This window comes from Parasaccharibacter sp. TMW2.1890 (assembly GCF_023337645.1).
Taxonomy (GTDB): domain Bacteria; phylum Pseudomonadota; class Alphaproteobacteria; order Acetobacterales; family Acetobacteraceae; genus Bombella; species Bombella apis.
The window spans coordinates 576,714-807,399 of the sequence record NZ_NWUV01000001.1 but is presented as its reverse complement, the minus strand read 5'-3'; the positions used below and the strand labels follow the sequence as shown (position 1 = coordinate 807,399).

Annotated in this window: 198 protein-coding genes, 5 tRNA genes and 2 pseudogenes (2 of these 205 only partly in view); 100 read left to right on the top strand and 105 right to left on the bottom strand. The window is 56.4% G+C overall.

The genetic code is table 11. From position 1 onward, the window contains the following. The 6 genes in view from CPA54_RS03550 to CPA54_RS03525 are tightly spaced (at most 51 nt apart) and all read left to right on the top strand, a layout consistent with a single transcriptional unit that may run on beyond the window. On the top strand, window positions 1-632 hold the 3' portion of the coding sequence (locus CPA54_RS03550) for a D-alanyl-D-alanine carboxypeptidase family protein (protein ID WP_043561153.1). The gene continues 655 nt to the left of window position 1, outside the view; only the last 632 of its 1,287 coding nucleotides appear in the window; its start codon lies beyond the left edge, outside the window; its stop codon occupies window positions 630-632. After that, window positions 619-1,275, top strand: coding sequence for a dTMP kinase (tmk, locus tag CPA54_RS03545; protein WP_086431437.1), 657 nt, complete (start codon window positions 619-621; stop codon window positions 1,273-1,275). The genes CPA54_RS03550 and tmk overlap by 14 nt, the downstream gene beginning before the upstream one ends. Next, a complete protein-coding gene (locus CPA54_RS03540) occupies window positions 1,272-2,207 on the top strand; it encodes a DNA polymerase III subunit delta' (RefSeq protein WP_181005210.1) in 936 nt (311 codons plus the stop codon). Before tmk ends, CPA54_RS03540 begins: the two co-directional genes overlap by 4 nt. A gap of 51 nt (window positions 2,208-2,258) precedes the next feature. Beyond that, a complete protein-coding gene (metG, locus tag CPA54_RS03535; RefSeq protein WP_043559982.1) occupies window positions 2,259-3,800 on the top strand; it encodes a methionine--tRNA ligase in 1,542 nt (513 codons plus the stop codon). After that, on the top strand, window positions 3,797-4,582 hold the full coding sequence (locus CPA54_RS03530) for a TatD family hydrolase (RefSeq protein WP_103765573.1): 786 nt from the start codon (window positions 3,797-3,799) through the stop codon (window positions 4,580-4,582). Before metG ends, CPA54_RS03530 begins: the two co-directional genes overlap by 4 nt. Further along, the gene (locus CPA54_RS03525) at window positions 4,579-5,367 is read left to right on the top strand and encodes an MBL fold metallo-hydrolase (protein WP_081563203.1); all 789 of its coding nucleotides are present in this window, start codon (window positions 4,579-4,581) and stop codon (window positions 5,365-5,367) included. The genes CPA54_RS03530 and CPA54_RS03525 overlap by 4 nt, the downstream gene beginning before the upstream one ends. 18 nt (window positions 5,368-5,385) lie before the next feature. Here the strand turns inward: CPA54_RS03525 and CPA54_RS03520 are convergent, their stop codons facing one another. Together CPA54_RS03520 and argH are read right to left on the bottom strand one after the other, a co-directional pair. After that, window positions 5,386-5,829, bottom strand: a complete 444-nt coding sequence (locus CPA54_RS03520) for a hypothetical protein (protein WP_043559988.1) — start codon at window positions 5,827-5,829, stop codon at window positions 5,386-5,388. 399 nt (window positions 5,830-6,228) lie between these two features. Beyond that, window positions 6,229-7,671, bottom strand: a complete 1,443-nt coding sequence (gene argH / locus CPA54_RS03515; RefSeq protein WP_081563486.1) for an argininosuccinate lyase — start codon at window positions 7,669-7,671, stop codon at window positions 6,229-6,231. 10 nt (window positions 7,672-7,681) lie between these two features. On the opposite strand from argH, the gene CPA54_RS03510 reads away from it, so the two are divergent. Genes CPA54_RS03510 through CPA54_RS03480 form a run of 7 tightly spaced genes read left to right on the top strand, consistent with a single transcriptional unit; the run spans window position 7,682 to window position 13,511 of the window. Continuing rightward, the gene (locus tag CPA54_RS03510) at window positions 7,682-8,254 is read left to right on the top strand and encodes a TlpA disulfide reductase family protein (protein ID WP_249085535.1); all 573 of its coding nucleotides are present in this window, start codon (window positions 7,682-7,684) and stop codon (window positions 8,252-8,254) included. 11 nt (window positions 8,255-8,265) lie between these two features. Further along, window positions 8,266-9,054: an N-formylglutamate amidohydrolase gene (locus CPA54_RS03505; RefSeq protein ID WP_043559992.1), complete on the top strand. Its 789-nt coding sequence runs from the start codon at window positions 8,266-8,268 to the stop codon at window positions 9,052-9,054. Then, window positions 9,051-9,899: a shikimate dehydrogenase gene (locus CPA54_RS03500; protein ID WP_249085534.1), complete on the top strand. Its 849-nt coding sequence runs from the start codon at window positions 9,051-9,053 to the stop codon at window positions 9,897-9,899. Before CPA54_RS03505 ends, CPA54_RS03500 begins: the two co-directional genes overlap by 4 nt. Before the next feature lie 24 nt (window positions 9,900-9,923). Continuing rightward, the gene (coaE, locus tag CPA54_RS03495; RefSeq protein WP_249085533.1) at window positions 9,924-10,538 is read left to right on the top strand and encodes a dephospho-CoA kinase; all 615 of its coding nucleotides are present in this window, start codon (window positions 9,924-9,926) and stop codon (window positions 10,536-10,538) included. 1 nt (window position 10,539) lies between these two features. Then, the gene (gene dnaQ / locus CPA54_RS03490; protein ID WP_081563201.1) at window positions 10,540-11,235 is read left to right on the top strand and encodes a DNA polymerase III subunit epsilon; all 696 of its coding nucleotides are present in this window, start codon (window positions 10,540-10,542) and stop codon (window positions 11,233-11,235) included. After that, window positions 11,232-12,137 carry a glycosyltransferase family 9 protein gene (locus CPA54_RS03485; RefSeq protein WP_249085532.1) on the top strand — a complete coding sequence of 302 codons (906 nt, stop codon included), beginning with the start codon at window positions 11,232-11,234 and terminating at the stop codon, window positions 12,135-12,137. The genes dnaQ and CPA54_RS03485 overlap by 4 nt, the downstream gene beginning before the upstream one ends. 51 nt (window positions 12,138-12,188) lie before the next feature. Then, complete coding sequence (locus CPA54_RS03480; protein ID WP_081563482.1) at window positions 12,189-13,511, top strand: dihydroorotase; 1,323 nt, start codon at window positions 12,189-12,191, stop codon at window positions 13,509-13,511. A 45-nt stretch (window positions 13,512-13,556) separates the two neighbouring features. Here the strand turns inward: CPA54_RS03480 and CPA54_RS03475 are convergent, their stop codons facing one another. Continuing rightward, window positions 13,557-14,480 (bottom strand): glycosyltransferase family 2 protein, encoded by a 924-nt coding sequence (locus CPA54_RS03475; protein ID WP_248460714.1) that lies wholly within the window; start codon window positions 14,478-14,480, stop codon window positions 13,557-13,559. Between the two features lie 120 nt (window positions 14,481-14,600). Between CPA54_RS03475 and CPA54_RS03470 the strand changes: the two genes are divergently transcribed. The 5 genes from CPA54_RS03470 to CPA54_RS03450 all read left to right on the top strand — a co-directional run bounded on the left by CPA54_RS03470 (window position 14,601) and on the right by CPA54_RS03450 (window position 20,970). After that, window positions 14,601-15,293: a tetratricopeptide repeat protein gene (locus tag CPA54_RS03470; RefSeq protein WP_143539930.1), complete on the top strand. Its 693-nt coding sequence runs from the start codon at window positions 14,601-14,603 to the stop codon at window positions 15,291-15,293. Further along, window positions 15,290-16,699 (top strand): PQQ-binding-like beta-propeller repeat protein, encoded by a 1,410-nt coding sequence (locus CPA54_RS03465; RefSeq protein WP_227449706.1) that lies wholly within the window; start codon window positions 15,290-15,292, stop codon window positions 16,697-16,699. Before CPA54_RS03470 ends, CPA54_RS03465 begins: the two co-directional genes overlap by 4 nt. Beyond that, window positions 16,692-18,059: a ribosome biogenesis GTPase Der gene (gene der / locus CPA54_RS03460; protein WP_043560004.1), complete on the top strand. Its 1,368-nt coding sequence runs from the start codon at window positions 16,692-16,694 to the stop codon at window positions 18,057-18,059. The genes CPA54_RS03465 and der overlap by 8 nt, the downstream gene beginning before the upstream one ends. Before the next feature lie 87 nt (window positions 18,060-18,146). After that, a complete protein-coding gene (locus CPA54_RS03455) occupies window positions 18,147-19,580 on the top strand; it encodes a sugar porter family MFS transporter (RefSeq protein WP_043560006.1) in 1,434 nt (477 codons plus the stop codon). A gap of 1 nt (window position 19,581) precedes the next feature. Beyond that, window positions 19,582-20,970, top strand: coding sequence for an MFS transporter (locus tag CPA54_RS03450; RefSeq protein ID WP_043561164.1), 1,389 nt, complete (start codon window positions 19,582-19,584; stop codon window positions 20,968-20,970). Window positions 20,971-21,080: 110 nt separating this feature from the next. On the opposite strand, the gene ubiA is transcribed toward CPA54_RS03450, so the two are convergent. Then, window positions 21,081-22,010 carry a 4-hydroxybenzoate octaprenyltransferase gene (gene ubiA, locus CPA54_RS03445; protein ID WP_249085531.1) on the bottom strand — a complete coding sequence of 310 codons (930 nt, stop codon included), beginning with the start codon at window positions 22,008-22,010 and terminating at the stop codon, window positions 21,081-21,083. An 88-nt stretch (window positions 22,011-22,098) separates the two neighbouring features. Here ubiA and CPA54_RS03440 point away from each other — a divergent pair, with 88 nt between their 5' ends. The 3 genes from CPA54_RS03440 to CPA54_RS03430 all read left to right on the top strand — a co-directional run bounded on the left by CPA54_RS03440 (window position 22,099) and on the right by CPA54_RS03430 (window position 24,990). Beyond that, window positions 22,099-22,815, top strand: coding sequence for a 16S rRNA (uracil(1498)-N(3))-methyltransferase (locus CPA54_RS03440; RefSeq protein ID WP_249085530.1), 717 nt, complete (start codon window positions 22,099-22,101; stop codon window positions 22,813-22,815). 142 nt (window positions 22,816-22,957) lie between these two features. After that, window positions 22,958-24,343 (top strand): glutamate--cysteine ligase, encoded by a 1,386-nt coding sequence (locus CPA54_RS03435; RefSeq protein WP_043560012.1) that lies wholly within the window; start codon window positions 22,958-22,960, stop codon window positions 24,341-24,343. Between the two features lie 17 nt (window positions 24,344-24,360). Next, complete coding sequence (locus tag CPA54_RS03430) at window positions 24,361-24,990, top strand: outer membrane lipoprotein carrier protein LolA (RefSeq protein ID WP_249085529.1); 630 nt, start codon at window positions 24,361-24,363, stop codon at window positions 24,988-24,990. On the opposite strand, the gene rsmI is transcribed toward CPA54_RS03430, so the two are convergent. Then, the gene (gene rsmI / locus CPA54_RS03425; RefSeq protein ID WP_408610212.1) at window positions 24,987-25,820 is read right to left on the bottom strand and encodes a 16S rRNA (cytidine(1402)-2'-O)-methyltransferase; all 834 of its coding nucleotides are present in this window, start codon (window positions 25,818-25,820) and stop codon (window positions 24,987-24,989) included. The genes CPA54_RS03430 and rsmI overlap by 4 nt on opposite strands. Window positions 25,821-26,038: 218 nt before the next feature. Here rsmI and CPA54_RS03420 point away from each other — a divergent pair, with 218 nt between their 5' ends. Next, complete coding sequence (locus tag CPA54_RS03420) at window positions 26,039-27,427, top strand: penicillin-binding protein activator (RefSeq protein ID WP_227449704.1); 1,389 nt, start codon at window positions 26,039-26,041, stop codon at window positions 27,425-27,427. 100 nt (window positions 27,428-27,527) lie between these two features. Here CPA54_RS03420 and CPA54_RS03415 read toward each other — a convergent pair whose 3' ends face one another. The 4 genes from CPA54_RS03415 to CPA54_RS03400 all read right to left on the bottom strand — a co-directional run bounded on the left by CPA54_RS03415 (window position 27,528) and on the right by CPA54_RS03400 (window position 31,290). Continuing rightward, window positions 27,528-27,914, bottom strand: coding sequence for a hypothetical protein (locus CPA54_RS03415; protein WP_227449703.1), 387 nt, complete (start codon window positions 27,912-27,914; stop codon window positions 27,528-27,530). Window positions 27,915-28,081: 167 nt separating this feature from the next. Next, window positions 28,082-28,993, bottom strand: a complete 912-nt coding sequence (locus CPA54_RS03410) for a lysophospholipid acyltransferase family protein (RefSeq protein WP_249085528.1) — start codon at window positions 28,991-28,993, stop codon at window positions 28,082-28,084. A 30-nt stretch (window positions 28,994-29,023) separates the two neighbouring features. Then, window positions 29,024-29,959: a tetraacyldisaccharide 4'-kinase gene (gene lpxK, locus CPA54_RS03405; protein WP_232086360.1), complete on the bottom strand. Its 936-nt coding sequence runs from the start codon at window positions 29,957-29,959 to the stop codon at window positions 29,024-29,026. A 44-nt stretch (window positions 29,960-30,003) separates the two neighbouring features. Continuing rightward, window positions 30,004-31,290 carry a 3-deoxy-D-manno-octulosonic acid transferase gene (locus CPA54_RS03400; RefSeq protein WP_249085527.1) on the bottom strand — a complete coding sequence of 429 codons (1,287 nt, stop codon included), beginning with the start codon at window positions 31,288-31,290 and terminating at the stop codon, window positions 30,004-30,006. Window positions 31,291-31,452: 162 nt separating this feature from the next. Between CPA54_RS03400 and fabI the strand changes: the two genes are divergently transcribed. From fabI to CPA54_RS03375, 5 genes are all read left to right on the top strand, one after another. Further along, entirely contained in the window at window positions 31,453-32,304 is an 852-nt protein-coding gene (gene fabI, locus CPA54_RS03395) for an enoyl-ACP reductase FabI (protein WP_043560018.1), read from the top strand. Window positions 32,305-32,309: 5 nt separating this feature from the next. Continuing rightward, window positions 32,310-33,404 (top strand): chorismate synthase, encoded by a 1,095-nt coding sequence (gene aroC / locus CPA54_RS03390; RefSeq protein ID WP_103765565.1) that lies wholly within the window; start codon window positions 32,310-32,312, stop codon window positions 33,402-33,404. Between the two features lie 198 nt (window positions 33,405-33,602). Next, window positions 33,603-35,510, top strand: coding sequence for a ribonucleoside-diphosphate reductase subunit alpha (locus tag CPA54_RS03385; RefSeq protein WP_373364576.1), 1,908 nt, complete (start codon window positions 33,603-33,605; stop codon window positions 35,508-35,510). 104 nt (window positions 35,511-35,614) lie between these two features. Next, window positions 35,615-36,637, top strand: a complete 1,023-nt coding sequence (locus tag CPA54_RS03380) for a ribonucleotide-diphosphate reductase subunit beta (RefSeq protein ID WP_043560023.1) — start codon at window positions 35,615-35,617, stop codon at window positions 36,635-36,637. A gap of 213 nt (window positions 36,638-36,850) precedes the next feature. After that, window positions 36,851-37,918 carry a polyprenyl synthetase family protein gene (locus CPA54_RS03375; RefSeq protein WP_373364575.1) on the top strand — a complete coding sequence of 356 codons (1,068 nt, stop codon included), beginning with the start codon at window positions 36,851-36,853 and terminating at the stop codon, window positions 37,916-37,918. Here the strand turns inward: CPA54_RS03375 and murI are convergent. Further along, window positions 37,915-38,739, bottom strand: a complete 825-nt coding sequence (gene murI, locus CPA54_RS03370) for a glutamate racemase (RefSeq protein WP_249085526.1) — start codon at window positions 38,737-38,739, stop codon at window positions 37,915-37,917. The genes CPA54_RS03375 and murI overlap by 4 nt on opposite strands. A gap of 92 nt (window positions 38,740-38,831) precedes the next feature. After that, window positions 38,832-39,575 (bottom strand): orotate phosphoribosyltransferase, encoded by a 744-nt coding sequence (locus tag CPA54_RS03365; RefSeq protein WP_052349051.1) that lies wholly within the window; start codon window positions 39,573-39,575, stop codon window positions 38,832-38,834. Between the two features lie 205 nt (window positions 39,576-39,780). Here CPA54_RS03365 and CPA54_RS03360 point away from each other — a divergent pair, with 205 nt between their 5' ends. Next, window positions 39,781-40,035, top strand: a complete 255-nt coding sequence (locus CPA54_RS03360; RefSeq protein ID WP_081563192.1) for a hypothetical protein — start codon at window positions 39,781-39,783, stop codon at window positions 40,033-40,035. A gap of 160 nt (window positions 40,036-40,195) precedes the next feature. Here the strand turns inward: CPA54_RS03360 and CPA54_RS03355 are convergent, their stop codons facing one another. The 13 genes from CPA54_RS03355 to CPA54_RS03295 form a co-directional block, all read right to left on the bottom strand. After that, window positions 40,196-42,388, bottom strand: coding sequence for a pyrroloquinoline quinone-dependent dehydrogenase (locus CPA54_RS03355; protein ID WP_103765563.1), 2,193 nt, complete (start codon window positions 42,386-42,388; stop codon window positions 40,196-40,198). Continuing rightward, on the bottom strand, window positions 42,381-42,761 hold the full coding sequence (locus CPA54_RS03350) for a glycerol dehydrogenase (RefSeq protein WP_227431441.1): 381 nt from the start codon (window positions 42,759-42,761) through the stop codon (window positions 42,381-42,383). The genes CPA54_RS03355 and CPA54_RS03350 overlap by 8 nt, the downstream gene beginning before the upstream one ends. Before the next feature lie 167 nt (window positions 42,762-42,928). Further along, window positions 42,929-45,133, bottom strand: a complete 2,205-nt coding sequence (locus CPA54_RS03345) for a pyrroloquinoline quinone-dependent dehydrogenase (RefSeq protein WP_249085525.1) — start codon at window positions 45,131-45,133, stop codon at window positions 42,929-42,931. Further along, the gene (locus CPA54_RS03340) at window positions 45,126-45,470 is read right to left on the bottom strand and encodes a hypothetical protein (RefSeq protein ID WP_043560029.1); all 345 of its coding nucleotides are present in this window, start codon (window positions 45,468-45,470) and stop codon (window positions 45,126-45,128) included. The genes CPA54_RS03345 and CPA54_RS03340 overlap by 8 nt, the downstream gene beginning before the upstream one ends. Window positions 45,471-45,619: 149 nt before the next feature. Continuing rightward, complete coding sequence (locus tag CPA54_RS03335) at window positions 45,620-45,967, bottom strand: chorismate mutase (RefSeq protein ID WP_154981418.1); 348 nt, start codon at window positions 45,965-45,967, stop codon at window positions 45,620-45,622. Then, a complete protein-coding gene (locus tag CPA54_RS03330; RefSeq protein WP_081563190.1) occupies window positions 45,957-46,613 on the bottom strand; it encodes a metallophosphoesterase in 657 nt (218 codons plus the stop codon). The genes CPA54_RS03335 and CPA54_RS03330 overlap by 11 nt, the downstream gene beginning before the upstream one ends. A 147-nt stretch (window positions 46,614-46,760) precedes the next feature. Next, window positions 46,761-51,308, bottom strand: coding sequence for an AAA family ATPase (locus CPA54_RS03325; protein WP_249085524.1), 4,548 nt, complete (start codon window positions 51,306-51,308; stop codon window positions 46,761-46,763). A 46-nt stretch (window positions 51,309-51,354) separates the two neighbouring features. Then, window positions 51,355-52,011, bottom strand: coding sequence for a thioredoxin domain-containing protein (locus CPA54_RS03320; RefSeq protein WP_043560036.1), 657 nt, complete (start codon window positions 52,009-52,011; stop codon window positions 51,355-51,357). 87 nt (window positions 52,012-52,098) lie between these two features. Further along, complete coding sequence (locus CPA54_RS03315) at window positions 52,099-52,983, bottom strand: hemolysin family protein (RefSeq protein WP_081563187.1); 885 nt, start codon at window positions 52,981-52,983, stop codon at window positions 52,099-52,101. Between the two features lie 57 nt (window positions 52,984-53,040). Next, window positions 53,041-53,532 (bottom strand): rRNA maturation RNase YbeY, encoded by a 492-nt coding sequence (gene ybeY / locus CPA54_RS03310; RefSeq protein ID WP_249085523.1) that lies wholly within the window; start codon window positions 53,530-53,532, stop codon window positions 53,041-53,043. After that, window positions 53,501-54,604 (bottom strand): PhoH family protein, encoded by a 1,104-nt coding sequence (locus CPA54_RS03305; protein ID WP_154981420.1) that lies wholly within the window; start codon window positions 54,602-54,604, stop codon window positions 53,501-53,503. The genes ybeY and CPA54_RS03305 overlap by 32 nt, the downstream gene beginning before the upstream one ends. Continuing rightward, on the bottom strand, window positions 54,601-55,986 hold the full coding sequence (gene miaB / locus CPA54_RS03300; RefSeq protein ID WP_249085522.1) for a tRNA (N6-isopentenyl adenosine(37)-C2)-methylthiotransferase MiaB: 1,386 nt from the start codon (window positions 55,984-55,986) through the stop codon (window positions 54,601-54,603). The genes CPA54_RS03305 and miaB overlap by 4 nt, the downstream gene beginning before the upstream one ends. A 51-nt stretch (window positions 55,987-56,037) precedes the next feature. Continuing rightward, window positions 56,038-56,997, bottom strand: coding sequence for a 1-acyl-sn-glycerol-3-phosphate acyltransferase (locus CPA54_RS03295; protein WP_043560044.1), 960 nt, complete (start codon window positions 56,995-56,997; stop codon window positions 56,038-56,040). A gap of 195 nt (window positions 56,998-57,192) precedes the next feature. Here CPA54_RS03295 and CPA54_RS03290 point away from each other — a divergent pair, with 195 nt between their 5' ends. From CPA54_RS03290 to CPA54_RS03280, 3 genes are all read left to right on the top strand, one after another. Further along, window positions 57,193-59,298, top strand: coding sequence for an autotransporter assembly complex family protein (locus CPA54_RS03290; protein ID WP_249085521.1), 2,106 nt, complete (start codon window positions 57,193-57,195; stop codon window positions 59,296-59,298). Next, window positions 59,298-63,521 (top strand): translocation/assembly module TamB domain-containing protein, encoded by a 4,224-nt coding sequence (locus tag CPA54_RS03285; RefSeq protein WP_249085520.1) that lies wholly within the window; start codon window positions 59,298-59,300, stop codon window positions 63,519-63,521. The genes CPA54_RS03290 and CPA54_RS03285 overlap by 1 nt, the downstream gene beginning before the upstream one ends. 71 nt (window positions 63,522-63,592) lie before the next feature. Then, the gene (locus CPA54_RS03280; RefSeq protein WP_043560048.1) at window positions 63,593-64,237 is read left to right on the top strand and encodes a YceI family protein; all 645 of its coding nucleotides are present in this window, start codon (window positions 63,593-63,595) and stop codon (window positions 64,235-64,237) included. A gap of 48 nt (window positions 64,238-64,285) precedes the next feature. On the opposite strand, the gene CPA54_RS03275 is transcribed toward CPA54_RS03280, so the two are convergent. From CPA54_RS03275 to CPA54_RS03265, 3 genes are all read right to left on the bottom strand, one after another. Beyond that, a complete protein-coding gene (locus CPA54_RS03275; protein WP_081563181.1) occupies window positions 64,286-65,086 on the bottom strand; it encodes an SDR family NAD(P)-dependent oxidoreductase in 801 nt (266 codons plus the stop codon). 78 nt (window positions 65,087-65,164) lie between these two features. Continuing rightward, entirely contained in the window at window positions 65,165-65,737 is a 573-nt protein-coding gene (locus tag CPA54_RS03270) for a CarD family transcriptional regulator (protein WP_227431438.1), read from the bottom strand. A gap of 88 nt (window positions 65,738-65,825) precedes the next feature. Then, on the bottom strand, window positions 65,826-66,701 hold the full coding sequence (locus CPA54_RS03265; protein ID WP_086431419.1) for a bestrophin family protein: 876 nt from the start codon (window positions 66,699-66,701) through the stop codon (window positions 65,826-65,828). A 119-nt stretch (window positions 66,702-66,820) separates the two neighbouring features. On the opposite strand from CPA54_RS03265, the gene CPA54_RS03260 reads away from it, so the two are divergent. Next, entirely contained in the window at window positions 66,821-67,942 is a 1,122-nt protein-coding gene (locus CPA54_RS03260; RefSeq protein ID WP_081563478.1) for an S-(hydroxymethyl)glutathione dehydrogenase/class III alcohol dehydrogenase, read from the top strand. Further along, window positions 67,942-68,793: an S-formylglutathione hydrolase gene (gene fghA, locus CPA54_RS03255; protein WP_373364567.1), complete on the top strand. Its 852-nt coding sequence runs from the start codon at window positions 67,942-67,944 to the stop codon at window positions 68,791-68,793. Before CPA54_RS03260 ends, fghA begins: the two co-directional genes overlap by 1 nt. A gap of 64 nt (window positions 68,794-68,857) precedes the next feature. Here fghA and hisI read toward each other — a convergent pair whose 3' ends face one another. Both hisI and CPA54_RS03245 read right to left on the bottom strand, forming a co-directional pair. Beyond that, window positions 68,858-69,280, bottom strand: a complete 423-nt coding sequence (hisI, locus tag CPA54_RS03250; protein WP_081563179.1) for a phosphoribosyl-AMP cyclohydrolase — start codon at window positions 69,278-69,280, stop codon at window positions 68,858-68,860. Window position 69,281: 1 nt separating this feature from the next. Next, the gene (locus tag CPA54_RS03245; protein WP_249085519.1) at window positions 69,282-70,130 is read right to left on the bottom strand and encodes a folate-binding protein YgfZ; all 849 of its coding nucleotides are present in this window, start codon (window positions 70,128-70,130) and stop codon (window positions 69,282-69,284) included. Between the two features lie 87 nt (window positions 70,131-70,217). Here CPA54_RS03245 and CPA54_RS03240 point away from each other — a divergent pair, with 87 nt between their 5' ends. Genes CPA54_RS03240 through CPA54_RS03220 form a run of 5 tightly spaced genes read left to right on the top strand, consistent with a single transcriptional unit; the run spans window position 70,218 to window position 75,924 of the window. Continuing rightward, complete coding sequence (locus tag CPA54_RS03240) at window positions 70,218-72,608, top strand: cache domain-containing protein (RefSeq protein ID WP_227449700.1); 2,391 nt, start codon at window positions 70,218-70,220, stop codon at window positions 72,606-72,608. Beyond that, window positions 72,605-73,423 (top strand): ABC transporter permease, encoded by an 819-nt coding sequence (locus CPA54_RS03235; RefSeq protein WP_154981426.1) that lies wholly within the window; start codon window positions 72,605-72,607, stop codon window positions 73,421-73,423. Before CPA54_RS03240 ends, CPA54_RS03235 begins: the two co-directional genes overlap by 4 nt. A 2-nt stretch (window positions 73,424-73,425) precedes the next feature. Further along, window positions 73,426-74,157 carry an ABC transporter ATP-binding protein gene (locus CPA54_RS03230; protein ID WP_081563177.1) on the top strand — a complete coding sequence of 244 codons (732 nt, stop codon included), beginning with the start codon at window positions 73,426-73,428 and terminating at the stop codon, window positions 74,155-74,157. A 10-nt stretch (window positions 74,158-74,167) separates the two neighbouring features. Next, window positions 74,168-75,139, top strand: coding sequence for an MlaD family protein (locus CPA54_RS03225; RefSeq protein WP_043560066.1), 972 nt, complete (start codon window positions 74,168-74,170; stop codon window positions 75,137-75,139). Beyond that, a complete protein-coding gene (locus CPA54_RS03220; protein WP_249085518.1) occupies window positions 75,136-75,924 on the top strand; it encodes a hypothetical protein in 789 nt (262 codons plus the stop codon). Before CPA54_RS03225 ends, CPA54_RS03220 begins: the two co-directional genes overlap by 4 nt. A gap of 71 nt (window positions 75,925-75,995) precedes the next feature. Here the strand turns inward: CPA54_RS03220 and bioB are convergent, their stop codons facing one another. After that, window positions 75,996-76,991 carry a biotin synthase BioB gene (gene bioB / locus CPA54_RS03215; RefSeq protein WP_249085517.1) on the bottom strand — a complete coding sequence of 332 codons (996 nt, stop codon included), beginning with the start codon at window positions 76,989-76,991 and terminating at the stop codon, window positions 75,996-75,998. Between the two features lie 121 nt (window positions 76,992-77,112). Between bioB and CPA54_RS03210 the strand changes: the two genes are divergently transcribed. The 8 genes from CPA54_RS03210 to mltG all read left to right on the top strand — a co-directional run bounded on the left by CPA54_RS03210 (window position 77,113) and on the right by mltG (window position 85,597). After that, window positions 77,113-77,937, top strand: coding sequence for an acyl-ACP desaturase (locus CPA54_RS03210; RefSeq protein WP_043561201.1), 825 nt, complete (start codon window positions 77,113-77,115; stop codon window positions 77,935-77,937). 37 nt (window positions 77,938-77,974) lie between these two features. Next, window positions 77,975-80,068, top strand: coding sequence for a M13 family metallopeptidase (locus CPA54_RS03205; RefSeq protein ID WP_249085516.1), 2,094 nt, complete (start codon window positions 77,975-77,977; stop codon window positions 80,066-80,068). Between the two features lie 122 nt (window positions 80,069-80,190). After that, window positions 80,191-80,916 carry a glycine betaine ABC transporter substrate-binding protein gene (locus tag CPA54_RS03200; protein ID WP_043560070.1) on the top strand — a complete coding sequence of 242 codons (726 nt, stop codon included), beginning with the start codon at window positions 80,191-80,193 and terminating at the stop codon, window positions 80,914-80,916. Between the two features lie 48 nt (window positions 80,917-80,964). Continuing rightward, a complete protein-coding gene (fabD, locus tag CPA54_RS03195; protein ID WP_103765550.1) occupies window positions 80,965-81,909 on the top strand; it encodes an ACP S-malonyltransferase in 945 nt (314 codons plus the stop codon). Between the two features lie 13 nt (window positions 81,910-81,922). Further along, window positions 81,923-82,666 carry a 3-oxoacyl-[acyl-carrier-protein] reductase gene (fabG, locus tag CPA54_RS03190; RefSeq protein ID WP_043560072.1) on the top strand — a complete coding sequence of 248 codons (744 nt, stop codon included), beginning with the start codon at window positions 81,923-81,925 and terminating at the stop codon, window positions 82,664-82,666. Window positions 82,667-82,829: 163 nt separating this feature from the next. Then, a complete protein-coding gene (locus CPA54_RS03185; protein WP_043560073.1) occupies window positions 82,830-83,072 on the top strand; it encodes an acyl carrier protein in 243 nt (80 codons plus the stop codon). A 127-nt stretch (window positions 83,073-83,199) separates the two neighbouring features. Beyond that, the gene (gene fabF, locus CPA54_RS03180) at window positions 83,200-84,483 is read left to right on the top strand and encodes a beta-ketoacyl-ACP synthase II (protein WP_043560074.1); all 1,284 of its coding nucleotides are present in this window, start codon (window positions 83,200-83,202) and stop codon (window positions 84,481-84,483) included. A gap of 43 nt (window positions 84,484-84,526) precedes the next feature. Then, the gene (gene mltG / locus CPA54_RS03175; RefSeq protein WP_043560075.1) at window positions 84,527-85,597 is read left to right on the top strand and encodes an endolytic transglycosylase MltG; all 1,071 of its coding nucleotides are present in this window, start codon (window positions 84,527-84,529) and stop codon (window positions 85,595-85,597) included. Window positions 85,598-85,696: 99 nt separating this feature from the next. On the opposite strand, the gene CPA54_RS03170 is transcribed toward mltG, so the two are convergent. Both CPA54_RS03170 and CPA54_RS03165 read right to left on the bottom strand, forming a co-directional pair. Next, window positions 85,697-86,398 (bottom strand): lipid-binding SYLF domain-containing protein, encoded by a 702-nt coding sequence (locus tag CPA54_RS03170; RefSeq protein WP_052349055.1) that lies wholly within the window; start codon window positions 86,396-86,398, stop codon window positions 85,697-85,699. 49 nt (window positions 86,399-86,447) lie between these two features. Beyond that, the gene (locus CPA54_RS03165) at window positions 86,448-87,254 is read right to left on the bottom strand and encodes an inositol monophosphatase family protein (RefSeq protein ID WP_249085515.1); all 807 of its coding nucleotides are present in this window, start codon (window positions 87,252-87,254) and stop codon (window positions 86,448-86,450) included. Between the two features lie 167 nt (window positions 87,255-87,421). On the opposite strand from CPA54_RS03165, the gene CPA54_RS03160 reads away from it, so the two are divergent. Then, window positions 87,422-88,309 carry a hypothetical protein gene (locus CPA54_RS03160; RefSeq protein ID WP_043560078.1) on the top strand — a complete coding sequence of 296 codons (888 nt, stop codon included), beginning with the start codon at window positions 87,422-87,424 and terminating at the stop codon, window positions 88,307-88,309. A 53-nt stretch (window positions 88,310-88,362) separates the two neighbouring features. On the opposite strand, the gene CPA54_RS03155 is transcribed toward CPA54_RS03160, so the two are convergent. The 5 genes from CPA54_RS03155 to CPA54_RS03135 are packed head-to-tail and all read right to left on the bottom strand — an operon-like array spanning window position 88,363 to window position 93,032. Beyond that, complete coding sequence (locus tag CPA54_RS03155; protein WP_249079604.1) at window positions 88,363-89,118, bottom strand: nucleotidyltransferase family protein; 756 nt, start codon at window positions 89,116-89,118, stop codon at window positions 88,363-88,365. Further along, a complete protein-coding gene (locus CPA54_RS03150) occupies window positions 89,115-89,921 on the bottom strand; it encodes a sterol desaturase family protein (protein WP_043560082.1) in 807 nt (268 codons plus the stop codon). The genes CPA54_RS03155 and CPA54_RS03150 overlap by 4 nt, the downstream gene beginning before the upstream one ends. Next, window positions 89,918-91,018 carry an LptF/LptG family permease gene (locus CPA54_RS03145; RefSeq protein WP_052349056.1) on the bottom strand — a complete coding sequence of 367 codons (1,101 nt, stop codon included), beginning with the start codon at window positions 91,016-91,018 and terminating at the stop codon, window positions 89,918-89,920. The genes CPA54_RS03150 and CPA54_RS03145 overlap by 4 nt, the downstream gene beginning before the upstream one ends. Next, on the bottom strand, window positions 91,015-92,184 hold the full coding sequence (locus CPA54_RS03140) for an LptF/LptG family permease (RefSeq protein WP_081563172.1): 1,170 nt from the start codon (window positions 92,182-92,184) through the stop codon (window positions 91,015-91,017). The genes CPA54_RS03145 and CPA54_RS03140 overlap by 4 nt, the downstream gene beginning before the upstream one ends. Further along, window positions 92,178-93,032 carry a metallophosphoesterase gene (locus CPA54_RS03135; protein WP_181005602.1) on the bottom strand — a complete coding sequence of 285 codons (855 nt, stop codon included), beginning with the start codon at window positions 93,030-93,032 and terminating at the stop codon, window positions 92,178-92,180. The genes CPA54_RS03140 and CPA54_RS03135 overlap by 7 nt, the downstream gene beginning before the upstream one ends. A gap of 211 nt (window positions 93,033-93,243) precedes the next feature. Between CPA54_RS03135 and CPA54_RS03130 the strand changes: the two genes are divergently transcribed. Both CPA54_RS03130 and CPA54_RS03125 read left to right on the top strand, forming a co-directional pair. Beyond that, window positions 93,244-94,230 carry a diacylglycerol kinase family protein gene (locus CPA54_RS03130; protein ID WP_248460666.1) on the top strand — a complete coding sequence of 329 codons (987 nt, stop codon included), beginning with the start codon at window positions 93,244-93,246 and terminating at the stop codon, window positions 94,228-94,230. Continuing rightward, window positions 94,223-95,158, top strand: coding sequence for a hypothetical protein (locus CPA54_RS03125; protein ID WP_154981671.1), 936 nt, complete (start codon window positions 94,223-94,225; stop codon window positions 95,156-95,158). Before CPA54_RS03130 ends, CPA54_RS03125 begins: the two co-directional genes overlap by 8 nt. 89 nt (window positions 95,159-95,247) lie before the next feature. Here the strand turns inward: CPA54_RS03125 and spt are convergent, their stop codons facing one another. The 3 genes from spt to CPA54_RS03110 all read right to left on the bottom strand — a co-directional run bounded on the left by spt (window position 95,248) and on the right by CPA54_RS03110 (window position 98,528). Continuing rightward, on the bottom strand, window positions 95,248-96,447 hold the full coding sequence (gene spt / locus CPA54_RS03120) for a serine palmitoyltransferase (RefSeq protein ID WP_043560089.1): 1,200 nt from the start codon (window positions 96,445-96,447) through the stop codon (window positions 95,248-95,250). Next, window positions 96,444-96,698 carry an acyl carrier protein gene (locus CPA54_RS03115; RefSeq protein WP_043561221.1) on the bottom strand — a complete coding sequence of 85 codons (255 nt, stop codon included), beginning with the start codon at window positions 96,696-96,698 and terminating at the stop codon, window positions 96,444-96,446. Before CPA54_RS03115 ends, spt begins: the two co-directional genes overlap by 4 nt. An 81-nt stretch (window positions 96,699-96,779) precedes the next feature. Next, a complete protein-coding gene (locus CPA54_RS03110; protein WP_043560091.1) occupies window positions 96,780-98,528 on the bottom strand; it encodes a fatty acyl-AMP ligase in 1,749 nt (582 codons plus the stop codon). 362 nt (window positions 98,529-98,890) lie between these two features. Between CPA54_RS03110 and alr the strand changes: the two genes are divergently transcribed. Together alr and CPA54_RS03100 are read left to right on the top strand one after the other, a co-directional pair. Beyond that, entirely contained in the window at window positions 98,891-99,976 is a 1,086-nt protein-coding gene (gene alr / locus CPA54_RS03105) for an alanine racemase (RefSeq protein WP_249085514.1), read from the top strand. Window positions 99,977-100,191: 215 nt separating this feature from the next. After that, complete coding sequence (locus CPA54_RS03100) at window positions 100,192-101,670, top strand: MFS transporter (RefSeq protein ID WP_349292451.1); 1,479 nt, start codon at window positions 100,192-100,194, stop codon at window positions 101,668-101,670. A 5-nt stretch (window positions 101,671-101,675) separates the two neighbouring features. Here CPA54_RS03100 and CPA54_RS03095 read toward each other — a convergent pair whose 3' ends face one another. The 10 genes from CPA54_RS03095 to mutM form a co-directional block, all read right to left on the bottom strand. After that, on the bottom strand, window positions 101,676-104,261 hold the full coding sequence (locus CPA54_RS03095; protein ID WP_086431402.1) for a cation:proton antiporter: 2,586 nt from the start codon (window positions 104,259-104,261) through the stop codon (window positions 101,676-101,678). A gap of 129 nt (window positions 104,262-104,390) precedes the next feature. Beyond that, on the bottom strand, window positions 104,391-106,214 hold the full coding sequence (gene glmS, locus CPA54_RS03090; protein WP_154981436.1) for a glutamine--fructose-6-phosphate transaminase (isomerizing): 1,824 nt from the start codon (window positions 106,212-106,214) through the stop codon (window positions 104,391-104,393). Continuing rightward, window positions 106,214-107,545, bottom strand: coding sequence for a bifunctional UDP-N-acetylglucosamine diphosphorylase/glucosamine-1-phosphate N-acetyltransferase GlmU (gene glmU / locus CPA54_RS03085; RefSeq protein WP_249085513.1), 1,332 nt, complete (start codon window positions 107,543-107,545; stop codon window positions 106,214-106,216). Before glmU ends, glmS begins: the two co-directional genes overlap by 1 nt. Window positions 107,546-107,591: 46 nt before the next feature. Then, window positions 107,592-108,497, bottom strand: coding sequence for a hypothetical protein (locus CPA54_RS03080; protein ID WP_249085512.1), 906 nt, complete (start codon window positions 108,495-108,497; stop codon window positions 107,592-107,594). Next, window positions 108,487-110,934, bottom strand: coding sequence for a DNA topoisomerase (ATP-hydrolyzing) subunit B (gene gyrB / locus CPA54_RS03075; RefSeq protein WP_081563161.1), 2,448 nt, complete (start codon window positions 110,932-110,934; stop codon window positions 108,487-108,489). The genes CPA54_RS03080 and gyrB overlap by 11 nt, the downstream gene beginning before the upstream one ends. 128 nt (window positions 110,935-111,062) lie before the next feature. Then, window positions 111,063-112,163, bottom strand: coding sequence for a DNA replication/repair protein RecF (gene recF, locus CPA54_RS03070; protein ID WP_103765541.1), 1,101 nt, complete (start codon window positions 112,161-112,163; stop codon window positions 111,063-111,065). A 9-nt stretch (window positions 112,164-112,172) separates the two neighbouring features. Continuing rightward, on the bottom strand, window positions 112,173-113,297 hold the full coding sequence (gene dnaN / locus CPA54_RS03065) for a DNA polymerase III subunit beta (protein WP_043560108.1): 1,125 nt from the start codon (window positions 113,295-113,297) through the stop codon (window positions 112,173-112,175). Between the two features lie 74 nt (window positions 113,298-113,371). Further along, window positions 113,372-114,823 carry a chromosomal replication initiator protein DnaA gene (dnaA, locus tag CPA54_RS03060; protein WP_154981439.1) on the bottom strand — a complete coding sequence of 484 codons (1,452 nt, stop codon included), beginning with the start codon at window positions 114,821-114,823 and terminating at the stop codon, window positions 113,372-113,374. Window positions 114,824-115,107: 284 nt separating this feature from the next. Further along, complete coding sequence (rpsT, locus tag CPA54_RS03055; RefSeq protein ID WP_043560115.1) at window positions 115,108-115,380, bottom strand: 30S ribosomal protein S20; 273 nt, start codon at window positions 115,378-115,380, stop codon at window positions 115,108-115,110. A gap of 108 nt (window positions 115,381-115,488) precedes the next feature. Then, window positions 115,489-116,343, bottom strand: coding sequence for a bifunctional DNA-formamidopyrimidine glycosylase/DNA-(apurinic or apyrimidinic site) lyase (gene mutM / locus CPA54_RS03050; protein ID WP_249085511.1), 855 nt, complete (start codon window positions 116,341-116,343; stop codon window positions 115,489-115,491). Window positions 116,344-116,372: 29 nt separating this feature from the next. Here mutM and ubiE point away from each other — a divergent pair, with 29 nt between their 5' ends. The 5 genes from ubiE (at window position 116,373) to CPA54_RS03025 (ending at window position 121,694) form a co-directional block, all read left to right on the top strand. After that, window positions 116,373-117,161, top strand: a complete 789-nt coding sequence (gene ubiE / locus CPA54_RS03045; protein ID WP_081563158.1) for a bifunctional demethylmenaquinone methyltransferase/2-methoxy-6-polyprenyl-1,4-benzoquinol methylase UbiE — start codon at window positions 116,373-116,375, stop codon at window positions 117,159-117,161. A 2-nt stretch (window positions 117,162-117,163) separates the two neighbouring features. Then, complete coding sequence (coaBC, locus tag CPA54_RS03040) at window positions 117,164-118,351, top strand: bifunctional phosphopantothenoylcysteine decarboxylase/phosphopantothenate--cysteine ligase CoaBC (protein ID WP_249085510.1); 1,188 nt, start codon at window positions 117,164-117,166, stop codon at window positions 118,349-118,351. Window positions 118,352-118,386: 35 nt separating this feature from the next. Further along, window positions 118,387-118,839: a dUTP diphosphatase gene (gene dut / locus CPA54_RS03035; protein WP_043560125.1), complete on the top strand. Its 453-nt coding sequence runs from the start codon at window positions 118,387-118,389 to the stop codon at window positions 118,837-118,839. A 254-nt stretch (window positions 118,840-119,093) separates the two neighbouring features. Next, entirely contained in the window at window positions 119,094-120,371 is a 1,278-nt protein-coding gene (locus tag CPA54_RS03030; RefSeq protein WP_143539834.1) for a hypothetical protein, read from the top strand. A gap of 3 nt (window positions 120,372-120,374) precedes the next feature. Continuing rightward, entirely contained in the window at window positions 120,375-121,694 is a 1,320-nt protein-coding gene (locus CPA54_RS03025; RefSeq protein WP_081563154.1) for an AAA-associated domain-containing protein, read from the top strand. 46 nt (window positions 121,695-121,740) lie between these two features. Here CPA54_RS03025 and msrA read toward each other — a convergent pair whose 3' ends face one another. After that, complete coding sequence (gene msrA / locus CPA54_RS03020; RefSeq protein WP_086431394.1) at window positions 121,741-122,274, bottom strand: peptide-methionine (S)-S-oxide reductase MsrA; 534 nt, start codon at window positions 122,272-122,274, stop codon at window positions 121,741-121,743. 170 nt (window positions 122,275-122,444) lie between these two features. Here msrA and ilvD point away from each other — a divergent pair, with 170 nt between their 5' ends. Beyond that, complete coding sequence (gene ilvD, locus CPA54_RS03015; protein ID WP_081563153.1) at window positions 122,445-124,298, top strand: dihydroxy-acid dehydratase; 1,854 nt, start codon at window positions 122,445-122,447, stop codon at window positions 124,296-124,298. A gap of 104 nt (window positions 124,299-124,402) precedes the next feature. Here ilvD and CPA54_RS03010 read toward each other — a convergent pair whose 3' ends face one another. After that, window positions 124,403-127,108, bottom strand: coding sequence for a valine--tRNA ligase (locus CPA54_RS03010; protein WP_249085509.1), 2,706 nt, complete (start codon window positions 127,106-127,108; stop codon window positions 124,403-124,405). A gap of 97 nt (window positions 127,109-127,205) precedes the next feature. Next, window positions 127,206-128,657, bottom strand: a complete 1,452-nt coding sequence (locus CPA54_RS03005; RefSeq protein ID WP_081563152.1) for a TolC family outer membrane protein — start codon at window positions 128,655-128,657, stop codon at window positions 127,206-127,208. 197 nt (window positions 128,658-128,854) lie between these two features. Between CPA54_RS03005 and CPA54_RS03000 the strand changes: the two genes are divergently transcribed. Next, a tRNA-Cys gene (locus tag CPA54_RS03000) sits at window positions 128,855-128,928 on the top strand. Window positions 128,929-129,295: 367 nt separating this feature from the next. On the opposite strand, the gene glk is transcribed toward CPA54_RS03000, so the two are convergent. Further along, complete coding sequence (glk, locus tag CPA54_RS02995; RefSeq protein ID WP_043560138.1) at window positions 129,296-130,285, bottom strand: glucokinase; 990 nt, start codon at window positions 130,283-130,285, stop codon at window positions 129,296-129,298. Between the two features lie 95 nt (window positions 130,286-130,380). Continuing rightward, window positions 130,381-131,175, bottom strand: coding sequence for an SDR family oxidoreductase (locus CPA54_RS02990; protein WP_043560141.1), 795 nt, complete (start codon window positions 131,173-131,175; stop codon window positions 130,381-130,383). An 87-nt stretch (window positions 131,176-131,262) separates the two neighbouring features. On the opposite strand from CPA54_RS02990, the gene CPA54_RS02985 reads away from it, so the two are divergent. Beyond that, a complete protein-coding gene (locus CPA54_RS02985; RefSeq protein ID WP_043560144.1) occupies window positions 131,263-132,441 on the top strand; it encodes a hypothetical protein in 1,179 nt (392 codons plus the stop codon). A gap of 52 nt (window positions 132,442-132,493) precedes the next feature. Here the strand turns inward: CPA54_RS02985 and thiL are convergent, their stop codons facing one another. The 3 genes from thiL to nrdR are packed head-to-tail and all read right to left on the bottom strand — an operon-like array spanning window position 132,494 to window position 134,409. After that, window positions 132,494-133,438 (bottom strand): thiamine-phosphate kinase, encoded by a 945-nt coding sequence (gene thiL / locus CPA54_RS02980; protein ID WP_249085508.1) that lies wholly within the window; start codon window positions 133,436-133,438, stop codon window positions 132,494-132,496. A gap of 12 nt (window positions 133,439-133,450) precedes the next feature. Then, window positions 133,451-133,933, bottom strand: coding sequence for a transcription antitermination factor NusB (gene nusB, locus CPA54_RS02975; protein WP_043560149.1), 483 nt, complete (start codon window positions 133,931-133,933; stop codon window positions 133,451-133,453). Next, window positions 133,930-134,409: a transcriptional regulator NrdR gene (gene nrdR / locus CPA54_RS02970; protein ID WP_043560151.1), complete on the bottom strand. Its 480-nt coding sequence runs from the start codon at window positions 134,407-134,409 to the stop codon at window positions 133,930-133,932. The genes nusB and nrdR overlap by 4 nt, the downstream gene beginning before the upstream one ends. Window positions 134,410-134,560: 151 nt before the next feature. On the opposite strand from nrdR, the gene CPA54_RS02965 reads away from it, so the two are divergent. Beyond that, window positions 134,561-135,070, top strand: coding sequence for a copper chaperone PCu(A)C (locus CPA54_RS02965; protein ID WP_181005200.1), 510 nt, complete (start codon window positions 134,561-134,563; stop codon window positions 135,068-135,070). 11 nt (window positions 135,071-135,081) lie between these two features. Here CPA54_RS02965 and recQ read toward each other — a convergent pair whose 3' ends face one another. The 4 genes from recQ to cydD form a co-directional block, all read right to left on the bottom strand. Continuing rightward, entirely contained in the window at window positions 135,082-136,926 is a 1,845-nt protein-coding gene (gene recQ / locus CPA54_RS02960) for a DNA helicase RecQ (RefSeq protein WP_249085702.1), read from the bottom strand. Between the two features lie 41 nt (window positions 136,927-136,967). Next, window positions 136,968-137,384, bottom strand: a complete 417-nt coding sequence (locus tag CPA54_RS02955; RefSeq protein ID WP_043560156.1) for an OmpA family protein — start codon at window positions 137,382-137,384, stop codon at window positions 136,968-136,970. 111 nt (window positions 137,385-137,495) lie between these two features. Continuing rightward, window positions 137,496-139,133: a thiol reductant ABC exporter subunit CydC gene (cydC, locus tag CPA54_RS02950; protein WP_043560159.1), complete on the bottom strand. Its 1,638-nt coding sequence runs from the start codon at window positions 139,131-139,133 to the stop codon at window positions 137,496-137,498. Next, on the bottom strand, window positions 139,130-140,827 hold the full coding sequence (gene cydD / locus CPA54_RS02945; RefSeq protein ID WP_249085507.1) for a thiol reductant ABC exporter subunit CydD: 1,698 nt from the start codon (window positions 140,825-140,827) through the stop codon (window positions 139,130-139,132). Before cydD ends, cydC begins: the two co-directional genes overlap by 4 nt. 133 nt (window positions 140,828-140,960) lie before the next feature. Here cydD and CPA54_RS02940 point away from each other — a divergent pair, with 133 nt between their 5' ends. Then, window positions 140,961-142,775, top strand: a complete 1,815-nt coding sequence (locus tag CPA54_RS02940) for an ABC-F family ATP-binding cassette domain-containing protein (protein WP_086431390.1) — start codon at window positions 140,961-140,963, stop codon at window positions 142,773-142,775. Window positions 142,776-142,827: 52 nt separating this feature from the next. Here the strand turns inward: CPA54_RS02940 and CPA54_RS02935 are convergent, their stop codons facing one another. Together CPA54_RS02935 and CPA54_RS02930 are read right to left on the bottom strand one after the other, a co-directional pair. After that, complete coding sequence (locus CPA54_RS02935; protein ID WP_052349062.1) at window positions 142,828-143,250, bottom strand: superinfection immunity protein; 423 nt, start codon at window positions 143,248-143,250, stop codon at window positions 142,828-142,830. A gap of 47 nt (window positions 143,251-143,297) precedes the next feature. Beyond that, window positions 143,298-144,278 carry a Gfo/Idh/MocA family protein gene (locus tag CPA54_RS02930; RefSeq protein WP_043561244.1) on the bottom strand — a complete coding sequence of 327 codons (981 nt, stop codon included), beginning with the start codon at window positions 144,276-144,278 and terminating at the stop codon, window positions 143,298-143,300. A 155-nt stretch (window positions 144,279-144,433) separates the two neighbouring features. Here CPA54_RS02930 and secD point away from each other — a divergent pair, with 155 nt between their 5' ends. Continuing rightward, entirely contained in the window at window positions 144,434-145,972 is a 1,539-nt protein-coding gene (gene secD / locus CPA54_RS02925) for a protein translocase subunit SecD (protein ID WP_249085506.1), read from the top strand. Between the two features lie 5 nt (window positions 145,973-145,977). Further along, complete coding sequence (gene secF / locus CPA54_RS02920) at window positions 145,978-146,907, top strand: protein translocase subunit SecF (protein ID WP_043560166.1); 930 nt, start codon at window positions 145,978-145,980, stop codon at window positions 146,905-146,907. Between the two features lie 82 nt (window positions 146,908-146,989). On the opposite strand, the gene CPA54_RS02915 is transcribed toward secF, so the two are convergent. Together CPA54_RS02915 and mscL are read right to left on the bottom strand one after the other, a co-directional pair. Beyond that, a complete protein-coding gene (locus CPA54_RS02915; RefSeq protein WP_043560170.1) occupies window positions 146,990-147,328 on the bottom strand; it encodes a hypothetical protein in 339 nt (112 codons plus the stop codon). Further along, on the bottom strand, window positions 147,325-147,777 hold the full coding sequence (gene mscL, locus CPA54_RS02910) for a large conductance mechanosensitive channel protein MscL (protein ID WP_043560173.1): 453 nt from the start codon (window positions 147,775-147,777) through the stop codon (window positions 147,325-147,327). The genes CPA54_RS02915 and mscL overlap by 4 nt, the downstream gene beginning before the upstream one ends. A gap of 240 nt (window positions 147,778-148,017) precedes the next feature. Between mscL and rpmE the strand changes: the two genes are divergently transcribed. The 4 genes from rpmE to CPA54_RS02890 all read left to right on the top strand — a co-directional run bounded on the left by rpmE (window position 148,018) and on the right by CPA54_RS02890 (window position 150,748). Beyond that, entirely contained in the window at window positions 148,018-148,245 is a 228-nt protein-coding gene (gene rpmE, locus CPA54_RS02905; RefSeq protein ID WP_043560174.1) for a 50S ribosomal protein L31, read from the top strand. A 242-nt stretch (window positions 148,246-148,487) separates the two neighbouring features. Further along, window positions 148,488-149,099 (top strand): DUF1013 domain-containing protein, encoded by a 612-nt coding sequence (locus CPA54_RS02900; protein WP_052349063.1) that lies wholly within the window; start codon window positions 148,488-148,490, stop codon window positions 149,097-149,099. Between the two features lie 21 nt (window positions 149,100-149,120). Beyond that, window positions 149,121-149,615, top strand: a complete 495-nt coding sequence (purE, locus tag CPA54_RS02895; RefSeq protein WP_043560177.1) for a 5-(carboxyamino)imidazole ribonucleotide mutase — start codon at window positions 149,121-149,123, stop codon at window positions 149,613-149,615. Next, on the top strand, window positions 149,612-150,748 hold the full coding sequence (locus tag CPA54_RS02890) for a 5-(carboxyamino)imidazole ribonucleotide synthase (RefSeq protein WP_043560180.1): 1,137 nt from the start codon (window positions 149,612-149,614) through the stop codon (window positions 150,746-150,748). Before purE ends, CPA54_RS02890 begins: the two co-directional genes overlap by 4 nt. Here CPA54_RS02890 and CPA54_RS02885 read toward each other — a convergent pair whose 3' ends face one another. After that, complete coding sequence (locus CPA54_RS02885; protein WP_249085505.1) at window positions 150,749-151,387, bottom strand: RadC family protein; 639 nt, start codon at window positions 151,385-151,387, stop codon at window positions 150,749-150,751. It abuts the gene before it with no gap. Between the two features lie 5 nt (window positions 151,388-151,392). Beyond that, on the bottom strand, window positions 151,393-152,016 hold the full coding sequence (locus CPA54_RS02880) for a JAB domain-containing protein (protein WP_249085504.1): 624 nt from the start codon (window positions 152,014-152,016) through the stop codon (window positions 151,393-151,395). A 99-nt stretch (window positions 152,017-152,115) separates the two neighbouring features. Here CPA54_RS02880 and CPA54_RS02875 point away from each other — a divergent pair, with 99 nt between their 5' ends. Genes CPA54_RS02875 through CPA54_RS02865 form a run of 3 tightly spaced genes read left to right on the top strand, consistent with a single transcriptional unit; the run spans window position 152,116 to window position 157,054 of the window. Beyond that, window positions 152,116-154,329, top strand: coding sequence for an ATP-dependent helicase (locus tag CPA54_RS02875; RefSeq protein ID WP_081563141.1), 2,214 nt, complete (start codon window positions 152,116-152,118; stop codon window positions 154,327-154,329). Window positions 154,330-154,346: 17 nt separating this feature from the next. Beyond that, on the top strand, window positions 154,347-155,252 hold the full coding sequence (locus CPA54_RS02870) for a 50S ribosomal protein L11 methyltransferase (RefSeq protein ID WP_249085700.1): 906 nt from the start codon (window positions 154,347-154,349) through the stop codon (window positions 155,250-155,252). Window positions 155,253-155,284: 32 nt separating this feature from the next. Next, complete coding sequence (locus CPA54_RS02865; RefSeq protein WP_103765599.1) at window positions 155,285-157,054, top strand: aminopeptidase P family protein; 1,770 nt, start codon at window positions 155,285-155,287, stop codon at window positions 157,052-157,054. 79 nt (window positions 157,055-157,133) lie between these two features. Here the strand turns inward: CPA54_RS02865 and CPA54_RS02860 are convergent, their stop codons facing one another. Then, a complete protein-coding gene (locus tag CPA54_RS02860) occupies window positions 157,134-157,358 on the bottom strand; it encodes a DUF3126 family protein (protein ID WP_043560191.1) in 225 nt (74 codons plus the stop codon). 140 nt (window positions 157,359-157,498) lie between these two features. On the opposite strand from CPA54_RS02860, the gene CPA54_RS02855 reads away from it, so the two are divergent. Next, the gene (locus tag CPA54_RS02855; protein WP_227431435.1) at window positions 157,499-158,194 is read left to right on the top strand and encodes a hypothetical protein; all 696 of its coding nucleotides are present in this window, start codon (window positions 157,499-157,501) and stop codon (window positions 158,192-158,194) included. Between the two features lie 53 nt (window positions 158,195-158,247). On the opposite strand, the gene CPA54_RS02850 is transcribed toward CPA54_RS02855, so the two are convergent. The 4 genes from CPA54_RS02850 to CPA54_RS02835 are packed head-to-tail and all read right to left on the bottom strand — an operon-like array spanning window position 158,248 to window position 164,593. Next, window positions 158,248-158,943, bottom strand: a complete 696-nt coding sequence (locus tag CPA54_RS02850; RefSeq protein ID WP_081563471.1) for a pyridoxine 5'-phosphate synthase — start codon at window positions 158,941-158,943, stop codon at window positions 158,248-158,250. 19 nt (window positions 158,944-158,962) lie between these two features. Further along, complete coding sequence (gene pdxA / locus CPA54_RS02845; RefSeq protein ID WP_249085503.1) at window positions 158,963-159,967, bottom strand: 4-hydroxythreonine-4-phosphate dehydrogenase PdxA; 1,005 nt, start codon at window positions 159,965-159,967, stop codon at window positions 158,963-158,965. A gap of 17 nt (window positions 159,968-159,984) precedes the next feature. Next, the gene (locus CPA54_RS02840) at window positions 159,985-161,400 is read right to left on the bottom strand and encodes a M20/M25/M40 family metallo-hydrolase (RefSeq protein ID WP_249085502.1); all 1,416 of its coding nucleotides are present in this window, start codon (window positions 161,398-161,400) and stop codon (window positions 159,985-159,987) included. Continuing rightward, window positions 161,393-164,593, bottom strand: a complete 3,201-nt coding sequence (locus CPA54_RS02835) for a glycosyltransferase (protein ID WP_249085501.1) — start codon at window positions 164,591-164,593, stop codon at window positions 161,393-161,395. Before CPA54_RS02835 ends, CPA54_RS02840 begins: the two co-directional genes overlap by 8 nt. A 237-nt stretch (window positions 164,594-164,830) precedes the next feature. On the opposite strand from CPA54_RS02835, the gene CPA54_RS02830 reads away from it, so the two are divergent. The 4 genes from CPA54_RS02830 (at window position 164,831) to CPA54_RS02815 (ending at window position 166,660) form a co-directional block, all read left to right on the top strand. Further along, entirely contained in the window at window positions 164,831-165,163 is a 333-nt protein-coding gene (locus tag CPA54_RS02830) for a hypothetical protein (protein WP_043560207.1), read from the top strand. Between the two features lie 12 nt (window positions 165,164-165,175). Next, window positions 165,176-165,895, top strand: a complete 720-nt coding sequence (pyrF, locus tag CPA54_RS02825; RefSeq protein WP_248630466.1) for an orotidine-5'-phosphate decarboxylase — start codon at window positions 165,176-165,178, stop codon at window positions 165,893-165,895. Continuing rightward, a complete protein-coding gene (locus CPA54_RS02820; protein WP_249085500.1) occupies window positions 165,892-166,545 on the top strand; it encodes a phosphoribosylanthranilate isomerase in 654 nt (217 codons plus the stop codon). The genes pyrF and CPA54_RS02820 overlap by 4 nt, the downstream gene beginning before the upstream one ends. 24 nt (window positions 166,546-166,569) lie before the next feature. Next, window positions 166,570-166,660 (top strand) — tRNA-Ser (locus CPA54_RS02815). A 97-nt stretch (window positions 166,661-166,757) separates the two neighbouring features. On the opposite strand, the gene nfsB is transcribed toward CPA54_RS02815, so the two are convergent. Next, window positions 166,758-167,414 carry an oxygen-insensitive NAD(P)H nitroreductase gene (gene nfsB / locus CPA54_RS02810; RefSeq protein WP_081563470.1) on the bottom strand — a complete coding sequence of 219 codons (657 nt, stop codon included), beginning with the start codon at window positions 167,412-167,414 and terminating at the stop codon, window positions 166,758-166,760. A gap of 359 nt (window positions 167,415-167,773) precedes the next feature. Here nfsB and bfr point away from each other — a divergent pair, with 359 nt between their 5' ends. Continuing rightward, on the top strand, window positions 167,774-168,268 hold the full coding sequence (bfr, locus tag CPA54_RS02805; RefSeq protein WP_081563135.1) for a bacterioferritin: 495 nt from the start codon (window positions 167,774-167,776) through the stop codon (window positions 168,266-168,268). 37 nt (window positions 168,269-168,305) lie between these two features. Here bfr and CPA54_RS09245 read toward each other — a convergent pair whose 3' ends face one another. Then, on the bottom strand, window positions 168,306-168,569 hold the full coding sequence (locus CPA54_RS09245) for a (2Fe-2S)-binding protein (RefSeq protein ID WP_227431460.1): 264 nt from the start codon (window positions 168,567-168,569) through the stop codon (window positions 168,306-168,308). Between the two features lie 452 nt (window positions 168,570-169,021). Between CPA54_RS09245 and CPA54_RS02800 the strand changes: the two genes are divergently transcribed. Both CPA54_RS02800 and gpmA read left to right on the top strand, forming a co-directional pair. Beyond that, a complete protein-coding gene (locus CPA54_RS02800; protein WP_081563132.1) occupies window positions 169,022-170,317 on the top strand; it encodes an MFS transporter in 1,296 nt (431 codons plus the stop codon). Window positions 170,318-170,507: 190 nt separating this feature from the next. Then, window positions 170,508-171,260: a 2,3-diphosphoglycerate-dependent phosphoglycerate mutase gene (gene gpmA / locus CPA54_RS02795; protein ID WP_081563131.1), complete on the top strand. Its 753-nt coding sequence runs from the start codon at window positions 170,508-170,510 to the stop codon at window positions 171,258-171,260. A 69-nt stretch (window positions 171,261-171,329) separates the two neighbouring features. Here gpmA and CPA54_RS02790 read toward each other — a convergent pair whose 3' ends face one another. After that, window positions 171,330-172,634, bottom strand: a complete 1,305-nt coding sequence (locus tag CPA54_RS02790) for an LTA synthase family protein (protein ID WP_249085499.1) — start codon at window positions 172,632-172,634, stop codon at window positions 171,330-171,332. A gap of 384 nt (window positions 172,635-173,018) precedes the next feature. On the opposite strand from CPA54_RS02790, the gene CPA54_RS02785 reads away from it, so the two are divergent. The 4 genes from CPA54_RS02785 to CPA54_RS02770 all read left to right on the top strand — a co-directional run bounded on the left by CPA54_RS02785 (window position 173,019) and on the right by CPA54_RS02770 (window position 177,926). Next, window positions 173,019-174,143, top strand: coding sequence for a hypothetical protein (locus tag CPA54_RS02785; protein WP_249085498.1), 1,125 nt, complete (start codon window positions 173,019-173,021; stop codon window positions 174,141-174,143). Beyond that, on the top strand, window positions 174,136-175,494 hold the full coding sequence (locus CPA54_RS02780; RefSeq protein WP_408902136.1) for a capsule biosynthesis protein: 1,359 nt from the start codon (window positions 174,136-174,138) through the stop codon (window positions 175,492-175,494). The genes CPA54_RS02785 and CPA54_RS02780 overlap by 8 nt, the downstream gene beginning before the upstream one ends. Before the next feature lie 260 nt (window positions 175,495-175,754). Next, entirely contained in the window at window positions 175,755-176,732 is a 978-nt protein-coding gene (locus CPA54_RS02775) for a glycosyltransferase family 1 protein (protein ID WP_249085497.1), read from the top strand. A 3-nt stretch (window positions 176,733-176,735) separates the two neighbouring features. After that, complete coding sequence (locus CPA54_RS02770) at window positions 176,736-177,926, top strand: glycosyltransferase family 1 protein (protein WP_249085496.1); 1,191 nt, start codon at window positions 176,736-176,738, stop codon at window positions 177,924-177,926. Between the two features lie 35 nt (window positions 177,927-177,961). Here the strand turns inward: CPA54_RS02770 and CPA54_RS02765 are convergent, their stop codons facing one another. From CPA54_RS02765 to CPA54_RS02740, 6 genes are all read right to left on the bottom strand, one after another. Beyond that, window positions 177,962-179,377 (bottom strand): mannose-1-phosphate guanylyltransferase/mannose-6-phosphate isomerase, encoded by a 1,416-nt coding sequence (locus tag CPA54_RS02765; protein WP_081563127.1) that lies wholly within the window; start codon window positions 179,375-179,377, stop codon window positions 177,962-177,964. 119 nt (window positions 179,378-179,496) lie between these two features. After that, a complete protein-coding gene (locus CPA54_RS02760) occupies window positions 179,497-180,972 on the bottom strand; it encodes a phosphomannomutase (protein ID WP_081563126.1) in 1,476 nt (491 codons plus the stop codon). A 1,813-nt stretch (window positions 180,973-182,785) separates the two neighbouring features. Continuing rightward, window positions 182,786-184,072, bottom strand: a complete 1,287-nt coding sequence (locus CPA54_RS02755; RefSeq protein ID WP_249085495.1) for a glycosyltransferase family 1 protein — start codon at window positions 184,070-184,072, stop codon at window positions 182,786-182,788. Window positions 184,073-184,105: 33 nt separating this feature from the next. After that, window positions 184,106-184,759 (bottom strand): ABC transporter ATP-binding protein, encoded by a 654-nt coding sequence (locus CPA54_RS02750; RefSeq protein ID WP_249085494.1) that lies wholly within the window; start codon window positions 184,757-184,759, stop codon window positions 184,106-184,108. Window positions 184,760-184,766: 7 nt separating this feature from the next. Then, entirely contained in the window at window positions 184,767-185,612 is an 846-nt protein-coding gene (locus CPA54_RS02745; protein WP_249085493.1) for an ABC transporter permease, read from the bottom strand. After that, window positions 185,599-186,849, bottom strand: a complete 1,251-nt coding sequence (locus CPA54_RS02740; RefSeq protein ID WP_249085492.1) for a capsule biosynthesis protein — start codon at window positions 186,847-186,849, stop codon at window positions 185,599-185,601. Before CPA54_RS02740 ends, CPA54_RS02745 begins: the two co-directional genes overlap by 14 nt. A gap of 234 nt (window positions 186,850-187,083) precedes the next feature. Here CPA54_RS02740 and CPA54_RS02735 point away from each other — a divergent pair, with 234 nt between their 5' ends. Then, the gene (locus CPA54_RS02735; protein ID WP_249085491.1) at window positions 187,084-188,331 is read left to right on the top strand and encodes a polysaccharide biosynthesis/export family protein; all 1,248 of its coding nucleotides are present in this window, start codon (window positions 187,084-187,086) and stop codon (window positions 188,329-188,331) included. 97 nt (window positions 188,332-188,428) lie between these two features. After that, window positions 188,429-189,097, top strand: coding sequence for a sterol desaturase family protein (locus tag CPA54_RS09240; RefSeq protein WP_408902135.1), 669 nt, complete (start codon window positions 188,429-188,431; stop codon window positions 189,095-189,097). Window positions 189,098-190,060: 963 nt separating this feature from the next. On the opposite strand, the gene CPA54_RS02730 is transcribed toward CPA54_RS09240, so the two are convergent. The 4 genes from CPA54_RS02730 to gatC form a co-directional block, all read right to left on the bottom strand. Further along, window positions 190,061-190,153, bottom strand: a tRNA-Ser gene (locus tag CPA54_RS02730). A gap of 94 nt (window positions 190,154-190,247) precedes the next feature. Next, window positions 190,248-191,708, bottom strand: coding sequence for an Asp-tRNA(Asn)/Glu-tRNA(Gln) amidotransferase subunit GatB (gene gatB, locus CPA54_RS02725; protein ID WP_043560255.1), 1,461 nt, complete (start codon window positions 191,706-191,708; stop codon window positions 190,248-190,250). Beyond that, window positions 191,705-193,192 (bottom strand): Asp-tRNA(Asn)/Glu-tRNA(Gln) amidotransferase subunit GatA, encoded by a 1,488-nt coding sequence (gene gatA / locus CPA54_RS02720; protein WP_248461251.1) that lies wholly within the window; start codon window positions 193,190-193,192, stop codon window positions 191,705-191,707. The genes gatB and gatA overlap by 4 nt, the downstream gene beginning before the upstream one ends. After that, window positions 193,192-193,479: an Asp-tRNA(Asn)/Glu-tRNA(Gln) amidotransferase subunit GatC gene (gatC, locus tag CPA54_RS02715; protein ID WP_043560260.1), complete on the bottom strand. Its 288-nt coding sequence runs from the start codon at window positions 193,477-193,479 to the stop codon at window positions 193,192-193,194. Before gatC ends, gatA begins: the two co-directional genes overlap by 1 nt. A gap of 71 nt (window positions 193,480-193,550) precedes the next feature. Between gatC and ruvX the strand changes: the two genes are divergently transcribed. Further along, window positions 193,551-194,015: a Holliday junction resolvase RuvX gene (ruvX, locus tag CPA54_RS02710; protein ID WP_043560262.1), complete on the top strand. Its 465-nt coding sequence runs from the start codon at window positions 193,551-193,553 to the stop codon at window positions 194,013-194,015. Between the two features lie 71 nt (window positions 194,016-194,086). Here the strand turns inward: ruvX and CPA54_RS02705 are convergent, their stop codons facing one another. The 3 genes from CPA54_RS02705 to CPA54_RS02695 all read right to left on the bottom strand — a co-directional run bounded on the left by CPA54_RS02705 (window position 194,087) and on the right by CPA54_RS02695 (window position 196,299). Beyond that, on the bottom strand, window positions 194,087-195,328 hold the full coding sequence (locus tag CPA54_RS02705; protein WP_052349072.1) for a Gfo/Idh/MocA family protein: 1,242 nt from the start codon (window positions 195,326-195,328) through the stop codon (window positions 194,087-194,089). A 367-nt stretch (window positions 195,329-195,695) separates the two neighbouring features. Next, window positions 195,696-196,076: a VOC family protein gene (locus CPA54_RS02700; RefSeq protein WP_043560266.1), complete on the bottom strand. Its 381-nt coding sequence runs from the start codon at window positions 196,074-196,076 to the stop codon at window positions 195,696-195,698. 148 nt (window positions 196,077-196,224) lie between these two features. Next, window positions 196,225-196,299, bottom strand: a tRNA-Val gene (locus CPA54_RS02695). Window positions 196,300-196,313: 14 nt separating this feature from the next. On the opposite strand from CPA54_RS02695, the gene CPA54_RS02690 reads away from it, so the two are divergent. Next, window positions 196,314-197,228: an N-formylglutamate amidohydrolase gene (locus tag CPA54_RS02690; RefSeq protein WP_283163714.1), complete on the top strand. Its 915-nt coding sequence runs from the start codon at window positions 196,314-196,316 to the stop codon at window positions 197,226-197,228. Between the two features lie 29 nt (window positions 197,229-197,257). Here the strand turns inward: CPA54_RS02690 and CPA54_RS02685 are convergent, their stop codons facing one another. Together CPA54_RS02685 and CPA54_RS02680 are read right to left on the bottom strand one after the other, a co-directional pair. Continuing rightward, window positions 197,258-197,614, bottom strand: a complete 357-nt coding sequence (locus tag CPA54_RS02685; protein ID WP_043560268.1) for a hypothetical protein — start codon at window positions 197,612-197,614, stop codon at window positions 197,258-197,260. 141 nt (window positions 197,615-197,755) lie between these two features. After that, entirely contained in the window at window positions 197,756-198,130 is a 375-nt protein-coding gene (locus CPA54_RS02680) for a VOC family protein (RefSeq protein WP_081563466.1), read from the bottom strand. A 209-nt stretch (window positions 198,131-198,339) separates the two neighbouring features. Here CPA54_RS02680 and CPA54_RS02675 point away from each other — a divergent pair, with 209 nt between their 5' ends. From CPA54_RS02675 to CPA54_RS02650, 8 genes and pseudogenes are all read left to right on the top strand, one after another. Continuing rightward, window positions 198,340-198,678: a hypothetical protein gene (locus tag CPA54_RS02675; RefSeq protein ID WP_249085490.1), complete on the top strand. Its 339-nt coding sequence runs from the start codon at window positions 198,340-198,342 to the stop codon at window positions 198,676-198,678. A gap of 217 nt (window positions 198,679-198,895) precedes the next feature. Continuing rightward, window positions 198,896-199,459 (top strand): hypothetical protein, encoded by a 564-nt coding sequence (locus CPA54_RS02670; RefSeq protein ID WP_249085489.1) that lies wholly within the window; start codon window positions 198,896-198,898, stop codon window positions 199,457-199,459. Beyond that, window positions 199,447-199,692: a hypothetical protein gene (locus CPA54_RS02665; protein WP_249085488.1), complete on the top strand. Its 246-nt coding sequence runs from the start codon at window positions 199,447-199,449 to the stop codon at window positions 199,690-199,692. Before CPA54_RS02670 ends, CPA54_RS02665 begins: the two co-directional genes overlap by 13 nt. A gap of 718 nt (window positions 199,693-200,410) precedes the next feature. Further along, window positions 200,411-201,184: an SDR family oxidoreductase gene (locus CPA54_RS02660; protein ID WP_154981489.1), complete on the top strand. Its 774-nt coding sequence runs from the start codon at window positions 200,411-200,413 to the stop codon at window positions 201,182-201,184. Between the two features lie 677 nt (window positions 201,185-201,861). After that, window positions 201,862-202,628: pseudogene (locus tag CPA54_RS02655) on the top strand (transposase); the annotation flags it as partial. A 136-nt stretch (window positions 202,629-202,764) separates the two neighbouring features. Continuing rightward, window positions 202,765-202,950 carry a VOC family protein gene (locus tag CPA54_RS09235; protein WP_408902134.1) on the top strand — a complete coding sequence of 62 codons (186 nt, stop codon included), beginning with the start codon at window positions 202,765-202,767 and terminating at the stop codon, window positions 202,948-202,950. Window positions 202,951-203,122: 172 nt separating this feature from the next. Next, window positions 203,123-203,302 (top strand): annotated as a pseudogene (locus tag CPA54_RS09230) (DUF6538 domain-containing protein); the annotation flags it as partial. A 15-nt stretch (window positions 203,303-203,317) separates the two neighbouring features. Continuing rightward, window positions 203,318-204,754, top strand: a complete 1,437-nt coding sequence (locus CPA54_RS02650) for a site-specific integrase (RefSeq protein ID WP_249085487.1) — start codon at window positions 203,318-203,320, stop codon at window positions 204,752-204,754. Between the two features lie 438 nt (window positions 204,755-205,192). Here CPA54_RS02650 and CPA54_RS02645 read toward each other — a convergent pair whose 3' ends face one another. The 7 genes from CPA54_RS02645 to CPA54_RS02615 form a co-directional block, all read right to left on the bottom strand. Then, window positions 205,193-208,210 carry a type I restriction endonuclease subunit R gene (locus CPA54_RS02645; protein ID WP_249085486.1) on the bottom strand — a complete coding sequence of 1,006 codons (3,018 nt, stop codon included), beginning with the start codon at window positions 208,208-208,210 and terminating at the stop codon, window positions 205,193-205,195. 51 nt (window positions 208,211-208,261) lie between these two features. After that, entirely contained in the window at window positions 208,262-209,569 is a 1,308-nt protein-coding gene (locus CPA54_RS02640) for a restriction endonuclease subunit S (RefSeq protein ID WP_249085485.1), read from the bottom strand. After that, window positions 209,566-212,853, bottom strand: coding sequence for an N-6 DNA methylase (locus tag CPA54_RS02635; protein ID WP_249085484.1), 3,288 nt, complete (start codon window positions 212,851-212,853; stop codon window positions 209,566-209,568). Before CPA54_RS02635 ends, CPA54_RS02640 begins: the two co-directional genes overlap by 4 nt. Before the next feature lie 139 nt (window positions 212,854-212,992). After that, window positions 212,993-214,096 (bottom strand): site-specific integrase, encoded by a 1,104-nt coding sequence (locus CPA54_RS09205; RefSeq protein ID WP_249085483.1) that lies wholly within the window; start codon window positions 214,094-214,096, stop codon window positions 212,993-212,995. A 214-nt stretch (window positions 214,097-214,310) separates the two neighbouring features. Beyond that, window positions 214,311-214,385 (bottom strand) — tRNA-Val (locus tag CPA54_RS02625). A gap of 89 nt (window positions 214,386-214,474) precedes the next feature. After that, entirely contained in the window at window positions 214,475-216,364 is a 1,890-nt protein-coding gene (locus CPA54_RS02620; protein ID WP_249085482.1) for a hypothetical protein, read from the bottom strand. Window positions 216,365-216,368: 4 nt separating this feature from the next. Next, window positions 216,369-217,319 (bottom strand): mitochondrial fission ELM1 family protein, encoded by a 951-nt coding sequence (locus tag CPA54_RS02615; protein ID WP_103765501.1) that lies wholly within the window; start codon window positions 217,317-217,319, stop codon window positions 216,369-216,371. Window positions 217,320-217,387: 68 nt separating this feature from the next. Here CPA54_RS02615 and CPA54_RS02610 point away from each other — a divergent pair, with 68 nt between their 5' ends. Beyond that, window positions 217,388-218,545, top strand: coding sequence for a DEAD/DEAH box helicase (locus tag CPA54_RS02610; protein ID WP_249085481.1), 1,158 nt, complete (start codon window positions 217,388-217,390; stop codon window positions 218,543-218,545). A gap of 58 nt (window positions 218,546-218,603) precedes the next feature. Here CPA54_RS02610 and glyA read toward each other — a convergent pair whose 3' ends face one another. Further along, window positions 218,604-219,899 (bottom strand): serine hydroxymethyltransferase, encoded by a 1,296-nt coding sequence (gene glyA, locus CPA54_RS02605; protein WP_081563108.1) that lies wholly within the window; start codon window positions 219,897-219,899, stop codon window positions 218,604-218,606. A gap of 107 nt (window positions 219,900-220,006) precedes the next feature. Here glyA and CPA54_RS02600 point away from each other — a divergent pair, with 107 nt between their 5' ends. The 5 genes from CPA54_RS02600 (at window position 220,007) to CPA54_RS09170 (ending at window position 225,992) form a co-directional block, all read left to right on the top strand. Further along, on the top strand, window positions 220,007-221,470 hold the full coding sequence (locus tag CPA54_RS02600; RefSeq protein ID WP_086431021.1) for an APC family permease: 1,464 nt from the start codon (window positions 220,007-220,009) through the stop codon (window positions 221,468-221,470). 101 nt (window positions 221,471-221,571) lie between these two features. Beyond that, window positions 221,572-223,014 carry an APC family permease gene (locus CPA54_RS02595; protein WP_043560304.1) on the top strand — a complete coding sequence of 481 codons (1,443 nt, stop codon included), beginning with the start codon at window positions 221,572-221,574 and terminating at the stop codon, window positions 223,012-223,014. 51 nt (window positions 223,015-223,065) lie between these two features. Then, window positions 223,066-224,511 carry an amino acid permease gene (locus CPA54_RS02590; protein WP_081563106.1) on the top strand — a complete coding sequence of 482 codons (1,446 nt, stop codon included), beginning with the start codon at window positions 223,066-223,068 and terminating at the stop codon, window positions 224,509-224,511. 94 nt (window positions 224,512-224,605) lie between these two features. Further along, window positions 224,606-225,601 (top strand): porphobilinogen synthase, encoded by a 996-nt coding sequence (gene hemB / locus CPA54_RS02585; protein WP_043560310.1) that lies wholly within the window; start codon window positions 224,606-224,608, stop codon window positions 225,599-225,601. Then, on the top strand, window positions 225,495-225,992 hold the full coding sequence (locus CPA54_RS09170; protein WP_349292449.1) for a YraN family protein: 498 nt from the start codon (window positions 225,495-225,497) through the stop codon (window positions 225,990-225,992). The genes hemB and CPA54_RS09170 overlap by 107 nt, the downstream gene beginning before the upstream one ends. 85 nt (window positions 225,993-226,077) lie before the next feature. On the opposite strand, the gene CPA54_RS02575 is transcribed toward CPA54_RS09170, so the two are convergent. From CPA54_RS02575 to CPA54_RS02550, 6 genes are all read right to left on the bottom strand, one after another. Further along, window positions 226,078-226,395 carry a hypothetical protein gene (locus CPA54_RS02575; protein WP_043560313.1) on the bottom strand — a complete coding sequence of 106 codons (318 nt, stop codon included), beginning with the start codon at window positions 226,393-226,395 and terminating at the stop codon, window positions 226,078-226,080. Window positions 226,396-226,547: 152 nt separating this feature from the next. After that, window positions 226,548-226,883 (bottom strand): Grx4 family monothiol glutaredoxin, encoded by a 336-nt coding sequence (gene grxD / locus CPA54_RS02570; protein WP_043560315.1) that lies wholly within the window; start codon window positions 226,881-226,883, stop codon window positions 226,548-226,550. Window positions 226,884-226,901: 18 nt separating this feature from the next. Further along, complete coding sequence (locus CPA54_RS02565; protein WP_081563465.1) at window positions 226,902-227,129, bottom strand: BolA/IbaG family iron-sulfur metabolism protein; 228 nt, start codon at window positions 227,127-227,129, stop codon at window positions 226,902-226,904. A gap of 31 nt (window positions 227,130-227,160) precedes the next feature. Beyond that, window positions 227,161-229,404, bottom strand: coding sequence for a phosphoribosylformylglycinamidine synthase subunit PurL (gene purL / locus CPA54_RS02560; RefSeq protein ID WP_249085479.1), 2,244 nt, complete (start codon window positions 229,402-229,404; stop codon window positions 227,161-227,163). Next, the gene (gene purQ / locus CPA54_RS02555; protein WP_043560318.1) at window positions 229,404-230,102 is read right to left on the bottom strand and encodes a phosphoribosylformylglycinamidine synthase subunit PurQ; all 699 of its coding nucleotides are present in this window, start codon (window positions 230,100-230,102) and stop codon (window positions 229,404-229,406) included. The genes purL and purQ overlap by 1 nt, the downstream gene beginning before the upstream one ends. 17 nt (window positions 230,103-230,119) lie before the next feature. Next, window positions 230,120-230,686, bottom strand: the 3' portion of a protein-coding gene (locus CPA54_RS02550; RefSeq protein ID WP_052349075.1) for a Rap1a/Tai family immunity protein. The gene runs 186 nt beyond the window's last position; 567 of the gene's 753 nt are visible here — the last part of the coding sequence; its start codon lies beyond the right edge, outside the window — the gene reads right to left on this strand; the stop codon is at window positions 230,120-230,122.

Here is a 230,686-nt window from a genome sequence, read left to right as displayed (position 1 = left end):
ACATGTGCGCTCAGGATGTGGCCATGCTGGCGCAGCATCTCATTCGTGATTTCCCCCGTTATTACGGGTTCTTCGGGGAGAAGGAATTCACCTTCAACCATATCCGTCAGGGGAACCGCAATGTGCTGGTCGACAAGGGGCTGGCTGATGGTCTGAAGACTGGCCATACCGATGCAGGGGGGTTTGGCCTGTGTGCCAGTTCAGAACGGAACGGCAACCGTGTCATTGTCGTCATCAATGGGACTGCCTCTACCAATGAGCGTGCTCATGAGGGTGAGCGGCTGATGAGCTGGGCATTCTCCAGTTTTGAGACGGTTCAGCTGCTGCACAAGGGGCAGGTTGTGGAGCCGGCCGCTGCCGTGTGGAATGGGGAGCATCGCACGGTTGGTCTGGCTGTTGCGGAGGATGTCAGCCTGACCATCCCTGTCGGCTGGTCCTCGAAAGTGCAGATCAGCGTGGATTATCCGTCCCCCATTCCGGCACCGGTGGCAGCAGGGCAGAAGTCTGGCCATGTTTCCGTTGGCCTGCCAGGTCAGCCCAGGGTCTATTCACCACTTTATACGGTGTCCCCGGTCGGTGAGCTTGGCTTTGCAGGGCGGATCCTGTCACGGTTCGGTCATGCTCCGCAGTAAGACCGGGGGAGTGTTCATTACATTGGAAGGGGGGGAAGGTGCGGGCAAAAGCACGCAGCTGGCCCGCCTTTCCGAGCAGCTGGAAGGCGCAGGTTTCCCGGTTTTCCAGACGAGAGAGCCCGGTGGGACGCCAGCAGCCGAGGCGTTGCGGAACCTGCTCCTTTTTGGGGAGGAGAGTTTCTGCTGGCAGGCGGAGATCATGCTTCATATGGCGGCCCGGGCGGATCACCTCGCCAAGGCAATCCGACCGGCTCTGGCAGAAGGGAAAATCGTCCTCTGTGATCGGTTCCATGATTCCACATGGGCCTATCAAGGGTATGGAATCGGAGAGGGCCGGGCAGAAGTTCTGGAGTATATCCGCTCCTTGCGGCAGGTCGTGGGAGGAGAGCCTGATGTAACGTTATGGCTGGACCTGCCCTGCGAAGTGGCCCGTCAGCGTATTTACCGGCGGGGTGGAAAGCTGGACCGGTACGAGGGACAGCAGATGCAGTTTCATCAGCGTGTGCGGGCTGGTTTTCAGGATATTGCCGAGAAGGATCCTGCCCGCATCCGGCGGGTTGATGCCAGCCAGTCGCTGGAAGAGGTGCAGGCGCACCTATACGCTCTCGTGCGGCAGCATATGGCTGGAGAGGGCGCTGCGTGAGGGGGCCTCCGCCTGAACCACGTCTGGCAGCCCATGTGTATGGGCATCAGGCGGCCATACAGCAGTTTGAAGAGTCTTTTGCGTCTGGCAGGCTGCATCATGCGTGGCTGATTTCTGGCCCGTCCGGTGTAGGCAAGGTGACATTGGCGTTCCATCTGGCCCGCAGGCTGCTGGGGGGCAGCGATCTGGAAAGTCCTGCTGGACGGCGCATCTCTGCGGGGACGCATGGAGATCTGTTGACGATTGCCCGGAAGATGGACCCCCGCAAGGGACAGCTGAAGGGGGAGATCACGGTTGCTGATGTCCAGCCCATCCAGAATTTTCTGCATCACACGGCCACGGAGGGTGGCTGGCGGGTCGTGGTCGTGGACGGGCTGGAAAGTCTGAACCGTTTTGCCGCCAATGCGCTGTTGAAGATTCTTGAGGAACCTCCTCCGAAGACCGCTCTCTTCCTGACGACCTCTTCACCGGGCACATTGCTGCCGACATTGCGGAGCCGTTGCCGTGTGCTGGCCCTGGCCGGGCTGGATGAGGCTGACATGAAGGCCGTTCTGCCTGACGTGCCGGATGATGTCCTGCACCGTGCCCATGGGTCTCCCGGTCGTGCCCTGTTTCTGGCACAGGACCGGGACGGCATCTGTGCCGGGCTGGTGGAGCGGGCATTGGCCGGTGAAGAGCTGGATCATGAAAATTGGGTGATCGTCAGCCAGATCGCTCGTGAAGCAGAGGGTTTTGCGTTAGTGTGCGATCTGCTAGGCGAGGCACTGGCCGGTCAGGCACGGGATGCCGCCTTTGCGGGAGATCTGCCCCGGGCAGCTCTCATGGCGGATCGGGCCGGGCGGTTGGGGCAGATGCGGATGCAGAGTGAGCGCTTCAGCCTTGACAGGGCCGAGGCCATCCGGGAAGTCCTTGCTCTGGCCCGCCAGGGGTAGCAGGCCCGGTTGTGGGTTTTGGTAAAATTTGGACGACAGGACAGATAGATCATGAAGCGGCATTTCACCATCACGACTCCCATTTTCTATGTGAATGGTGCGCCGCATATCGGCCACGCTTATACCTCCATCGCCTGTGATGTGATCGCCCGTTTCCATCGGCTGGATGGCAACGATGTTCTGTTCGTCAGCGGGACGGACGAGCATGGACAGAAGGTGGAGCAGAGCGCAAAGGCGCAGAATGTTCCTCCGCAGGATTTTGCGGACCGCATCTCCCAGAGCTTCCGCCAGATGCAGAAGGACATGGCGGTCCAGACGGATGAGTTCATCCGCACGACAGAAGCCCGACACAAGAAGGCAGCCCAGACCCTTTGGGAGAAGGTTGCCGAAAATGGTCATATCTATCTCGATGCCTATGAAGGCTGGTACTCCACCCGGGATGAGATGTTTGTCGGTGAGGATGAGATCACCCGGCATCCCGACGGCAGCCGGACGGCACCTTCCGGTGCGCCGCTGGAGTGGGTGCGGGAACCATCCTACTTTTTCCGCCTTTCCGATTTTCAGGACAGGCTGCTGAAGCTGTATGAAGAAAATCCCGATTTCATCGGCCCGCATGGTCCGAAACGGGAGGTGGTCAGCTTCGTGAAGCAGGGGCTGCGGGACCTCTCCATCAGTCGGACCAGCTTCCGCTGGGGCGTGGAGGTGCCGGGTGACCCGGACCATGTCATGTATGTCTGGTTCGATGCGCTGGCGAATTATCTGACAGCCGTTGGTTACCCGGACATGAAGGATCCCCGGCATGTTCACTGGCCCGCCGACGTGCATGTGGTGGGCAAGGAGATCATACGCTTCCACTGCATCTACTGGCCGGCCTTCCTTATGGCTGCTGGTCTGCCGCTGCCGAAACGGGTTTTCGCTCATGGCTGGTGGACGGTCGAGGGTGAGAAGATGAGCAAGTCTCTCGGCAACGTGCTGGACCCCAAGGCTCTGGCCGATGAGTTCGGGCTGGACCAGCTGCGCTTCTTCCTGATGCGGGAAGTGCCCTTTGGTGGGGATTCCAATTTCAGCCGCCGTTCCCTCATCACACGGATGAATGTCGAACTGGCCAACGACCTTGGCAATCTTGCCCAGCGGACGCTCAGTCAGGTGGCCCGCAATCTTCAGGGTGTCCTGCCGGAACGTGGTGCCCTGACAGAGGATGATGAGAAGATTCTGGCCCAGGCCACCCTGCTGCCGTCTCTCACACGCACGCATATCGAGCGTCTGGCCATCAGTGATGCGCTGGAAGATATCTGGAAGCTCATCCGGGAGGCCAATGCCTATATCGACCGGCAGGCCCCCTGGGTGCTGAAGAAGGAAAATCCGGCCCGCATGGCGGATGTGCTGCGGGTTCTGGTGGATGTGATCCGTACCGTGGCGACGCTCCTCCAGCCCTATATGCCAGATACGATGGAGAAGATGCTGGACCAGCTGGGTGTGGAGAAGGGCGAGCGTCATATCGCTGCGCTGGAAACACCACTGCCCGGTGGGCGTACCCTGCCCAAGCCACAAGGTCTGTTCCCCCGTTTCGTGGAGGAAGAGAAGGACGCATGAAGGGGCTGATTGACACGCACTGCCATCTGGACCGTCTGGAAGACCTCCCTGCCAGTCTGGATTTTGCCCGGCAGGCTGGTCTGGCGGGAATGGTCACGATCGGGACACGCTGGTCAGAACGGGCCAGGCAGAAGGCCCTGACGGAGCATGACAGTCCGGACCTGCGTATCTGGTGTGCGTTGGGCACACATCCCGATCATGCCCATGAGGAGGTTCTTCCCAGTCTTGATGACATGCTGGCAGAGCTTGAGACTCCGCAGGTAGCGGCCATCGGAGAGTCTGGCCTTGATTATTTTCATGGCACGGAGGAGGTAAAACCAGTCCAGCATGCATCCTTCCGCCGTCATATCGAGGCAGCCCGTGTGACGGGTCTGCCGCTGGTCATCCATACGAGACAGGCGGATGATGACACCATCGCCATTCTGCGGGACGAGCATGAGAAGGGGGCTTTCCCTTTTCTGATCCATTGCTTTGCCTCCGGTCCGAAGCTGGCCGGAGCCGCTCTGGAGCTGGGGGGGTACCTGAGCTTTTCCGGGCTTCTGACCTTCAAGAAGTGTGAAGAAATCCGGGACGTGGCCCGTCATGCGCCGGAGGACCGTATCCTCGTGGAAACAGACAGTCCTTTTCTGGCCCCCGTTCCCAAGCGGGGCAAGCCGAACACGCCGGGCTATGTCGTGCATACGGCGGCTCGTCTGGCCGAAGAACGTGGTCTGACGGGTGAGCGGCTGGTGGAGATTACGCAAGCCAACACACGGCGTCTCTTCACACGGGTAGCCGTATGAAGATCACGATTCTCGGTTGTGGTGGCTCCGCTGGCGTCCCCATGATCGGGGGTGAGGAAGGGGCCGGAACGGGCCTCTGGGGTGCGTGCGATCCGACAGACAGGCGGAATCGCCGTCTGCGTTCATCCATCGTGATCGAGCATGAGGGGTTCCGTCTTCTGGTCGACAGTGGGCCAGACCTGCGGCAGCAGATGCTGGCAAACGGGCTGACCCATATTGATGCCGTGTTCTACACGCACGCTCACAGTGACCATATCGGTGGGCTGGATGAATTGAGGGCTGTCAATCGTGTGATCGGTCGGCCGATCCAGCTTCTGGCCACGGCAGAGGTTCTGGCCGAGCTGCGGCAGCGTTTCGACTATGCTTTCCGGCCGTGGGAGGGAGGCACCTTCTATCGTCCTGCTTTTGACGTGCAGGAAATTCCCACCCATGGCCCGCTGAAGGTCGGCCCGCTGGAAGGCTGCATCTTCCCGCAGAAGCATGGCTGGACGACAAGTCTCGGCCTGCGTCTCGGGTCGTTTGCCTATTGTACGGATGTTGAGAGTTTCCCCACAGAATCACAGGCCGTTCTGCATGACCTGTCCTGTTGGGTCGTCGGGTGCTTCCAGCGGGAGGCACATCCATCTCATGGCTGGTTGGGGCGTGTCATGGAATGGCGGCAGCAGTTCCGGCCCCGGCATACGGTCCTGACCCACATGGGGCCGGACATGGATTACGGCCAGCTCTGCGAAAGCCTGCCCGAAGACGTCCGCCCAGCCCGGGATGGCCTGGTCCTGACCCTCTGACTGGGGGAGACTGCCTGTTCAGGCAGCGTTTAATCTGTCCCGTTCAAGAACCACAGGTTCAAGATGCACGCAGAAGAGCCCCCGTACCCAGCGGGGCATGGGTGGGAGGCCGACCCAGGCAGTTCTGGCCTGGTTGCTCTGTCTGGGAGAACGGGTGAGAGCAGAGGGAACGGGTAGAGACCATTCCTGAGCCCCCATGAACAGGATCACGTCTCTGATGGTCTGATCCAGCAGGGTAGTGGCCGTCATGTCCAGGAAGACATGAGGTGTTTCAGCGGGGAGAAGGAAGTTGAACCATCCCCTGTGGTGGTGTTGGCAGGGTATGACGTTGCCTGTCGGGCCGAGCAGGCGAAGTTCTGTTTTCATGGCAGGAGAAACCCAGAAGGGAGTCGTGTTGCCAGCCCGCATGTACTCATAACGGGCTGGATCCTTCAGAATGATTTCTGTCAGCGTTACCATCATGACCACTCCATCCTGAACAAGGCAGATTGCAGGGTCACTCTAGGAAGGTCATCTTGATAAAGCGTGAAGAAAGGAAAATCTTTTATCTGTTATCAGTCATGCTTATTGGTAAATAGCCAGTTTTTGCGGTCAATGCCCTGTAATCATGAGAAAAGGTGAAAGCAGGAACTCCCACTTTCACCTTTCTTGATAATCTCTCGCATGATTTCTGAAGAATCACGTCATTTCATTCTGGCGGATATATCTGCGGATACGTCACTTTCTCAGACGGGCCGGGAGGCTTGGGAGCCCCCGGTCGGCCGCAGGCGCTCAGTCCCAGCAGGAAAATGCCACCCATGAGGGCCAGAACGGCCCGCGTCATGAAAGAGGAATGAAGCCGATGCATGATCATCTCTCCGTTCAGGCCTGTCCAAGCCGTTCCAGCCACCCCTTGGCCTGTGCCTGCACATTGGCTGGTGCCGTGCCGCCGTGGCTGGTGCGGGAGGCGAGGGAGGAGTCCACGGTCAGGACGTCATAGATGGACCTGTTGATGCCTGATTCCACGGCCTGCATGTCTTCGAGTGAAAGGTCGGCCAGATCGCAGCCTTTCTGCTCGGCCAGACTGACAAGACGCCCTGTGACATGATGGGCCGTGCGGAAGGGCAGACGCAGCTCCCGCACCAGCCAGTCGGCAAGGTCCGTGGCGGTGGAGAAGCCAGCACCTGCCAGCTCCCGCATCCGTTCCTTGTTTGGTTTGAGGTCCCGGATCATCCCTTCCATGGCGGCCAAGGACAGGGTGATGGCCGTCGTGGCGTCAAAGACGGGTTCCTTGTCTTCCTGCGTGTCCTTCGCATAGGCCAGTGGCAGACCTTTCATGACCGTCAGCAGCCCGATCAGATCGCCGGTGATGCGGCCCACCTTGGCACGGACCAGCTCGGCAGCATCCGGGTTGCGCTTCTGTGGCATGATGGAGGAGCCGGTGGTGAAGGCGTCGGACAGATGGACGAAATTGAAGGCCGCAGAGGCCCACTGCACGATCTCTTCCGAAAGGCGGGAAAGATGCATGGCCTCCATGGAGAGGACAGACAGATATTCCAGCGCAAAGTCGCGGTCGGACACGGCGTCCAGTGAGTTTGACGTCGGGCGGTCGAAACCGAGGGCCTGCGCCGTCATGTCCCGGTCGATGGGGAAGGACGTGCCTGCCAGGGCGGCAGACCCCAGCGGGCATTCATTCATCCGGCGGCGGGCATCACGCAGGCGGGAGGCATCACGGGCCAGCATTTCCACATAAGCCAGCAGATGATGACCGAAGGTGACGGGCTGGGCGACCTGAAGATGGGTGAAACCCGGCATGGGGGTGTCATGATATTCCAGTGCACGGCGGGCGAGGGTGCGCATCAGGGCTTCCGTCTGTTCCACGATGCCGTCGATGGAATCCCGGACCCAGAGGCGGAAGTCCGTGGCAATCTGGTCATTGCGGGAACGGGCGGTGTGCAGCCGCTTTCCGGCTTCCCCGATCCGCTCGGACAGGCGGGACTCGATATTCATGTGAATATCTTCCAGTGCCGGGGAGAAAGCGAAGCGGCCTTCTTCGATTTCCGTGGCAATATCGGCCAGACCCTGCTGGATTTCGGCTTCTTCCTGTTCTGTCAGCAGGCCAACCTTGCGGAGCATGGCAGCATGGGCGAGGGAGCCACGGATATCCTGCCGCCAGAGAATTCTGTCGAACCCGATGGAGGCGTTGATCTCCTCCATGATGGCTGCCGGACCGCTGGCGAAACGGCCACCCCACTGGGGATTGGCGGCGTCCGTGCTGGCGGGTCTGTTTGCAGGGGAGGCGTTGCTGGTATTATTGTGCGTCATGAGGACCGATATGATCAGAAACTGGAAAAAGATTCGTACAGGCGCCGTTCTGGCGGGCTGGCTGAGTGTAGCGGCTGCGGGCCTGTGGCACAATTGTGTGCGGGCTGAAGCGTTGCAGAGTTTGCAGGAGCTGGAGCCGGAACCGGCCCTGTCAGCCCCGGTCACGCTGGCCATTGCGGGGCTGGGCGGCACGAAGGCAAGCCTGCCCATGAAGGCGGGGAAGCCGTACATGCTGCATCTCTGGGCCACATGGTGCACACCCTGTCGGGAAGAGCTGCCCCAGCTGGCCGCTTTTCTGGACAGAAATCCCGATCTGCCCGTGATCCCCGTTGCTCTGGACAGTGGTTCACCGGAGCATGTTCAGGCAGCCCTGCCCCGTCTTCATGCCGAGGGCCTGCCCGTCTGGACGGCGGAGCGTCAGGCTGTGGATCCGTTCCTGAAGAGTCTTCGGGAACCCGGACTGCCCATGACGCTGCTGATTGATGCCCAGGGGCAGGTGCGGGCCATTTCTGATGGTGGCGTGGAGTGGAAGGACGCCGCTGCGGCCAGCACGGTCCGCTCCCTTCTTCATCAGGTTGAGTGAGGCTGGGCGTGATGAACAGGCAGACTGAGGCCATGCCCCTTCTGGGGGAGAGTGAGGCCCGCCCTTATCATGTCCATGCAGCGGTGACGGACAGTCCTTTTGTCATGATCAGCGACCATGCGGGCCGTGCCGTGCCAGAAAGGCTGGGTGATCTTGGCCTGCCCGTGGATGAATGGGACAGGCACATCGCCTATGATATTGGCATCCGGGAAGTGGGGAGGCACCTCCAGCAGGCTCTCGGCTGCCTGCTTGTGGAGCAGGTCTATTCCCGTCTCGTGATCGACTGCAACCGGGCCGCCGGGCATCCGACTTCTATTCCCCCCGTCAGTGACGGTGCGCCCGTGCCGGGGAATCAGGGCCTGTCAGCCGTGGAGAGACGGCAGCGGGAAGAGGCCATTCTCCATGCCTATCACGATGAGATAGAACGCCATCTGTCCCGGCGGAAGCCGGAAACGACGCTGTTCGTGTCCCTGCACAGTTTCACTCCTGCCATGCAGGATGGGCGGAGACGCCCGTGGGACATCGGGCTGCTGCACGATCATGACCCCCACTCAGCCCGCCTGATGCGGACATTGCTGGAGGAGGAAGGCGGCCTCCATGTGGGGGACAACCAGCCTTATGTGCTGAACAGCCAGAATGAATACAGCGTGCCCTATCACGCCGGACGGCGGAATCTGCCAGCCCTTGAGATTGAGATAAGGCAGGACCTCATCAGTGATGAAGTGGGGCAGAAGCTCTGGGCGGAGCGTCTGGCCCGTCTGCTGCCCCGCTTCTGGGAAAGACGGAAGGAGATGGCGTGACGATTGATGGCAGGACCAGACTGGCTGGCGTGATAGGCTGGCCGGTCGATCATTCCCGGTCTCCCATGTTGCATAACCACTGGTGTCGGGTGCATCAGGTCAACGGGGCCTATGTGCCGCTGCCGGTCAAGCCGGGGCAGCTGGAAACGGCCCTGAAGGGGCTGGCGGCAGCGGGGTTCCGTGGGGTGAATGTCACGATTCCACACAAGGAGGAGGCTTTCCGCCTCTGTGACGAACTGACAGAAACGGCCCGCCGGGCCGGGGCAGCCAATACGCTGCGTTTTGTGGAGGGGCGGGTCATTGGCGACTGCACCGATGGCACCGGCTTCTGCGACAATCTTCTGGCTCATGGCGTGAGGCTGGAAGGGCGTGCTCTCATCCTCGGGGCGGGGGGAGCCGCCCGGGCCGTAGCGGCAGCGTTGCAGGATCGTGGCTGTGAGGTCTTCATTTCCAACCGTACAGCTTCCCGGGCCGAGGCTCTGGTGCAGGCCCTGGGGGCTGGAACCGTGCTGGACTGGACAGACTGGCCCAGCAGGCTGGGAGAGATGAATCTGCTCGTCAATGCGACATCGCTGGGCATGGGAGGACGTGATGACACGGCATGGTCCAGCCTGCTGCAGAAGGGGCAGGAGGGGCTGAGTGTGACGGACATCGTCTATACGCCTCGGCAGACACCTCTGCTGAAGGCAGCGCAGGAGCGTGGCTTCCGCACCGTGGACGGGCTGGGCATGCTGATCTGTCAGGCACGGGCCGGGTTTCAGGAGTGGTTCGGTGTACTGCCGGAAGCCGATGAAGCCAGTTTTGACATTCTGGCGCAGGACCTCGCCGGGCATGGCCTTTCCTGACATGGTGATGGTCGGGGCCTGTTCGTGAAGGTTCTGGGGCTGACGGGAGGCATGGCCGCCGGGAAGAGTACGGTGGCATCTCTCTTTCGCAGGGCGGGTGTGCCTGTTTTTGATGCCGATGCCTGCGTCCGTCATCTTCAGGCCCCTCATGGGCGGGCGGTTCCTGCCTTGCAGAAGGCGTTTCCCGGCATCGTGCATGATGGCGTGCTGGACAGGGCAGTCCTGCGTCGCCTCATAGCGGCTGATCCAATCGTCCTGCCCCGGCTGGAAGCCATTATCCATCCGATGGTCCGGCAGGAGAGACAGGCTTTTCTGAGGCGTTGCCGGTCCCGTCAGGTGCCGTTCTGTGTTCTGGACATTCCCCTTCTGTGGGAAACGGGGGCGGATCGGGACTGTACGCTCGTCATGGTGGTGTCGGCCCCGCTGTCTGTCCGTCTGTCCCGCATCCGGCGGCGTTACAGGAGGGGTGGGCAGATGAGCGAGGCGGATGCGAAAGCCCTGCTGGCCCGGCAGATGCCGGACAGGGAGCGGCGACGCCGGGCCGATATCGTGATAAGGACGGGCCTCTCCCGTGCCTGTGCGGCCCGTCAGGTCCGTGCCATTCTGGCCTCCCTGTGGCAGATGCGTGAAAGACGATGACATGACCCGTTCCATTCTTTTTGATACCGAGACGACAGGGCTGGACCCGGATACCGGGGACAGGGTGATCGAAATTGCCGCCCTGGAGCTGGTGAATGACCTGCGGACGGGGAATTATTTCCATGTGCTGGTGAATCCCGAACGGGACATTCCCCCCGAGGCCACGAAGGTGCATGGTTTCACGCTGGCGGACCTGGAAGGGAAACCTCTTTTCGCTGACATTGCTGATGAGTTCCTGGAGTTCATCGGTGACGGAAAGATGATCGCCCATAATGCACCGTTCGACTTCAAGTTCATCAATGCGGAGCTGAAGCGGGCCGGACGTCCCGTGCTGGATTATGACAGTCGGGCCATTGATACCGTCATCATGGCCCGGAAGAAATTCCCCGGGATGCCTGCCAATCTGGACGCCCTCTGCCGCCGTTTCGGGATCGACCTCTCCGAGCGTGGCACCCACAATGCCCTGCTGGACTGCCGCCTGCTGGCCGACGTGTATGTGGAGCTGATCGGGGGGCGGCAGCGTGGCCTTGGTCTGGGCAGTGACCGGCAGCAGGCTGCCGGCCCGGGTGGGGCGGGAAAGCGCAGGGCCGTGACGGGTCGCAAGGCCCGCCCCATGCCACCACCGGATGAGGCCACTCTGGCCCGTCATGCCGAATTTCTCGCAACCCTGTCAGACCCGATCTGGTTGCAGGAGTGAAACGCATCCTCTTCATCACGGCGCATCGTCTTGGTGATGCCGTGATTGCCATGGGGGCGCTGGCCGGGATGATGGAGCGTCATCCTCAGGCCCGATTCACCATCGCCTGCGGTCCGGCCGTGCAGGACCTGTTCCGGTACATGCCCCGTTGCGAGCGGATCATCGTGGTGGAGAAGAAGCCTCATAACAGGCACTGGCTGGCCCTGTGGTGGCAGGTTGTGCGCCATCGCTGGGAAGTGGTGGTGGATCTCCGTTCATCGCCTCTGGCCTATGGAGTATGGAGCCGTTCCCGTCATGTCGTCAGGGGGGGCAGGCGGACAGGGCTGAAGCTGGAGCAGCAGACCCGGGCGCTGGGCTTCAGGCAGCCCTTCCGTCCGCATGTCTGGCTGGGACCGGAGGAGCAGGACATGGCCGCCCGCCTCCTGCCCGGTGATATCCGCTGGCTGGCTCTGGCTCCGACAGCAGGAACGGAGACGAAACTCTGGCCTGCCTCATCTTTTGCGGCTCTTGCAGACCGGCTGGGGGCAGAGGGGATGCGTCCTGTCCTGTTCTACGGTCCGGGAGAGCGGGAGGCGAGGCTGGCCGCTCCGGCCCGGGCTGCCATGCCGGAGGCTCTGGACCTTGGCGGGAGATATTCACTGGCGCAGGTTGCAGCCCTGCTGGTCCGCTGCTGCCTGTTTGTCGGGAGTGATTCAGGGCTGATGCACCTGTCAGCAGCTCTGGACGTGCCAACGCTGGGCCTGTTCGGTCCCAGCCGTGCCGCAGAATATGCGCCTTCTGGCCGCTGGACGGCTGTGGTTGAGGCTCCCGGCCCGCCCGGTGCCGGAAACATGGAGGGCCTGAAGGCTGAAGATGTCTGTCAGGCCGCCCTCTCCCTTTATGAATGGTCCGGAGAGGGGTAAGAACCGGTCATCACTGTGATGAAACGATGACAGATTTTTCAGGGAGACATCATGCATTTTGATCTCATAATCCGTAATGGACGGTGCGTATTTCCATGGGGTGAGGCACAGGCCGACATCGGCATCCGTGATCAGCGGATCGCTTCCCTGTCCGTTTCCGCCAGTGATGAGGCTGACCGTGTCATTGATGCCACGGGTCTGCATGTCCTGCCCGGGCTGATCGACTCTCACGTGCATCTGCGTGATCCCGGCAAGCCGGAGGCTGAAACGCTGGAGACAGGTACCCGGGCGGCGGCTCTGGGTGGCATCACGGCTGTGTTTGACATGCCGAACACCAACCCGACCATCACGGACAGGAAGATGCTGGACTGGAAGCGTCAGCATATCGTGGAGACGGCGAATATTGACGTCGCCATGTATATTGGTGCGACCCGGGAGAACACGCCCCTTCTGGCCGAGTTCGAGCAGGAAGAGGGTGTCTGTGGCGTCAAGGTTTTTGCGGGGTCTTCGACCGGCGATCTCATGATCGAGGATGATGAGGGGATCGAGGCGGTCCTGCGCTCCGGCCATCGCCGTGTGTCCTTCCACTCGGAGGATGAATACCGCCTGCGGGAGCGGCGGAAGCTCTTCGAGCCGGGGCAGCCCTACCACTGTCATGCCGAGTGGCGGGATGCGGAATGTGCCATTCGGGGTACGCAGCGTATCCTGGCCCTGTCCCGCAAGACGGGGCGGCCCATCCATATCCTGCATGTTTCAACGGAAGAAGAGTTCATTCTTCTGGGCGAAAACCGCCGTCATGCCACGGTGGAGGTTCTGGTCAATCATCTGACCAACGAAGGGCCGGGCTGTTATGAGCGTCTGGGTGGCAAGGCCGTGATGAACCCTCCGCTGCGGAATGAGCGGCGTCATTTTGAGGCAGGCTGGGCCGCCCTGCGGGATGGACGGGTGGATGTGGTGTCTTCCGACCATGCGCCGCACCCCAAAGAGGCCAAGGAACTGCCGTGGCTGGAATGTCCGTCCGGCCTGACGGGCGTGCAGACGATCGTTCCGCTGATGCTGGATCACGTCAATGCAGGGCGTCTGAGCCTGACCCGGCTCGTGGACGTTATGGCCGCTGGTCCGGCCCGGGTCTATGGGCTGCCGAACAAGGGCCGTCTGGCCGTCGGGTTCGATGGTGACATCACCCTTGTGGACATGAAGAAGCAGCGGACCATCACCAATGACTGGATCGCCTCTCCCGCAGGCTGGACACCTTATGACGGAAAGACCGTCACGGGCTGGCCCGTGGGGACCATCGTCCGGGGGCAGGTCGTGATGCAGGATGATGAGATCGTCACCAGCAATGTGGGGCGTCCCATCAGCTTCCAGCCCTGAGGGGAGAAAAGAGGGGCTCTTCCGGCAGGAGGGGCCCCTTTCCGGTTAGTGGAGGCTGCGTCCTTCGGGAAAGCCATACATCAGATAATGGGCCAGTGGTCCTGATTCATAGCCTGCCACATCAGGGTGACGGGCCAGATAGGCGTGGCTGTTCCAGACATGAAGCCTGCCAGACCGGGAACGGATCAGGGGCAGGCCCTCACGAAAATAGATGTGAACCTCATCCCGGTAGAGAGTCTCATACTCGTCATGGGAGCGGAGAAGCATGTGGCAGAGATGACTGCCCGGGCAGTGTGGTCTGGAGAGGTGAGCAAGAATCTTCTGCCGGTCAAATACATCGTCAGGGCTCTCCATTTCGGGCATCAGTTTCGCCCGGGAGAGGTCGATCATTTCCTGATAGGGCCGGTTGTGGCTGTGGAGATAGACAAAACGTGTCATTTTCACATCCGTGGTGTTGGCCAGAGCAGGGGCATGGTGTCCATTGTCGATGGTGGCGTCGTGGTAGGCGGGCACGAAGCCTTTGTGAAAGTGACGGTTGGGGGCGTACCAGCCTTCATGTCCGTCCCCAGGCAGGTTGAACAGGCTCAGCTCGATGCGGAAGGGGCAGCCCCAAGGCTTCAGGCGTGCAAACTCGGCCAGAATGTCTGCCTTTCCTAGAGAAAGCCCGGTCTCCGTAAAAACGCAGAGCAGTTCATCGCAATCTACCGGCAGGGCGAAATCATACTCTGCATCCTGATTCAGGGAGCGTATGACGTTCGTGAAATGCCCGCCCTTGTTCTGGAAATCAAACGCCGTATCCAGATCCCGCCGGACATGGGCGCCGCATCGTTCGGCTTCATCCAGCAGGGCCAGAGTGGTGACCTCTTCCGATCCGTTATCAAAGATGAGAAGATTTTCCATGCCGAAGAGGCAGGCATAATGGGTCAGCCAGCGGGCAAGGCGGGGCCCCTCATCCTTCTGCATCATCATGACCTTGACGATGGGGGGGCGGGCTGGAGCGGTAATTTTTGTCGGGGAGGATGTTTGCCGCTGGTCCGTCATGCTATAGGAGTGTCAGAATTATCATGATTGGTCCAGCAAGGATATGGCGTGTCAGACGATTTGATTAAGGAAGTGGAAGAAGAGCAGCGTCTCCTGCGGCTCAGATCCATGGCCCTCCGTGTGGGCGGCGTGCTGGTGGTTCTTCTGGTGCTGGCTGGTGTTGCCGGTGGTGTATGGGGATGGCAGCAGCACCGGCTCCATACGGCTCAGGCCGTGGCGTCGGACCGCTATTTCGAGGCCATGAAGCTTCTTGGTGATCTGAATGCTCTGCCGTCTGCTGAAAGTGATGCACGACAGAAGGCCGAAGGCATTTTCTCGGATCTGGCCCAGTCCGCCCCGCAGGGTGTACGCAGCTATGCCGCCATGTATCTGGCCGAGCTGAAAGAGCAGGATCATGACCGTTCCACAGCGTTGAAGCTGTGGCAGCAGGTGGTGGATGATCGAGCTTCCGAAAGGTCTCTGGCGTTGATGGCGCAGTATCGCCTCCTGAATGCCCGGATGGGTATCGCTCCCAGGGATGAGCTGAGGCGTGGTTATCAGGCGCTCGTTCAGACAGGGGGAAGCTGGGTCCCTCTGGCGAAGGAAGGGTTGGCCGTGCTGGACCTGAGGGACGATGCCAAACCGGAGGAACGGGCAGAGGCACGCCGCCTGCTGCTGGAGGTTCAGACATCAGCGGACAGCACGGATGATTTACGGCGTCGGGCCGGACTATTGTTGCAGACTTTGGGAGAGGCTGGATGAACCGCCATTTTTCTTCACTGCCGGGGATGGGGGGCGTAAAGGCTTCCCGTCGTTCTCTTCTCAAGGGCGCCTGTTCATTTGCTGCCATGACGGGGCTGGCGGGTTGTGGTGCCTTCTCGGACGATCCGAAGAAAACGGTTCTGCCGGGCAGACGGATTGACGTGCTGTCAACCGGGGCAGGTCTGGCCGTGGACACGCATGATACAGCCCCCATCACCCTGCCTGCCGTACAGCCCGTCACTGCATGGATGCAGGAAGGGCGGACAGCGTCGCATGAAGCGGTCAATGCAGTCTGGAATGGTACGCGACAGCTATGGAGTGAGTCGGTTGGCTCCGGTGTCAATCGGGTTGGCTGGCTTTCCATGGTGGCGTTTGTCCCCAATCGCAAAGGGGCCTTGCAGTCCCCGCCCGTGATTGGCGATGGTCGCATGTTCACGGTGGATGCCCAGGGCGTCATCCGGGCCTGGAGCTGGCCGGAGCGCAGGCAGCTCTGGCACCTCCAGCCAGCCCGCAAGACCCGTTCCACCAATATTGGCGGTGGCCTCGCCCTGGTGGGGAATACGCTTTATGTCGTTGATGGCGTGGCGCAGGCCCTGGCGCTGGATGCTGCCACGGGTCGACAGAAATGGGCCGTGGATATCGGGACGCCGGGGCGCTCCGCCCCGACTGTTGTCGGTGGTCTGATGGTTTTCACGACCATTGATGCCCGCCTGTACGCTCTGGATGCGGCAACGGGCCAGCAGCGCTGGACCTATCAGGCGACCGATGTCAGCACGACCCTCTTCGGGGCTGGGGCTCCGGCCATTGTCAATGACATTGTGGTGGCTGGTTTCGGCAGTGGTGATCTGGTGGCCCTGCGTGCAGCTTCTGGCGAGGTTGTCTGGAGTGACAGCCTTGGCGGAGGCAACGGGCTGGGCGCCATGTTGGATTTCGCCTGCGTGCGTGGGGGGCCTGTCGTTGTTGGCGGGACAGCCTATGCCATATCTTTGTCTCGTGTACTTGTGGCCATCGACATGCGCTCGGGGCGTCGTCTGTGGGAGCGGGAGGTCAGTGGTCAGTCGCCGCTCTGTGTTTGTGGCGAATGGCTGTATCTCATCTCCCTGGACCAGCAGCTGGCCTGCTTGGACCGTGTGACGGGACAGGTACGGTGGGTCAAACAGTTGCCCCGTTTCAAAAAACCGGAGCATGAGAAGGGTCCCATCCAGTGGATGGGACCGATCATGCTGAACAACAGGCTTGTCTGTCTTTCCAGCATGAACCGTGGTGGCATGGTGATCGTGAATGCCAGGACGGGCCAGGAAGAAGGAAAGATAGAAACACCGTCATCCTGCCAGGTACAGCCGATTGTCTGTGATGGACAGCTGCTCGTTCTGAGCGAAGATGGTGTTCTGCGCGCTTATGGTTGATCCCGCTGGGACAGGCAGGCTGCCTGTCGTCGTTATCGCAGGGCGCCCCAATGTGGGGAAGTCCACCATCTTCAACCGGCTTGTCGGGAGGCGTCAGGCGATCGTGTCGGACGAGCCCGGTGTGACACGGGATCGCAAGGACGGCGTGGCCATGCTGCGTGGTCGCCGTGTGCGGCTCGTGGATACGGCAGGGCTGGAGGAAGCAGCTCCCGAGACGTTGTTTGGCCGTATGCGGGCTTCGTCCGAGCAGGGGATCGCACAGGCTGATCTGGTTGTTTTCTGCGTGGATGCACGGTCTGGCATTACACCTGCTGATGCACATTTTGCCAACTGGTTGCGGCGGCAGAACCGGCCTGTCCTCCTCGTTGCCAACAAGGCCGAAGGCCGGGCCGGTGCAGAAGCAGCCATGGAGGCCTTCTCTCTTGGGCTGGGAACCCCGCTTGCCATGTCTGCTGAACATGGTGAGGGACTGGCCGACCTGATGAGCGAGATCGTCAGCCTTCTGCCGGATGAGGAGACACTCGCCGAGCAGGATGGAGAGAAACCGCTGCGCCTTGCCATCATTGGCCGTCCGAATGCTGGAAAATCAACGCTTCTGAACAGCCTTCTGGGCGAGGAGAGGATGATCACGGGGCCGGAAGCTGGCCTGACACGTGATGCTGTCAGTGTCATGCTCGAGGACGAGGCCGGGCCGATCGAAATCGTTGACACGGCTGGAATGCGGAAGCGTGCCCGTGTTCAGGAAGGGCTGGAGCGTGTCTCTGTTTCCGCCTCTATTGAGGCCATGAAAATGGCTGAAGTGGTTGTGCTGGTTCTGGATGCAGATCGTGGTGTTGATGAGCAGGACCTCCAGATTGCCCGTCTGATTGAGCGGGAGGGGAGAGCCTGTGTTCTTGCTCTCAACAAGTGGGATGCCGTCAAGGAGCGTCAGGCAACACGCAAGGCGATTTCTGATCGTATCGAAATTTCACTGGCGCAGATGCGTGGGATCGAGGTTGTGACATTCTCGGCTCTGACAGGCGAGGGGCTGCACCGCCTTCTGCCGGCCGTCCGAAGGGCCAGCGAGGTCTGGAACGCCCGTGTGGGCACGAGCGATCTTAACCGCTGGTTTGAGGAGGCGGTGGAACGTCATCAGCCGCCGCTGGTGGATGGGCGCCGACTGAAGTTACGCTACATGACACAGGCCAAAAGCCGCCCGCCAACCTTTGTGCTGTTTGGCACAAGGGCGGAGCAGCTGCCGGACAGTTACAAAAGATACCTCATAAATGGGTTGCGGGAGACCTTCCATCTTCCCGGCACACCGATCCGGCTTCTGCTGCGGGGGAGCCGTAATCCATTCGTGAAGCAGGATGAGCGATAATTTATTGAATTTGGAGCAATAACGTCCATAATCGCCGCACGCCCCGATGCCGGAGGGGCGTGTGACCTTTATGAATGAGGAGTTATCATGGTAGGAGTAACGCCGGCAGCCAGGAGTGGGGGCGGTGCCTCTTCGTCTCAGAAGACGACAGGGCGTGCTACGTTTCTTGGCATTCTTGCGGCCCTTTCCGGGTTGATGTTTGGGTTGGATACAGGCGTTGTCGCTGGTGCTTTGCCGTTCATTGCGACTGATTTCCATGCTGGTGCTGCCATGCAGGGGTGGATCGTGTCGTCCATGATGGCTGGTGCTGCTGTTGGTGCTACATTTGCTGGTCGCATTTCCGTTTCTTTTGGTCGCCCGGGTGCCATGCTGGGCGCTGGGATCCTTTTTCTGGTTGGTACGCTTTTCTGTGCGTTTGCTCCCGGGGTGGCCCTGCTCATCACAGGGCGTGTCCTGCTTGGTCTGGCTGTTGGCGTGGCAGCATTTGCAGCGCCGCTCTACATTTCTGAGATCACGGTCGAATCGGCCCGTGGTGCCATGATTTCCTTCTACCAGCTGATGGTTACGCTCGGGATTTTTCTGGCATTCGTGTCCGATAGCATCCTGTCCGAAGGTGGGCACTGGCGCTGGATGCTCGGGATCATGGGCGTTCCGGCGGCCCTGTTCCTCGGTGTAGTGCTGATTCTGCCGCACAGCCCCCGCTGGCTGATGATGCGTGGTGATACGGAGCGTGCCCGCAAGGTGCTGCGTATGCTGCGTTCTGACGAGGAAGTGGCGGAAGCAGAGCTGGCCGATATCAACGACCGCCTCTCCAAGAGCAGTGATGCCGGATATGGGCTGTTTCGCAGCAATCCGAACTTCCGTCGTTCCGTGTTTCTGGGTATCACCCTCCAGATCATGCAGCAGCTGAGCGGAATCAACGCCCTGCTTTACTACGCACCGCGCGTGTTCGAAGCTGCCCATTTCGGGACCAATGCTGCCGTGTGGGCCACGACATTGGTCGGGCTGACCAACATGGTTTTCACAGGTGTGGCCATCCGATACGCCGACAGGTGGGGCCGTCGTCCGCTGCTGTTGACGAGCTGTGTCATCGTTGGTGCCTCGCTGGTTGGTGTCGGTGCAGTGCTGGCTTTTGGTGGTGGCAGCCTGGCCGCTTCCATCCTGCTCTGTGCTCTGATCCTTGTCTTTGTGGCCGGTTTTGCCATTGGTGAGGGACCGCTTGTCTGGGCCCTGTGCTCCGAGGTTCAGCCGACACGTGGCCGTGACTTTGGTATCGGCTGTTCCACGGTGACAAACTGGGTGGCCAACTGGGTTGTTTCCAGCATTTTCCCGCTGATGATGCTGGCGATGGGTGCGTCTTGGACCTTCATCCTGTTTGCAGCGTTCAATGGCCTGTTCGTGCTGATTACTCTGGGTTTTGTCCCGGAGACGAAGGGTGCTTCGCTGGAGCGGATCGAAGCGAATCTTTTTGCAGGGGTGCCCCTGCGTAAATTGGGAGAACCAGAGGGTAATGGGCAGTAAGATGGCAGATCCTAGCCTTGAGGGAGAATACGACCCGGAGAGGCACGCAGGCCTTTACGGGATGCAACGCTTCAAGGCGATGTCATCTGTCATTCTGGCATTGATGCTTTCGATCCTGGATTATTCCGTTGCGAATGTGGCCCTGCCCACCATCGCAACGGATCTCCACTCTTCTGCTTCGCAGGCGATCTGGGTCATCAATGCCTACCAGCTGGCCAATCTGGCCTGTCTCCTGCCATTGGCCGCCATTGGGGCCAGGGTTGGTTTCGGGCGGATGAGCCAGCTGGGAATTGTCCTGTTTCTCATTGCGTCTGTGGCCTGTGCCATGTCGCAGAACATGCTGGAGCTGACGCTTGCCCGGGCTCTTCAGGGTGTTGGCAGCTCCTGCATCATGAGTGTGAATATTGCGCTTGTGCGCTTCATTTATCCGCACAAGCTCATAGGCAAGGGGATTGCGCTCAACGGGCTGTTCATCGGCCTGGGTGTGGCGCTGGGGCCGACCATCGGCTCCTTCATCCTCTCTATTGCCTCCTGGCCCTGGATTTTCTGGGTGAATCTGCCGCTGGGTGGCATTGCCATCCTTCTAGCCAGCAAGGCTCTGCCCAAAACGCCGCGGAGCGACGTGAAGGTCGATATCCCTGGTTCCTTGCTCACGGTGGCCTCTTTCGCGCTGCTGGGGATCGGGCTGGACAGCCTCATGCATGGTGATCTGGGCTGGGGTGCCGGGTTGACGGGCTGGAGCCTTGTCAGCTGGTGGCTTCTCCTGCGCTGGCAGAAAAAGCGGCAGGAGCCTATTGTGCCGCTGGACCTGCTGAAGCGTGTGCCCTTTCTGCTGGCCTGTCTGGTCAGTTTCTGTGGGTTTGTGGCTTCGAACCTGTATATTGTGGCCATGCCTTTCACGCTGGCAGTGGCTTTTCATAAAAATCCGGCCACAGTCGGTCTGTTGATTGCACCGTGGGCTGTGGGCGTGGCGGTGATGTCTTTTATTGTCGGAAAGATTGCCGACCGTTTTCCGGCAGCTCTGCTGTCTTCCATTGGGCTGCTGGTGACATGTCTTGGCTTTGTCCTTCTCTGTACCCTGCCGCTGGATGCCGATAACACGGCCATTGCCTGGCGGACGCTTCTGGCTGGCATGGGGTTTGGCTTTTTCCAGCCACCGAACAACCGGGCCATCATGGTGACAGCCCCTCCCGGCCGGGAGGGCGGTGCAAGCGGGATGCTTTCCGTGGCCCGTCTTTCAGGGCAGACGACAGGGGCATTGCTGGTCGCCGGGCTGTTCACCCTGTTCCCTCATCCTGCGTTCATCTGTCTCGGAGCCGCCGCTGCCGTGGCTTTCTGTGGAGCAGCATTGAGTGCAGGGCGGACGCTTTTCAGAAGGCGTACGACCTGAGCAGGTCGCTCGATACAGGTCAGTCTGTTGTATGAAAAATCCCCGGGGTGCTGGTTCTGCCCCGGGGATTTTTCATGTCGGCCCTCTCACGCTCATGGAGCAGATCAGGTTTAGTGCCAGAATGTCGGGCTGGCCCCCAGGATGAAGGCGGCTGCCAGGACGAAGCCTATTGCGACGTTCTGCCGGAAGAAGTGCAGACAGAGAGGAGCATCATAGGGCGAAAGCCGGACAGTCTGACGGCCCAGCAGGAGGCAGGCCAGCAGGAAAGGCAGCCAGAAGAGTGGGTGCAACCCGGCCTGTAGAGCCGAGAGTGCAAACAGGCAGAGGGCCAGTGCGTAACAGCTGCCTACGAAGAGGCGGGCATGGTTCAGCATCAGGCGGGAGGTGGATTTGACCCCGATACGGGCATCATCCTCCATATCCTGAAAACCATAGATGGTATCGAATCCCAGCTGCCAGATGATGACGCCGCCGTAGAGCAGCAGGCCCGGCAGGTCCAGAGTGTTCTGGCTGGCCGCATAGCCCATGGGAGCGCCGAAGCCGAAGGTGAATCCCATGACAAGCTGGGGCCACCATGTCAGTCTTTTTGCGGCCGGGTAGAAGGCGACAAGGATCAGCGCCAGAGGTGCCAGCATCCAGCAGACGGGCGGCAGGGCGAGCAATACGGCCAGCCCTCCGAGTAGCAACACGGACAGCAGAGCCAGCCCCTGTGTCAGGTTGAGTGCGCCGCTGGCCAGGGGCCTGCCTGCCGTGCGTGAAACCTGGGCATCAATTTTGCGATCCCAGATGTCGTTGATGACACAGCCCGCCGAACGCATGAGCAGCGATCCGATGGCGAAGAGCGCCGTATAGAAGAGCCGACGTTCCAGAGGGGGCCCTTGTGGGGCAAGAAAGATGCCGAACACGCCGGGCAGCAGCAGCAGCCATGTGCCAACGGGACGGTCCAGCCGGGCAAGCAGTGCATAGGATCGCCAGGGGTCTGGCAGGCGGCCGATCAGGCCATTGCTGCGGATATCGGTATGAAGATGGGTCTGGGACATGGGATGAGTGATTGGCCAGAAACAGGATGAGGTCAATATTTTATCGCAGATGCTGGAAAGTGAGTGGGGAAAGCGGTATGCCCGAAACATGAGCCGTACTGATCCACGCCTTTTTATTGTTGATGCAGAGTCTCCCTGGCAGGAAGGGGAGACGGTGTCCCTGTCTGCCGGTCAGGCCCATTATTTGGGCAAGGTCATGCGTCTTCAGCCGGGCGATGGTGTGGTGCTGTTCAATGGCCGGGATGGCGAGTGGCAGGCGACTGTCGAGGGGCTGAAAAAAAATCAGGCCACGGTGCGCCTTACGTCCTGTCTGCGGCCCCAGCAGGATACAGAAGGGGTGGAGCTTCTTTTTGCGCCACTCAAGAGGGATGCGACGGAGCTGCTCATCCGCATGGGGACAGAGCTGGGTGTGACACGCTTTCGCCCCGTCCTGACAGCCCGGACAAACACACATCGCCTGAATCTTGAGCGGTTGGGGCTGATCGCACAGGAAGCTGCCGAACAGTGTGAGCGGCTGGATGTCCCGACCCTCATGCCGCTGGAGCCTCTGGCGGCTGTTCTGGCCCGCTGGCCGGTTCGGCGCAGGCTTGCCGTGGCGCTGGAGCGCCATGGGCAGGGAGGGCCTCCCGCTGGCTGTGATGCATTGCTCATCGGGCCAGAAGGAGGCTTTGCGGAGGAAGAGGTCCAACGGCTTTCCCGGCATGAGGCCATACAGTCTTTTTCGCTCGGCCCCCGGATATTGCGGGCAGATACGGCAGCCTGTGCTGCCTTGGCCCAGATCGGAGCAGCCAACCGGCAGGCATGAACGGCCCGAGGCTGCTCGAATATGTGTCGGTTCTCTTGAATGAAGGTAAATATGCCCCCTAGTATAGGGGGTATCTGGCTTACGGACAGTCTGAGCGTCCTGCGGCATAGCGTGGTGAATTTTAGCCGATAAGGGTTTGTGCATGTCCAATCCAGGTGAAAGCAATACGACACTGATCGAGAGCAGGGCGCAGCTTGTCGAGGTTCTGGCTCGTGGCTGCAAGCCGAAGGCTGAATGGCGTATTGGGACAGAACATGAAAAGTTCGGGTTCCGTCTGCCAGAACGGGCCAGAGGAGAGCTGAAGCCGTTTGCGCCACCAGCGTATGAGCCGGATGGCATCGGTGCCCTGCTTGGCGCTCTGGAAGGGCCGAACTGGCAGGCCATCCGTGATGATGGCCATTTGATAGGCCTGAAAGGTGCGGGCCCGCACAAGGGGCGGTCCATCTCTCTGGAACCTGCGGGACAGTTTGAGCTCTCCGGTGCGCCTGTCAGGACGGTGCAGGAAACCGAACAGGAGATGATTGCCCATTTCAGGCAGATCACCGGGCCTGCGCAGGAGCTGGGCCTTGGTTTTGCGCCTCTTGGTTTTCAGCCTCTCTGGCCCCGGGAGGCCATGCCGTGGATGCCCAAGAGCCGGTATGCCATCATGCGCCGCTACATGCCAGAGGTCGGGCGTCGTGGGCTGGACATGATGACACGGACCTGCACCGTGCAGGTGAATCTGGATTTTTCCAGCGAGGCAGACATGGCCCGCAAAATGCGGGTGTCGCTCGCTCTCCAGCCTCTCATCACGGCCCTGATGGCCAATTCGCCGTTTGCTGATGGCAGGCCGACAGGGCGTCTGTCCAACCGGGCCTATATCTGGCTGGATACGGACAATCAGCGCAGTGGTCAGCCGACGTTCTTTTTTGAGGAAGGCTTCGGGTTTGAGCGCTACGTGGACTGGGCGCTGGATGTCCCTATGTATTTCGTCAATCGTGAAGGGCGGAATATTGATGCCGCAGGCTGTTCGTTCCGTAAATGGCTCGATGGTGTCGAGCAGGAGCCGTTGGCAGGCCTGCGCCCAACGGTCGGGGATTTTGAAGACCATCTGACGACACTGTTCCCTGATGTCCGGCTCAAGCAGTTTCTTGAGATGCGTGGTGCCGATGCTGGACGGCCAGACATGATGGTGGCCCAGTCTGCGTTCTGGGTGGGGCTGCTATATGACGAAGACGTGCTGGCTGAAGCCGAACGGGTGGTGAAGGAGCAGTCTTGGCTGCATTATCAGTCTCTGGCGGAGCTTGTTGTCGAACAGGCCATGGATGCTCCTTTCCCGGGCGGGCTGCGTCATCTGGCAAAGCGTATTCTGACACTGGCCGAGCAGGGACTTCAGAAACGGGGCCATGGGGAGGAGTATTATCTTGCTCCGCTCTATGAGATTGCTGATGGTGCCAAAACACAGGCGGAGCGGTGGCTGGAGCGGTACCATGATGTCTGGCAGGGTGATGTCCGGCACATTTTCCGGGAAGCGGATATTTCCTTGTGAGGAAAGGAAGCGTGGTGATGGTGGTGCGGCGTCTTGTCATGGCCTGCGGCGTGGCTTTTGCTGTGGGGGGGATGGGTCTGCTGGGGAATCCGGCACTGGCGGCAGGCGTTCCCCTGACCCAGGCCCAGCAGGGATGGGTTCACAGAATTGAGTCCAGCCTTGCGGCGACGAAGACATTTCAGGCCCGGTTTGAGCAGGTGACCGAGCATGACGGGGCATCCACCGGGACAGTTCTGCTGGAGCGGCCGGGAAAGATGCGGTTTTCTTACGATCCTCCCAGCCCGCTTCTGCTTGTGGCCAATGAAGGCAAGGTCGTGTTTCAGGATCGCAGCATCGGTCAGATCACGACAATCCCTCTGGATCATACGCCATTGGGTCTTCTTCTGCGGCCGGATCCCCGTTTCTCGGGGGATGTATCCATTCTGGGGTACGAACAGCAGAATAGCGAGATCCAGTTGCGGGTGACACGGACGGAAAATCCGGGTGAAGGCGAGATGACGCTCTTTTTCTCCACCCGTCCGCTCAGTCTGAAAGGCTGGACAGTGCTGGATGCCCAAGGGCACAGGACGGTCGTGCATTTTTCCAGCGTGCAGACCGGCATCAGCGTTCCGTCTTCAAGTTTTGTCCTGCCAAAGGATGAGGACTAACCGCCCTTTTTCTGTCTGGCCAGCTCAAGTGCCCGGTTATAGACGGTGCGCTTGGGCAGGTTGACGATCCCTGCTATCAGCGCTGCGGCATCCTTGACGGAGTGGGTTTTCAGGGCATCCTGCAAGGCCTGGTCGAGCTCCTGTGCTCCCGTATCGTCTGCGGCTGGTGGACCAAGAAGCAGGGTGATCTCTCCCCGTGGGGCTGTTTCTTCAAAATGGGCAATGAGTTCGGCAAGACTGCCCCGGACCATTTCTTCAAAATGTTTTGTCAGTTCACGCCCTACGGCCGCAGGGCGGTCTGAGCCGAATACCTGCTGCTGTGTTTTCAGTGTTTCCAGAAGTCGGTGCGGTGATTCATACCAGATGAGCGTGGCAGCCAGACCAGCCTGTTCGGCAGCACGCAGGGCGGTAAAGCTGTGTCGGCGGGCCTCTCCCCGGGGAGGAAAGCCCAGAAACATGAAGGGAATGGGAGGCAGGCCGGAGAGTGTCAGAGCCGTGACGGCAGCATTGGCACCGGGCAGGGACGTGATGGCGATATTTTCTGCCTGTGCGGCCCGGACGAGGCGGTATCCGGGGTCCGAAACAATGGGTGTACCGGCATCAGAGACCAGGGCCAGACATTCTCCCTGCTGGAGGCGCTCAATGAGGGCGGGGATGCGGTCCTGTTCATTATGGTCGTGGAGAGGGAAGAGCTGGTTGCTTATGCCATAATGCCGCAGCAGTTTTGTGGTAACGCGGGTATCTTCACACAGGATGGCATCAGCGGTCCTTAAAGCATCAAGGGCACGCTGGCTTATGTCGGCGAGGTTGCCGACAGGCGTTGCCACCAGCACGAGCTGCCCGGTAGAAGAAGGAAATGTTCCGTGATCGGGGGGAGTATATGGTTTCTCAGACATCGTTATCCTCAATGAGCCGCTCTGGCCTTTATAGCCGTGGTGGGCGGGGGCGCGGCAAGAGAGGAAACGGCCAGGCAGCATTGGCCGTTGGTATTTTCATGTTTCTGGGAGCCTGCTCCGGGGAAAATGGTCATGAAAGGAAACTGGCCCCGGTGGCAGCCGCTCCGCAGCCAGTGGAAAAACCGGCCCGTGTCGGGCTGATCGTACCGTTGAGTGGCCCTCATGCTGCCATCGGCCTGCGCCTGAGGGATGCGGCCCGGCTGGCTCTGCCGGACAACCAGCCTCCTCCCATGGATGTATTTGACAGTGCCCAGCCAGCAGGGCCTGCCCATGCCGCCCAGCAGGCTCTGGAGGCCGGAGACAGTATTGTTCTGGGGCCGCTTACGGCAGGTGATACGCAGGCCGTGTCCTCTGTCCTGCAGCCAGTGAATGTGCCGGAGCTGGCTTTCACCAGTGATGTGGCTCAGGCCAGACCGGGTGTCTGGGTCATGGGACTGACGCCAGAGCAGCAGGTTCGTCGTCTTGTTGACGCTGCCCGGGTAGAAGGACGGAAGCGTTTTGCTGCGTTTCTGCCAGATACGGCGCTGGGGCACGCCATGGGGGAAGGGCTGACCCTGGCCTGCCAGGAGGCTGGGCTGGATGTCCCGCAGATTACGTTCCACAGCAGTGACATCAATGACATCACGCAGAAAATGGCGCAGCTGAGCCGTCGGCCGGTTGCATCTGCCGGTACTGCACAGGGGGCGGCCACGGCGGAGAGCGGACCTTCTGCCATTGACCCTCTGAATGAGGGTGATGAAATGACGGTTTCTTCCTCCCGGCCAGCCCAGAAGGATCAGACCGCTTCGGCCCCTTCGGAGGTCAGCCCGCCGCCATTTGATGCCCTGCTTCTGGGTGATACCGGGCTGGATCTGGCCCGTGTGATCGATGCGCTGAAGAACAACCAGCTTCTGGTTCCTCAGGTTCGTATTCTTGGTCCGATGCTCTGGCGTTCCTTTGACGCCAAACTGGGGGACCTGCGCGGTGCCTGGTATGTGGCGTTTGATGAGAAACAGCGCAGTGGCTATGTGCAGAGTTATCAGAATGCCTATCAGCAGAAGCCTTCTCCTGTCGCAGATTTTGCCTACGATGCGGCCGCCCTGGCTGGCGCCCTGATCCGCCAGAACAAGCTGAATGTGGCAACACTGACCCAGCGTGAAGGCTATCTGGGCGTGAATGGTCTCTTCCATCTGCGTCCGGATGGCCGGATGATTCGGGCGCTGGGCATCTATCAGATTGCTCCGGGTGGGGGCAGCCAGCTGATCGTCCCAGCCTCCCGTGATCTGACATCGCCATCATCTCTTTCCGTAGGGCCGGCCGTGCCGGGGCGGGGGACTGCCTCGGCATCGGCTGATATGGCCGTATGGTCACCTGCAAAGCAGACAGCTGGAGCAGTACCGGCACAGGCTCAGGCTGGGAAGAAACCGGCCGCTCCTGATGTGGCGGTCTGGTCGCCATCCCGTCATGCGGGTGCTGGGAGCGGCACGTCCTCAACACCCTGACAGGTTTTGGCTTTTTGCCTGCTTCCATGGGAAAAAGCCCGTCTGCATGTCAGACGGGCTTTTTCTGTAGAACGAAAAATCGCTTCAGCAGGACGTCATGTCAGGCTGATGCATGCAGGGGCAGAACGGGACGGATGGTATGAAGTGCTTCGGAGAAGGTCCGGTAACGGCCAAGCTCGTTGTCTCTCAGGCAGTCCGTGAGAACCCAGTAGGGACCACGCAGGCTGATGAGGTAGGCAGGGTCGGCATTTTCCCGAACCCAGATGACCACCAGGCTGGGATCGGCTGTCTGCTGGTCCGGAGATGATTCAATGGAGGCATCAAGAATGCCCATTTTCTCGCTGGCAATGAGCCATGTGGCCAGGTAGTGGCGATGATGGGAAAGGAGCTTCTGGCGGAACGGGACGACAACACCGCCCGCATGTTCCCGGGCGCTGGAGGAGGGGGCCGTGGCGTGTTCTGCCACGCGGAATGCTTTCTGAGCCATGTCAGCATCTCCTTCATGGGAACAGGGAAACCCCTGCTGCATCACAATCAGAACAACCCATGGTGCCGAAGCGCGCTATCTGAAAACTGAACAGGAAGGCTTGGCTGCTATGATCTTGTTCTCATTTTGCAATCCTACCATGTTTCGGACGCATGGCTAGGTAAAATTTACTTTTTCTTATTCCGGTAACAGGATTTTGCCCATCGCCGATGCAACCAGAGCCAGTTTTCCGGGCGTTTTGTAATCCATTGTTCCAGCTCATCATTTAGGAGCTGGGTCAGGTGACGAATCATGTCATGGCGGGAACGGGCTGTGCTGGCATGATCTTTCGGGTCAAGGCAGAACCCCACCTCCAGAACCAGACGGGCCGGGCCTTCCCGCCAGACATGCCCTGTAATGATCAGAGCATCGAATCTGAGGGCCAGGGCCGCAGCAGCCGGGGCTGTCATGGTAGGATGGCCGAAGAAGGAAACCTCAATCCCATCGTTCATTTTCTGGTCCCCCAGCACGCCAAGATATCCACCTCTGGCGAGATGGCGGACAGCATCCCGTGCTCCCTGCTTCCCTTTGGGAAAGAATGAAACGGGTGTGCCGACAATGTGGCGTCGCAGCCGACAGAGCAGCTGGTCAACCAGAGGGTTGTTGGGGGCACGGTAGAAAGGGGAAAAAGCCATGCCATAACGGGCAACAATCAGGGGCATGAGTTCCCAGTTGCCGAGATGGCCTGAAAAGAAAATGACAGGGCGCCCGCTTTTGCGGGCCTGGTGCAGGAGTTCATCATTCAGGACACGCCAGCCGGGACCTGTAGCAGCCCCTTCCGGCAGGTCAGGAAGGTGGGGGAGTTCTCCCAATGTGCTGCCAATGTTCCACCAGCAGCCTCTGACGAGCCTCCGGCGTGTCTTTCGGTCCATCGTGGGAAAGGCACGGTGCAGGTTGATGTCGGCAATGCGGGATGAGGGAAGGCACGGCCCGACAAGAGCCGCCACGGTTCCTCCCAAACGGGAAGAAAGACCCGCAGGCAGCTTGCTGGCAAACCAGAGAAGCCCCTTCAGGCCCCATGCCTCAAGATAATGTTTCATGGGTGCGGGGCCGGGACATGAGAGGGGCAGTTACTCTGCCAGAAAGTGGTCAAGAAGTTCATCCATCAGCCTAGGGTTGCTCCATCGGGGTTCAACATCAAGGCTAACCACGAAATTCTGGAAGAGTGGGGGCAGTTTTACAAAATCTTTTTCCGTCGTGACCAGAACGGTCTCTGGCATATGGGCCAGCTGGGCCAGTTTCTTCAGTTCACGGGCCGAGTAGATGTGATGGTCAGGGAATGTGAGAGTCCGCAACAGGGTAAGGCCTGCATCCTGAAGGGTGGAGAAGAATTTCTGGGGGCGACCGATCCCGGCAAAGGCAATGAGCTGATAGCCCCGCAGCTTCTGGATGGCGGTGCCAGGGGAGAGGGTTCCTTTCAGGACAGGAAGGGACGGAGGCAGCTGCCCGGCGATATGCTGGCGGTCGTCACCGAGGATGACAGTGGCGTGTAGCCGGGGCAGGAGATCAGGAAGTGATTCCCGCAATGGCCCGGCAGGAAGCAGGCGCTGGTTGCCCAGCCCCGCCGGACCGTCAATGACCAGCAGGGAGAGGTCTTTGTGGAGGGAAGGGTCCTGTAGACCGTCATCCATGACCAGGCAGTCTGCCCCTGCTTCGATGGCCCGCAGGGCATTGGCTCTGCGGTCCGGTCCTCGCCATGTGGGGGCAAGGCGGGCCAGCAGGATGGTTTCATCGCCGACATCAACGGCCCTGTCCAGTGTGGGGGAGATCAGTCCTGTCTTTTTGGACCGGCCACCGTGACCACGGGTTAGGGCATGGGGAGTCCGTCCTCTCTGGATCAGCTTTTGGAGCAGATGGAGGCTCATGGGCGTTTTGCCAGTTCCGCCTACGGTGATGTTTCCACAGCATAGAACAGGAACGGGCAGCCTGAGTGAAGGCTGGGTCTGACGTTGCCTGGCGACGAACCCCGTCACTTTACTGAAAGGCAAAAGAAGATTGGAAAGCATGGTCGGGGCAGGGGTCTGCCAGAAAGAAGGGGCCGTCAGTTTCATTAAAATGCCTTTTTAGTCAAAATTGTGTCCTTAATAAGGCGAATTGCCTGCCTGCCTGCCTGATTCTGCTGAGGGGGCCTGGGGCTGGGAAGATGGCGGGCTTTCAGCCAGCGTGCGAGTGCCTCCTGATGCTCAACAGGATGGAGTGAGCCTGCATGACGGGCGCAGAGTGCTGTCCAGTTCTGCATGTATGGACCGATGGCCGTAGGGCGGCGGAAATGGAGGGATTCCAGAGGGTTGTGGCCTCCTCCGGGTGGGACAAGGGAATTGCCGATGAAGACCCGCTCGGCAAGCTGAAAGAAGAGGCCGACTTCTCCCAGCGTGTCGATGATCCATACATCATCCCCACCTCCAGGAACCTGTCCCTTGGAACGGCAGGGAGCCTGATGGGTCTGGGCCAGTTCTTTGCCTCTTTCAGGATGACGGGGGATGATGACGGTGAGCAGGTCAGGGCGTTCTTTTTTGGCCTGCCGGGCGGCTGCAATGATGATCTCTTCTTCGCCCGGATGCGTGGAAGCCGCCACAAAAATGGAGCATTCCCCAAGTTGCCTGCGCAGGGTGACAGCCTCGGATGCATCAAAGGGCAGAGGGGGCGAATCTTCTTTCAGATCCGCCGGGGGCAGGAGTGGCCCGATTCCGAATCGGGCAAAAGCCTGCGCATCATCCATGCTTCGGGGCATGATCCAGTGGCAGGCTTCCAGGAGGTGGCGCAGCAGGGGTGATGCCCACCGCCAGCGTGCGGCAGAACGGGGCGAGAGACGTGCATTGAGCAGCATGACAGGCAGTTTTTTTTGTCGGCTCAGGCAGAGCAGGCCCGGCCAGAGTTCACTTTCCGTAAGAACCAGCCCGATCGGTTGCCAGTATGCCATGAAACGCTCAAGGAGATGCGGGGCATCATAGGGGATGAGCTGATGGATCAGCCGCCCCGTATGACTGGCCGGATGGGCGGCGACCGTTTCTCCACCGGTCAGGGTGGCTGTTGTCATGAGGATGGTCAGCTTTGGGCTGTCTGCCAGAAGCTGACTGACAACAGGCAGGATGCACCGGCTTTCTCCCACACTGGCAGCATGAACCCAAAGGAGCGGTCCGTCATGGGAGGGGCGGGGCATTCCTGCCCGGGCGAAACGTTCTGGCAGGCGGGTTCTGTTTTCCCTGCCCTGCTGCAGCCTTTTGCGGGCATGACGGCGGAGCCATGGCATGGCGGCATGGCCGATCAGCGACCATATTGTGAGAAGGGGGGCGGCCAGAGGCGTGAAGGAAGGGTAACGGCCCATTGCGTGTTCCATGCGGCACGGGTGGTGCATTTTCGCATCATCTCCCCAGCACAACGCAGAGGGAAGCGTAAAAACGTTTTCCTCGTGACGGGAGGGCCTTGCCGAGTGGCCAGCCTTGTGCGACGAGATGACCCACTTATTATATATCCAAGATTATCCTCAAGGGGGCTGACCATGTCAGAAACGGAAGCGCACACGCAGCAGGAAACAGCCAAGGGAACACTCATGGCTGGCAAGCGTGGTGTTGTCATGGGTGTGGCAAACAAGAACTCCATTGCCTGGGCCATTGCCAAGGCCTGTGCGGACCAGGGGGCTGAAATCGCCTTCACCTATCAGGGTGAGGCTCTGGGCAAGCGTGTACGTCCTCTGGCAGAAAGTGTGGGGTCCACCATGGTCCTGCCCTGTGATGTGAGTGATGACGCTGCCATCAATGCCACGTTCGATGAGGTCGAGAAGGCCTGGGGCAAGATCGACTTTGTCGTTCATGCCATTGGCTGGGCTGACAAGCAGTATCTGCGCGGGCGCTATGTGGATACCCCCCGTGAGGCTTTCCTTCAGGCGCTGGATATTTCCTGCTTCTCTTTCACGGCAGTGGCCCGTCGGGCTGCGGCCATGATGAATGCCGGTGGCTCCCTGCTGACCCTGACCTATCTGGGGGCAGAGCGTGTCATGCCGCATTATAATGTGATGGGTGTTGCCAAGGCAGCACTTGAAGCCTCCGTCCGTTACATGGCGGTGGATCTGGGTCGTGATGATATCCGTGTGAACGGCATTTCTGCCGGACCGATCATGACACTGGCAGCCAATGGCATCGGGGACTTCCGCTACATCCTGCGCTGGAATCAGGTCAATGCTCCGATGGAGCGCAATGTGTCCCTGAAGGATGTCGGTGGTTCCGGCCTGTATCTGCTGTCAGATCTTTCCAGCGGTGTGACGGGTGAGGTGCATCACGTGGATTGCGGTTACAACATCATTGGCATGAAGAACCCGGAAGCTCCCGACATGAGCCTCTCCTCTGGGGAATAAGAATAATGTCTGAAAACAGTTTTGGGCGTCTGCTACGTGTTACGACATGGGGAGAGAGCCACGGTCCAGCGATTGGCTGCGTGATTGATGGCTGTCCGCCACGCCTGAAACTGTCGGAGGATGACATTCAGCCCTGGCTGGAGAAGAGGCGGCCGGGTCAGTCCCGTTATACGACGCAGCGGCGTGAACCGGATGAGGTGCGGATTCTCTCCGGGGTGTTTGAGGGGCAGACGACGGGCACCCCCATTTCCCTGATGATTGAGAATACGGATCAGCGGTCCCGGGATTATGGGGAGATTGCCCGGCAGTATCGGCCTGGCCATGCAGATATTGCCTATGATCTGAAGTACGGCATCCGTGACTATCGTGGTGGCGGGCGGTCTTCCGCACGGGAGACGGCCATGCGTGTCGCAGCGGGAGCCGTGGCACGGGTCATCCTGCGGGAGCTTGTCGGGCCGCAGCTGCTCATCCGTGGCGCCCTTACGGGTATTGGTGGGCAGTCCGTGGACAGGGAACGCTGGGATTGGGATGAGGTGGAACGGAATCCGTTCTTCTCTCCAGATGCGGGAATCGTTCCGGCGTGGAGCGAGCAGCTGGAAGAGGTGAGAAAGTCCGGATCCTCCATCGGTGCGACGCTGGAGGTCGTGGCGGAAGGCGTTCCTGCCGGGCTGGGGGCGCCTGTTTATGGCAAGCTGGACTCCGAACTGGCTGGCGGCCTCATGGGTATCAATGGTGTGAAAGCGGTCGAGATTGGTGATGGCATGGGGGTTGCCGCCCTCCATGGCGAGGAAAATGCGGATCCCATCCGTCCTTCTGACAATCCGATGGAGCCTGTATTTCTCAGCAATCACGCCGGGGGTATTCTGGGGGGTATCTCCACGGGGCAGCCTATCGTGGCCCGCATGGCGATCAAACCAACCAGCTCCATATTGCTGCCCGTACCGAGCATCACGCGGGATGGTGAGGCGGTGGATGTCCGGACAAAGGGGCGGCATGACCCCTGCATCGGCATCCGGGCCGTACCGGTGGCCGAGGCCATGATGGCCTGCATCCTGGCGGACCAGTTGCTGCGTAACCATGCCCAGTGTGGGTGGCTCTGAAAACTGTTGTTATTCAGCAGGAAGGGTGAGAGCTCGTTACAATATATAGTGTTCATTGTGAACGGGTTAACCCTATATATGCGAAAATGCATAAAACCTGACGAAAAACAAGCCTTGAAATATGCCCTTCATCCATGGGAGATGGGAGGACTGTTTAAGCCGAAAATGATGCCGAAATGAGGGGCTCGATTCATGACCATGCATGATGCGCAGACGTTCGCTCACCCGTTGGGTGGGACAGAAGAACCCGAGCTCTTCCCCAATGTTGTTCAGCTGCCGGGGCATCCGCCTGTGCGGACGACGCCGGAACGTGACGAGCGCCTGACAGACTTCGGTCGTGCCACTCTGGATGACCGCTACCTGCTGGAAGGTGAGACATATCAGGGGCTGTTTGCGCGCGTGGCATCCCGGTATGGAGCTGATGAGGGGCATGCACAGCGTATTTACGATTACATGTCCCAGCACTGGTTCATGCCAGCCACACCTGTTCTTTCCAACGGCGGGACGAATCGTGGTCTTCCGATTTCCTGTTTTCTCAATGAATCGGAGGACAGTCTCGAGGGGATTGTCGGGCTCTGGAATGAGAATGTCTGGCTGGCTGCCAAAGGAGGGGGGATTGGTTCCTATTGGGGCAATCTGCGGTCTATCGGGGAGAATATCGGCCGGAATGGTAAAACATCCGGTGTGATTCCCTTCATTCGGGTGATGGACAGCCTGACGCTCGCCATCAGCCAGGGCAGCCTGCGGCGTGGTTCCGCTGCAGTTTATCTGCCTATCTGGCATCCCGAGATTGAAGAATTCATCGAGATGCGCCGTCCCACTGGTGGTGATCCCAACCGCAAGGCCCTCAATCTGCATCATGGTGTGCTGCTGACGGACGATTTCATGCGGGCCGTGGCGGGTGATGAGGAATGGCCACTCGTTTCCCCCAAGGATCATAGCGTCATTCGCAAGGTGTCGGCCCGTGGCCTGTGGATACGCCTTCTGACAGCACGCATGGAACAGGGCGAGCCCTACATCGTGTTTTCGGACACGGTGAACCGTGCCCGGCCAGAACATCACAGGCTGGCAGGGCTGGAGGTGAAGACCTCCAACCTCTGTGCCGAGATCACCCTGCCGACGGGGATTGACCATCATGGCAAGACCCGTACGGCTGTCTGCTGTCTTTCATCCCTGAATCTGGAATATTGGGATGAATGGAAAGATGACCCGCACTTCATCAAGGATGTGATGCTGTTCCTCGACAATGTGCTGCAGGACTTCATCGACAATGCGCCGGATGACATGGCCCATGCCCGTTATGCCGCCATGCGGGAGCGGTCGGTCGGGTTGGGTGTGATGGGTTTCCATTCCTTCCTTCAGTCCAGGATGGTGCCCTTTGGTAGTGTCATGGCGAAGGTGTGGAACAAGAAGTTCTTTGAGCATATCTCGAAGCAGACGGCTGAGGCATCCCGCGAGCTGGCAAAGACACGGGGCCCGTGTCCGGATGCTGAAGAATATGGTTTTCAGGAACGGTTCTCCAACAGGATGGCCGTGGCGCCGACAGCGTCCATTTCCATCATTGCGGGCAATGCCAGCCCGGGGATTGATCCCATCAGTGCCAACGTGTTTCTCCAGAAGACACTGTCCGGCTCCTTCACGGTGCGGAACCGCCATCTGGCGAAGCTGCTCCAGAAGTATGGGCGGGATACGGATGAGGTCTGGTCTTCCATCACATTGAGCAAGGGGTCCGTACAGCATCTCGATTTCCTGACACAGGATGAGAAAGATGTTTTCAGAACGGCCTTCGAGATTGACCAGCGCTGGGTGATTGAGCATGCTGCCGACCGTGCTCCGTTCATCTGCCAGTCGCAGTCGGTCAATCTGTTCCTGCCGGCGGATGTGCACAAGCGTGACCTTGTCCGCATCCATTACGAGGCATGGAAGAAGGGCGTCAAATCGCTGTATTATTGCCGTTCCCTTTCCATCCAGAGGGCCGATACGGTGTCCAATGTTGCCGTGAAGCGTGATATCATGGAGGGGGATGACGATCATCTTCCGCAGGCTACGCCACGCCATGCGGAGAGTGGTGCCGGGAGTTATGAGGAATGTCTCTCCTGCCAGTAAGGCGGAGGGTGTGAGGTGGGGCCTGCCCGGCATGGCCTCATCTCTGGATATTGGAGGGATTCAGCCTGGAAGGGCTGTGTCTCAAGGGAAAAAGGTTTCGCGAGATGACAGATGGCACTCCATTGCCGCCGGCCCCGGAAGCGGCCGAGCAGGCCAATCTTCTGGTTGAAAACCCGGTTTACAAGCCATTCCGCTACCCTTGGGCCTATGATGCCTGGTTGACCCAGCAGCGTCTGCACTGGCTGCCGGAGGAAGTTCCGCTGGCCGAGGATGTGAAGGACTGGCACCGTAAACTTTCAGAGGCCGAGCAGAATCTCGTCACGCAGATTTTCCGCTTTTTCACGCAGGCGGACGTGGAAGTGAACTCCGCCTACATGAAGTATTACAGTCAGGTTTTCAAGCCGACCGAAGTCCTGATGATGCTCTCCTGTTTCTCGAACATCGAGACCATCCATATTGCGGCCTATTCCCACCTGCTGGATACGATCGGGATGCCGGAGACGGAGTATTCCGCCTTCCTGAAATACAAGGAAATGAAGGACAAGTATGATTTCATGCAGTCCTTCAACATCAACAGCAAGCGGGATGTTGCCAAGACGATGGCAGCCTTCGGAGCCTTCATGGAGGGTCTCCAGCTGTTTGCGTCTTTTGCCATCCTGCTGAATTTCCCCCGCTTCAACAAGCTGAAGGGGATGGGACAGATCGTTTCATGGTCCGTGCGTGATGAAACGCTGCACTGCCTCTCCATGATCCGGCTTTTCCGCACCTTCATTCGGGAAAATCCGGAACTCTGGACGGAAGAATTCCGGGCTGAACTGGTGGAAATCTGCCGTCAGACAGTCGCCCACGAGGATGCCTTCATCGAACTGGCCTTCGAAATGGGGCCTGTGGAGGGCCTGTCTGCCGGGCAGGTGGAGCGCTACATCCGCTTCATTGCTGATCGCCGGCTAATCCAGCTTGGTCTGGACCCGATCTATGGCATCGAGGAAAATCCGCTGCCATGGGTGGATGACATGCTCAATGCGGTGGAACATACGAATTTCTTCGAGAATCGTGCGACTGAATATTCCCGTGCTTCCACGCAGGGGACATGGGAAGATGCCTTCGAAAGTGGTGTGTTCTCCTGAGAGGAAAGCAGGGAAATTACCCGTTATCTGAATGGTTTATGACAGGGCTGTCTTGACCGGGCCTGCTTTGCTGCTCATATGGACGGAAGTATTTTCTAATAGGGGTATGGGCTGCGTTCTGCCCGGCCATACGTTCTGAAAAGGCGTATCCCGGAGGAAAGGCAGCCGCCCGAGACTGTCTGCTCCAGCGTGCTGGAGCAGGGAGAACTGGAGTTGTGCGTTTTGGTTTCTTCCTCATCAGAGCCCAACACTGTATCTGGCGGTGAGGCTGCGGGTAGAGAGGTCAAAGGGGAAGATGCCCTGAAGGCCCTTTCCGCCTATCTGGCCGATGACATGACAGCCTGCAATCAGGCCATCATTGACAGGATGCAAAGCTCTGTTCCGTTGATTCCCCAGCTGGGAGCGCATCTCGTGGCGGCTGGTGGAAAGAGGCTGCGTCCATTGCTGACGCTCGCTTCTGCCCGTCTTTGTGGTTATGGGGAGAAGGAGGGGGAAACACGCCATATCGGCCTGGCGGCCTGTGTGGAGTTCATCCATACAGCAACGCTGCTGCATGATGATGTGGTGGATGAAAGCACGCTGCGGCGTGGCATGGCCTCTGCCAATGCCCTTTTTGGCAACAAGGCTTCCGTGCTGGTGGGGGACTTCCTGTTTGCCCGCTCGTTTCAGCTCATGACGGCGGATGGATCGCTGGAGGTCATGGCCATTCTTTCAGCTGCTTCGGCAACGATTGCTGAAGGTGAAGTTCTCCAGATGTCCACCCAGAATGATCTTTCTACCCCGATAGAGCGTTATCTGGAGGTCATCCATGGCAAGACGGCGGCCCTGTTTGCGGCGGCATGTCGGGTAGGCGCCGTTGTGGCCGGGCATGGTCGTGAGGCTGAGCTGGCGCTGGAGCAGTACGGAACCAGCCTGGGTATGGCCTTCCAGCTTGTGGATGATGCGCTGGATTATGCAGCGGATCAGCAGGTGCTGGGGAAGACGGTCGGGGATGATTTCCGTGAAGGGAAGATCACGCTCCCGGTGCTGGCTGCTTATGAGCAGGGTACGGAGGAAGAACGCCAGTTCTGGAAACGTGTGATCGAGGATAATGAGCAGACAGAGGCTGATCTGCCTCATGCTCTGGAGATCATTGCCCGGAGGGATGCCATCCGTAAGACGATTGAAAAGGCCCGGGATTATGCGGCGCAGGCCGTGGAGGCGTTGTCCTGTTTCCCGGAGAGCGGGTTGAAAAATCTGTTGCGTGAGACGGTGCTTTATACGGTCGAGCGGGCCCGTTAAGAAAAAACGTCCCAGCCATTGGCGAATCCCAGCCAGGCGATGTTTCTGGCAAGCTCCTCTCCATTCTGTGGATGAGCTGTCAGGAAGAAGCGGTCCGTCGGGCTGGACGGGCTGGCGGGAAGCGAGGCTTCCGTTACATCACATAACCGCCGGAGGGCCTGCTGGGCGACGGCGGGGGCGGGGTCCAGCCACATGATGCCCGCAGGGCCGAGGCGCTGGAAGTAAGGTAGCAGAAACGTATAGTGCGTGCAGCCCAGCCCAACAGCGTCAATGTCATTTCCACCGGGCTGCTGAAAGAGGCATGCGAGTTCCTGCTGCACTTCAGCCGGATCCAGCTGCTCGCCCCGAAAAGCCCGCTCGGCCAGATTGGCCAGATGGCGGGAGCCATGTATGAGCAGTCGGCAATCGGCAGCAAATTCGTCATGAAGCTGTTTGAGATAGGGGCGTCGTGCCGTGGCGCTTGTAGCCAGCAGACCGATGGTGCGGCTGGCAGAGACCCGTCCGGCCCAGCGGATGGGCGGGACACAGCCTACGACAGGCAGATCGAGCCGCTCCCGTAATATGGGCAGTGCCAAGGTGCTGGCCGTGTTGCAGGCAATGATGGCCAGAGCCGGTTCCAGTGTATCGCAAGCCTTGCAGACGAGGTCGGCAATGCGCTCCCGCAGGATATCATCCGGCTGTTCCCCATAGGGAAACAGGGCCGTATCGGCGAGGTAGTCTATTGTCAGGGAAGGGGCCAGACTGCGCAGCGCCTGAACAACACCCAGCCCGCCGATGCCTGAATCAAAGACCAGAATGCGGGGAGAGGATGGTGCAGGCATGGGCGTATCCGCTGAGACGTGATGGTGGGGCCTGAAAAGGAGAGAAAGGTTGCCCTCTTTTCATCGTCCTTTTCAGGCTGGGTGTGAAACGGTCAGCCCCGTTTGAAGGCAAGTGCTTCTTCTGCGCTGCCGACACCGCCATGGGCTTTGGACCAGCTGCATGGGTCCTCAAGGAAGCGGCGAACTTCTGCGCTGTCTTCGGCAGAGAAATACTGACCATCGGCGCAGGCTTCCAGTACATCCCACCAGGTGCAGAGTGCATGCAGGCTGATGCCCATGTCCTGAAGGGTTTTCTGGGCGCCGGGGAAGACGCCGTAAAAGAAGACGACAAAGGTGTGATCCACGATGGCACCTGCTTCACGCAGGGCATTGGCAAAACGGATCTTGGAGGCGCCGTCTGTTGTCAGGTCCTCTACCAGCAGGGTGCGCATGCCCTCTGGCACGTCACCTTCAATCTGTGCATTGCGGCCAAAGCCTTTAGGCTTCTTGCGCACATAGGCCATTGGTGTCATCAGCCGGTCAGCAATCCAGGCGGAGAAGGGAATACCTGCCGTCTCACCGCCCACGACAGCATCAATGCTTTCATAGCCGATGTGGCGGCCAATTTTTTCAACGGCCAGTTCCATCAGTTTCTTGCGGGCGCGGGGGAAGAAGATGATCTTGCGGCAGTCGATATAGACGGGGGATTTCCAGCCGGATGTCAGCGTGTAAGGCTCGCTGGGCCGGAAGTTGATGGCTTTGATTTCCAGAAGAATGCGCGCCGTTGTCAGCGCAGCATCACGGTCCCACTGTGTGGGGCGGATGCCCAGATTTGATGCTGTGCCAGATGCAGGCATTATTCTCTCCGTAATCTCGAAAAATGGTTCCTTTGGAGACATCTACCCGTTAGAAGGAAGGAGGGGTAGGGCAAAGATGTCTTTTTTGCCCATTCTCTTATTGGTGACGCTTTATTCTGTTATTGGTAGGGCTGATGATAGTGGCCCGCCTTTCCTGATGGAGGTTTTTCCTGGGGACAACAGGGTATCGTAGGGGTTATGGGATATGAAAATCGACACCGGGCACATTGGTCGCAAATGCGAACGCGCCGTAATTACAGCTTATCAGGAGCTGCATGATATGGGGCAAAGCGAGATGAGTATTTTTGCTGCCTGCACAACCCTGTATCGCATCCATCATCCAGAATCGTCCCTGCCAGAAGCCCGGCTGCTCGTCTCGGAGTGGATAGATCATCACATCGTCCGGCGTTCGGCTGCGCCTACGCGTGGTTGTAACTGCCCTCCAACCAGGCCACATTGAAGCCACAACATGGCCTGATGCTGTCCTTCGCTCTTTGGGCCAGAGACACATGATGAAGCGGGGTGCCGGATGGCTCTCCGCTTTTTTGATATTTTCAGTTTTGATCAAATCTCTCAGGCCCTCTGGCTGTCCGGAGAAGCAGACAGCCAGAGGGAGCAGATCATTTTGTTGCCTGCTCTGGCAGAGTATAGACAACCAGCTGATCTGAAACAGGTGTCCCCATGAGGTGGTGCCCCCCGGCCATGATGGCGACATATTGCCGACCATTGACGGCATAGGTCATGGCGTTGGCCTGTCCTCCACCGGGCAGCACGTCCGTCCAGAGTGTCTTGCCTGTCTTGAGGTCGACGGCGTGAATCTGGTTGTCGGTTGACGCCCCGATGAAGGCCACACCGCCAGCCGTCATGACAGACCCGCCATTGTTTGGCGTGCCGATTTCGATGGGCAGACCTGTCGGCAGCCCCCATGGACCATTGGCACGGGCCGAGCCGAAGGGCCGCTGCCACAGAACCTTGTGTGCCTTGAGATCAATGGCGGTGAGCATGCCGTAGGGAGGTGCGTTGCACATTACCCTCGTGAATTCGTTCCAGAAGGGACCAACCAGAGTGCCATACGGCGTCTCAGCCTGGGCGGCATTGCCGGCTGTCATGCCATGGCGTGGCGTGTATTCGGGAACATCCACAGGGATCAGTCGCAGCTGGTCCGCCGTTTTGCGGTTCACAAGCTGGTTGTACATGGGAACATTGTTCCAGTTGGCCAGCATGATGCCCGTCTGCGGGTTATAGGAGATGCTGCCCCAGTCACTGCCCCCATTATAGCCGGGGGATTCAATCCATGGCTTTTTGAGGGAAGGGGGTGTGAACTCGCCAACATAACTGGCCCGACGGAACTTGATGCGGCAGGCCAGCTGGTCCAGCGGCGAGACGCCCCACATGTCCGATTCCTTCAGGTCTGGAAAACCGAGGCGGGGAACCCCGACAGACCATGGCTGCGTCGGCGTACGGGGATCATCCTTCATGACACCGGCGGGGGCCGGTTTTTCCACGACGGGGAAGTCTGGCAGCGGCTTGCCTGTCCGACGGTCGAGGATGAAGGTCTGGCCCCGTTTTGTAGGCATGATGAGGGCCGGGATGATGCTTCCGTCATCGGCATGATAGTCGAACAGCGTTGCCTGGGAACCAATGTCGTAATCCCAGACATCCTTGTGGACGGTCTGGAAGACCCACCGGGGTTCACCCGTGCGGACATCAAGCGCCACTACGGCGGATGACACCTTGTTTTCCGCATCGCTGCGCATGGCGCTGTAATAGTCAGCCGAGGAATTGCCCATGGGGACATAGACCAGCCCCAGGGCATTGTCGCCCGTCATGGCCGTCCATGAATTGGGTGTTCCACGGCTGTAATAATGGTCCTTGTCCGGCTGGTGGTGGTTGTCCGGATTATTGACATCCCAAGCCCAGAGGAACTTCCCACTTTCGGCATCATATCCCCGGATGACGCCTGATGGTGCCCAGCGGCGCTGACCGTCCAGCACTTCATGATTGACCACGATCACGCCATTGATGATGGGAACCGGACTGGTCACCCCAACAAAACGGGGCACGGACCAGCCCATGCCCTGCATGAGATTGACCTGCCCGCCATGGCCAAAGGCCTCGCACGGTTTGCCGTCTTCGGCATCAACGGCGATCATCCGGTTGTCCAGCGTGGCCTCAATGATGCGGTTATGGCAGGTCTGCCCATCCGCTGCGGTGGATGACGTGTAATAGGTGACGGATTTGCAGGCAGAGGTGAAGGGAATGGCATCGTAGCTTTCATGGGCATGGAAGTGCCATTTTTCCTGCCCCGTAGCGGCATCGACACGCATCATGTCATTCGTGGCGGAGCAGAGATACAGGGAATCACCCACCTTGATGGGGGCCGTTTCCGGCGCCAGTCGATTCAGTTTGCCTTTTGGTTGCAGGACTCCGGTATGGTAGACGAACGCCCGTTGCAGCCTGCTGACATTCTCCGGTGTGATCTGGGTCAGCGGGGAATAGCGTGTGGCCCGGTCGTCCCGCCCATAGGCAGGCCAGTCCTCAGCTTTGGGATTGGCACTCTCCTGAGGGACGGCCTGGGGGAGCTGGTCGATGGGGAGCTCATCAATATCCGGCAGGTTGGCGGCATTGACGCCTGTGGCCTGGGGTGTGTTGGGAGCAGGGGGATGATAGATGGTGGAAACCGTTTCCTCCGCAGGTGCCGTCTCGTGAGACGTGCTGGGGGAGGCGGCCTCCTGGGCTTTTACGGCGGATAGTGATGTGCCGAGGATGGTACCTCCCAGAAGGAGACCAAGAAGACGGACTTGATTACGCATCGGGAGTGACTTTCTGGTTGCGGAGGAGACGGGGAAGAAAAGCAGCGACCACGATGGCCAGCAGGGTGGGCCCGAAGAGGCGCGGCAGCCATCCCCAGAAATTGAAACCGACCTCGTAGATCGTCCAGGGAATTGTCAGGGCCCAGGCGAGAAGATAGGTCCAAGCACCCACAGGGCTCTGGCGGAAAAGATAGATGCCTGAGAGGCAGAGGAGCAGTCCGCAGAGGGTGTAATACCAGGACCCACCCAGCAGAATGAGCCATGAGCCGAAAATGACGAAATAAAGCCCGAAAAGCAGAATCAGCAGGGCAAATGCCCAGATGGCTATATCTGCGCCTTTGGGTTTTTCATTGGGATAAGAGAGAAAAGACACAGTTCCATCTCCAGTTGACCAGAAAATATCAGGAAACCATGGGGATACACGCTTCGGATAAAAACGGATTGACAAGATCAACCCATATATTTGGTCAGGGAACTCAGGTTGATACACTGGACATGCCGGTTACATGATTTTTTCATGCAACCGGCACGATCCCGGGGTTACTTGCTGTCTGCCTCTGGCAGAGCATAGACAACCAGCGCATCAGACACCGGGCTGCGCATGAAGTGGTGCCCCCCGGCCATGATGGCGACATATTGCCGACCATTGACGGCATAGGTCATGGCGTTGGCCTGTCCCCCACCGGGCAGCACGTCAGTCCAGAGCGTCTTGCCTGTCTTGAGGTCAATGGCGTGGATCTGGTTATCGGTCGATGCTCCGATGAAGGCGACACCGCCAGCCGTCATGACAGGACCGCCATTGTTGGGCGTACCGATTGTCAGCGGCAGGTGCGAGGCGATGCCCCACGGGCCATTGGCACGGGCCGAACCAAGCGGCTTCTGCCACAGGACCTTGTGCGCTTTGAGGTCAATGGCGGTGACCATCCCATAGGGCGGCACATTGCACATCATCTGGGTGAAGCTGTTCCAGTACGGGGTGACGACAATTCCATAGGGAGTCTGCGCCTGTGCCCCGTTACCTTCAGCCCCACCAGCGCCAGCTTTGAACTGGGGTGAATCAATGGGAATCAGCCCCATTTTGTCAGCTTTCTTGCGGCTGACGAGCTGGTCATACATGGGCAGGCTGCTCCAGTTGGCCAGCAGGATGCCCGTCTGCGGGTTATAGGAGATGCTGCCCCAGTCACTGCCCCCATTATAGCCGGGGTATTCCAGCCACGGCTGCTTGATGGTAGGCGGTGTGAACTCGCCGACATAATGGGCCCGACGGAATTTGATGCGGCAGGCCAGCTGGTCCAGTGGTGAGATGCCCCATGTGGCGGCTTCTGTCAGCTCCGGGAAGCCAAGACGGGGAACCCCGACAGACCACGGCTGCGTTGGAGCCCGTGGATCACCCTGGACGAAGCCCGGGCTGGGAGCCGGTTTTTCCACGACGGGGAAGTCTGGCAGCGGCTTGCCTGTCCGACGGTCGAGGATGAAGGTCTGGCCCCGTTTTGTAGGCATGATGAGGGCCGGGATGATGCTTCCGTCATCGGCATGATAGTCGAACAGCGTTGCCTGGGAACCAATGTCGTAATCCCAGACATCCTTGTGGACGGTCTGGAAGACCCACCGGGGTTCGCCCGTGCGGACATCAAGCGCCACTACGGCGGATGACACCTTGTTTTCCGCATCGCTGCGCATGGCGCTGTAATAGTCAACCGCAGAGTTGCCTGTGGGCACATAGACCAGCCCCAGGGCATTGTCGCCCGTCATGGCCGCCCAGGAATTGGGTGTTCCACGGCTGTAATAATGGTCCTTGTCCGGCTGGTGGTGGTTGTCCGGATTATTGACATCCCAAGCCCAGAGGAACTTCCCACTTTCGGCATCATATCCCCGGATGACGCCTGATGGTGCCCAGCGGCGCTGGCCATCAAGCACTTCATGATTGACGACGATCACGCCATTGACGATGGGCGGAGCTGTTGTCATGGCCACGAAACCGGGGACGGACCAGCCCATGCCCTGCATGAGATTGACCTGCCCGCCATGGCCAAAAGTCTCGCAGAGCTTGCCATCTTCGGCATCAACAGCAATCAGCCTGTTGTCCAGTGTCGATTCAATGATGCGGTTATGGCAGGGCTGCCCATCCGCTGCGGTGGATGATGTGTAGTAGGTGACGGATTTGCAGGCCGCCGTATAGGGAATGGCATCGTAGCTTTCATGGGCATGGAAGTGCCATTTCTCCTGCCCCGTAGCGGCATCGACACGCATCATGTCATTCGTGGCGGAGCAGAGATACAGGGAATCACCCACCTTGATCGGCGTGGTTTCTGCAGCCCACTTGTTGGCCTTCCCTTTGGGAGGGAGGCTGCCGGTATGGTAGATGAACGCCCGTTGCAGTCTGCTGACATTTTCCGGCGTGATCTGTGTCAGCGGGGAATAGCGTGTCGCCTGGTCATCACGTCCATAGGCAGGCCAGTCCTCAGCTTTGGGATTGGCACTCTCCTGAGGGACGGCCTGGGGGAGCTGGTCGATGGGGAGCTCATCAATATCCGGCAGGTTGGCGGCATTGACGCCTGTTGGCTGGGGGGTACCCGGCTCAGGGTCGTGGTAGATGCTGGAGCTCGTCTGCGCTTCGCTGTCATTGTCCGGGCCGGGGGTTTCCAGCGAGGGAGGAATCTGGGCATGGGCCACATGGACCGGGAGCGAGGTGCCAAGGATGGTGCCACCCAGAAGGATACCGAGAAGGTAAGACTGGTTACGCATTGTAGTGTTCCTTCTGGTTGCGGAGAAGGTGAGGCAGGCAGGCAACAACGGCAACCGCCAGCAGGGTGGGCCCGAAGAGGCGCGGCAACCATCCCCAGAAATTGAAACCGACCTCATAGATCGTCCAGGGAATTGTCAGGGCCCAAGCGAGAAGATAGCTCCATGCTCCCGTGGGGCTCTGGCGGAAGAGATAGATGCCGGAAATGCAGAGAAGGAGTCCGCAGGGGGTGTAATACCAGGACCCACCCAGCAGAATGAGCCATGAGCCGAAAATGACAAAATAAAGGCCGAAAAGCAGGATCAGAAGCGCCAGTGCGTAAGTCGCCAGGCTTGCCAATCCTTGCTTCGGTCTGGAGGATGATGATGGTGACACGACATTATCTCCAGTCTAGCAGAAACCATGTCGTAACTATGAGGCCATCCAGGATGGGAGAAAAATAGATAAATAAAGTTAATTTATATTTATGATAGGTAAAATGGATCAATCTATTCTTTATTCAGGACGGGATTTTGTGGCGTATCCTGAAACTGTGCAGCAATAGCTTTATGATTGGCAATGACCTCCCCAACAAGAAAGGCAAAGAACTTTTTTGTGAAGTCAATGTCCAATCCGGCATCCTGGGCCAGAGCATGCAGGCGGGCCAGCTGCTCTTTCTCCCGGGCCGGGTCGCAGGCAGGGAGGTGGGAGGAGGCTTTCAGAGCCCCCACATCGGCTGTGCAGCGGAAACGTTCTGCCAGCATATAGATGAGGGCAGCATCGATATTGTCGATACGCTGGCGGAGAGCGGTCAGCTGACGGGTTGGATCAGGCAATGTGTCATTTTTAGAGGTCATTGAGGTCAATCCATGCGAGATGGCCGCCTTTGCCGGCGCCGAGATCCATGAAGATGGCTTTTCCTCCCAGCCGGCCAGTCCGGTGCAGTGGGCGGCCATCAAGGGACCGTCTGTCATGCCCGACATAAACGGTTATACCTTCTGGAATACGGTTGATCCAGCTCAGGCGTCGTTCTGGATACCCGTCCGGCTGGAGGCGGCTTGTCGTTTCTCCGAAGAGTGCCCGTGAAAGAGGGGCGGACATGTCGGCAAGCCCTGTCTGTGGCGGGGGGCCGGAGAGCATGGCCGTGTGGAACCCACCATGAACGAAGAGCATGTTGCCCAGCCTCTGCCATGCCGGTGCCTGAGCGACGGCTTTGAGGGAACGGTTAGCGAGGTCTTCGGCTGTGGAGGTCTGAATCTGTTTCAGGGTGGTTTCCAGCGGGAGGTCACGGCGCAGCCGCCGCCCCTCCAACGCTCGGCCCAACTTGCGGTCGTGATTGCCGAGAACGAACATGCCCCTGTGCGTCTCCAGCAGGTCCAGCATGGTTTCCAGCACGCCAGCACTGTCCGGCCCGTGATCGACGAGATCTCCCAGCTGGATGATGAAGCGTTTTGTGGCTATGGCATGGCGGAAAGCGTTGAGATCACCGTGCACGTCTCCCACAATGCGAAGACCATGCTCGCGAATGCGGGATAAAACCGATTCGTCAAGCCGTGGTTCTGAAAAGATAGGTCGATCGCTCACGGTTTTGTAAACTCAGCCTCCAGTTGCCTTAAAGGGCACTAATTGTCTGATGATAATGGGAGAAGGTCAACCATTTACCATGCGGATGCTTTCATCCAGATTGACAGAGAGCAGGCGGCTAACGCCCCGTTCCTGCATGGTGATCCCATAGAGACGGTCCATATGGGCCATGGTCAGCTGGTGATGGGTGATGACCAGAAAACGGGTGCCCGTTTCTTTGGTGATGTCACGGATGAGCGTGCAGAAGCGCTCCACATTGGCATCATCAAGGGGGGCATCAACCTCATCCAGAACGCAGATGGGAGCTGGCGTGCAGTGAAAGGCTGCAAAAATGAGCGAGAGGGCTGTGAGAGCCTGTTCTCCGCCGGAGAGAAGAGACAGGGTTGAGAGTTTCTTTCCGGGGGGCTGGGCAAATATTTCCAGCCCGGCCTCCAGCGGATCGTCGCTGCCAACCATCTGGAGATGTGCCTTGCCTCCACCAAACATGCGGGTGAAGAGCTTCTGGAAATGCTCATTGATGTCCGCAAAGACGGCCATGAGGCGCTGTCGGCCTTCCCGGTTGATCGCCCCGACCCCGCCACGCAGGCGGGCAATGGCGGTTGAGAGGTCCTGATGCTCCCGGGCGATTCGTTCGGATTCTTTCTGGGCTGTCTGGAACTCGTCTTCGGCACAGAGATTGACCGGGCCCAGATCATCACGGCGCTTCAGGGCCCGTTTCAGGGCCTGCCGCAGGGCCTGTTCAGCATCGGCTGAAACAGTGTCCGGGGCTTCGGCATTGTCTGGCAGGGGGGAATCATGGCGCAGGAGAGCCAGAGCCTCTTCTGCCTGTTCGGCCCGTTCACCAAGCCGGATGGTGTCTTCACGGTAGCGGCTGCTGCCATCCTTGTGGTGGTCCAGCAGGGCCTGCTGGTCATGCAGGGTGGCTTCGGTCTGGGCCAGGTGGCTGGTGAAGACCTTCTCTTCTTCTTCCAGCGTTCTGAGCGTTTCCATATCCTGCTGGAGCTGCTCTTCATGGCGGGCAAGGCTGCAGTCTTCCGCCTGCTTCGGGGTGGCCGTCATCAGGGCTGCGTGGCGGTCCGTCAGGTCCTTGATGAGGGTCTGGAGCTGGGCATGCCGGTCGGCCTGTTTCTGGCTGTCCGTCAGCAGATGCCCGTGTCGTTCTTTTAGCAGGGAAAGAGTCTGCGACAGGGTGTTATGGTCTGCCCGGTGCTGCTGAAGGGCATCCGTGGTGCTGGTCAGCCCGGCCTTCGTCCGGTCGAGTTCTTCTTTCAGAATGGCGATGTCCGGCAGATCGGACTGATTTTTCTGGCAGGCTGCCTCATCAGTCAGGCGTTTTTCCAGAGTGGTCTTCAGGGTCAGGATCTGCTGCTGGAGGCTTTCCCGCCGGGCTTGCAGGCCAGCCAGAAGGCGGCTTCGCTCCTGAAGGGCCTGTTCCTGTCGTGTGGCCTCTTTGCGGACTGTTTCGGCCTTTTGTATGGCCTCTGCTGCGGCCTGTCGGGCATGATGGAGTGCGTCTTCTGCTGTTTTCAGAGCCGACTGAAGAGCTGGAAGGTCGATCTTTGCCTGTGTGTCCAGTACGGTCTGTTTCTGTCCGCTCAGCTCCCTGATGTCCTGCTCCAGCTGGTCGATGGTCTGTGTCCGTTCAGCGAGCTGTTTCTTCAGGGCATCGTTCCTGAACAGGGCCTGTTGTCGCTCGTTTTCAGCTTTCTGGTGTTGGGAGCGGGCCTCTTCAGAGGCCAGTCGGGCTGACTGTTCTTCATCCCGGATGGTCTGGAGTACTGCCGCAGCGTCGGAGACGGCCTTGTCTGAAACGGGAAGGGCCTTCAGCTCTGACTGTACCGCAGCAAGCTGTGACTTTGTCCGGTTCTGCTGTGCCTCATGGCCGGAGGCTTCCTGTTGGAGAAGGGAGATCTGCTCCTGCTGGAAGGCATGGCGTTCCGTAAGCCCTTCCAGCTGGTGCTTCTGCTGTGCCTGTTCGTCACGTTCGTTTTGGGCAGACTGGCGCTGTTCTGCCAGTGCCTGTGCCAGTGTTTCACACTGTGTGTGCAGTGTGTCGGCGGCAGCTTTCTGGACAGCGTGCTGCTGGTCGAGTGTCTGAATGGTGGCAGCGGTCTTCTTGAGGGCCTGTGCCTGCTGGAGGCGTACCATTTCTGCCGTGGGCGTGTTGGGCTGGCGGATGAAACCATCCCAGCGCCAGAGGCCCCCTTCTTTTGTGACGAGGGCCTGACCAGGCTGAAGATAGTGGTGGAGGGCAGGGCCGTCTTCAGTCTTTTCCAGCAGGAAAATGGCCCGGAAAGCCCGCTCAAGTGGAGCCGGTATATTGATAAGGGATGCCAGACTGGGCAGGGCCGCCAGTGCCTTGACTGCGGGTGTCTGTTTCCCAAGCGGGGGCAGAGGGCGCCATTGCCGTGGCGTATCAGTCAGGGGTTCTCCCTCAGGGGGGAGAGACGCTTCCAGCCCATCTGTCAGGGCGCTTGCAACGGCCCTGATGAGGGCGTCCGGGATTTCCAGCTGTTCCAGTACGGGATGGGGGATGGCGAGGAGACTGCCTTGCAGGGTGCTTTGCAGCCCTTCATGCTCGCTCTGGTAACGCAGCCGGTCCGTTTCGATCTGTTGCAGGGCCTGCCGTGCCTCTTTTTCCTGTTCCAGAAGAGCATTGTGCTGTTCTTCGGTCTGGGTGATGGCTTCGAGGCGGGAGTTGATCTGCTTTGCCAGCATGTTGAGACGGGTCCGTGCGCCATCGAGCTCTTCGATGCTGATCGCACGGTCAAGGGCGTCCTTCAGAGCGGCCTGCGCTGCTGTGGAGCGTGCCTGCTGGTCTGCCAGCTGTTCGGTCAGGCGTTTGACGTCCTGTTGCAGAAATTCGCGGCGCTGCTGGCATTTTTCCAGCGCAGCCTGCTCGCTGAGCCAGAGCTGCTCTGCCTGTTCACGCGTCTGTATCAGACCTTTTTCAGCAAGGGCGGTCTGTTCTGCCAGTGTCCGTGTGGTCTGACAGGCTGCCTGAAACCGCTCTTCTGCGGTCCTGTCAAGCAGGCCGTGTCTGATTTCCTGCTTCTGGGTTCGTTCCGTTTCCAGACGGGACTGCTGCCTGGTCACTGCCTGGGTCAGTTCTTTTTCACGCTGTTGCAGCTGTTCAAGCCGGGTTCTGGCTTCATGCAGATCACGCTGTGTGCGGTCGGTGAGAAGTCTCTGTTCCTGAAAATGAGCTTCGGCTTCCCGGGCGCTGCGTTCGCAGCTGCTGGCTTCCTCCATGCTGGCGGAGACCTGCTGGCGCAGCTGATCAGCAATTGCTTCCCGGGTGCAGTCCTGTTCGATGGCCTGAAGTTCGATTTCCAGATGGTTGAGGTTTTCCCTGTCATCAGCAATCTGACGTGCCAGCTCCTGCTGGCGGCTCTGGAGCCGTTCATGCTGGAGTGTTCCATCCTGATAACGGGATGACAGCGCAGCATGGTCGGCCCGCTGGGTGGTTTCTGTCTGTTGCAGGGCCGTGATCGTCTCTTCCAGCGCAGGGAGCTTCGTGGCGGTGGCCCGTTGCTGGTCCATGATCTGTTCCAGTGCCAGCCGGGTCTGAGCCTGCTGTTCTTCCAGCTGGCTCAGCTCTTTTTTCTGTCGGGCCAGATCATCTTCCAGCTGGGCCCGCTGTCTGGCATGGTCGGCCGAGGCCTGCTGCAGGTGCTGGAGGGCAGCTTCTGCTACGCCGACATGGATGCGGTACTGCTCCAGCCGCTGGCGGAGCGTGGCCAGAGCTTCGCTTTCCTGCTGGCGTTTTTCTGCCTGTAGTTCGACATGCTTTTTGGCATCCAGAAGAGCCTGCTCATTTCTGGCCAGGGCTTCTTTGGCTTTTTCCAGAGCAGCCCGGCGGCTCTGGACGAGCTCTTCGGCTCTGGCATGTTGAAGGATGAGCAGAGACCGTTCATGCTGGCGTATATCCTCTGATGCCTGCCGGTAGCGTCGGGCCTGTTCGGACTGGGTGGAGAGGCTGCTGAGCTGCTGGTCCAGCGTTCTGCGATGCTCTTCGGCCCGTTCCAGATTGCTTTCAGCCTGACGCAGTTTCAGCTCAGCGTCCCGGCGGCGGACATGCAGGCCGGTGATTCCGGCGGCTTCCTCCAGCAGGAGGCGACGCTCTTCCGGTTTGGCAGCGATGAGCTGGCTGACACGGTTCTGGCTGATGATGGATGAGCTGCGGGCACCGGAGGACAGGTCCGCAAAGATGGTCTGTACGTCTTTGGCCCGCATGACACGATTGTTGATGCGGTAGGTGCTGCCCGCACCACGTTCTGCCTGACGGGAGACTTCCAGCTCTTCCGATTGCTGGAAGGGCGGCGGCGCAAGACCGGCAGCCGCACCAAGATGGAGGGTGACACGGGCCAGATTGCGGGCCGGGCGGCTGCCTGTCCCGGCAAAGATGAGGTCATCGCTCTCTCCACCACGTAGGGCACGGGCGGAGCTTTCCCCCATCGTCCAGCGCAGGGCCTCGACAATGTTGGATTTGCCGCAGCCATTGGGGCCGACAATGCCGGTCAGGCCCGGCAGGATGTCCAGATGGACCTCATCAGCAAAGCTTTTGAAGCCGACAATATCGAGGCGGGTCGTGATCGCCTTGTGCTGTGTCATTGAACCCCGTGTGGACTGTGGCGATGGAGGAAAGCGGAAGAGGGGATCAGGCCTTGCTGACGAGCTCGGCAAATTTCTCCACGGTCTCAGGGTCCTGAGCGAATGGTGTGCTGTTGAAGCGGAAGTAGGGTGTTCCCTTGATGTCGTAGGTCTGTCCGTCCTGCTGGGTCAGCTGATACAGTTCCTGCCCGAAGGTCATGTCCTTGCTGATCCTGTCGAATTCATCCGGGGCAATTCCGGCCAGGGCAGCCTCCTGCTTGAGGTGGGCAACCGGGTCTCCACCAGAGAAGGCCCACTGCATCTGGCGGGAGAAGAGGGAGCTGATGAAGGGTAGGTAACGTTCTTCAGGCAGGGAGCGTGCCACCATGGCAGCAATCATGGCAACCTGATCCAGTGGGAAATCGTGGAACTGATAACGGATCTTCCCGGTATCGATGAACTGTTCCTTGACCTGGGGGAAGATGTCCGTCGCAAAATGGGCGCAGTGGGTGCAGGTCAGGGAGAACCATTCCTGAACGAGCACGGGAGCCTTGGCATCACCGATGATGCGGGGAGAGAGGCGGGGGTCTTTCGGTGCGGCAGCCTGTGTCTGTGCCAGAGCGGGACTCTGGGCAAGGAGGGTGCCGGCAGTCAGCCCGGTTGCCAGCAGGGCAGAACCACTGGTCAGAAAATGACGGCGTGAAAATGGGTGGTGGGAGGTCATGACGGCTCCTTTGTTCTGGGGGAAAGGCTACGGTGCGGTATCGGTCAACGGTTCATCCTGCCATGAACGGCAAGAGAGGTGGTATCGTCAAGAGGATGGGCCGGTGGAGGGTGTCTGCCCGTCCGCCGTTTCCGGCTGCCGCCGCAGGTGGGCGGGGACACGCATCCGCAAGGTCAGGATATGCCGGGCATCGGAATCGATCACCCGGAACTCCAGCCCGCTGGGATGAACCAGCACTTCATCACGGGCCGGGACATGCTCGGCCAGATGGAAGACAAGACCACCGACAGTTTCGATTTCTGCCTCCCGTTCCTCCCGTGTCAGAACAGGGCCAAGGCGCTCTTCCAGCTCCTTGACGGGTAGCCGGGCATCAAGGTCGATCGTGCCATCGGGACGGTTGAACCATGGTGTGGTGACCGGCTCGTCATGTTCATCAGAGATGTCGCCAACAATGGTTTCGATGAGGTCTTCAATAGTCACGAGGCCATCGATGCTGCCATATTCATCAATGACAAGCGCCATGTGGGTACGGCGCTGACGCATCTGGAGCTGGAGGTCCAGCACCGGGATGCTGGGTGCGACGAGCAGAGGCTGGCGGAGAAGGGAACGCAGGTTGAAAGGTTCTTTCGTACCGATATGGGCGACAAGGTCCTTGACGTGGATCATCCCGACGATGTCATCCAGCTCATCATGGTAGACGGGCATTCGGGAGTGGTTTTCCTCCCGCATCAGCCCCAGAGCCTCATCAAAGGAGAGATCATCCGACATGGCGATGATGTCGGCCCGGGGGATCATGACGTCATCAGCGGTGATGGTACGCAGGCGCAGTACGTTCATGATGAGCGCCCGTTCCTGCCTGTCCAGCTCGGGAGAGTCAGGATTGGTCTTCCCCAGACTGGCGGCTTCCCGGACGAGGTCAGCAATATGCTGCCTTATGGTCTTTGTGCGTGCCTTGCGGTGGAAAAGTTTCATCGGGTGCGGAACGTTCCTGTTTGCGGGCGGAAGAAAAATGTGACGGTTTTTCAGGGATCAGCGGCGGGAGTGAGGGCGTGGCCTCCATGGGTCGCCGAACCCCATCCGGCAGAGAATGAAAGTTTCCAGCCCTTCCATCTGCCGGGCTTCACCGGGATGATGATGGTCATGTCCGGCCAGATGGAGCAGGCCATGAACGATCAGATGTGCCGTATGGGCCCGGAGGCTCTTGCGGGCTTGTAACGCCTCCCGGTGCATGGTCTGGTAAGCAAGGATGATGTCTCCACCCAGCATGGGAGCAGGGGGCTCGAATGTCAGGACATTCGTTGGCTTGTTCTTGTTGCGGAACTGCGCATTGAGCCGCTGGATGTGGCGGTCGTCCGTAAAGACGAATGAAGGGCCCGGCCTGCCTTGAGGGAAGACATTCCCATAGCGCTGGGCCATCTGGCAGGATTGTCGGACAAGCCGCTCCACATCTCCCAATGCAGCCCGCCAGCGTGGATCAGAAACCAGAACCTCAGCGTGGGGAGTAACGGGGCGTTTCATCATCTGTCCGGTAAGAGTGGTAGGGGTTGGCCGCTGCATCGGCACCCTTCTGATCGTAGGCTTCGACGATGCGGGCGACAAGGGGGTGGCGGACAACATCGGCTGCCGTGAGCGGGCAGACAGCAATGCCTTTGACCCCTTCCAGCGTGGCCACGGCGTCCCGCAGGCCGGATGTCACACCACGCGGCAGGTCTATCTGGCTCAGGTCGCCCGTAATGGCCATGCGGGTACCAGCCCCCATGCGGGTCAGGAACATTTTCATCTGGGCAGGGGTGGTGTTCTGGGCCTCGTCAAGAATGACATAGGCATGGGCCAGTGTCCGTCCCCGCATGAAGGCCAGTGGCGCCACTTCGATTTCTCCACTGGCCATGCGGCGTGAGACCTGGTCACCGGGCATCATGTCGTGGAGGGCATCGTAAAGGGGGCGCAGATAGGGGTCGATCTTTTCCCGCATGTCGCCGGGCAGGAACCCAAGTCTTTCTCCGGCTTCAACGGCAGGGCGGGAGAGGATGATGCGATCCACCTGTCCTGCCTGGAACATGGCAACGGCCTGTGCCACGGCCAGATAGGTCTTGCCTGTACCCGCAGGCCCAAGGCCGAAGACAAGCTCTTTGCTGGCCAGAGCCTTCATGTAGGCGCTCTGTCCGGGGGAGCGGGGAGCAATGGCTCCACGTTTTGTCTGGATATGCGGGAGATTGTCCAGTGAGGAAGCATCCATGGGTGGAGCAGTTTCTTCAGCTGTGGGGCGGCGTGGGCTGCGGCGATGGGATGGCAGGGCTGTCAGCCTGATGACGCCATCAACCTGGTCTCCATCCAGTGTCACGCCTTTGCCAGCCTGCTGGTAGAGCGCCTGGAGGACGGCCTGTGCCCGATTGACGGCATCCGTCTCTCCGGAAATGGCCACACGGTTGCCGCGGCAGACCAGTCTCGTGCCGGTTCCCTGTTCCAGCCGGATGAGGTGACGGTCATGGTCCCCGAGGACTTTCTGCAGGCGATGATTGTCCTCGAAGCGGAGTGTCGTCGTGCGGTGTCCTTCCTGACCGGAGGAAAAGGACGCTGGGGCGGAGCGGCTCAAATGGCTGTGCTTTCCTGTTCATGAAGGTGGCCACCAAGGGAATTGGTGAAGGGCGCTGTAATGCGAACCTTGACGATCTTGCCGATCAGGGAGGGGGAGCCCTCAAAATGGACAGGCTGAAGATAGGGTGATCGTCCGTTGAGTTGCCCCGGCTTGCGACCGTGGCCTGTGACGAGAACATCCTGAACCGTACCGACAAGGGAAGCATTGAATGCATCCTGCTGTTCTCGCAGAAGAGCCTGAAGGGCTGCAAGCCGTTTTTCCTTCACATTTTCAGCTACCTGGAAAGGCTGTCCAGCAGCAGGCGTGCCGGGGCGCTGGGAGTATTTGAAGCTGTAGGCACTGGCGAATCGCACATCTCGCACCAGCTGCATGGTGGCTTCAAAATCCTCATCTGTTTCGCCGGGGTGACCGACGATGAAGTCGGATGTCAGGGCTATGTCAGGACGGGCCTCTCTCAGACGTCTGATGATCTCCCGGTATTCATCAGCCGTATGGCCACGGTTCATGGCTTTCAGCACCTTGTCGGACCCGCTCTGGACTGGCAGGTGGAGGTACGGCATGAAAATGGGATTGCTCCGGTGGGCATCTATCAGTGCCTGCTCCATATCCCTGGGATGGGACGTTATGTAACGCAGACGTTTGAGCGCTGGAATCTTTTCATGCAGGAGGGCGGCCAGTTCCGGCAGGGAGGCCGTGCCGCCGTTCCAGTCGCCATGGAAGGCATTCACGTTCTGTCCCAGCAGGGTGATTTCCTTGACACCACTGGCGACGAGCCGTTCGGCTTCGGCCAGGATGGAGGCGACAGGGCGGCTTGTCTCGGCCCCGCGGGTGTAGGGGACCACGCAGAAGGAGCAGAATTTGTCACAGCCTTCCTGGATTGTGAGAAAAGCGGTCAGGTTGCCTTCATTCTGCGGGGCGGCTTCCTCCGGAAGGAGGTCGAATTTGGATTCAACGGGGAAATCCGTATCAATCACGCTGCCACCGGCACGGGCGATGCGGGCGACCATCTCCGGGAGGCGATGGTATGTCTGCGGGCCAAGCACGAGGTCCACATAGGGGGCCCGGGCCAGAAGCTCCTTGCCTTCTGCCTGTGCCACGCATCCTGCGACAGCGATGAGGGTCTCTTTCCCCTCCAGCTTGCGGGCCTCACGGATCTGGCGCAGCCGCCCCAGTTCCGAGAAGACCTTCTCGGCCGCCCGCTCACGGATATGGCAGGTATTGAGGATGATCATGTCCGCATTGTCGGGCAGGTCCACCGGGCTGTAACCCAACGGACGCAGAACATCCGCCATACGGGCGCTGTCATAGACATTCATCTGACAGCCCCATGTGATGATGTGCAGGCCCCGTGATGGGGAGGTGGAAATCTGTTCTTGCATGATGATCGCAGTCTGTCCGTGAATCAGCGGGCTATGAAAGAAAGAAGCAGGTCATGAGCGGGTGGAAGGGGTGATATCCTGCAGACGGTTCTGCCGCAGGTCTTCGCTGCCCTGTTCGATGGCGGCTCGTGCAGCATTGGAGAGGGCCTTGCGGGACGGGTAATCCTCCGGCTTGATGGGAGGGTGGAACACGACAGTGGCCCGCATGGAGCGCCACTTGCCAAGGCCCATCAGATGGGGGCCAAAATCCATGTCTCCGAACCACGAAAAGACGAAAGACCGTCTGTGCCGCCCTACGGGCAGGCCCTCCAGCTGGTCATAAGCCACCGTGACGGGCTGGATGATGCAGGAGGGGTGATCGTCAGTGGCCGGGTCACTGGGGCGGCGGACTGGTTTCGCAATGGCAAAGAGTGACGACATGAAAGGCAGCAGACCATTGCCTTTGGAGGTCGTACCCTCCGGGAAAAAGGCGATGTCATACCCTTTGCGCAGTTGGTTGATGACGTTTTCGACATCCTGTCCGGCTTCCTGCCGGTTGCGGTTGATGTAAATTGTCCGGCCAAGGAAGGTCAGATAGCCGATGACAGGCCAGTGGCGGACTTCCTGTTTGGCGATGAAGAAGGCCGGAAGAACTTTCCCCAACACCAGCACGTCCAGCCATGAGCAGTGGTTGGCCACGTAGATGACCCGTCGTCCATCAGCCCGTGGCGTGAGGGACCCCGCCCGCTCTCCGATCGTGCGGACTTTCAGGTTGAGGATGCGGCAGGCCACGCTCCAGAAAAAGAGAGGGAAGCGGCGGAACATTTTGCCGGGCATGAGCAGGCACGACCCCTGCCCGACGCACCCGGCAGCAGCCCAGGCCAGCAGGGCACCAGCCCGCAGGCGGGCCCGCAGACGGTCCGTGAATGTATCCTGCAAGGCACGGTTCTGCTCGGCAAAAAGACGGTCCGGGTCGAAAACCGGCCGATGGCTCTTTCGTTTTTTTGTTGGGTGAGGCTCTGCAACAGACATAGTCGTCTAGATAGGCATTTTATGGAAGAGAGACAATCTTTATCAGCAGGATAGGGCGATCTTCCTGTCGTGACAGTGAAGAATGCTTCATATGACAGAACAGAAACTTTTTTAGAACAGAACTGTCTGTCATAAGGGGCCGGAACAGCCAGTGTTCTGGAATATATGCCGGAACTGGTTGAATCAGCGGGAAAAATGACGAGTCATCATTTGGCAGGCAGGATGGGGAAACGGTCGGAGCGTATTGCAACGCTACTGTTGTGTGTGTTGGTGCTGGGGTGGGAGACCATGCCGGTATGGGGTGAGGACAGCATGCCTGTCGTGCACGAACTGGTGCGGCACGCCCTGCCTTACACGACAAAGATTGAACCGGTTGATGACAAGGCCGTCACGGATGGCATGGCGGCAGCGTCCCAGCTGGTCAGTCTTCAGGCTACACGCAGTGTTGGTCCATATGCTCTCGCTGGCCGGATAAGGGCTGATTATGAGCGGGTGCAGGGGGCGTTGCAGTCGCGTGGTTATTATGGCGGGCATGTGAGGATCAGTGTGGAGGCCGGCGGCAGAACCGTGGATGGCCGTGCGCCGGATCTGGCTGGTTTTCTGGCGTCCGTGCAGCCGGGAGAGGCGGTCACGATCCATCTGGGAGCTGTATTGGGGGAGCAGTTCACGGTTGGGCGGATCATCATTGTCGGGGAAGATGGTGATGGCCAGGGGGCGGCTGGCAAGGCTGCGGATGGGAAACAGGAAAAGGCGGACCAGCCTTCCGTACGGCAGGTTCTTTCTCTCTCGGAGGGGGAGCGCAGCAGCCTAGGGCTGAAGGAGGGAGCCCCTGCTGTTGCAGAGGATGTGCTGGCCATACAGGGCCGCCTGCTGACATATCTTCAGGAAGAAGGCTACGGGCTTTCCGACGTGCAGGCGCCTCAGGCCATCCTGCATCCGGAGCGGAAGCAGATCGATGTGCAGATCAGGATGAAGCGGGGCCCCAAACTGGTCATTGGCCCCATGACGCTGAAGGGGCTGGAGCGTGTGAAGCCGGATTATGTCCGACGCCGCATGTTGCTCAGGGAGGGGCAGCTGTATCAGCCGTCCGTGCTGGAGCAGGCACGTCTCGATCTGGGGAGTACGGGGCTGTTTGCTTCGGTCATACAGAAGAATGGGGACAAGGTATTGCCCCTACCCAGTCAGAAACCTGCCCCTGGTGGGAAAAAGTCGGCTGGGAAGAAAATGGCGGAACAGCCTCTGCCTCCTGGAGTGGAGGGGGCGCTGCCAATCGATTTTGATTTCAGCGAAGGCAAACGACACCGTCTGACAGGTGATGTCGGTTATTCGACCGATCTTGGCGGGCGTGCCGGCGTTTCATGGCTGCACAGGAACCTGCTGGGCCGTGGTGAGCAGCTGCGTGTTGCTGCCATGGCCACGGGGCTGGGTGGAACAGCCCAGCAGGGCCTTGGCTATGACGGGTATGTGGATTTCATGAAGCCGGATTTCCTTCAGCGCAGCCAGTCGCTTGACCTCCGGATCGAAGCCATACGTCAGCTTCTTTATTCCTACCGGCAGACGGCTTTTCTGGTTCAGGGGCGTGTGGAACGCCCCTTGTGGAAGGATTTTTCTGGCAGTGTAGGCATGACGCTGGAGCAGGAACATATCCGCCAGTTTGGCAGGAAGGCGGAGTATTTCATTGCTTCTGTTCCCATCAAGCTGGATTATGACGGGACGCATCGCTCAAGCCCCATTGAACCGGCGACGCATGGTTTCCGTGTTTCGCTGGGTGTGACGCCATCTGTTTCCCTGGAGCACAAGACCTCGTTCTTCATTCCCATGAACATGCAGGCTTCCACCTATTTCGATCTGGCCCGTCTGGGGCTGACCAGGCCCGGCTCCAGCGTCATTGCCATGCGTGTCATGATAGGGTCGATCCAGGGGGCTTCCACCTGGAATCTTCCGCCGGATCAGCGTCTGTATGCGGGAGGGCCGGGGTCCATCCGTGGTTTCCGCTATCAGGGGGTCGGGCCTCAGTATGGAACGACCAAATATGCCATAGGCGGGACGAGCATGGATGCCGGGACAGTGGAGTTCCGGCAGCGTCTGCCAAAGAATTTCGGTCTGGCGGCCTTTGTGGATGCAGGCCAGGTCAGTGGCAATTCCATGCCTGGTCATGGGAGACTGCGTGTCGGTTGTGGCGGGGGTGTCCGGTACTTCACGCCGATCGGCCCTGTTCGTGTGGATGTGGCCATGCCGATCAACCGGCCGAACCGTGGTGACAAGTGGGAACTCTATCTGGGCCTTGGGGAGACTTTCTGATGCTGGCGCTGGGACGCAGGATTCTCCGTTACGCCGTCGTCTTTCTGGGATGTGTGTGCCTGCTGGTGGCCGTGCTGCTGGTGGGTATCAATCTGCCACCGGCAAAACGGTTCGTGGAGCAGAAATTGCCAGAGTGGTCAGGCGGCATGGTTCAGGTCGAGGGGATGGAAGGGATTCTGCCCTGGCATCTGGCGCTGTCTCATGTGGTTCTGCGGGACCCGCAGGGCATATGGCTGGAAGGGCGGAATGCGGACCTCCGGCTCGGCCTGTTGTCCCTGCTGCACAAGCAGGTCCATGTGCGGCACCTCTCTGCGGAGCAGCTGGCCTATGTCCGCAATCCTGCTTTCCCACCGGACCCGAAGGCGCAGGAAAAACCTTCAACTGGTCTGCCAGACTGGGGGGTGCGGGTCGATCATCTGGGCCTTTCCCTGCTGACAGTCGGGCCGACTGTGTTCGGGCAGGCGGCCAGTCTGAAGATTGAAGGCAAGGCCCGGCTGGAAAGCCTCAGTGCGCTGACCCGTATGCCTTCATTCAAGAAAATGCCGGCCCTACGGCTCTGGGTGAAGGCAGAGCGTCTCGACAGGCCGGCCCATCTTCTGGTTGATCTGCAAACCTGGCGGCACAGGACACATGGCCAGCTGCATTATGATGAAGATGCTCAGGGATTTGCAGCCTCGCCGGGCGGGCTGGCTGTGTTTGATCCTCTTTCGGTTGATCTCTCCCTGCATGGGCCTTACAGGGCACTGGCCGTAAAGCTGGATGTCCGGGCTGCTACCCAGCAGGACAGCCCCCTGACGGCCCTGCTGAAAGGTCGTCTCGACCTTGTCCATCTGAAGAATGACCTGACACTGGATGTCCATGCGCCGCCCATGACGGTTCTGCCCGGTATGGGGTGGGAGAAGCTTGATCTGGCTGCCGCTCTGGATGGCGCCATGCTGGACCCTCATGGCACTATCCGGCTTGATGGCGTGAATCTGATGGCAGCAGGGGCCGGGGCAGGGCATCTGCATCTCCAGCTTGATGGGCAGGGAGGTGGCCTGCAGGCCCTTCTGGCACGGGATGCCATGACGTTCAGGAAGGTCATCAGAGGGCAGAACAGGGAAAGCAGGCTTTCCCTGTCCGCACGTTTTGATGGTGTCCGGGTACCTGGAAAAGCCCCAGCCATGCTGGCGGAGGCTCCGCTGGTTCTTGCAGCAACAGTGCAGCCCTATCGGGTGGACAGGCCCTATGAGGTGCATCTGGAACATGATGCGGTACGGCTGAATGTTACGGGAACGATGACTTCGGTTCTGGACGGACACATGCAGCTGGATGTGGGTCGGTTGCCGGAACTTGCTGCTCTGCTCGGCCAGAAGCTGGCCGGATCGTTCCATGCTGGTGGGGCCTTCAGCGTTCCTCTGGGGGCACCGGGCAACATGACGGCCCGTCTGGAGGGGCATTTTGGCCTGAAGGAAGGCCCGGCACAGGCAGTGGCCCTGATCGGAGATCAGGGAGCCTTGCGTCTTCAGGCGAAGCGGGACAGGGCGGGTCTGCTCCAGCTGGACCAGCTCTTTCTGGGAGGGAAAGCGTTCCGGCTGGAAGGGAAAGGCCAGCTGGACCCACAGCAGGTAGTGTCTGCCTCGCTCAGGTTGGCCCTGTCTGATCTGTCCGCATTGCATGAGGCCCTGCGAGGGCAGGCCACGCTGGAGACCAGAGTGGAAGGATCGGTGACGGACCTTGCCACACAGGCCCATCTGGCAGGAATGCTGGGGGTTGTGCATCCTGGTGTTTCCCTGCCCATGGCGCCGGTGGATCTCCATCTGGACCTGGCCCATCTTCCCTCCCGGCCGCAGGGGACAGTGCAGATGCAGGGTACGCTGGACCGTGCGCCCCTGAAGCTGCACATGACGTTTGCCCGCAAGGATGATGGCGAGGTCGTGGCCGACCTTGATACTCTGGCGTGGAAGGATCTTCAGGGGCGGGCCGCCCTGGCTCTGCCGACCGGGCAGCGCATCCCGTGGGGTGATGTGGAGTTGAGGATCGCCCGGCTGGATGGTTTCAGCCGTCTTCTGGGGCGGCCAATGGCCGGGCATCTCCAGCTGGGTCTGCATACGGTACCGGGGGTGGAGAAAGGGCTTGCGGGAGCTCCAGCGCCTGACCGCCTGACTCTGGCGCTGGATGGCCAGTTTCATACGAATGGCTATGCCGTGAAAATGGCGAGCCTGAAGGGTGAGCTTCAGCATCTTCAGGAAGACCCGGTGGCGGACATGTCTTTCCAGCTTTCTGGTCTGCAGGTCAATGACATGACGGGTAGCCTGAAGATGCGGGTGAAAGGACCACAGACAGCCTTGGGGATTCAGGCTGATGGTCTTTTTGAGCATGTCATGCAAGCTCCGGCCCGTTTTGGGCTTCTGGCGCAGGCTGACATTCCGGGGCAGGCCGTGAAGCTGGGCAGACTGTCTGCTGTTCTGAAAGGTGAAACCCTTCGTCTCCTGCGGCCGGTGACTGTGCATTACGGGCCAACCATGGCAGTTGACCACCTGACTCTTGAAGTCCAGCCTCCTCATGGTGTTGCCGCACGGGTAATGCTGAATGGTAGTCTCAAGCCAGAGATGGCTCTTGAAGCCAGCCTGGAGCATGTCACACCTGCCCTGGCAGAGCCATTTGTTCCGTCTCTTCATGCCGCAGGTGAATTCGCTGCTTCAGCGAGATTGAAGGGCAGTCTGGCAGCTCCAGCGGGCCGGATTACGCTGGATGGGACAGACCTGCGCCTGATGAGTGAGCCGACGGCGTCCTTCCCGGCGGGACGACTGCATGTTCAGGCTGATCTGAATGGGAAACAGGCCCAGCTGCGGACGGAGCTGCGTGCCGGTGAGCCGATGGCCCTGCTGGTGACAGGCCGTGTGCCGCTGTCGCCAGCAGGGGATATGGACCTTGCTGCAAAAGGGCGGCTGGTCCTGTCGGTTGCCAATGCGTTTCTGGGGACGGATGGCATGGCGGCCGGTGGGCAGATGAGCCTCGACCTTGGCATCAGAGGTCCCATGAAGCAGCCCAGCATCGATGGGAGTGTGCAGCTGCATGGCGGTTCGTTCGACCATTATGCTCAGGGGGTGCATCTTCAGGCCATTGATGCCGTGCTCATGGCTCATGGGGATACGCTGGTTCTGGATCATGTCACGGCCCGGGCGGGGCGGGGAACATTGGGGATGAAGGGGCAGGTGGGTGTCCTGCGGCCTGGTCTGCCGGTTGACCTGGAGTTCCTCATGGAGAAGGCCCAGCCGATACAGAGTGACATGTTGACGGAGCTTATCAACAGTCATCTGCATATTCATGGTCAGGCTACGACCAGGCTTGATGTCGAGGGTAACATCACGGTGCCGGAGGCTTCGATCACCCTGCCTGATTCCATGCCGGCTTCGGTGCCGCAACTGGAGATCATCACGCCGGAAGAGGCCAGGGAGGCTCCCCGACCGGAGCCGAAACTGGTCGTGGGGCTGAATATTGATTTCATCTCTCCTGGCAGACTGTTCGTCAGGGGGCATGGCCTGTTTGCCGAGATGCAGGGCAAGCTGCACATAGGTGGTGTGAGTACGGCACCCCTGCTGACAGGCGGGATCAATCTGAAGAGGGGCAATTTCAACCTGGCGGGGATCAATCTCAATTTCACACATGGGCAGGTTGGCTTTACTGGCGGTGGTGCGGCCCACCGGCTTGATCCGACAATCGATTTCAGAGCGGACCGCAACGCCAATGGGACTCTGGCAAGCCTGCTCGTGCGTGGTTATGCGAGTGATCCGAAGATTGATTTTGTCTCCAATCCGAGCCGTCCGCGTGATGAGGTCCTCTCCATCCTGCTTTTCGGGACGGACAGAAACTCTCTTTCTTCAACTCAGCTGGCATCTCTGGGGTTGGCGATCGTGCAGATTGGTGGTGGCTCTGCTTTTGACCCGATGGGCAAGGTCCGCAGTACGCTGGGGCTGGACCATCTGGCCATTGGTGGGGGCAACAGCGTGGGCAAGGGGGCTGCCAGTGTGGAGGCAGGCAAATATGTGATGAAGGGTGTCTATGTCGGTGCCAAGGAAGGTCTGTCCGGCAAGGGGGCGCAGGCGCAGGTCAAGGTTGATCTGACAAAACGGTTGCAGCTGAACACGACAGTCGGCACTGGTGGACAGGTGACAGGCTTTACAACTCCGGAGAATGATCCGGGCTCCAGCGTCGGGCTCTCCTATGGGATAGATTATTAGAGCCTGCTCCTGTAGAGAAAAGAGGCAGAGGCTTCAGTCTGCCACACGTTTTTACAGGGGAAGGACCTGCCATGCGTTTCTCATTACGGTCTGTTTTTACGGCCATTGCTCTTTCCTGCTCGGTTCCGGCAGTGGCGTCTGCACAGGTCGTGACGGATGCATCCCAGATCCAGCCGGGATATTACAGGGTCGAGCCCCAGCATACGCAGGTCAGCTTTACCGTGCTGCATTTCGGTTTTTCCGTGTTTGAAGGGCTTTTCTCCGGGGCTTCTGGTGTGCTTCGGCTGGATCCCCGCCAGCCGGAAGCCTCCAGCCTTTCCGTTTCCGTGCCGGTGTCTTCTGTCCTGACGACAAACAGCAAACTGATGGAGGAGCTGAAAGGGAGCGAATGGCTGGCGGCGGGCCAGTTTCCCAAGGCTGAGTTTGTTTCTGTCAGTGTCAAACAGACGGGACCGAATGACGCCCTCGTATCGGGCAACCTGACACTGCACGGCATCACGCATCCTGAAACGCTGCGTGTTCATTTCCTTGGGGCGGGCGTCAATATGCTCGACAAGAAATATACGGTCGGTTTTGATGCGACAGCGACCATCAGACGCAGCGATTTTGGCGTCAGGATGTTCATTCCGTATGTCAGCGATGAAGTTGAGTTGAGGATCGCTGCCGCTTTTGAACGGCAGGACGTGGCCGTTCCAGCAGGATCGGATGACAGGTGAAAGGCAGATGGCCCCGGCGGAACATCTGCGCCGGAGCCGTCTCTGGTCTTATGATGACCAGTTGTGTTCAAAATCTCCATAAAGGGTCAGGCCACCATCGACATAGAGTGTCTGGCCCGTGATGTAGCTGCTTTCCTCAGAGGCAAGGAATCCCATGGCCGTAGCGATTTCGTCGCTGTTGCCGGGACGTTTCATAGGGATGTGGCTGGCAACTGCTTCATACTGCTTGGGATCGTTCACCCAGGCATCGTTGATCGGCGTAACAATGGCGCCGGGTGCGACGATGTTGAACCGTATTCCACGGGAGGCATATTCCAGAGCCAGGGTACGGACGATGTTGCCCACGGCACCTTTGGAAGCTGAATAGCCCAGATAATGAGGCTTGGGGATCAGCTGGTGGACGGAGGAGTTAACAACGGTTCGCCCCTTCACGCCGGTTTTCAGCCAATAGCGCAGGGCCGCACGGCAACAGAGCATGACGCCTGTCACGTTCACGGCCATGACACCTTCAAAATCGGCCAGTTTCACGTCTTCGGAGGGAGAGGGAATCTGATAGCCTGCATTGCAGATGAGGATATCAAGGCCCCCCATGCCTTCAATGCTCTTTTGGAAAACGCTTTCGACAGCTTCTTCACTGGAGATGTCACCGGCAGCGATGACATGCTCGCCGCCAGCCACTTTTGGGAGGGTTTCCAGAACGGTCCGCAGTTTGTCTTCCTTGCGTCCGTTAATGGCTACCTGTGCCCCGTGTCTGGCGAAATACTGCGCAGCAGCCTCACCGATTCCCTGGGAGGCGCCGGTAATCAGGACCTTCTGCCCTGCAAAACGCTTTGATGAAGTTGTGGACATAACCTCTAACCTTTCCCGTCAGGGTTCTGGAGGAAGCACCCCTCCCGGAGAGACAGGTCTGAGGGAGGGGATGAGGGATCAGGCGTTCTTCATGGTCTGGGTCAGATCTTCAAGAACCTTGGCCGGATCCTTGTTCTCAAGTACAGCCAGCTCGGCGACGAAACGTTCCTGAGCGGCTTCGAAAAGTTTACGTTCGGAAAAGCTGCCGTCAAGGCTGTCCACATTGCGGCGCAGGTCACGCAGAACCTCCGCAATCTGGACAAGATCACCGGAGTTGATCTTTTCCTGGTAGGCCACGGCGCGGCGGGCCCACATGCCACGGCTGACATGCGGCTTGCCCTTGATGACGGACATGGCCTTGTCCACGATCTCGCGCGTGGCGATCTTGCGCAGGCCGGATTTGCGGGCCTTGGCAAGCGGGATACGCAGTGTCATCTGGTTGCCGGGGAAAGAAATCTGGATCATTTCGATCTTCGTGTCGGCGATCTCTTCTTCACCGATACGGTCAACCCGGCCTACGCCGTGGGCGGCGTAAACGATGGCATCACCCTCGCGGAAAGGATTCTTTTCCTGCTCTGGGTCTTTCTGACGGGCAGTGTGCTCGGCGGCGGCGCGGGCCATCTCGTCAGTAACACCACCCTTCTGGGACATTCTGAAGCTGTTGTTCATGGCGGGGAGGATAGCAGAAAAACGGGAATATGTCTTGCAGAACCTGAAACTGGTCTTCCATGGGTGTCTGTCATGGCATCTGCCCGAAGCGGGGCTGTGGCAATGGGTGATATTCCATGCCCAGTGGCTGGAGCAGGTCCCGCTCGATCGTGCGGCTCATTGTCAGCATGGGCAGGGAATGGGGGCTGACCTTGAAAGGCTCCTGAAGGTTCTGCCCGCTTCGGTCCAGCATCTGGAAGAGCACGCCAATGATGCTGGAGCCCAGCGGGGTGATCCAGCCCAGGGTCTGCACGGCGGACAGGGGCAGCAGGATGCAGAAGAGATGCGTGATGACTTTTGGCAAAAGTGAGTACTGCACGGGCAGGGGCGTGTTGCGGATGCGTTCCAGTCCGCCCTGGGCATTGGCGAGGTCGGAGAGGATACGGTCCACCGTACCATGTACGGCTCCGTCTATGTGCCGTTCCTCAACCAGGGTACGGACCTTCTGGCCGATTCTGTAAAGCAGGGCATTGGCCGGATTTGTGCAGGAGAAGACAAATCGGTAGGTGTCCGCATCCAGCAGGCCCTGGATGGCGCTGTCCGGCTCGTTGCCGCTCAGTGAGGATTTCAGGATATAGGGATAGGCTGCCATGGCCCGGGCCAGGCTGGGCTGCCCTCCGAGCAGGGACTCCAGTTCTCGCCCGAAAGAGCGGCAGTTGTTGGTGATGGCGCCCCACAGGGTGCGGGCTTCCCACCAGCGGGCATAGGCGGCGTTGTTGCGGATTCCCAGAAAAATGGCCAGGGCTGACCCCATGAGAGAAAAGGGAAGGGCGGGCTGTTCCATCCATTCCTGATGGAATATCTGGAACAGGATGACCACCACGCAGTCCCATCCTGTGAGGATGACCAGAGGGGGGAGTATCTCCCGGAAGAGTATGGAAAGTCCGTAGCGGCGTTTGATGATCAAGGTGGCAGATTCCTCACATGGCGAGTGGTGAATATGTCAGGGCTTGAAGCCCGTTCATTCTGTGGCACAATTCGGGCCGCAGAAACAGCGACAGACAGAATTAATAAGGGGTAATGAAAATGGACGTTCGCGCCGCAATCGCTCTTGAAGCAGGCAAACCGCTGGTTGTTGATACCGTCCAGCTGGAAGGGCCCCGGGATGGGGAAGTGCTGGTGGAGATCATGGCCACGGGGCTGTGTCATACGGATAAATACACGCTTTCCGGCAAGGATCCTGAAGGTCTGTTTCCGTCCATTCTGGGGCATGAGGGGGCCGGGATTGTCCGTGAGGTCGGTGCCGGGGTGAAGCACCTCAAGCCTGGTGATCATGTCATTCCCCTTTATACCCCGGAATGTCGTGAGTGTCCGTCATGCCTTTCCCGCAAGACCAACCTGTGCACGTCCATCCGCAGTACGCAGGGCAGAGGCCTGATGCCGGATGGCACGACACGGTTCTCTTACAAGGGAAAGCCGGTCCACCATTATATGGGCTGTTCCACATTCGCCAATTTCACGGTCATGCCGGAAATTGCCCTGGCAAAGATCCGTTCTGATGCTCCGTTCGACAAGGTCTGCTACATCGGCTGCGGCGTGACGACCGGCATTGGTGCCGTGCTGTTCACGGCCAAGGTCGAGGCCGGCTCCACCGTGGCGGTGTTCGGTCTGGGCGGAATCGGCCTGAATGTCATTCAGGGAGCCAAAATGGTCGGGGCAAACCGCATCATCGGCGTCGACATCAATCCCGAGCGTGAGGCCATTGCCCGTAAATTCGGCATGACGGATTTCGTCAATCCCAAGGATCTGGGAGAGAATGGTGATCTTGTTGGTCATCTCATCGAACTGACGGGGGGCGGCGCCGACTATACGTTCGAGTGTGTGGGTAATGTCAGCCTGATGCGTCAGGCGCTGGAAAGTGCCCATCGCGGCTGGGGTGTGTCCTGCGTGATTGGCGTGGCCGGTGCAGGGCAGGAAATCAGCACGCGGCCTTTCCAGCTCGTGACAGGTCGCCGCTGGATTGGCTCTGCCTTCGGGGGGGCCCGTGGCCGGACTGACGTTCCGAAGATCGTGGACTGGTACATGGAAGGGCGCATCAACATTGATGATCTCATCACCCATGAGATGAAACTGGATGACATCAACCAGGGCTTCGAGATGATGGAGCGTGGCGAAGGCATCCGCAACATTGTGAATTACGGGCTATGATGGGCAGGAATCCATTCACACTGATTGAGCGTCATCCCTGCTGTGGAGGGGAGGTACACTTCCTCTCCCACCAGTCGCAGGAACTTGGGTTACCGGCCCGTGTCAGCATTTTCCTTCCGGCAAAGGCGCTTGCTGGTGATCGTGTGCCTGCCATTCATGTTCTGGCGGGCCTGACCTGCACGCAGGAGACGTTCCTCATCAAGAGCAACGCCATCCGTCATGCGGCGGACCATGGCCTTGCCCTGGTGGCGCCGGATACATCCCCACGGGGTGCAGACGTGGCCGGGGAAGATGATGCCTATGATCTGGGCACGGGTGCCGGCTATTATGTCGATGCCACGACAGACCCATGGGCGGCCCATTATCGCATGGGCTCCTATGTGCGCCGGGAGCTGCCTGCTCTGGTGGAAGAGCATTTTCCCATCATGGCCGGACGCCGTGGAATCATGGGTCATTCCATGGGAGGCATGGGGGCTCTGGCTGTGGCGCTTGGTGATGCTGGAGCGTGGCAGACTGTGTCAGCTTTTGCTCCCATTTCTTCACCCTCGCAGGTGGATTGGGGGCATAAGGTGACGGATGCCTATTTTGGCGGGCACGAGGCCGAGTGGGCGCAGTACGATCCTTGCCTTCTTCTGGAGGCCGGCATGACCCATCCGGGCACGCTGCTGGTCGATCAGGGACTGGATGACGAATTCCTGTCCCGTTTGCAGCCGGAGCGGCTGGAACAGGCGGCAAAGGCGGCTGGGCAGTCCCTGACACTGCGGCGGCATGAGGGGTATGACCATTCTTATTGGTTCGTGCAGAGTTTCATACAGGACCATCTCAAACATCATGCCGAGGGCTTGCTCTGATCATTCATGATTATGGCGTGGCTGAAGCCCTTTCCACCTTCGGGTCGGAAAGGGCTTTTCTGTATCAGGATGATTTTTTCGTGCTGTAAAGTTCTTCAGGAGCAATGGCCGGGCTGGTCAGCTCTACACAGCCGGCAGGGGTGAGGGACTGATAAAAGCAGCTGCGGCGACCCGTATGGCAGGCAACGCCTTTCTGCTGGACGGTCAGGAGCAGACAGTCCGCATCACAGTCCAGAGCGGCGGCAAGAAGGTGCTGTTCCTGCCCGGAGCTTTCTCCTTTGCGCCAGAGTGTGTTCCGGCTGCGGGAATAGTAGCAGACCCGCCCTGTTGCCAATGTTTCGGCCAGGGCTTCCCGGTTCATCCAGGCCAGCATGAGAACTTCGCCGTTTTCATCCTGTGCGATGGCGCTGATGAGGCCCCGGCTGTTGAAATGAACTTCATCCAGCAGGGTTGTCAGGGTAGGATCGGTGATAGGCTGCCAAGGCATGTTAGGAGTCCTTTTCTTGGGTCTGTTCCGTATCTCTGGGGAGCCAGTCAGGCCAGTCCAGCGTGATGGGGTGACCGTCCAGCTGTAGCCCGCTGGTGTTCCAGGCCCGACGGTGCAGCAGGGCGAGCCCGTGCTGACCGGCATGTGACCTGAGCTCACCGACCTCCTGTCCGTCCAGTGTCACAGCGCCCTCATCGGGTAGGGGCTGGCCATCGGTAGACCGTGCCGGCAGCAGCCGTTTCTTGATGAGCCCCCGATAATGGGTCCGGGCGGTGACCTCCTGCCCCAGGTAGCAGCCTTTGGTCCATGATACGCCATGGAGGTGGTCCATGTTGGCCTCCAGCACCAGTGTCTGGCCGGGGACGATATCCTCATCTCCCGGAATACCGGTTTGAAGGCGCCGGGCAAGCAGGGCGTCGGCTTCTCTCTGCTGGACGGCTTCATCATTGGCGGGAGAGCCTGGAATGATGGCCCGCCAGCCCAGTGCTGGATGCCGGGGGTCTGCAGCATGGATGAGTGCCCCGTCCGGCCGTGGGGTTTCCGGCGCTCCTGTCAGGATGGTGGCGTCCATCCGTTCCATGTGTACGTCTGCTCTCAGTCTGAAGCGACGCAGGGTTTTCAGGAGGGAGTCCGTTTCAGTCTCCGGGAGGTCGAGAAGGAGAGCCTCTTCAGTTTTCCATAGGAAGAAGAGCGTCTGTATGCGTCCCTGAGCATTGAGCATGGCGGCCCATGCGGTCCCGTTTTGTGAAAGGGCCTGTACATCATTGGTTATGAGGCCGTTCAGAAAGCTGGTCCGTTCATTTCCTGTGAGTGAAATGACAGAACGGCGTGAAAGATGGTTGCGCTTCATCAGTGTCCGCATGATAGTGGTGGCAAAAGAAAAGGGACCTTCGCCCTATTCCAGCATGGCATAAAAGGTATCATTTCGGGATACCGGATGACCGAGGGGGATTCTAGAGCCTTGCCGACAGATGAGATCATAGATCCCGCCATTGATACGACAGGGCGGCGCTGGCAGCTTTTTCAGTTCATAGGGCCAATCCTTGGCGTGATCCTGGTCATCATGACCATCGGAGTTGTCACGCTCTACACGTACAGGACCATGCGGGAGGGGGCGATCACCCTTTCGCGGAATCTGCTCAAAAGCCAGCAGCGTTATATTACGGAAGAAGTCAGCCATTATCTCTCTCCGGCGACGGGTATTTCCTTCATGGCCAGTGGAATGCTGGCCAGTGATGACATGAAGGCGAATGCCAGTGCCTTCATGTCGTTGGGGCGCTCTGTCCTGCGGGGCATTCCGCATGTGGACAGTTTCTATCTGGCTGATGATCAGGGGCATTTCTGGATGTCTGCCCGGCGGGAAGGGCAGTACGAGGAAACGACTCTTCAGGAAGAAGACGGGGCCCCTTATTACCGCCATAGGGTCACCGACAAGGATGGCCGCTTCATCTCTACGGACAGGCTTTCTGCCGAAGGGTATGATCCACGGCTGCGTCCCTGGTACAAGGGGGCTCTCCGGTTTGAGGACAGGACACCGGACCGGCGCCTGTTCTGGACCGACCCTTATCCTTATCTCTCGACGCATCAGTTCATCGTCACGGCCTCCATGGCCTTCAGGACACTGGATGGACGGCACGTTGTTTTTGCCATCAGCATTTCATTGAATCAGCTGACACGCTTCGTGAACAGCCTCAAGGTCGGCAAGAGCGGACAGGCTGTGATCGTGGATCTGAGTGGTCATGTGATTGCGGGCCATAACATGCTGGATGTCGGCAAGCCAGGTTTCGATGCGGAGAATGTCCATCTGGACCCCAAGACACAGCCGGTGTTCGTCCGGGCGCTCAATGTGTTTCGTGTCATGGGAGATGGTACGGGCATGGTCCATGCCAGGGGACAGAACTATGTTACCATTGCCTCTGCCATGCCGCTGGCCAAGAGGTCGTGGGTGCTGCTGCTGAATGCGCCTGAAAGTGACTTTGCCAGTTTTACACATGCCGTGCAGAAACAGGCGGTTTATTTTTCTGTTGTGATTGTCGGGCTGGCGCTGATTCTCGCCATGGGGCTGATCTATCAGGGACGGCGGGTTGAACGGTTGCAGACCGGCCTGAATGTGCTTGATGAAAAAAAGAAGGAAGACAATGCGGTCCTTCTGAAGATCACCAACATGGAAGGTCTGCTCGATCCAGAGCAGGAACAGCCTTATTTCTGCGAGGCTCTGGCCGAACGTGCCGTAGCACGCCGGGCCAGCATCTGGCGGCTGCTGGCTGATGGGGACAGGCTGCTGTGTGAGGACATGTTCGACCGTGGCAGGGATGCTCACGGTTCGGGCATGGAGCTGACCAGAAACGGTCACTCTGGCGTCTTTGAATGTCTGGAGAGCGGCCATGCCGTTGATCTGCCAGATGCGGAGGAGGATCAGCGTTTCCAGAGCCTTCAGCGTGTGGTCATGCGGATGATCGGAGCCAGACATCTCTTCTTCATGCCTGTGATGGAAGAGCACCGGCCGGTGGGCGCCATCATGCTGGAGGACCCCTACCAGCTGGGTGAGGCGGACCGTGTTATTGGTCTGATCGCTTCGATTCTGGCTGTCCGTTTCGGTCATGTTCAGGAGGAAGAGAAAAAGGCGGCGCAGGCTCAGGGCGGGCCTGTCACCATGGCCGATTCTGCTGGCCGGTCCCCCAGACCCCAGATGCGTATTGTCGAGGGCTTTCTCATTCATCCGGAAGAGGAAACCGACAGGACACCGCCCATGCCCGGCCTGTATCCGACGGTGCCCATCATGGTTCTGGAATTTTCCGAGGCTTATTCTTCCAACCGCGATGCTGCCCAGGCCATGCTGGAACTGGTGGCCGAACTTGGCGGGAAGATCGAAGGCATTGCCAGGGAGCGTGGTCTGTTTTCGGCCCAGGTGGCGGGGAATCGGTTCATTTTCCTGGGCAGCTGTTCCCAGAACGTTGATGCGGAGGGGGCCGTCCATCTTGCAGAGGCAGCCATCGGAATCAGGGAAGCCTGCCTGATGGTCATTGCCCAGATGAACACGCAGCTCATGTTCCGTATCGGGATTGACGTCGGGCCTGTCCTTGTTGCCTATTTTGGGGAGAGACGGGACATCTTCAATCTGTGGGGAGAGGGGCTCACCATGGCAGAAGCCTTGGCCCACAATGCTCCTGATGGGGGGCAGATACAGGTCTCAGAGCGAGCCTATCAGGCCCTGCAGGGCATTTTCCTGTTCCGTCTGAGGGGAGAGTTTTTCCTGCCCAACAATGGGATCTCCAACAGCTACATTCTGGCAGGCAGGAGTGAGAACACGGCGGCAGGGGGATCATGAATTTCTCCGAGCGCTTTGCCGTCATTAATAGTGGCCTGGCCATGCTGGGCCGTTTTGCCCGGTCCCAGCCCCGGTTCTTTCTCATCATGATCGGGGCTGCATGGGGGGTCGTCTATGAGATGCTGCACCCCAGCTCATGGCGTCGGACGGTCATCATCGAGTTTCGTCGCAATCTGCGTCAGCTGGTAGGTAGCGGTTTTTTCAGCGTAGTGGTGGTGGCCGTCATCACGGGGTTGGGGCTGGTTTCGCAGGCTGTTTACTGGCTGGGTTTTGCTGGCATGTCGCAGATGACCGGAAGCCTTCTCTCCAGCGTCCTGCTGCGGGAAATTGCGCCCATTCTCGTCGGCGTCATTCTTCTGGGACGTTCTGGCATGTTGATGCTGACGGAAATGGGCACTCTGACAACCAGCGGGCGGCTCAAGACCCTGAATGGCATGGGTATTGATCCGTTTCTGGCACTTGTCGTGCCACGAACCATTGCGACGACGGTGGGCGGGGTCACGCTGGGTACCTTTTTCAGCGTCATCGCTTTGGGCATGGGGTATGTGGCCTGCTGGATGAAAGGGATCGTCACGTCATCCATCTGGTCTTTCATTTTCGATGTGATCAACAGCATGCAGCCGGGTGATTATATCGGGATTCCTCTGAAATTTCTTCTGAGCGGGGCCTGTGTCGGTCTGTGCTGCTGTCTGTCTGGCATGGATGTGACGGCAGAGGACAATCTGACAACCTTCATGCCACGGGGCTTTGCGCGTGGCATCATGTCCATTCTGGTCATCAATGTGGTGATCGACGTCATTCTGGGGAGCTTCTGACGGTGGAAGGCACAACTCTTTCAGAAGGGGATTATGGTTTTGTCCTGAAGCTGGATGATGCTGTTCCGGTGTCTGATTCCACAGGGTTGCCTTCAGTAAAATACAATCTGGCACTGGCACCCGGTGAATGTGTGTTCGTGGAGTGTCGTGACAGTTTCAGGGCGTCGCAGTTTACGGATTTCTGCGCAGGGCTTCTGCCCGTCAGGCAGGATGCGAGGACAGGCAGGGGACAGGGAACGGTCAGCTGCATGGGGCTGAACTGGGCGGAGCTGGATGAAAGACGGGCGCAGGCACTGCGGGGGCGTATCGGTCGCATTACCGAGGACAGTGGCTGGATTGACCTGTACGAGATGCATATGAACATTCTCTGGCCTAGCCTGCATCACAGTCGTGCCTCTTATGACAGACTGGTGGTGGAGGCCGTCCAGCTGGCCCAGTCATTCGGCATGCCCGGCCTGCCAACGCAGCTGCCTGAAAAACTCTCCCCGCTGGACAGGAAACGCTCGGAATATGTGCGAACCTTCATGAACAGGCCGTCCTTGCTTCTGTTGGAAAATCCTATCAGTCTTGGGGGACCGGTCGAGCTGTACAATGCTTTTCTGACAGAACTGACAGCTGCACGGGAGCGGGGCTGTGCGGTCGTGTGGATCGGTTCGGAGCGTTCCGCCTGGGCTGGTTATGCCGGGCCCGGCATGCAGCGTTTTCGCCTCGGTAGTAATGGTCTCGTAAAGTGAGAGATATGTGATGCGTCCTTTACGTTTACGTCGGCGTTCCGGTCTGGCAGCTCCTCTGTTCAGGAGCTCTTTCGTGGATGAGTGGGTCGGGCTGCTTGTTCTGCTGGCTCTTGTCATCCTGACAGCTGTTCTGGTCGAGGCCGGTTTTCTCAAGCAGTGGCTGACACCGGCAGGGCGTCTCCATTTCGTGCTGCCGGAAAGTGGTGTGGCGGGGTTGGCTGTCAATAATGACATTGAAGTCATGGGGGTCCGTGTAGGGGAAATCCGGCGGCTGGACCTCAATGAATCAGGCCGTATGTATGCGGAAGGGACGATCGAACCCCATTTCGAGCGCTATATTCGCAGTGACAGCATTGCTACCATCAAACGTCGCCTTGTCGTGGCGGGTGCGGGATATATTGAAATCACCCGTGGGCAGGGAGAGCCGCTCAACTGGGACTATGCCGTGTTGAATACCAGCGTGGAACCCAACCCTGCGGACATGATTGTCCAGACCCTGATAGATCTGCGGGCCAGATTGCTTCCTGCCATGGATAATGTGGAAGAGATCACGAAGCAGGCCAAGGACATCATGGTGGACCTTCATGCAGGTAAGGGGACAGCTGGTGCCCTGCTGACCAATGAGGAAACGGCCCAGCGTGTAAATACGATCCTGGTTTCATTGAACAAGGCCATTGAGGCTGTGCAGCCGCTGGAACAGAAGTTGCAGATTACGCTGAATGAAGCCAATGGCGTGATGCAGAATGTGCACGGCCTGACCAAGGGGTTGAAAGATTCCGGCCCGGAAGTGCAGCGGAGCGTCCGTAATGTGGCTGATGCCACGGAGCAGCTTCCCGCCGTTCTGGCTGAAGCTGAGGCTACGGCAGACAGCCTGCGCAAGCTGAGTGATCAGCTGCGGGGTTTGTGGTTGCTGGGCGGTGGTGGCGGCAAAAACAGGCACCGGCCTGACCGCAGGCTCCCGGCCCGTGAGGTGAGACCATGAAATTTTGCAATTTCATCATCTCTCTTTCCCTCTCCGCCGGGCTTCTCTCAGGTTGTTCCAGCGGTCCCGGTGAGTGGGAAGACCAGCGCTACGCCACAAGAATGGATGCTGCCGACAGTGTGTTCAGTCTTGGCTATATCCAACAGGCGAGGCAGCATTACGCAGATGCTCTGGAGCGGGCGTTTCTGATTGATGATGTTCAGGCCATCCATGATGCCGGTTTCAACCTGGCTACCAGCGAGCTGCGTCTGAAAGACTATCAGGCGAGTCTGGAGACATTACGCCGGGTGTCTGAAGCATTGATGGTGAGGGGCTGGACTGGCGGACGGCAGGCTGATCTGCATCTCGTACGGGCATCTGTCTTTTATGCCCAGACATATTGGCAGCATGCGGGTGATGAGGCGAAGCTGGCCAGGACCAGTCCGGATGATCGGATACGTTTCAGCGCTTATGCGTTGGGTGGTCTGGCAGCAGCTGCGCAGTTTGATCGGGCTGGGCTGGAGGAAGCCATCACCGCTCTTGCTCCCAGCAGGAATGACAAGGACCAGGCCAACCTGAAAGAACTTCTTACCCTGCGTCTGATCCTGAACAGGGATTGGCAGCCAGCGGCAGAGTCTGCCGAGGGGCTGGTGAAAATACGCAGGGAAGACATGGATTACGAAGCCATGCGTCGGGCTCTGCTGCTGGAGGCCAAAGCTCTTCGTGCCATGGGGAAGGAGCAGGCTGCTGGGCGTGTCATGCAGCGTTTCAGGGATAGTGCCCGGAAGCAGCAGACCAGCCTGTAAGCTCGCTGCCTGTCTGGTCAGGTGGATGCGCGCCAGAAACCGTTCTGGAGCGCATCCATGGTGGGGTCAGATCAGGCTGTTGCCGTTTTCTGCATCATGGGGCTCATGCCCAGCATGGCCAGAAGCTCTGTGTCCCTGTTCTGTGCCGGATTGGGCGTCGTGAGCAGCTTTTCCCCCCAGAAAATGGAGTTGGCTCCTGCCAGAAAACAGAGCGCATGTGTTGATTCGGACATGTTTTCACGTCCCGCTGCCAGACGGACGTGACTGGCTGGCATCATGATGCGGGCTGTTGCAATCACGCGGGCGAAGGTGATCGGATCCACGGCCTCTTCATCAGCCAGCGGAGTGCCCTCCACGCGGACGAGCAGGTTGATGGGAACACTTTCCGGGTGGGTCGGCAGATTGGCCAGTGTCGTCAGCAGGCCGGCACGGTCCTGCGTGTCTTCACCCATGCCGATGATCCCGCCGCAGCAGACCTTGATGCCGGCATCACGCACATTGGCCAGAGTATCCAGACGTTCCTGATAGGTCCGTGTGGTGATGATCTTGCCGTAGAAATCTTCTGACGTATCAAGATTATGATTGTAATAGTCCAGACCGGCCTCTTTCAGGCGGGCAGACTGGCTGGGCGTGAGCATCCCTATGGTCAGGCAGGTCTCCAGTCCGAGAGCCTTGACCTCCTCAACCATGCGGCAGACAGCATCCAGGTCACGGTCCTTCGGGGCACGCCATGCAGCGCCCATGCAGAACCGCCCGGCACCGGCTGCCTTCGAGCGTCTGGCATCGGCGATGACACGCTCCAGCGGCATGAGCTTCTCAGCGGCCATGCGCTTGTCGTGGTGGGCGCTCTGCGGACAGTAGGAGCAGTCTTCCGGGCAACCGCCGCTCTTTATGGAGAGCAGGGTTGATATCTGTACCTTTGTGGGGTCAAAAAATTGCCGGTGTGCCAGCTGTGCCTGAAAGATCAGCTCCGGGAAGGGCAGCGCAAGAAGGGCTTCTGCTTCTTCGCGAGCCCAGTCGTGCCGGAGCGTGACCTTCTGAGGCGAGGGGCAGGTCTGTTCAGTCATCTAGCTTTTGTCTCCAGAGTTGGCTGCATACACCTACCCAAAAGATGGACGCTATGCCATCCGAAAAGTATGATAGATGCATGAAGGGTTAACGTCATTTCGGAAAATTCAGGGTGTCTTTATGAAACATTGGCAGATTGATCAGATGGACTGGGCCGCCTTTGACGCGACGAAGGTGAACCCTGATATCCTTGCCCTCGTGAAGGCAGCTTCTGTGGTGGAGCGGAATGCACGGGACTATACCTGTTACCTCAGGAATGTTTTCCATGACGATTCCGGTTTCCGGGATGCCGCACAGAACTGGGCGGAAGAAGAGGTCCAGCATGGAGATGCCCTTGGGAAATGGGCCATGCTGGCAGACCCGGACTGGGATTACGCCAAAGCTTTTGAGCGATATCGGGACGCTTACAGGATAGATACGGACGTGTCCTCATCCATCAGGGGGTCTCGTACGGGGGAGCTGATTGCCCGCTGCATGGTGGAAACGGGAACATCCTCTTTCTATACGGCACTGGCTGACGCTACGGATGAGCCCGTTCTGAAGGCAGTCTGCAAGCAGATCGCTGCTGATGAATACCGTCATTTCAAACTGTTTTATGACAACATGCATCGTTATCTGGAACGTGAGAAGCTGGGGCGCTGGTTCCGTCTGCGGATTGCCCTGAGCCGTGTGATGGAAAGTGAGGATGACGAACTTGCAACAGCCTTTTACATCACGAACAGTGAGAAATTCCGTTTTTATGATCACAAGAACTGTATTGCTGCCTACATGGCCCGGGCCCTGTCCTTCTACCAGCAGAAGCATCTGGACCGTGTCACGGCCATGATTTTGAAGACATCGGGCCTGACACCCCATTCCCGCATGCAGCGGTGGCTTGCGAAGGGGATGCATGCCCTGATCTCTTGGAAGCAGAGGTCGTTCGCCCGTCAGCTTCAGCAGGCCTGAGCTGTTTCATACCCTTTTTTCAACAATGGATGTTTTCATGAAAATTCCATCATTCCGTACCGTCCTGAAGCAGTGCAGCATGCTCATGGTGATCGGGGCCGGGCTTGCCGCAGGGGCAGCTGGCCACGCACAGACCCAGACGCCTCAGGCCTACAGGAATGGCTGGGGGTTTGATCAGGCAGGAATGGATCCGGCCACTCCGCCAGGGCAGGATTTCTTTACCTATGCCAACGGCCATTATATCGGGCAGCTGAAGATTCCTGACGACATGAGCAGTTACGGGCCTTTCCATATTCTCGCTGAACTGTCTCAGGTAAGGCAGAAAGCGCTTCTGGAGGCCTTGCTACCGTATGCGGAGGTGGGAGACGAACGCAGCAAGCTGGCAACCTTTTATAGCAGCTTTCTCGATCAGAAGACTGTTGATGCCAAAGGTGGCGATCCGCTTGAGGTGGAGCTGGGCCAGATACGGGACATGAATGACAGGGCATCCTTGGCCCATCTGTTCGGTCTTTCGGCCAGCTCCCTCATGTACAGCCCTTTTGCTCTGGATATTGAACAGAACCAGAAGGATCCGACACAGTACATGCTGATGCTGGATCAGGGCATGAGTATTGGCATCAGTGGCGGTCTTGGGCTGCCTGACATCAGCTATTACAGCAATCCTGCCCTGGCCCCGCAGAAAAATGCCTACCGGGCTCATGTTGCCAGAATGTTGGAACTGCTGGACTGGCCTGATCCGGACAATGACGCCTCAGCTGTTGTGGCTCTGGAAACGGCACTGGCGAAGGTGGAAACTCCCCGTGATCAGACACGGGACCCCGTGAAGATGTTCAATCCGATGATGGTAAAAGAGCTGGTTGGTCTGGCGCCCGATGTGGATTGGGTCACTTACCTGCGGACCATGGGGGTGCCAGAGGCAGGTCTGATGGAGCGTGTGATCGATGTGCGTGAACCGGAATCCATTGCGGAGATGGCCCGGATCATTGCCGGGGCTGACGGGAGGACGGTCAAGGCCTGGCTGTCTTTCCATCTGGCCGACAATGCAGCGCCATATCTCTCTCGTGAGTTTTCAGATGCGTCTTTTGATTTCAATGGTCGGGTTCTGATGGGCATGAAGCGCCAGCCCGACCGCTGGAAGCGTGCTGTCCGTGCTACGAATACGGCCATGGGCTGGGCGCTGGGGCGCCTCTATGTAGGACATTATTTCCCGCCTGAGGCGAAGGATCGGATCACCGGGCTGGTCCAGGAGCTGAAGAAGGCCTTCCGCTGGCGGCTGGAGCATAATGAATGGATGGATGCTCCGACCCGTCAGGCGGCGCTCGTCAAGCTGGATCATTTTGCCATGCAGGTGGGCTATCCCCACAAATGGTGGGATTACTCCGCACTGGATATTCGCCCGGGCGATGTCTATGGCAATGCCTCACGTGGCATCGCTTTCAACTGGCATCATCGTCTGGACCAGCTCGACCGTCCCGTGGACCGGGACGAATGGGACATGACGCCTCAGACAGTGAATGCCTATAATGACCCGGTAAAGAACGAGATCGTTTTCCCTGCGGCCATTCTCCAGCCGCCGTTCTTTGACCCCACGGGTGATATGGCCGTCAATTATGGCGGCATTGGCGGGGTCATTGGTCATGAGATGAGCCATGGTTTTGATGATCAGGGCCGTCATTATGATGAGCATGGTCGCCTGCATGACTGGTGGAGCAGCCGGTCTTCCCAGGCTTTTGAGGAAAGAGCGAAAAGACTCGGGGCCCAGTATGATGCCGAGGAAGTTTTTCCCGGCCTGCATGTGAATGGCAGGATGACCATGGGGGAAAATATTGCTGACCTTGGGGGGCTGAATCTGGCGGTGCAGGCCTATCATGACAGCCTTCATGGTCGGACGGAGGCACCTCTTCATGGTTGGACGGGAGACCAGAGAGTGTTTCTCGGCTGGGCGCAGGTCTGGCGTGAGAAGGACAGGCCAGATGCCCTGAAACGGCAGGTTCTTTCCAACGAGCATGCTCCAGCTGCCAGCCGGGTGAACATGCCGGTTCACAATATCGATCTCTGGTATCAGGTGTTCGGTGTGAAAGCGGGAGACAGGCTGTATCTGCCGCCGGAGCAGCGGGTCAAGATATGGTAACAGGAGCAGACCATCGTCCTGCGAAGCCAGCCCTTGCCTGAGGGAAAAATGGGGGCGGGGCTTCACAAACGGCCGGGCTATGGCTATCCCGGGTCTGTTTCTTCATCATGCGGGGCTGTTTCATGTCATATCTCACTATTGGTCATCTTTACACGGCGTTGCATGCCGCCTGTGCCAGTGGCGTGGCCCGTGTTATTGAGGCGAATGGTGAGGAAGTCGCCTATGCTGATCTGAGCCGGGATGAACGTTTACAGGCTTTGGACGATGGCGAGGTCGATATTCTCGTGTCGGCATGGTTCCCGCAGGATGAAGTCATCCTGTCTCATGGGCATGAAGCCATTGGTAGCCTGTATCATCCTGAACTTCAGTTTTCCGCCCTTAAAAAATCAGGGAAGGGTGCTGGCTGGAAGGCTGCAGACTTTACCTCCCTTCTCACCACGGCCGAGGCACGCCCGTTTGTGGAGAAAGCTTTTGAGCAGCGTCCTGCCCTCAAGGAGCTCCCTCTTGAAGTTGTTGCGCCGGAAGAGGTCTTCCCGCGGTTGAAGCAGGCGGAAGAGGCAGGGGATTGTCCTCTGGTTGCTGTCTGGCAGCCTCATGCCGTTTTCCATGTCGAGATGCTGGAGGGTCTTCCTGATGGAGACCTGCTTGCTGGCGAGGTGCAGACGGCCCGGCTTGTTCTGCGCAAGGGGCTTCGTGCGGAGGTGGATGAAGACATGCTGGATGAGCTCTCCATCATGATGCTGAGCAACAAGGTTATGAGCGCTCTTGACTACGCCGTAAGCATTGATGGAATGGGCCCCGGAGACGCTGCGGAATCATGGCAGCGCGGGCGGTTGATTCCCCGCTGACGTTCTTTTGTCATCACCGTTGATAAACTGAAAGCTGGAGGTGTTTGCATGGCTCGTCATGCGTTTGTGTTTCCTGGTCAGGGCAGCCAGTCTGTCGGGATGGGGCTGGAGTTGTACAAGGCATTCCCTGTTGCCCGTGCCGTGTTTGAAGAGGTGGATGAAGCTCTTGGGGCCAATCTTTCCCGGCTGATTTTTGAGGGGGATCCCGCCGAGCTGACGGCAACGGAGAACACCCAGCCGGCTCTTTTTGCAGTTTCCATGGCGACCGTGCGGGTGCTGGAACATGAAGGGGGCTTTGCCCTGAAAGAGAAAGCCATGCTTCTGGCAGGCCATTCCCTGGGAGAATATGCTGCCCTGACAGCAGCTGGTGTCATGGGGATTGCCGAGGGTGCCCGCCTTCTCCGCTTGCGGGGCCAGGCGATGCAGCGTGCCGTGCCTGCAGGGCAGGGAGGCATGGCGGCCATTCTGGGTGTTGAGCCGGATGTGGCGCAGGAGATCTGTGCAGACTGTGCGGAAGGTGATGTTCTGGAAATCGCCAATGACAATGGTGGTGGGCAGATCGTCATTTCGGGGCATATGGCAGCGGTGGACCGTGCCATGGCAGCGGCAAAGGACAGAGGCATCCGCCGTGTGGTGAAGCTGCCCGTATCAGCCCCGTTCCATTCTTCTCTGATGGCACCGGCTGCCGCCGAGATGGAAGAGGCTCTGGCAGGGGCAGCGTTCCGGCCTGCCGCCATTCCTGTCATTGCCAACGTGACGGCAGAACCAGTCTCTCAGCCTGATGACATCCGTACCTTGCTGGGCCAGCAGATCACCGGGCGTGTGCGCTGGCGGGAGACTGTACTTTCCATGCCGGGCAAGGATGTTACCTGCCAGCATGAGCTGGGTGCCGGGAAGGTGCTGACAGGGCTGGCGCGTCGCATCGTGCCTGATCTGGCGGCTGATCATGCTGGAACTCCGGCAGAGATCGAAACAATGCTGAAAAGCCTGTAAGGGGGTAGTCCTGATGTTTTCTCTTTCTGGTAAGCTGGCTCTGGTGACTGGCGCTTCTGGTGGTATTGGTGCGGCCATTGCCCGTCAGCTGCATGAGTGTGGTGCGACTGTCGTGCTGAGCGGAACACGGGAGGGAGCCCTCCAGGATGTGGCAGCGGCTCTGGGTGGTGAGCGTGTGCATGTCGTCACGGCCAATCTGTCGGATGATGCACAGGCCGATGCTCTGGTGGCCCGTGCAGAGGAAGTGGCAGGGCAGCCTCTGGATATTCTTGTCAACAATGCGGGGCTGACACGGGATACGTTGGCCGTGCGGATGAAGGATGATGATTGGGCACAGGTGCTCAAAGTCGATCTGGAAAGTCCGTTCCGTCTGGCCCGTGCTGCGCTGAAAGGGATGCAGCGGCGCCGTACCGGGCGTATCATCTCCATTTCTTCCATTGTGGGGACAACGGGCAATCCGGGGCAGGCCAATTATGCAGCTGCAAAGGCCGGTCTGGTGGGCATGAGCAAGTCTCTGGCCCAGGAAGCAGGCCGCCGTGGTGTGACGGTCAATGTTGTGGCACCGGGCTTCGTGGAGACTGCGATGACCGATGTTCTGCCGGAAGCTGTACGGGAGAAGCTGCTGGGTAACATTCCGCTTGGCCGTATGGGGCGCCCGGAGGATGTTGCTGCAGCCGTTGTCTATCTTGCTTCGGACGAGGCCGCATGGGTGACGGGCACGACGCTTCATGTTAATGGTGGGATGGCCATGGTCTGAAAAAGTTGGCGTTTGCAGGAAAACATGCTAAGCGCGGCCTGCTTGGCCTGGCAAAGGCTCAGAGTATGGCTTCATTGCCGGGCATTCCGATGTCCCGAAGCTGACAGGCAGGCAGGTTTTTTTCTTAGAAACACCCGGTAGGGGTAGCAAGGATTTAAGGCAGATGAGCAACGAAATCGCTGACAAGGTGAAGAAGATCGTCGTCGAGCATTTGGGCGTCGAAGAAAGCCAGGTGAAGCCGGATGCTTCCTTCATCGACGATCTGGGCGCTGACAGTCTGGACACGGTCGAGCTGGTCATGGCTTTCGAGGAAGCATTCTCCGTCGAGATTCCGGAAGATGCCGCCGAGAAGATTGCTACTGTGAATGATGCCATCGAGTATATCACCAAGCAGAAAGCTGCCTGATTCCCGGTGTAGGGATTGGATGACGGGACGGGCTGGTCGGGGATCAGTCCGCTCCGTTCTGAAAGAGCGAAGCGGAGCAAGTCCGTTTCGCTTTATGCGTATTTACGAATTGTGAGGTAAGGCGGCGATGAGCGGCTCTGGAACGGACAGAAAACGTGTGGTCGTTACGGGAATAGGCGTAGTCAGCCCGTTGGCTGTTGGTGCAGAACTGACATGGAAGCGCCTTATCAACTCTCAATCCGGCATTGGTCCGATCACACAGTTTGATGCTTCTGATCTTCCGGCGAGAATTGCAGGCGAAGTCCCAGCCGGACCAACGGAAGAGGGTGGACTTACCCTTTCCGACTGGGTGCCTGTCAAGGAACAGAAAAAGATGGACCGGTTCATCCATCTTGGTCTGGCAGCGGGTATCCAGGCTGTGGAAGATTCAGGCTGGAAGCCGGAATCAGAGGAAGATCGTTGTGCAACAGGTGTCATGATCGGTTCTGGCATTGGCGGCCTGAAAACGATCTACGACAACTCGCTGGCTGTGGCAGCAGGCAAGGCACGTCGTCTTTCTCCTTTCTTTATTCCTTCATCGCTGATCAATCTCACGGCGGGGCATTTGTCCATCCGTTATGGTTTCAAGGGGCCGAATCATGCCGTGGTGACCGCTTGTGCGTCCGGTACCCATGCGATCGGTGATGCGTCCCGTCTGATCCAGCATGGCGATGCGAAGGTAATGGTTGCTGGTGGCGCAGAGTCGGCCATCTGCGAGCTCGGTATTGCCGGTTTCTGTTCAGCCCGCGCCCTTTCGACCAGTTTCAATGACAGTCCGACAACAGCATCCCGCCCGTGGGACAGGCAGCGTGACGGGTTTGTCATGGGTGAGGGTGCCGGCGTGGTAGTGCTGGAAGAGTACGAACATGCAAAGCGTCGTGGTGCCAAGATTTATGGCGAAGTCGTTGGGTATGGTCTTTCGGGGGATGCCTATCACATCACCGCTCCGGCGGAGAATCATGAAGGGGCCTTCCGTGCCATGCAGGCTGCCCTGAAGGATGCCCGGGTCAGCCCTGCCGAGATTGGCTATGTCAATGCTCATGGGACCTCCACAATGGCGGATGATCTGGAACTCGGGGCTGTAGAGCGCCTGTTTGGTGATGCAGCTGCTGGTACGAGCATGTCGTCCACAAAGTCGGCGATCGGGCATCTGCTGGGTGCCGCTGGCGCCGTGGAGGCCATTTTCTGCCTTCAGGCCATGCGTGATGGTATCCTGCCTCCTACGCTCAATCTGGATGAACCGTCCAGTGAGAGCGCCATGGACCGTATCCCTCACAAGGCGAAAGAGCAGCAGGTGGATGTTGCTCTTTCCAACAGCTTTGGCTTTGGTGGGACCAACGCCAGCCTTGTTCTGAAGCGGTTCAGGGGCTGATCTGACTGTCTGATGCAGATTTTCGACGCTGGAGACTGAAACGATGGCACAGGAACCTGCATCAGACACTTCCAGAAAACAGGGGCCTGAAGAAGAGAGTGGAAGCAGGGCCAGGAAGCGTTTCCGTCTCCTGACAAAAGGACGGGTCTTTGCTTTGCTGCTGGCCGCTGCTGGTGGAACCGTTTTCGCCGGGTATGGCCATTACACAGACCCGGGGCCTTTACAGACAGAGCGTGTGGTTGTCATCCCAAAGGGGGGCACTGGTCGGGTCATTGAAGCCCTTCAGGAAAATGGGATTCTGGCACGGGGTGGTGTGTCTTCCCTGTTCTTCAAGGTAGCCATGTATGCCACCCGCTCACAGGGAGCGATTCACGCAGCGGAACTGAAGTTTCCAGAGCGGGTGTCCATGGCTCACAGTCTTGAGATTCTCCGTCATGGGCATCCTGTCACGCACAGTTTGACCGTAGCGGAGGGCCTGACAGCAAAGCGCATCAGGACATTACTGATGCAGGCACCTGCGTTGCAAGGAGACCTTCCCACCATAGGGGAGGGGCAGGTGGCACCTCAGACGTTCTTTTATGTCTGGGGCATGGAGCGACAGGCACTTCTGCATCACATGACAGAATTGATGGGTAAGACGCTTCAGGCGATCTGGGATCAGCGGGATCAAGCAGCCTTGCAGGGTGTCATAACCACACCAGAACAGCTTCTGATTCTGGCTTCGCTTGTGGAAAGGGAGACGTCTTTGGCAGAGGAGAGACCACAGATCGCCCGGGTCTTCCTGAACCGTCTGAAACAGGGAATGAAGCTTCAGACAGATCCGACTGTCATTTATGGGTTGAGCGATGGAGATGGGGTGCTGCCTCGCCCCTTGACGCATGAGGACCTGCAGACAGAAAGCCCCTACAACAGTTATCTTCATCCGGGTCTGCCTCCGGGGCCTATCTGTTCGCCCGGTCGTGAGTCGTTGGAGGCAGCAGCCCATCCCGCTTCGGGTAATGCGCTGTATTTTGTCGCAACAGGACATGGGGGGCATAATTTTGCCCATACCCTTGCCGAACAGACGGATAACGTCCGTGCCTATCGCCGTATGAAAAAAGCGGCAGCCCAGTAATTTTTCCTGTGCAGCGGGATACCTGAAAAGAAGAAGGGGCATTATCCACTTCTGGATAATGCCCCCATCTGTGAGAAGACCGTATGATCTGCCTCAATCTTACTGGTTGAAGGCCTTCATGACGACACGACGCAGCGCATCGGCTGACTTGTTGTTGACCTGCATCCGCACAACGATGTCTTCCGGCCCGACGACCTGATGGTAATAGGAACGGTTCGCCTCACTATCGGGTTTCAGCTTGCTGCTGCCGAGGGACACACCAGCAAAAACCCCCTTCATCTTCTGCATGGCATAGACTTCCTTGGGGGTGTTCTGCGTGCTGCTGCTGTCATTGCCAAAAGCAGCATCGGCACTGGCGTCAAAGCTGAACTCGTGATCCATCAGGTTCAGGAGTGCTTTCTGGGACGTGATGAAGAAGAAAAGCTGGCTGTGCTGATAACCAGCCTGAAGACCAAAGGAGCCTGCGCTCAGGTTATAGAAAGCCGGGTCAGACCAGGAATTGTTGGCACCACGGGCCAGCAGGACGCAACGCCCACCGGTACCACCAACGATGAGAGACATCTTCGTGACGTCGGGACAGATCACGACGGCTTTTGTCTCGCCAAGTACATGGGCCGTCTTTTCCTTGACTTTGGAGTCAAGCAGAGCGGACTGCACGGCGAATGTAGCCTTGTTTACGAGAACCTGCTGTTTGGAAATCTTGGCAGCGGCTGCGTCACCGGCGCAGGCGCTCATGGCGAGCATGCCAACACCCGCAGCAATGGAAACAGTCCGTGAGATGTAGGAAAATGACTTGGACATCGGAAACCTCTCTGTAGGCTGAAAACGGATGCACGTTGGAACTATAAACTTAATCTAGTGTAACGCCTAGTGTCTTCGAGAGGGTTGCCGCAACCAGCGGGGCACAGGCGAGGATGGTCGTACGCTGCGTCAGGCCGCCCATTTTCAGGAAAGGTGACACGTGGGCTCCAGCTTCATCAAGAAGGACCAGGGCCGCAGCAACATCCCAGAGGAAGATGACGTATTCGTGATAACCATCCGAGCGACCACAGGCAACGTCAGCCAGAGCGAGGGCGCCAGACCCCAGCGACCGTGGCATGACCCCCTTGTGCAAAAGGGCCTGCATCTTTTCGGGGTACCAGCCTTCGGGAACATAGGGTGACCAGCCAATTTCCACCATGGCTTCACTCATCTTGTCGGTTGTTGATGCCTTGATGGGGGCTCCATTGAGGAAGGCGCCTTTCCCCTTTCTTGCCGTAAAGCTTTCCCGGATGGCTGGAGCTTCTATGATACCTGCCACCGGGACATTCCGGTGCATGAGGCCTAGAGAAATGCACCAGCGATTACGGCCTCTGGCATAATTGGATGTGCCATCAATAGGGTCTATGACCCATCGGAAGAGTCCGGATGAGCTGCCACCATGCTCTTCTCCCAGAAAGGCATCCTCGGGGAAGAGGGCTCTCAGACGGGCCGTGACAAACTGTTCCACGGTCCTGTCTGCTTCAGTCACGTAGTCCTGATGGCCCTTGAGATCAGCGGCTGGCTTACCGGGGGCAGGCTGCATGTTCAGGGCCAGGGCCGCAGCTTCCTTGATGATGGAACAGGCCGCATGAAAGCGGATGTCGATGGCGGTATCCGTATCGTATGTGATGGGCATTCATGAATCCTTGAATATGGCAGCTGCGACGTCTCTGGGGCAGAAAAGTACAGGAAGATGCTCCGGCTGTCAGCCATTCCAGAGGAACAGTAGCTCTTCCACTGGAGAGGGCAGCTCTGTATGGTGGAAGATGATTTTATGAGCATGTATCCGTAGGATGATAAGAGATGAAGCTGTTTAAAATGGACTATTGGCGTTCGGCCATTCTTCATGCTCCTTTTGAGCAGGTTATCCGGCAGAACAGTCTGGACGACATAGATATGACGTTCCTGCCGTCCTGTGGAAAGGATGGGTTTCTTGCAGATCCTTTTGGTCTGTGGGACGGGGGACGCTTGCATGTTTTTGCTGAGTATTATGATTACAGCCAGGCCAAGGGTGTCATTGAGGTTCTCATTTACGATGAGTCCTTCGCCCTGCAGGAGCGTCGCTGTGTCCTGAGTGAGGATTGGCATCTCTCTTATCCCTATGTGTTCCGGCACGAGGGAGTGACCTACATGCTGCCGGAGGCCTACAAGTCCGGGCGTCTGACACTCTACAAGGCAACATCCTTTCCCTATGAGTGGCAGCGTGTGCCCATGTTCGACTTCCCCATTGGAGCGATTGACGCCACCCCACTTCATTATGCTGGACGCTGGTGGCTGTTCTGGACACCACCTGCCCCTAAACAGGCACGGCAGAGCACATTGCACATTGCTCTTGCAGAAGAGCTGACAGGCCCATGGTGCGATATGGGGCATTTTCTGATTGACCGCAGCGGTGCCCGTCCGGGAGGGACGCCGTTTGTTGAGGGCGATGAAGTGTTCCTGCCAGTGCAGGATTGTTCGGAGACATATGGCGGTGGCATCCGTCTGCTTCGGATCAGTGGCTTTGGTAAGGGAAGGCCGTCAATTTGCGGGGGAGATTCCGTCCCAGTGCATCTGCCGGAAATCAGGGACTATCCAGACGGCATGCATACTCTTTCTGCCGCTGGAGATGTAACGCTGGCGGATTTCAAGAAAATACGCCGCGGACTGGGACCTCTTCTCTTCAATATCAAGAGACAGATTTTGAAGTAAGATCGTGTTTCTCTTCATGCCGTTGTCAGAATGGGGCGGCATGAAGGGAAATGTCAGGGGTGACCCAGCAACTGCTCTGCGAGAGCTGCGTCAGCGGGTTTGTCAACATCGACAGCAGCCCGGCCGTCAGAGAGAGGGATAAGTCGTATTCTGGCGCCCGTAAGGGCATGTATGCGTTCTTCAAGCCTGCGGGAACTGAGCGTGCGCGTAAGGGTACGCAGAATGGTCGGCAGCCCCAGAATCATGGCCATGCGCAGAGGCTGTTTCCGGTAACGCTGAAGACGCTGCCAGAGCGCAACTACGGCTTTCGCCTGTGGAGTAGCCAGCCAGAAGAGATTGCAGCCTGAAAACTGAATATCTGCCAAGCGGATGTAGGTCCGCTTGGTCTGGGGTACGTCCCGCAGGATTGTCTCCTTCAAGGCGACACCGGCCGTCAGGTCGACATTGGCTGTCCGACTCTTTTCGATGAATTCCCTGACCCACTCCGGGCGGAGCAGAGCATGGTCTGCCGTCGTGACGAGGCAGGGCGTGCCGATGGCGTCGAGTGCCTGGGCAACACTTTCGCTTGGAGAGGGGGCAGACCGCAAAAGAGTGATGCGATCCCCCAAATGGCTCAATAGACCGGGCTGTTCGATACTGACCCATATTGGCCCGATTTCAGGAACCTGTTCAAGCGTATGGAGAACACGCTCAATCATGGGGCTGTTTGCAATGGGTAGCAATGCTTTGTGAGATACCTGCCCCATGCGGGCCAGAGGGTCACGCTCGCCGTCACGCGACCCGGCCAGTATCAGGACTGGAATGTTCATGCGCTCTTGGAAAGTTCTTCGTTCTTGGGAGCACGGGCAGGGTCCGGCCGGTCACGGGGAGGGGCACCTGTCCGCCGCATGACCCAAGGATAACGCTCTGCCTCTTCGACCGTGTAGCCCAGATTGAAGACATACGGGCTGCGGGGGCGTTCCTTGGCGGCCCGGTAAAAGGTACCCATCAGGCGATCTGGCAGATAGTTGGTGATGCCGTAATTGCCATCTTCATCGTGAAAATGGTGCAGGACATGGAGCTGCTTGATGTACACCACCCACTGCCAGCGGGGTTTGTAGGCCAGATGCTGGATGCAGTGGAAAAATTCATAGATGCAGGTCATGACCAGCGCTGTGGAGAGTGCTGAAAAAGCTCCACCCCAGCCGCCAATCAGCCAGCCTATGGGCATGGTGATGACCATCATGGTCGGAACTGTGTTCAGAGGAGAGCCGAACAGGACTTCGAGCAGATGGGGATCCTGGTGGTGGTCAAAATGGATACGCTTCCACATGGAGGCTGTGATGGGGTTCCGGTAGAACCAGCGTCCGTGCAGGATGTAACGGTGGATGATGTACCAGGCTGTCGGATAGACAGCGACAATGACGGGAATGGGGATGAGGACTCCCCACCAGCTGTGACGCAGATACAGGCTAAGTATGGCCGTACCGATAATCAGGGCAAAATAGAGCAGGATTGTCGGATAGGTAAGGTAAGCCGCCCATAACTGCGAAAGATTCATTTTTCCCAGATCATAACTCCTGCCTTTCTGCATGAGAGTCGTGCCCTGGAAAAATTGTTTGAACGTACTCATTTTTCCTCCATCCGCAGTATCCATGCCAGACCAAACAGGGCTGCCACGATCTGGCCCGAACTTATAGCGATTAATATGGGAAGGGAACCTGAATTTCCCAGAGCCGAAATCATGCCCTGTAGAATGACCACTCCCAGACCAGCCGCCATCACGTACACCGGCAACGGGTTCCGCAATCCCGCACGCGGCGGAATGTAGGTGATGGGCAGAGTGATGAGAAGCATCACCGCCATCTGCACCGGCAGCATCAGTGTAGCATATAATGCCATCAGATAATTTGACCTAGGTAAATTGGATGGCACTTTTCCCGAGAAAATTTTCCAGAACTGATGCGGGGTATAATACACGCCCTGCAATGTCATGTTGATGATCTCCTGCGGGGATGCCGTCAGGGTGGGAGGGGGCGGTTCGCTGCTCAGCTGAACCTGTGTCTGTTCGTTGGAAACGGTCAGCTGCCTAGCGATGCCATGGTTGACCCAGTGTCCTCCTTCATGGACCAGATTTTCATAATACTGGGCTGCGGTCAGGTTTCCGTTCTCGGCCTGACGACGGTAGAAGATGACCTTGGAAAGGTTTCTTCCACCATGGCTGATGGTTTCAACATGGATGATGTCTGTTCCGAGGCGGAACCACAGGCTGTGTAGATCGTCAGTGGCATTGGCCTGCGTTGCGCCTTCGTTCCACCAGCGGTTGAGTTCCTGCTCACAGGGGGGAATGACCCATAGTTGCACGGCCATGCAGATGACGCCAAGCAGGAGTGGAATGGGCAGAAGGTAGCGGAACATGTTGAGGGTAGAGAGCCCGGCTGCCCGCAGCACGGCAATCTCGCTGGAGAGTGCCATCTGAAGCAGCGTGAACAGGCCCCCGATCATGACCGAGAGGGGCATGATTTCAACGATGAGTGTTGGCAGGTGCAGGCCTATGTATCGGAACAGGCCACTAATCCCCAGATGCCTGTCCAGAATGGTGGAGGCATCATCCAGCAGGGCAAGAATCTCGAGCAGGGCTGTCAGCACGCCACAGCATAGGAGAATCTTTGTCAGAAGCGGCTTGAGAAAGACCTGAAGCAGGGTGGGATTGGAGGGCAGGACTCTCATGGTGACGTCCTGTTCAGGAGTACCGGTTTTCTGTGACGCCAGGAGACCTGGGAGCGTGCCAGCAGGGCTGCTGTGCAGCCAATGCAGAAGAGGAATTCGGGAACCCAGATCGTCAGCCAGACGGAGGCTTTTCCATTTGTGGCCATGCTGTGCCCAAAAAGGAGAACCTCATTGAAGCCGACCAGAATGATGGCGAGCATGATCTGCCCGACCACGGATCGGCGACGCTTGCGCCCGATGGCGAAAGCGATGGCAAGCAGTGGAATGAACATGATGCTGATGGCCCGTGCCAGACGGAAATCCATTTCGGAGCGGAGCACGATGTAGGAAATGCGTGGGGAGCCGTGGCGGAGGGCCTGGAACAGCTCGGGTGTGGTCATTTCCCGTTCATCATCACCACGGGATCGAAAAGCTTTTCGGCTTTTGCTGCGTTCGATGACACGGGCTATATGTTCAAAATGGGTAACGGTAGCATGGTCGTCAGGCACATCTGGTGTGTTGACGTGAATGACCTGCCCATCCCAGAGGTCGAGCTGGGTGGCCTGGTCCCGCTCAGAAATGGTCAGCAGCCCTCTGGGAGCCGTGATGAGCTCAGCTTTCCCATTATCCTTCAGATTGCGGATGAAGATGTTTTTCAGACGGGCCCCACCATGGTCGACACGGTCTGCTGTCAGCATGGTGGTGGAAGATGTTGAGGCGAACATGCCAGACTGAAGGTGGGGTGCCCAGCCCGTATGTTTGGCGAAATAGAATCCTTCCCGGTAGTCATATCGGGCAATCGGTTGAATGTAGCCGTACAGGAGCAGGCTGAGGGTGGCCAATATGGCCCCGACCTTGATGTAAGGCTGGCTGATGCGCAGCAGGGAAATATGGCCGGCACACAGCACGTCAATCTCGTTGTGATCGCTCATCCGGTTGACGGTCATGAAGATTGCGATGCAGAGGGCAGCCGGTAGCGCCAGTCCCATATAATGGGGCAGGAGATCGCTGAGAAGCGTGATCAGTGTGGCAATGGAGCTGCCGCTGCTGGCCAGATGGTTGAACAGCGTCAGCAGTCGCTCCAGCAGCAGGGCAACAAGCATCGTCCCCAATGCAATCGTAAAGGGGGGAATCAGCTGCTTCAGCAGGTAGCGATCCAGTGTTGGCAGGGTACTTCGTATCAACATGCAGGCTGCCTTGCCGAAATGCTGGAGAACCATTCCATGTGGGAAAAGGGGTGCCCCGTGTGGTCTCGGCGGATGAGCCTGATCTGCCATCCTTCTTCATGCGGGGTAAAGGTAAGATGGTTCCATGAGGCCCTGCGCTCGGGATTCTGGCTGTTCATGGCCGCAGCGCCGACCCCCAGAAGGGGTATGTCTGTCCCCTCGACGGTGGTTATGGTTGCATCGTGAGAGTGTCCGTGCAGGACCAGTTCTGCTCCATGGCGACGCAGGAGGCTGGACAGGGCTGGCGTGTTGATCAGGGATTTCCTGAAAGGCAGCAGCTTTTTGCGAGGGGGATGATGAAGCATGACAACCCGGCAGTATCCTTCTTCACCCAATTTCGCAAGCAGGCTTGCCAGTTTTTGGCGCTGTTTCCTGTCGATGCGTCCGTAGGCGGTAAAAGGAGGGGTTGGCAGGGCGGAGTTGAGCCCGATGACGGCGACCCTTCCGAAAAAACGGACAAAAGGAAAGGCACTGTCGGACCACGTTTCCCACTGTGCCAGGCTGTTCCTGTAAGAAATGGGCGCCATGAAGTCATGGTTGCCTGGCACGACGACGGGAGTGAGAGGCAAGGTGGACAGCCAGGCAGCCGCCTGACGATATTCTTCCTTCGTGCCGAAATTTGTTATGTCGCCGCTGATGAGCAGGGCAGAAAGTTCCTTGTGGGAGGCGATGTTTTCGAGCAGCTCGGCTGTGACGGATGGCAGCAGGACATGCTTCCGTCTGCTGACCCAGAGAATGCGGCTGAGCAGACGTTTGTTGAGGAAGGCAGACCATGCGATGGTGGGGGGAGGCAGATGCGGGTCTGACATATGGGCCAGACAGACAGAAAGGTCACGCCGGGAAGATGCAGTGGCGGACGGGTCGGAAAGCATTGTTGCACCATATCCATGAAGGGGCGGGTGATCTCTCAGGAGAAAAACTCCTTGCTGGCCCCCTTAGCATAGCCATGTTAAAGGGGTTCGGCCAGCGTATGAAATAGCCTGGCTTTTTTATGTTTCTGGGCGGATGCGTGGTGGATAGATGCAGAAATTGATGAATGTCGTACAATCGGCCCTGATACATAACCCCAACAGCCGCAAAAATGCTCAGGACAAAGGGCAGTTCGTGCGAATGGCACGGCAAAAAATGGGGGATTTCTGCGTATCTGCTCTAAATGACAGCCATCTCCCTGCGCATCTGACTGAACTGAAAAGCCGGGGTGTGGATCTGATTGCCATCAGTGGGGGGGATGGTACGGTCAGTGCCTGTCTGACAGCGATTGCTTCTGTCTATCATGACTGTCCCCTGCCGTCCGTGGCCATTCTGCCTTCCGGCAATACCAATCTCATAGCCGGTGATGTCGGGTTCGGCCTGCATGGCGAGGCCGCCATTGATCGTCTGTTGCGCCCTGAAGGGCTGAAAAGCTGTATTAGGACGCCCATAAGATTGTCCTGGCCGGATGGAGAACGGCCTTCGGTACTGGGCATGTTTGGTGGCTGTACGGGATATGCCAGAGCTGTCCGTATCGCTCATTCGCCGAATGTCCTGAAATTTGCTCCGCATGATCTTGCTGTTTTCTTTACGCTCTTCAGCAGCATGGCGAGCCTTCTTTTCCGTCGCAGCCGCCATTCCTGGATGAATGGGGACAGGCTCTCCTGGTCGGCAGAGGGAACGGGATTGCCTGTGCCAGGCAGGGAGGGGCGCAGCTTCCTTTTCATGACGACAGCGCTGGAAAAACTGTCTCATGGCATCTGGCCATTCTGGAATGAAGATACCAGTAGGGACGGGTTCCATTTTCTTGATGTCCATGCGTTTCCTGAGGCGTTGCCGAAGGCCTGTTTCAACCTTCTGAGGGGGCGGGCACCGGAATGGCTGCGGGCACACAAGGATTACACGAGCGCTACTGCCCGGGCGATGCAGCTTGAAACAGACAGTGATTTTGTTCTGGATGGTGAGGTCTTTCCAGTTTCTGCCGGTGGCCGCCTGAAACTGGAAGAAGGACCGGCCTTTCGGTTTGTCCATGTCTGACATCATCAGGAAGACGCTCATCAATGAGCTGACAACGCCCGTAGCTGGAGAGCTCGCCCAGTTTGCAGAGGCTGTTGCCAGCCGGCTGCGCAGGCCGCCGCTCGGTGTCCTATTTTATGGATCGGTTCTCCGCAAGGTTGATCCCGAGGGGATCGTTGATTTCTATGTCATCACAGACCGGCCGGAAAGTCTGGGTGGACATGCCTTGGCCCGTATGGCCAATCGTCTTCTTCCCCCCAATGTCTATTACATGGAACATGAGGTAGAGGGGCGGACCATACGGGCAAAAGTTGCCTTTCTGTCCATAGCGCAGTTTCTCGGGCGCAGTACGCTTTTTACAGTGGATACGACCATATGGGCCCGCTTCTGCCAGCCGGTGCGTCTGGTCTGGGTACGTGATGCTGGAAGTGCTGATCGTCTTTTACAGGCCATTAGCCAATGTGTGGTTACGGCATCCTGCTGGGCGGCCTTGCTGGGACCTGAGCAGGGCAGGGCGGACGTATACTGGCACGATCTGTTTGCCCATACCTACGCTGCCGAGCTGCGTGTGGAAAAGAAGGGACGCAGCCACAACCTTCTGGCAGGAAGAGAAGAGCGATACGAAATCCTGCTGAAAGCAGCCTGGAGGCAGGCCTCCCTGAGCTATGCTGCGCAGGGAGACGTTCTGCTTCCCCAGCTTACGGCTTCAGCGAGAGACAAGGCAACACGGGACTGGGGAAGGGTGAAAGCCTTTGGGAAGCCGTTGAACGTGGCACGTCTCATCAAGGCAGCGTTTACGTTCAGGGATGGGGTGAGCTACCTGCTGTGGAAAATACAGAGGCACACGGGACAGACGATCCACGTATCGGTTTTTGAGAAAAGGCACCCTATTTTGACCCTGCCGCTTTTTCTTTGGCGGGCCCGGCATCTCCGGTCAGGGAGATCATGACAACGGCCTGATGGGGATGCTTATCAAAAGAAAAGCCCCCAAAGCGGAATCATGATCCTGCTTTGGGGGCTTCGGCCTGTCGGGCGGGATCAGACCAGCTTCAGTTCCTTGGCGATGGTGCCGAATGTCTCTACGGCCCGGTCAATTTCGGCAGCAGAATGTGCCGCCATGACAGAGCAGCGCAGCAACGGCCTGTTGTCCGGCGTTGCCGGAGGCAGGGAGAGATTGACATAGACTCCGGCATCAAGGAGTGCGTTCCAGAAGGTAATGGCCTGCGGAATATCTTCCAGCGTGACGGCAATGACCGGGGAGACGAAGTTGCTCGTGTTCAGTCCGACAGACTTGAATCCCTGATGCAGTCGGGCTGCATTATCTTGCAGTTTCTGGCGCAGATCAGGACGGTTCTGGATTTCCTCGAGAGCCGCCAGGGTTGCTGCGATGATTTCAGGTGGCAGCGAGGCTGTGAACATGTAGGGGCGGGAGCAGAGGCGCATGAGATCAATTTCATCATGATCCGTTACGCAATATCCCCCGACCGTCCCGAGAGATTTGGAGAACGTTCCGACGATAAAGTCGATATCGTCCTCACAGCCCTGCATTTCTGCAACGCCACGGCCATGCTCGCCCAGCACACCAAAAGAATGGGCCTCATCTACCATCAGGGGAATGTTGTGGCGCTTCTTGACCTCGACGAACTCCTTGAGGGGAGCGATGTTCCCCGTCATGGAGTAGATGCCTTCAGCGATGATCAGGCGGGCCCCGGTCGTTTTGGCTGTTCTGGCGACACGCTTCTCCAGGTCCGCCGGGTCATTGTGCCGGAAGCGGATGACCTGTGCCCCAGAAAGGCGGGCTCCATCATAGATGGAAGCATGGCTGTCAGCATCGAGAAAAAGGATGTCATCCTTGTTCACGAGGGCTGAAATCGTCCCCAGATTGGCCTGGTATCCTGTCGAGAACACCATGGCGTGTTTTTTTCTGAAAACGGACGTTAGAGCCTTTTCCAACTGCTGATGCAGTCCGAACGTACCATTGGCAATGCGGGAGCCTGTAGTGCCCACGCCCATGGTTTTGGCCGTATGGATGGCTGCATCCCGTGCTGCGGTGGATTGGCTGAGACCAAGGTAATTGTTGGTACCGAAGAGAAGGGTTTCCCGCCCCTCGATGATACCGACCGTAGCGGAAAGAGGGCGCTCTATCACGACGCCAAAAGGATTCCTCGGGCTTGCAGCCATGAGGGAGTCGTAATTTCCCTTCAGAGTGGCGTATTTGTCAAAAATGCCAGCGCTCATGCCTGTTCTGCCTTGATGGTATGCAGACAGGAAGCGAGATCTTTTATGGTACGGATGTCTGCAAGCTTGTCGAGAGGGACGGAGACATCAAGCATATCCTCAATCTCCATCACAAAATTCATGACGGCGAGACTGTCGAAGGCCAAGTCTTCCACGATCCGACTGTCTTCGGAAATGTCGCGTGGCACTTTCGGGTTTTCCAGAAGTTTCTGGAGAATCATGTGAGAGATATCAGCAACACTGTCTGTCATGTCTTGTCCCTTTGTGACCAAGCGAAGAAGGAAGACCAGCATGACCTTCCTTCTCATATTTGGGAATGGCCTCTTCAGCTCTCAGGCGAATTCCTTGTTGAGGTACATGGCCCTGGCACGAGCCCGGGTCAACTTTCCCGATGAGGTCTGGGGCAGAGACCGTGGCGGCACCAGCACCACATCCACATCAATACCATGTAGACGGCGGAACAGGGCAACCAGTTCTTCTTTCAGTCTGCTACGGGGTTCTTCTTCCGTGTAGCGACACTGGACAAGCGCCACAACCCGCTCTCCCTGGCCATCTTCAACCGAGAAGACGGCGACATCACGGGAACGGAGAGAGTCGACTTCATGCTCTGCGGCCCATTCCAGGTCCTGCGGCCAGATGTTTCGGGCATTGATGATGATGAGATCCTTGGCACGCCCGGTAATGACGATCTGGTTATCAAGCATGTAGCCGATATCGCCAGTATTCAGCCACCCATCCCCGGAGAAGGCCTTTGCCGTTTCGTCCGGGCGGTTGAAATAGCCTTTCATCAGGCTGGGGCCGCGGACATGGACGGTGCCAACCTGACGTTCCTTCAGTGCCTTGCCGGAACCGTCACGCACTTCGATCTGATGTCCGGGCAGGCAGACGCCACACAGCACGAAGTCACGTGCCGTATCGGTACCTTTCTCAGCCGGCTGCGCATAATCTTCCCGTTCCATGATGGAGAGGTCGACCGTATCTGTACGCAGCCCGGTGTTGAGCGGGGCAAAGCTGATGGCCAGAGTTGTTTCGGCCATGCCATAGCTGGCGACGAAGGCCTTTTCATCAAAGCCACGTTTGGCAAAAGTCTCGGCGAAATTGTGGATGATGTGCGGGCGGATCATGTCACCGCCGATGCCGGCCACACGCCATGAGGAAAGATCAATATCCTCCCGGGCGCCACGGCGGGCGCAGAGCTCGTAGCCAAAGGAAGGACTGTAGGACATGGTTGCCTTGTTGCGGGCAATCAGCTCCAGCCAGATATGCGGACGGCGTGCAAACTCCCGTGTGGGCAGGAGATCGACAGAAAGCTGGCAGGTCATGGGCGTCAGGAAAAAACCGACAAGCCCCATGTCATGATAAAGCGGCAGCCATGAGACGCAACGGTCATCCCGCTCATCAGAGCTGGGATAGACTTGGAGACCATGACGGGCAATGGCGTGAGCATTGGCCATTCCGGCTTTCTGCGTCACACTGATGCCCATGGGAAAGCGAGTGCTGCCCGATGAAAACTGGAGGTAGGAGAGAGCATCCTCACTGATTTCCGGCAGCGGAATATCCTTTTCCTCACAGGCTGTCAGTTCAGCCGGGGACCCGCCAAAGAGAAGGGAAAAACCAGCGACGATATCGGCTGTCCAGTCACCGATGACCTTGGGGACGACAACGGCTCTGGCATCCGCACTTGTGATCATGCCACGCAGTGTCTCGATGTACCCTTCCTTGCCACCAAAAGCGACAGGGAGGGGCAGGGGGGCGGGGACGAGACCGGCATACTGGCAACCGAAGAAAATGCGGGCGAAATCACCGTCACTTTCCGCAACAATGGCCACCCTGTCTCCCGGCTCCAGTCCAAGGCCGAGCAGGCGGCGGGCCATGGCATGGGCCTGCTGTCGCAGCTTGCTGTAGGGGAGGACTTCCAGCAGGGTTCCCCGTCCAGAATAGATATTGAAGCCACTGGCCCCCTGTGCTGCGTAGTCAAGGGCAGCGGGGAAGCTGGGGAAGTCTCCATAGCGGCGCTCGATGCCGGAGCGGCTCGGGGTGATGGAGAGTGTGGGAGTGGGTTTCTGATTGGCCTCGGTCAAACCTGGACTAGCTCCGTTTGGACCATCGGACTGAACATCCTGAGGCCCCTGCGAAATCAAAAAAACTTGACCCCTGTTCATAGGGTAAAGACCACTCTGCGCCCGCAGAGCAGTAATGCTGTGCCCTGTCTCTAATACAGAACACCCCTCTGCCTCAAGCATATGTCATGATTTTCACCGACAAAATTGCTGCCCTCTGGCGGGAGGCTTTGTCTTCCTTCCTGAAAACTGGGAGAAAAGCCCGGAAAACAGGGAAAAAACGGTATGGGATTTTATCATTAAATAATAATTTCTAAGGAAGATATTTCCTGTAAGATCAGGGCGCCTGATCTTGGACAGCATGAGAATGAGAGGCCAGAGAGATGCATTTCTGCAAGCAGACAAGTGCCCGTCTGACGGTGGATCTTGCCGCTATCAGGAGGAACCATGCGTGGTTGGCGGAGTGCGTACGGGGTGCGGAATGTGCTGCTGTGGTCAAGGCTGATGCTTATGGGCTGGGTGTGCGGGAGATTGCCTCCAGTCTTGCTGACAGGGTCCAGACCTTTTTTGTGGCCCAGCCGGAGGAAGGATGCCAGCTGCGGAGACTGCTGCCGGACAAGAGGATTTTCGTGCTGCATGGCTTCCTGACAGGGCAGCCGGGAACGATGGTGGAGCATGGTCTGATCCCGGTTCTGAACAGTCTGGAGCAGGTAAGGCAGTGGCGGGCTTTCTGTCATGGGGAGGGACAGGATTATCCGGCGGCTCTTCAGTTCGACACGGGCATGTCCCGTTTCGGGGTTTCGAAAGATGACCTTCGCGCCGAGGTTCTGAGAGGGTTGAAGCCGGTTCTCGTCATGAGCCATCTGGCCTGTGCTGACCAGCCGGATGACCCTGCCAACAGGGAGCAGCTTCAGCGTTTTCTGGCCATGAGTGCAGTTTTTCCCGATGTGCCTCGGTCATTGGCGGCTTCTTCCGGCATTTTCCTGGGAGCTGACTATCATTTCGAGATGGTTCGCCCCGGTATTGCGCTTTATGGCATTCCGCCGCATGGGGAGAGCTGCCCACTCGTGCCAGCCATTGGGCTTGAGGCTCAGATATTGCAGGTCAGGACTGTCGAGGCAGGGGGGAGTATCGGGTATGGCCTGACCTATCGTGCAGAGCGGCCCAGGCGTGTGGCGACTGTTGGTATTGGCTATGCCGATGGCATCTTCCGTTCTTTTGCCCGGGATGGTGCCTTGTGGTGGGGAGATAGACGTCTGCCTGTTCTCGGGCGGATTTCCATGGATAGTCTTTCCGTTGATGTTACGGAGTTGCCGGATGAGGTTGCCCGGGAGGGTGTATGGCTGACACTCATCGGGCCGCAGCAGGATATTGCTACGATGGCCGAATGTGTGGGTACGATCGGTTATGAGGTGCTGACGTCTCTGGGCTACAGGTTTGATCGTTTTTATAATGGTTCGTGCCGGTAATTGTCTGTCAGTTTCTGATCTGTTGATGGCCAAGAACAGAACTGGGTAATGGTATGGGCTGGATCAGCCCAATGCACCATATGGTCGCAGCATGGGATGCACATTGCCATGGGGTTCTGTGAGGTCATATGATTGTGGCGTCATGGATGTTTGATACGTTGAATTTGCTGGTATGTATGGCTGGCCGTTAGATTATCTGGTTGGTTTTAACATATATGAGTTTGCATAATCTTTATTATGCGATTTTCTTTTGTGAAGGGAACTCCCACAAGATTTCTGTCGCTGCTATAAGACAACCCATGACTGACAGATTATTTGATATCCTTCCAGCCAGATATAAAAACCCGAAGACTGAATTTCTTGGGCATCCCAAAGGTTTGTGGGTTCTGTTCTGGACGGAAGGCTGGCTCTCCTTTGCCCAATACGGGATGCTTTCCATATTGGTGGTGTATCTGAAGGACATCCTGCAGCACACAGACCGGGCCCGGCATATTCTGGGCCTACCGTCCCTTCTGTCCATCAATGATAGCCTGTACGCTCCCAGTGGTCTGGACGCCACAGCTGGGAGTCTTTCGGGCCTTATCATGGCAGTCATATTTGCAGCTCCATTTGTGGGAAGTTTCATGGCAGATCACGGCCTTGGCCGGACGCGTTCTGCTGTCATTGGCATCAGTCTGCTGACAGTCAGTTTTACCCTCATGATGGCGGAAAGCTGTTTTGTTCTGGCCCTGTGGCTCTTTTTGGCAGGTGTTGCTTTGTCCGGCAGCCTGAAGGCGCAGGTTGGAGCGCTATATACGTTGGAAGACCGTAGACGTTCTGATGCTTATCAGCTTTACAGCCAGAGCATACAGATCATGGCCATCATCTCTCCCCTTCTCTGCGCCTTTCTGGGAACCATTGCCTGGCGTTGGGCTTTCATGGCAACAGCTTGTGCGATGATGATGGGGCTGGCTGGTTATCTCATGGGGTGTCGCTATCTCCCAGAAGAAACGGCCTCCTTTGCTGTTGGCAAGGATATCCGGCCAGTCGGTTGCACGGTGGTGGAAAAGAAACGGATTGTCTTTCTGCTCTGGCTGGTAGGCCTGTTTGCCCTTGGAGTTCTTCCCAATCAGGAAATCATGGATGGTTATCTTCTCTGGGGCAGTGATCATTATCGCCTGACTGTCATGGGCATTACGTGTCCCGTCAGTACGCTGGTTTCATTGGATAGCGTCATCAGCATGATTACGGGATTTCTGGTCCTGTGGTTCTGGCGCTGGTATGATCACCGCCGTGGCCGCCCCGTACATGACATGACAAAGATCATCATTGGTAGCGCCATTGCGACAGCTGGGCCGTTATTCCTGATCGCAGGAGAATATGTCTGCCCCGCCCCTCATCAGATCAGCCTCTGGTGGGGTGTGGCCTTCCATACCGTCAATGACATTGGCTGCGGGATGACTTTTCCTATCGGAATGGCCCTCTTCTCCCGTTATGCACCTGCACGGCACAGTACGACACTGATTTCCTGCTTTACATTGCATATTTTTCTGGGAAACCTGATAGTCGGCAAGCTGGCAGGGATGCTGCACCAGATCCCTGATGCGCTTTTCTGGTCGCTTCATTCAGGCGCTGCTTTCCTGTCTACGCTCGGCCTGATGGCCTCCAGCAGGATTGGCAGTCGCCTGTTTCTGGCAGGTTCTTCCCACGGCTGAAAAAGTCAGCGTTTTTCCACGATAGGCGAAATGATGAAACCGGCTTCATGGGCTGGAGAGATGGTGTTGCCTTCTCTGGTAATGACCACGTTGGCTCCGAGAGAGCCCTTCAGCCTCATGTCATGCCGCTTCATGATCTGACGCTTCACGATGGGAAAGGTTTGCAGAAGCCTGTCAAAATCAGCTTTTGGAATGGCCAGCATGTGGGAAAATTGCAGGGAGCGGACCGTATTATGCGCTCTCTGTCCCTGAATATGGCTGTTGGCGCCAATCAGGTCCCCTGCTCCCAGCATGACTTCCTGGGTTTCCGTGCTGGTGGATGTTTCTACAAGACCTGCCACCTGCGCATAGATCGTGCGGATGCGCTCGCCTTTGCGGATCAGTATCTCCCCTGGCGAGAGGAAACAGATGAAGACCCGGCCCGCCAGTTCATGAAGGGCTGCATCTGGAACCCCGTTGAAGGCAGGGAAAGACCTCAGACGCTGCTCAATGCCACTGCGCAGGTTGAAGCGTAACGGCGTGTCCAGCCGATTCCTCTGTCGTTCGATCGACTTATGAAGCTCCCGATGCAGTTCCTGCGAGATGAGGTTGTCCTTTGCCAGAGTGGCATATTCTTCATCTTCCAGACGAAGGGCTATCTGGCGCAACAGACGTCCCTCCAGCGCTTCTGAATAGCCGGAATAATGCAGCCTCAGTGTTGCCAGGGCATCATCCAGCAGTTTGCGCTGCCGTCCCAGCACTTCAGACACGATTTCCGTAATACGGAGTCCCAGAGTGGGTTCCATGCGTTCCCGGACAAAGCGTATCAGGGATGTGGAAACCAGATGGGAAATGATCAGCGTTTCAAAACGCTCCATCATGCAGGCGGTCAGCGGGCGATCAATATGAAAGCGCCTGTGCAGCATCTGTGCCAGGCGGAGACGCCATGAAGGCTGAAGACTCTTGCGGCGTGTCTTGACGTAGCCATACCGTCCCTCCAGCTGGGTGGCATCCACGATGGCCTCTGTAGCGCGCAGCAGGGTCTCGATCACCCGACGGCTGGACATTCCCTGAACCCGGAAAAGGTCCAGCAGCAGGGTCCGCTCCTGGTTGGCAATGGTCAGCAGGGCCATGTTGACGCGATCTTTGTCGGTCAGTGCTGTCTCAAAATTGTTGCTGGCTTTTTCCTTTTCGGCACGCTGTTCAAGCCGGCTGATGACCCCGCCCCGTGTCCGGGCACCAAAACTGAGTTCATCAGACACATGGGCCACACGCTGAGCCACATGGCTGAGACCGATACCGATGATCTGGTTTCGCAGGGCTTCATCAATGGGGGACAGCCTGTCGAGCTTCAGGAAAAGAACCAGAGAGCGTAGCGTCGTGCCATTGATGAGAAGTGTGGTCAGTACAAATCCGGTAGCTACGATCCCGACAAAATGGGTGATGGAATCGTTGATGTGCGGGTTTTCATTGACAGCAAGTGCCAGCGCCAGCGTGATGGCGCCACGCAGGCCACCCCAGGCCATGGTGGTCTTGAAGCGTAATGGAACAGGTGGCGACAGTCTGGTGAGGATCAGGAGAGGAAGGAGGCCGAAGATGACGGCTGCTCTGGCGATCAGCCCTGCCAGACTGGCAATGAAGATCAGCAGAAGGTCCCACTTCGTCATGCCGATCATCATACGGGGGACAAGCATGGCCGCTAGCATGAAGACGAGCGTACTGGCCCAGAACTCGATCTGCTCCCACAATTCCCGGAGAAAGCGCCACGTTTGGGGACGGAAGGTGGATGGACCAAAAGCTGAAATGGTCAGACCGGCAGAGGCCGTGGCGACCACACCGGAAAACCCGAGGATATCGTCACAGAGGATGTAAACCCCATAGGGCAGCACGAGGGAGAGTGTGATCTCAGCTGCGGGGAATCCGCTGATGGCAGTAATCATGATGAGGGCCAGTCGGGCGACTGACACACCGATGATGACGGCTCCGGCAAAGTTGGTCAGAAAATCTATGCAGGCTTCACTGAAACTGATCTGGTGATGGGCGGTGATGGCCGATACCAGGATGGTGAAAATGGCAATGGCCGCTGCATCGTTCAGCAGGGCTTCCCCTTCCACAAGGCGGCTTAGGCGGGCCGCTGCGCCGATCTCACGGAAAATGCTGGCCACGGCAGAAGGATCTGTCGTGGCCACGATGGCCCCCAGCAGGAGGCAGGCAACGAGGCTCTGCTGTGCAAAGGGATAGAGGGCAAAGCCAATAGTCGCTGTGGAGACAATGACAGCCACGATGGCCAGTAGCAGCACCGTGGCGATTTCATGGGTCAGACTGCGGACATTGATCCCCATGGCCCCCTGAAAGACCAGGAGTGGCAGGAAGATGAGCAGGAAGCCCTCACTGCTGATGGGGAATGACAGGAGAGCCCCTGCCGGTCCTTCCAGCAGGTCCAGCCCCATGGAATTGTTGACGAGAGAGGACGCTGCCCCCAGCCCTATCCCCAATACGGCAATGATGACCGTTTCAGGCAGGTTGATCTTCTTGGCCAGGGGCGGAATGAAGCTGATGAGAAAAAGGAGGAAAACCAGGGTCAGAAGTACAGCTGCCAGCCCTATTTCCATCTGATATCCCCTTTTTTCACCCTCTGATCACGCTGCCCGGAGAGTAAGCGCAAAACCCCTGTCAGGCAAGCCTTGCAGGGGGTTATTACCTGCTTTCCACCTTTCTGAAGCATTAACGGGGCGTCGTCGTTACTCCACGGTAACGGACTTGGCCAGATTGCGGGGCTGGTCCACGTCCGTACCTTTCAGCAGGGCAACTTCGTAGGCCAGAATCTGTACCGGAATGGTGTAGAGGATGGGCGCCACGAAGGCACTGACATCCGGCAGGATGACCATGTGTTCTGCAATGTCTTTCAGTCGTTCAGCCCCCTTGTCATCGGTAAAGACAAGAATGCGTCCCCCACGGGCCCGGGCTTCTTGAAGGTTGGAAAGTGTTTTGTCAAACAGGATGGTGGAAGGTGCGATCGCCACGACAGGAACACTGGGGTCGATCAGGCTGATGGGACCATGTTTCAACTCTCCAGCGGCATAGGCTTCTGCATGGATGTAGCTGATTTCCTTGAGCTTCAGCGCCCCTTCCTGGGCAACAGGCATGCAGATTCCACGTCCCAGATAGAGGACGTCCCTGGCCTGGGCAATCACCCGTGCCATGGTGCGTATCTGGTCAAACAGGCCCAGAACTTCCATGGCATGGGATGGAAGGTCCAGCAGGTTGTCTGTCAGCTCCCGTTCCCGTTTTTCATCCAGCAGGTTGCGCTGGCGGGCAAAATCGATGGTCAGGGCAGCAAGCACGGCAAGCTGGGCCGTAAATGCCTTGGTGGAGGCAACTGATATTTCTGGTCCGGCTACCATGCCCAGAACCAGATCACTCTCCCGGCCCATGGTGGAATGTTCCACGTTCAGGATGGAGACGATGCTCTGCCCAGCCGTCTTGAGCTCCCTCAGCACCCCGAGTGTATCGGCTGTTTCACCGGACTGGGATATGAGCAGTGCCAGCCCCTTGTCAGGCTGTGGCGGGTTCCGGTAGCGCAGCTCGGAGGCCACATCAATATCAACCGGCAGCCGGGCCAGCTCTTCAAGCCAGTAGCGGCCGACCATGCCAGCATAAAAAGCTGAACCGCAGGCCGTGATCGTAGCACGGGACAGCGTACTGGCATCAAATGGCATGTCTGGCAGAGCAATGCGGCGTGTGACAGGGTCGATGATGCGCTGGAGCGTCTGGCCAATGGCTACGGGATGTTCATGGAGTTCCTTCTCCATGAAATGCCGGTACCCATCCTTGCCAATCTGCCCTGTTGTCAGGGAGGCTGTCTGGATCGGCCGCTCAACAGCCCTGCCCTGCCCGTCCAGAATCTCGACATGCTCCCGCGTCAGCACGCACCAGTCCCCATCTTCAAGATAGGATATCTGGCTGGAGAGCGGTGCCAGGGCGAGACTGTCCGACCCGAGGAACATTTCCCCTTCGCCGTAGCCAATAGCCAGAGGAGCGCCATGACGGGCCCCGATGAGGAGATTGTCATGTCCCTCAAAGATCATGGCAATGGCATAAGCACCCTGGAGCTGACGGATGGTTGCAAAAGCAGCTTCCTTGGGAGGCAGACCGTTCTGGATATGCTCATCCAGCAGATGGGCAACGGCTTCTGAATCCGTTTCAGTCTCGAAGGTACGCCCCCCGGCTTCAAGGGTTTTCTTCAGGTCTGAAAAATTCTCGATAATACCGTTATGAACAATCGCCACTTTTCCGACCCTGTGCGGGTGGGCATTGTTGGTGGTTGGTGCTCCGTGGGTTGCCCAACGGGTATGGCCAATACCTGTGGTACCGGAAAGGGGTGTTTCCTCCAGAGCCTTGGCCAGATTATCCAGCTTTCCGGCAGCCCGGCAACGTGCGAGCCGACCATGCTCCACGGTCGCAATGCCGGAAGAATCATAACCGCGATATTCCAGCCGACGGAGCCCTTCAAATACGATCGGAGTAGCAGGACGGTGTCCGACGACGCCACAAATACCACACATCAGCCCTGTTCCTTCTTCTTCCGCAGTGCCTGCTGGAGAGCCTTCCCCTTGCCTGCCTTATTGTCCTGCCGTGTCCGCCCGAATGCAAGGGCCTCGGCGGGAACGTCCTGCGTGATGACACTGCCTGCCGCTGTCATGGCATCATCGCCAATCTGGATGGGGGCCACCATGATGGTATTGGACCCTATGAAGCAGCCTTCCCCAATAACGGTTCCGTGTTTGAAGACGCCATCATAATTGCAGGTTATGCTGCCAGCGCCAATATTGCTCCCCGCACCTATCTGGCTGTCCCCCAGATAGCTGAGATGATTTGCCTTGCTTCCGGCCCCCAGAGTCGTGTTTTTGAGTTCCACGAAATTGCCGACGTGGCTGCCTTCATGGCAGACAGTGCCAGGACGCAGCCGGGCATAAGGGCCAATCACGACGCCCTGCTTCACAACACATCCTTCCAGATGTGAAAAGGCACGGATTACGCAACCTTCTTCGAGAGTGACGCCAGGCCCAATGAACACGTTGGGTTCGATCACCACATCGGCAGAAATGATGGTATCAGGGTCGAAAAAGACGCTGGATGGATCAATTAGGGTGGCGCCCTGTTGCAATGCTTTCTGGCGCAGACGCTGTTGGAGCCGTGCTTCGGCCTCTGCCAGCTCGGCCCGGGAGTTGATGCCGGCCAGCTCGTCCTCCGTCCCCTCGACGCAGCTTACTCGTCCTTGCCGGGCTGCGAGAGCGACGATATCCGTCAGATAATACTCGTTCTGGGCATTTTCGGGGGTGATGCGGCTCAACCAGTCTTTCAGCTGCGCAACCTCAGCACACATCATGCCTGCATTGCAGAGTGTAATGCGCCTTTCGGCATCGGAAGCATCCTTGAACTCGACGATCCGTTCCACCTGCCCATCGGGGCCTGTCACAATCCGCCCATAATGCCCGGGCACAGCAGGGCGCATTCCCAACAGGGACAGTACGTTCTCCTGTTCTCCCTGGGCATCCAGCAGGCGCTGCATGGTATCGGCTGTCAGGAGTGGGTTATCAGCATAAAGTATGACAGCCCGTCCCTCTTCCAACCCATCCACGCCTGTTTTTGCGGCGTGTCCCGTACCTAGACGTTCATGCTGGATGACAGTTGTGTGGGGAGATACCTGCCGGGCCAGATCATCCATTCCCGGGCCGATGACGACCACAATGCGGTCCACGACCTGCCGGGCTGTTTCGATCAGATGCCAGATCATGGGGCGGTTTCCCAGACGCTGCATGGCCTTGGGATACCGGGACTTCATGCGTGTTCCCATACCGGCAGCCAGAATGATGGCAGTAGTCATGGAACTCATAGATCAGGCCTCCCATGGAATGAAGACAGGTGCATGAGGGGCAGGCTCAGCGGGTCTGGGTGTGTGTGACAGCAGAGACTTTTGGTGCTGCCTGTAGAACGACAAGAATCTGCCCCATCTTGTAGTGATCGAATTCGATGCGTGCTGGAACGAACCCGCCCTGAGGATCATGGACAAACCAGACGGTTCCTTTGTGAGGACTGGACTGGGCGGCCTTGAAGCGTGTGCCGATGGAAAAACCACCAATCTGCCGTCCCGTGAAATCACATTTCAGGGCGTCCCCCCGAAAATAGGACCCATGATCCTTGGGAAGGGTCGTCTGGCTGGGGCCATGAACATCCAGATAGGACAGACGGATACCATCGAAAACAGGTCTGCTGAAAGTGCAGTCCTGTTTCAGCGTCATCCGGTGTGTCAGCGCAACAAGAAAACTGAGCATGTCGACAGACTGCTTCAGCTCTGCAGCGGGCAATGGCTCCCGCTGTTTGTCTACTGGCAGGAAGACGGCCACATGCGGGCCAGTCAGATCAAAATCAATGTGAGCTTTTTCTTCCTCGCCATGGGCAAATCCACTGTTGCTGAAGGAAACCGGCGCAACATTATCTCCGTTGAAGTGCCCCTGGGCACTGCTCAGCAGATTCAGTGTCAAAAACCAGCTGGCAAGACCAACGGTATAAAGATGCGTCTCCACTCCGTAGCCCCAAGGTTGCAGGACATAATCTGCATCAGCGCCCAAGGCATGATACCCATGAATGAAAACACCGTACCGGAGATGTATGTTCTGTGCGGCAGGCAGGGTGTCGGCTGCGCTTTTCAGTGAGGGTGCCGGTGCAGGCGCGTCTGCCTGCTCTGCCAGAGCCCCCGGGGCCAGCAGACAGGAAGAAGCCAGCGTCAGGCTCGCCAGCAGGCGGCCAGTGATGGAGCGGCGGATTGAAAGCGTGTCAGACGTCAAGATTGGCAACCTTCAGTGCGTTATCCACGATGAACTCACGACGGGGTTCGACAACATCCCCCATGAGGGTGGAGAAAACCTGCCCCGCTTCTTCGACATCGCCAACCTGCACTTGCAGGAGGGTCCGGGTGGCCGGGTCCAGCGTGGTGTGCCAGAGCTGCTCATCATTCATTTCGCCCAGGCCCTTGAAGCGGTTGATGGCCAGACCACGGCGCCCTTGGGCCAGTATCTGTTCCATCATCATGCCTGGGCCAGAAAATTCGAAATTCTTCTGGTCAAGCTGCAATGTCACGGGCCTGCTGAAGAATTCAGCAAGCCACTGGGACTGCGCGAGAAGACGGCGTGCTTCACTGGAGCGAAGCAGTGTGGCTTCAAACGTGTAGCGTTCCCCCACACCACGGAGAAAACGACGGCAGGTGACGCCCTGGCTGTCGGCCTCAACTTCCCAGCCCCGCTCATTTTCGGGAGATGCTGCTTCCAGTCTGGCCAGGAAGCCATCGACTGCTTTCTGTCGGATCGCTGCATCAGGGTTGATGAGCCCGCTGACAGCCGCCTGCTCCATGATCCAGAGCGGGACACGGGCTGAAAGTGCCCGCATGTCCTGTGCCAGTCGGCTGCAACGGTCAATCACGTCACGGAGTTCCGCACCGTCCAGTACGGTTCCGTCATGGCAGGTCAGGGATGCATTGCTCAGGGCCTTGTCCAGCAGGTAGCTGTCCAGTGCAGGTTCATCCTTGAGGTAGCGTTCCTCTTGTCCACGTTTGGCACGGAAGAGCGGCGGTTGGGCAATGTAGAGATGGCCGTTTTCGATGAGTTGGGGCATCTGCCGGAAGAAGAAGGTCAGAAGCAGGGTGCGGATGTGGGAACCATCCACGTCAGCGTCCGTCATGATGACAATCTTGTGGTAACGGAGCTTGTCAATATTGAAGCCCCCCTGCTCGGCTGGACCATGACCGATCCCCGTGCCCAAGGCTGTAATGAGGGTGCCAATTTCGGCAGAGCCAAGCATCCGGTCGAAGCGGGCACGCTCAATGTTGAGAATTTTGCCACGCAAGGGCAGAATGGCTTGGAAACGGCGGTCCCGTCCCTGTTTTGCTGTTCCGCCAGCAGAATCCCCCTCCACAATGAAGAGCTCTGCCCCTTCCGGGTTGCGTTCCTGGCAGTCGGCCAGTTTGCCCGGCAGGGATGAGACATCCAGAACGCCTTTGCGCCGTGTCAGTTCCCGGGCACGGCGGGCGGCCTCTCTCGCACTGGCGGCATCAGCAATCTTGGCAATGATGATGCGGGCTTCCTTGGGATGCGTCTCGAACCAGTGGCCGATCATGTCGGCGGCGATGGTGTGCACGACAGGCTGAACTTCGGAAGAAACCAGCTTGTCCTTTGTCTGGGATGAGAATTTGGGGTCGGGAACCTTGACGGAAAGAACGGCGGAGAGCCCCTCCCGCATATCCTCACCTGTGAGATTGCTGGTTTCTTTCTTGTTGCCCAGCAGAGAGGCATATTTCCCGACGGCCCTCGTCAGGGCCTGCCTGAAACCGGCCAGATGGGTGCCGCCATCACGTTGGGGAATGTTGTTGGTGAAGCACAGCATGGTCTCGTGGAAGCTGTCATTCCAGCAGAGAGCAAATTCCACCTTGATGCCAGATGTTTCATCCTGAAGCTCCCCGGTGATGGGAGGGTCGATCAGTGGCGTCTTGGAGCTGTTGAGCCATTTGACGAACGCTGTCAGCCCCCCTTCATAGTGGAAGACAACCTCCCGTGGCTCACTGTGACGCTCATCACGCAGGATGATCTTCATACCCGAATTCAGGAAGGCCAGCTCACGGACACGGCGCTCCAAGATACTGAATTCGAATTCAGTTTTGGAGAATGTCTCCGCACTCGGCTTGAAGGTGACTTCCGTTCCGTTTTCTTCGTCCGAATCACCGATGACGGCCAAGGGAGCTACACGCTCACCGTGCCGGAAATGAATGGCATGTTCCTTGCCCTGTCGCCAGATGCGGACATCCATGGTCTCGGAGAGAGCATTGACAACCGCAGCCCCCACACCGTGCAGACCGCCGGAAACCTTGTAGGAATTCTGATTGAATTTGCCCCCGGCATGCAGCTTGGTCAGCACGACTTCAGCCGCACTGATCCCCTCTTCCTCGTGCAGGTCTGTCGGGATACCACGCCCGTTATCCCGGACTGTGACAGAGCCGTCCCCATTCAGAGTGAGAATGCAGTAGGAGGCGAAACCTGCCTGTACCTCATCAACGGCATTATCAATGATCTCGAAGACCATGTGATGCAGGCCGGAGCCATCATCCGTATCCCCGATATACATGCCAGGCCGCTTGCGGACAGCATCCAGCCCCCGCAGGACGGAGATGGAAGAGGCGCCATATTCCTCATGATCGGAAGACTGAATTTCCGGCTGGTTATGGGATTCTGACATGCCTGCGCATTACTCCGGTTGGCTGAGAGCTTTGATGAGTGAATATACTGTCAGAAGCCTTTCCTGACCAGTGCTGTCACCGGGGTTATCCCGAAATAACCGTGAGAAAAGGCCATATTCTGGCCGCCTCATGCCGGATGGAGTGCGCCATTCTGAACATGAAAGAAAGCTGCAATGTTTCTGATGGAAGAAAAAGGTTCAGCTTCGGTTCCTGTCAGGATGGTGGTCGTTTTCAGGGCAGAGAGACTGTCCATCAGGATGATCCGCCGCCGTTCATCAAGATGGGTCAAAGGTTCATCCAGAAGGATGACGGGAGCCTGCCCCCAGACCCTGCTGATGGCATGGGCATGGGAGAGGATGACGCTCAGGAGCATGATTTTCTTCTGTCCACTGCTGGAGTGTGCTGCCTGACGGCCTGTCATGGCGTCCCGCAGGCTCATGTCAGCCCTGTGTGCTCCGATAGAGGTGCTCTTGCGGGCTTTGTCCTGAAGGCGGGACTGTTGCAGGGCGTGGCGGAGCTGGTCTTCCACTTCCAGAGCCGGGCTGGCTTTCAGCGCTGTGGCGATGGGGCAGTGCAGCTCCAGAAGGGTTTGGGGGAAAGCTTCATTGCCGAAAGGGGTTTCTTCCAATGTTTCGAGAAGATGCAGCCGGGCTGCCGTTATGGCGACTGCGTGGCGGCTTATGGATTCTTCCAGGGAGGTCAGCCAGGCCGTTTCATCAGGCTGTTCCAGCAGGATGCGGTTCCGGCTCATGACGGACCGCTCATGTGCCATGAGCTGCTGCGTATGATCCGGCAGGAGAGCGACGGTCAGCCGGTCCAGAAACCGTCTACGGCTGCCAGCACCTTCAAGAAAGAGACGTTCCATCTGCGGAGTAAGCCAGACGCAGGAATAAAGTCGGGCAATTTCTGCCATGGTCCGTGTTCTTTCTCCGTCCAGGAGAAAGATGCGGCGTCCCCGCCCCTCGGTCAGGCCGGTAGACAGTTGGAACTGTTGTCCTTCCCGCTCCAGATGGGCGGCGACGCCCCATTGGGTTGTTCCGTGGCGGGGCAGCATATGAGCTGGTGAGCCCAGAAGCCCCCGCCCCGGGGCAAGCAGGGAAAGGGCTTCCAGAAAATTGGTTTTGCCGCTGCCATTCTCCCCTGTCAGGACGGACAGGGTGGCGGACGGCTCCCAGACGCACCGTCTGTAATTACGAAAATCCGTTAATGTCAGACGGTGCAGGTTCAAGGAGATCGTTCAGACCCGGATGGGCATGAGAACGTACAGAGCCGCAGGTTCGGCCGTATCGCGGATCAGTGTCGGAGATGAACTGTCGGCAAGGGCGAACTCGGCTTCAGCGTCGATCTGGTCGGTGATGTCCGTCAGGTAACGGGCCTGGAAGCCGATCTCCATGTCGTCATTGTCGTAGGTGACGCTGTTTTCATCCAGCTCCTCCTGAGCAATGCCCTGATCGGGGCTGGTTGCGGAGAGGGTCAGATGGTTCTTCGTGATGGTCAGCTTTACCGGGCGGGAACGTTCCTGGCTGATGGCCGCTACACGACCTACGGCTGCCGCAAGATCCTGCTTGGTAACACGCAGGATGCGTGAATTGGACTGGGGAATGACGCGGGTATATTCCGGAAAAGTGCCATCCACCAGCTTGGAGGTCAACAAGATGGAACCGATACGGAACTGGATGCGCGTCTCTGAAAGAGCCACCTCTACGGAGGCTCCATCATTGTCCAGCAGTTTCCGAACTTCGGTTACGGTCTTGCGGGGGATTATGATGCCCGGCATTTCTTTTACGCCGAAAGGCGCTGGAACGTCGACTTTGGCCAGCCGGTGTCCATCTGTCGCCACAGCCCGGAGATGGTTCTTTTTGTCCACCAGTACGATATGGAGATAGATGCCGTTGAGATAATAACGGGTCTCCTCGTTGGACATGGCAAAGCGGGTACGGTCGACCAGCCGACGCAAATCACCTGCCTGAATGGCAAAATGATGAGGCAGATCGCCTGCTACCATGGCCGGAAAGTCATCAACTGGCAGAACGTTCAGGCTCGTCTCGTACCGCCCGGCCTTGAGGTGAAGGGGCCCTTCCGCATCCTTCTGTTCGAACTCGATCAGGGCACCATCGGTCAGTTTGCGGACGATCTCGAAGAGAACGGCAGCCGGAACAGTGACGGACCCGGCATGTGTGGCCTCTGATGGAATTTCCTCGACGACGGCAATTTCCATGTCCGTCGCTGTCAGGCGCAGAACCTCGCCATCATGCTCCATCAGCACATTGGCGAGAATGGGGATGGTGTTCCGTTTTTCAGCGACACCCTGAATGTGAGACAGTGCACGCAGAAGTGGCGCGCGATCAACTGTGAACTTCATGACAACCCCAAAGCCTTATCGGGAAGAGTAATATGTCTCTCTAGCAAAACAAGGACATGCTTGAAAAGCCATCTTCAGCTTTCCAGCATGTGGCGCAGCAGCTCGACGCTTTCAGCCAGACCGGGGTCCTGTTCCATAAGCTCCGAAATGCGGTTCACGGCATGCATGACAGTCGTATGGTCCCGATTGCCGAATTTCCGGCCGATTTCCGGGAGGCTGCGGCTTGTAAGCTGTTTGGCCAGATACATGGCAATCTGCCGGGGGCGGGCCACGGCCCGGGCACGACGGGCTGATGACATGTCGGTCAGACGGATATTGAAATGCTCGGCCACCTTGCGCTGGATTTCATCGATCGTGACACGGCGCTCATGAGCTTTGAGCATGTCTTTGAGGACATCCTGTGTCGATTCCAGCGTGACGGGTCTGCCTACCAGATCAGCATGGGCGATGAGGCGGTTCAGTGCGCCTTCCAGCTCCCGCACGTTGGTGGTGATCTTGTGGGCCAGATATTCCAGCACCTTGGGAGGGACAGGCGTGCCAGAGGCCTTGGCCTTGGCTTCCAGAATGGAAATGCGCAGTTCGAAGGTCGTAGCGTGAATATCCGCTACCATACCGCAGCCCAGCCGTGTGCGGAGCCTGTCTTCCAGACCGGAAAGATCAGAGGGGCTCTTGTCAGCGCTGACGATGATCTGCCGCCCTGCATCCACCAGCGCATTGAAGGTATGGAAGAATTCTTCCTGCGTGCTGTTCTTCCCGATCAGGAACTGGAGGTCGTCAATCATCAGCACATCAACCGACCGGAGCTGTTCCTTGAACTCCATCTGGGATTTGGACTGCATGGACGCAATGAAACGGTACATGAATTTCTCGGCAGACATATAGGCGACCGAGATGTTCCCGCGGCTGATCAGCTTGAGGCCAATAGCGTGCATGAGATGGGTCTTGCCAAGACCAACGCCACCGTACAGGAAGAGCGGGTTGAAACCGGGGCTGGCGGGATGATCCGCAACACGCCCTGCACAGGCATAGGCGAATTCATTGGGCTTGCCGACCACGAAATTGTCGAACGTGAAGCGTCGGTCCAGCGGGACGGCAAGATCATTCCGCACTTCATTCATCGAGGGCGAAGTGGCTGCAACGGCCTCTTCACGATCCAGGGCCGCTGCATCTTCATTGGCCATGGCGCTGATGGAGAGATTCGCAGCCCCCCCGCCCTCTTCAGCCTGTGGAGCATCATCCCCGGTTTTTGCGGCACGCTGTGCTTTCTTGTCGATCCGTAATTCGACATGCTGGACAGCTGGATTCTCTTCACGCCACAGGGACTGAAGGCGTTGGCCATACTGGGCACGGACCCAGTCTCTCAGAAAACGTTCCGGCAGGTAGAGGGTAATTTCATCATCATCCAGCGGGCCCAACGTAATGCGCTGGATCCACATCCTGTATTCCACATCGCCGACCTCACCTTTCAGGCGATCGCAGATGCGCAGCCAAGATGCCTTGAGAGCAGAATTTTCAGAAGAGGCCATAGCAGCGTCCTGGGACTGAGCTTTTTCCACTTCTGATCTCCGTACTTCATGGTCTTGCAGGCCTTCGGCTAGGGTAGAACCCGCCAGAAGGGGTAATCAAGTGTTTTTGCCGGGGCTTGGGTGCCTTGTCACACTAGCTTAACCTTCAGGAAAGGGAAAGCCTGCTTGGGCCATGATACGACCCCGCCTTGCGTGAGGGCAAAAAAAGAACGCGCCCAGTGGGCGCGCCCAAAGCCGTTTCATCAGCTCCTGATGAAACGGGCCATTCTGCCTGGATCGGACGATCAGGCAGCGGCGGTAAGAGACTTGATGCGGGCAGAGAGGCGGGAGAGCTTGCGGCTGACCGTGTTGCGGGAAATCACACCCTTGCCAGCTGCACGCTGCATCTCAGGCTGGGCCGCACGAAGTGCTTCTGCCGCTGCATTCTTGTCGCCGGACAGGATGGCCTTCTCAACATTCTTGATGAAGGTACGCATACGGGACAGGCGGGAAGCGTTGCGCAGACGGCGGCGCTCGTTCTGACGGATGCGTTTACGGGCAGATGCGTTGTTTGCCATGGGCTTCAGGTTTCCTGCGGATAGTTCGCTAAAAAATAATGTCTGCCCCTCTACCGCTCCGCTGACATGGCGTCAAGCACTGTCTTCATATCCTGCGGCAATAACGGGTCACTTACGCAACTTTTTCTGGCAGTGTGGACAGAAAAACGTGGACCGACTGCTCTGTGTCATACGCTGTATGGGGATGGAATACCCTTTTGCCAGGCATGCTGGGCAGGGTTGCCCTTCCCTGCCATAGACAAGATGCAGGGTCTGGAAAGTCCCTGGCTGGCCATCAGTGTGCACATAGTCCCGCAATGTGGAGCCTCCGGCGGCAATAGCCGTCTGGAGTATCTCCACAATGAGGCTGCAGAGACGGTTTGTCTCCGCCTTGCTCAGACTGTCAGCGGCCCGTGCGGGATGGATGCGGGCCCGAAACAGGGCTTCGCAGACATAGATGTTCCCCAGTCCGACAATCCGGCGCTGGTCCAGCAGGGCATTCTTGATAGGCATCCGTGTCGTGACCAGGGTTGCCGCAAGGGCTTCTGCCGTAAACTGGTCAGAAAGAGGCTCCACTCCCAGATGGGTAAGCTGTGGCTGCTGGTGTTCCTGTTCTGTCTGGAAGAGACAGACCATGCCGAAACGTCTGGGATCCACCAGGGCGACACGATGGTCGTTGCTGGTCCACAGGACGAGATGCTCATGCTTGCGGGGTGGCAGATTCTGGCGGGCAGGGTCGATGAACAGCCTGCCGGACATGCCCAGATGTATGAGAAGGGTCCAGCCATGCTGGAAATCCATCAGAATATATTTGGCACGACGTCTCAACTGGATGATCGTTTGATGGAGGAGGATTGTGGAGAGACCTGGCGGAAAAGGCAGACGCAGGTCAGGCCGGTTGACCTCCACGCTGGACAGGCTGTGCCCCTTCAGCGAAGCCTTCATGCTCTGGAGAATGGTTTCAACTTCTGGGAGTTCTGGCATAAATATCCGCAATGAGATAACGGTGGCATATGACTGAACACCATTCTTCCCATACCTCCTCTTCTTCGTCAGCTGATTTTGAGGCTGATACGATTGATTTCGGCTACCGTGATGTGCCACGGGGCGAAAAGAAACCGCTGGTCCGACAGGTTTTTGAAAGCGTTGCTGGCAAATACGACGTCATGAATGACGCCATGTCCCTCGGTATCCATCGGGTCTGGAAGCGCATCTTCGTGACCATGCTGTCCCCGCAGCCGGGATACAGGCTGCTCGACCTTGCTGGCGGTACGGGAGACATCACTTTTGGCTGGTTGCGTCGTGGTGGTGGCCATGCCGTGCTTTCGGACATCAACGAGGCCATGCTGGAAGTTGGCCGTCAGCGGGCCATCAAGGCCGGGCTGATCGGGGAGATGGATGTCTGTGTTGCCGATGCCGAGGCACTGCCTTTTCCCGATGCTTCGATGGACAGGGTCTCCATGGCGTTCGGACTGCGCAACTGTACGGACAAGGATGCTGTCCTGCGGGAGGTCCGTCGTGTGCTGAAGCCGGGCGGGCGTTTTCTCTGCCTTGAATTTTCGAAAGTGGATGTGGCGGCCCTCTCGGCCCTTTATGATCTCTGGTCTTTTCAGGTGCTGCCCCGCATGGGGCAGATGATTGCTGGTGATGCGGAGAGCTATCAGTATCTTGCCGAAAGCATCCGCATGTTCCCGGATCAGGAAACACTGGCAGGCATGATGCGGGCGGCGGGGATGGATCGTGTATCCTATCAGAATCTTTCGGGAGGGATCGTGGCCATTCATTCTGGCTGGCGGCTTTGAGCATGGCCCGCGTCATTCTCATTCTGGGAGGTGGCATTGCTGCCTACAGGGCGCTGGATCTCGCTCGGCAGCTCCGGCATGAGGGCATGGAGGTCGTGCCCGTCATGACGGAAGCGGCGAAGCAGTTCGTGACGCCATTGTCCCTGGAAGTGTTGTGTGGCGCTCCTGTCCATGATGAGCTGTTCCGCCCCGGGCAGGAAAGTGAAATCGGTCATATCGCTCTTGCCAGGTCGGCCGACCTGGTGCTGGTCTGCCCGGCCACGGCCAATCTGATGGCTCGCATGGCACAGGGCATGGCTGATGATCTGGCCACGACCCTTCTCCTGGCAACGGCAGCTCCCATTCTTCTGGCACCGGCCATGAATCCTCACATGTGGTCCCATCCTGCCACACAGGCCAATCTTGCCCTGTTGGAGCAGCGGGGTGTCCGATGCGTTGGTCCGGCGCATGGTGCCGTGGCCTGTGGTGAAACCGGCATGGGACGTCTGGCAGAGCTGGACGAGATTCTGGCGGCAGTCCGTTCAACCCTGTCGGGGGGAACAGGCCTGAGGGGGTGCCGTATCATTGTCACGGCCGGCCCGACGGTAGAGCCGATTGACCCTGTCCGCTTCATTTCCAACCATTCATCAGGGCTTCAGGGCTATGCCATTGCAGGCGCTCTGGCGGCCAGAGGTGCCGACGTCCGGCTCGTGAGTGGTCCTGTCTTTCTGCCCACTCCACCGTCTGTCCAGCGGATTGACGTAAGGACGGCAGAAGAGATGAAGGCTGCCTGCCTTGCACAGCTTCCGGCTGATGCAGCCATCTGTGTGGCAGCTGTCAGTGACTGGCGCCCTGAGACTGTCAGCAGCCGGAAGATGAAAAAAACGGCAGAGGCTCCGCCTGTTCTTTCCCTGAGAGAGAATCCTGACATTCTGGCCACGCTGTCCCATGTTGCAAAACGTCCGGCACTGGTTGTCGGGTTTGCGGCGGAGACGGATGATCTTCAGAGTCATGCGGAGCAGAAGCGTCGCCGCAAGGGGTGTGATTGGCTTCTTGCCAATGATGTGAGCCGGCATCCGTTTGGTGGGCAGAAAAATCAGGTATTGTTCCTGACAGAGAATGGAACGGAGAGCTGGCCAGAAATGACCAAACCCGCTCTGGCAGAACAGCTTGCAGAGCGGGTGGTGGCTTTTTTCCAGAAACAGGATTAACAGTCCTCTGGCTTTAGCTGTGAGGGGATCAAGCCATGTCCGATGTCGTGAAAGTCCGTATTCTTCGCCTCCCCCATTCCGAGGGGCTGGAGCTGCCTGCCTATGGAACTGCCGGAGCTGCCGGTGTTGACTTCCAGGCGGCGGTGCAGGAGCCTCTGATACTTCGTCCGGGGGAGCGGAAACTGGTGCCGACAGGGCTGTGTGTTGCCCTGCCTGAGGGGCATGAGCTTCAGATACGTCCCCGCTCCGGATTGGCCCTGAAGCACGGCATCATGGTGCCCAACAGTCCCGGCACCATTGATGAAGATTACCGGGGAGAAATCCGCATCATCCTCATCAATGCCGGGGCGGAAGATTTTGTCATCGAACGTGGGATGAGGATTGCCCAAGGGGTTCTGGCGCCTGTCGTGAGAATGCAGTGGCAGGAGTGCAGCAGCCTTGATACAACAGACCGAGGGCATGGGGGCTTCGGCAGTACCGGCCATTGACCGGTTTTCCAGTCCCGGCGGCTGATTTTTGAGGGGTCGGTCATGAAGATTCATTCGGCCATGGGCCAGCCATGAGACGGGATACTTGGCCCTTTGCGTACCTTTCCAGACTGGGGGAAAGAAGCAGGCACTGGCTGTTGGCTTATCAGGGAAGTGGTCTCTCCTGCTGTGTCCTGATTCTGGGGGGACTGTATGGGCTTCTGCGGGCATGTGGTCTGGTGCCCTTCCCTGTCTTCCCGTCTCCATGGGATGATATGTTCTGGACCCTGGGCAAGGGAGTGGTGGCGCTGCTTCTGGCGGCTGCGGGGCATTGTGTTCTCCTCTCCTTGGCGGCCTGTTCGACTGGCCTGCGTCGGGCGCTGGCTGGTGTGACGGCCATACTGGGAGAAATTCCCTCCCTTTGCCTTGTCGGGCTGTTCTGTATGGTCATGACGCCGTTCTGGGATGTCGTGGCGGTGGGCTGCTTCAGCCTGCTGGTCAGGAGTGTCCACGCCACCCTGAAAGCGGAAACAGGAATCCCGTCCAGTTTTCTGAAAACGGCAAGAGCCTTGCGGCTGGGGCGCTGGCAGGGTTTCTGGCGCCTTCACATCCCGTTTGCCTTCCCTGAACTCGTACGGTCCGTTCTGAGGGACCTGCCCGATTTCTGGCTCCGTATTCTGGGAGGGGAGCTGGTTCTTGCACTGTTTCTTTCCCATACCCCTTCCGGGTTGGGGGGAGCACTTCTCTCGGCCCTGAAAACAGGCGGAGAGTTGTCCGCCTGTGGCGTACTGCTTCTCATGCTGGTGCCTGTGCTGCTGGTTCAGCATGGTCTCATTGCGCCCTTGCGCGGATACGGTCGGCATTATGCCGTCTGTGACCAGATGCAGACACAGAGGCTGGAGGAGCGTTCCGCTTCCTGGAAGAGGCGCTGCCTGCTGGGAGGGGCCGGAACCATGCTGACCATGATCCTTTCCTGGGGGTTCTGGGGCATACCGGGGCCGTTGGGAGCTCTTGTGGTAGCGGTCTGTCTGGTTGGTGGGGTCTGGGGGTGGCTGGGGGGCCTGCTGCTGGGTGCTCCTGTACAGGTGCAGAAGCGGATCCGGAAGGCCTGCCTGGTGGTAGCGCTTTTTCCTGTTTTCATGGTCTGGCTGGGACTGTCCGTACCCGTCCCTCTGAATGTCATGCCGGCTCTGGCGGTCATGGGCATCACTGGCTGGGCGTTTCTTCGGGAAGCCGACGTTGCGGGGCGTCAGTTCATCGTGATGGGGCATCATCTTCGTTTGCCCCTGTGGTCATTCTGGAAGGATGTCCGCCTGCCCCTGCTTTGCCCGCCTCTGCTGCAGGCAGCTGTCGTGGCGCTGCCTTTTTTCTGGGACAATGTCTATCTGGCCGCTCTGCTGGAAAGGAAAACGCTCCATCTGCGTATTCTTCAGGCTCACGCCTACAGTGTACAGGGCATCCTGCTGTGCCTGATGACGCTGATGGCTGTGTCTGTCCGATGGGGTATCTGCATTCCATTGCAGGAGCGCATGGCGCACCGTTATAGGATCTAGCTCATGAGTGCTATCTTACGCTTGGCCGACTGTGCACAGTTTGCACATAAATCCCGCCATCAGGACGTTCCCATTGTTGAACAGGTCAACATGGATGTTCGGGAGGGGGAAATTCTGGGGCTTGTCGGACGTTCAGGCTCGGGCAAATCCAGCCTTCTTAAGATCATGGCTGGCCTGGAACAGCCCCGAAAGGGGAAAGTGTTCTGGCGGGAAGGACGAGCTACTGCCCAGGCGCTCGAAACGGTGTCCATCATCCTTCAGGATGATGTTCTCTTTCCATGGCTGACAGTACGGGAAAATGTTCTTCTTGCTCTGGAGGCCAGACGTCAGCCCCGGGAAGAGCGGGAAAAAATTGCGGATGCCATCATCGAGGTCCTCGATATGGACGGATATGAAGGTGCCTATCCGAGAGAGCTTTCTGATGCTCTGGCAGAACGGGCCTCGCTGATCCGTGCTCTGGCACGGCAGCCTGAAATCCTTCTGCTTGATGAGCCTTTTCTCAATATCGATCATCTGAGCGCCGAAAACCTGCGAACAGACCTGATAGAACTGTGGCAGGAACATCGGCTGGGACCTTTGAAAGCCATGGTGCTGGCCACTCATGCCATTGAAGAAGCCGTGCTGATGTGTGACAGGATTTTACTGTTTTCATCGGGGCCAGGGCGTATCACGCATGAGATTGTTGTGCCCTTCCCCCATCCCCGGAATCGTCAGGACGATGATTTCCGCCATTTTGTGGATCAGATATATACATTGATGACCCTTCGGGCGCCCAGTGTTTCGGAGGCTGACCTTTCCACGCCCGATCAGGGAGAGGTTCAGGATGAAAGTGATTCCTTCATCGTGCTGCCCGACATTTCCATTGAACTTCTGGTCGGCCTCATGGAATCGCTGGAACATGCGCCCCTCTCTGGTCGGGCAGACCTGCCGGAGTTGGCCAATCAACTCCAGATGACTCTTGATGACCTTTTCCCGCTGGGTGAAACCCTGCAATTGCTGGATTTTGCAGAGCTGGAGGATGGAGACATCATGCTTACCAGCACGGGCCGTACCTTCGTGGAAGGCGATGCCGATGCGCGCCGGGACATCATGCGGACGGCCCTGCTCCATTCCGTCCCGCTGCTGAAGCTGATCCGCAGCACGCTGGATGAGCGGAGCAACCATGCCATGGATGCTGATATATTCCGCCGCAAGCTGGAAGATACCATGTCCACAACCTATGCCCGGCAGACAATGAATACAGCCATATCATGGGCCCGTTATGCCAATCTGTTTGGCTATGATGAAGAAACGGACCGTGTGCTGCTGGAATATGACGAGTGAAGGAACCTTTTCCCGTTCCTCCACTGTTTTCATGATGGAGAACTGATTATTTCAGCCGGTCCCGGTAGAGCTTGCGGGCCTTGGCAACCTTGGGGGCCACGACGGCGGCGCAATAGGCTGTTTCCGGGTTGCGGGCAAAATAATCATGATGGCTTTCTTCCGCCTCCCAGAAGTGGGCAGGTCCCTCAATGGAGGTGACAAGCGGTGCCTCCCAGATGTTCTGGGCTGCAATGTCGTCCCGGACTGTCCGGGCAACGGCCTGTTGGGCTTCATCACCAAAGATGACGGAGCGGTATTGCGTGCCTACGTCATTGCCCTGCCTGTTCAGCTGGGTCGGGTCATGGGTTGTGAAGAAAACCCGGAGAATATCCTCCAGACCAATTTCAGCAGGATTGAACACCACCCGTACTACCTCGGCATGGCCGGTCTTGCCGGTACAGACAGCTTTGTAGCTGGGATGCTCTACATGACCACCCGCGTACCCCGGTTTGGCAGAGATGATGCCCCTGAGACCGTTGAAGATGGCTTCGACACACCAGAAGCACCCGCCCCCAAGGATGATGGATGATGTCTGTGTCATGGTTGCTCCTGTCCGTGTAAAATCGTGAGTGCCCTGCATATGGCCTTCAGCGGCCTGTATCGCTAGGGGGCAATCGCCATGCTTTTCATATCTTTCAATTTTTTTGTTTTATGTTACCGTTTCTTACTATAGAACGCCCTGAAATATTTTTTTTGAAAGAGGTTTCCTGAATGCCTGCCTATCGTTCCCATACAAGCACCCGTGGCCGCAACATGGCAGGGGCCCGTGCGCTCTGGAGAGCGACAGGCATGAAGGATGGGGACTTCAGCAAACCCATCATTGCCATTGCCAATTCCTATACCCAGTTCGTGCCCGGTCATGTCCATCTCAAGGACATGGGAGCTCTGGTGGCTTCGGCTGTGGAGGAAGCCGGTGGTGTGGCCAGGGAATTCAACACCATTGCCGTGGATGACGGTATCGCCATGGGGCATGGCGGGATGCTCTATTCCCTGCCCTCACGGGAACTGATTGCGGATTCCGTGGAATATATGGTCAATGCCCACTGTGCCGATGCGCTGGTCTGTATCAGCAACTGTGACAAGATTACACCGGGCATGCTCATGGCCTCGCTACGGCTGAACATCCCGACCGTTTTCGTGTCTGGCGGGCCAATGGAAGCTGGCAAGGCAGACATGGACGGCATTGAGCGGGCGGTTGATCTTGTGACCTCCATGGTGGCGGCAGCTGATGAACGTGTCAGTGATGACATCTCCGAACGTGTGGAACGATCCGCCTGTCCGACCTGCGGTTCATGCTCGGGCATGTTCACGGCCAATTCCATGAACTGTCTGACGGAGGCGCTTGGTCTTTCCCTGCCGGGCAATGGCTCTCTTCTGGCGACACATGCCAAACGTAAGGAGCTTTTTCTTGGGGCTGGCCGCCTGAGCGTAGAGCTGGCAAAGCGCTGGTATGAGGAAGGCGATGCAACGGCTCTTCCCCGTGGCATTGCTACGAAGGCGGCTTTCACCAACGCCATGACGCTGGACATTGCCATGGGGGGCTCCACCAACACGGTGCTGCATCTGTTGGCCGCAGCCCGGGAAGCCGGAGTCGATTTCACGATGAGTGATATTGATGCCCTGTCCCGGAAGGTCCCTCACCTCTGCAAGGTGTCGCCCTCCGTTGCCAATGTACATATGGAGGATGTCCACCGGGCTGGCGGGATTCCGGCCATTCTTGGAGAGCTGGATCGTGCCGGCCTGATTGATGCGGGAACGCCGACTGTGCACTCTCCTACGCTGGCGGCGTCCCTGAGGCGTTGGGACATCATGCAGAATCAGGATGAGGCGGAAGAGCTGTTCCGGGCAGCGCCTGGTGGTGTGCGGACGGTTGAGGCTTTTTCCCAGAACAGCCTGTACAGGGAGCTGGACCGGGACCGTCGGACCGGTGTTCTGCGTGACCGGAACCACGCCTTCTCGCAGGATGGCGGGCTGGCTGTTCTTTATGGAAATCTGGCGCTGGATGGCGCCATCGTCAAAACGGCAGGGGTTGCAGAACATATTCTGAAGTTCAAGGGGCGAGCCCGTGTCTTTGACAGTCAGGATGCTGCTGTGAATGCCATTCTGGGCAAGGAGATCATACCGGGTGATGTCGTGGTCATCCGGTATGAAGGGCCCAAAGGCGGACCGGGAATGCAGGAAATGCTCTACCCGACCAGCTATCTTAAATCCATGGGGCTGGGAGAATCCTGCGCACTGATTACTGATGGACGTTTTTCAGGCGGGAGTTCTGGGCTTTCTGTTGGTCACATGTCTCCGGAAGCCGCTGAAGGCGGTCTGATCGGCTTGGTGGAAGAAGGTGATACCATTATCATCGACATTCCTGAAAGGCGTCTGCATCTGGAAGTGTCGGAGACAGAGCTTGAAGCGCGCCGTGCTGCCATGCATGGGAAGGGCTCTGCAGGCTGGCAGCCTCAGCGTGAACGTGTCGTTTCCACGGCTCTGAAGGCTTATGCGGCCATGACGACCAGTGCAGCCCATGGGGCTGTTCGGGATCTGTCCCAGATCATCGTCAAGAAGCTGTAATATCAGGGACGGCTGTCAGTACCGTCCCTCTCGATAAATCCCTTACAATAAAAAAGCCTGCCGTTTCAGGGCAGGCTTTTTTTTACTCTGATGGCAACGGGAAATCAGCTTATACGCCCCAGAGCTGTTTTCTGCTTGGCAAGCTCCTGCTGGAACGTCTCCAGCCGGTCACGATTTTCCTGAACAACCTCAGGCTTGGCACGGGCAACAAAGTTCTCATTGCCGAGCTTCTTTTCGACCTTGCCGATTTCCCCCTCAAGCCGTGTGATTTCCTTCTGGAGACGGGCTTTTTCCGCCTCAAGGTCGATCACACCCTCCAGCGGCAGGAAGATGGTTGCTTCATCCAGAATGAGCTGGGCAGCCATTTTCGGCGGCTCCCCTGCCAGTGGTGAAACTTCGGAGGCACGAGCCATCTGGTCGATGGCAGCCTGCCATTTACGGGCCCGTTCGAGCGTTTTTTCCGAAGCATCACGCAGCAGCAGCGGGGCTTTCTGGGATGGCGGAACATTCATTTCTGCCCGAACAGTCCGCACGTCACTGATCAACCGGATGACCCAGTTGACTTCATCCGCAGCGTCTTCAGCACCGGCAATCTGGGGAATCTCAGGCCAGCTGTCGGTCCCAAACGGTCCAGAATAACCCAGCTTCTCCCAGAGCGTGCTGGTCACGAATGGAATGACGGGGTGCATCATGCGCAGAATAATACCCAGTACATACGCACCAGCTGCCTTCAGCTCTTCTGCCTCCACACCACCGGCCCGGAAGGTCGGTTTGGAGAATTCCACGAACCAGTCACAGAAAATATTCCAGACAAAATTGTAACAGCAGCGTGTGTACTCATCAAAACGGGAGGCTTCCAGTGCCGCATCGGCTTGTGTCACGGCCTTGCGGGCTTCCTCCAGAATCCAGCGGGCCATGGTGGACTGGACAGCAGATGGATTGAAACCGGGATTCGGTTTCACTCCATTCATCTGGAGGAACCGGGAGGCGTTCCAGAGCTTCGTGATGAAGGCTCTATGTTCTTCAACACGGGTACGGCCCAGCTTGATGTCCCGTCCCAGCCCAGCACCCGCAGCAATGGCAAGGCGGGTAGCGTCCGCCCCGTAATCGGCAATCAGATCCAGAGGATCAATACCATTGCCTCGGGACTTGGACATTTTCTGTCCCTTCTCATCCCGAACAAGGCCATGGATCAGTATTTTGCGGAAAGGAACCTTCCCCATGAAGTGAAGCCCCATCATCATCATCCGGGATACCCAGAAAAAGATGATGTCAAAGCCGGTGACCAGGGTGCTGGTTGGATAATAGAACTCCAGCTCTTCCGTCCTGTCCGGCCAGCCCAGTGTCGTGAACGGCCAGAGAGCCGAGCTGAACCATGTGTCCAGCACGTCTTCATCCTGCGTCAGGGTGATGGAAGGGCCAGCCTTCTTCTGGGCTTCTTCTTCCGTCTCTGCAACGTAGGTTTTTCCATCAGACCCATACCAGGCCGGTATCTGGTGACCCCACCAGAGCTGACGGCTGATGCACCACGGCTGAAGGTCCCTCATCCAGGCGAAGAAGGTATTCTCCCATTGTTGGGGTTCAAAGACCATTTCACCGGACTGGACAGCCTCGACGGCGGGCTGTGCCAGTCTGGGCGCATCGCAGTACCATTGCAGCGTCAGTCTCGGCTCCACAATGGCACCGCCACGTTCGGCTGTGGGTACCTGAAGCACATGGGGCTCGATTTTTTCCAGCCAGCCCATCTCTTCCAGCTTTTCAACGATCTTCTTACGGGCCTCATCACGGTGGAGACCTTCCAGAGCCTGGACGAACTCGATGTCGCTTATGCCAGCGTGGTCAGCCAATTCGGCACGGATCTCATCCAGCCAGATGCAGGCGCTTTCATCCAGAATGGTCGGTGCTGGCAGGTCATGACGCTTTCCGACTTCGAAGTCATTGAAATCATGAGCTGGTGTGATTTTAACAGCCCCTGTTCCCTTTTCCGGGTCTGAATGTTCGTCTGCCACGACAGGGATGCGCCGCCCCGTCAGGGGAAGGATGATGGTCTGACCAACCATGCTGGTATAGCGGTCATCTTCCGGATTGACGGCCACAGCCACGTCGCCCAGCATGGTTTCCGGTCGGGTTGTGGCAATCGTGATGGTTCCACCGTTTTCCAGAGGATAACGGATATGCCACATGGAGCCTTTTGTTTCCCTGTTCTCCACCTCCAGATCAGAAATGGCCGAGCGGAAAACAGGGTCCCAGTTGACAAGACGACGGTCCCGATAGATCAGCCCTTCTTCATGCAGCTGGACGAATACCTTGCGAACGGCGCGTGACAGACCTTCATCCATGGTGAACCGTTCACGGGTCCAGTCCGCCGAGGCACCAAGGCGGCGAAGCTGCTGGATGATGGTCCCGCCATATTCATTCTTCCAGTCCCAGACACGCTCAATGAAGCGGGGCCGACCAAGCTCTTTCCTGTTGATGCCTTCCTTGTCCAGAGCCCGTTCGACAACCATCTGCGTGGCGATACCGGCATGATCTGTACCGGGCTGCCAGAGAACATTGGCCCCTTTCTCCCTCTGCCAGCGGATAAGAATATCCTGGAGAGTGAAGGTCAGGGCGTGCCCGAGATGCAGTGTCCCCGTGACGTTGGGGGGCGGAAACATGATGGAATAAGGCGAGCCACCTTTCCCGGGGTCCGCCCTGAACGTCCCGGCATTTTCCCACAATCTGTAAAGCGTGGTTTCGTAATCGGCGGGGATGAAGGCCTTTTCCAGATCGGAAGGAATCAGAGAAGAGTGTGCATTCTGTTCGGACATGGTTTCCCGGGTCATGATGTAGCGTGTCAGAGGGTGATGTTCATATCACCGGCATGAAAACTTGCCGATAGGCAGAGGCGAAAAACCCCTCCCCCATTTATCGGCCTGGCTGGTTCACCTGATAATCCCCAACGCCCCAGAGGCGGTTTTTAACGGCATGATAATAGGCTTTTTCATCATACAGGGGGACATTCAGTTTCAGGTCCACAGCGGTGAGATGGCCCATGGCACGGGCAATGTCGTAGGAGGAGGTGACCAGGGATGTCACGCTCTGGATGAGTGCACGCTGTGACTGCAACAATGTCGCCTGCTGCTGGAGGACGGACAGGGTTGTTGCCGTACCGACAAGAGCCTGCCTTTCGACACCGGCAAGGGCCGCCATATTGGAGGAAACGGCAATCTGGTGGCTGCGGAGCGTGTCCTTGATGGACATGTAGGTCTGCCAGCTTTCTGATGTCTGCTCCAGGGCAGACCTGCGCTGGACATCCACCTCATTGCGGGCTGCGATGGCCGTCTGGCGGGCCTGCCGGACGGCTGCATATTCACTCCCTCCCTGATAGAGGGGAATCTGGAGGTTGAGCGTGGCGTATTTGTTGTCCTGCAGGGACTGGTCCTGCCCCTGATCTTTTGAACGCTGATAAGCCACTCCGGCAGAAAGTTTGGGCATGATGGCCGACATCTGGAGGGAGATGTTGTCTTTCTGCTGTGCTTCATTGAAGAGTGCGGCGATCACGTTCGGATTGTTCCGCACGGCCTCTGCTACGGCTTCCTGTTCCGTACGGACAGGCAGGGCCAGAGGCTGTGGTGGAACGAGGTCTGGTGGGGCCGGCACACCAACGACCTGGAGATAGCTGGCCTGGGCTGCCTGCACGGCACCTTCTGTCTGATGACGTTCGGCCGTGGCTGTTGCAAGGGCACCCTGCGCCTGCGCCACGTCTGTCCGGCTCAGTTCCCCGAGGCGGAAGCGCCTGTTCGCTGCATCCAGCTGGGCCCGTAGAGCCCTCTCATTATTGATGCTGACCTGGAGGAGCTGAAGATTGGCGACCAGACGGACATAGGCATTCATGGCCCCGTAAAGGACCTCCTGCTCCGTTTCTATCAGCCGAGCTCTCTGGGCAAAAATCTGGTTGCGGGCCATATGGATGCTCGCAACCGTTTTTCCGCCCTGATAGATGGGCTGGGTCAGCGATACGGTCGTGTTGTAACCGCCACTGTTATAATGCTGGATGTTGGGCAGCCTGACAGTCTGGCCATTGATCTCGGTCTGCTGTGTGTAGCGGCTGCTGCCCTTGTAGTAGGTCAGTGACCCATTGGCCGTAATGGTTGGTCGCCACCCCGCCTCTGCTGCGGACATCTGCTCATCAACAGAGCGGAGCTGCGCCCGGGCTTCCCGAAGCTGGGGGTTCGTCAGATAGGTCAGAGCCAAGGCATCTTTCAGGGTATGAGGGACGAACTCCGGGTTGCCATTGGGATTTGTAACCGCTGTCTGGGCATGGCCATGCTGGCACAGGAGCCCGGCTCCAACACATAGGCCCAGCCCCATCTTCATCGATTTTCTAATTTTTGAAAAAAAATGGGGCGGGAGTTTCATGCTTGTTAATCTGCCGGTTTGGTCGTCTGTTTCGGAAAAGATGTGCAAGAGGGACTATAAGGGAGAATCTCACTGAAAATAAGCGAAAAATGCCCTGTATCGTTTTCTCCCTATTGACCTGTGAGTAATAATCCTTATTAAGGACACACACCTGAGGTCTGGTGGCAGAATGGCTATGCATCGGACTGCAAATCCGCGTATGTGGGTTCGATTCCCGCCCAGACCTCCATGGTGTTATCCCGATACGTCCCAGACACGTTGAGAAACAGCCATTCTCGGGGTAGCGACTATTCCGATTAGTCCCGGTGTATCCCACAATTTTGGGGGTATATCAGGGGGTAATATTTCTGGGGAATTTCCCTTTTTGATGACGGTTTTTTGTGTGGTCGCAGGCCACACAGGCGCTTCATGGAATTTCAGATTTTACCTCGTCCAAGCTGTTTCTCCCGAAACATGACGAAAAAGGGTGCGGCTTGGCAAAACATGGAGCGAATGGAACAGGGCCCTCGATCAGACCTGCATTTTTTCAGAAAATCATATCATGATGAAGGAAGGGAGCATCCTCTTTCTGGATGACTCCCTTCCCCTCATTCAGATCAAGCAGTTTCTGCCTGTTTGCTGGCTGTTTTGCTGGCATAAGCAGCGGCAGCACCGTACAGGCCAGGCTGCGGATGTGTGATGATTTTCACCGGCATTTCGCTCATCATGGTTTCGAAACGCCCCTTGGCGATGAACCGCTCAGCAAAGCCGGAATGCGGTAGAATATTTGCCAGACGCTGGCCCAGCCCACCGGCCACAACAACACCATGAGCCCCATGGGCAAGAGCCAGGTCCCCGGCAACAGCTCCGAGACTCAGGAAGAAGCGCTCCAGTGCTGCGGCGGCCAGATTGTCCGTTCCTTCCATCGCTGTGGTCCACAGGGTGCGGTTGTCCTTGATGGTGATGGGACGATCCTGAAGTTCTGCAATGACTTCATACAGGTTGGTCAGGCCCGGCCCTGAGACGATTCTCTCAACAGAAACACGACGGAAACGTTCACGAAGCGCCTGAAGGATATGATCTTCCACCGCATCCAGAGGCGAGAAGTCCATGTGCCCACCTTCCGTTGCGATCACATGATATCCATCTTCGCCACGCAGAAGGCTTGCAACCCCCAGCCCCGTACCCGGACCAAGAATGGTGATGGTCCCCTCGGAGGGAAGATCAACATCTGGACCACACAGGTGGTTCATGTATTCCGGGCCAACCTGGGCCACAGCATGACCAATCGCTCCGAAGTCGTTCACCAGAACGAAATCATCCAGCTTCAGGCGGCTGCCAAGCTGGGCCGGCTGGATGATCCACGGATTGTTGGTCATCTTGAGGACTTCGCCATTGATCGGACAGGCCACGGCAATGCCCGCTTCCCGGGGAATGGGGCGCCCCAGTGACCGGCCAAAAGCCTCCCATGCCAGCGCCAGGGAAGCGTGCTCGGCACATTTGAGTGTCGTTGCTTCCCCGAGAGACACCACCCGACCATCCTTGATTTCAGCGATGGCAAAGCGGGCATGGGTTCCGCCGATATCAACGGCAACAATTTCTTTCATACGTTTATCCCTTCAATACGCAGAGAGATGTGCTGCCCCATTTTCCCATGCCCCCTTCCTGTCTGCAAGCACCTGACCTGTAAGGTTTTCTTCAATTATTGGTGGGCAGTCTTTTCATGCTCAGGATGCTGCATGACATCCAGCCGCCGCAGGATGCGATGGGCGATAGGACGGGGAAGGACCATCTCCAGCAGACGGGTCAGCTGGAACACCCACGGGAATACAAGAACCCCCCTGCCCTGATTGATGCTGCGGGCGATTTTGCGGGCTGCTTTCTCCACCGGCACGAGGAAAGCCTGCTCACCGTCCAGCCGCTGGCTCATGGGGGTATCCACAAAACCTGGAGCGATCAGGCAGACACGGACATTATGAGGTGTCATGGCTGCCTGGAGGGCCGTGCTGAAGCGTCCCAACCCTGCTTTGGAGCCACTATAGACTGTGGCCAGCGGCAGATCATGGAAGGAAGCGACAGACCCCATCAGGGCGATGCGTCCATGACGACGGGCTGCCATGCGGTTTGCCATTTCGGTGGCCATGGCCACAGGGGTGGCAAAATTGACCATGGACATTCTGAGGGCTGTCTCTGCTGATTCAGCAAGGGCGCCATGAGGCCGGATGTCCGCCATCCCGGCTGAGAGGATCAGGATGTCGATCGGCAGCTGGTCATCGGTATAGGCAAGGGCTTTCAGTGCCTCATCGGCCTGTGTCAGGTCGATGCTGAAGATGTCCACGCTGGCACCTTTTGCACGCACTGCGGACGCCGTTTTTCCCAGCCGCTCTTCACTCCGTCCCCACAGTGTCAGATGTACGCCGGGACGGGCATAATACTCCGCCAGAGCCGCCCCGATGCCGCTGGAAGCGCCAGTTATGAGGATGTGATGCCGAGGCATCGTTGAGTTTTTTTCTGGTCTGGACATGAAGCCCCTTTCATTTTTGCCCTCTAGCGGGAAGGCTCGTGTACGAGTATAGCCATTGCTATGCAATGTGAAGCGCCAAACTCTCAATCTGCCAAGGTCGATGTTCGTCCCGTGACCACACGGGGAGATTTACGTCGTTTTATCACACTTCCGCGCCATATCTATAAAGGAATGGACGGCTTCGTCCCCCCGCTGGACATGGAGCAGAGGCACCTGCTCAGCCCCAAGGAATCCCCGGTTTTCCGCCATGCGGAGATACAGTATTTCTTGGCTTGGTGCGATGGTCGCCCCGTTGGACGAATCGCCGCGATTGTTGATCATAAGGCAATTGATCACTGGCAGGAAGTTATTGGGCAGTTTGGTGCGCTTGATGCCATTCCTGAACGGGAGATTGTCTCAGCCCTTCTACAGGCTGTTGAGGATTGGCTGAAAAAACGGCAGATTTCCAAGATACGCGGCCCAGTCACGCTGAGCGGAAATGCGGAGACCGGGACCATGGTGGAAGGGCAGCGCTCCGCCCCCATGATTGCCATTCCCTGGCACCCGAAAGGTCTGGATGCCCTCATCCGTCAATGTGGATATGAGAAGGCGCAGGACCTGCTGAGCTACCGGCTGGAGTTGGATGGAACGACGGAAGAGCGCTTCAAGGTTCCAGGCAATCTGAGACTCGGTGAAGGGCGGCTCAGCACGATTACGACCCGCAATCTTTCCAAGAAGGAAATCACTACCCAGGGAGAGGTGCTGCGGAAGCTGTATAATGATGCCTGGTCACATAAGTACAATTTTGTGCCCATGCAGGATTACGAAATGACGGCCATGATCGAGCAGATCAAGCCGCTCCTGCGCCCTGAGCATTATGTCCAGATTGATCAGAATGGCGAACCGGTTGCCATGGCCATGGTTCTTCCCAATCTCTACGACATTGCGGGGGATCTGGGAGGAGCACCATCACCTCTTGGGTGGATGCGGCTTGGCTACCGGCTGGCAACGCACCGTTTTCGGTCGGCCCGTGTGATTCTGCTGGGTGTTTCCAGCAAAATGCGCGGAACGATGCTTGGGTCGCTTCTGCCTTCTCTCGCCATTGTGGAACTGATGCGTCGTGGTCATACGCTGCCTTACAAATGGGTTGAACTTGGCTGGGTTCTGGAGAGTGATGTCGGAATGAGGAATCTGGCGGAATCTCTCGTGCCTCATCCACATAAAACACATCGTCTTTACGAAAAAAATCTTTCTGCCTGATGAGGCTGGGTGGAGGAAGTGCCCTTCTTCCTCCATCATGGTCTGGCAGTGATCAGAAATGCTGCCAGCCGGTCCGTGAGAAATTGATGGGGGCGTGCTGTCTGTCCAGCATGGTCACGCCTTCGCCTTCTGTCACCATGCCCACTTTGGTGAGGGGCACGCCGTGCTGTCTGCAATGGGCCTGCAAAGCGTCCTCGCTGGCGGCGGGGCAGGTCAGTAGAAGTTCGTAATCATCCCCTCCGAGGAGGATTATCTCCCGGTGAGTCGTCATATGGGCAGCAACCTCAGGGACAAGAGGCAGCTTTTCTTCAAAAAGGGTGATGGCCACACCAGATTCTTCGGCAATATGGCCAGAATCCTGCAACAGACCGTCCGAGATATCCATGGCGGCACTGACGATACCATACAGGGAAAGGCCGGTACGAGGTGTCGGTATACGATAGGCCTCTACAAGAGAAGCGTCCCCTGTCGCCAGTTTGCCTAGTCGGATCTGCAATCCCAACGCAGCCCGCCCGAGACTGCCGGTAATCCAGACACCATCTCCTGCTCTGGCACCATCACGGCGTAAAACCTGTCCCCGCTGGACTGACCCCAGAATGGTGACATTCAGCATCAGCGGGGAAGGACTGCCAGTTGTGTCGCCTCCCAGAAGAGAAATGTCATACTGTTTCTGATCCGCTGCCAGCCCGGCAGCAAATTCCGTAAACCAGGCTTCATCATAATGCCGTCCTGGCGGAACACTGACATTCAGCATGTAATGGCGTGGCCGACTGCCCATGGCAGCCAGGTCTGAGAGATTGCAGCGTAGCAGCTTGCGGGCAATCGTCCCTGCCGGATCATCTGGGAGGAAATGAAGCCCCTCAACCATGGTATCGCTGGAGAGAACAAGTTCTTCCCCTGCTGGGAGAGCCATGGTTGCTCCATCATTGCGAAGCTCCATGGCGCCCGGCCCTGCAAGTGGACGGAAATGCCGGGCTATGAAGTCAAACTCGCCCATCTGTACCGTCCTTTACCGTGCGCCCTGCTCTCCGCCCAGCTGACGGGCAAATCTGTCCAGAATGCCATTGACCATCTTCGGTTCATCCCCACTGAAAAAGCCATGGGCGACATCCAGATACTCATTGATGGCAACCTGGGCTGGCAGCCCTGTCATCATTTCTCCAATAGCCGTGCGCAACAGGGCACGCAGGACAGGGTCAAGACGGTCCATCGGCCAGCTTTCAGGAAGCAGTGCTGTCAGAGTCGTGTCGATGGCATCCTGTTTCAGCACGGCATTGCGGACAAGCTCTTCCAGCAGGTTCAGGTCGGCATCAGGAATATGGCCATCTTCAAAACAGGCCGTAGAGGCAACATGCCGGTGCCGGATGAACTCCATGAGGACACTCTCGGGATTGGCACCTGTCTGTTCGCACTGATACAGGGCCTGCGTGGCTGCCATGCGGGCAATTGTCCGGCTGCGTTTACGTGATGTAGTGGATGACGGTTCGGTCATGGGGTCTCCTGAGAGGGGGGATTGGCGGGGCTGTTCATATCGACAAGAATTTTGGAGAACGCCTCAATCTCCCGAAAATCTTTATAGACACTGGCAAAGCGGACATAGGCAACGCCATCAATCTCACGCAGCGCATCCATGACGAGCTCTCCGATCCTGTAGGATGGGATTTCCTGTTCGCCGGAGGCTTCCAGCTGTCTGACAAGGCCATTCAGCAGGCGCTCCTGCTGTACCTCATCGACAGGCCGTTTCCGCAGGGCAATCCGGATGGACCGGGCCAGTTTGTCACGATCGAAAGGAATGTGGCGACCATCGGCCTTGATGACGGTCAGTTCACGCAGCTGCACACGTTCAATGGTGGTGAAGCGTTGCGCACAGGCACAGCAGACACGCCGACGGCGGATGGCAGCACCATCTTCTGCCGAGCGGCTATCCTTGACCTGCGTTTCCTGATTTCCGCAAAAAGGGCAGTACATGGCATAATCCGAAAAGCAACCAGAGCAGGGTCTTTCTTGACCCCGCCTGCTGCACAGTTTATCGGAAATGGCAGCATTGAGGAATATGAAAGGGCTTTTTTCTTTATGATTGCCCTGTCTTTTCCCAGGCCATATGGCAGGAGCGAGGATCATGAACAGGACAGGACGCAACTCCCTGACAATAGCAGCCCTGCTGATCGGTCTCGGGCTGGAAAGTGCCGCCGCCGCTACCGACAGCGGTGTAGCCCCCCCGCCTCTTTCCCTGAAGAGCATCACCATCAATGATGCCGCGCTGCACACACGCTACAGGGAAGCTCCGTTTGCTTTCGGGACATTCTCGCTGAGCAATCATGGGGTAACGGACATGCTGCTGCGCGGTATCACATCTCCCGGATGCAATTCCGTCACGTCGAACCGGAACAGCCAGGTTGCGATCCAGTCTCCCCGGCAGACATATGATATTTTCCAGCGCATGGCTGTGCCGCATGAAGGGACGCTCGTTTTTCCGACAAGTGGCTATCATCTGATCTGCCACGGGCTGAAAGTCCCCTATCAGGCTGGCAGCAAACTTGATTTCACGTTTCATTTTCAGGATGTGGGAGACGTGACGGCTTCGTTTGTCATGCAGCCGATTGTGGAAGAAAAACACGTCGGCCCCTGATGCTCCCCTTTTCAGGGAGCTTCCTGCAGAATGGCCAGAACCGCATCGCCGTAACGTTCGATCTTGCTCTGACCAACCCCACGGATGTCTCCCAGCTCCTGCCTGTTGGTTGGATGGGCCCGGATGATCTCCCGCAAGGTGGCGTCACGAAAAATGATGTAGGGCGGGATTTCCTGCTGATAGGCTTCTTCCCGCCGCCACATCTTCAGCGCCAGGAAATGGCGATATTCTTCATCAGAAAGCCCTTCATTGGGGTCATTCCGTGGCGTGTCTCCCATGCTGGCCATGTGGCGTGACGTTGCATCTTCCCTCAGGCTGACGGACACCTCTCCCCTGAGAATGGGCCGTGCTGTCTCCCGCTTCAGTCCCAATCCGCCATGATCCCCCACCATGCCAATCGCACCACGGGCTATGAGCTGCCGGATGACCATGCGCCACCAGACATCCGTTCTGTCTTTCCCAATCCCGAAGACTGAAAGGTGCTGAAGGGCGTGGCGTTCCACCGCTTCTGTCATTTTGCCCTTGAGAACAGCAATGAGCTGCACGGCTCCAAACCGTTCGCCTGTCCTGTATATGGTGGAGAGAACCTTTTGTGCTGCTTCAGTGGCATCAAAGGTAGAGGGAGGATGCAGACAGTTATCGCAATGGCCGCAGGGTTCATGCAGCGTTTCACCGAAACAGGCCAGAATGGCCTGGGTCCGGCAACCTGTTGTTTCTGTCAGGGAAATCATGCTTTCCAGCCGTCCCTGCATCGCCCGTTTTTCCGCCTCCGGCACCTGGGCTTCTTCCAGCCAGTAGCGGGCTCTGGCGACACCTTCTCCGCTGTAAAGCAGAAGAGTATGCGATGGTTCACCGTCACGTCCAGCACGGCCTATCTGCTGGTAATAGCCCTCTGGTGACGTCGGCATGTCCAGATGGATGACGGTGCGGACATCCGGGCGGTCGATGCCCATGCCAAAAGCTATGGTTGCCGCAACGATCATGGGCTCACCAGAACGGAACCGCAACAGGACATTCTTCTTGTCGGCGGGGGACATGCCAGCATGAAAAGCAAAAGCTGTATGGCCTTTTTCACGCAGCTGCCGGGCCAGTGTTTCCGTCTTCTTGCGGCTACCGCAATAGACGATGGCCGCACCCTGTCCCATATGGCGGTCCAGTGCATCCAGAACCTGACGTGTCTCCGAGTGTTTGGGCTGGGCCTGAAGAAACAGGTTGCTCCTGTGGAAACTGCCCATCAGTATGTGAGCCTGGGGCATGTCCAGAGCCGCCAGCATGTCACTTCGTGTGCGAGGGTCTGCCGTGGCTGTCAGCGCAATGCGGGGAACTCTGGGGAACAGCTGCTTCAGATTGGCCAGCTCTCGATATTCCGGCCGGAAATCATGGCCCCAGGCGGAAACGCAATGCGCTTCATCAATAGCAATGAGCGACAGGCTGCACCGCCGCAGCAGGTTGAGGCTGTACGGTGTCAGCAGTCTCTCGGGTGAAATATAGAGGAGGTCGAGCTGATCACAGAGCAGATCCTCCCGGACTGTCTGCTGATCCTGATACTCCATTTCGGAATGAAGGGCTGATGCCCTCACCCCGAGCTGCCTCAACCCGGCAACCTGATCTTCCATCAGGGCGATCAGGGGGGAGATGACGAGCCCAACCCCTTTGCGGCAGAGAGCCGGTACCTGATAGCACAGGCTCTTCCCGCCGCCTGTTGGCATGAGGACGAGAACGTCCTCCCCTTTCATGACGGCCTGAACGGCACTCTCCTGAAGGCCCCGGAAGCTCTCAAAACCAAAAACCCGGTGCAGGACAGCTTCAGGAGTTTCACCAACATGACGGGGAAAGCGATCAATGGGGTTCCCTATTCCTTCGCAGGGTTCCCCGTCATGCTGATCGTGCTCCTGAATCAATGTGCGCCCAGATGGACCGTGACACGACGGAAGGCGACGCGTGAATTCTCGACATCTGTTGGCACGAAGGGTTCCTTGCGGATATCCTCACGCTTGATGCCATCCCGCACCAGCACATCAACCACAGAATCCGCACGGGCATCTGCGAGTTTTTTCAGCACGTCCGCATCCTCATTTTTCCCGGCAGAACCGGAAACCGTGATGTGCGAGATATTCCGTTTGTGGGCGGCATCAACGGCGCTGGCGATGATGGCCTCCCCTGTGGGGCTGAGGGTCACAGACTCCGTATCAAAAAACACGACATAATCATCCCGCGGCGGATGCGATACGCAGCCAGCCAGAAGCCCGGCCACCATGAGGGAGGTCGCCCCCACGGGAGCAAGACGACGCATGAAAGCAGAAACTTTCTTCATGGGAGCATCCTTCTCGTTACCTATGGAAAATGATCATCTTTAACTGCCCGTGCTTTGAGCTCCGGTCAATATGGGTCTGGGCCCTGGGAGTGGTAAAAATGCATCCATGGCTCAAAGAGGCTGGGACTTCAGGCGTCCCTCATGGAGGGTCCAGAGGTGATCCAACTGTTCCACTCCTGTAAGACGATGGGTAATCAGCAGGATGGTACGGGAGCGGTCCAGCTGGTTAAGTGTTGCCAGAAAGGCACGTTCCGTCTCCAGATCGAGCCCGGTACCGGGTTCATCAAGGATCAGTACCGGGGCTTCAGAAAGCAGCACGCGGGCCAGAGCAATGCGGCGCCCCTGCCCGCCGGAAATGTGGGACCCGTTTTCACCAATCCAGCTATCCAGCCCATCAGGCAGGGAACGCACGAAATCAGCAATCTGCGCCTGTTCCAGAGCAGCCCAGAGGGCTTTGTCAGAAAAGCCCTCCCGTCCCAGAAGCAGATTGGAGCGGATCGTGTCGTCAAAAAGATGGCTTGCCTGAGAGAGCCATGCCACCTGCTCCCGCAAGGCCTCGGTCTGGATGGAAGCCATGTCCTGCCCACCCAGTGTAATGCTTCCTTCCTGAGGCGCCACGACCTTGAGCAGCAGCGCTGCAAGACTGGACTTCCCGGCACCTGATGGTCCGACAAGTGCGGCCCTTTCCCCTGCCCGGAGTCTGAAATTCACATTCTGCAGAACGGGTTTTTCCGGTGTCCAGCCAAAGGTGACGTCCCGCCCTTCAATCTCATGGCCAGCGGGGGCAGGCGCTGTTCCTTCTGCGGGAGTGCCTTCAGGCATGACCGTGGCATCCACCACACGTTCTGCCGCATGGCGGATGCGCCCGAAAAGAAGGCCTGCCCTTGGTAGATCCACGATGCTGTCCAGAGCAGTCATGACAACAAAAAGAATGGTGATGCCCATGACAGCCTGCTCTTCAGGGAAGAAGACTCCCGCACATCCTGCCAGAGCAAGGATGATCCCCAGGCGGGTCAGCAACAGGGAGATGGCATGGATGTGTGCCATGGCCTGTCCCTGTCGACGCTGCACGGTGTAAAAGGCTTCCTCTGCGGCCAGAAACCGCTCTGCAGCGGCATCTTCCTGCCCGAAGATGCGCAATTCACGCATCCCTCCCACGAGATCAAGGGCCTGATTGTTCATGTCAGCCTGCGCCTGTTGCAGCTCTGGCCCCCAGCGATAGGACAGTTTCGCCATGAGTGCCGGCAAGGCAAAGGCGACCAGGCAGAAAATGACACCGATACTGAGTGCCAGGAGCAGGCTTCCCTTCAGACAAACCCAGATGACGATGGGCAGACTGAACAGCGCCGTTGCCAGCGGGACCAGAATACGCAGATAGAGACTGTCCAGACTCTGCACATCGGCCACGAGGCGGGAGAGCAGATCACCAGAACGCCGGAAGCCCAGCCCAGCTGCGGCTCCTTTGGCCAGATTTCTGTAAAACCAGAGGCGGATGTCTGCAAGAACCCGAAAGGTGGCGTCATGCGTGGCCAGACGTTCCAGATAGCGGAGAATGATACGGGCGGCGCCAGCAAAGCGGAGGATGCCAAAGGCAACGACCCCACCAATGGCGATCAGCCCGAGGCGGGAGCCGGTCTGCCCCATGAGCAGGAAAGCGGCACAGACGGAAAGTTCGGCCAGAACCAGCCCGATAAGCAGGCGTCCCCCACGGGCTTTCCATACATTCCATAATGGCTGCAATTGCCTCATGCCAGTGTCTCCTGTTCCGTAAGCCGTCCCGTCTCCATGGTAAGACGCACGGTCTCACCAATATTGTGGAACTGGGGCGAATGGGTGGAAATCAGGGCTGTACGACCCTTCAGCAGCCCCCGGAGAGACATGAGGATGTCCTGCTCCGTCATGGGGTCAAGATGGGCGGTAGGTTCATCCATGATGAGCAGCGGGGCATCTTTCAGGAAGGCACGGGCGATGGCGATCCGCTGGGCCTGCCCACCTGAAAGGCCGAATCCTCCTTCACCCAGTCTGGTCTCCAGCCCATCAGGAAGCAGGGGCAGATATCCCGTGATGGAAGATGCTTCCAAAGCCGCCTGAAGCTGCTTTTCAGACGCTTCAGGTGCAGCGAACATGATATTCTCACGCAGCGTACCTGCAAAAATGACCGGCTTCTGACCAATCCAGCTGATCTGTTGCGTGATTTCTGCCGGGCCCAGCGCCTGGAGGTCGACACCGCCAAGACGTATGGAACCTTCGAGGGGCCTGATGAAACCCAGCAGCATTTCAATGAGGGTTGATTTTCCAGCTCCTGATGGGCCCGTCAGCAGGGCCACGTCACCCGCCTTGAGCTGGAATGATACATCGTCAAGCGCCAGTGGCCGATCCTTTACCCACTGATAGGAAACCCCCTGCACATCAAGCTCAATACCCCGAGTCATCCGCTCGGCACGTGGCTGGTCAGCAGATGTGCCAGCTGCCATTTCTGGCAGGGTCGGCAGTTTCTGTATGGCCTCGCCGCTGCTGGTAATCTGTGCTCTGTCCTGATAGGCCGCTGAGAGTGCACGGAATGGCGCAAAGGCTTCTGGTACCATGAGCACGGCAAACAGGATGCTGGTTGTCTGCGCAACAGACCCGCCATGCATGAGACCGTGGCGCTGGTCGATCACGATCCAGACCAAGGCAACGATCATGGCAACATCAGTGGATGCTGATGTCAGAAAGGCCAGACGCAGCACTTTCATGGTCCGCTGTCGCAGTTCATCAGCAGCCTGCCCCAGGCCTTGGGCATCTTTTTCCGCATTGCCGGAAAGAACGATGGTAGCAATGCCCCTGATCCTGTCCAGAAAACGGACCTGGAGGCGGTTGAGGGCAAGAAGCTGACGGCGTGAGGCAATGGCTGTAGCAATGCCGAACACGGCCTGGAAAAAAGGAAGGGAAAGGCAGCATCCCCCCAGAATGAGCCCGGCCCGGTGATTCTGCCAGAACACAACAAGAACGACAGACCACTGCGCTACCACCCAAAGGGCCGAGGCAGGCAACCAGCGGGCAAAATAGCCCTCCAGCGCTTCGATGCGGTCTGTCAACAGAGACGCCAGTGCAGCACTGTGCTGATGCCGGAGTAGCGCCGGCCCCTGTGCAAAAAAGCGGGACAGCAGCTCGCGCCGCAGGCGTTTGCGGGCCAGCTCACCACTGGAGACAGCCAAGTGTTCCTGCACATATCCCAGAATGACACGGACGACAGACATGAGGATGAACATACCCAACCAGCGGGCATCCAGCCTCCCCCCGCCTGCCAGCAGGCCTGCCAGAATGGAGGCCAGGCTCCATACCAGCACCATTCCGGCAAGGACGTTGCACATTCCGATCAGGGCCATACACATGGTGGCTGGGCGATTGGCGCCATTCTGCTGCCGTACCCAGCCTTTGAGCATCTTCTTGTCTGCCTTCATGGGGAGACATATACAGAGGAAGCGGGGAAAAGAAAAACAGACAGAGTAAAAGTTTTCCATCGGAAAAATCTTTCTTTCACCTCTTCATCCGTTCCATATTGCAAATCTGCTCCGGTTTCTTCACATCAGGCCCATGTCTGCACCAATCCTCAATCTACAGAACATTTCATATACTCTGGGTGGCCGTCCGTTGCTGGACGGTGCCACGCTCTCCGTGTTGCCGGGTGAACGGCTCTGCCTTGTCGGGCGAAATGGCTCGGGCAAATCCACCCTGCTCCGCATTGCAGCGGGGGAGCTGGAACAGGATGATGGCGAGCGTTTCCTCCAGCCAGGGCTGAAAGTACATTATCTGCCGCAGGAACCCGACCTTTCTGGGTGGGACACGGTTTTCGATTATGTGACGGCGGATCTGGACGAGACAGCCCATTACCGGGCCCGAGCCATGCTGAGTGAGCTCGGCATGGATGGTCGTGAAAAATGTGCCAGTCTTTCTGGAGGGGAAGCACGCCGAAGCGCCCTTGCCCGGGCTCTGGCAACTGAGCCGGACCTTCTCCTTCTGGATGAACCGACCAACCATCTGGACCTCCCCTGCATCGCCTGGCTGGAGCGGGAGCTTCTGGCCTCGGGAGCGGGGATGATCATCATCAGTCATGACCGCCGCTTTCTGGAAACATTGTGCAAGGCAGTCATTTGGCTGGATCAGGGGGGCACGCAGAGGCTGGACGCCAGCTTCGCTCATTTCGAATCATGGCGGGACGAGCAGATTGAGCTTGCCGAACGGGCAGCGCACAAGCTGGACCGTCAGATTGCCCGTGAGGAAGATTGGATGCGCTATGGCGTCACAGCACGCCGAAAGCGAAATGTCCGTCGTGTTGCTGAACTGGCCGCCCTGAGGGCGGAGCGGCGTGATCTTGCCTCCCGCCAGAGAGGCTCCCTGAAGCTGGAAGCCAGTGAGACGGAGAATACCAGCAAGATTGTCATGGCTGCGGAAGGTGTTGGCTGGGCCTATCCGGAGCGTCCCCTCATCCGTGATCTGACGCTGAAGGTGACCAGAGGCGACCGGTTGGGAATCTGCGGGGCCAATGGGGCCGGGAAAACGACGCTTCTGCGCCTGCTGACCGGTGAGATGACCCCACAGGCCGGTGAAATCAGGCGTAGTCCGTCCATCCAGATGGTGACGCTGGACCAGCAGCGCAGCGCCCTGGATGGCGACCAGAGTGTGGCCAGCTTCCTGACGGACGGACATGGCGAGATGGTACAGGTCGGCACGGAAAAACGGCATGTCATTGGGTACATGAAGGACTTCCTGTTCCGGCCGGAACAGGCCCGCACGCCAGTCAGCCATCTCTCCGGGGGAGAACGGGGGCGGCTGGCGCTGGCGGCTGCCTTGGCCCGTCCTTCCAATCTGCTCGTGCTGGATGAGCCTACCAACGATCTGGACCTTGAGACGCTGGATATGTTGCAGGACATGCTGGGCGATTATGCTGGGACGGTTCTGCTCGTCAGTCACGATCGTGATTTTCTGGACAGACTGGCAACCTCAACTCTGGTGGCAGAGGGTGATGGCAGCTGGATTGAATATGCTGGTGGCTATTCAGACATGCTGGCCCAACGCAGGGGACGGTCTCCCGTAGAGAGACGCCAGAAAGACACGGCCCCCTCCTCCAGCGATACAGGTTCTTCCCCTGTACGTACTGTCAAACAGACCGTCAAACTGAGCTACAAGGAACAACGGGAGCTGGACCGGCTGCCTGAACTTCTTGAAAAACTTGAAAAAGACGCCACGCTTTGCCGGAATGCTCTGGCTGACCCCGGGCTGTACAACCGGGACCCTGTCCGGTTTGAAAAGATTACGGCTGCGCTGGAAGACACCGAGACAAAGCTGCGCCAAGCGGAAGAGCGCTGGGTTGAGCTTGAAAGCAAACGGGAAGAACTGCTGGAAAACTGATCTTCGGCAAAGGTCCTTCCAGCCTGCAATGGCGGGCTGGAAGGACATGCCGTTACAGGCGGTTGATGAGACGTTCCTTGGCCTTGGCGAATTCAGCTTCTGTCAGGGCGCCACGGTCTTTCATCTGGGCGAGCTGCTCCAGCGTTTCAGTTGGCCGGTCAGAAGATGATCCTCCAAAAGATTGGGTCCGATCATGTGCCTGATAGGGGCCCCAGCCCTGTCCATCCTGAAATGCGACCAGTTTTTCTTTTGGCCAGAGTGCCCAGATGAGCAGGCCGATCCAGAAGAACCCTGTCCACCCAGCAAAGACATTCAGACCGATGAGAAGCCATTTCTGGGGATGCTGCCGCATGATGGCAATGATGCTGGGCAGGAAATACAGCGCCAGCATGGAGAGCATGAGGATGGCGAAGATCAGCAGGCTCAGATAAGGATTTATGGCGTTGATCTGCTGCGTGTAGTCAGTCATGTCCATGATGATTGTCCCTTCATGTCGTAAGGAAATGCACTATAGTGTCCTGATCAGTCGATCAGACCTGCATGCCGGATCAACTCCTGCGCAGCCCGTATCTCTTCACCAACTCTCAGGGCAGCGTCAAGAGCCCTGAGACCGGCCTGTCCATCCACCATCACGGGAGCACCATCCAGACAGGACGCCACAAAAGCATCATGCTCGGCAGCCAGGTTGTCATGGTCATGCCACCGCACACTCTGCCGCCGGAAGCCATTGCTGCCCGGGAGGGGTATTCCTTCATGACGGTTTATGAAAACCAGCTGTCGACTCATGAAATCCGCCGAGAGATAGCCTTCCTGAGAGAAAAGACGCATTTTCCGTTCGGTCTTGAGAGAAATGCGGCTGGCCGTAATGGAGGCAACGCAGCCATTGGCAAAACGGACACGTGCATTGGCGATGTCTTCATGAGCACTGGATACGGCGGCGCCCATCGCATCAATATGGAGGATGGGGCTGTCCACAAGGGACAGGATGAAGTCGAGATCATGAATCATCAGGTCCAGCACGACTGATACATCCGTGCCCCGCTCCTTGTAGGGAGCGATCCTTGTGGCCTCGATGTACAGAGGCTGTTTCATGCGGGCTGAAATGGCCTGATGCTCGGCCGAATAACGCAGCAGGTGTCCGACCTGGAGGATGCGTCCCTGCTCTCCAGCACAGCGTACCAGTGCGGCCCCTTCTTCTTTTGTGGCGGCGAGAGGTTTTTCAACCAGCACGTGGCAGCCGGCCATCAGGGCCTGTTGTGCCATCTGATAATGTGTTTCGGCAGGGGAAGCGATGATGACAGCCTCACACCGTTCCAGAAGCTCCTCGTAGTTTCTGAAGGCAGAGGTTCCCGTTTCTTCCGCAATGCTTTGGGCACGACCATGATCAGGGTCGTACAGCCCGACCAGCCGCTCCCGGGGGTGTCTGGCAGCCTGGAGGGCATGGTAACGGCCAAAATGCCCGGTACCCGCAATGGCGACATCAAGGAGCTTTTCCGTCTTCATGAAAGGAATCATAGCACCCGGAAATGCTTGTGCAAGGCGCCATGCAGCCATGCATAATGGTTGCAATAAAATACTGGAGAGGGCATGGTCGCACCCATCTGCGAGATTAGTTCTGGCCTCTTCATTTCCACGTTTTTGAGGTTCTCTGACCCCTTATGTTGTATTACAGCCGCCTCAGGATGTTAGGCGTGGTGGGCATCTGTCTGATCAGTGCCCTGCTCTGCCTGCCCAATTTCATGAAATCTCCCTCATCATCCCTGCCCTGGCATCAGGTACATCTGGGGCTTGATCTGAGGGGAGGCTCCTATCTCCTGTTGCAGCTGGATACGAAAACCCTCCAGCATGACCGGCTTCAGTCACTGGAAGGTGAGATCCGTCAGGGGCTGCTTAGTGCCCACCTTGGCTATCGGCTCATCCAGCGGGATGATGCTACGGCCTCCGTGCTGCTCACGCCCCGCTCCGAAAGTGAAAAGGAGAGCGACCGGAAGGTGTTGGAAGAACTGACGCCCTCCATTCCTGGTGAACTGGCCATCAATGAGAAAGATGGCCGCTTCGTCATCAGCCTGACACCGGAATCCATCCGGGCCCGGGCCCGGGAGGCTGTGTCACGCTCCATCGAGATTGTCCGTCGCCGTATCGACAGTACCGGTGCCATCGACCCGAGCATTGCCCGTGAGGGGGAAGACCGCATCGTGCTGGAACTGCCGGGCATCAGCGATCCTCAGCGTATCAAGACCCTGCTGGGCACAACAGCCCGCATGACCTTCCATCTCGTCTCTCCAGACCCGCTCCATGCTGGTCCCGGCACGACCATGCTGCCCCTGCCTGAAGGGCGTGGAGAAATCGCCGTGGAGGACAAGGTCGACGTGGATGGTGCCAACCTGACAGACGCCGCTGCCACAATGAATGAGGGGCAATGGGTTGTCGAACTGAAGTTTGACAATAAAGGTGCAGATGACTTTGCCCGCATTACGACAGAGAATGTCGGCAAGCCGTTCGCCATCGTTCTGGACGGTCGCATCCTGACAAGCCCTGTCATCAACGGCCCCATCACGGCGGGGCGCGGGATCATAACCGGGCGCTTCACGGCTCGTTCCGCCTCCGACCTGGCGCTGCTGCTCCGTGCCGGGGCCCTTCCTGCTCCCCTTGCCGTAGTGGAACAGCGCAGCATCGGGCCGAGCCTTGGTGCGGCCTCCATCCATGCTGGTGTGGTCAGTCTTGCGGCTGGCTTTGTGCTGGTCGTACTGTTCATGCTGCTGTTCTATGGCCGGTTCGGCCTGTATGCGGACATTGCGCTGTTTGCCAATCTGGTCATGATCCTGGCCATCCTGTCGCTTTTTGGAGCAACACTGACCCTGCCGGGTATGGCGGGTATCCTGTTGACCCTCGGCATGGCGGTGGATGCCAATATTCTTATCAATGAGCGTATCCGGGAAGAAGTACGGAACGGCCGGAAACCCCTGCAGGCGCTTCAGGCCGGGTTCCAGCGGGCCACGGGGACCATCATCGATAGCAATGCCACGGCCTTCCTCGCCCATGTCATGCTCTTTGTCTTTGGTACGGGGCCGGTCCGCAACTTTGCCCTGACCATCACCATTGGCATCGTCACCACGCTGTTCACGACGCTGGTGCTGTCCCGCATGCTGATTGTCCGTTGGTATGCTCATAAACGTCCACAGGAATTGCCGGTCTGATCGCCATGTTTTCTCGCCCTCTTCTCCGTTTCGTACGTGATGACCGACAGATCCACTTCATGCGTGGCCGTCATGCCGGTCTGATTGTCTCCGCCCTTCTCTCCATCGCCTCTGTGGTGCTGTTCATCGCGCCGGGCCTCAATCTGGGGCTTGATTTCCGGGGTGGAATCATCGTGGAAACCCACTCTCCAGCAGCGGAAGATCCCGCCCATATGCGGGAGGTCCTCAAGGCTGGTCACATCAATGCGGCCTCCGTACAGTCTTTCGGGTCTCCGCAGGATGTCCGCATTGCCATCAACCTTCCGCCAGGGGGTGAAGATGAGCATGTTACCCAGAAGCTGGTGGATCAGGTCCGCACGGTCATCGTGCAGGCTGTTCCCGGTGTCCAGATCCAGCGGGCTGATGCTGTTGGCGGGTCCGTGTCGTCCGAACTGTTTCGGGATGGTGTGCTTGCCCTCCTCTTCAGCCTCGGGATGATTCTCATCTATATCTGGTTCCGCTTCGAGCGCGAGTTTGCCCTGAGTGCTGTCATTACACTCGTGCTGGACCTGACAAAAACCATTGGTTTTCTAGTGGTTACACGGTTCGAGTTTGACCTCGTCATGGTTGCAGCACTGCTCACCATCTTGGGTTATTCCACAAATGACAAGGTGGTCGTGTATGACCGTATCCGTGAGAATCTCCGCAAATACAGGACAATGCCTCTGCGGGAATTGCTGGATCTTTCCATCAATGAAACACTGAACCGGACACTGGGTACGTCCATGACGGTGTTCCTTGCCGCTCTGCCTCTGGCACTGTTTGGTGGAAGCACGCTGACCGGCTTTGCTACGGTCATGCTGTTCGGCATTGTCGTGGGGACATCATCATCCATCTTCATTGCCGCACCACTTCTGCTCCTGATGGGGCAGAAGCGACTGCGCAAAGCAGGCTGAGACCAGCCTTTTCACCGGAACATGGTCAGAAAAAAGGGGGCTCTGGAGCCCCCTTTTCTGTATCCTGTCCAGCTCCCGGGAACTATTTCAGGATAAGCCCAAGATAACGGGTCAGTATCTGTTCCGCCCTGAAGTCCGACCTGATCGTCTGTGAGTCCAGATTGTGGATCACAGCCTTGCGGGTCACCTCATCCATCTGGATCAGCGTGGGCATATCTTTCTGGTGCAGTTGGCCCAGAAGGAAAGCGCCACGGGCCATTCCATTGATGATGAAATATGAATAAAGGTGCGCATTGGGCGACAGAGGGACCCCGAAAGCTGTACCATCCGCCTTGGCGGAACTGGCAGACAGGACGCCTGCCAGAGCAAGACCCGCCAGGGCGCATCGTGCCGTCATTTTCATGGGGAAAAAACGGGTCATTTCTCTACTGCGCGTGCCGCCAGGAGGTCACGGATCTCCGTCAGCAGCACTTCCTCTTTGGAAGGAGCCGGCGGGGCGGAGGGCTGCGCTTCTTCCTTGCGGTGCAGCTTGCCGACCAGACGCATTACCCAGAAGATGAAGAAGGCAATGATGAGGAACTGGAGGACCGCATTGAGGAACAGGCCCACATTGATGGTCACGGCTCCGGCCTTCTGTGCCTCTGCCAGTGTATCCTTGACCGGCCCTTTCAGGGTGATGAAGATGTTGCTGAAGTCCACGCCCCCCGTCAGAAGACCCAGGATCGGGGTCAGGAGATCCTTGACGGCGCTGTTGACGATGGAGCTGAAAGCAGCGCCAACCACCACACCGATTGCCAGATCCACGACATTCCCGCGCATGATGAATTTCTGAAAATCAGAAACCCAGCCAGGTGTTTTGATAGGACTCATATAGCCTTTTCCTGAAATTTGAAGAATCTAGACCGCACGACAGGCATGATCTGTGCCATGTAGCCGAGCCCTGCCGTAGCATACAGCGTATTATGGCAAAACTGTATGAAGTCTTTAAGAATCGCTTTATCAACAAAAAGAATGATGCCCAACCTTTATTTTCCGAGCCATATCCTTTATGGAGGGCTCCGTCTGCTCCGGTCGGTATCGGAGCTTCTTTCATCAGGTTCAGGAAATATTATGAAACCCGGTATCCACCCCGACTATCATGAAATCACGGTCGTGATGGCTGATGGCAGCGAATATACAACGCGTTCCTGCTACGGCGAGCCCGGCGCGAAGCTGCGTCTGGACGTTGACCCCAAGACCCATCCGGCCTGGACGGGCGTTCAGCGTATTCTGGATACAGGGGGGCAGGTTGCCAAGTTCAACAAGCGCTTCTCCGGTATTGGCAATATCAAGAAGTAAGACAGTTTCCCTTTACGGGATGTCTGGATAGAGAAACCCTCCACCCTTTTCCTCGGGTGGAGGGTTTCTTTTTATTTCTTTCCATCTTGACCTCTCATGGTCTCTGACGCATCTTGGCGGCACTGTCGTGCATTGTCGCAGGCACCGCCCCTCATGCGGGTGGCGGGTGATTCTTTTCCAGAGTGGCCCGGGCCCTGCCAGATGCCGGACCATATTATCGCTCTGCAAAGGACTGCGTTGACATGACCCTGCCGCTAATGCCGAAGGCAACTGCCGTCTGGCTGATTGAGAAAACCGGCCTTACCTTTGACCAGATCGCCACTTTCTGCGGGATGCACCCGCTGGAGATTCAGGCTATTGCTGATGGTGAGGTTGGCGGCGGGATCAACGGCTATGATCCTGTAAAAAACAATCAGCTGACTGAGGCCGAGATCAAGCGCTGTGAGGCCAATCCCGCCGCCCGGCTCAAGCTGACAGCCACTCCCAATCCCGTGGCCCGTCGTGCCAAGGGGGCACGCTACACGCCGGTGGCCAAGCGGCATGATCGCCCCGATGCCATCGCTTTTGTCCTGCGCCAGTTCCCGCAGCTGAACGATACCCAGATTGTCCGCCTGTTGGGCACAACCAAGGATACGATTGCCAAAATCCGCAACCGTGAACATTGGAACAGCCCCAACATCAAGCCTCGTGACCCCGTCATCCTTGGCCTCTGCACCCAGACAGACCTGAATGCTGCCGTTCAGGCCGCCAATGACCGTCTCGTCCGGGAAGGCAAGCCGCTTGAGAATGATCATGAGGCAATCGACCCGGAGAGCCTCTTCCCGTCCCGTGATGAAACCGGCAACAGCTTCTGAGACAAAGAAGGACAGAACACGATGAGTGTCTCACCAGCGCCGTCAGTCGGTGTGATCATGGGCAGCCAGTCGGATTGGGAGACCATGAAGCATGGTTGTGAGCAGCTGGACGCTCTGGGCATCCCCTATGAGGCCCGGATCGTTTCCGCCCACCGGACGCCGGACCGGCTGGCTGATTATGCCAGAACGGCTCGTGAACGTGGCCTGAAGGTCATCATTGCCGGAGCGGGTGGCGCAGCCCATCTGCCAGGAATGTGTGCAGCATGGACGACCCTGCCTGTTTTTGGAGTGCCGGTGGAAAGCCGCACGCTCAAAGGGCAGGACAGTCTGCTCTCCATCGTGCAGATGCCTGGCGGGGTGCCTGTCGGCACACTGGCCATCGGCAAGGCTGGAGCCATCAATGCAGCTCTGCTGGCTGCATCTGTCCTTTCCCTCTCCGATGACAGCATAGCCGAAAGGCTTGAAGCCTTCAGGGTACGGCAGACGGCTTCCGTGGCTGAGGTTCCTGCAGGATGAAGACGGAAGCATTACAGCCTGGCGCCTGGATCGGCATTGTTGGGGGGGGACAGCTTGGTCGCATGTCTGCCGTGGCCGCTGCCCGGTTGGGCTATAGGGTCCATATCCTCTCCAACAGTGAGCCAAGCCCGGCAGCGGAAACATCGGCCCGTTTCACGGTTGGTGCTTACGATGATCCGGTGTGTCTGGAGCAGTTCGCCCGTTCCTGTGACGTCATTACGTTTGAATTTGAAAATATCAGCGCAGAGGGTCTGGCCCATCTGGCACGGTTCTGTCCGGTCCATCCATCCGGTCATATTCTGGAAACCAGCCAGGACCGTATCACCGAAAAGACCACTCTGGAATCCTTCGGCCTGCCGGTTGCCCCCTGGAGGGAAATCGGTTCGGCAGAGGAGTTTCATGCTCTCCCATCATTCGGCTTTCCCTGCATCCTGAAAACAACCCGTTTCGGTTATGATGGGAAGGGGCAGTTCCGTCTGGAGAATGAAGCCGCTTTCAACTCTCTGGCAGCAGAGGCAGACACCCTCCCCTATCCGCTGGTTGCGGAGCGGAAAATTGATTTTGCCCGTGAGGTCAGCGTGATGGTTGTCCGCAATGCAGCAGGCACTGTGCGCTGCTTTGATGTTACGGAAAATCATCATCGCCAGGGGATCCTCCGTGTCTCCATCACACCAGCCCCCATCATGCCCGATCTGGCTGAAAAAGCGCAGACCCTGGCCGCAACGTTGGCTGAAAAACTCGGGCTTGTCGGTATCATGGGGGTGGAACTGTTTGAGGATCGGGATGGCAGGCTCCTTGTCAATGAGATTGCGCCTCGCCCTCATAATTCCGGCCACTGGACCATGAGTGCCTGTCTGGTAGACCAGTTCGAAATGCATGTCCGGGCCGTGACCGGGCTGCCCCTGCCACCTGCCCGACGCCATTCTGATGCCTACATGCATAATCTGATTGGCCCGGATGACATGGCGCTCCTGCCAGAGATCGTGGGGGAGGAAAATGCCTCCATCCACCTCTATGGAAAAGAGGAAGCTCGCCCGGGGCGCAAGATGGGCCATGTAAACCGCATCTTCCCTCGTGGAGGGCTGCCCGGAAGCATGGTTCTTTCCCGCTATCAGCCCCAGCTTGAGGACTGATCAGTCATCATCAAGAAGCCCAAGCTGGCGGAAGCTGGTCTGGGTTTTTCTTGTGATGATGACATGGTCTATCAGACAGACATCGATGACAGCCAATGCCTTCTGAATGGCCTGGGTCATGGTGATGTCTCCCCGGGATGGGTTTACCTGCCCTCCCGGATGATTGTGGACCATGATGATTCCGGCTGCGCCCAACGCCAGACATCGTTTTGCTATCTCACGTGGATAGACCGAAACATGGTTGATTGTCCCGTGGCTCTGCACTTCATCGCGGATGAGGTGTTTCCTGTCATCCAGAAAAAGCAGCCGGAACTGTTCCACTCTTTCCCTGGCCATCTGGACCATCAGATAGTCCTTCAGCAATTCCGGTTGCTCCAGCAGGTTGCCCTCTGGCAGCAGGGACCGTCCATACCGATGGGCCAGCTCTTTCAGCACAGCACAGAATACGGCCAGAGGCACATCATCCCGGCTTATGGCCTTTCTGTCCGTTGGCTGAGATGAAATGAGTTCAGCCAGTGAAGAATGATGCCGCAGAAGGCGCTCAACCAGCTCCTTGCGGGCATCTTTCCCGGCAACAACAAACGATGCGATTTTGTGAAAGCTCTCCCTGACGGAGGGCAGACGGTCCGTAATGATCATCCTCCTTATAGAAGCCCGGATTCACTCATGCTGACATACCATCCCTCACCAATCAGGATGCCTTCATGGACGATGACATCCAGAGACCGCAAGGCCTGTCTCAGCCCCCGTACCTCTGGAGCCAGTGCCGTGGCTGGACTGCGTGGATGGTAATAGACGACGATGGCCGCAGTGGCGTGGCAGTTGAGAAGTGTCTGTGCAATTGATCGGTGGAGGGCATGAAGGTTACTGGCTGCTGGCAGCAGCTTTTCCATGATCAGGCCGTTGTTGCTGTCCAGGCAGATCAGACCGATGGCTGGCTCATCTGTCCTTTGCAATGTGCCTTTCAGATAATTCATCAGAGCCTTGGCATTGCCCAGCTGAAGCGGCATGTCTTCATCACTCTCCATGAGGGAGCGTGCTGCCAATACGGGCAGTTCCAGAAGGCTCATGATGCGCTCGCTCAGACCATGCAGCTCCAGTCTGGCAGAAGATGCCTGCAACAGCTTCCCCATCGACCCGAAAGCGGAAAGCAGCGCTTTGGCCTGCGGGTTGGTGTCCCTGCGAGGAATGGCGTAGAAAAGCAGAACCTCCAGGAGCTCATAGTCGGCCAAGGTCTCGGCTCCATGGGTGAGGATGCGCTCTCTCATCCGTGCCCTGTGCCCCTGTTTGGATGAAACTGCTTTTTTCACAATCTATGGTTATGTCCTAGCCAGCGGGTATGAGCCGCATTATACCAGATAATTGTGATGGATGATCTTTTTTCCCCCCGTTTTCCGTCTTCCGGTCCTGATTATCTGCACGGGCTGAATGAAGAGCAGCGTCTTGCCGTGGAAACGACGCAAGGCCCCCTGCTGATTCTGGCTGGTGCCGGTACCGGGAAGACCCGGGTTCTGACAACACGGTTCGCTCATATCCTGCTGGAAAAGCTGGCATGGCCCGAGCAGATACTGGCCGTGACCTTTACCAACAAGGCTGCCCGGGAAATGAGGGAGCGCATCAGCGCCATCCTCGGCCGACCAGTGGAAGGCCTCTGGTTGGGAACCTTCCACTCTCTCTGTGCCCGCATGCTTCGGCAGCATGCGCCACATGTCGGGCTGGAGCGCAACTTCACCATTCTCGATACGGACGACCAGCTCCGTCTTCTCAAGCAGGTCATCGAGCCCTGGAAACTGGACCTCAAGCGCTCTCCTCCGGCACAGATCATGCATCAGATCCAGTTATGGAAAGATCAGGCCCTGCTGCCCGATGGCATCACTGCTGCGCAGACACCTGAACTGGCCAATGGCCAGCTCCCGGCCATCTACGCTGCCTATCAGATACGTCTGAAGGAAATGAATGCCTGTGATTTCGGGGATCTCATGCTGCATGTGGTGACCATCCTCCGTCAGCATCCCGATGTACTGGAGCAGTATCAGAAACGCTTCCGCTATATTCTGGTTGACGAATATCAGGATACGAACACCATCCAGTATCTGTGGTTGCGTCTTCTGGCCAGAAGGCAGGATGGACAACCCTCTAACATTGCCTGCGTCGGGGATGACGATCAATCCATCTATTCATGGCGTGGTGCCGACATCGCCAATATCCTCCGTTTCGAGAAAGATTTTCCCGGTGCACGGATCATCCGGCTGGAGCAGAATTATCGTTCCACCCCCCGCATCCTGACCGTGGCTTCGCAGGTCATTGCCCATAATGAGGGACGGTTGGGCAAGGTTCTGCGGCCTGGGCTCGACATCATGGAGGGTGATCCTGTCGAGGTCATCAACATGCCGGACTCGGATGACGAGGCCCGTGTCATTGGCCGCCGGATACAGGAGTTTCACACAAAAGGTCATCCTTACGGTTCCATCGCCATTCTGATGCGGGCTGGTTTCCAGACACGTCCCTTTGAAGATGCCCTGATGAAAATGGGCATTCCCTATCAGATTATTGGCGGTTTGCGTTTTTATGAACGGGCCGAGATACGGGATGCCATCGCCTATATGCGGGCAGTGCTGTATCCCGTCGACGATCTGGCCTTTGAGCGCATCGTCAATCTGCCCAAACGGGGATTTGGCAGTGTTGCCCTGACCCGTCTGCGGAATGCTGCCAGAGAGAGGGGGCTGTCCCTTCAACAGACGCTTCAGCATCAGCTGGAACAGGGGCAGCTGAAGGGCAAGGCGGCCGCCACGCTGTCGGACCTGATGGACAGCCTCTCCAGAGCCAGAGACACTGTCGGCAAGGAAGGCCATGTTGTCGCCACTGATATGGTGCTGGAAGAAAGTGGGTATCTCGCCATGTGGCGGGATGACCCGAAGACCATAGAAGCCGCCGGCAGGCTGGACAACATCCGGGAGCTGATCCGGGCGATTGGTGAGTTTCCAACAATGGATGCGTTTCTGGAACATATCGCCCTTGTGATGGACAGCGACAATGCCGAGGACGATCCGGACAAGGTCAGCCTGATGACGCTCCACGCCGCCAAAGGGCTTGAGTTCCCAACGGTTTTCCTGCCCGGATGGGAGGAAGGCCTTTTCCCGTCCCAGCGTTCTCTGGATGAAGGTGGAAACCAGGCTCTGGAGGAAGAACGGCGCCTCGCTTATGTCGGCCTTACCCGTGCCCGTGAGCGGGTAATCATATCCCATGCAAACAGTCGTCGGCTTTATGCAAACTGGCAGGATTCCATACCAAGCCGCTTTCTGGATGAACTGCCTGAAGAACAGGTTTTACGGAATGTTGCAGAGGCCGGTCACGCCCTGCCCTCAAGGTCATTTTTCAGGCACAGGGCTCAGGTTCTGTCAGGACAGCAGCGGGCCAGACCGTCCGCTGTGCAGCCTGCCGTCCCCATCGGAGCGACGGTGCGCCACAACCGTTACGGTGAAGGTGTGGTCATCGGGGTTGAAGGGGATCGTCTGTCCATCAATTTTGAAAATATCGGTCTGAAGCGGATCATGGCCGGTTTTATAGAGGTCGTATCGTGAAGACAAAACAGAGCCCTATTGCCCCCACCCATGTTGGTTCCCGTCATGCCCGGGCGCTGGAGACACTTTCCATTGTGGTGGAGGAAATACACGTTCCACTTTTCGAGCAGGCCCTGCTTGGGGTCTGTGACACGGTCGGCATGTTCGAAGAGGATGATGAGCAGCGTTACTGGCGGCTGGAAGCCGTCAAGGAAAAAGGGCGGAATGAGGAGGAGCTGGATAACGCCCTGGCGCTTGTCCGTGCCATGACAGGCGTGGACGCACCCCTGCACCGGCAGAACACCGAGGCCGAGGGCTGGCTGGCCCGTACGCAGGAAGCCTTCCCTCCCCAATATGTCGGACGGCGGTTCTGTATCCGGGGGACACATCTGAAGGAGACGTCACCTTCCAATCGGCTGGACATCATACTGGATGCCGGGATCGCTTTCGGGTCCGGTGAACATGGTTCCACCCGCGGGTGCCTGCGTGCCTTGGAACAGATTGCCCATCGGCGCCCCCGTCATATTCTGGACATGGGATGTGGGTCCGGTATTCTGGCCATGGCAGCGGCTCGTCTGCTGCATCGCCCTGTTCTGGCCGTGGATATCGAGCCATGGTCTGTCCGTGTTGCAGCTTCCAATGCCCGGCTGAACAGGCTCGGCCCCCTGCTGGACTGCCGCTTCGGCAATGGCTGGCATACGGAAGCTGTTCGCCGCAATGCTCCCTATGATCTTGTTTTTGCCAATATTCTGGCTCGTCCTCTCTGCCGTATGGCCAAGGATCTTGCCCGCAACCTTCAGGCAGGGGGAACAGCCATCCTGGCCGGACTGCTCAATACCCAGGCCCGCATGGTGCTGGTTGCCCACCAGAGGCAGGGCCTGATCCTTGAAAAGCAGCTCAGGGAAGGCCCCTGGAGTACCTTGATCCTTCGGAAACCAATCTGACTGTTCTCTCCCGTTTTTCCATGGTGGCGTCTGTGTCTCTTTCATCCATTCCTTTGCAGGACCGTCCTGCTCTCGTCCGCCAGCAATTCGACAGACTTGGCATTTCCGGTGTCATCGTCACCCGGGGTGATGAATATCTGGGGGAATATGTTGCGCCCCATTCTGAAAGACTGGCCTGGCTGACCGGTTTTACGGGCAGTGCTGGCCTTGCCATCCTGCTGGCAGAAACCGGCTGTGTTTTTTCCGATGGCCGCTACACCGTACAGATGGCCGAGCAGGCTCCGGCGGCATTGTGGGAAACCCGTCATGGCGGCCAGCATCCTCCCCGGCAGTGGCTGGCTGAGAAAGCGCAAGGGCTGCGCATCGGGTATGACCCCCGGCTGACCAGCCAGAGAGACCTCTCATCATGGGAGACGGATGGTATTCAGCTCGTACCCCTGTCTGACAATCCAATAGATATGTCATGGCATGATCAGCCTCCCTCACCAGCCAATCTGATCCATCACCAACCATTCGAATTTACAGGGGAAACGAGCCGGAGCAAGCGGGATCGTCTGGCCCGGCAGCTGCATGAAGCGGGGCAGGATGCCATGATCCTTGCGGACTGCCCGTCCCTCGCCTGGCTGTTGAACATCAGGGGAAGTGACATTGCCATGACCCCTGTCGCCCATGCGTACGGCCTGCTTCATGCTGATGGTTCGGCCGACATTTTTGCTGATGTGACCCGTTTCCATGATGCCCCGGAAGATTCAGGCATACGTCCATTCCCTCCTTCCGAACTGTCGAAGGCCTTGCAGGCCCTGGCCGGAAAAACCGTACGGCTGGACCCTGCCACGACGCCAGTCTGGTTCAGCATGGTCCTGAAGGACGCCGGAGCTCACATCGCTGATGGGCCGGACCTGTGCACTCTTCCCAAAGCCATCAAAACAACCGTGGAACAGGATGGCAACCGTCGGGCGCATGAACTGGACAGCATTGCTCTGGCCCGGTTCCTGCACTGGCTGGAAGAACATGGCCCCGGCCATCGTGAAACAGAATTGGCCGATCGCCTTGAGGCGTTCCGGGCCATGTCCCCTGATTATCGGGGCCCCAGTTTTGAGACAATTTCTGCGGCTGGTCCCAACGGCGCTTACCCTCATTACCGGGCCGAAGCCGGGCATGACAGCATCCTCCAGAAAAACAGCGTCTATTTGGTTGATAGTGGGGCGCAATATCCTTTCGGCACCACGGACATCACACGGACTATCTGGACTGGCCCGGATGAAGCACCTGCCGCCATCCAGAAAGCTTTCACGGCAGTTCTGAAGGGGCATATTGCCCTGAGCCGCCAGCGTTTCCCCATGGGACTGCCAGGTTACAGGCTGGATACTCTTGCCCGGGCGGCTCTCTGGAATCAGGGACTGGATTTTGATCATGGTACCGGCCATGGCATTGGCAGTTATCTTTCCGTCCATGAGGGGCCTCAATCCATCTCCGTAGCGCCACGGCCGACCGGCCTTGTACCAGGGATGATCCTTTCCAACGAACCGGGCTATTACGAGGTTGGCGCTTACGGCATCCGTATCGAGAACCTGCTGCTCGTTCGGGAAAGTTCCCTGCCTGAAACCGTACGGCCCTCCCTGGAGTTCGAGGTGTTGACCCACACCCCCATAGATCGCCGTCTCATCGCCATGGAACTTCTGACAGCAGAAGAACGGCACTGGCTGGACCAGTACCATGCCACGGTTCTGGAAAAGCTCCTGCCACTGCTGGAAGATGAGCTGCACCCGTGGCTCCGTCAGAGCTGTGCACCTCTGCTTTGAAAGCAGTACCTGCATATGAAAAAACCTCTCACCATCAAGGATGAGAGGTTTCCTGCTGTACCGGTAAGACCGCTACAGGTCAGGCAGGAGGGAGGTCTTCTTCCAGCACTGTCATGTTGACGGCATAGGAGACCTCGCCCTCATCCTCATCGCGATACACAGTCCCCACGACTTCACCAGCCACTGCGATTTCCACACTCATGCCCTTGCGTGGCGGGACCTGAACTGTCAGCTCCGGAGAGCCCAGCAGACGGCGCAGTGCCTTTTGCAGGCGGGGAACCTCAGCAGCGGAAATATCGGCCATAAAGCAAACTCCAAAAAGGGAAACGGCTCCTCCTTCTCTAACCGATTGCACTGGAGACTAAAACCCATCTTTCAGACAGAAAGAAAAACATGATAAAGCAGTCCCCCCATTGCCTGCCTTTCTACTCTGATGGAGAGAGAATGACATTTCAGAAAATCCTGTTCCGGCTTACCTGTATGCTGCCGCTCGGCCTCTCTGCCTGCGGTTATTGGGATGCCCATGAGGCTCACAAAGCTCAATATGAAATGATCGGCATGACAAGCTATGATCTGCAGGCTTGTGCGGGAGCTCCCAATTCGACCAAATCACTGAATGACAGTACGGCGATCTGGGAATACGATATTTCCCGTTCGATCGCCCCTCTCCCCAGCTCTGGCCTTCTTCCAGTAAGTTCGGCTATCAGCGCCTATCAGTCTATTTTCGGTGGAGCTGGCTCAAGCTGCCGGATGCTTGTCCGTATGGATCATGATCGGGTTGCCGAGATCCATTATGCGGGCGACGATGACGAATATATTGGCGAAGATGGTATCTGCTCCATGCTGACACGCGGCTGTGCACGACAGCCTGAAGGAACAATGCGTGATGCTCCGGGCGTCTGGCCCATGGGGCCGATTTCGGCATTTCATTCCATGCCCACGGAAGAGCAGCGGCCAGAGGCCACCTATTCCGACAAATCAAGTAAATTTGTTCCGAATTACGATCATAAGCCGAACGAACCTCTTATCCAGCCAGCTCCTAAAGACGGGAGCATCCCTAAGGTCCGTCGTAACAATGGGCTATTCAGTATCCAGCAGGGCAATAATGGATTGCCCATCTTCAACACACAGCCCAACTGAATCCTGAGGGAGGTCCCAGTGACGGGACCTCTCCATGACGGTTGATGAAGTCTTCAGGAAAGCAGATCTTTCATCCGCCGCACGGAAGCTCCCAGCCCGACAAAGACGGCTTCGCTGATCAGGAAATGGCCGATATTGAGTTCTTTCAGCCCAGGCAGTTCCGTGATGGGAGAGACATTCTCATAGGTCAGACCATGACCGGCATGAAGTTCAATCCCGCATTCAGCTGCCATATGGGCAGCCCTGTGGAGACGTTCCAGCTCGCCTTCTTTCCCCAGAGCGTAGGCTCCCGTATGCAGTTCAACTACCGGAGCTCCCAGAGCAGCCGCCGTGCGAATGGCTTCCGGCTCTGGATCGATGAACAGCGAAACACGGATGCCAGCTTCCAGAAGGCGGCTGACATGCGGGGCCAGACTTTCTCGTAATCCTACGACATCAAGCCCACCTTCTGTTGTCAATTCCTCCCGTCTTTCGGGCACAAGGCAGCAGGCGTGGGGCTTCAGTGCGCAGGCCATGGTCACCATTTCGTCCGTGACAGCCATTTCAAAATTGAGTGGAGCCGAAAGCGCCCGGAGGCGACGGATATCCTCATCCCGAATGTGGCGGCGGTCCTCACGCAGATGGGCCGTAATACCATCAGCCCCATTCTCCAGAGCCAGCTCAGCAGCACGGACAGGGTCGGGGTAGCGCTCACCCCGTGCGTTCCGCAATGTTGCAACATGATCAACATTGATACCAAGACGGATCATGGGCTGTTCCTTTCCCTCTTCATGGAGTCTGCGCATCACTCATGACACGCTGGTTCGCCATATCATGGGCCATGGCAAGCGCTGATGAAAGGCTTGAAATGCTTGCCTTTCCTGTCTCACCCGGACCGACGGCAATATCAAAGGCTGTTCCATGATCTGGCGATGTGCGGATGATGGGCAGACCCAGTGTGACGTTGACACCTCCAGCCATGTCCAATGTCTTGACCGGGATGAGGCCTTGATCGTGATACAGGCAGATTGCCGCATCGTACCGGGGACGGACAGCGGCACTGAACATGGTATCTGGTGGCATGGGGCCACTTACCTCCAGCCCTTCCCGCTGCAAGGCCTCTATAGCGGGTTTGATGATGCGGCTTTCCTCATCCCCCATCATGCCATTTTCACCTGCGTGAGGGTTCAGCCCTGCAATGGCAAGCCGAGGCTGGACCAGACCGAAATCACGTTGCAGGGCAGATGCCGTTACCCGGCTCACAGCCATGATGCGGTCTGCCGAAAGCGTCTCGATGGCCTGTCTCAACGAGACATGAATGTTTGTCAAAGCAACCTTGAGCTGCGGGCAGGCCAGCATCATGACTTCCCTGCCACTGGCACCACACAGAGCTGCCAGAAACTCTGTATGCCCCGGATGGGGAAAACCGGAAGCTGCCAGCACATGCTTGGCAATAGGGTTTGTCACGACAGCTCCGGCTGCCCCTGACAGAGCGTAATGAACAGCTTTTCTGATGCTCTCGATTACCGCTACGGCATTGCCTGTTGAGGGATGCCCGGGTTTGACCGGTTCCGGGCAGGAAAGCGCCAGTACGGGCAGGGCTTCTGCAAAACAGGCGGCTGCCTCGGACGGATGGCATATTTCCCGGTAGGGTGTGTTGCCTCCCAGCAGCACCGGGTCCCCTATCCAGAAAAAAGGTTGCCCAGCCGTTCTGAGACACTCCCAGACACGGCGTGTCAGCTCCGGCCCTACACCAGCCGGGTCTCCCATGGTCAGGGCAACAGGTTGCGCCATGCCTGGTCTTATACGATTCATCGGGCCAGGGCAGCCAGGATGCGGACCCATGAGCGTATCCCGTGGAAGAATGAATCAAGACCATACTGCTCGTTGGGAGAGTGTATCCGATCATCAGCCTGAGCAAATCCCACCATGAGTGCATCCATGCCCAAAGCTTCACGGATTTCCTCTGCTACCGGGATCGAGCCTCCACAACCAGTCATGACGGCCTGTTTGCCCCATTCCTTACCCAGAGCGTCCAATGTTGCCAGAAGAAAGGGACTGTCCTGATTCACGGCAAAACCGGATGAAGCTCCATGCCCCGTAAAGACAACCTCGACATCTTCCGGCAGGGCTGCACGGACATAAGCCCGGAAGGAGTCCCGAATCCTGAGTGGGTCCTGCCCCGGTACCAGACGGAATGATACCTTCGCCGAAGCCCGGGCCGGAATGACCGTCTTGAAGCCATCCGCCTGATACCCGCCAGCAAGGCCATTGACCTCAAAACTCGGACGGCACCATGTCTGCTCAATGGCACTGAAGCCCCGCTCACCAGCAGCATGGGACAGGCCGACATCTTCCAGCAGGGCTGCATCATCAGGATAGAGTGTCCGCCACTGCTGGCGGGTATGCTCATCAGGCACGGTCACACCGTCATAAAAACCGGGCAGTGTGACCCGCCCCTGCTCATCACGCAGGCCACTGATGATCTGGCAGAGCAGAAAAGCCGGATTGGCCGCAGCATTGCCATACATCCCGGAATGAAGGTCCTGGCTGGCAGCGACGAGCTCGATTTCCTCGGCAACTGTGCCACGCAGAGAGGTCGTGATGGCCGGGGTCTCCCTGTCCGGCATGGCGGTATCACAGATCAGGGCAATATCAGCTTTCAGCTCTTCCTGATTCTCCCTGAGAAAGGGAAGCAGATTCTCACCACCGGATTCTTCTTCACCTTCCAGAAGAAAACTGACAGCCACGGGGAGGTCCCCATGAACAGCTTTCCATGCCCGGCAGGCCTCGATGAAGGTCATCACCTGCCCTTTGTCATCGCTCGCTCCCCGGGCCACGAGGACCTTCCGGCCATCGCCGGTTTTCTTCAGGCAGGGTTCGAACGGATCCGTTAACCAGAGGGCTTCGGGGTCTGTCGGCTGAACATCGTAATGACCATAGAAGAGAACGTGGGTCTGCCCGTTCCGTACCTTCTCTGCATTGGCATCATCATGCCCGACAACCATTGGATGCCCCGGTTCTGCCCATGAAACATCCCGCAAAGACGCCGTAAAGCCAAGCCCCTGCAATTCGTCCGCCAACCAGCGTGCGGCTTTCCGGCAATCATCCCTGTGCTGCTTCTGTGTGGAAATGCTGGGAATCCGCAACAGTTCACAAAGCCGCTCCAGTGCCGTCTCCTTGGTGGCCTCCACATGCTGGAGGACTGCGGCCATACGTTCAGTCATTGTCAGCCTGTTCCTTCTGATTCTGGTCTTCTTCAGGCAATGTCACACCCAGATGAGTGGGAAGCGGCATGAATTCATCCTCCAGCCCGTCTTCCGACTCTTCATCTTTATCTTCGGCGGCAGGGGGGTCTCCAGCCGGTTTCAACACGATGCGCAGAGGGGCTGGCGCAAAGGAGCGATGTAGCGACACCCCTTCCTTCCCGGCAGGGGGGGCTACCGTAGCGGGCCCATTCAGCAATGCCTCGATGAACCGCCCAAAAGCTTCATGCAGGCGACCATGGCCATGCCTCTCCCTGACCGTTTCATGCGCTTTGCGCCGTATCCGGTCCCAGAGAGTCGGGTCTTCATACAGACGGATGATCTGCCGGGCGAAATGCTGCGGATCGTTGAAACCACCATCCAGAGCTTCTTCTTCATCCTTCCAGCCCAGACGTTCCATCTGAACCTTGTTCAGCACGGCCGGGATGCCCTGACCGGCGGCCTCCAGTATCTCGGTAGCCTGTGTGGCCGGGACCCGCGAAGGGTCCATGAGAATACGGCATCGCTGCATCATCCTGGGCAGCGTATCCATTTCGGCCAAGCCATCCAGTGGTGCCAGGCGCTCATAAAATCCCAGATCAACCAAAGGATGATGATACCCTCCGATCCCGATGGAAGGTGGCAGACTGAAATGACGTTGCAAGTGGGGCATCACGGCAAGGCAGAACCAGTCAAATCCGTCATGTCCGGAATCCCCTGCCCGGTAGATGGAAAGAGGGAACAAAATACCCTGCCGCCGTTCAAATTCGTCCTGTTTGCCCAGCTGCCGGCACGAAACAGCATAAGGCAGAGCTGTGACATTGCCGTAGCCCAGCCTGTGCAGCAGTGCGGTTGTCTGCTCATCACCCGTCACGATGCCTTGGCAGAGCCACGCATAATCCAGTTCTTTTTTGGCTTCCCTCATGAGACGTGCCGGCTCATCCACAATGCCAACGAGACGTCGCAGATGCTCTTCCACAGCTCTGAGGGCCGTGCCGTCCTGATTGACAGTATCAAGAACGATCAGCTTGTCCTGAAGGGAAATGTCCCCTGTGGCAAGAACCGGCCCCAGACGGGACAGAACATGCGTTCCACCAATCCAGAGCAGTTTCATGTCGGTCAAGCGGTCCCGCAGGAAGGATGAAAAATCATCCACACCTCGCCAGCACTCCACATCAGCTGGATAATCATGAGGAATGACGAGCCTGTCTTCTTCTTTCCGGTCCAGACCGACAACCAGCACCTGCCAGCCCAGCCAACGGAAAGCATCAATCTGCTGCATGACCCGCCGTGCTGCACCACCTTCAATCAGGCGTGGAAGATGGGGGAAAACCATCATGACAAGAGGGCGATAGCTTTTGCCCATGCGGGCGTCCCCTCGTGCCACGGCATGTCTGGGCAGAAAAACGGGGAATAGACGCCGCAAGGCATCCTTTCCCATGGTTCGCCTCGCATAACTTTCCGGCGTGGCATTCAGCAGTCTGGCCTGTACGGTTGGCCAATAAGACAGGGTCCGCCCCGTGGCCCGCAACGCCATGGAAAAACAGGTAAAGAAAGGCTCCACCCTGTGCCCTTCCAGGTACTGCAGTGCCTGTTCCATCGCTGTGCGATGGCAGAACAGCAGCCCCCCCTGAATGGCTTCCACCATCTTCTGGAAACTGACAGACTGGGCCTGTCCTTTTTCTCCCTGACCATGGCAGGTGATGCTGCCATCACGCCATACAGCGCTACCTGCTTCCAGTACGGTATTGATGCTTGTAAGAAGTTTGCCGCCCCCCTCACTTTCTTCAGCCATCATGGAAGCCATGGCAAAGGACAGGGCCATGGGCAACAGCTGCACGCCGGATTCCAGAAGCAGGATGCGCTCACCGGCAAGGAAAGGCAGACTCTCCCGCAACTGCTGCGCCAGGGGCTGGAGCTTGTCGCTGACAACGTGCCGCAACCCCTCTACTGCCTGATCCAGCCGTTGCCGGGAAAGGGTGTTGCCTGTACTGGCCACGACGACCTGCATGTCGGGAATACCCTGCGCATGCAGGGAAGCAAGCGTTGCAATATCGAGCAGATAATTGCCCTGTGAAAACAGAACGACACTCAGCTGGGGAGACGCCTGATTCACGAATCTCAAAGGCTTCCTGAACAGGGAGGGCAGACTGGCTTCGACCTTGCATAACGCCAGCCTGTTGGCGGCAGTAATGGAAATCCCGGGAATTTCGGCGCCTGTCCGCCCTTCCTGCTGTAAAATCCAGAGCAGAAAGGGATTGTCCACGTGTGCCTTGTTGAGTGACTGGGGCATATCCAACGTGGCCACAAACGCCCTGAAATCCAGATCAGCCGATGGATTGCGCAGCTCACTGATCCCTGCCCGGATGAAATGGGCATAACCATTGCGGAACATTCCGCTTTTCACGGCATCAGCTACGTCAGGATTCTGTGCCAGATAATAGGATTCATCAAAATAAGGGTTCGGATCATAAGCGCTGGGATTGTCACATCCCATGTAATGGTGAAGTGGCCCTGTAAATACGCCATCCTCTATCAGCTTGAGAACATCGGGATATTTTTCAAGATACCAGACAGGATCGAAGTACCAGGACGTCCTGACTGTTTTCATGTCAGGATATTCGAGGGCCAGATATTGGCTGAAGGCCCCCTGGGAGGGATCAAACGGAATGTTTTTCCCCAGACATTCACGAATGAAGAGTTCGGCATCGAAAAGGAAATGAGGCGACCGGAAACCATAATCCCCGACACGGAGAAAATGGTCATAGGCATTGACATGCCCTGCCTCACGCATGGCCCGGAGACTGTAGTCCGAATTCACCTTGAAGTAGTATTCTGCCGAGAAAAGCCAGTGTCCAGAGCAGCTCTGGCAGCCTACATCCACATAATGCTGGAACCCGCTCTGAAAGATACCTTTCTCCTGCACGCCACGCCGGACATCAGGATAGGCATTCAGGTACCATTCTTCATCAAAATACCTGTTGGGTGAAGTTCCTTCCTGTCCCTCACCGCTCTGCCATCGCTCGGCAAGCTGTCCGTCCGTCCAGACCGTCCCCGCCTCTGCCAGCTGCCGGGCATAACGGCGACGGTACCAGGCGGCATCAAATTCACTCCAGACAGGAGCCCTTGCCCGATCATTCGCTACAGCCTCGAAAAAGGTCCCATCCGTGTCCATCTTGCTTCTACCAGCCTTTCCAGCATTGAGACGACGCCTGAGCGCCTAATACCAGAGTTTCCCCTTTTTAGGGAGGATAACTACACCTCCTTTCATCAAGATCATGTAAAGACAAAACAGATGGATGACAGAATGGGCGAGTTCTTCTAGAGTCCGCCAACAACATTCACCAGCATTCTTCATGACCCTCTTGGTCCATCTTGTTTACTGCCACAAGGCAGGGTAGGAGCAATCCGCATGATTCGCCTTCTGATCATCGTTCTTTTTCTGGCTTTTACGGCCATTTTCGCCATGAGCAATCTTGATGATGCCACCGTCTGGCTGGCGTCATTTGGCTTCTCCATCAAAATGGGAAAACTCATCACCCTCCTTGCCGTGCCGTCCCTCGTACTGGGGCTGCTGCTTGGCCTGACAGGCGAACTGCGCCAGCGTCGCCGCGCCCGCAAGGCCGAATCACAGCTGCGTACATCCCAGAAACAGCTGATCGAGCTGCATCAGCGGCTCGACCAGCTCAAGGCGGGCAGTGTTGCTCCCACTTCTGATGCGATCCAGCCTTCTTCACAGAAATAAGACCATTTCCTCATGTCTATTCGTCGTACCCGCCTCATTGCCGCATTGGATACCGCCTCCCACGACCAGGCCCAGCACTGGGCAGCAGCGCTGGAAGGCAAGGTTGATGCCATCAAGCTTGGTCTGGAATTCACCTATGCCTGCGGGCTGGATGCCGTAAAAAGTCTGGCCGCCCGGCAGGAGCTTTTTCTGGATCTGAAGCTGCATGACATTCCCAACACGGTTGCTTCTGGCCTCCGGGCTCTGGCTCCCATCCAGCCGAGCCTGATGACCATTCACGCACTTGGTGGGGCCGAGATGATCAGCCGCTCCCGTGCAGTTCTGGAAGAGGCTTTCGATGACGGGCGGAAGCGCCCCAAGCTCCTTGCTGTGACTGTACTGACCAGCATGAATGAGGAAAGCCTTGCGGAGATAGGCATCAACACCACACCGCTAAAGGAAGTGGTACGGCTGGGCCGGATGGCTGTCCGGGCCGGAGCTGATGGTCTGGTCTGTTCAGCTCATGAAATTACGGCGATGCGTGATGCTCTGGGTGACGGACCAGAACTTGTCGTTCCGGGCATTCGCCCCGCAGGCAGCAGCACGGATGACCAGAAGCGCATCATGACACCAGCACAGGCAGCACGGGCTGGTGCCGACTGGATCGTGGTTGGCCGTCCCATCACCCGGGCGAATGATCCCGCCGCCGCCGCACAGGCCATTCAGGATGAATTGCAGGCTGCGACCTTGTGAAGGTTGACGTCAAAATCTGTGGTCTGACACGGGCAGAAGATATGGAAGTCTGTGCCGTATCGGGTGTGCGCTGGGTTGGTCTTGTGTTCCATTCCGCCTCCCCCCGTTTTGTCCGACCGGAACAGGCAGCCCGGCTGCATGAGGCCATAGCGTCTCCCTCTGCGGGGGGGCCTCTTCGTGTCGGGCTTTTTGTGCGGCCAACCCATGAGCAGATTGCTGCCGTTCTGGAGCGTATCCCTCTGGATATTCTGCAGCTCTATACAGATGAAGCCACTGCTTTCACCCTGAAAGAGCAGACAGGTCGGCCCGTCTGGTTGGCCCGTGGCGTCGCCCAGCAGCACGATCTGCCTGTCTCGAAAGCCATGGATGGGTATGTCATCGAAGCACCTGCCCAGAAAGGAGATACCCGCCCCGGTGGGCTGGGGCGTGTGTTTGACTGGACGCTGACACGCCAGTGGCAGGCTCCTGCTCCGTGGCTTCTTGCCGGTGGACTGACCCCTGACAATGTGAGCGAGGCTGTACGGGTCAGCCGCGCCCAAGCCGTTGATGTCTCATCCGGAGTGGAAGAAGCTCCTGGGATCAAGTCTGCGCTTCTTATTGAAAAATTTGTGAAAAATTCTCAGAAAAAGGCTTGCACTCGCAAAGAATAATGGTATTGTCCCCCCATCGCTCGCGGAGAGATGGCCGAGCGGCTTAAGGCGCACGCTTGGAAAGCGTGTGTACGTTAATAGCGTACCGAGGGTTCGAATCCCTCTCTCTCCGCCACTTCCCCTTGAAAATCTGCTTTCCGTTCAAGCGCTCCGAGTGCATGCCTGTAGACCCCACCGGAAGATCGTAATCCCCCGGTGAAGCCTTGTGTTGCTCAGGCCTTCGAAAAGATGCTCTCAGGTGCCAGGCGGGATTTCGGGCATGTCGCATTGGCATCTTTGTCAGAATGATAGCCAAGCGCAACAATGACCAGAGGTGTCAGCCCTTTTTCTTTCAGGCCGAATTCTTCTGAAATGACATCCGGCAGGAAGCCCTCAATTGGTGTTGCATCAACACCCAACAGCCCCGCGGAAAGCAGCAGAAAGCCCTGTGCCAGATAAACCTGTTTCTGGTTCCAGTGGGCGACATCGCCAGCATCCAGATGCTGCTGGACATACCCGGCACGGGCTGTACCAAAACCCTCACGGGCCGCAGCATCAGCGTAGCGTCCGTCCTGCTCTTCTTTGTCGAGCACTGTCTCAAGATAAGATTCCGGCAGCTCATTGCGGGCGCAGAGAACCACTACATGAGAGGCCTGCGTGATCTTGGGCCGATTATAAGACAGAGACCCGGAATCTGGTGTTGCCTTGGCCAGACGCTGCTTGCCTGCATCATCATCGGCAATGATGAAATGCCAAGGCTGGGCATTGACCGAAGACGGGCTGTACCGCAGGGCTGCCAGCAGCTGCTGCACCGTTTCCTCCGGGATACGGCGAGCCGCATCGTAGGCCTTGGTCGTGTACCGTGTTTTCAGAACGTGGAGAAGATCCATGACATCCATCCTTCAGTTATGTGGGAATATGTTCCATTTATATCAAACAATAAGGATTCAGCAAACGATTCCATCCTGTTCCCAGTATCAAGATGGGGGGTGTGGGCATCAGGAGCAATGAAAAGAAAAACTTATGGGATAAACAGGATTTTTAAATATCTATCGAAATAACAAGAAAAACCATGAAATACTCACCGTGCGATTTTGATAATCTTTCTTATAAAGTCTCTTTGATAATGATTATCAAGTACGAATACATCGTAATTTAATTTTTATATTGCAATCCTCAAAGTTGAAGACTATACCGACCTTCGTTGGAGATAATCCTACAGTTCATACTTCATGCGATGGAGAGAAAAATGGCCGCAAAAGACCCGAAAGTAATTGAATATCTCAATGCTCAGCTTGCCAATGAGCTGACAGCCATCAACCAGTACTTCCTTCATTCCCGCACCCTGAACCATTGGGGCGTCACCAAGCTGGGCAAGAAGGAATATGAAGAGTCCATTGAAGAAATGCGTCATGCCGACTGGCTGATCGAGCGCATCCTCTTCCTGGGTGGACTGCCGAACCTGCAGCATCTGAACCCGCTGCACATTGGCGAGAATGTCAAAGAGATCCTGGAATGTGATCTGAAGGTCGAGGCTCTGGCTCTGGAGAAAATCCGCGAGGGCATCGCCTACTGCGAAAGCGTCCGTGACTTCGTGTCCCGCGACCTGCTCTTCCGCATCCTCGCTGACGAAGAAGCCCATGAAGACTTCATCGACACCCAGCTGGACCTCATCAAGCAGATCGGCCTGGAACGCTACATTACGCTGAACTCTGAAAGCGCCGACCAGAATAGCGGCCACTGATCACTGTCAGAAGCCAGACTGATGAAAGAAGCCTCTCCTAAAGGGAGGCTTCTTTTTTTTGTATCGGGTCATCACCATTGGCTATCTGTGCAGCCATCCCCTGCTCTATTGCCATAGTTGTCGGGCAGGGACAGGTTTTCCTCTTTGCTTCTTTCAGAAGGCAGGCGACTCCCTTTACACAGTTGCCGCATTTCACCTGACACTTACGGGCAGAGTAAACCTCGGAGACTTTCACAACTCCGGCCTGGATGGCCGCCTGCACGTCCCTGTCAGACAATCCGTTGCATGAGCATATAATCATCTGGAGCCCGCCTTCCATTCTGCTGTACCCCTGTGACGCTAATGATAATGACATTCTTTCGCAACTTAATTCTCTCCTTTCTTTCTCGAAGGCTTTTCAGAATGATAGCGAAATGGGTATGAAAAAATTCAGGTTTCACCGAAAACAGAAAGTGATTCATGACACGACCATGGAATATCTCTACCATTCGCCAGATATCCCGGGCGATAAGGGAGAACTGGTCGCTGAATATACAAAATTGAAAAAAAATCATCTTTATGATATCAGAAACATACTTCTGCGTCTGGACAGGCATACTGAATTCCTATTTCAGGGCTCTAATAAAACGCTTCCTGTACGGACGATAATTCAAGGGGCCTGAGCACTCTCGTAAGGCCAGTCAATCATCTATTGAGGAATGAAGCGCCACGGACTGGCTTTTTTCATCCCTCCCCAACAAATGGAGAGATTTCATGGCAGGCACGCCAGACAAGAAACCACACTTTGTTGAAAAAATAGGCATACCGGCCGCCCTGTTCTGGGCCTTTGTCGGACAGCTTCTCTTCATGGTCGGCGATGGTGTCGAGGCGGGATACCTGGATACGTTCATGCTGCACACCGGCCACCCCCAGAGTTTCGTCAACGAGCTTTTCACTTTTTACGGCATCACCGTGATGATTGCCGCCTGGTTTGCCGGGCCACTATCCGATCTCATGGGACCTAAAAAGGTCATGTGGAGCGGTCTGGTCCTATGGGCTGTCCTGGAGGTCTGCTTCCTTGTTTTTGGGCTTACCCCCAACAACAGTACATGGATATTGACGTTCTATGCTCTCCGCGGGTTTGCCTATCCGCTGTTCGCCTATGGTTTCCTGGTCTGGATTGCTGCAGCGACACCAACATCCATGCTTGGAGCGGCAGCCGGCTGGTTCTGGTTCTCTTTCTCTGCCGGCCTGCCTACTCTCGGCTCCCAGTTTGCCCGTTTTGCGATTCCTGCCATCGGTGAAATCAACACCTTCTGGTGCTCTCTGGGGCTGGTTGTTCTCGGCGGACTGATCGCCCTGCTTTTCACAAGGGAGCCAACCGGCAATCGCCGTCTTCTACCTGCCGATGTTCCTGCCCGACAGATCTTTCTGGGCTCCATCAGCATCATCTGGCGTGAGCCCAAAACTCTCATTGCCGGTATTGTCCGCACGGTTGATACATCATCGGAATATGCCTTTCTGGCCATCATGCCCGGCTTTTTTGTCGATCATCTGGGGTTCACGCTCGGGCAGTGGCTCAACCTGCTGTCACTCATCTTTTTGAGCAACATCATCGTCAATCTGATTTCAGGCATGGTGGCGGACAAAATGGGCTACCGCTTCGTCGTGGCTGTTTTTGGAGGTATCGGTGGCTTCATCACCATTCCCCTCTTCTATTATGTTCCCCTCTGGTATCCGGGCAATTTCGCAGCGGCTGCGGTTGTGGGCATACTTTATGGAGCCTCCATCGCTGCCTTCGTTCCTCTCTCCGGTCTTATGCCCCAGATCTGCCCACGGGAGAAAGCCGCTGCGCTGTCCATACTCGGGCTGGGCGCTGGAGCGTCGACATGGGTAGGGCCTGCCATTGTTTCCCTCTGCGAAATGATTTTCGGCGTCGGCATGGCCTACGTCATCTGGACATTTGCCATCATCTATCTGCTGACCGCCGGTCTGACCATGACACTGACCGTTTCATCAGAGGCTCGCCGTTTTACCGAAGAGCAGGAAAAGAAGCAGGGAACCCCCTGATCATCCCTTCCATGCCCGATCAGAACAAAGGCCATCCCCTGCGGGTGGCCTTTTTCTCTCCGTCCCTGTCATGCCTCATAACGGCTATGCTCTGACAGACGGCATGAAGTGAGGCTGAGCCCTTGCAGTTCAGGCTGTAGTGGCGCAATCTCCCAGTGTTGCTAAAACCTTATACATTAAGGAGATCATCATGGCCGTAACAAAGCTTGTTCTGGTTCGTCACGGGGAAAGCCAGTGGAACCAGGAAAACCGCTTCACTGGCTGGTATGACGTCGACCTGTCAGAGAAAGGGCGCAGCGAAGCCAAAGCTGCCGGCCAGTTGCTGCACAAGGAAGGCTATTCCTTCGATTACGCTTATACCTCCGTGTTGAAGCGTGCCATCCATACACTCTGGAACATTCTGGACGGTGTGGATCAGGCATGGCTGCCCGTTGAGAAGAACTGGCGTCTGAATGAACGTCATTATGGTGCTCTCCAGGGCCTCAACAAGGCTGAAACAGCCAAGAAATATGGCGATGAGCAGGTCAAGCAGTGGCGCCGTGGTTTTGCTGTCACGCCGCCTGCTCTGGAGCGTTCCGATGAGCGTTTCCCCGGTCATGATCCGCGTTATGCCCATCTGAGTGCTGATGAGCTGCCCGTCACGGAAAGCTTGGCCCTGACCATTGAACGTGTGATTCCCTACTGGGAGAAGACCATCCTGCCGCGCATCAAGAAGGGCGAGAAGGTCATCATCGCTGCTCACGGCAACTCCCTTCGTGCTCTGGTGAAATATCTGGACAACATGACGGAAGATGAAATCCTGAACCTGAACATTCCTACAGGTGTGCCGCTGGTTTATGAGTTCGATGAGAACTTCAAGCCGGTCAAGCACTACTATCTGGGTGATGCCGAGGAAATTGCTGCCAAGGCAGCAGCTGTCGCCAACCAGGGGAAAGCCAAGTAATCCTCTCTGGCGTATGAAAAGAAGAAGGGCGCCTCTTCATCAGGCGCCCTTTTTTTATAGCGTATCTTTTCAGGAGCTGACGTGATGAAGAATGCTCCGATGGAGCTCGGCAGGTGTTACATCTACAGGCTCAGATGATACGCGACTTCCCTCTAGCCCATTGGGCCGCAGTATGACATAGGGTGTCCCCCTCTCCAGTCCTTCAACAGCAGGCAATGCTTCCAGCGCCGGACGATGGTCCCCAAAGAATACCAGCATGATGTCCCGCCCGCTCCCTTTGATCTCTGCAAGCAGTTCCCGCAACATGGCATCACCATTTTGCACGTGCTGATGCCACGCTTCTGCACCACTCGATTGCTCCAACCGCCCTTTCTTCCAGGGACCATGATTTTCGATTGTCACACAGTAGGCCAGAAAATGATCGTTTTTCTGGAGATATGTCAGCAGCCGTGCTGTTAGCGCAGCATCACCTACATACGGGCCAACCCTGTCCTGCTCGGAAAAACATTCCCGCCCGATGACGTCATTGAACCCCCATAAGGGCAGCAGACGATTCCGACCATAAAAACGCAGATCATAGGGATGCAGGAAAAGAGCCGTTTCATAAAAATGTTTCAGACGATTCGGCAGGGCATGGGACGGAGACTGATCCGCTGTCAGGAATGGATCAAACCGGCGATATGAGAGCATCTCCTCATCATCGCCACACAGAACCCCATATTCACTACGCATCGTATAGGCACCTAATCCGCTAGGCAGGAGCCTTCCCCATTGTACCGCTTCCTGCCGACATCGGACGAGCTCTGGCAGAGGCGACCACTCATTCTTCAGCTCCGCAGGATCGGCAAATGATTCACACTGGATGACGATGACAGACTCTGGTGCGGCAGCCGTCCGCAACAAGGCAGGCCTGACGGGTAGCGGTGCCAGCTCATGGCAGCGCCAGGCATAAAGCAGCAGTGTTGGCAGCAGCCCTCCCTCACGCACATCCCGCCACACGTCCGGCCCTGTTTCATCGGAACGACTTCCCCGTGCCAAGAGCCACCAGAGGCATAGTCCCACGGCGACTGCCTCGATACAGCCCATCAGCCGTAACCCGACAGACAGTGATGAAGCCCATGCAAGCAGGTAGAGCACCCCTGCACCACCAGCTACGACAACACACCGCACAGCAGGCGGAATGCCCTGAAGATAAAAACGTGGATGCTTCATGAACGCATCGATCAGGGCAAAGTCCGTGAAAACCAAAGGTTCATTCAACAGGCGCAGCTTCAGGTTGGATGCCGTTACAAGCACCCCCATCAGGATGGCACTCAGCAGCAGGGAAAGCCAGATGACACCTGTCAGGCAAAGAAAAATACCGGTTGCCATCATGACTGGAAAACAGCGTAAAAGGACCAGGGAGGGCTTTCTTACAATACGGACAGGGTGAACAAAAAGGTCGATACCTTCTCCAATGACAAGGCTCCCTACAATCATCAAACATAATTCTGTAATGTAATATGACATTGAAGATACTGGAACTCCGAAAGAAATGACAGAATAAACGGATTCATGAAGTTTTCCCTGGACATTTCAGGGATGGATTGATCAATGAAATGGAAATTTTGCCAATAAACTCCACTTATCGGTCGAATTATTATTCAATCGTGGAAATTAAATTATATTCACCACCCCTCTCTTCCCAAAAAAAAGACTTCCTGATAACAAGCTAGTGTTTCTACCACCTGTCCGGTATGGAAAAGGCCCCATTTCACCATGTCATGCCATGTCCCTGCGTCTGGAGCCAGAGCCATCAGGCCTGTCGTAGCCTGCCATGGAATAGCATGGTGGAAACAGCGCCGCATTCGTTCTTTTCTTGAAGGAAGAGACCCCATCCGGTTTTTCTGGTCGCCCCGTCGGGCTCTGGCCTATGCCCGGAAAAAGAGTGCTGGACTGGCTGTTTGGGCAAACCGCATCACACCAGCCTTGCAGGCACAGGCTTATGCCATGCGGGTGCCCCTCTTCTTCGTGGAAGATGGCTTCATCCGGTCCATGGGACTGGGAAGCGGGTTTCTGCCTCCATGCTCCATTATCCTGGACAGCCAGGGCGCTTATGTTGATCCCTCCCATCCCAGTGATCTGGAGGACATGCTGAGGGATATCAAGGTTGCACCGGCCCTCCGTGGAAGAGCCGATACTCTCATGGAGCGCCTCAAAACGCTTCATGTTTCCAAATATGCCGCTACGCCTGATTCATCTCCCGCCAAAATGGAGCATCCTGAGGGCGTGCCGGTCATTCTGGTTCCGGGGCAGGTTGCTGGAGATCTGTCTGTCGTAAGAGGCGGAGGCAAGATTACGGATAATCTCGCCCTGCTGCGTGAGGTTCGCCGCAGGAATCCTGGAGCATGGATCATCTATCGGCCCCACCCTGATGTGGAGGCTGGCCATCGTTCCGGTCATCTTTCCGAAGCAACCATTCTTGCCTACGCCAACAGCATTGACCGCAGTGGCAGCATGAGCCAGCTCCTTACACATGTTGACGAGGTACACACCCTCACATCCCTGACAGGTTTTGAGGCGCTGATACGTGGCAAAAAGGTTACGACATACGGTGCCCCCTTTTACGCTGGCTGGGGACTGACAACACATCTGGGACCATCTCTTCCCCGCCGGGGGCGTCAACTGGATGTAACAGACCTTGCTGCAATCGCCCTTATTCTGTATCCGCTCTATATCAATCCAGAGACAGAACAGCGATGTGACGTGGAGGAGCTGATTGACTGTTTTGGCAAGACTGAGCTCTGGAAGCCAACATACGCCATGAAATTACGGCAGAGGCAGGGCCAGCTACGCCGTTGTTTCACACATTTCATTTCATCATGCCGGGCCCCTCATGCTTGACAATACCCAGACAACATATTCTGGCCACCCTCCCGAAGAGACGGAACACGCCGAATATCCATCCAATTTTTTTGAAGATCCGAGCCTGACAGAGACCAGCACGCTTGTGCCCATGTCGCTCCAGATCCCCCCAAAAACAAAACGCAATTTCCTGCTGCTCCAGGGGCTCATGGGGCCTTTTTTCCAATCCGTTGGCCGTGCCCTGAAAAAACGGGGGCATAATGTGTGGAAAATCAACTTCAATGGAGGGGATGAGCTTTTCTGGCGTCTGGGAGGTGGTATTGCCTTCCGCAGCAATTATGGGACATGGCCCGCCTTTCTGGGGCATATCCTGCAAAAACATCACATCACGGACGTGCTGCTGTTTGGTGACTGCCGGGAACTCCATCGGCAGGCCATCCTCATCTGCCGTGAAATGAATATTGCCGTCCATGTTTTTGAGGAAGGCTATATTCGGCCAGACTGGGTCACCCTAGAACTTGGTGGCGTTAACGGTAATTCCACGCTACCCAAAGACCCTGACTGGTACTATCAGCGTGCCAGCCAGCTGCCTCCTGCCGCCCCACATGAGCCTGTCCCCTCTTCCTTCCCACGTCGTGCACTGGAAGGCGTGGCCTATAATGCGGCCACCATTCTTCTGAAGTGGCGTTTCCCGCATTGGACAGATTATCGCCCCTGGCCGCCCCTGGTGGAAGGCGTTGGGTGGTTGCGACGCCTCTGTCGCCGTAAAAAGGCTCAAAAACGCAGTCACGAACTGACTGAATGGCTGGTTGAAGGGCCCAAGCCTTACATGCTGCTCCCTCTGCAACTGGATGCCGATGCCCAGCTACGCCTGCATTCTTCCTATTCAGGCGTGGCGGAAGTCATCACCGAAGTTCTTGTATCCTTTGCCAAAAATGCCCCACTGGAGATGCGTCTTGTCATCAAAGAACATCCGCTCGACAATGGTGTGCAGGACTGGAAGAAACTTGTCCAGCGACTTGCTGCTGCGCATGGTGTCAGCAATCGTGTGGATTACATGGAGCTTGGAGATATAGCCAGGCTTGTGCGTCATGCCCGTGGGGTCGTAACCGTTAACAGCACGACTGGTACCCTGGCCCTGGCTCATAATGTCCCTGTCATTACCTTGGGTCACGCCATTTACGACATGCCGGGACTGACTGCGCAATCGACATTGAAAGCTTTCTGGCAGGCACCCCAGCGACCTGACCCACTCATTTTTGCGGCTTTTCGTCGTGTACTGATAGATCAATGCCTAATCCCTGGAGGTTTCTTCTCTGAAGAAGGGCTTGAAAAATTAGTTCACCATACCGTAATACGCCTCGAACAATATCAGCCGGCCTCCTTTTGAAACGTATGACATCATCTCAGCTACAGCCTGTTTTTATACTAGATATATCTCGTCTACTTTCCCGTGCTGATTGTTTGGCGCCCACAGGTATTGACCGGGTAGAGCTTGCATATGCACAATATCTTCTCGAGTACCATGAAAAACAACTATATTTTGCCTCATATTCTCTACTGGGGCGGATAAATATTTTACCAAAAAAAATAAGCAAAAAATTTATAATTTCTCTAATCAATGGGTGGAGCTCAGGAAACAAGAAATACATGGCACATGCCTATAAAATGGCTCTGTGCCTTAAATTCTGTTTCTCTTTTATCCCATCTTCAACGAAGATTTTTTATCCATCAATTTATTTGCTCCTGTCGCACCATCACCTAACGCATAAAAACGCAATTCAGCGTTTTCTTGTTCGTACTAAATCATATTTCGTTCCAATGGTGCATGACCTCATACCGCTCGAATATCCTGAATATTCGCGGCAGCGTGAGTTATCTCGTCATAGGGCTCGTATTAAAACTGTTATTGCATTAGCTAAAGCTGTCGTAGTCCCAACAGAAACGGTAGCTACGTCCTTAAAAAGTTTTTCCACGAAAAATGGACAAGACAATACCCCTATCTGGGCCGTACCTCATGGAATAAATATCAGAAATTTTTTCAAGGAAACTTTATCTGACATTTATAATAGACCTTATTTTATATATCTTAGTACAATAGAACCACGAAAGAACCATCTTATGCTGCTCCATTTATGGAGAGCTATGGTCCAAAAGCATGGGGAAGCAGAAGTACCTTATCTTGTCCTTGTTGGGAAACGTGGCTGGGAAAATGAGAATATTTTAGATCTCTTGGACCGTTCGCCTGCTTTACAAAATTCCGTCAAGGAAAAAAATAATCTTTCGGATGAAGAAGTTACAGCTCTTTTGAAAAGAGCCAATGGCCTTCTTTTCCCCAGCTTTACAGAAGGATATGGTCTGCCTCTAGTTGAAGCTATGTACTTGCAGGTTCCAAGTATTTGTGCTGACATCCCGGCTCTACGAGAAGTTGGTGGAGACATCCCATATTATATTGATCCACTTGATACCCCAAACTGGGAAATTATGATCGATGATTTCAAAAAACATGGTCCACTATGGCAAAATCAGATGGAAAAGTTAAAAACGTATGAGCCGTTATCATGGGATGGGAGCATCGCTCAAACTGTAGAAAACTGTATTTCCTTGATAGAAAGAAACAGTATTTAATTTATGAAAAATAGGAACCTAGTTTCATTGCCATCGTCCAACCCGAAAATATGGCTAGATGGAAGAAATATTAGTCGCCATAATGGCACAGGTATTTATTATTATGCCCTTAATCATCAGAAAATTCTAACAGAAAATGGATTCAATGTTAAATGGCTTCTCGAGAATACACAAGATACTCCTCTAAAAAGTGGTATATACCGCTTTGTAAGAGCATTGGCCTCATTAGCTCCTCATATTCATGAAGAGAGCTTTCAATCACCATGGGGAACAGCTCATCTAGCCAGCGATCTTTACCGTGTTGCACATGTGCATTTTCGTTACCATAAAAAAATATTCATATTAAAATCGTCTATCGCCCCAGATATAATGCACTGGACGTATCCTCTTCCAGTTCTTATCGAGGGGTGTAAAAATATAGTAACTATTCATGATATTATCCCTCTAACACATCCACACCTAACAAATATCAACGCTCATAATTTTCGTTCTCTTCTTCAGAATCTCATCGACCACGATGTACATTTCATAACCGTATCCGAAACAGTTCGCCAACAGATAATCAATACTTTTACTATAGAGGAAGATAGAATAACAACTTTATATCAACCTGTAGATTTTAATCGAGAAACACTGCAAGAAATAAAAAAAGCCCCTCAAATAGCGCCAGCAAATTCTTTTATATTTTATGGTCGGATGGAACACCGTAAAAATATAGAACGACTTTTGGAAGCTCATGCACGTACCAAAACTAAAACTCCTCTTGTACTTATTGGCCCCAAAGGGGATGACCAGCCGAATTGTTCTTCACCCTCTCCAGACAGTAGAGTCATCCATCTGCCTTGGAGCCAACGTTCTTCCCTTTTACGCACCTTGGCAGAAGCGAAGGCCTTGCTTTTCCCAAGTTTAGCTGAGGGTTTTGGAGTTCCTATTATAGAAGCCATGGCCTTAGGGATACCCGTGCTTACCAGCCAAGGAGGTGCTACGGAAGAAATAGCCGGCGGGGCAGCTTTATTATGCAATCCGCTCAGTATTGATTCAATTGCTGAAAAAATCACCCAACTTGACAAGGCAAGCCCCTCAGAAATCTATGATATCCGTACACAGGGCTACCAGGTCAGTAACTCATTTAATTCGCCCTCTTATCAAAAACGCTACATCAAATTCATAGAGGAGATTACAACGTCAAATTGAGCGGAATAATCTCCCACATGAATACTGGTAACTAACTAGCGCTGATATATATCCTCCAATCTTACAATATCATCCTCTCCCAAATAGGGGCCAGATTGTACTTCAATCAACGTAACCGGAATCCGACCAGGATTTTCTAAACGATGAACGGATCCAAGGGGAAGATAGACACTTTCATTCTCCCTTACCGTAAGAATCTCATCATCCCGCGTAACTAAAGCGGTACCCTCTACAACAACCCAATGCTCGGCTCGATGAAAGTGTTTCTGTAAGGAAAGCTTCTCCCCAGGTGTCACACAGATTCGTTTCACCTGGAAGCGATGGCCCTTTATCAAACTTTCGTAAAAACCCCATGGACGATACATCCTGACGTGCTGATCGGCTTCAGAATGTCCCTGCTCTCTCAAAAGCTCAACCACATGTTTGATATCTTGAGCACGATCTCTATGAGAGACCATAACAGCATCCTTGGTGACTATAATGACAAGATCTTCCACCCCCGTCACTGTAGCGACCACATTGTCGGACTTTACGTAACAATTCTTCGTATGATCTAGGAACACATTACCTGAAACAGCGTTCCCATTACTATCCTTTTCGGTCAGAGCCCAGACAGCATCCCAACTTCCTACATCCATCCACTCAAAATAGGATGGGACAACCACACCACGTTGTGTTTTCTCAGCGAGAGCATAATCAACAGATATAGAAGGAGTCTTCATAAAACTCGCTTCATCCAACGTAATGAAGGCAGAGTCACTTTCCGAAAGGCGAACACTCTTCTCAACAGAATCATAAATCTCCGGGGCCCACTTGCGTAACTCTTCTAAAAAAATACGTGCCCGAGCCATGAACATTCCAGAATTCCAGAAATACTTACCGCTTTCTAAAAAACGTTTAGCATTCAGTTCATCTGGTTTCTCTAAAAACTTTGCAATATGGAAAGCTCCGTCTTTCCCTTCTATCGGACTACCTTGCTCAATGTAGCCATATCCCGTTTCAGGACGAGTGGGTTGAATGCCAAACATGACGATATAATCGTGCGTTGCTACCTCGTACGCTCGAAGCAGAGACTCATTTAAAGATTTATTGTCGGTGATAGCTGAATCCGCTGGCATAAACCAAAGGATGGCGTCTTCATCAGACTTTGCCTGCCAAAAAGCTGCTGCAGCCATAGCTGCCGCCGAATTACGTGAAAGCGGCTCAAGTACGATATTACTATCGTCATTCATCTCAATTTGGCGCAACTGCTCCGCCATTATGAATCGATGTTCTCGATTCCCAACAACAATAGGAGCCGACTTTATACCAAGTCCTACAATCCGTTGTAATGTCTCTTGAAAAGGACTTTTATCGCCCAACAGCGTACAAAACTGCTTTGGATAACTCTTTCGAGACACAGGCCATAAACGAGTGCCAGAACCGCCAGAAAGAATTACAGGAACGATCATACTACATACCCCACTGAAACATTAAAAAAATACAACGAACAGTAGCAGTCTGTAAGCTATAAACTCTGTCTAGGGAAGATTGAAAAACTTTTTCAAGCTTCCCTAGACACAAATCTTGGTTACAGCTCGTTCTTCCAACGTGATAGAAATTGCAATCCATTAGATAATAAGAACTGAACACGTTCCTCTGAATAAGATTCAACATAAAGCCGTAACTCGGGAGCATTCCCCGATGGACGAAGGTGTACTATATCACCACTATCAAATGTGACCCTTATTCCATCTACTTCATTCAATGACTTGACATTGCCACATAAATCTAGAAAACCTAACTCCTTCATTCCAGAAGAAATATCATCCCGTAGCGATGCCAACTTCTTTTTCGAAAAGGCAGTTGGAACATCTTTTATTCTATCACTGGCTGTGTATTTATTAGGCAAATCTCCCACTAACGCACTAAGTGACTTATCGCTATTTTGCGATGCAGCAAGAGCGCACAAAATCGGCAATACACTATCACGCGTTGGAAGCTTCTCTAATTTCTTTCCCTTCCTATAAACAGGCGTTCCCAGCAAAAAGCCACCATTCGCCTCATAGCCAACGGCAGGAGAAACCTCTTGCTCGATTAACGTGTTCATAGCCTCTATCACATAAGGCGAACCAATTTTTGTACGCTCTATAGATATATTAGGATGCTTGTCTTCTAAGGCTGTATTACTACTAATTGGAGTTGCGACCCCTTTGGCTTCGAGGCACTCGACCGCCAATATCCCAAGCAAATCACCCCTTAACCATTTCCCATGTTCATCAGCCATTAAAGGGCGGTCTGAATCGCCATCAGTCGTTATAATGGCATCAACAGCATTCTCTGAAGCCCAATGATGCGCAATGGCGACATCTTCTTCCCTAACGGCTTCCGTATCGACAGAAACAAAACTATCAGAACGCCCAAATGGCAGTGCCTTTCCACCCAGTGACGAAATTATTTTTGTTAAAATATCTCGCCCTACAGCAGAATGTTGATACACTCCAACATTCATACCGCTTAAGGCATTTTCTCCAAAAAAAACCTTATATCTTTTAATATACTCCTCTTCCACACTAAGCGGCTCAGGTAACATCGGAACTTCTAACAGGTTGCCGGCCTGGTCAAACAAGTGGGATGGTATTGCAATATCCTGCTCTCCCATCTTGACTTCATCACTCTTCAAGAATTCCCCTTCTGCACGATTAAATTTGATGCCATTCCTATCCGCTGGGATATGGCTACCAGTTACCATTAATGATGGAATCTTCTTTGCGTAAGCATAGTAAGAAAGAGCTGGGGTCGGAATATAGCCACAAAACACAGGCTTTCCCCCAGAAAATTCAATAGCTGCAATACAGGCTTGCAATATTCGTGGTGAACTAGGTCGAAGATCCCCTGCCAAGGCTACTTCTTTCCCTGACTTAAACTCACCAATTGTTCCAAGATATGATAAAAAACCTTGAACATATGCAAAACAGACTTGATCGGTCATGTCCGAAACAAGCCCCCTTGCCCCACTTGTGCCGAAAGAGACGCCAGAGTCCTGCATTAACCTGCTGATTTTCATGAATAATCCCTCCCCTTAAGAAGAGGGCGATAATGGCCCCCCTAACAAAAAAAAACAATCTGATTCGTATGCTAGATCAAAAGATAGGATAAATTCTCAAAATTACCTTAACAACAAAAGAAAACAGATCCTGCACTTTTATTTCAAAATATCAATACCACAAAAACAAAATATTCCATTATTGTAGGATATTTCCAATACACATAAGCCCAAATTTTTATATAAGAATCATCACGTCAAAATAAATAGATATGCAAGTATTTACAAGTGTATATACCCTGGTATTTTCCAGAAAGGCAAAGTAGGGAGACAGAGGACCGTCAACTTCCAAGTTAAAAATGCGAGAGAAGTATAAAAATTCCAAACCTCAGGATGGTTCCGAACGTCTGGTATCCGTACACCGGCATAGTGTTCATCACCGTACCTCTCCGGACGGGCACTGCGCCAATTTCGTCTCCTAAATACAGGCTAGGTTCTTTTTCAACCCAAATTGTCAGAACCCACAATTTCTGTCCAACACAAGCCTCCACGAATGAGAAGGCCATCAACCCATCGAATACCTTAATAGGAACGGGTAATGTCATACTAAACCATACGAAGCGCTTCACGTAATTTTCCGTTGAGTAACGGATATTATTTTAAAACTTGAGCAATAAGCTTGCAGATATGTTAGGTATCACACCTTGTGATAGACCATTATCTGAATAATAAATGATGGAATTTCATACACTAATTACCTCACCCCCCCAATTTCCTCAGCGATATTACATTGCTGCCAGCCAAATAATCTTCATCAATGCACATATATGCTCTTATCCAACCACAATCTTCTGGGACAATCGAACCGTTGATCTCATCAATCAGGTAAGAACAATGCTGAAGAAACTGTGACTCTATGATCGCTAACCCATTGGATATATTCACCTTACAATAAGGATATATGGCTCTAGGGTCGCTGCCTCAATTTGCTGCACGTAACGCCTGCGGGCAAAGAAGGATCGTGTTGCCAGCTGATAAATGATCATGTTTCGACGCCCCCCTTTGATACCCCGCCCCGTGCCGGACTGCCAAATCATAAACTAACCCGACCGGAAGACCGGCAGGTGGCAGATCATGTAAAGGAAAATGGAGCCTCATGACGTACCCCTGCCAGCAAAATCAAGGCACATACGCCGCCATAAAGAATATAGCAGAAACTTTATCATCATCTCAGAAAAACTGATTTCACCTTAGATCGGGCCTATTTTGATGGAACCGTCATACTTGCTCACCAAAAAGCAGTCGGGGCCGTAAAAAAGATAAAGTAGAGAAAAATCAGAAGCGTGCAGAGCTTTGACCGCTCACATGGTGGCCCTAGATCAAAAGTCTACGTCACCTCTCATGCACGAAAAAGCTCTAACCCTCACCCGTCTCCTAGAAAAACCCGTGAGCTACCATAACCCTGTGCTCTTTTTGATCAATTATCCAAATTCCCAACCTATCTGCTTTGTGGCAAAGGGTGTGCTGCGGATAAATTCAAAAAATGCTTTCAACAGCGTCAACCCATTCCTGTCACCCCGCTAAAACGACGGCGACTTACTTTCTATCATCCAGAATGATCATACAGAATGCCGACATCTAGTGGAAAATCTCTGGACTAAGCTCAAAGAATGGGGAATAGGAGCACCCGGTAAGAGGTATTATCAATTCATTGCCGGATATCTTAATAGAATCTCCACAAAATAAATATTTTACATCTTATCTTCTGAATCACTCCTCAATTCTCCCTAGAAATCTATCTTAGACATAGAAAATAGTAAAATATAGTTTCGCACTAAATAAGAACTTTTCTATAAAAATGAGATAAATTTTCCGCATAATGGTTTGGAGAAAATTTTTCTGCTTGTTCTTTTGATTTTTGCCTTAGAAGAAAGCATAACTCATCATTACTATCCAAAAGTTCAATCCCCTCTTTAATATCATTAATGTCATAAGGGTCGACTAAAACCGCAACATCCCCTGCCACTTCTCTTAAAGGAGCCTCCCTAGAGGTCAATACTGGAGTTTCCAAAACCAAAGATTCCAACACAGGCAATCCAAAACCTTCGGCGATAGACGGAAAAATCAAAGCCCGTGCGTGCTTGATAAGTGAATAAAGAACGTCTCTCTCTACATATTGGATCTGTATAATACGGCCGTCCTCTATACCTTTACCTAAGAACCTAAGCTCATCTTCTTCCTTCCACGAATTTGAACCAACAATCACCAATTTCCTGCGCGTATTTGATAACAAGAAAGACTTTATTATACGGCCTATATTTTTTTTAGGCTCTAACTGACCAAAAAACAAAAAATACTCGTCACTCTTCAGCGAAAAAAGTCGATGCAACTCGTCATTCGTAATCAAAGAATTATCATCAATACAATATGCATCAAGTAAATGGGATTGATATGTATTATAAACACGCCCCTCTGCAGCCGGGAACATATCAACAATAGCTTTCTTCGAAGCCTCTGAGACAGTGCAAATTCCATCAGATTGACGGACTATCTTCGTCAACAGGTCAAAATATAACTTCCTATCATCCAATGTTGTATGTGGCAACTGCAAGGGAACTATATCATGTATGGTATAGATATTTTTAGAACCTCGCACCTTCAGCGGCAAGGGGTACGTCCAATGCATGATATCAGGCGGATTGGGCATGGATACAGTTAAAAAACGCCCTGTTGTTTTAAAAAAACCCTGGGCAGCTCTAAACAATGAAGGAACATTATAAACTTTGTCATATTCCGGAAGGCGTGTTGCATGCTCTTTCAAAACAACATGTCCACTAATAACTACTTCTTCTGCCTTATGACCATAAAAGTGATTAAATGTCTCTTTCCACCAAGAGGGCTTGGGAAATTTAGGCCGTCTTGGATAAAGATCGGTACCTAACGTATCAAAAAACAAGACTTCCCTTAAATCGGAAGAAAGATTTCTAGGTATTGGCAATCCATATAATAAACTTATATGATGCCCTAATAAACGCAAAGCCCTAGTCAAAGCTACTGAATATGTAGCGACCCCTGTCCCTTTCTGAAGAGCAAGATTAAACCCATCAACTCCAATGCGCAAATTAGGCCTCACCGAACGTCCCTTTCAAATTAGTTAGAGTGCTTCATACCGTTGGATAGCATCTTCGACCGATGAGCAATTTTGAATTTTCCCGTCATTCAGCAATACCGCCCTATTACAGGTCCTTCTTAAAAAGTCCATCTGATGTGATACGACAATCAAAGTTCTATCCGAACGCTTCCCAAATAACTCTTCCTCACAGCGTCTAGAAAAACGTGCATCCCCCACCATAATGACTTCATCTATTAAATAACAATCAAATTCTATTGCCAAAGAAAGGGCAAAAGCAAGCCGCGCTTGCATACCCGAAGAATATGTTTTTACAGGCTCATAAAATTGCCTACCCAATTGAGCAAAATCCTCGACGTAATCCAATGTCTTTTCGTAGGGAAGGTCATAAACGCGACATATAAAACGCAAGTTGTCATGCCCCGTAAGACTTCCCTGGAACGCCCCTGAAAACGCTAACGGCCACGAAATGGTCATCCTTCGCTCTATGATGCCCCCTGTAGGATGCTCGACTCCCCCTATCAATTTTATTAGTGTCGACTTCCCAGCTCCATTCCGCCCAAGAACAGCCAGCTTATCGCCTTTATAGACATCAAGGTCGGCCTCATCTAAAACAACCCGCCTTTTACGGCCAACTTTAAAAATCTTAGTTAGGCCAATACACTTTAGTCCTATCATACATGCCTCACGAAATATTAATGTGCGGCCTTACCCGCAAAGTCAAATACAATCCAATCATAAACAAAAGCGTACAACTAAAAAGAAGAAAGGGCACCGAATAGTGAGGAATAACTTTCATTCCAAAACAACCATACCTTATCATCTCAATACTGTTTGCCAACGGAGAATACTCCAAGATCCAACGATAACGAGGAGGAATCCAATCTGTCATAACAAATGCTCCCGATAATGGAAGTGAAAGATAAGAAAGAACAGCCATAGCTTTTTCCAAAATATCAGAGCGCTCTGTTAATGCTGCTAAAATAATTGCAAAGCCAAATGAAAAAAATGTACAAAACCCCATACCTAAGTATACAAAAAACCAGCTCTCTGGAACCTCCATGTAATTCAAATACAAAGCACCAGCTACAACCAAGGCTCCAGCTAATATCGCCCCAGCTGCTTCCAAAATAATTCGAGCCAAAATAATATCTAATGGAGTAACCAACCTGTGAAACAATAAAGATGAATTAACCTCATAAGCCTTGATGGATCGGCTATAAGTATGACGCCACATAGTTAGGGGAACGTATCCTGAGATGACCATTGCCGTCATCTGCAACCCATGCTCATGAGAGGGACGAATAGCAGTCCATACAATTGCAACCCCAGCGCAAAATAAAATAGGTTCACCTATTACCCATAAAAAACCAATATTTTCTCTACCATATCGAGTATGTATCTCCCTCATTAATAGAGCATAGATAACACGTAGTTGTATCATAAAAGCATGAGGCAAACTCGGCCTCGCATGCCTTGCAGCACTATATCTACTGATCTCCTCTATTGAAGAATCTTTACTGGAGCGCATGTTCACGCGCCCCCGCAACTAATAGTTTCCCGGTAGCATAGACCAACAATGCAGATACAAACGTTATAAAAAGAAAGGCCAAATTTTTAGGATACTCCGGATAGTCCGGCAAACTCGGCTGCGCCACAACTGTAACATATAGCATCTGCCTATCAGCTTGAGCTTTAGCCATTTCCAATGCGCTCGTCTCAGCTAAAATCTTTTTTTCAATTATACTCTTTTTAACCGTGAGCTCATCATATCCAAGCAACTTAGGCACTAAAGATCCTTGTCCTTCTCCCTTCCGCCCTGTTATGTGGGCTTGCATACCACTCATTTGAGCTTGAATCGACGCAATCCGCTGAGCATATACTTTTATCAGAGGGCTATTAGGAGCACTCAAAATAAGCTGTTTCTTTTCAGCTTCTAACATAGAAAGTCTTGTTTCCAGAGAAAGTGCCGTACCGACCATCGGAATAGCCTGCTTCATCGGATCAATGATCTCATTACTATACCGATAAATCGCCAATTGCATTTCTGTATCATGCAACTCCTTCAAGCTTGTATCAAGTTCCATTTGAGCAGCATGAAGAGTGTTATATCGCTGCCTATCATTTATCTCATTAACCAACCTTTCACCTGCGTCCAATAATGTTTGCGCAACACGTTGTGAATCGAGCGCCGAAAAAGTACGAACTCTCAAATGAGATATACCCGTTTCTTCGTCAATGCGCGCATCTATATGCCTCCTATAGTAGCTATAAAAACTCTCAAAATCCTTTCTCAGAAAAAAAGAAGGAAATTTAGCTAAAAAATCAGCCGAGGGGTCATTAAATAATGTATTGATACGTACTTTCTCAATCAACATCTTCAAAGCATCACGCGATATCATATAATCTTGTACGGCATAAGTGTCTTGGGATCCGCCGTGGCTAGTTTCCAACAGACTACTTAACCCACCCATAGCGGAGTTGTTAATTGATTTCCCACGAACAAGGAAATGTGTTTCAGAAATATACTGAGGACTTGCCAAACACAAAAGATAGACTGCTACAACGGTAGTTGGAAGCAAGACTATCAAAGAAAAATCCCATTGCTTCCTCAGCCATCTTGCCGCACCAACCATATTCCGTAGCAGTACATTCCCTAAATAGGTAATAGAAGACATCATGCCAGAGCTAACCGGTGTCCTATTTTTATCATCAAGAAAAGTATCTTTCTGAACATGCCTCAGATGTTCCGGTAGCGGTTCACTCAACTGTCTACTTCCTAAAATTATCTGCCAGGATTAGGTTCAAACCCACTCCCTTCGGCCATGTGCGTTCATACCAACCTGAATATTTTTCAGTCAAGCACTTGCAACTTCGGAAAAGCGAAGGCTGCCTCCTGAGAAAGCACAATACCGAAACATATCAGGCTTGCCTTACTCCTAAAAAATGGATAATGACAAGTCCGGCTAGCCCTTCAAGGTCATTACCATCAGGATCGCACCGTGCTTGATTCCCCCTCTTTAAAGAAAACTTCCTTTTGCAACGCTAGTACCTTCACCCGTGCAATGAGGGGGGGCACTGGGCTTGCTATCCTCCTTCTATCTGGCTGTAGCTGGGTTCCTCATTCTAGTCCTACGCAGAAACAGGTCCATAACTATACGAAATCATCGAAGAATACGAAAGCTCTCGATTACAAACTTCTAACCATGACACCAGAGATTGCAGATATTTTGTCATCTGAAATAACCCCCAAGATATCTACACTCGTCACCAGTAATCTCAGGCAATCCCGCAACGATCATATCGGCGCTGGCGATGTGCTAGGCATTACGATATTTGAGCTGGGAAATGGCCTCTTCTCATCTTCTGATAAAACAGCACCCACCAGTGATGGTGCGGCTGTAGGCGGAAGTGCACCTCATATCTCTTCTCAAAATCTTCCTCCCACTCAAGTCGAAGGTGACGGAACCATCATGGTTCCATATGTCGGAAGGATGAATGTTTTAGGGAAAACCCCTAGCCAGGTTGCTGCGGTAATTCAGGAACATCTGAAAGGAAAATCGCAAGATCCTCAGGTTATGGTCCGTATCCAGAATGACATTGGTAATACCGTTATTGTCTCAGGTGAAATCATTCATCCAGGCCGGGTTGTCCTTTCCCTTGCCGACGAACATCTTTCAGATGTAATCGCCATAGCTGGAGGGGCAAAGTACCCACCAACGGATTCACAAGTTGAACTGGTACGTAACGGCAAAATTGGGGCTACGGATCTGGCAACATTGGAAAACCACCCGGAAGAAGATATTCGAGCTGATCCTGGCGATCGGATCCATGTTATATACCAGCCCCGTACTTTCACTGCTTTTGGCGCAGTAGGACAGACGCAGGCACGTAATGAGGTTAAGTTCGGAACGGCTAAGTTGACCCTTGCGGGAGCTCTGGCACGCATTGGTGGCCCTGCTGATAGTCGTGCTGATGGGAATGCCGTTTATCTTATCCGCTATGAAAATGAAATGGTCTGTAAGCGCCTTGGCGTTCCGATTAAGACAGGAATGGATTCTGCTCCAGTTGTATATGAGATTGATATGCTGAATCCGACTCAATATTTCTTGGCACAAAGAATCCCAATGAAAGACCATGATTCTATCCTGATAGCTGACGCTGCGACGGATTCCATTTTCAAGATAAATATGATTATTGGAGCGTTGTTCGGACAGGCTGCATCCATGGCTGCCATTGCTGCTCGCTAGTCTGTCTTATGATTAAGAGGAATCCTTCTAGGATATATCAACAGGCAACCTTGATGTAACTTTCTCTCCTATCAATGACTTGGGGTTCTGTCTTAATATGTCGAAATCTTCTTCCAGATTAATCAGAGTTTCTGATCCAGCAAATTCTTTGACTCCCAATTATAAAGTTTCTGCCAAGGAAGCCCCTGTTCGAATCTTCCAGAGAGATTGGATGGAGGCCTTCACCCTAATCTCTTTCAGGCAATTCGTTATGTATTGCATGACCTTTGAAGGTATTTTGCTTTTCTCCATTTTCCATACAAACATACCATTGATAAAATTTGTTATTCCTCTTTTAATTGGGCTATTTTTGTGGTTTTTATTTGAGTATATTCTTCATAGATTTGCCTTTCATTTTGTTAGTGATAATAAGAAAGTACAGAGACTGATTTATATCTTCCACGGGAATCATCATATTCAACCCAATCATCCCTTTCGGACGTTGATGCCGATAATTGTGACGTTACCAATTGGACTATTTATCTGGAGTATTAGTGTCTATAGTATAGGTTTTTCTTTAGGCACCTCTTTTTTCATGGGATTTTTCTCAGGGTACGCCATATACGATACCATACATTATGCTACGCATAATTTTAAAATGAGAAAATTCCCCTTATCTTTATGGAAAAAGCACCATTTACTTCATCACTACCGCACAGAAGAGCATAATTATTCAATAAGCTTACCTTTTCTTGATTCAATATTTAGAACAAAATATAAAAGATAGAAAGTTTTATTTAAAATTTTCATAGCTGGTCTGTTAAGGTACAATTGATGCCAGTACAATAAATCCTTATGATGAAGCGTAACTTTTGGAGACTCTATATGTATTTCCCTGATGAAGCTTCCCCTTCAGCTATGCCCCTCAATATACCTCAATCCTTACATATCGATGCGGAGAGAACCATTTCCATTAACACCCCAAAAGTAAAGAATCGACGATATAGCCAGTGTATGCTTCCCTTCCCCCTGAGATAACGCTCTCTCAATGATTTGAACCAGTTCCTTACGCCCCACGTCACTCTCTAACCTGTCAACAATCCAGTTCAAAACAGACAGCGTATCTGGTCGCTGAACTAACTAGCCCTGGTGGCTCACATGGATAGTTCGTCAAGAATCGGCCTCACGGCTTTATTTCCATCCTCTTCAGGTGATTCTGAATCTAGAACAGGAAACGATATCTGTTTGCTGCCTTGATAGAAACCATCCTATCAAAATCCTTGACAACAATACGGACAATCGTTCTGCCCTATCCGGCGGGATGACATACTCATCGTGATGCGAAGTGTATTCCTGCTGCGTTATAATCACGCCGACAGTCCCAGATTTTTTCATAGCGTAAGCTTCAGTTCTTCAGTAAGAACCTCCCAAAGTTGCCTGCACGATCCCACGGTCTGATCCCCGACCATTATTGGCCTCGACGTTGGTAAAGTCAGATGCCGCTACTTTCATTCTCTCGCTCTGTGATTCTCTTTCCATACTGCTAGTGTACACATCGCAAGCGATTCTTAAATTTCATGAAAATTTATGGGAGGGGAATCGCAATCCCACCTCCCTCCTTTGGGACAATGGGCGGTAGCAATCTATTGAAGCAGGTACTTCTAAGGAATAATTTTTGGGCCTCGCCGGGGGCCAGAAAATAAATGCCATCTTATCTCTGGGGCGACACTGCGATTTTCAGAAGGAACCGTGGCGGAGGGGATGGGATTCGAACCCACGATACGGGAGTTACCCGTATAACGGTTTAGCAAACCGCCGCCTTCAGCCTCTCGGCCACCCCTCCGCTGTAAACGGTTTTTACACGGCGTTTGCAGGAGTGTTTGTAGGGGGAAATGACGCTGACGTAAACCCCCCTACAACACTCTTTTTTATATTTTTCAGGAGGCAAGAAGCTTCTTCAACAGCTCGTTCACCATGGCAGGATTTGCCTTCCCTTTCATCGCCTTCATTGTCTGCCCGACAAAGAAGCCGAAGAGCTTGTCCTTGCCGCTCCTGTACTCCTCCACCTTGTCCGCATTGGCTGCCAGAATATCACTGATGGCTGCCTCAATGGCTCCCGTGTCGGTCACCTGCCGCAGGCCCTTGCGATCCACGATGACAGAGGGCTTCTCCCCCGTCTCCACCATGTCCTCGAAGACTTCCTTGGCAATCTTCCCGTTGATGGTGGAATCACTGATCAGGGACAGAAGCTCACGCAGGGCCTCGGCAGAAACAGGACTATCCTCGATGCTGCGCCCCGTACGGTTCAATGCGGCGAAGAAGTCACCCAGAATCCAGTTCGTGGCCAGACGGGCATCAGCCCCACGGGCAACCGTCTCGTAAAAATCCGCAACGGACTGCTCCGCCGTCAGCACGCCAGACTCATAGCGGGACACGCCATATTCTTTTTCCAGACGGGCACGCTTGTCCTCTGGAAGTTCCGGCAAGGCAGCCTTCAGCTCATCAACCCAAGACTGCTCGATGACCAGCGGAAGAAGATCCGGCTCCGGGAAGTAGCGGTAATCATGCGCATCCTCCTTCGTCCGCAGAGACCGTGTCTCGCTCTTCACATGGTCGAAAAGACGGGTCTCCTGATCGATCTCTCCACCAGACTCCCAGATGTCCACCTGGCGCTGCGCCTCGACCTCGATCGCCTGCATGACAAAACGTACGGAATTGACGTTCTTGATCTCGCAGCGCGTGCGATACCCTTCTTCCCCCTCACGGCGGACGGAAACGTTCACATCCGCACGCATGGAGCCTTCCTCCATGTTGCCGTCACACGTCCCCAGATAACGGAGAATCTGACGCAGCTTGCGGAGGTAAGCCCCAGCCTCTTCCGGAGAGCGGATATCCGGCTCACTCACGATCTCCATGAGAGCAACACCAGCACGGTTCAGATCGATGAAAGAGCGTGTCGGGTCCTGATCGTGAATGGACTTGCCTGCATCCTGTTCCATGTGCATGCGGGTCACGCCAATATGGCGGATCTCACCATCAGAAAGTTCGATCTCGACCGTGCCCTTACCAACGATCGGATGCTCAAACTGGCTGATCTGATAGCCCGTCGGAAGATCAGCGTAGAAATAGTTCTTCCGGTCAAAGCGGCTGAAAAGATTGATCTGTGCCCGCAACCCAAGGCCCGTCCGTACGGCCTGTGCCACACACTCACGGTTCAGGACAGGCAACATGCCGGGAAAACCGGCATCAACCAAGCTGACGTGCGTGTTGGGCTCCCCGCCATATTCCGCAGAGGCACCAGAGAACAGCTTGGACTGGCTGACAATCTGGGCATGGACCTCCAGCCCGACAATGACTTCCCATTCGCCAGTTTCACCCGTGATACGATATGCGCTCATGCTGACACCCCTGCATGAATGGTGGGACGATGGGTAAAGGAAGCGGCCCGCTCCAGAACGGAGCCGACGGCCAGCAGCGTTTCTTCATCAAAGAAACGGCCGATCAGCTGGAGCCCGAGCGGCACGCCACGGCCATCCAGCCCGGCCGGAACGGACAGGGCCGGCACACCTGCCATGCTGGCCGGCACCGTAAAGACGTCATTCAGATAGACCTGAACCGGATCGGTCGGCTTTTCATCCCAGGCAAAAGCCCCGGAAGGAGCCGTTGGTGCCAGGATGACATCAACCGTTTCATACGCCTTCAGGAAGTCACGCTGGAGCAGCGTACGAACCTTCTGGGCACGAAGATAGTAAGCATCGTAATAGCCGGAAGACAGCACATAGGTGCCCAGCAGGATACGGCGCTTCACCTCATCCCCAAATCCGGCAGCACGGGTGGCTTCATAAAGTGCATCCAGAGACGCACCGCTGACACGCTCCCCAAAGCGGACACCATCATACCGGGCGAGGTTGGAGGATGCCTCTGCCAGAGCGGCAATGTAATAGGCTGGCAGACCATACTTCGTATGCGGCAGGGAAATGTCCACCACTTCGGCACCAGCCTCTTTCAGCCAGTTGATCCCCTGCTGCCAGATGGCTTCAATCTCGGCAGGCAGACCATCGATGCGATATTCCTTTGGAATACCGACCTTCAGCCCCTTCACGCCACGTCCAAGAGCCGCCTCATAATGTGGGACGGGCCTGTTCACGCTGGTGGAATCCTTGGGGTCGAACCCTGCCATGGATTCAAGAAGAATGGCACAGTCTTGAAGGGTACGGGCCATCGGCCCCGCCTGATCCAGAGAGCTGGCAAAGGCGATCGTCCCAAACCGGGAGCAGCGGCCATAGGTCGGCTTGATTCCCGTAATACCGCAGAAAGCCGCAGGCTGACGGATAGAACCGCCCGTATCTGTCCCGGTCGCTCCCAGAACAAGCCCTGCCGCCACAGCAGCAGCGGACCCGCCAGAAGAGCCACCCGGCACAAGCTTTGCATCGGAATCACGACGCTTCCACGGATTTTCCACACCACCAAAAGCAGAGGTCAGGTTCGTGGAGCCCATGGCGAATTCATCAAGATTCAGCTTGCCCAGCGAAATGGCCCCATCACGCTTCAGGTTCGCTGTCACTGTGCTTTCGTAAGGCGGCACAAAATTACCCAGAATCTTGCTGGCAGCCGTCGTACGAACGCCTTCCGTTGCGAAAAGGTCCTTGATCCCGATGGGCAGGCCACAGAGGCTTCCACCTTCTCCCTTCGCCAGAAGGGCATCCGCTTCTTTGGCGGCCAGACGGGCCTGCTCGGGCGTGCGGGTGATGAAGCTGTTCAGCCCACCATCAAGACGTTCAATGGCATCAATATGGGCATCGACCAGCTCGACGGCAGAAATCTTGCGGGACCGGAGAGCCTCACGGGCAGAAGCAAGAGTATGATCAAAAATGCTGCTCATCATTCCACCACCTTCGGCACGGTATAGAAGGGGCCTTCACGGTCCGGTGCGTTGGAGAGCACCTTGTCCCGACAGTTGCCATCTGTCACCTGATCGTCCCGCAGACGTGGCTGGGCCAAACCAGTTCCAATCATCGGTGGAACGTCGGTCACATCAACCTCATTGAGCTGGTCAACCCAGCCAATGATCCCCTGCATCTCTTTCTGATAGGTGTGAACCTGCTCTTCCGAGAGGCCAACCCTTGCCAGCCTGGCCATTTTTGCCACTGTTTTCGCATCAAGCGACATGTATAATCCTGCTTTCAGACATCAATCACATCAGCCTATTACGGCCATGGAAGCGATCATACCCCTTTGCCATGACACTATTCAATCCACATGACCTGCGTAATCAGCTCCCTGCAGCACATTCCATCTTGGGGCTGGACCCCGGCAGCAAACAGATTGGCGTGGCGCTCTCCGACACTGCTCTCATGCTGGCCTCACCCCTGACCGTGCTGGCCCGTGGTAAAATGAAGCAGATGGTTCCCCAGTTTCAGACACTCTGTCGGAAACATGAAATTGGCGGGATTGTGGTCGGCCTTCCGCTTTCATTGGATGGCAGCTTTGGCCCGGCAGCACGTGCCGCCAGTGACTGGGCCAATGACCTTAGTGAGCGGCTGGGCCTGCCTGCCTGCCTGTGGGATGAGAGGCTTTCGTCCAGTGCCGTAAACCGTTTCCTCGTTCAGGAAGCCGACATGACCCGCAAGAGGCGTGGCGAGGTCGTGGACAAGATGGCCGCCGCTTACATGCTCCAGGGCTGGCTGGACGCCACTGCGGCCTGATCCTGCCGATACAAAAAAGAGAGGCCGCATAAATGCGGCCTCCCCTCCTGCATGACATCCAATCGAAATGATCAGATGGTCTTGCGCCAATCACCCCAATCGGTGGAAACCGGGCGGCTGCCAGAATGGGCAGACTGATACATGGCCTGAATCAGACGGACATCCTGCATCCCTTCCTCACCCGTGGCTGCCAGCGGCGTATTGTTGGCAACGCTGATGGCCAGATGATCCAGCTGTGCAGAGAACTGGTTCAGGGCCGGGATGGTGAACATCGGGGTGGACCATGTATGCGTGTCACCAGTGGTGCAGTGGCTGACACTGTTGCACCAGTAACTCGTGGCCGGGTCCATCCGCAGGGAGGCGTCCGTCCCCTGAAGGTTGAAGCGGGACATGGCATTCACGTTGAAGGAGGCGCTGCCATGTGCCACGGCACCGGAACGGTACTTCATGATCCAGACGATGGTCTCGTCGATCTCACGGAACATCGGGTCAGACGGCGGCATGATGGTGGCCTGGACCTCGATTGGATCTTCATTCAGCATGTAGCGTGAACCGTTGACGCCATAGATGCCCAGATCCATCAGCGCACCACCACCAGACAGGGAGCGGGTCAGACGCCACTGGTAGGTCGGATCCGTCGGGTCGGTATTGTCACCGTTATCCGTGGTAATGATCTGCGGCTTGCCAATGCTGGTACGGGCCAGCTCGATAGCCTTATGCGTAACGGGGTCAAAGTGGCAGCGATAGCCAATCATGAGCTTCTTGCCAGCCTTCTTGCCGGCAGCAATCATGCGCTGACACTCTTCGACCGTGACGGCCATCGGCTTCTCACACAGCACATGCTTGCCGGCACGGAAAGAACGCTCCGTGAAGTCGGCATGCAGGGAGTTGGGCAGGATGATGTAAACGGCGTCAACCTCCGGGTCCTGCGCAATCTTGTCAAAATTGTCGTAGGTGTAGAGGTGCGATTCCTCGATCCCGTAATGCTTGCCCAGACGACGGGCCTTGTTGATGTCGCCGCTGACCAGCGCCGTCACCTTGGCATATTCACACTCGGCAAAAGCCGGCAGGATCTGATTGACGGCATATTTGCCAAGACCCACGATGGCATAGCCAAATTTGCGGGGACCATCATTCATCGGGCGAAGCAGATTCGGATACGGGCGTTTGCCCAGCCCGGCAGGCGGTGCGGGGAAACCGAGAGACTGGGCCACAGCCTTGCCAGCGCCGCCAGCCAGAATAGAAGCACCGAGTGCTCCAAGAACATGCCGACGACCTGCATTTACTGGTTTATGTGGTGAGTGAGAGCTCATTATGAATACATCCTTTTCACTCAAGTAAGCAGCCCCGCACGATTACAAAGGCTGGTGACGAACGGAAAATTCCATTGCTTCCCGCTTCGTTTCCCCGAAGTTAAGACTCCAGACGGGATAATTGCAATTAACCTTGGGAAAGGAATTATTTTTGAAGGCAAGAAAGGCAATAAATAAAATTTATCTTAAAAATAAAATTCTTATTTTACAATAAGTTAAAATCAGATAAGGCGCAGTCCAGTTTTATCATGGCAACTGTATGGATGGGCTGCATTTTTATCATGGCATGAACAAAAATGGCCGCATCCCCCGTTCTAGGAGATGCGGCCATTTCACGAAAACCGAATAATCCGGTCTGAATTACCCGTTACATTTTATGAAACGCACAGAGCTTGTTTCCATCTGGGTCACGAAGATAGGCCAGATAAAGCTTCATGCCCATCACCACACGCTCACCTGGCGGATTTTCAACAGCTGTTCCCCCTGCCCTGATGCCAGCTTCATGCCACCTGCGTACATCCTCGGGAGACGACAGGCCGAGACCAACCGTACCGCCATTGGCAGCCGTAGCAGCCTCCCCGTTGATCGGACGTGTGACGATGAATATCTGCCCATCCTTCTGGTACACGATCCTGTCCGGATTATCCTGCGGGCAGAAATCAGCTCCCATGACACCGAACAGGGCATCATAGAACGCCTTGGCCTTCTCCAGATCGTTCGATCCCACAACAATATGACTCAGGAACATGGTCTCTTCCTTTCCACACCAATACACATTCTCTGCGCGTACCAGAAAATCTACAGGCTAAGTGAAATTTTCGCTAGAATAGAAAGAAGATGGCTATACAGCCACCTGCACTTCAAGCATATTTTCAGGGAGGTAATCACCAGAGGGGTGGTGGGCGCAACAGGGATTGAACCTGTGACCCCTACCATGTCAAGGTAGTGCTCTACCGCTGAGCTATGCGCCCCCGTCTGGTGTGAAATGGTGTTTACCTCAGCCTATGGATTGTGGCAAGCCTTTATTGTGAAAAAAAATCAGAAACTTCCATGCACCAACACTGCCCGCCCGTCTTCCACTGTCGGGATCCATCTTCCTTCCTGCCGGAAGCGGACACCCTTCCTGCTTTCCTCTCCACATTCAGGGCGCAATTACCCCCAGCATTTCCTGGAAATGGCCGTCCTGCCCATGACAGAGCTGGAACGCATGGAGGACCGATTTACCGATCAGCTCCTTCAATATGCCCCTGAGAATGGCCTGAGCCTCGTGCAGGCCCTGTTTCCTCGCAGTTTCTGCGATGTAAACCGGGACTGGAGAGAACTGGATGCCACCATGTTTTCTCCTCCTCTCATTGAGAAGGACCTCATCCTCAGCACGAAAGTCAGCGCAGGTTATGGTGTCATTCCCCGCTGCACATCGCCAGGCAAGAGTATCTACCGCTATTGCCTGCCTCTCGAAGAGGCGGGACATCGCCTTTCACAATATTGGGAGCCATACCATACAGCGCTCCAGCAGACGCAGAAAACACTGCACGCACAGTTTGGCGCTTCCATCCTGCTGGACATCCATTCCATGCCACCACTGGCACAGTCCCGCCCCTGTGATGTCGTCCTGGGGAACAGGCATGGGAAAACCTGCTCCGACAGACTTATCAGCCTAGTGGAGCACCTTTTTCTCGAGAAAGGGTACCATGTCCAGCGAAACACACCCTACTCGGGCGGCTACATAACGGGCAGATACGGCCAGATGGAAGAAAATCAGCAGACCCTGCAGGTGGAAATCAACCGTGCCTGCTACCTGAACCTGCAGACGTTACAACCCAACCGCCATTTTGAAAAAGTACAGAAAGACATCACGGACATTCTGTCCGAAATGGCACGGACTCACCCTGCCCCATAAACCGGGCAGGGCAAATCAGAGAACAGAACTTACCTGCCCAGAAGAAACGCTATCCCGGCAAGACGATTGTTCTGTGCAACCTGAGCCACAGCCACCCCCTTGGCATTCCGTACGATTCCCTTCGAATCGATCGACCCTACCACCGTGCCCGTATTGTCATACACGACACCGGTCCGATCAACTTCTCCGATGATCTTCCCCGTACTGTTGTCCTCCACCGCTCCTGCAGGACTCACAGAACCAGAAAACGGCGCCGTTATCTGCTTCAGCCCTCCCTGCTGAGCCGTGGTATTTCCCGAAGCAGCGAACCCTATGGAAGAAGTACAGGCCCCAATGGCCATTCCTCCCAGCAGAAACATACGGGCCAGCCTGGATGATAAAGACATGGCTATCTCCTCCTGTTTTCCTTCATCAGAACACACTGAAGGAAAAGAAAAAACCTCACATACACAGGAGCCTCGTATGATCCAATCAATCATACCCACGGGACTCGCAGTAATTCCCGCCCCCCTGCAATTATCCCACGTTCACATATCGTGACGGGCACAAAGCTTATTGCCATCGGGGTCCCGGAGATAGGCCATGAAATATTTCCTGCCTCCGATGGTCCGCACGCCAGGTGCGTCTTCTATTGCGGTTCCACCATGCTCAACACCAGCCCTGTGCCAAGCCTCCACCGCCTCCACGCTCGAAAGGGCAAAACCAAGGGTAAAGCCATTCGCAGCTGTGGCAGGCTGCCCATCAATGGGACGCCCAACCATGAACATCTGACCATCCTTCTCGTAAAGCAGCTTACCCATCAGTTCCCCAAGGGCCTGCCCTCCAAGAACGTTGAAAAGGGCATCGTAGAAAGCCTTGGCCCGTGGCAGATCATTCGTCCCGATGACAACGTGCGTATACAGCATAAAACCCCTCCATCCACTTGCAGACATCAACCATCTTTGAAGGTGGGGACCACAACAGGACAGTTCAATCCCTCAGATACAGGCTACGCATGATCACCCTATCTTCCAGGCACATACCATGACATCCTGCACGGTAACGGCTGGCATCAATCTCGATGTCCCCGCCCAGATCGCCTACCCCAAGAACTACGTGGCCTGAGGCGATCATGGCAAGATATCGTGTCATCCAGAACAGCTTCATCAACGGTCATTTTCTGACCGTTGATGAGGAAGTGGATTATGCAGGCATCCCCGGCTTCAATCTGGAGCCGCTGGATGATGAGGCCCGTTCCGCCAAAGAAAAGGCTGGCCAGCTGGCCCAGAGGGACGTGAGCAGCCGGGCCTTTCAGGAAGACCTGACCCGTCCTGACGGGGCTCCTTCCCAGCAGGAACATCTGACCAGTCCTGACGATGTGCCGCCCCGGCATGAAGACCTTCCTGCGGCCAAAGCTGATGAACCGACTGCCGATGAGAAGGCTGGCAAGAAGACAGCCTCCAAAAGGTAAGTCACGCCATGACGACAGCCATTGACCTGTGCAGGCGGGCACTGATGCGCCTCGGCACGCAGAGCGGCATCACGGCGTTTGATGATGGCTCCGTGGAGGCAGTGTCTGCGCCGCCTATTATGACGATGTGCTACTTGGCCTGCTGGCCCATCCGGCCAGCTTTGGCGGACCAGCCTACACATGGCAGTGGCCCCGCTGCTTGGGAACAGGCACGGCTATGGCCAGTGACAGCCCTTTATGGCGGTATGAAATCCTCATGCCGGAGGACAGCGTGCGGGTTCTGCGGGTCGATGACGGAAAAACCGTCAGGCCCGTGGACCAGCGCATGAAGATGTTCGACCAGCGGGACAGTTTTGGCGAGGGCATGGGCAAGGCTGGGGGCACAGTGCTGCGCCCTGTCATCCTGACGGACAGCCAGACCGTCAACGTGACCTACATCACCCGGAACGTGGCCATCGACTACTGGCCACCCGCCTTCCGCTGGGCTTTCTGGCTCTGTTTTGCATCTGCTCCCATGAAGAATAGATTTTTTTCTGAGTGTCATCTTGGCCCTGCTTATGTTTCACACCGCCCATACAGGTTCATGGTGGAAAGTGAACGGTCAACGTGTTTACGTGCCAAACAGAGCCAAGCATTCCATGCAGGACGTCCTTGCCGCAGCAAAACAAGCTCCGCTCCCCCATCCGACGGAAGCCCTTCGCTTGCTGTAAGCCCGAATATTGCCTGCGAGGCCGCTCTTTGCCTGATGGAATTCTCACCCGCAGGAAGATGGCAGCCCTAGATGGTAAACCTTCACAGGAACTCTCTTTCGGCATCAAGGTGATCTATCCCCCCCCCAGAGGATTTGATGAAAACCTGACAGACTCTGCCCGTGGCCTGTTTCTAAGCTTCTGCCTGACAGGAGAAGACCCAGATGAGAGCGCATATTGCGTACTGAAAATGCGCTTCTTAGATGGCGTGAAGATACTCCCGGCTGACTGGGCCAGCATCATTCCCCAATCGATCATTCTCTGAACAAACGGGAAACCCATCCGACATACCCGGCAGTGACAGGTAGAAATCATGAAGCGTCCTGAACCAAGACGGCACCTGAATATATGAAGCCCCTCCCCTCAGTGTACGAGCATAACAAACGCATCAAGACACATGACATGAAAAATAGTTCAACATTCCAGAAGATAACTAAAAATTATATTTTCAATCCTACGGTAAGATGGAGTCTAGTTTGTCACTCTGCCTTCGCAAAGGTCTTCAGGCGTGAAAACGGCGCACACACCACCTCATAATCATAAAGAGAAAGCATTACCTCATGAACGGGCAGATGATCTCATATCTATGGGGGTTTCTCGAAAACCTCCTCAAAGAGCACCAAGCCTCCTCATGTCTGGAGATTCTTGACTCTGTCGGGCAGCTCTCCTGTTCCTGACCTACGGCGACATCCTACCCGTCAGCCTCAGTCTCAGCGGCCGCAAGGCATATACCAGCTATGTATTCCGGATGCCCAGTGACAGCGTTATTGCTGGTCTCTCCAATTTTGGTCATGTCTCGCTTCTGGACGCCCCCTACTGCTTCCTTCCCGGTGGTGACATCTACCAACCGGGCAGTAGCAGCCCCCCTTCCCTTTTCATAGGGCTGTCAACCAACCGTCCTGATAAAGACAAAGTCTTTGTCAAGGATCCCATCGTAGGGCTGTCCGAAGTCAGCTCCGATTCAACCAAAGGATCATCCAGAAATGACAAATGAAGTGCGAAAAATTCTGGTCACAGGCGCAGGCAGTGGACTCGGCCTGCGTTTCAGCATCGAACTGGCAAAGCGCGGCCATCGTGTCATCGGGGCAGTTCATCTGCACAGCCAGATGAACTGCCTAGAAGAAGCCGCCAAGGAAGCAGGAGTGACTGTGTCCGTCATCAAGGCTGACATTACGGACCCCGTTGACCGTGCCTATCTGGCCCGGCACGACGTTGACATTCTCGTCAACAATGCCGGCATCGGTGAAGGCGGTGCCTTGGCCGACATGCCAATGCCTGTCCTGCGCCGTCAGTTCGAGGTCAACTATTTTGCAACAATGGAGGTCTCACACCCCTTCATCCGTCGCTTTGCAAAGAGGAAACGGGGGCGGATCGTTTTCATCAGCTCCATTGCTGGCGTCATCACAGGCCCCTTCACGGGTGCCTACTGTGCCTCCAAACATGCTCTGGAAACCTCAGCCCGCAGCCTTCGCAATGAACTGAAAGACCTCGGTGTCTCCGTAGCCTGCATCAACCCTGGGCCTTACGAGACTGGCTTCAATGACCGGATGGTCGAAGCGCACAAGAACTGGTACTGCCCGGAAGAAAGCCTCGTTTCTCACGAAGACCTTGAATTCACCAAGCCTCAGATTGACCCCGACAGGGACATCTCCGAGATGGTGGACGTGATACTGGATGACCACTCCAAAGCCCGGAACGTCTCCCCCAAGGAGATCATCCCCGAAATCCGGAAAATGCAGGACAAGGAATGGGACTGACAACCCCATGACGGCCCGGTCTCTATCCCCGGCCTCGTGGCAGGATAGAGACCCCCTGAGGGACGGTAGCTTGCCGCTCGTTCAGCATTCGACTTCCAACCGGCAGCTCTTCCACCTGCAGCGAAGAACACTTCGTCGCTCACAGCAAAACAACATTTTCCGGGAAATCCATGGTGGATGCGACAGGGATTGAACCTGTGACCCCTGCCGTGTGAAGGCCGGTCCCACACGCTTCTTTATCTTCAAAAAACCCAAGTTTCTCTAGTGTTACAGCTAATCCCGAAGACAAACACACCATGGTTAAAAGGATGAAAAAGCTTATAAATCTGGGTCGCTTCTGGGTCAAGCTTTTGGACGAACCTAAGACAATAAAAAACAAACTTGCAAACCAATTGAGAACTCACCAGACTAAAGCTGATGGGCCGCTACAATTCAGCAGCAGTACTGATCCCGCAGGCCGATAACGTGTCATTGCTACGCAGGATGACGCGCCCTCACCAAGGCATTATGATTAAGCTTGAACAGAGAAATCAGCAAAGTCACGTAATGCGGACCTGGCTGTGCCGAGTGTACGAGAAAACAGGGCCGATCATGTGCATGGAGGGTTCTAAAAACCTCTTGGTATTGAGGCCTACGCTGTGATTCCATTTTCCCGGTTCTGGTTGGAGGAATGAGGAGAAGCGTTTTCTCGGATTGTGGATTTTGAGGTGTTCCGCCGGAGCTGGACAGAGCACTGGCCTATTCAAACGGGAGCAAAGGCGGGTGTCCGCCGTTTGATCTGGTGCTGATGTTCAAGATCCTGTTGATCCAGACACTCAACAATCTGTCCGATGAACGGACAGAATAGCTGATCAACGACCGTCTCTCCTTCATGCGCTTTTTAGGTCTGGGACTGTCGGACCGTGTACCTGATGCCAGAACGGTATGGCTGTTTCGTGAGCGTCTGACACAGGCGGAAGCCATTGATGTTTTGTTCAACCGCTTTGATACGACCCTGCGGAATGCCGGTTATCTGCCGATGTCAGGTCAGATCCTGGATGCTACGCTGGTAGCGGCTCCAAAGCAGCGCAATACCAGTGCGGAGAAGGCGGATCTACGTGAGGGACTTCTTGATCGCAGCAATACGGCGTCTGATGTCTGGGCGGATACAGCCTACCGCTCAAAAGCCAATGAAGCCTTCATGGAAAAGCAGGGCGTTGTCTCGAAGGTTCACAGGAAAAAGCCGCATCTCAAGCCTATGCCATGCCATATCCAGAGATCCAATGCAGGAAAATCCGTTATCCAGTCGCGTGTCGAGCATGTCTTTGCCGATCAGAAATCACAGACGGGGCTGTTTGTCCGAACCGTAGGCATAACGCGGGCCACCATGAAGGTCGGGCTGGTCAATATCGTCTATAATATGCGCCGCTTTCTCCTCCTGGAGCGGATTAACACGAGCGCGTAGCAATACAGAGCGTGCCCCCCTCGCTCTGCTCAAAACCCAAAGCGAAAATCAACACATCAAAAGCCTGAAATCAGGCACAAGAAAAGTCAGACAAAGGTTTTTAGAACCCCCCACCTCACGAACATGGAGACGTATTATGTCCGCCTTATCCGTTATAGCGATCGATCATCTTGTTCTGAACGTCAATGACATTGATGTATCATTCGACTGGTATGTAAATATTCTTGGAATGCACGGGGAAAAAGTATTTCGCACAAAACCGGGTCCAACCATGCCTACATCTTCCCAGAATGCTTCACCAATGTTAAAAAGAAAAATCTAATTGGAAGACAGCTCATTATATTCTCTACGCCATTTCAATAAGTTAGAAAAGTGTCACTACGGGTTGATGCAGGTTCGAGTCCCGCAGTTCGCATACCTTAACGTATTGATTTTATTAAGAAATCCTGAAAGCAGTGAAGTGTAAACCCGCTTCTCCATAGTCCTTCTCCAAAATGGAGAAGTTCCCAATGCTGGCTCTCGTGGGCACCCATTACCATTTCCGCCGTGCCGTCCCCGTTGCCTTACGGCCCCTCTTCGGCAAAACTGAATTCTGGATTTCCCTTAAGACAGGGAACAAATCAGAAGCCCGTCTCTCTGCCATGGCCCTCCATGCCCAGACCAGTGCACTATTTAGAACGGCCCGCCTCATGACTGATCCAGCCCAGAAGAAGCCCATCACCAAAGACGACCTTCTGGCCCTTTATCAAGACATCATCAAAAAGCAGAACGAGGTCATAGAGACCAACGAACACAATGCCGCAGAGCAACTCAGACTTGAACGCTACCGCGCCAGCATGAGCCGCTATGAAGACCTGCTGAGAACAAAGGCTTTCATCGACTATTCCTCACAGGCTTTGGAACAGGTGAACCAGAGCATGATAAAGCTGCGCAAGGACATGATCACGGGCACGACGCAGGACAAAGCCAGTCTTGCCCGCAAGACCGAAGAGATAGACCGGCTTCATGCAACGCTGATCAAACTGTTCCAGACAGGCCCAGCTTTGTCTCAGGCCCCCGGTGCAGTACCACCGTCCCATCAGTTGGCATCTCCTACACCGTCTCCAGTTGTCCCAACCTCTCCGCGCCTGACAGAAGCCCTTCAGCTTGCCTTGCTGGCAGACAGCCAGAAGAGTGAGGCCACCAAGAAAGAAACCGCCCGCACCGTGGCGCTGTTTGTACAGGCTTTCGGCGATAAGCCGATTAAAGAGATTACCGGGCGCGTGGCTGGGGAGTTTAGAGACCTGCTTTTCTCCTTGCCGACCTCCTACGCCAAAGGCAAACAGGACTTGGATTTAAATACTGAGGTCGAACGGGCGCAGGAGTTTGACCTGCCGACCCTCAGCGGCAAGAGCGTAAAGAACCACTTTATGAGGCTCTCAGCTCTGTGGAACCAGCTACTCCGGCGCGAAATTGCAGAGAAGAACCCATGGAGCAACTGGGACTTTGACCTGACCAAACGCAATCCACGCAGGGCATGGACAGATGATGAACTGGCCCTACTCTCGTCTTCACCATGGACGTGCAGCACCATCTCACAGGCGACCTTTGCAGGCATCACACTGGTTGCTGCCTATAGCGGTATGCGGCTGGGAGAAATCTGCAACCTACGGAATGAGGACATTCAGGAGGTTGACGGTATTCCCTGCTTCCTTATCCGCCCTCACCCTGCAGACAAGTGGACACCCAAGACGGAAGCAGGCACCCGGAACGTGCCTATCCATAGTGTCTTGCTGGAATGGGGCATTCTGGACTTCAGGAAAGACGGTGAAAAATTCCTGTTTTCTGAACTGAAAACACCCCAAAGCGGCCCGCGTGGCACAGACTTTGGCCGGAATTTCTCGAAGTTCAAAACGACCGTAGGCCTGCCTGCCGCCATGACCTTTCATAGTTTCCGGCACACTGTATCTACCCGCTTACGCAATCAGGCTGGAGACCTGAGAGAGCTTTGGATTGATGCTCTCCTTGGTCATGAAGCCAGCCATAAGAGTCAGGGGGCTACGACATATCTCTCTGGTATTACAACAGCAAACCTTAGGCAGACTGTGGAAGCTGTGAGCTATCCGACACTTTTCTTGAAGGCGTAAACCATGACGACTTTGGGCGGAAAGCCGACCTGCGCCACAGCGGCATGGCGGTAGCAGCATTTAAGCCAGAGCCGCCATTCATCCATCCCGGAGGAACGCTGGCCAAAGATTGACCAGGAGAACTTGTCTGTCACTTCCTCATCTTCCGGGCCTGCGTCAACCTGACGCAGGATCGCTACCGTCCCGCAGCTCTGCCCCTGACCCAAGGCACGGCGGCAAAAAGCGGTCCTTTGAGCCTAAAAGGACCGGGGCCTGTGCCGCAAGTGGCCTAAAGGCACAGAGCCAGACGTGCTTGTCATTCGATCAACCTGCCGACCAACAATATCAAACTGACAGACCCTGGTTATGATCGAGAGACAATAGGTGGAGGAGGTCAATTCGAGTCCATTAGACGCATTTATTGTCGCCGAAGTCTGGGCAGGCACGCTTCAGTCATTGTCAGCGCAGGCTCTTTGTCAGCGCCTCCTTGACGCTTAGGTATAGTGCAGATCTGAACGCCTCGTCCTGATTGTGAAGCTTGTAGAGTTCCAACTCCTCTTTCCGGCGTTTTAGCATGACTTCTTTCATAATTTTTTCAAATGCCAAGTTACGGCTGTAGGGATCAGAATTTTCATCAAATTTCTTCTCGAAATCGGGATGTGCCTGAACACTTTCAACTATGTTCAGAAACTTGATCCGTTGTTCTTCCGGGGTGGCGCTCCAGCCTTGGAACCAACGTTCGTTGAAGCTGCGAATGATCTCTTCCAACGGGTCTTCCTGCACCTCTCCTTCGCGATAGCCGCGGGGGGTGGGGTTCTGTGGATCTAGCTCTGCTTCTGAAGAGTCCAAGCCGATGGTCTGGTTTAGTTTTGTCCGCTCTAGCCCATATGACGAAAGGTCAACGGCCTCGAGAAGATCATCCAACGCATCCTGATTCGGGTCCTTGATGCTTAGCTTCGGGACCAGGAACTTCAGGAACCAGAAGAGCTTCTCCCAAGCCTCCACTTCGAACGGCACGATTGCAGCCATCTGGCCGTAGATCTTCACGAACTGCTTCGCTTTGATCTTGAAGTCGATCTTCTCCGGGTCTTCCAGTTCCAGGCCGGTGTTGAAACGTTCGGCAGCCACGTCAATCGGGGGGCTGAGTTTCTCGGAATCTTCGCCGTCAAAGAACCTTTTGCAGAATTCCTCCACCTCTGACCATTCGTAGACGCCGACATCATCCAAAGCTGCTTTCAGCTCGTGTAAGACGTTCACGTCCGTCGCCTCAGATAAGGTCGTCACCGTGAAGAACGGGTCGAAGGCAGCCTTGATGTCCTCGATCGAGTTGAAAAAGTCGAGAACAAACAGATCCTCCGTCCGTTTGCCTAGCTTGGGGGAGGACCGGTTCAAACGGGACAGGGCCTGGACTGCCAGAACCGACTGCAGCTTTTTGTCGACGTACATCGCACAGAGCTTCGGCTGGTTGAAACCGGTGAGATACTTGTTTGCGACGATCAGCAGGCGGAATTCATCCTTGTCAAACTCGCTGCGGGTCTTGTCCTCAGGTACGCCATTCATCTCGCTCTCGGTGTAATTGACCCCATCGACTTCCTTCTCGCCCGAGAAGGCAATTAGCGCCTTGAACGGGTAACCGCGCTTGGCAAGCTCTGCCTGTACGGCCTTGTAGTAGCGGATCGCCACCTCGATATTTTGGGTTACGATCATCCCTTTGCCTTTGCCGCGCAATTTCTTGGGGTTGACAACCTTGTCGATGAAATTCTCGACCATGATCTCGGCCTTGGTGTTGATCGTCTGCTGGCTCCGCTCGACATAGGCGCGCAGCTTCTTCTGCGCCTTGGATGTGTCGAACAGGGGATTGTCCTCAATGGACTTCTGAATCTCGTAATAGCCCTTGTAGGTCGTGTAATTCGCCAACACGTCGAGGATGAAGCCCTCCTCGATCGCCTGCTTCATGCTGTACAGGTGGAACGGGCGGAAGCGGCCGTCCGGCTGCTGCTCACCGAACTTTTCCAGAGTGATCGGCTTCGGCGTCGCGGTAAAGGCAAAGTAGGACGCATTGCCGCGCATCTTGCGGGCCTGCATGGCCGCCACAATCTTGTCCTGCGCGTTATCTTCATCTGGGTCGCCGCCCATTGCCTGATTCATCTTGTCACTGGCGATGCCGCTCTGGCCGCTGTGCGCCTCGTCGATGATCACTGCGAAACGCTTGTTGCCCAAATCCTCTATGCCGTCGATGATGAAGGGGAACTTCTGGATGGTCGTGATAATGATCTTCTTGCCGTTCTCCAACGCTGTCTTCAGGTCCGAGGACTTCAGCGCCGGGGCCACAATATTCTTGACCTCGGAGAAATCCTTGATGTTGTCGCGCAGCTGCTTGTCTAGCAGGCGGCGGTCGGTCACGACGATCACGCTGTCGAACAGCGGGGCGTCCAGCGCCTTGGCGCCGGGCAGATCTAGCGTCGCCGGATAGGTCTCAATCAGCTGGTAGGCGGCCCAGGTGATGCTGTGGGATTTTCCCGAGCCGGCAGAGTGCTGGATCAGGTATTTATGCCCTACGCCCGTCTGAGCGGCGTGGGACAGCAGCTTTCGGACCACATTCAGCTGGTGATATCGCGGGAAGATCAGCGTCTTCTTCGCCAGCGGGTCGGTCTTCTTGCCCTCCAGCAGGACGAAATGCTGGATGATCCCGGCAAGGCTCTGCGGTTGCAGAACCTCTTCCCACAGGTAGGCCGTCTTGTGGCCATTCGGGTTCGGCGGGTTGCCCGCGCCCTCGTTGTGCCCCTTGTTGAACGGCAGGAAGAAGGTCGAGGCTCCCGCCAGCTTCGTCGCCATCCACACCTCGTCGGTGTCGACGGTCATGTGGACCAGCACGCGGCCAAAGCGCAGCAGGGTCTGGTTTGTATCACGCTCACGGTACTGCTTCTGGCCGTGGTAGCGGGCGGTCTGGTGGGTCCAAGCGTTCTTCAGCTCCAGCGTCACCAGCGGCAGCCCGTTCAAAAACACCACCATGTCCACCGATTCATTCGGGTTGGCGGTACTGTGATGAACCTGCCGCGTCACGCTCCAGATATTGGCGGCGAAGTTGTCGTGGACTTTTTGCGCTGAACTGGCCAGCGGAGCGGGATACATCAGGTGGAAATGCGCGTTGTCGACGGGTAGGCCCTTTTTCAGGACGTGCAGCAGGCCCTTGGACTTGATCAGCTTGTCGAGCTGGCCGGTGATCTTGGCCTGCCAGTCGGCAGGGTTGTGCTGCTTGAGCTTGTCGAGGTCTTTGGATTGGGTGGCTTCGAGGAACTCCCAAAACTTCGCGCGGTCGAGCGCGAGGGTCGCGTCGAAATCAGAGGGCTGGCCGATGCGGAAAGGGCCAGAGGCGATGGCCCCGGCGGCCAGCTCTTCGGAGCTCGCACCGCAAAGCTGCCTCTCGATGGCCTGTTCGAGGGCGATTTCCTTGGTGTTGCTGACCGCGATATTCATGGCGTTGCTTTCAAATAAGTTTCTACCCCGCCCCGTCGAGGGGCCGGGCGTTTACAATACCTTGATCTTACCAGTCACCGCCGCGTTGATCAAACTTGCCTTGTATTCCCGCAATGCGGTGATCTGGGATTTTTTGAGGGCAATGGCCGCGTTAATTTTTGCTCGCCTGTCCCTCAGAGTTCCGAGAATTTCTTCCTGCTCGCCCAAGGGCGGTACAGGAAGTGGAATGCGCTTCGTCTTCGACTGGTTCATGATCGGCATTGTCGTGTAGTCGGTCTGGTTGAAAACCACGTCGCGGGAAACGTTGAGCCAGACCAAGAGCCAATCCGGGACGATATCCTTGTTCGGTGCGATTACGTTAAACTGCTGGTTGCAACTGGCGGGTACGCGGCTGATGTTCGCTTTTCCAAGTGTTCCACCGATCCCGATGAAGAAAATGCAGTTTTCGGGGAACAGATCTACATGCCCGTGAGAAATAGCGCTTGGGGACAGGCGTTTTTCGCTCGCGCCGAAAACGCCGCCGTCCTGAACGTCACCGGGAGTATACCACGGAATGGTGCCGCCCTCGAAGTAGTCCATAACTGAGCTTGAAGAAGGTGTCCTCCCCGTTTTGACTGAGCGAGATACATCCTTTAGGCGCTTCACCTCCCAGTGCGCGGGGATCTGGCCGATCCAGTCGATGCCGCTGTCCTTCATGGGGGCGTCGGGGTTCAGGCCGCGAGTGACGGCTTCTTGGATCAGGATCTGCCTGCGCTCGGCCAAGAGCCTGATCTGCTCATCCTTGATCCGCACCGCCTCGTCAATCGTGGCGCATTTCCCATCCAGAAACGCCGCAATGGCCTGGATCTCTTCGACGGGTGGCACGGGAAAGTGAGCGTTCTTCAATTCATCCCAGCCGATTGCGCAACGGTGCGCAAGAATGCCGTTGCCAAGGGACTGCGAAAATGTCTGAAACTGAGGGTGCTGAAAAATCCGCTCGTAGTACTTAATTGATGCTGGATTATTCGCCTTCAAGATTACATAGACTGAACTGCATACGCCTTTGAGGCTCGACACGCCAAACGAGCCAATACCAAAGTTCATGCTGTTCAATACGAAGTCGTCAACGTCGACGAGTTTGCAGCCGCTGAGGTCAGCTGGCATTTTGTTGCCTACATCGCCCTTCTCCGAGTAGGGAATGATCCCCCGATTAGCCATAAGCGACAGATAGTCTTTGTTCTTACCATCGCCGTTCTTGCGACGGCTTTCTGTAAATAGGTTTCTGATAGGCTGGGTCGTCCAGTGCGAAGGAAGTTCTTCGCACCAAGAGATTTTGACCTCCTGATAGCTGTCATACTTCGGATATGCCGCGATGTTCATTCCGACGGCTCCAGCTTGGTCGCGACCTCGACACCCAGAATGTCTGCAATCAGCCCGTCGGCTTTTTCTTCCAGGGCCAGAATGTCCTGCGTCACCTCTTCAAGGCTGCGCAGCGGCTTGTGGCGATAGAAATACTTGTTGAAGCTGATCTCGTAGCCGATCTTCACGCTGTCTAGGTTGATCCAGGCTTCTTCCACATGCGGCTTCACCTCCGTCAAGAAGTAGCGGTGGATGTTATCCTTTAGGGCCACACTTTCCTCATCGCGCAGCTCTGCAGTGCTCTCATAGGTCAGGTAGCTGCCATCCTTCTGCCGGTACCAACCGAAATCAGCCAGATCCTCCGCCGCACAGCCCAGATGCGTGGCCAGATCCTCAACCTCTGCGTCGGTCATCTTGTGTTTCTTGGCGATGACCTTTTGCGCGGTCTCGTCGTACCAGCTGACGGCGTTCAGGATGGCGTTCTTCTCGGTCACGGCCAGCTTGATCTTGCGCGCCTTGATCGCGGCGTTGACCGCCTTGCGGAAGGCGTTGAAGTCGCCGGTCTCCTCAAGGCCCACATCGCCCATGATCTGGGTCGCCGTGGCCAGCAGGTCGCGCAGCTTGACCCAGTAGTTGGTGTCGAGCAGCTTGGCCTTGGCCTTGGCGTTCAGGGGTAGCCCGGCTTCCTCACACCACGCGGTGATCTGCTTGGCCTTCTCCTTTAAAAAGCCCGGTTGATAGACCTGATCCCCGTGTTCGTCGTAGAGCCATTCCATGGGCTCGCGCAGGGACTTATCAAAGCGTAGGGGGGCGAGGCGTTCAGCGCTGAAACCCGCACGGCGGCGGTCCGGGCGTTCAATGGTGACTTTGTGATAGCCGAAATCCGCGTTGTCGAAGACTTGCACGGCGATGCCCTGCGGATCGCCCGCCGCGTCGATCTGGCGCTCGACAGGGGCGAAGTTCAGGAAGGCCTCGGTGATCTGCTGGATATGTTCGTCCGAAAACTCGCAGTTCTTGTCGCCAAGGTTTTTGCGCAGCTTGCGGAACATGAGGCTGGCGTCAATCAGTTGGACCCGCCCGCGCCGTGCCTCGGGCTTGGCGTTGGACAGGAGCCAGATATAGGTGGTGATGCCGGTGTTGTAGAACAGGTTGTTGGGCAGCTGGATGATGGTATCCAGCATATCATTTTCGATGATAAAGCGGCGGATGTTGGATTCCCCTTTGCCCGCATCCCCAGTGAACAGGCTGGAGCCGTTATGGACCGACGCGATGCGCGAGCCCAGAGGGCTGGCGCTGGTGGGTTTCATTTTGCTGATCATCTCCATCAGGAACAGCAGCTGGCCATCCGGTAAGCGCGGGGTGGCATCCATCGTTTCGACCTTGCCCCAGTAATCGGCCAGCTCGACTTTAAAACGGGGATCAATGACGTCCTTGCCGTCTTTGATGTACTTCACCTCGCTGTTCCAGCTTTTGCCATAGGGCGGGTTGGACAGCATGAAGTCGAAACGGTCATCGGAGAATTCATCGGTAGAAAGGGTGGAACCCACGCGGATGTTTTCAGGGTTATTGCCCTTGATCATCATGTCGGATTTGCAGATCGCGTAAGTCTCGTCGTTGATCTCTTTGCCATAGAGGTAAACGTCCCCTTGGGCATGGAAAGGGCCATCTGCGTCCGTGATATAGTTCTGAGCCTCGGTCAGCATGCCGCCCGAGCCGCAAGCCGGATCGTAAATCGTCAGGATCTGGGGCAGAGGGCCTTTTATCGGGTCGAAAAGCAGGTGCGTCATGAGGTGGATCACCTCGCGCGGGGTGAAGTGTTCCCCCGCCTCTTCGTTGTTCTCTTCGTTGAACTTACGGATCAGTTCCTCAAAGACGTATCCCATACCTAGGTTAGAAAGACCCGGAAGCGTGTTGCCTTCCGGATCCTCCATCTCATTCGGGGTCAGGTTGATCCAGGGGGAGACGAATTTCTCAATGACGTCGAGAAGCACCTGCTTCTCCGCCATATAGCGCATCTGTTCGAACAGTTTGAAGCGACGGATGATCTCTTTGACGTTGTCACTGAAGCCGTTGAGGTAATCCTCAATATTAGCTAGGAGGATCTGCCGGTTGTTGGTGGCGGTGTTGTACAGCTTCTTTAAGGTCCACTCGCTGGTGTTGAAGAAGACGTAACCAGAGGCCTCCTTGAGCGGCTCATCGTCCAACTCCGTCGCGTCAATGTTTTCTTTTTGGTACCGGACTTCTTTCAGAACGGCGTCCTTGGTCGGCTCAAGCAACGTGTCAAGGCGGCGCAGCACAACCATCGGCAGGATCACATCGCGATACTTGCCCCGTACATACACATCGCGGAGGCAATCGTCGGCAATGCGCCAGATGAAGGAAACAAGGCTGCTGTGGGACGTCTGATTCAATGTAGGCCTCAAAAGTTGATGCGAGGGCAATAGTCCTTCAACGAATACCCTTAAGGGCTTGGTTTTGCAATCAGCCTTGGGATGGGGAAGCGTCAATCTGTAATTGGCAGGATCGACATCACCCCATGTCAGATTGAAGGTTTCCTGCCGCCTTGTGCCCTGATTGAGGGAAAAGGTGAAAAATTCCACGATATCGGAAGCATCCTGCGCGGGGATGTGGGACAGGATGGCGGCAAACTCGTCATCCATAACGCGGTGCTTTCGTTTCCTGTCAGCGCCCTTGAGTTTCCTGACGGTCTTTACGACATTTTCAAAATCGGCGTCATGCTCCTCATTGAGGTGATCAATGACGACGGAAAGCAGGTTGATGTATTTATTGACCGTCGCCCGGGAACGCGTTTTTTCCCTGAGTGGTCTTTTACCCTTCACGCGGGCCCGTCCCCGTAAAAAGGCTTGCCCTGCAGGCACCGTATAGGGAGCCTGCATGTCCTTTCTGAATTTCGTGATGTCACTGCGTTGCAGGTCTTCCAGGGGGATGCGCAGAAGGGGAAATTGCTCCGGGTTCTGAAGCAGGAAGGCGATATAGCCCTGATAGCTGGTTTTTTTCTCAGCCCGATAATGAAGGTCCAGTAGTCTCAGCCCGCTCTCCAGGGTCATTCCGCAAAATTTGACGCTGCCATGATCCCGGGATGAACGAAGCTTCAATTCCTCTTTCTGTGCAGCCTGCCAGCGCATGGCCGTCTTCAGGTTGTCCTGTAGGGTTCGTCCGGATGAGAAGGTTCTCTCATGACGCTTCCCCTGAAAGCTGAACCGTGCCTGAATGGCCGTCTTCCCCCGCTGGCGCATACCAGCGGGGAAAACAGTCCCTTCATATTTGTTGGCAGGTCCAGGCAAGGCTTTTCCCCAGTTGTCTCAGACAAAATCTTTATTTGAGACAAAGGTATGGAATAATAAACTTACAAAAAAAGCACTTTTTTCAGTTTACCCTAAATTTCCGTTGCAGTTTGTTGAAGAAATGGATGCGCATTCATGGTTATTCATGCTGAATGGCATTCCTGGACATGAGCATGGCTATGCTGTTGGTGCTTGTATGGGTATAACGGGCCAGGGAGGCATCATCCCGATGGCCGGTAACACGCTTGATGAGGGAAGTATTATGACCACAGAGGGCAGCAATCCGCGTTGTGGCCTCATGCCGGAGGTCATGCAGGCGGATGTCTTCCAGTCCGGCCTCTTTGGTCGCGCGCCTGAAGGCAAGGCTGTAACCATCCACTCTCGCATAGGCATTGAAGACCTTTTGGGAGGCAGTAACACGGCCTGCCTCCTCCCTGAGCCGTAACAGCAGGTCCCGCGCCTTGCCGGTCATGACACGAACCTGCCCGCCAAGTTCCTGGTCGTAATTCATCGTCTTGTGTTTGGGAAAGCGAATGGCGTGATTGTCAAAATCGACGTCGCCCCAGGTCATGTTGAAGGCCTCTGAGCGTCTTGTGCCCTGATGGAAGCAGAAACAGATCAGGGCTGCCGCATGTCTGGCTGTGGGGCCTTTGAAATGCCGGAGGATGAGGGTCAGCTCCTCGTCACTGACGCGGCGGCTCCGGCGCTTGTCGGCATTCTTGATATGGGCGACGTAATCTGAAGAAGCATAGTTGGTCAGCTCAGCATCGTGTTCGCGATTCAGAAAATTGATGGCAACTTCAATCAACCCGATCCGTTTGTTGATCGTTGCAGCACATAATCCCCTTTCCTTCATGCTCTCACGAAACTGGCGAATATGAACCGCGCGCAATGTGCCCAACTTGCACTGCACAAGGGGAAGATTTTTCCAGCGTTTGAGAAACGAGGAAATATGGGACACGTAACTGACTTTCCCCTGTTCGATATGATACTGCCCAAACTTTCTCAGAAGATCAGCCACTGTCCATTCGGCAAAGGGGGAAGACGAAGAAACAGTCTCCACAGGAACAGGATCAGGCGGTGAAACGACTGGCTGGCAAACACCTTGTGGAACGTCCTGAGACGCCTTTTGAACGGCTTGCCAAGCGATGGCGGCATCCAGGTTGGTGAAAATATCGGAACTGTCAGAAAAACTCCTCGCGAGACGCCGACCCTGGACGCTAACGCGCGCTTCTATGGTCACACTCCCTCGCAGGCGAAGCCCTGCATGTTTTTCCAGACGACGTTTCAGCTTCTTCCGAGCTGCCACGGACAGGGCAATAAAAGCCATCCAAGCTTCTCCCTGACCCACTCTTATGACCACAAAAACGGTTAAACCTAGGTCAAATTTGGGTCAATCGCTAAGAGATGCTCTGTCTCGGGATAGCGAAAAACGGCAGTTTTCTGGGGAAAAAGCGTGGTGGATGCGACAGGGATTGAACCTGTGACCCCTGCCGTGTGAAGGCAGTGCTCTACCGCTGAGCTACGCATCCGTCCCTTTGGATGAGCGCCTTATACCGCTCTCCCCTAACGCTTGCAAGAGCAATAAGGGAGAACGGTACAGATTATTTCAATAACCCTCTCAAAAACCAAACATGTGATCCAGAGAGAAACTCCCAACGCCATTCTCCAGCCCATGATACCCGAACAGACGGCAGGTCAGGTCCCGTATGAGAACATACCCCCCCTCTCCTGCCTTCTGTAACAGCTCCGCATCAAAAAGCTCATGAGGCTTCAGAAGCCAGGAACCGGAAGGCTGAATACTGATGGTCTCCTGCGCCACTTCAGCCCCATTGGCAGCGTGAAGATGCAGACAGGTCCTGGAAGGCTGACGCCCATCCCGCAGGGACGTGGGATAGATCAGATGGCAGAAGCTTTTCAGGGTAACACCATCAAGCTTCTGCCCCAGCTTCAGGAACAGCCGGGTGGTCAGGCCCGGCGGTGGACCTGCATAGGACTGCGGCTCATTCCGCCAGGTCATCATGGTGTTGAAAATATGCCCGCCAAAACTCGTCTCGGCAGCATGGTCTGTCCCGACATGACGGTAACGCATCAGCGCATGAGGCCAGCCATCCCCCTCACCCCCATCCCGGAAATCATAGACAAGCTCCGCATGGCCCGGCTGGTCCATCAGTTCATGCAGGGCCACGGCTCCCTGATGATTGCGGGGCAGATCACCCAGAAAATGGCTCCCACAGCTCTGACCGGCTTCATCAAACAGGTCCAGTCTCATCGGCAGGCTTTTCAGGGATTCCGACATGGGTGTCGGCTGGACGAAGCTCGTATAGATGGCCGGGTCCGGCACCGGAAAAGGCAGAACGAAACCACGCCCAAGCAACGGGGACATCGTGCGGATTGCCGGGTCCGGCAGCAGGTCGGCACGCTCAACATTCATATGGGCAATACGGGTCCGGCCCCTCTGCACAACCTCGTAGCGGGGCCGCACCAGATGCTGCCCGGAACGAAGTTCAAGCTGGGCTGGCCATTCCAGATCAGGAAACAACGCTCCCACATCAACAGCGACCGTCTCATAAGGTCCGATAACCTGCCTTACCGCACGATGCTCTTCCTCGCCCATCGGGTTCAGCGTGATCGCCCCTGACGGAATGGCCGTGCCATGACTGTTCTGTATCCAGAGGCGGACCGTCTCCTCGTCGTCTGGAGCTGGCAATGTGGCAAAGCGCATGGAAGGCCAGGCATTGGCATCATGGGTAACAGACAGGCTGGGATCACCATTCCGGCCAAAACTGTCCAGCGCATATTTCACGACATCATGGCCTTTCGCCCCGATGACATGAATGAAAAGCTGTCCAACAAAATCTGGCAGGCCAAACTGTTTCTTCACCGTGCGGCTGTCAATCACTACACCCGCATCAGCCTCTTCCACCTCCTCAAACCATTCAGCCAGAACGTGACCAGTAACATCAAAGAGCCGCAACCAATAGCGGATTGTTTCTGCACCATAATTCGACCAATAATTCGCCGTAACCAGCCTGGTGCTGAACTGTTCAGTCTCCCGGAAAAAGGCAAAATTGGTCGCAAAATTGCATTTGTCCAGATAAGGCCGCCGGTAAGGCAGAAATTTATCCGGCAACCGTGCATCCCCCAGAGTATGAAGAGGCTTCCCCCCGAGAAATCCCCCAAGACGGGACCGCATCCTGGCATCATCAAAAGACAGGACTAGGACCGCATCCGCATCAATCTCGGCAATGTGGACGACAGCCTTTTTCTGCCCGCCAAATCCATCAGGCTGCCCGACCTGCTCGCTATCATGCGTCAGGATGACGGAAGGCTGAAGAGCAGGATACAGCCCGCATACTGTCGGCAGGTACCCCTCCGGGTCATAAACGGCAAGAGAGCAGTGCTGAAGCGTCTGCTCCAGCTCTTTCATTCCCTCTACAACCAGAGGGTGAGACAAAGCCTTATAAAGGACGTTCCCCCCCTGCGGGCCAAATGTCTTGATATCCAGCATTGGGTCATCCTTCCTGATTGAACTGAATACGGCGATGTATTTCTTCTGCTGCCAGAGAAGTATCGTCAAGTCTTTTACAAGGATAAAACGAAACGTTTCTTAAAGAAGACTGCACACGTCCCTCTTTTTCAAGTATCTCGACGAACCTCTCAAGCCTTGAAGACCGGCCCTTCAATGGCAGAATACAGACAGGGCGATCCGTCGCCACTGCTTCGGAGATCATGGATACACTATCCTGCGTCACAGCCAGAGCATCAGCGCAGGCCAGCAGTCCCATATAAGGATTCTCATTCCCTTTTCCTTCCATCACGACACCCCCCAGAGGCATCAGGCGCTCCCGCAGCACCTCCAAAGCCTGCCGTGATGTCCGTCTGGATGGTGTCAGCACGCAGCGAACACCAGTCACCTGCATGAAACCGGCCAGCTTCTCCGACAGGACCGCAGCTTCGGCCTCTTCCAACCTGTACCGCCCATTGGAGCCACCCAGAAGCACCCCCAACACCTTTTCTGCCCCTGCCCGGATACGATCCTTCCACAGCTTGCCAGCTTCTTCCAGACGGGCCGGTGTAACATCATGCATGGCTGTACGGACTGAAAGCACATTCGGCCCCTCAAGCCGGTCATGCTGACTGGCCACGACAAGAGCAAAGGGAGAGAGTTTCACTCGTGGGTGCTGTATCTGCACTACTGGCAGACCGTACCGTTTTCCGAGAGCCGCCCCGGCCACGCCGCCCTTTCCACCCACGCTGATGATGAGACGGGTTGCAGAAGAAAGGCTGAATGGGGCAAAAAGACCCAGAGAATGCGGCCAGAAACGGACGGACAGACGTGAGACCAGCCTTCCCCTGTTGGTGATGACAGGATGGAACTCCCACGAAAAACCCGTCCGCTCTGCCAGCCCTCGCCCCTGGGATCTCATTCCGGCGAAATCTTCAGCTATGATGGCTGCATGCATTCCTGATCTCCTGCGGGTATGGTCCCGTGCATCACATCGACATCCCTCTTCTGGCAAGAACAGCATTCATGACACAAACAGATTTTACAGACCTCGGCCTTTCAGACGAGCTGGCACAGGCCGCCTGGAAAGCAGGCATGGCCAGACCAACCCCCATACAGCAGCAGGGCATCCCCCCCCTGCTGGCGGGGCGTGACGTTCTCCTGCCCGGCCAGACCGGCACGGGCAAGACGGCAGCTTTTGTCCTGCCCGCCCTCCAGAAACTGGCCAGCCTCAAACAGGACGGAACTGCCGGGTCCATTCCACGGGTCCTGATCCTAGAGCCAACCCGTGACCTCGCCATGCAGACAGCCGGGGTCTGCCGTCAGCTGGGCCGTCAACTTCCCCTTCGCACGCGGGTCATCTGTGGCGGCGTGCCCCGTGACCAGCAGGCACGCTCACTGGAACAGGGAGCCGACATCATCGTCGCCACGCATGGCCGTCTTCTGGACTTCGTGGAGAAAGGTGAACTGTCACTGGAACACATCATCTATCTGGTGTTGGATGAAGCCGACCGTCTTCTGGATGAAGAATTCTCCGCCAGCATGACGGCTCTCGTGCCCTACATCGCCGATCGGCCCCAGACCATCTTCTGCTCCGCCACGCTGCCGGAACCTGTCATGACACTGGCCAAACAGGTCACGAAAGACCCCGTGCGGGTGGAACCCGGCGAGGAAGAGGTCACGCCACGGCGCATCCGCCAGCAGGCCCTGTTCATCACCGAGGCGCAGAAAGACTCCCTGCTCCTGACACTTCTGGAACGGTCAGGAGCACAAGCCAAAGACGGAACGGGTCGAAGCATCATCTTCACGAAGACGAAGCAGAAAGCCGATTCCGTCGCAAAACTCCTGAGAAAAACCGGATACAGGGCCATTGCCCTGCATGGCGGGCAGACGCAGGGAGACCGCAAAAAGACTCTGGACCGCTACCAGAATCAGACCGGGTCCATCCTCGTGACAACGGACATTGCCGCCCGCGGACTTGATATTGACGACATCCAGCTCGTCGTGAACATGGACCTGCCCCAGACGCCAGAACTCTACATTCACCGCATCGGCCGGACAGCCCGTGCGGGAAAGCAGGGGCGGGCCGTCACGTTCGCCACGCTGGAAGAACGGACCCGCCTGCGGGATATTGAGAAGCACATCCAGTACCGCATCCGCATCATCACGACGGAAACGCTATAGAACGGCCTTCCTGCCGGGGGCTGACTGGCACGCCCTCCCCCGGCAGAACTGAACATGATCAGGCAGACGCACGATCATAGATCGGGAAGCGAGCACACAGCTCCTTCACATCCTTGCGGATACGCTCGAAGGTAGCGTCATCATTCTCATCAGCGCTCAGCACGGCATCAATCATGCGAGCCACCTGACGGAACTCTGCCTCACCGAAACCACGGGCCGTGGCGGCCGGGCTGCCCAGACGCACGCCAGAGGTGACGAACGGCTTTTCAGGATCGAACGGCACGGCATTCTTGTTGGCGGTGATGCCAGCACGTTCCATAAGGGCCTCGGCCTTCTTGCCGGTCACCTTCTTGGGGCGCAGGTCCACCAGCACAAGATGAGTATCCGTACCACCCGTCACGATATCGAACCCACATTTCAGCAGCTCGTCAGCCAGCGCACGGGCATTTGCCTGCACACGCTGCTGATATTCCTTGAACTCACCCTGCAGGGCCTCACCGAAAGCTACAGCCTTACCGGCGATGACGTGCATCAATGGGCCACCCTGGAGACCAGGGAACACCGCAGAGTTGATCTTCTTGGCGATCTCCGCATCGTTGGTCATGATGATGCCGCCACGGGGGCCACGCAGCGTCTTGTGTGTCGTGGAAGTCGTGATATCAGCGTGAGGAACCGGGCTGGGATAGAGGCCAGCCGCCACAAGCCCGGCGAAATGGGCCATGTCCACCATCAGATAGGCACCGACCTCATCAGCAATCTTGCGGAAACGGGGGAAGTCGATCACGCGGGGATAGGCCGAGCTGCCCGCCACGATGATGCGGGGTTTGTGCTCACGGGCCAGACGCTCCATCTCCTCGTAATCGAGCAGGCCGTCCTCGCCACGCACACCGTACTGCACAGCCTTGAACCATTTGCCGGAATAGTTCGGGGCTGCACCGTGGGTCAGGTGGCCACCGGCGGCAAGGCTCATGCCGAGGATGGTGTCACCCGGCTTTGCCAGTGCCATGAAGGCCGCCTGATTGGCATTGGCACCGGAATGGGGCTGGACATTGACGAATTCAGCACCGAAAAGTTTTTTCAGACGGTCGATGGCAAGATTCTCGACCTTGTCCACATCAACGCAGCCACCATAATAGCGGCGACCCGGCAGACCCTCGGCATATTTGTTGGTCAGGACGGACCCCTGAGCCTCCATTACGGCGAAAGACGCCATGTTCTCAGAAGCGATCAGCTCGATGCCATCCTGCTGGCGTTCAAGCTCGGCATTCAGGATCGCACTGACTTCATGATCCCTCTCCTTGAGGGGGGCATGAAAGAAAGAATGCAGACCGGCCTGATTGGTGCTTTTGGACATTGTCATCCATCTCCCGCAAAAAAACTCTTTTCTTTCTATAGGCGCGAGAGCTAAGCGCGTCTATCGTCGCAGGTTAATTACGTTTAAAAAATGCGAGAGACCCACCAATGACCTTGCCCTTCTGGCAGACCAAACAAGTCCCCCCTCCAGAAAGTCAGAACAGTGGACTGAAAAGGGTGTTCGGCCCCTGGCGTCTCATCGCCATGGGTGTTGGCGTCACCGTTGGCACGGGTCTCTTTTCCCTTACAGGCGTTGCTGCCGGACAGAATGCCGGCCCGGCAGTCATCATCTCTTTCCTCATCGCCGCCATCGCCGCCAGCTTCGCTGGGCTCTGCTATGCCGAGCTGGCCGGGATGCTGCCCTCCGGCGGGTCCGCCTATGCCTACGCCTACGCCGGACTGGGTGAAATTGTCGCCTGGATCATCGGCTGGGACCTGATTCTGGAATATACGGTCGGGGCGGCGGCCGTCGCCTCCAGTGCTTCGGGCTACATCGCCTCCCTGCTGAAGGGATGGAACATCATCATTGACCCGAGACTGCTTGCACCACCAATGACGGATGTCGTCATGCCGGATGGTCACACCGCCCATGCGTGGTGCAACGCACCGGGAATGTTGCTTCTCTTCATCATCACCCTGATGCTGATGCGGGGCACAAACTTCTCCGTCCGTCTCAACTCGCTGGTCGTGCTGGTAAAGATTCTCGTCATCGTCGGCCTGATCATCGTCTGCACGCCTTTTGTCGATACCAGCAATTTCCACCCCTTCATCCCGGCCAATACGGGGAAATTCGGAGAATTCGGGATCAGCGGCATCATGCGGGCTGCTGGCATGGCCTTTTTTGCCTATGTGGGCATCGACATCGTGTCCACCGCCGCACAGGACACGAAGAACCCCCAGCGCAACATGCCGATCGGCATTCTGGGGAGCCTGCTGACCTGTGCTGTCATCTATGTCGTTTTCTCCACCATCCTTCTTGGTGTGGTGGACTATCGTGCCCTCGCCCATGACCCCAGCCCCGTTGCCACGGCCATGGACAAGATTCATATGCCATGGATGGCCGTGCTGGTGAAAATCGGCATCACCTTCGGTTTCATCTCCGTGCTGTTCGGCCTGCTCATCGGGCAGAGCCGGATTGCCATGAACATGGCCGATGACGGCCTTCTGCCCCCCTTCCTTGCCAGACTGCACAAAGGCACCAGCACGCCCTGGACGGCCCATATCATCACTGCGGCAACGGCCGCCGTGCTGACGGGCTGCGTCCCCATCGCCACGTTGGGGGAGATGACCTCCATCGGCACCCTGCTCGCCTTCGTCATCGTCTGTGCCGGCGTGACGGCCCTGCGCTTCCGGGCACCGGAGGCACCACGCAGCTTCCAGGTGCCGGGCGGGCCGTTCGCCGTGCCCCTGCTGGGGATCATTTCCTGCGGGATCGTCATGGGATCCATGAGCCCGCTCACATGGATGCGTCTGATCCTCTGGCTGGCAGTCGGCTTCTGCGTCTATTTCGCTTATGGCATCAGGAAAAGTAGACTACGCAACAATTCTACAAAACAGGGTGGAAATTTATAATATTCTTCCATAGAAGAGAGATCACCCTGGATGCGGTTCCCCGCAAAGGATACCGCATCCGGGGCAGACCAGAAACGACCGGACATGAGATCTTCTTCCCCATGATGTCATCCCTGTGGCGCAAAAAGGCCATCACCTCTTCCACTCCTCCATCCACCGGACTGAAGCGCATCTTCGGGACGTGGCAGCTCATCGCCATTGGAGTGGGTGTAACCATAGGGGCCGGTCTTTTTTCCCTCACAGGTGTGGCAGCAGGACTTTATGCCGGCCCGGCCATTCCGCTCGCCTTCCTCATCGCTGCGGTTGCCGCCAGCTTTGCCGGTCTCTGCTATGCCGAACTGGCAGGCATGATCCCCTCTGGCGGATCGGCCTACTCCTACGCCTATGCCGCCCTCGGTGAATTCGTTGCCTGGGTCATCGGGTGGGACCTGATCCTTGAATATACCGTCAGCACGGCGGCCGTCGCCTCCAGCTGGTCCGGCTACATGACCTCCTTCCTCCGGGATTGGGGCATTGTCATCGATCCACGGCTCCTGAACCCGCCCATGACGCTGGTTGAACTGCCCGACGGCCACAAGGCCCATGCGTGGTTCAATGCTCCCTGCCTGTTCATCCTCTGGCTGGTCACCATCATGCTGACACGGGGCATGAAAGAATCCTCCTGGATGAATGCGCTCATCGTGGGCATCAAAATCTGCGTGCTGGTCGGCCTGACCGTTGCCTGCATCCCCTATGTCCAACTGGCACATTTTCATCCCTTCATCCCCCCCAACGGAGGACATTATGGGGATTTTGGCTTCAGTGGTGTCATGCGGGCAGCCGGGATGGCCTTTCTCGCCTATATCGGGTTCGACATCGTCTCCACGGCGGCGCAGGACACAAAGAACCCCCAGCGTTCCATGCCCTTCGCCATCCTGGGCAGCCAGATCATCTGTGCAACCGTCTATGTCATCGTATCGGCCGTGCTGGTTGGCGTGGTGGACTACCACCACTTCGCCCATGACCCCAGCCCCGTGGCTACCGTCATGGATGTCGTCAACATCCCGTGGCTCAGCCTGCTCATCAAAGGCGGCATCTGTCTGGGCTATGTGTCTGTCGTCTATGGCCTGCTGATGGGCCAGAGCCGCATCCTGATGAGCATGTCCCAGGATGGCCTGCTGCCCACCTTCTTCCGCCGGATGCACCCGAAAAGCCATACGCCGGTGCCCAGCCACATGCTCAGCTTCCTTGTCAGTGGCGTACTGGCCTGCTGCCTGCCCATCAATGTGCTGGCCAACATGGCATCCATCGGAACCCTGACAGCCTTCGTGATTGTCTGCGCAGGTGTCATCGCCCTGCGTTTCACATCTCCCGATGCGCCCCGCACCTTTCGCCTGCCCGGAGGGCCGCTTCTGATCCCCTGCCTGGGCATCATCTCCTGCGGCAGTGTCATGCTCTCCATGAGCCTGATCACATGGATGCGTCTAATTATCTGGTTGGTCATTGGTGCTGTCATCTATTTCGCTTATAGCATACGGCACAGTCATCTCAGGACGAACGGCTGAACGGCCGTCCTCCTGTTCTGGACGACACCGAAACATCGTGGAGCAAAGTACATGAGACGGCCTTTCTGGCGTACCAAACCAATATCCCAGGCGGCAGCCCCCGAAACAGGGCTACATCGTGTACTGGGGCCGTGGCAGCTGATTGCCCTGGGTGTTGGTGTCACTGTCGGTGCTGGCCTGTTCTCCATGACGGGCGTGGCCGCAGGGCAGTATGCCGGCCCTGCCGTGACGCTTTCCTTCATGATCGCCGCCATCGCCTGCGCTTTTGCCGGTCTCTGCTATGCCGAACTCGCCGGAATGATTCCCGAGGCCGGGTCCGCCTACACCTACGCCTATACCTCCATGGGGGAAGGTATCGCCTGGATCATCGGCTGGGATCTTATCCTGGAATATACGGTAAACGCTTCCACGGTAGCAGCCAGCTGGTCAGGCTATTTTGCCAGCCTGATGCATGAAATCGGCATTTCGCTGGATCCCCGCCTGCTGGCCCCTACCGGTGCCTCCATCATGACGTCGGACGGGCAGTTCGTCCGCGCCTGGTTCAATGCTCCTGCCGTCTTCATCATCTGTGCCGTCACCTGCCTGCTGATGTGTGGCACCAGGGGCTCCAGCAAGATCAACATGGCCATCGTGGCTCTCAAGCTGCTGATTATCGGAAGCGTGACGGTCATCTGCCTGCCACACATCAGCGCTGCCAACCTGCACCCTTTCATTCCGGCCAATACAGGGCAGTTCGGACAGTTCGGCGCAAGTGGCGTGATGCGGGCTGCGGGGCTCATTTTCTTCGCCTATATCGGTTTTGATATTGTCTCCACAGCGGCGCAGGACAGCCACAACCCCCAGCGCAACATCCCCCTGAGCGTATTGGGCAGCCTGGTGCTGGCCGCCGTCATCTACGCCATTTTTTCCTTTGTGATTGTCGGTGTCGTCAATTACCGGGCCATGCTGCATGACCCCAACCCGGTCGCCACGGTCCTGCACAGCCTGCATATCCCCTGGTTCTCTGCCCTGATAACCTTCGGCATAGCCTTGGGGTATATCTCCGTCATCTATGGGCTGCTCATGGGCCAAAGCCGCATCTGTCTCTCCATGGCCAGAGACGGCCTTCTTCCCTCCCTCTTCGAAACCCTGAACAGACGCAGCCGGACACCGTGGTCCTCACATATCATCACAGCCGTGGTGGCGAGCATTCTGGCAGCCTGCCTGCCCATCGACATCCTTGGCAAGATGACCTCCATCGGGACACTGCTCGCCTTCATCATTGTCTGTTTCGGTGTAATGGTCCTGCGCCTCCGTCAACCGAATGCAGTGCGTCGCTTCAAGACACCGGGGGGGCCATTCCTCGTCCCCATCCTCGGTATCCTGTCCTGCGGAACCGTCATGCTTTCCATGGACATCATGACATGGATCAGGCTGGCCCTCTGGCTCTTGGTCGGCCTTGGAATCTACGCCGTTTATGGTCTGCACCGCAGCCGCCTCAAACATACACACCACTGAAAGCCACCATCTCCTCCATGAAGCCACCCTCCTGCGAGGGTGGCTTTTTTTATGGGGTCTGGTCATACGGGATTTCAACAGGCATCATGCCTGCATGATGATACATTCTTTTCCCCACACCCGCCTGCGTCGCAATCGTCACGATGACGCCACACGCCGCCTTGTCAGCGAAACACACCTGCATGTCGATAATCTGATCTGGCCAATTTTTGTCTGTGAGGGCGAAAAACAGCGTCAGAAAGTACAGGCCATGCCGGGCGTGGAACGTGTGAGTCTCGATCTACTAGCGGAGCATGTCCGCCCCGCTGTCGAGCTGGGCATACCAGCTGTCGCTCTCTTCCCCGTTACGCCCATGGAAAAACGTGACGAGATGGGAACGGAAGCCCTGAACCCCAGCAACCTGATGTGCCGTGCTGCCCGGATACTGAAAGCCGCCTATCCCGGGCTTGCTCTCGTCGGGGATGTGGCTCTGGACCCCTACACCTCCCACGGGCATGATGGCCTAGTACGGGATGGACAGATTCTGAATGATGAGTCCGTTGAGGTTCTTCGCAAACAGGCCCTCAACCAGGCAGAGGCCGGCATCGACATCATTGCTCCCTCCGACATGATGGATGGGCGCGTCCGGGCCATCCGCTCCACTCTGGATGAAAATGGGTACCAGACAACCCGCATCATGGCCTATGCAGCCAAGTATGCATCTGCATTCTACGGTCCGTTCCGCAACGCTCTGGGCTCCGATGCCCTGCTCGGCGGAGACAAGAAAAGCTACCAGATGGACCCCGCCAATAGTGATGAAGCCCTGCGCGAAGTTGCCATGGACCTTGCAGAAGGGGCCGACATGATCATGGTCAAACCAGGGATGCCTTATCTGGACATCATCCGCCGGGTGCGTGACAGTTTTGCCGCACCGACATTCGCCTACCAGGTCTCCGGTGAATATTCCATGATCATGGCCGCCATTGAGAATGGCTGGCTGGACCGTGAGAAGACCATTCTGGAAAGTCTCATGGCCTTCCGTCGTGCCGGCTGCCACGGCATCCTCACCTATTTTGCTGTCGAAGCAGCCCGTCTGCTGCGTGCCCGCTAAACCATCTTCTCTCACCCCGCCTCCTCACCGCAGGAAGCGGGGTAGCTTGGCCTATCAGGCAGGTAAACAGGCTGAAGATGCTGCTGCAGAATTTCTGGCCAGACAAGGGTATACCCCCTTGGCAAGAAGGCTACGAACTCCCTGCGGAGAAATCGACCTCCTTGTCGCCAATGATGAGTGGCTTCTTGCCATTGAGGTCAAGCAACGCACAACCCTGAGCGAAGCCCGGTACGCTCTTTCGCCCCAACAGAGCCAACGCCTGCTCCGGGCTTTTGCCTTCATTCTCGAGACAAAACCAGACTGGCAGCGCCCCAATACCCGGCTGGATGTGCTGGTCATCGATAAGACGGGACGCATTGAACAGATAGAGGATGCCCTCCGTCTATACTGACCACTTCATCCGAACAAAAAGAAACCCCACAAAGGCCAATTCAGCCTGCGGGGTTTCCCATTTTCATGCTCACAGGGAGACAGGCTCACCCGCGGCGATGATGCGTATTCCGCTGATGCCTGCTGACAACATGGCCATGGAAAGCCACGGTCCGGACAGCAACAGCCCGATGATAATGTGAAGCGGCCAGACGGGTCGGCACAGCGCCACGTGCATGGAACGCTGCCCGACGGGCAACCGTCACATGATGAAAGGCCGATGGCGGGGCGATGAGCGCACTGAATGTCAGCTTGCTCGCCTCATGCTCTGTCAGGATACGATCTGCATGGGCAGAAGGAGCAGACGCCAGCCCCACAAACCCCAGAAGCCCAAAAAGAACCCCTCCCTTAAGGGATTTCACCATGTCATCAACCCTCCACCTTTACCCCAAGCCGCTACAACAGGGATGGACCTCATTCTACAAATAATGGGCAACTCTAATCACAACAGGATGAAGAAAGCAACGTTGGAAGCCTACGCTGACCTTTATTTAATGAGGACCATCCTGCTCTGAAATCAGTCCCCGTTTTTCAGCAGGCCCTTCTCTGCCAGAAGGCTCTCCAGCTCACCGCTCTGGTACATGTCCGTCACGATGTCACACCCGCCAATGAACTCACCCTTCACATAAAGCTGTGGAATTGTCGGCCACTGGGAAAAATCCTTGATACCCTGACGCATCTCCGGACTTTCCAGCACATTCTCCGTTTCAAAATCCACACCCACATGGGTAAGAATCTGCACAACACGAGCAGAGAACCCACATTGCGGAAACTGCTTGTCGCCCTTCATGAAGAGCATGACGGGATTCTTGTCCACCAGGGACTGGATGGTCTGAAAAACAGCCTCATTCATTTGATCATGTCCTCTCGATCAACCAGGAATACGTGTCTTGACGGCCAGAGCATGAAGCTCTGTTCCGACACGGTCCCCGAAAGCTTCATAAACCAGCTTGTGCTGCTTTACCCGTGGCACACCACGAAATGCCTCGCTGACGACCTCACAGGCAAAATGGTCGCCATCACCTGCGAGGTCTTCAACCACAATCTCGGCATCAGGAAAAGCAGCCCGGAGGGTCTTCTCTATCTCTTCTGCTGTCATCATGGCCGAAGCCTCCTTACTCTTCGTTTCCTCAGGATATTTCATCCAGATGCACGACCGGAGCATCCTCCTCTTTCTGCCCCATGAAACGGGGGAAGAAAGAGGCATGCTGCTTACGGAGATGTTCAACCGATACCGCCATGACGCCATCAAGCTTCAACACATCACCGCCGATACGGCCCAAGCGGGATACCGGTACACCAGCCGCCTGTGCAGCCTCCAGCACTGCATCAGCCTGCTTCGTGGCCAGTACATACCGGGCCTGATCCTCAGCAAACCAGTAGACATGCTCCGCCAGTCCGGCCGGTCCTTTTTCAAGGATGCATCCCCTCTCACCTGCCATGGCCATCTCAGCCAAAGCAACGATCAGGCCGCCGTCTGACACATCATGACAGGCTTCGACAAGACCTTTCTGGATCTGCTCACGCACGAAGTCGCCATTGCGCCGCTCTGCCGTAAAATCAACAGCCGGCGGGGCCCCTTCCTCACGACCCAGGATTTCCTTCAGCCAGATGGACTGACCCAGCTCCCCCCTGGTCTCACCAACCAGAAGAAGCTCACCGTCCTGCGGCATGGCCAGACCAACGGCCTTCCGGACATCATCCAGAACACCGACACCACCAATCACAGGAGCTGGCTGAATGGCCGTCACCGAACCATCATCACCACGGGTCTCATTATACAGGGAGACATTGCCGCTGACGACCGGGAAGTCCAGAGCACGCCCCGCATCGCCAATCCCCTTCACAGCCTCGACGAACTGCGCCATGATACGTGGATTTTCCGGGCTGGCAAAATTGAGATTGTCCGTCATGGCCAATGGTGTGGCACCTGTGGCTGTCAGGTTCCGCCACACTTCCAGCACGGCCTGAGCTCCCCCAACATACGGATCAGCCTGACCGTACCGTGGTGTGCAGTCGGTCGTCATGGCGAGAGCACGGTCAGTCCCTTCCACCCGGACGATGGCCGCATCAGCCCCACCGGGACGCTGGACAGTCTGCCCGCCCACGCCGCTGTCATACTGGTTCCATATCCATGCACGGGAGGCCCCATTGGCACCCGCCAGAAGGCGGCAGAGTCCTGCCTCTATTCCACATGGATCAGCAGGCGCCACCAGAGCAGGCTGCCGTTCATACACCACCGTAGGCCGGTCATAGATCGGAGCCTCATCGGCCAGCGGACCGAGAGGAATATCCGCTTCAACCTTTCCATTATGCCGCACGATGATGCGTCCACTGTCAGTCAGCTTTCCGACAATGGCAAAATCCAGTTCCCACTTCTCGAAAATCCGGCGAGCTTCTTCCGTTCTGTCAGGACGCAGCACCATGAGCATGCGTTCCTGACTCTCGGAAAGCATCATCTCATAGGCATGCATGTTGGGCTCACGCTGCGGGACATGATCCAGCTCCAGATCAATCCCGACACCACCCTTGCTGGCCATTTCCACGGCAGATGAAGTCAGGCCCGCTGCCCCCATGTCCTGAATGGAAATCACCGCATCGGTGGCCATCAGCTCCAGACACGCCTCCAGCAGAAGTTTCTCGGTGAAGGGATCCCCCACCTGCACGGTCGGACGTTTGGAGCTTGATTCGGAATCAAACTCCGCTGAAGACATGGTGGCACCATGAATCCCGTCACGCCCCGTCTTGGAGCCGACATAAACAACCGGATTACCTACACCTGCCGCAGCTGAAAGAAAGATACGGTCCTGCCGGGCAATCCCGACCGTCATCGCATTGACCAGCGGATTGCAGTTATAGGAAGAATGGAAGTTCACCTCACCGCCAACGGTCGGTACCCCCATGCAGTTGCCATAGCCACCAATACCGCGCACGACACCATCCACCACACGCTTGGTATCCTTGTGGGAGGCATCACCAAAGCGCAGGGCATTCAGGTTGGCTATGGGGCGGGCACCCATGGTGAACACATCACGCAGGATACCACCAACACCCGTTGCGGCTCCCTGATAGGGTTCAATGAATGACGGATGATTGTGACTTTCCATCTTGAAGACGGCGGCCAAGCCTTCTCCAATATCAATCACACCGGCATTCTCACCCGGACCGTGGATGACCCATGGAGCCTTGGTGGGCAATGTCTTGAGGTGAAGACGGGATGACTTGTAGGAACAGTGCTCCGACCACATGACGGAGAAAATGCCAAGCTCTGTCAGGCTCGGCGTCCGTCCCATGATGTTCAGCACCGTCTCATATTCGTCATCTTTCAGGCCGAAAGAGCGTGCAAGCTCGATATCAACAGGTGCTGCTGTCATCAGCCCAGTGCCTCCATGATCCCGTTAAAGAGCGGCAAGCCGTCCGTGCCGCCAAGGATCTCCTCTGTCAGATTTTCAGGGTGCGGCATGAGACCACAGACACGGCGGTTCTCACTCAGCACACCGGCAATGGACCGGGCACTGCCATTCATGTTTACGTGCTCGTCCCCGTCCTTCACCTGCCCCTCTGCGGTGCAGTAACGGAAAGCGACACGGCCTTCTCCCTCCAGACGGTCCAACACGTCTGGCGCAGCCGTGTAGTTGCCGTCCCCATGGGCCATGGGTGCACGGAAAACATCACCATGCTTCCAGCCAGACGTGAAGATGCTGTCACGGCCTTCAACCTTCAGGTGACAGTCCTGCGAGAGGAAGCGCATCCCCGCATTACGCAGGAGCGCCCCCGGCAACATCTGGGCTTCCGTCAGAATCTGGAAACCATTGCAGACACCAAGGACATAACCACCCTTCTCGGCGAACTGGCGCACGGCTTTCATGATCGGTGAATGAGCCCCCATGGCACCGCTACGGAGATAGTCCCCAAAGCTGAACCCACCGGGGAGGACGATCAGGTCAAACCCTTCGACACTATCCTGCTGATGCCAGAGCATCTGAGGTGTCCGGCCGGATACCACCCGGAAGGCCTGAGCCATGTCGCGCTCCCGATTGGTGCCCGGAAAAACGACGATACCTGTTTTCATTGACTGTCTACTGTCCTCTACTGAGCCGCTGGTGCCGAGGCGATGGGCCGTATCGTGGAAGAGCACGGATAGTTGTCATGCAGGGCCCGGTAGATGCCACGCCCGGCGGGTTCGTTCATGGCATCTTCATGACCAGCATACCACCCGACAACCAAAGCCCGGAGCTGGGCTCCCCGGATTTCCTTCGGGACACAGAAAGCCACCGGTGTATGGACTCCCTCGACCGTGGAATAATTGCGGGCCCAGACCTCACTGTCCATCGTTCCGGCCAGATAGCCGTCACAGGCGAGCAGGCCACTCTCATGCGTGCACATGGAGACGAGGCCACGTCCCGGCAGAGAAGAAATATTCTGCGCTTCAGCCCTCTGTTCAACATACATGCCGGCCATGCCCGTAGGGCAGGCATAGTTGGCATGAAGGGCCTGATAGACGGCCCGTCCGGCAGGCTGGGCGGCCACGCCATCATGACCAGCCAACCAGCCGACAACAAGCGACCGGACCTGAATACCCTTGATCCCCGCAGGCAGACAGAAAGCCGTCGCAGGGCGTGCCCCGACCAGAGCCCCAAAACTCTGCGACCAGGC

Bases quoted from the DNA above. Each gene is read 5' to 3' on its own strand.
- tmk (WP_086431437.1), top strand. From the start codon at position 619: ATGCTCCGCAGTAAGACCGGGGGAGTGTTCATTACATTGGAAGGGGGG.
- metG (WP_043559982.1), top strand. From the start codon at position 2,259: ATGAAGCGGCATTTCACCATCACGACTCCCATTTTCTATGTGAATGGT.
- CPA54_RS03530 (WP_103765573.1), top strand. From the start codon at position 3,797: ATGAAGGGGCTGATTGACACGCACTGCCATCTGGACCGTCTGGAAGAC.
- CPA54_RS03525 (WP_081563203.1), top strand. From the start codon at position 4,579: ATGAAGATCACGATTCTCGGTTGTGGTGGCTCCGCTGGCGTCCCCATG.
- CPA54_RS03520 (WP_043559988.1), bottom strand. From the start codon at position 5,829: ATGATGGTAACGCTGACAGAAATCATTCTGAAGGATCCAGCCCGTTAT.
- argH (WP_081563486.1), bottom strand. From the start codon at position 7,671: ATGACGCACAATAATACCAGCAACGCCTCCCCTGCAAACAGACCCGCC.
- CPA54_RS03510 (WP_249085535.1), top strand. From the start codon at position 7,682: ATGATCAGAAACTGGAAAAAGATTCGTACAGGCGCCGTTCTGGCGGGC.
- CPA54_RS03505 (WP_043559992.1), top strand. From the start codon at position 8,266: ATGAACAGGCAGACTGAGGCCATGCCCCTTCTGGGGGAGAGTGAGGCC.
- dnaQ (WP_081563201.1), top strand. From the start codon at position 10,540: ATGACCCGTTCCATTCTTTTTGATACCGAGACGACAGGGCTGGACCCG.
- CPA54_RS03480 (WP_081563482.1), top strand. From the start codon at position 12,189: ATGCATTTTGATCTCATAATCCGTAATGGACGGTGCGTATTTCCATGG.
- CPA54_RS03475 (WP_248460714.1), bottom strand. From the start codon at position 14,480: ATGATGATGCAGAAGGATGAGGGGCCCCGCCTTGCCCGCTGGCTGACC.
- CPA54_RS03465 (WP_227449706.1), top strand. From the start codon at position 15,290: ATGAACCGCCATTTTTCTTCACTGCCGGGGATGGGGGGCGTAAAGGCT.
- der (WP_043560004.1), top strand. From the start codon at position 16,692: ATGGTTGATCCCGCTGGGACAGGCAGGCTGCCTGTCGTCGTTATCGCA.
- CPA54_RS03455 (WP_043560006.1), top strand. From the start codon at position 18,147: ATGGTAGGAGTAACGCCGGCAGCCAGGAGTGGGGGCGGTGCCTCTTCG.
- CPA54_RS03450 (WP_043561164.1), top strand. From the start codon at position 19,582: ATGGCAGATCCTAGCCTTGAGGGAGAATACGACCCGGAGAGGCACGCA.
- ubiA (WP_249085531.1), bottom strand. From the start codon at position 22,010: ATGTCCCAGACCCATCTTCATACCGATATCCGCAGCAATGGCCTGATC.
- CPA54_RS03440 (WP_249085530.1), top strand. From the start codon at position 22,099: ATGAGCCGTACTGATCCACGCCTTTTTATTGTTGATGCAGAGTCTCCC.
- CPA54_RS03435 (WP_043560012.1), top strand. From the start codon at position 22,958: ATGTCCAATCCAGGTGAAAGCAATACGACACTGATCGAGAGCAGGGCG.
- CPA54_RS03430 (WP_249085529.1), top strand. From the start codon at position 24,361: ATGGTGGTGCGGCGTCTTGTCATGGCCTGCGGCGTGGCTTTTGCTGTG.
- CPA54_RS03415 (WP_227449703.1), bottom strand. From the start codon at position 27,914: ATGGCTCAGAAAGCATTCCGCGTGGCAGAACACGCCACGGCCCCCTCC.
- CPA54_RS03410 (WP_249085528.1), bottom strand. From the start codon at position 28,993: ATGAAACATTATCTTGAGGCATGGGGCCTGAAGGGGCTTCTCTGGTTT.
- lpxK (WP_232086360.1), bottom strand. From the start codon at position 29,959: ATGCTTTCCAATCTTCTTTTGCCTTTCAGTAAAGTGACGGGGTTCGTC.
- CPA54_RS03400 (WP_249085527.1), bottom strand. From the start codon at position 31,290: ATGGAACACGCAATGGGCCGTTACCCTTCCTTCACGCCTCTGGCCGCC.
- fabI (WP_043560018.1), top strand. From the start codon at position 31,453: ATGTCAGAAACGGAAGCGCACACGCAGCAGGAAACAGCCAAGGGAACA.
- aroC (WP_103765565.1), top strand. From the start codon at position 32,310: ATGTCTGAAAACAGTTTTGGGCGTCTGCTACGTGTTACGACATGGGGA.
- CPA54_RS03385 (WP_373364576.1), top strand. From the start codon at position 33,603: ATGCATGATGCGCAGACGTTCGCTCACCCGTTGGGTGGGACAGAAGAA.
- CPA54_RS03380 (WP_043560023.1), top strand. From the start codon at position 35,615: ATGACAGATGGCACTCCATTGCCGCCGGCCCCGGAAGCGGCCGAGCAG.
- murI (WP_249085526.1), bottom strand. From the start codon at position 38,739: ATGCCTGCACCATCCTCTCCCCGCATTCTGGTCTTTGATTCAGGCATC.
- CPA54_RS03365 (WP_052349051.1), bottom strand. From the start codon at position 39,575: ATGCCTGCATCTGGCACAGCATCAAATCTGGGCATCCGCCCCACACAG.
- CPA54_RS03360 (WP_081563192.1), top strand. From the start codon at position 39,781: ATGAAAATCGACACCGGGCACATTGGTCGCAAATGCGAACGCGCCGTA.
- CPA54_RS03355 (WP_103765563.1), bottom strand. From the start codon at position 42,388: ATGCGTAATCAAGTCCGTCTTCTTGGTCTCCTTCTGGGAGGTACCATC.
- CPA54_RS03345 (WP_249085525.1), bottom strand. From the start codon at position 45,133: ATGCGTAACCAGTCTTACCTTCTCGGTATCCTTCTGGGTGGCACCATC.
- CPA54_RS03335 (WP_154981418.1), bottom strand. From the start codon at position 45,967: ATGACCTCTAAAAATGACACATTGCCTGATCCAACCCGTCAGCTGACC.
- CPA54_RS03325 (WP_249085524.1), bottom strand. From the start codon at position 51,308: ATGACACAGCACAAGGCGATCACGACCCGCCTCGATATTGTCGGCTTC.
- CPA54_RS03320 (WP_043560036.1), bottom strand. From the start codon at position 52,011: ATGACCTCCCACCACCCATTTTCACGCCGTCATTTTCTGACCAGTGGT.
- CPA54_RS03315 (WP_081563187.1), bottom strand. From the start codon at position 52,983: ATGAAACTTTTCCACCGCAAGGCACGCACAAAGACCATAAGGCAGCAT.
- ybeY (WP_249085523.1), bottom strand. From the start codon at position 53,532: ATGATGAAACGCCCCGTTACTCCCCACGCTGAGGTTCTGGTTTCTGAT.
- miaB (WP_249085522.1), bottom strand. From the start codon at position 55,986: ATGCAAGAACAGATTTCCACCTCCCCATCACGGGGCCTGCACATCATC.
- CPA54_RS03295 (WP_043560044.1), bottom strand. From the start codon at position 56,997: ATGTCTGTTGCAGAGCCTCACCCAACAAAAAAACGAAAGAGCCATCGG.
- CPA54_RS03290 (WP_249085521.1), top strand. From the start codon at position 57,193: ATGACGAGTCATCATTTGGCAGGCAGGATGGGGAAACGGTCGGAGCGT.
- CPA54_RS03285 (WP_249085520.1), top strand. From the start codon at position 59,298: ATGCTGGCGCTGGGACGCAGGATTCTCCGTTACGCCGTCGTCTTTCTG.
- CPA54_RS03280 (WP_043560048.1), top strand. From the start codon at position 63,593: ATGCGTTTCTCATTACGGTCTGTTTTTACGGCCATTGCTCTTTCCTGC.
- CPA54_RS03275 (WP_081563181.1), bottom strand. From the start codon at position 65,086: ATGTCCACAACTTCATCAAAGCGTTTTGCAGGGCAGAAGGTCCTGATT.
- CPA54_RS03270 (WP_227431438.1), bottom strand. From the start codon at position 65,737: ATGTCCCAGAAGGGTGGTGTTACTGACGAGATGGCCCGCGCCGCCGCC.
- CPA54_RS03260 (WP_081563478.1), top strand. From the start codon at position 66,821: ATGGACGTTCGCGCCGCAATCGCTCTTGAAGCAGGCAAACCGCTGGTT.
- fghA (WP_373364567.1), top strand. From the start codon at position 67,942: ATGGGCAGGAATCCATTCACACTGATTGAGCGTCATCCCTGCTGTGGA.
- hisI (WP_081563179.1), bottom strand. From the start codon at position 69,280: ATGCCTTGGCAGCCTATCACCGATCCTACCCTGACAACCCTGCTGGAT.
- CPA54_RS03245 (WP_249085519.1), bottom strand. From the start codon at position 70,130: ATGAAGCGCAACCATCTTTCACGCCGTTCTGTCATTTCACTCACAGGA.
- CPA54_RS03240 (WP_227449700.1), top strand. From the start codon at position 70,218: ATGACCGAGGGGGATTCTAGAGCCTTGCCGACAGATGAGATCATAGAT.
- CPA54_RS03235 (WP_154981426.1), top strand. From the start codon at position 72,605: ATGAATTTCTCCGAGCGCTTTGCCGTCATTAATAGTGGCCTGGCCATG.
- CPA54_RS03225 (WP_043560066.1), top strand. From the start codon at position 74,168: ATGCGTCCTTTACGTTTACGTCGGCGTTCCGGTCTGGCAGCTCCTCTG.
- CPA54_RS03220 (WP_249085518.1), top strand. From the start codon at position 75,136: ATGAAATTTTGCAATTTCATCATCTCTCTTTCCCTCTCCGCCGGGCTT.
- bioB (WP_249085517.1), bottom strand. From the start codon at position 76,991: ATGACTGAACAGACCTGCCCCTCGCCTCAGAAGGTCACGCTCCGGCAC.
- CPA54_RS03210 (WP_043561201.1), top strand. From the start codon at position 77,113: ATGAAACATTGGCAGATTGATCAGATGGACTGGGCCGCCTTTGACGCG.
- CPA54_RS03205 (WP_249085516.1), top strand. From the start codon at position 77,975: ATGAAAATTCCATCATTCCGTACCGTCCTGAAGCAGTGCAGCATGCTC.
- CPA54_RS03200 (WP_043560070.1), top strand. From the start codon at position 80,191: ATGTCATATCTCACTATTGGTCATCTTTACACGGCGTTGCATGCCGCC.
- fabD (WP_103765550.1), top strand. From the start codon at position 80,965: ATGGCTCGTCATGCGTTTGTGTTTCCTGGTCAGGGCAGCCAGTCTGTC.
- fabG (WP_043560072.1), top strand. From the start codon at position 81,923: ATGTTTTCTCTTTCTGGTAAGCTGGCTCTGGTGACTGGCGCTTCTGGT.
- CPA54_RS03185 (WP_043560073.1), top strand. From the start codon at position 82,830: ATGAGCAACGAAATCGCTGACAAGGTGAAGAAGATCGTCGTCGAGCAT.
- fabF (WP_043560074.1), top strand. From the start codon at position 83,200: ATGAGCGGCTCTGGAACGGACAGAAAACGTGTGGTCGTTACGGGAATA.
- mltG (WP_043560075.1), top strand. From the start codon at position 84,527: ATGGCACAGGAACCTGCATCAGACACTTCCAGAAAACAGGGGCCTGAA.
- CPA54_RS03170 (WP_052349055.1), bottom strand. From the start codon at position 86,398: ATGTCCAAGTCATTTTCCTACATCTCACGGACTGTTTCCATTGCTGCG.
- CPA54_RS03165 (WP_249085515.1), bottom strand. From the start codon at position 87,254: ATGCCCATCACATACGATACGGATACCGCCATCGACATCCGCTTTCAT.
- CPA54_RS03160 (WP_043560078.1), top strand. From the start codon at position 87,422: ATGAAGCTGTTTAAAATGGACTATTGGCGTTCGGCCATTCTTCATGCT.
- CPA54_RS03155 (WP_249079604.1), bottom strand. From the start codon at position 89,118: ATGAACATTCCAGTCCTGATACTGGCCGGGTCGCGTGACGGCGAGCGT.
- CPA54_RS03150 (WP_043560082.1), bottom strand. From the start codon at position 89,921: ATGAGTACGTTCAAACAATTTTTCCAGGGCACGACTCTCATGCAGAAA.
- CPA54_RS03145 (WP_052349056.1), bottom strand. From the start codon at position 91,018: ATGAGAGTCCTGCCCTCCAATCCCACCCTGCTTCAGGTCTTTCTCAAG.
- CPA54_RS03140 (WP_081563172.1), bottom strand. From the start codon at position 92,184: ATGTTGATACGAAGTACCCTGCCAACACTGGATCGCTACCTGCTGAAG.
- CPA54_RS03135 (WP_181005602.1), bottom strand. From the start codon at position 93,032: ATGTCAGACCCGCATCTGCCTCCCCCCACCATCGCATGGTCTGCCTTC.
- CPA54_RS03130 (WP_248460666.1), top strand. From the start codon at position 93,244: ATGCAGAAATTGATGAATGTCGTACAATCGGCCCTGATACATAACCCC.
- CPA54_RS03125 (WP_154981671.1), top strand. From the start codon at position 94,223: ATGTCTGACATCATCAGGAAGACGCTCATCAATGAGCTGACAACGCCC.
- spt (WP_043560089.1), bottom strand. From the start codon at position 96,447: ATGAGCGCTGGCATTTTTGACAAATACGCCACTCTGAAGGGAAATTAC.
- CPA54_RS03115 (WP_043561221.1), bottom strand. From the start codon at position 96,698: ATGACAGACAGTGTTGCTGATATCTCTCACATGATTCTCCAGAAACTT.
- alr (WP_249085514.1), top strand. From the start codon at position 98,891: ATGCATTTCTGCAAGCAGACAAGTGCCCGTCTGACGGTGGATCTTGCC.
- CPA54_RS03100 (WP_349292451.1), top strand. From the start codon at position 100,192: ATGAGTTTGCATAATCTTTATTATGCGATTTTCTTTTGTGAAGGGAAC.
- CPA54_RS03095 (WP_086431402.1), bottom strand. From the start codon at position 104,261: ATGGAAATAGGGCTGGCAGCTGTACTTCTGACCCTGGTTTTCCTCCTT.
- glmS (WP_154981436.1), bottom strand. From the start codon at position 106,214: ATGTGTGGTATTTGTGGCGTCGTCGGACACCGTCCTGCTACTCCGATC.
- glmU (WP_249085513.1), bottom strand. From the start codon at position 107,545: ATGAGTTCCATGACTACTGCCATCATTCTGGCTGCCGGTATGGGAACA.
- gyrB (WP_081563161.1), bottom strand. From the start codon at position 110,934: ATGTCAGAATCCCATAACCAGCCGGAAATTCAGTCTTCCGATCATGAG.
- dnaN (WP_043560108.1), bottom strand. From the start codon at position 113,297: ATGAAGTTCACAGTTGATCGCGCGCCACTTCTGCGTGCACTGTCTCAC.
- dnaA (WP_154981439.1), bottom strand. From the start codon at position 114,823: ATGGCCTCTTCTGAAAATTCTGCTCTCAAGGCATCTTGGCTGCGCATC.
- rpsT (WP_043560115.1), bottom strand. From the start codon at position 115,380: ATGGCAAACAACGCATCTGCCCGTAAACGCATCCGTCAGAACGAGCGC.
- mutM (WP_249085511.1), bottom strand. From the start codon at position 116,343: ATGCCAGAACTCCCAGAAGTTGAAACCATTCTCCAGAGCATGAAGGCT.
- ubiE (WP_081563158.1), top strand. From the start codon at position 116,373: ATGACTGAACACCATTCTTCCCATACCTCCTCTTCTTCGTCAGCTGAT.
- coaBC (WP_249085510.1), top strand. From the start codon at position 117,164: ATGGCCCGCGTCATTCTCATTCTGGGAGGTGGCATTGCTGCCTACAGG.
- dut (WP_043560125.1), top strand. From the start codon at position 118,387: ATGTCCGATGTCGTGAAAGTCCGTATTCTTCGCCTCCCCCATTCCGAG.
- CPA54_RS03030 (WP_143539834.1), top strand. From the start codon at position 119,094: ATGTTCTGGACCCTGGGCAAGGGAGTGGTGGCGCTGCTTCTGGCGGCT.
- CPA54_RS03025 (WP_081563154.1), top strand. From the start codon at position 120,375: ATGAGTGCTATCTTACGCTTGGCCGACTGTGCACAGTTTGCACATAAA.
- msrA (WP_086431394.1), bottom strand. From the start codon at position 122,274: ATGACACAGACATCATCCATCATCCTTGGGGGCGGGTGCTTCTGGTGT.
- ilvD (WP_081563153.1), top strand. From the start codon at position 122,445: ATGCCTGCCTATCGTTCCCATACAAGCACCCGTGGCCGCAACATGGCA.
- CPA54_RS03010 (WP_249085509.1), bottom strand. From the start codon at position 127,108: ATGTCCGAACAGAATGCACACTCTTCTCTGATTCCTTCCGATCTGGAA.
- CPA54_RS03005 (WP_081563152.1), bottom strand. From the start codon at position 128,657: ATGAAGATGGGGCTGGGCCTATGTGTTGGAGCCGGGCTCCTGTGCCAG.
- glk (WP_043560138.1), bottom strand. From the start codon at position 130,285: ATGAAAGAAATTGTTGCCGTTGATATCGGCGGAACCCATGCCCGCTTT.
- CPA54_RS02990 (WP_043560141.1), bottom strand. From the start codon at position 131,175: ATGCCTCGGCATCACATCCTCATAACTGGCGCTTCCAGCGGCATCGGG.
- CPA54_RS02985 (WP_043560144.1), top strand. From the start codon at position 131,263: ATGCAATGTGAAGCGCCAAACTCTCAATCTGCCAAGGTCGATGTTCGT.
- thiL (WP_249085508.1), bottom strand. From the start codon at position 133,438: ATGGGCGAGTTTGACTTCATAGCCCGGCATTTCCGTCCACTTGCAGGG.
- nusB (WP_043560149.1), bottom strand. From the start codon at position 133,933: ATGACCGAACCGTCATCCACTACATCACGTAAACGCAGCCGGACAATT.
- nrdR (WP_043560151.1), bottom strand. From the start codon at position 134,409: ATGTACTGCCCTTTTTGCGGAAATCAGGAAACGCAGGTCAAGGATAGC.
- CPA54_RS02965 (WP_181005200.1), top strand. From the start codon at position 134,561: ATGAACAGGACAGGACGCAACTCCCTGACAATAGCAGCCCTGCTGATC.
- CPA54_RS02955 (WP_043560156.1), bottom strand. From the start codon at position 137,384: ATGAAGAAAGTTTCTGCTTTCATGCGTCGTCTTGCTCCCGTGGGGGCG.
- cydC (WP_043560159.1), bottom strand. From the start codon at position 139,133: ATGAGGCAATTGCAGCCATTATGGAATGTATGGAAAGCCCGTGGGGGA.
- cydD (WP_249085507.1), bottom strand. From the start codon at position 140,827: ATGAAGGCAGACAAGAAGATGCTCAAAGGCTGGGTACGGCAGCAGAAT.
- CPA54_RS02940 (WP_086431390.1), top strand. From the start codon at position 140,961: ATGTCTGCACCAATCCTCAATCTACAGAACATTTCATATACTCTGGGT.
- CPA54_RS02935 (WP_052349062.1), bottom strand. From the start codon at position 143,250: ATGGACATGACTGACTACACGCAGCAGATCAACGCCATAAATCCTTAT.
- CPA54_RS02930 (WP_043561244.1), bottom strand. From the start codon at position 144,278: ATGAAGACGGAAAAGCTCCTTGATGTCGCCATTGCGGGTACCGGGCAT.
- secD (WP_249085506.1), top strand. From the start codon at position 144,434: ATGTTGTATTACAGCCGCCTCAGGATGTTAGGCGTGGTGGGCATCTGT.
- secF (WP_043560166.1), top strand. From the start codon at position 145,978: ATGTTTTCTCGCCCTCTTCTCCGTTTCGTACGTGATGACCGACAGATC.
- CPA54_RS02915 (WP_043560170.1), bottom strand. From the start codon at position 147,328: ATGACCCGTTTTTTCCCCATGAAAATGACGGCACGATGCGCCCTGGCG.
- mscL (WP_043560173.1), bottom strand. From the start codon at position 147,777: ATGAGTCCTATCAAAACACCTGGCTGGGTTTCTGATTTTCAGAAATTC.
- rpmE (WP_043560174.1), top strand. From the start codon at position 148,018: ATGAAACCCGGTATCCACCCCGACTATCATGAAATCACGGTCGTGATG.
- CPA54_RS02900 (WP_052349063.1), top strand. From the start codon at position 148,488: ATGACCCTGCCGCTAATGCCGAAGGCAACTGCCGTCTGGCTGATTGAG.
- purE (WP_043560177.1), top strand. From the start codon at position 149,121: ATGAGTGTCTCACCAGCGCCGTCAGTCGGTGTGATCATGGGCAGCCAG.
- CPA54_RS02890 (WP_043560180.1), top strand. From the start codon at position 149,612: ATGAAGACGGAAGCATTACAGCCTGGCGCCTGGATCGGCATTGTTGGG.
- CPA54_RS02885 (WP_249085505.1), bottom strand. From the start codon at position 151,387: ATGATCATTACGGACCGTCTGCCCTCCGTCAGGGAGAGCTTTCACAAA.
- CPA54_RS02880 (WP_249085504.1), bottom strand. From the start codon at position 152,016: ATGAGAGAGCGCATCCTCACCCATGGAGCCGAGACCTTGGCCGACTAT.
- CPA54_RS02875 (WP_081563141.1), top strand. From the start codon at position 152,116: ATGGATGATCTTTTTTCCCCCCGTTTTCCGTCTTCCGGTCCTGATTAT.
- CPA54_RS02860 (WP_043560191.1), bottom strand. From the start codon at position 157,358: ATGGCCGATATTTCCGCTGCTGAGGTTCCCCGCCTGCAAAAGGCACTG.
- CPA54_RS02855 (WP_227431435.1), top strand. From the start codon at position 157,499: ATGACATTTCAGAAAATCCTGTTCCGGCTTACCTGTATGCTGCCGCTC.
- CPA54_RS02850 (WP_081563471.1), bottom strand. From the start codon at position 158,943: ATGATCCGTCTTGGTATCAATGTTGATCATGTTGCAACATTGCGGAAC.
- pdxA (WP_249085503.1), bottom strand. From the start codon at position 159,967: ATGGCGCAACCTGTTGCCCTGACCATGGGAGACCCGGCTGGTGTAGGG.
- CPA54_RS02840 (WP_249085502.1), bottom strand. From the start codon at position 161,400: ATGACTGAACGTATGGCCGCAGTCCTCCAGCATGTGGAGGCCACCAAG.
- CPA54_RS02835 (WP_249085501.1), bottom strand. From the start codon at position 164,593: ATGGACACGGATGGGACCTTTTTCGAGGCTGTAGCGAATGATCGGGCA.
- CPA54_RS02830 (WP_043560207.1), top strand. From the start codon at position 164,831: ATGATTCGCCTTCTGATCATCGTTCTTTTTCTGGCTTTTACGGCCATT.
- pyrF (WP_248630466.1), top strand. From the start codon at position 165,176: ATGTCTATTCGTCGTACCCGCCTCATTGCCGCATTGGATACCGCCTCC.
- nfsB (WP_081563470.1), bottom strand. From the start codon at position 167,414: ATGGATCTTCTCCACGTTCTGAAAACACGGTACACGACCAAGGCCTAC.
- bfr (WP_081563135.1), top strand. From the start codon at position 167,774: ATGGCCGCAAAAGACCCGAAAGTAATTGAATATCTCAATGCTCAGCTT.
- CPA54_RS09245 (WP_227431460.1), bottom strand. From the start codon at position 168,569: ATGATTATATGCTCATGCAACGGATTGTCTGACAGGGACGTGCAGGCG.
- CPA54_RS02800 (WP_081563132.1), top strand. From the start codon at position 169,022: ATGGCAGGCACGCCAGACAAGAAACCACACTTTGTTGAAAAAATAGGC.
- gpmA (WP_081563131.1), top strand. From the start codon at position 170,508: ATGGCCGTAACAAAGCTTGTTCTGGTTCGTCACGGGGAAAGCCAGTGG.
- CPA54_RS02790 (WP_249085499.1), bottom strand. From the start codon at position 172,634: ATGATGGCAACCGGTATTTTTCTTTGCCTGACAGGTGTCATCTGGCTT.
- CPA54_RS02785 (WP_249085498.1), top strand. From the start codon at position 173,019: ATGTCATGCCATGTCCCTGCGTCTGGAGCCAGAGCCATCAGGCCTGTC.
- CPA54_RS02780 (WP_408902136.1), top strand. From the start codon at position 174,136: ATGCTTGACAATACCCAGACAACATATTCTGGCCACCCTCCCGAAGAG.
- CPA54_RS02775 (WP_249085497.1), top strand. From the start codon at position 175,755: ATGGCACATGCCTATAAAATGGCTCTGTGCCTTAAATTCTGTTTCTCT.
- CPA54_RS02770 (WP_249085496.1), top strand. From the start codon at position 176,736: ATGAAAAATAGGAACCTAGTTTCATTGCCATCGTCCAACCCGAAAATA.
- CPA54_RS02765 (WP_081563127.1), bottom strand. From the start codon at position 179,377: ATGATCGTTCCTGTAATTCTTTCTGGCGGTTCTGGCACTCGTTTATGG.
- CPA54_RS02760 (WP_081563126.1), bottom strand. From the start codon at position 180,972: ATGAAAATCAGCAGGTTAATGCAGGACTCTGGCGTCTCTTTCGGCACA.
- CPA54_RS02750 (WP_249085494.1), bottom strand. From the start codon at position 184,759: ATGATAGGACTAAAGTGTATTGGCCTAACTAAGATTTTTAAAGTTGGC.
- CPA54_RS02745 (WP_249085493.1), bottom strand. From the start codon at position 185,612: ATGCGCTCCAGTAAAGATTCTTCAATAGAGGAGATCAGTAGATATAGT.
- CPA54_RS09240 (WP_408902135.1), top strand. From the start codon at position 188,429: ATGTCGAAATCTTCTTCCAGATTAATCAGAGTTTCTGATCCAGCAAAT.
- gatB (WP_043560255.1), bottom strand. From the start codon at position 191,708: ATGAGCGCATATCGTATCACGGGTGAAACTGGCGAATGGGAAGTCATT.
- gatA (WP_248461251.1), bottom strand. From the start codon at position 193,192: ATGAGCAGCATTTTTGATCATACTCTTGCTTCTGCCCGTGAGGCTCTC.
- gatC (WP_043560260.1), bottom strand. From the start codon at position 193,479: ATGTCGCTTGATGCGAAAACAGTGGCAAAAATGGCCAGGCTGGCAAGG.
- ruvX (WP_043560262.1), top strand. From the start codon at position 193,551: ATGACACTATTCAATCCACATGACCTGCGTAATCAGCTCCCTGCAGCA.
- CPA54_RS02705 (WP_052349072.1), bottom strand. From the start codon at position 195,328: ATGAGCTCTCACTCACCACATAAACCAGTAAATGCAGGTCGTCGGCAT.
- CPA54_RS02700 (WP_043560266.1), bottom strand. From the start codon at position 196,076: ATGTTCCTGAGTCATATTGTTGTGGGATCGAACGATCTGGAGAAGGCC.
- CPA54_RS02690 (WP_283163714.1), top strand. From the start codon at position 196,314: ATGGTGTTTACCTCAGCCTATGGATTGTGGCAAGCCTTTATTGTGAAA.
- CPA54_RS02685 (WP_043560268.1), bottom strand. From the start codon at position 197,614: ATGTCTTTATCATCCAGGCTGGCCCGTATGTTTCTGCTGGGAGGAATG.
- CPA54_RS02675 (WP_249085490.1), top strand. From the start codon at position 198,340: ATGGCAAGATATCGTGTCATCCAGAACAGCTTCATCAACGGTCATTTT.
- CPA54_RS02670 (WP_249085489.1), top strand. From the start codon at position 198,896: ATGGCCAGTGACAGCCCTTTATGGCGGTATGAAATCCTCATGCCGGAG.
- CPA54_RS02665 (WP_249085488.1), top strand. From the start codon at position 199,447: ATGGCAGCCCTAGATGGTAAACCTTCACAGGAACTCTCTTTCGGCATC.
- CPA54_RS02660 (WP_154981489.1), top strand. From the start codon at position 200,411: ATGACAAATGAAGTGCGAAAAATTCTGGTCACAGGCGCAGGCAGTGGA.
- CPA54_RS09235 (WP_408902134.1), top strand. From the start codon at position 202,765: ATGTCCGCCTTATCCGTTATAGCGATCGATCATCTTGTTCTGAACGTC.
- CPA54_RS02650 (WP_249085487.1), top strand. From the start codon at position 203,318: ATGACTGATCCAGCCCAGAAGAAGCCCATCACCAAAGACGACCTTCTG.
- CPA54_RS02645 (WP_249085486.1), bottom strand. From the start codon at position 208,210: ATGAATATCGCGGTCAGCAACACCAAGGAAATCGCCCTCGAACAGGCC.
- CPA54_RS02640 (WP_249085485.1), bottom strand. From the start codon at position 209,569: ATGAACATCGCGGCATATCCGAAGTATGACAGCTATCAGGAGGTCAAA.
- CPA54_RS02620 (WP_249085482.1), bottom strand. From the start codon at position 216,364: ATGCTGGATATCAAGACATTTGGCCCGCAGGGGGGGAACGTCCTTTAT.
- CPA54_RS02615 (WP_103765501.1), bottom strand. From the start codon at position 217,319: ATGCATGCAGCCATCATAGCTGAAGATTTCGCCGGAATGAGATCCCAG.
- CPA54_RS02610 (WP_249085481.1), top strand. From the start codon at position 217,388: ATGACACAAACAGATTTTACAGACCTCGGCCTTTCAGACGAGCTGGCA.
- glyA (WP_081563108.1), bottom strand. From the start codon at position 219,899: ATGTCCAAAAGCACCAATCAGGCCGGTCTGCATTCTTTCTTTCATGCC.
- CPA54_RS02600 (WP_086431021.1), top strand. From the start codon at position 220,007: ATGACCTTGCCCTTCTGGCAGACCAAACAAGTCCCCCCTCCAGAAAGT.
- CPA54_RS02595 (WP_043560304.1), top strand. From the start codon at position 221,572: ATGATGTCATCCCTGTGGCGCAAAAAGGCCATCACCTCTTCCACTCCT.
- CPA54_RS02590 (WP_081563106.1), top strand. From the start codon at position 223,066: ATGAGACGGCCTTTCTGGCGTACCAAACCAATATCCCAGGCGGCAGCC.
- hemB (WP_043560310.1), top strand. From the start codon at position 224,606: ATGATGATACATTCTTTTCCCCACACCCGCCTGCGTCGCAATCGTCAC.
- CPA54_RS02575 (WP_043560313.1), bottom strand. From the start codon at position 226,395: ATGGTGAAATCCCTTAAGGGAGGGGTTCTTTTTGGGCTTCTGGGGTTT.
- grxD (WP_043560315.1), bottom strand. From the start codon at position 226,883: ATGAATGAGGCTGTTTTTCAGACCATCCAGTCCCTGGTGGACAAGAAT.
- CPA54_RS02565 (WP_081563465.1), bottom strand. From the start codon at position 227,129: ATGACAGCAGAAGAGATAGAGAAGACCCTCCGGGCTGCTTTTCCTGAT.
- purL (WP_249085479.1), bottom strand. From the start codon at position 229,404: ATGACAGCAGCACCTGTTGATATCGAGCTTGCACGCTCTTTCGGCCTG.
- purQ (WP_043560318.1), bottom strand. From the start codon at position 230,102: ATGAAAACAGGTATCGTCGTTTTTCCGGGCACCAATCGGGAGCGCGAC.